Source organism: Lysinibacillus sp. GW247-5R2A, from assembly GCF_059424475.1.
Genome location: NZ_JBWKZL010000003.1, coordinates 1 through 227,712, shown reverse-complemented (window position 1 = coordinate 227,712; position 227,712 = coordinate 1). Strand labels below are relative to the sequence as shown.

Annotated in this window: 252 protein-coding genes, 2 pseudogenes and 1 riboswitch (1 of these 255 only partly in view); of the genes and pseudogenes, 190 read left to right on the top strand and 64 right to left on the bottom strand. The window is 38.7% G+C overall.

The features are described 5' to 3' along the window. From AC07YC_RS07080 to AC07YC_RS07070, 3 genes are all read right to left on the bottom strand, one after another. A protein-coding gene (locus tag AC07YC_RS07080) for a glutamate-5-semialdehyde dehydrogenase (RefSeq protein WP_494918887.1) crosses the window boundary here: on the bottom strand, positions 1-739 show its 5' portion. 512 nt of this gene lie to the left of the window's left edge; only the first 739 of its 1,251 coding nucleotides appear in the window; the start codon lies at positions 737-739; the stop codon falls past the left edge of the window. 12 nt (positions 740-751) lie between these two features. Continuing rightward, complete coding sequence (proB, locus tag AC07YC_RS07075) at positions 752-1,846, bottom strand: glutamate 5-kinase (RefSeq protein WP_494918886.1); 1,095 nt, start codon at positions 1,844-1,846, stop codon at positions 752-754. A gap of 384 nt (positions 1,847-2,230) precedes the next feature. Then, positions 2,231-2,614 (bottom strand): hypothetical protein, encoded by a 384-nt coding sequence (locus AC07YC_RS07070; RefSeq protein ID WP_036146446.1) that lies wholly within the window; start codon positions 2,612-2,614, stop codon positions 2,231-2,233. A 556-nt stretch (positions 2,615-3,170) separates the two neighbouring features. On the opposite strand from AC07YC_RS07070, the gene AC07YC_RS07065 reads away from it, so the two are divergent. Beyond that, entirely contained in the window at positions 3,171-3,968 is a 798-nt protein-coding gene (locus AC07YC_RS07065; protein WP_336636479.1) for a DUF1835 domain-containing protein, read from the top strand. A 36-nt stretch (positions 3,969-4,004) separates the two neighbouring features. Here AC07YC_RS07065 and AC07YC_RS07060 read toward each other — a convergent pair whose 3' ends face one another. Then, a complete protein-coding gene (locus AC07YC_RS07060; RefSeq protein ID WP_494918885.1) occupies positions 4,005-4,910 on the bottom strand; it encodes a LysR family transcriptional regulator in 906 nt (301 codons plus the stop codon). 284 nt (positions 4,911-5,194) lie between these two features. Between AC07YC_RS07060 and AC07YC_RS07055 the strand changes: the two genes are divergently transcribed. Together AC07YC_RS07055 and brnQ are read left to right on the top strand one after the other, a co-directional pair. Then, positions 5,195-5,947 carry an alpha/beta hydrolase gene (locus tag AC07YC_RS07055; protein WP_324727691.1) on the top strand — a complete coding sequence of 251 codons (753 nt, stop codon included), beginning with the start codon at positions 5,195-5,197 and terminating at the stop codon, positions 5,945-5,947. A gap of 179 nt (positions 5,948-6,126) precedes the next feature. Further along, on the top strand, positions 6,127-7,467 hold the full coding sequence (gene brnQ / locus AC07YC_RS07050) for a branched-chain amino acid transport system II carrier protein (protein ID WP_494918884.1): 1,341 nt from the start codon (positions 6,127-6,129) through the stop codon (positions 7,465-7,467). A 56-nt stretch (positions 7,468-7,523) separates the two neighbouring features. On the opposite strand, the gene AC07YC_RS07045 is transcribed toward brnQ, so the two are convergent. After that, positions 7,524-8,282, bottom strand: a complete 759-nt coding sequence (locus AC07YC_RS07045; RefSeq protein ID WP_494918883.1) for an SDR family oxidoreductase — start codon at positions 8,280-8,282, stop codon at positions 7,524-7,526. A 156-nt stretch (positions 8,283-8,438) separates the two neighbouring features. Here AC07YC_RS07045 and AC07YC_RS07040 point away from each other — a divergent pair, with 156 nt between their 5' ends. After that, positions 8,439-9,020 (top strand): TetR/AcrR family transcriptional regulator, encoded by a 582-nt coding sequence (locus AC07YC_RS07040; protein ID WP_494918882.1) that lies wholly within the window; start codon positions 8,439-8,441, stop codon positions 9,018-9,020. 51 nt (positions 9,021-9,071) lie between these two features. Next, positions 9,072-9,332 carry a hypothetical protein gene (locus AC07YC_RS07035; RefSeq protein WP_494918881.1) on the top strand — a complete coding sequence of 87 codons (261 nt, stop codon included), beginning with the start codon at positions 9,072-9,074 and terminating at the stop codon, positions 9,330-9,332. A gap of 9 nt (positions 9,333-9,341) precedes the next feature. On the opposite strand, the gene AC07YC_RS07030 is transcribed toward AC07YC_RS07035, so the two are convergent. Both AC07YC_RS07030 and AC07YC_RS07025 read right to left on the bottom strand, forming a co-directional pair. Continuing rightward, a complete protein-coding gene (locus AC07YC_RS07030) occupies positions 9,342-10,523 on the bottom strand; it encodes a YhgE/Pip domain-containing protein (protein WP_494918880.1) in 1,182 nt (393 codons plus the stop codon). A gap of 55 nt (positions 10,524-10,578) precedes the next feature. After that, complete coding sequence (locus AC07YC_RS07025; protein WP_494918879.1) at positions 10,579-11,178, bottom strand: TetR/AcrR family transcriptional regulator; 600 nt, start codon at positions 11,176-11,178, stop codon at positions 10,579-10,581. A 166-nt stretch (positions 11,179-11,344) separates the two neighbouring features. Here AC07YC_RS07025 and AC07YC_RS07020 point away from each other — a divergent pair, with 166 nt between their 5' ends. The 10 genes from AC07YC_RS07020 (at position 11,345) to AC07YC_RS06975 (ending at position 20,466) form a co-directional block, all read left to right on the top strand. Beyond that, the gene (locus AC07YC_RS07020; RefSeq protein ID WP_025115003.1) at positions 11,345-11,659 is read left to right on the top strand and encodes a PadR family transcriptional regulator; all 315 of its coding nucleotides are present in this window, start codon (positions 11,345-11,347) and stop codon (positions 11,657-11,659) included. Position 11,660: 1 nt separating this feature from the next. Further along, the gene (locus AC07YC_RS07015) at positions 11,661-12,197 is read left to right on the top strand and encodes a DUF2812 domain-containing protein (protein WP_336636469.1); all 537 of its coding nucleotides are present in this window, start codon (positions 11,661-11,663) and stop codon (positions 12,195-12,197) included. A gap of 60 nt (positions 12,198-12,257) precedes the next feature. Beyond that, positions 12,258-12,788, top strand: coding sequence for a DUF2812 domain-containing protein (locus tag AC07YC_RS07010; protein WP_494918878.1), 531 nt, complete (start codon positions 12,258-12,260; stop codon positions 12,786-12,788). A 13-nt stretch (positions 12,789-12,801) separates the two neighbouring features. Continuing rightward, positions 12,802-13,707 (top strand): ABC transporter ATP-binding protein, encoded by a 906-nt coding sequence (locus AC07YC_RS07005; RefSeq protein ID WP_336636467.1) that lies wholly within the window; start codon positions 12,802-12,804, stop codon positions 13,705-13,707. Between the two features lie 7 nt (positions 13,708-13,714). Then, entirely contained in the window at positions 13,715-14,935 is a 1,221-nt protein-coding gene (locus tag AC07YC_RS07000) for an ABC transporter permease (RefSeq protein WP_255250337.1), read from the top strand. Positions 14,936-15,157: 222 nt separating this feature from the next. Continuing rightward, positions 15,158-16,327, top strand: a complete 1,170-nt coding sequence (locus AC07YC_RS06995) for a toxic anion resistance protein (RefSeq protein ID WP_336636466.1) — start codon at positions 15,158-15,160, stop codon at positions 16,325-16,327. 194 nt (positions 16,328-16,521) lie between these two features. Then, positions 16,522-17,064 (top strand): hypothetical protein, encoded by a 543-nt coding sequence (locus AC07YC_RS06990; RefSeq protein ID WP_494918877.1) that lies wholly within the window; start codon positions 16,522-16,524, stop codon positions 17,062-17,064. A 129-nt stretch (positions 17,065-17,193) separates the two neighbouring features. Continuing rightward, on the top strand, positions 17,194-18,105 hold the full coding sequence (gene rarD, locus AC07YC_RS06985) for an EamA family transporter RarD (protein WP_336636464.1): 912 nt from the start codon (positions 17,194-17,196) through the stop codon (positions 18,103-18,105). A 197-nt stretch (positions 18,106-18,302) separates the two neighbouring features. Then, positions 18,303-18,428, top strand: a complete 126-nt coding sequence (locus AC07YC_RS06980) for a hypothetical protein (RefSeq protein ID WP_012293905.1) — start codon at positions 18,303-18,305, stop codon at positions 18,426-18,428. A 133-nt stretch (positions 18,429-18,561) separates the two neighbouring features. Continuing rightward, the gene (locus tag AC07YC_RS06975; RefSeq protein WP_494918875.1) at positions 18,562-20,466 is read left to right on the top strand and encodes an endonuclease MutS2; all 1,905 of its coding nucleotides are present in this window, start codon (positions 18,562-18,564) and stop codon (positions 20,464-20,466) included. Positions 20,467-20,505: 39 nt separating this feature from the next. On the opposite strand, the gene AC07YC_RS06970 is transcribed toward AC07YC_RS06975, so the two are convergent. Then, entirely contained in the window at positions 20,506-21,756 is a 1,251-nt protein-coding gene (locus tag AC07YC_RS06970; RefSeq protein ID WP_494918874.1) for a helix-turn-helix domain-containing protein, read from the bottom strand. Positions 21,757-21,878: 122 nt separating this feature from the next. Between AC07YC_RS06970 and AC07YC_RS06965 the strand changes: the two genes are divergently transcribed. Further along, positions 21,879-23,174, top strand: a complete 1,296-nt coding sequence (locus AC07YC_RS06965; protein WP_336636461.1) for an MFS transporter — start codon at positions 21,879-21,881, stop codon at positions 23,172-23,174. A gap of 94 nt (positions 23,175-23,268) precedes the next feature. On the opposite strand, the gene AC07YC_RS06960 is transcribed toward AC07YC_RS06965, so the two are convergent. From AC07YC_RS06960 to AC07YC_RS06945, 4 genes are all read right to left on the bottom strand, one after another. Then, positions 23,269-23,985, bottom strand: a complete 717-nt coding sequence (locus AC07YC_RS06960; protein ID WP_494918873.1) for a LutC/YkgG family protein — start codon at positions 23,983-23,985, stop codon at positions 23,269-23,271. Then, positions 23,982-25,412: a LutB/LldF family L-lactate oxidation iron-sulfur protein gene (locus AC07YC_RS06955; protein WP_494918872.1), complete on the bottom strand. Its 1,431-nt coding sequence runs from the start codon at positions 25,410-25,412 to the stop codon at positions 23,982-23,984. Before AC07YC_RS06955 ends, AC07YC_RS06960 begins: the two co-directional genes overlap by 4 nt. Before the next feature lie 15 nt (positions 25,413-25,427). Beyond that, positions 25,428-26,144 (bottom strand): (Fe-S)-binding protein, encoded by a 717-nt coding sequence (locus AC07YC_RS06950; RefSeq protein ID WP_336636458.1) that lies wholly within the window; start codon positions 26,142-26,144, stop codon positions 25,428-25,430. Positions 26,145-26,285: 141 nt separating this feature from the next. Then, a complete protein-coding gene (locus AC07YC_RS06945; protein ID WP_036224965.1) occupies positions 26,286-27,017 on the bottom strand; it encodes a FadR/GntR family transcriptional regulator in 732 nt (243 codons plus the stop codon). Between the two features lie 353 nt (positions 27,018-27,370). Here AC07YC_RS06945 and AC07YC_RS06940 point away from each other — a divergent pair, with 353 nt between their 5' ends. The 4 genes from AC07YC_RS06940 to AC07YC_RS06925 all read left to right on the top strand — a co-directional run bounded on the left by AC07YC_RS06940 (position 27,371) and on the right by AC07YC_RS06925 (position 29,680). After that, positions 27,371-28,081: a cytochrome c biogenesis CcdA family protein gene (locus tag AC07YC_RS06940; RefSeq protein ID WP_008175625.1), complete on the top strand. Its 711-nt coding sequence runs from the start codon at positions 27,371-27,373 to the stop codon at positions 28,079-28,081. A 52-nt stretch (positions 28,082-28,133) separates the two neighbouring features. Next, on the top strand, positions 28,134-28,502 hold the full coding sequence (locus AC07YC_RS06935) for a response regulator (protein ID WP_025114988.1): 369 nt from the start codon (positions 28,134-28,136) through the stop codon (positions 28,500-28,502). Positions 28,503-28,526: 24 nt separating this feature from the next. Continuing rightward, on the top strand, positions 28,527-29,021 hold the full coding sequence (locus tag AC07YC_RS06930; protein ID WP_494918869.1) for a CcdC family protein: 495 nt from the start codon (positions 28,527-28,529) through the stop codon (positions 29,019-29,021). A gap of 134 nt (positions 29,022-29,155) precedes the next feature. After that, positions 29,156-29,680 (top strand): hypothetical protein, encoded by a 525-nt coding sequence (locus AC07YC_RS06925; RefSeq protein ID WP_494918868.1) that lies wholly within the window; start codon positions 29,156-29,158, stop codon positions 29,678-29,680. Positions 29,681-29,757: 77 nt separating this feature from the next. On the opposite strand, the gene AC07YC_RS06920 is transcribed toward AC07YC_RS06925, so the two are convergent. Next, the gene (locus tag AC07YC_RS06920; RefSeq protein WP_054610044.1) at positions 29,758-30,186 is read right to left on the bottom strand and encodes a DUF2621 domain-containing protein; all 429 of its coding nucleotides are present in this window, start codon (positions 30,184-30,186) and stop codon (positions 29,758-29,760) included. 121 nt (positions 30,187-30,307) lie between these two features. Between AC07YC_RS06920 and AC07YC_RS06915 the strand changes: the two genes are divergently transcribed. The 7 genes from AC07YC_RS06915 (at position 30,308) to AC07YC_RS06885 (ending at position 33,767) form a co-directional block, all read left to right on the top strand. Further along, positions 30,308-30,523, top strand: a complete 216-nt coding sequence (locus AC07YC_RS06915; RefSeq protein WP_336636454.1) for a DUF1659 domain-containing protein — start codon at positions 30,308-30,310, stop codon at positions 30,521-30,523. Positions 30,524-30,537: 14 nt separating this feature from the next. After that, the gene (locus AC07YC_RS06910) at positions 30,538-30,762 is read left to right on the top strand and encodes a DUF2922 domain-containing protein (protein WP_336636453.1); all 225 of its coding nucleotides are present in this window, start codon (positions 30,538-30,540) and stop codon (positions 30,760-30,762) included. Between the two features lie 66 nt (positions 30,763-30,828). After that, a complete protein-coding gene (locus AC07YC_RS06905) occupies positions 30,829-30,951 on the top strand; it encodes a YvrJ family protein (RefSeq protein WP_083796479.1) in 123 nt (40 codons plus the stop codon). Positions 30,952-31,055: 104 nt separating this feature from the next. Further along, on the top strand, positions 31,056-31,664 hold the full coding sequence (locus AC07YC_RS06900; RefSeq protein ID WP_494918867.1) for an SCO family protein: 609 nt from the start codon (positions 31,056-31,058) through the stop codon (positions 31,662-31,664). Positions 31,665-31,773: 109 nt separating this feature from the next. After that, positions 31,774-32,286: an RNA polymerase sigma factor gene (locus AC07YC_RS06895; RefSeq protein ID WP_494918866.1), complete on the top strand. Its 513-nt coding sequence runs from the start codon at positions 31,774-31,776 to the stop codon at positions 32,284-32,286. Then, on the top strand, positions 32,279-33,166 hold the full coding sequence (locus AC07YC_RS06890) for a hypothetical protein (protein WP_494918865.1): 888 nt from the start codon (positions 32,279-32,281) through the stop codon (positions 33,164-33,166). Before AC07YC_RS06895 ends, AC07YC_RS06890 begins: the two co-directional genes overlap by 8 nt. Before the next feature lie 61 nt (positions 33,167-33,227). Then, positions 33,228-33,767: a DUF1572 family protein gene (locus AC07YC_RS06885; RefSeq protein ID WP_336636451.1), complete on the top strand. Its 540-nt coding sequence runs from the start codon at positions 33,228-33,230 to the stop codon at positions 33,765-33,767. Positions 33,768-33,804: 37 nt separating this feature from the next. Here the strand turns inward: AC07YC_RS06885 and AC07YC_RS06880 are convergent, their stop codons facing one another. Next, a complete protein-coding gene (locus AC07YC_RS06880; protein ID WP_494918864.1) occupies positions 33,805-34,359 on the bottom strand; it encodes a delta-aminolevulinic acid dehydratase in 555 nt (184 codons plus the stop codon). A gap of 104 nt (positions 34,360-34,463) precedes the next feature. Between AC07YC_RS06880 and AC07YC_RS06875 the strand changes: the two genes are divergently transcribed. The 3 genes from AC07YC_RS06875 to AC07YC_RS06865 all read left to right on the top strand — a co-directional run bounded on the left by AC07YC_RS06875 (position 34,464) and on the right by AC07YC_RS06865 (position 39,449). Next, positions 34,464-35,285, top strand: a complete 822-nt coding sequence (locus AC07YC_RS06875) for a hypothetical protein (RefSeq protein ID WP_494918863.1) — start codon at positions 34,464-34,466, stop codon at positions 35,283-35,285. Between the two features lie 155 nt (positions 35,286-35,440). Then, positions 35,441-37,120 (top strand): methyl-accepting chemotaxis protein, encoded by a 1,680-nt coding sequence (locus tag AC07YC_RS06870; protein WP_494918862.1) that lies wholly within the window; start codon positions 35,441-35,443, stop codon positions 37,118-37,120. 367 nt (positions 37,121-37,487) lie between these two features. Further along, positions 37,488-39,449, top strand: a complete 1,962-nt coding sequence (locus tag AC07YC_RS06865; RefSeq protein WP_494918861.1) for a methyl-accepting chemotaxis protein — start codon at positions 37,488-37,490, stop codon at positions 39,447-39,449. Between the two features lie 44 nt (positions 39,450-39,493). Here AC07YC_RS06865 and AC07YC_RS06860 read toward each other — a convergent pair whose 3' ends face one another. Beyond that, on the bottom strand, positions 39,494-40,888 hold the full coding sequence (locus AC07YC_RS06860; protein WP_336636024.1) for an alanine/glycine:cation symporter family protein: 1,395 nt from the start codon (positions 40,886-40,888) through the stop codon (positions 39,494-39,496). A 187-nt stretch (positions 40,889-41,075) separates the two neighbouring features. Between AC07YC_RS06860 and AC07YC_RS06855 the strand changes: the two genes are divergently transcribed. From AC07YC_RS06855 to AC07YC_RS06790, 14 genes are all read left to right on the top strand, one after another. Beyond that, a complete protein-coding gene (locus AC07YC_RS06855) occupies positions 41,076-41,774 on the top strand; it encodes an aspartate/glutamate racemase family protein (protein WP_494918860.1) in 699 nt (232 codons plus the stop codon). Position 41,775: 1 nt separating this feature from the next. After that, positions 41,776-42,834, top strand: a complete 1,059-nt coding sequence (locus AC07YC_RS06850) for a DmpA family aminopeptidase (RefSeq protein WP_494918859.1) — start codon at positions 41,776-41,778, stop codon at positions 42,832-42,834. 223 nt (positions 42,835-43,057) lie between these two features. Then, positions 43,058-43,852: a M15 family metallopeptidase gene (locus tag AC07YC_RS06845; protein ID WP_494918858.1), complete on the top strand. Its 795-nt coding sequence runs from the start codon at positions 43,058-43,060 to the stop codon at positions 43,850-43,852. Beyond that, a complete protein-coding gene (locus tag AC07YC_RS06840) occupies positions 43,849-44,643 on the top strand; it encodes a M55 family metallopeptidase (protein ID WP_494918856.1) in 795 nt (264 codons plus the stop codon). The genes AC07YC_RS06845 and AC07YC_RS06840 overlap by 4 nt, the downstream gene beginning before the upstream one ends. Positions 44,644-44,845: 202 nt before the next feature. Then, positions 44,846-46,669: a peptide ABC transporter substrate-binding protein gene (locus AC07YC_RS06835; RefSeq protein WP_336636019.1), complete on the top strand. Its 1,824-nt coding sequence runs from the start codon at positions 44,846-44,848 to the stop codon at positions 46,667-46,669. Positions 46,670-46,752: 83 nt separating this feature from the next. Continuing rightward, positions 46,753-47,697: an ABC transporter permease gene (locus AC07YC_RS06830; RefSeq protein ID WP_036125095.1), complete on the top strand. Its 945-nt coding sequence runs from the start codon at positions 46,753-46,755 to the stop codon at positions 47,695-47,697. Next, on the top strand, positions 47,697-48,671 hold the full coding sequence (locus AC07YC_RS06825; protein WP_494918855.1) for an ABC transporter permease: 975 nt from the start codon (positions 47,697-47,699) through the stop codon (positions 48,669-48,671). The genes AC07YC_RS06830 and AC07YC_RS06825 overlap by 1 nt, the downstream gene beginning before the upstream one ends. Further along, complete coding sequence (locus AC07YC_RS06820) at positions 48,664-49,737, top strand: ABC transporter ATP-binding protein (RefSeq protein ID WP_494918954.1); 1,074 nt, start codon at positions 48,664-48,666, stop codon at positions 49,735-49,737. Before AC07YC_RS06825 ends, AC07YC_RS06820 begins: the two co-directional genes overlap by 8 nt. Then, positions 49,724-50,677, top strand: a complete 954-nt coding sequence (locus AC07YC_RS06815; RefSeq protein WP_254636052.1) for an ATP-binding cassette domain-containing protein — start codon at positions 49,724-49,726, stop codon at positions 50,675-50,677. Before AC07YC_RS06820 ends, AC07YC_RS06815 begins: the two co-directional genes overlap by 14 nt. Further along, positions 50,674-51,606, top strand: coding sequence for a S66 peptidase family protein (locus tag AC07YC_RS06810; protein WP_494918854.1), 933 nt, complete (start codon positions 50,674-50,676; stop codon positions 51,604-51,606). Before AC07YC_RS06815 ends, AC07YC_RS06810 begins: the two co-directional genes overlap by 4 nt. A gap of 7 nt (positions 51,607-51,613) precedes the next feature. Continuing rightward, on the top strand, positions 51,614-52,399 hold the full coding sequence (locus AC07YC_RS06805; protein WP_494918853.1) for a serine hydrolase: 786 nt from the start codon (positions 51,614-51,616) through the stop codon (positions 52,397-52,399). After that, positions 52,396-53,226, top strand: a complete 831-nt coding sequence (locus AC07YC_RS06800) for a C40 family peptidase (protein WP_494918852.1) — start codon at positions 52,396-52,398, stop codon at positions 53,224-53,226. The genes AC07YC_RS06805 and AC07YC_RS06800 overlap by 4 nt, the downstream gene beginning before the upstream one ends. Before the next feature lie 454 nt (positions 53,227-53,680). Then, complete coding sequence (locus AC07YC_RS06795; protein ID WP_494918851.1) at positions 53,681-54,277, top strand: C39 family peptidase; 597 nt, start codon at positions 53,681-53,683, stop codon at positions 54,275-54,277. 126 nt (positions 54,278-54,403) lie between these two features. Further along, positions 54,404-54,739: a histidine kinase gene (locus AC07YC_RS06790; protein ID WP_494918850.1), complete on the top strand. Its 336-nt coding sequence runs from the start codon at positions 54,404-54,406 to the stop codon at positions 54,737-54,739. Between the two features lie 720 nt (positions 54,740-55,459). Here AC07YC_RS06790 and AC07YC_RS06785 read toward each other — a convergent pair. The 3 genes from AC07YC_RS06785 to AC07YC_RS06775 form a co-directional block, all read right to left on the bottom strand. Next, entirely contained in the window at positions 55,460-55,903 is a 444-nt protein-coding gene (locus AC07YC_RS06785; protein ID WP_336636011.1) for a hypothetical protein, read from the bottom strand. A gap of 109 nt (positions 55,904-56,012) precedes the next feature. After that, on the bottom strand, positions 56,013-56,771 hold the full coding sequence (locus AC07YC_RS06780) for a glucosaminidase domain-containing protein (RefSeq protein WP_494918849.1): 759 nt from the start codon (positions 56,769-56,771) through the stop codon (positions 56,013-56,015). Positions 56,772-56,927: 156 nt separating this feature from the next. Continuing rightward, on the bottom strand, positions 56,928-58,322 hold the full coding sequence (locus tag AC07YC_RS06775; RefSeq protein ID WP_494918848.1) for a hypothetical protein: 1,395 nt from the start codon (positions 58,320-58,322) through the stop codon (positions 56,928-56,930). Between the two features lie 265 nt (positions 58,323-58,587). Here AC07YC_RS06775 and AC07YC_RS06770 point away from each other — a divergent pair, with 265 nt between their 5' ends. From AC07YC_RS06770 to AC07YC_RS06725, 10 genes are all read left to right on the top strand, one after another. After that, positions 58,588-59,541 carry an ABC transporter ATP-binding protein gene (locus AC07YC_RS06770; protein ID WP_494918846.1) on the top strand — a complete coding sequence of 318 codons (954 nt, stop codon included), beginning with the start codon at positions 58,588-58,590 and terminating at the stop codon, positions 59,539-59,541. Beyond that, positions 59,534-61,051, top strand: a complete 1,518-nt coding sequence (locus AC07YC_RS06765; RefSeq protein ID WP_494918845.1) for an ABC transporter permease/substrate-binding protein — start codon at positions 59,534-59,536, stop codon at positions 61,049-61,051. The genes AC07YC_RS06770 and AC07YC_RS06765 overlap by 8 nt, the downstream gene beginning before the upstream one ends. A gap of 136 nt (positions 61,052-61,187) precedes the next feature. After that, positions 61,188-61,826 (top strand): DUF2975 domain-containing protein, encoded by a 639-nt coding sequence (locus tag AC07YC_RS06760; RefSeq protein WP_494918844.1) that lies wholly within the window; start codon positions 61,188-61,190, stop codon positions 61,824-61,826. Positions 61,827-61,837: 11 nt separating this feature from the next. Beyond that, a complete protein-coding gene (locus AC07YC_RS06755; RefSeq protein WP_008175687.1) occupies positions 61,838-62,050 on the top strand; it encodes a helix-turn-helix domain-containing protein in 213 nt (70 codons plus the stop codon). A gap of 43 nt (positions 62,051-62,093) precedes the next feature. Then, positions 62,094-62,417, top strand: a complete 324-nt coding sequence (locus tag AC07YC_RS06750; RefSeq protein WP_494918843.1) for a DMT family transporter — start codon at positions 62,094-62,096, stop codon at positions 62,415-62,417. A 12-nt stretch (positions 62,418-62,429) separates the two neighbouring features. After that, complete coding sequence (locus AC07YC_RS06745; RefSeq protein ID WP_336636005.1) at positions 62,430-62,801, top strand: DMT family transporter; 372 nt, start codon at positions 62,430-62,432, stop codon at positions 62,799-62,801. 39 nt (positions 62,802-62,840) lie between these two features. Further along, positions 62,841-63,200, top strand: coding sequence for a hypothetical protein (locus tag AC07YC_RS06740; protein WP_494918842.1), 360 nt, complete (start codon positions 62,841-62,843; stop codon positions 63,198-63,200). Between the two features lie 26 nt (positions 63,201-63,226). After that, the gene (locus tag AC07YC_RS06735; protein WP_336636003.1) at positions 63,227-63,889 is read left to right on the top strand and encodes an HAD family hydrolase; all 663 of its coding nucleotides are present in this window, start codon (positions 63,227-63,229) and stop codon (positions 63,887-63,889) included. A 158-nt stretch (positions 63,890-64,047) separates the two neighbouring features. Further along, positions 64,048-64,479, top strand: coding sequence for a hypothetical protein (locus tag AC07YC_RS06730; RefSeq protein ID WP_193831594.1), 432 nt, complete (start codon positions 64,048-64,050; stop codon positions 64,477-64,479). A gap of 96 nt (positions 64,480-64,575) precedes the next feature. After that, positions 64,576-66,834: a YheC/YheD family protein gene (locus AC07YC_RS06725; protein ID WP_494918841.1), complete on the top strand. Its 2,259-nt coding sequence runs from the start codon at positions 64,576-64,578 to the stop codon at positions 66,832-66,834. A gap of 84 nt (positions 66,835-66,918) precedes the next feature. On the opposite strand, the gene AC07YC_RS06720 is transcribed toward AC07YC_RS06725, so the two are convergent. Continuing rightward, positions 66,919-68,130, bottom strand: coding sequence for an ATP-grasp domain-containing protein (locus tag AC07YC_RS06720; protein ID WP_336636001.1), 1,212 nt, complete (start codon positions 68,128-68,130; stop codon positions 66,919-66,921). A gap of 140 nt (positions 68,131-68,270) precedes the next feature. On the opposite strand from AC07YC_RS06720, the gene AC07YC_RS06715 reads away from it, so the two are divergent. After that, on the top strand, positions 68,271-69,665 hold the full coding sequence (locus AC07YC_RS06715; RefSeq protein ID WP_494918839.1) for a Mur ligase family protein: 1,395 nt from the start codon (positions 68,271-68,273) through the stop codon (positions 69,663-69,665). Positions 69,666-69,826: 161 nt separating this feature from the next. After that, the gene (locus AC07YC_RS06710; RefSeq protein WP_494918838.1) at positions 69,827-71,200 is read left to right on the top strand and encodes a UDP-N-acetylmuramoyl-tripeptide--D-alanyl-D-alanine ligase; all 1,374 of its coding nucleotides are present in this window, start codon (positions 69,827-69,829) and stop codon (positions 71,198-71,200) included. A 50-nt stretch (positions 71,201-71,250) separates the two neighbouring features. Here the strand turns inward: AC07YC_RS06710 and AC07YC_RS06705 are convergent, their stop codons facing one another. The 5 genes from AC07YC_RS06705 to AC07YC_RS06685 all read right to left on the bottom strand — a co-directional run bounded on the left by AC07YC_RS06705 (position 71,251) and on the right by AC07YC_RS06685 (position 74,591). Beyond that, positions 71,251-72,597: a C40 family peptidase gene (locus AC07YC_RS06705; protein ID WP_494918837.1), complete on the bottom strand. Its 1,347-nt coding sequence runs from the start codon at positions 72,595-72,597 to the stop codon at positions 71,251-71,253. 243 nt (positions 72,598-72,840) lie between these two features. Further along, complete coding sequence (locus AC07YC_RS06700) at positions 72,841-73,206, bottom strand: VOC family protein (protein ID WP_494918835.1); 366 nt, start codon at positions 73,204-73,206, stop codon at positions 72,841-72,843. Positions 73,207-73,367: 161 nt separating this feature from the next. Further along, the gene (locus AC07YC_RS06695; RefSeq protein WP_494918953.1) at positions 73,368-73,592 is read right to left on the bottom strand and encodes a TetR-like C-terminal domain-containing protein; all 225 of its coding nucleotides are present in this window, start codon (positions 73,590-73,592) and stop codon (positions 73,368-73,370) included. Beyond that, positions 73,523-73,795 carry a hypothetical protein gene (locus AC07YC_RS06690; RefSeq protein ID WP_494918833.1) on the bottom strand — a complete coding sequence of 91 codons (273 nt, stop codon included), beginning with the start codon at positions 73,793-73,795 and terminating at the stop codon, positions 73,523-73,525. The genes AC07YC_RS06695 and AC07YC_RS06690 overlap by 70 nt, the downstream gene beginning before the upstream one ends. 82 nt (positions 73,796-73,877) lie before the next feature. After that, positions 73,878-74,591: an MBL fold metallo-hydrolase gene (locus AC07YC_RS06685; protein WP_494918831.1), complete on the bottom strand. Its 714-nt coding sequence runs from the start codon at positions 74,589-74,591 to the stop codon at positions 73,878-73,880. A 184-nt stretch (positions 74,592-74,775) separates the two neighbouring features. Further along, a riboswitch (cobalamin riboswitch) is annotated at positions 74,776-74,964 on the top strand. Positions 74,965-74,994: 30 nt separating this feature from the next. Here AC07YC_RS06685 and AC07YC_RS06680 point away from each other — a divergent pair. From AC07YC_RS06680 to AC07YC_RS06640, 9 genes are all read left to right on the top strand, one after another. After that, complete coding sequence (locus AC07YC_RS06680; protein WP_336635995.1) at positions 74,995-75,117, top strand: hypothetical protein; 123 nt, start codon at positions 74,995-74,997, stop codon at positions 75,115-75,117. Positions 75,118-75,180: 63 nt separating this feature from the next. Further along, entirely contained in the window at positions 75,181-75,348 is a 168-nt protein-coding gene (locus AC07YC_RS06675; protein WP_008175715.1) for a hypothetical protein, read from the top strand. Between the two features lie 86 nt (positions 75,349-75,434). After that, positions 75,435-76,079, top strand: coding sequence for a TetR/AcrR family transcriptional regulator (locus tag AC07YC_RS06670; protein WP_494918830.1), 645 nt, complete (start codon positions 75,435-75,437; stop codon positions 76,077-76,079). A 17-nt stretch (positions 76,080-76,096) separates the two neighbouring features. Continuing rightward, positions 76,097-77,116, top strand: a complete 1,020-nt coding sequence (locus AC07YC_RS06665) for a 2,3-butanediol dehydrogenase (protein WP_336635993.1) — start codon at positions 76,097-76,099, stop codon at positions 77,114-77,116. 408 nt (positions 77,117-77,524) lie between these two features. Further along, positions 77,525-78,886 (top strand): PepSY-associated TM helix domain-containing protein, encoded by a 1,362-nt coding sequence (locus tag AC07YC_RS06660; RefSeq protein WP_494918828.1) that lies wholly within the window; start codon positions 77,525-77,527, stop codon positions 78,884-78,886. A 182-nt stretch (positions 78,887-79,068) separates the two neighbouring features. Further along, complete coding sequence (locus AC07YC_RS06655) at positions 79,069-80,547, top strand: sensor histidine kinase (RefSeq protein ID WP_494918826.1); 1,479 nt, start codon at positions 79,069-79,071, stop codon at positions 80,545-80,547. Continuing rightward, on the top strand, positions 80,525-81,211 hold the full coding sequence (locus AC07YC_RS06650; protein ID WP_036125131.1) for a response regulator transcription factor: 687 nt from the start codon (positions 80,525-80,527) through the stop codon (positions 81,209-81,211). The genes AC07YC_RS06655 and AC07YC_RS06650 overlap by 23 nt, the downstream gene beginning before the upstream one ends. Positions 81,212-81,351: 140 nt before the next feature. Next, on the top strand, positions 81,352-82,062 hold the full coding sequence (locus AC07YC_RS06645; protein ID WP_494918952.1) for an ankyrin repeat domain-containing protein: 711 nt from the start codon (positions 81,352-81,354) through the stop codon (positions 82,060-82,062). A 279-nt stretch (positions 82,063-82,341) separates the two neighbouring features. Beyond that, positions 82,342-83,427 (top strand): hypothetical protein, encoded by a 1,086-nt coding sequence (locus AC07YC_RS06640; protein WP_494918824.1) that lies wholly within the window; start codon positions 82,342-82,344, stop codon positions 83,425-83,427. A 58-nt stretch (positions 83,428-83,485) separates the two neighbouring features. Here the strand turns inward: AC07YC_RS06640 and AC07YC_RS06635 are convergent, their stop codons facing one another. The 4 genes from AC07YC_RS06635 to AC07YC_RS06620 all read right to left on the bottom strand — a co-directional run bounded on the left by AC07YC_RS06635 (position 83,486) and on the right by AC07YC_RS06620 (position 87,192). Next, a complete protein-coding gene (locus AC07YC_RS06635; RefSeq protein ID WP_494918823.1) occupies positions 83,486-84,091 on the bottom strand; it encodes a response regulator in 606 nt (201 codons plus the stop codon). Beyond that, the gene (locus AC07YC_RS06630) at positions 84,088-85,116 is read right to left on the bottom strand and encodes a sensor histidine kinase (protein ID WP_494918821.1); all 1,029 of its coding nucleotides are present in this window, start codon (positions 85,114-85,116) and stop codon (positions 84,088-84,090) included. Before AC07YC_RS06630 ends, AC07YC_RS06635 begins: the two co-directional genes overlap by 4 nt. A gap of 90 nt (positions 85,117-85,206) precedes the next feature. Next, positions 85,207-86,343 carry a DUF418 domain-containing protein gene (locus tag AC07YC_RS06625; protein ID WP_494918820.1) on the bottom strand — a complete coding sequence of 379 codons (1,137 nt, stop codon included), beginning with the start codon at positions 86,341-86,343 and terminating at the stop codon, positions 85,207-85,209. Positions 86,344-86,484: 141 nt separating this feature from the next. Continuing rightward, complete coding sequence (locus tag AC07YC_RS06620; protein WP_336635986.1) at positions 86,485-87,192, bottom strand: methyltransferase domain-containing protein; 708 nt, start codon at positions 87,190-87,192, stop codon at positions 86,485-86,487. A 182-nt stretch (positions 87,193-87,374) separates the two neighbouring features. Between AC07YC_RS06620 and AC07YC_RS06615 the strand changes: the two genes are divergently transcribed. Further along, a complete protein-coding gene (locus tag AC07YC_RS06615) occupies positions 87,375-87,620 on the top strand; it encodes a hypothetical protein (RefSeq protein WP_336635985.1) in 246 nt (81 codons plus the stop codon). A gap of 50 nt (positions 87,621-87,670) precedes the next feature. Here the strand turns inward: AC07YC_RS06615 and AC07YC_RS06610 are convergent, their stop codons facing one another. Next, positions 87,671-88,720, bottom strand: a complete 1,050-nt coding sequence (locus tag AC07YC_RS06610) for an NAD(P)/FAD-dependent oxidoreductase (protein WP_494918819.1) — start codon at positions 88,718-88,720, stop codon at positions 87,671-87,673. A 147-nt stretch (positions 88,721-88,867) separates the two neighbouring features. On the opposite strand from AC07YC_RS06610, the gene AC07YC_RS06605 reads away from it, so the two are divergent. From AC07YC_RS06605 to AC07YC_RS06575, 7 genes are all read left to right on the top strand, one after another. Then, a complete protein-coding gene (locus AC07YC_RS06605; RefSeq protein ID WP_336635983.1) occupies positions 88,868-89,656 on the top strand; it encodes an ABC transporter ATP-binding protein in 789 nt (262 codons plus the stop codon). Between the two features lie 16 nt (positions 89,657-89,672). Next, positions 89,673-90,599, top strand: coding sequence for an iron-hydroxamate ABC transporter substrate-binding protein (locus AC07YC_RS06600; RefSeq protein ID WP_336635982.1), 927 nt, complete (start codon positions 89,673-89,675; stop codon positions 90,597-90,599). Between the two features lie 23 nt (positions 90,600-90,622). Next, positions 90,623-91,624 carry a FecCD family ABC transporter permease gene (locus tag AC07YC_RS06595; protein WP_402795158.1) on the top strand — a complete coding sequence of 334 codons (1,002 nt, stop codon included), beginning with the start codon at positions 90,623-90,625 and terminating at the stop codon, positions 91,622-91,624. Further along, the gene (locus AC07YC_RS06590; protein ID WP_336635981.1) at positions 91,617-92,624 is read left to right on the top strand and encodes a FecCD family ABC transporter permease; all 1,008 of its coding nucleotides are present in this window, start codon (positions 91,617-91,619) and stop codon (positions 92,622-92,624) included. The genes AC07YC_RS06595 and AC07YC_RS06590 overlap by 8 nt, the downstream gene beginning before the upstream one ends. Positions 92,625-92,781: 157 nt before the next feature. Continuing rightward, complete coding sequence (locus tag AC07YC_RS06585) at positions 92,782-93,723, top strand: nuclease-related domain-containing protein (protein ID WP_336635980.1); 942 nt, start codon at positions 92,782-92,784, stop codon at positions 93,721-93,723. 80 nt (positions 93,724-93,803) lie between these two features. Beyond that, positions 93,804-93,965 (top strand): hypothetical protein, encoded by a 162-nt coding sequence (locus AC07YC_RS06580; protein ID WP_494918818.1) that lies wholly within the window; start codon positions 93,804-93,806, stop codon positions 93,963-93,965. A 3-nt stretch (positions 93,966-93,968) separates the two neighbouring features. Continuing rightward, positions 93,969-94,106, top strand: coding sequence for a hypothetical protein (locus AC07YC_RS06575; protein ID WP_494918817.1), 138 nt, complete (start codon positions 93,969-93,971; stop codon positions 94,104-94,106). A gap of 74 nt (positions 94,107-94,180) precedes the next feature. On the opposite strand, the gene AC07YC_RS06570 is transcribed toward AC07YC_RS06575, so the two are convergent. Continuing rightward, on the bottom strand, positions 94,181-94,510 hold the full coding sequence (locus AC07YC_RS06570) for a hypothetical protein (RefSeq protein ID WP_494918816.1): 330 nt from the start codon (positions 94,508-94,510) through the stop codon (positions 94,181-94,183). A gap of 172 nt (positions 94,511-94,682) precedes the next feature. Between AC07YC_RS06570 and AC07YC_RS06565 the strand changes: the two genes are divergently transcribed. The 5 genes from AC07YC_RS06565 to AC07YC_RS06545 all read left to right on the top strand — a co-directional run bounded on the left by AC07YC_RS06565 (position 94,683) and on the right by AC07YC_RS06545 (position 100,306). Continuing rightward, a complete protein-coding gene (locus tag AC07YC_RS06565) occupies positions 94,683-95,102 on the top strand; it encodes a MarR family winged helix-turn-helix transcriptional regulator (protein ID WP_336635977.1) in 420 nt (139 codons plus the stop codon). Positions 95,103-95,115: 13 nt separating this feature from the next. After that, on the top strand, positions 95,116-96,318 hold the full coding sequence (locus AC07YC_RS06560) for an MFS transporter (protein ID WP_494918815.1): 1,203 nt from the start codon (positions 95,116-95,118) through the stop codon (positions 96,316-96,318). 162 nt (positions 96,319-96,480) lie between these two features. Further along, a complete protein-coding gene (gene efeO, locus AC07YC_RS06555; RefSeq protein ID WP_336635976.1) occupies positions 96,481-97,350 on the top strand; it encodes an iron uptake system protein EfeO in 870 nt (289 codons plus the stop codon). Positions 97,351-97,356: 6 nt separating this feature from the next. Further along, positions 97,357-98,616, top strand: a complete 1,260-nt coding sequence (gene efeB, locus AC07YC_RS06550) for an iron uptake transporter deferrochelatase/peroxidase subunit (protein ID WP_494918814.1) — start codon at positions 97,357-97,359, stop codon at positions 98,614-98,616. Further along, positions 98,591-100,306 (top strand): FTR1 family iron permease, encoded by a 1,716-nt coding sequence (locus AC07YC_RS06545; RefSeq protein WP_494918813.1) that lies wholly within the window; start codon positions 98,591-98,593, stop codon positions 100,304-100,306. The genes efeB and AC07YC_RS06545 overlap by 26 nt, the downstream gene beginning before the upstream one ends. Before the next feature lie 58 nt (positions 100,307-100,364). Here the strand turns inward: AC07YC_RS06545 and AC07YC_RS06540 are convergent, their stop codons facing one another. Then, on the bottom strand, positions 100,365-101,219 hold the full coding sequence (locus AC07YC_RS06540) for a pentapeptide repeat-containing protein (protein WP_494918811.1): 855 nt from the start codon (positions 101,217-101,219) through the stop codon (positions 100,365-100,367). 166 nt (positions 101,220-101,385) lie between these two features. Here AC07YC_RS06540 and AC07YC_RS06535 point away from each other — a divergent pair, with 166 nt between their 5' ends. The 4 genes from AC07YC_RS06535 (at position 101,386) to AC07YC_RS06520 (ending at position 107,021) form a co-directional block, all read left to right on the top strand. Next, positions 101,386-102,978: a PucR family transcriptional regulator gene (locus tag AC07YC_RS06535; RefSeq protein ID WP_494918810.1), complete on the top strand. Its 1,593-nt coding sequence runs from the start codon at positions 101,386-101,388 to the stop codon at positions 102,976-102,978. A gap of 131 nt (positions 102,979-103,109) precedes the next feature. Further along, on the top strand, positions 103,110-104,378 hold the full coding sequence (locus AC07YC_RS06530) for a cytosine permease (RefSeq protein WP_494918809.1): 1,269 nt from the start codon (positions 103,110-103,112) through the stop codon (positions 104,376-104,378). Further along, a complete protein-coding gene (locus AC07YC_RS06525; protein WP_336635970.1) occupies positions 104,375-105,478 on the top strand; it encodes an S-methyl thiohydantoin desulfurase family protein in 1,104 nt (367 codons plus the stop codon). Before AC07YC_RS06530 ends, AC07YC_RS06525 begins: the two co-directional genes overlap by 4 nt. Further along, the gene (locus tag AC07YC_RS06520) at positions 105,471-107,021 is read left to right on the top strand and encodes a hydantoinase/oxoprolinase N-terminal domain-containing protein (protein WP_494918808.1); all 1,551 of its coding nucleotides are present in this window, start codon (positions 105,471-105,473) and stop codon (positions 107,019-107,021) included. The genes AC07YC_RS06525 and AC07YC_RS06520 overlap by 8 nt, the downstream gene beginning before the upstream one ends. Positions 107,022-107,206: 185 nt before the next feature. Here the strand turns inward: AC07YC_RS06520 and AC07YC_RS06515 are convergent, their stop codons facing one another. After that, positions 107,207-107,419 (bottom strand): cyclase, encoded by a 213-nt coding sequence (locus AC07YC_RS06515; protein WP_494918806.1) that lies wholly within the window; start codon positions 107,417-107,419, stop codon positions 107,207-107,209. A gap of 208 nt (positions 107,420-107,627) precedes the next feature. Here AC07YC_RS06515 and AC07YC_RS06510 point away from each other — a divergent pair, with 208 nt between their 5' ends. From AC07YC_RS06510 to ptsP, 11 genes are all read left to right on the top strand, one after another. Beyond that, positions 107,628-108,407, top strand: a complete 780-nt coding sequence (locus tag AC07YC_RS06510; RefSeq protein ID WP_494918805.1) for a hypothetical protein — start codon at positions 107,628-107,630, stop codon at positions 108,405-108,407. Beyond that, positions 108,404-108,760, top strand: a complete 357-nt coding sequence (locus AC07YC_RS06505; protein WP_069480960.1) for a GntR family transcriptional regulator — start codon at positions 108,404-108,406, stop codon at positions 108,758-108,760. The genes AC07YC_RS06510 and AC07YC_RS06505 overlap by 4 nt, the downstream gene beginning before the upstream one ends. A gap of 9 nt (positions 108,761-108,769) precedes the next feature. Beyond that, entirely contained in the window at positions 108,770-109,492 is a 723-nt protein-coding gene (locus AC07YC_RS06500; protein WP_336635966.1) for an ABC transporter ATP-binding protein, read from the top strand. Between the two features lie 42 nt (positions 109,493-109,534). Further along, positions 109,535-110,455 carry an ABC transporter ATP-binding protein gene (locus AC07YC_RS06495; RefSeq protein WP_494918804.1) on the top strand — a complete coding sequence of 307 codons (921 nt, stop codon included), beginning with the start codon at positions 109,535-109,537 and terminating at the stop codon, positions 110,453-110,455. Beyond that, the gene (locus AC07YC_RS06490) at positions 110,433-111,371 is read left to right on the top strand and encodes an ABC transporter permease (protein ID WP_494918803.1); all 939 of its coding nucleotides are present in this window, start codon (positions 110,433-110,435) and stop codon (positions 111,369-111,371) included. The genes AC07YC_RS06495 and AC07YC_RS06490 overlap by 23 nt, the downstream gene beginning before the upstream one ends. A 174-nt stretch (positions 111,372-111,545) precedes the next feature. Next, positions 111,546-113,495 carry an N-acetylglucosamine-specific PTS transporter subunit IIBC gene (nagE, locus tag AC07YC_RS06485; RefSeq protein ID WP_494918801.1) on the top strand — a complete coding sequence of 650 codons (1,950 nt, stop codon included), beginning with the start codon at positions 111,546-111,548 and terminating at the stop codon, positions 113,493-113,495. Between the two features lie 97 nt (positions 113,496-113,592). Next, positions 113,593-114,747, top strand: a complete 1,155-nt coding sequence (gene nagA / locus AC07YC_RS06480) for an N-acetylglucosamine-6-phosphate deacetylase (RefSeq protein ID WP_494918799.1) — start codon at positions 113,593-113,595, stop codon at positions 114,745-114,747. A 30-nt stretch (positions 114,748-114,777) separates the two neighbouring features. Continuing rightward, entirely contained in the window at positions 114,778-115,488 is a 711-nt protein-coding gene (locus AC07YC_RS06475) for a sugar isomerase domain-containing protein (RefSeq protein WP_336635961.1), read from the top strand. Beyond that, positions 115,466-116,215, top strand: coding sequence for a glucosamine-6-phosphate deaminase (locus tag AC07YC_RS06470; protein WP_494918951.1), 750 nt, complete (start codon positions 115,466-115,468; stop codon positions 116,213-116,215). Before AC07YC_RS06475 ends, AC07YC_RS06470 begins: the two co-directional genes overlap by 23 nt. After that, complete coding sequence (locus AC07YC_RS06465; RefSeq protein ID WP_336635959.1) at positions 116,215-116,481, top strand: HPr family phosphocarrier protein; 267 nt, start codon at positions 116,215-116,217, stop codon at positions 116,479-116,481. Before AC07YC_RS06470 ends, AC07YC_RS06465 begins: the two co-directional genes overlap by 1 nt. Then, on the top strand, positions 116,478-118,190 hold the full coding sequence (gene ptsP / locus AC07YC_RS06460; protein ID WP_494918798.1) for a phosphoenolpyruvate--protein phosphotransferase: 1,713 nt from the start codon (positions 116,478-116,480) through the stop codon (positions 118,188-118,190). The genes AC07YC_RS06465 and ptsP overlap by 4 nt, the downstream gene beginning before the upstream one ends. A gap of 156 nt (positions 118,191-118,346) precedes the next feature. Here the strand turns inward: ptsP and AC07YC_RS06455 are convergent, their stop codons facing one another. After that, on the bottom strand, positions 118,347-118,742 hold the full coding sequence (locus AC07YC_RS06455; protein WP_494918797.1) for an HAD family hydrolase: 396 nt from the start codon (positions 118,740-118,742) through the stop codon (positions 118,347-118,349). Between the two features lie 16 nt (positions 118,743-118,758). Further along, entirely contained in the window at positions 118,759-119,526 is a 768-nt protein-coding gene (locus tag AC07YC_RS06450) for a sporulation protein (RefSeq protein WP_494918796.1), read from the bottom strand. A 311-nt stretch (positions 119,527-119,837) separates the two neighbouring features. Between AC07YC_RS06450 and AC07YC_RS06445 the strand changes: the two genes are divergently transcribed. The 3 genes from AC07YC_RS06445 (at position 119,838) to AC07YC_RS06435 (ending at position 122,861) form a co-directional block, all read left to right on the top strand. Next, on the top strand, positions 119,838-120,575 hold the full coding sequence (locus AC07YC_RS06445; RefSeq protein ID WP_494918795.1) for an urease accessory protein UreH domain-containing protein: 738 nt from the start codon (positions 119,838-119,840) through the stop codon (positions 120,573-120,575). A gap of 26 nt (positions 120,576-120,601) precedes the next feature. After that, the gene (locus AC07YC_RS06440) at positions 120,602-121,312 is read left to right on the top strand and encodes a cytochrome c biogenesis CcdA family protein (protein ID WP_494918794.1); all 711 of its coding nucleotides are present in this window, start codon (positions 120,602-120,604) and stop codon (positions 121,310-121,312) included. 67 nt (positions 121,313-121,379) lie between these two features. Further along, positions 121,380-122,861, top strand: a complete 1,482-nt coding sequence (locus tag AC07YC_RS06435) for a multicopper oxidase family protein (RefSeq protein WP_494918793.1) — start codon at positions 121,380-121,382, stop codon at positions 122,859-122,861. 51 nt (positions 122,862-122,912) lie between these two features. Here AC07YC_RS06435 and nhaC read toward each other — a convergent pair whose 3' ends face one another. After that, on the bottom strand, positions 122,913-124,295 hold the full coding sequence (nhaC, locus tag AC07YC_RS06430; protein WP_494918792.1) for a Na+/H+ antiporter NhaC: 1,383 nt from the start codon (positions 124,293-124,295) through the stop codon (positions 122,913-122,915). Positions 124,296-124,839: 544 nt separating this feature from the next. On the opposite strand from nhaC, the gene AC07YC_RS06425 reads away from it, so the two are divergent. The 7 genes from AC07YC_RS06425 (at position 124,840) to AC07YC_RS06395 (ending at position 130,310) form a co-directional block, all read left to right on the top strand. Further along, positions 124,840-125,460, top strand: a complete 621-nt coding sequence (locus AC07YC_RS06425) for a DUF47 domain-containing protein (RefSeq protein ID WP_008175806.1) — start codon at positions 124,840-124,842, stop codon at positions 125,458-125,460. 15 nt (positions 125,461-125,475) lie between these two features. Next, positions 125,476-126,492, top strand: coding sequence for an inorganic phosphate transporter (locus AC07YC_RS06420; protein ID WP_336635952.1), 1,017 nt, complete (start codon positions 125,476-125,478; stop codon positions 126,490-126,492). An 82-nt stretch (positions 126,493-126,574) separates the two neighbouring features. After that, complete coding sequence (locus tag AC07YC_RS06415; protein WP_494918790.1) at positions 126,575-126,796, top strand: hypothetical protein; 222 nt, start codon at positions 126,575-126,577, stop codon at positions 126,794-126,796. Between the two features lie 70 nt (positions 126,797-126,866). Beyond that, positions 126,867-127,565: a response regulator transcription factor gene (locus AC07YC_RS06410; RefSeq protein ID WP_494918789.1), complete on the top strand. Its 699-nt coding sequence runs from the start codon at positions 126,867-126,869 to the stop codon at positions 127,563-127,565. Then, positions 127,562-129,001 carry a HAMP domain-containing sensor histidine kinase gene (locus tag AC07YC_RS06405; RefSeq protein ID WP_494918788.1) on the top strand — a complete coding sequence of 480 codons (1,440 nt, stop codon included), beginning with the start codon at positions 127,562-127,564 and terminating at the stop codon, positions 128,999-129,001. The genes AC07YC_RS06410 and AC07YC_RS06405 overlap by 4 nt, the downstream gene beginning before the upstream one ends. Before the next feature lie 7 nt (positions 129,002-129,008). Continuing rightward, complete coding sequence (locus AC07YC_RS06400) at positions 129,009-130,079, top strand: LolA family protein (protein WP_494918787.1); 1,071 nt, start codon at positions 129,009-129,011, stop codon at positions 130,077-130,079. Positions 130,080-130,088: 9 nt separating this feature from the next. Then, positions 130,089-130,310 (top strand): hypothetical protein, encoded by a 222-nt coding sequence (locus AC07YC_RS06395; protein ID WP_494918786.1) that lies wholly within the window; start codon positions 130,089-130,091, stop codon positions 130,308-130,310. A 180-nt stretch (positions 130,311-130,490) separates the two neighbouring features. On the opposite strand, the gene AC07YC_RS06390 is transcribed toward AC07YC_RS06395, so the two are convergent. Beyond that, positions 130,491-130,844 (bottom strand): DUF4260 domain-containing protein, encoded by a 354-nt coding sequence (locus tag AC07YC_RS06390; protein WP_494918784.1) that lies wholly within the window; start codon positions 130,842-130,844, stop codon positions 130,491-130,493. Beyond that, a complete protein-coding gene (locus tag AC07YC_RS06385) occupies positions 130,831-131,271 on the bottom strand; it encodes a MerR family transcriptional regulator (protein ID WP_494918782.1) in 441 nt (146 codons plus the stop codon). The genes AC07YC_RS06390 and AC07YC_RS06385 overlap by 14 nt, the downstream gene beginning before the upstream one ends. Before the next feature lie 139 nt (positions 131,272-131,410). Between AC07YC_RS06385 and AC07YC_RS06380 the strand changes: the two genes are divergently transcribed. From AC07YC_RS06380 to AC07YC_RS06370, 3 genes are all read left to right on the top strand, one after another. Next, positions 131,411-131,893, top strand: coding sequence for a sigma-70 family RNA polymerase sigma factor (locus AC07YC_RS06380; RefSeq protein WP_494918780.1), 483 nt, complete (start codon positions 131,411-131,413; stop codon positions 131,891-131,893). Continuing rightward, positions 131,886-133,076: a hypothetical protein gene (locus AC07YC_RS06375; RefSeq protein WP_494918778.1), complete on the top strand. Its 1,191-nt coding sequence runs from the start codon at positions 131,886-131,888 to the stop codon at positions 133,074-133,076. The genes AC07YC_RS06380 and AC07YC_RS06375 overlap by 8 nt, the downstream gene beginning before the upstream one ends. Before the next feature lie 233 nt (positions 133,077-133,309). Beyond that, positions 133,310-134,758, top strand: coding sequence for a tetratricopeptide repeat-containing diguanylate cyclase (locus AC07YC_RS06370; RefSeq protein WP_494918776.1), 1,449 nt, complete (start codon positions 133,310-133,312; stop codon positions 134,756-134,758). A 46-nt stretch (positions 134,759-134,804) separates the two neighbouring features. On the opposite strand, the gene AC07YC_RS06365 is transcribed toward AC07YC_RS06370, so the two are convergent. Continuing rightward, complete coding sequence (locus tag AC07YC_RS06365; RefSeq protein ID WP_494918774.1) at positions 134,805-135,359, bottom strand: GNAT family N-acetyltransferase; 555 nt, start codon at positions 135,357-135,359, stop codon at positions 134,805-134,807. A 166-nt stretch (positions 135,360-135,525) separates the two neighbouring features. Between AC07YC_RS06365 and AC07YC_RS06360 the strand changes: the two genes are divergently transcribed. The 9 genes from AC07YC_RS06360 to AC07YC_RS06320 all read left to right on the top strand — a co-directional run bounded on the left by AC07YC_RS06360 (position 135,526) and on the right by AC07YC_RS06320 (position 143,745). Beyond that, complete coding sequence (locus AC07YC_RS06360) at positions 135,526-135,996, top strand: DUF2975 domain-containing protein (protein WP_336635940.1); 471 nt, start codon at positions 135,526-135,528, stop codon at positions 135,994-135,996. Between the two features lie 10 nt (positions 135,997-136,006). After that, the gene (locus AC07YC_RS06355) at positions 136,007-136,219 is read left to right on the top strand and encodes a helix-turn-helix domain-containing protein (protein ID WP_008175824.1); all 213 of its coding nucleotides are present in this window, start codon (positions 136,007-136,009) and stop codon (positions 136,217-136,219) included. Between the two features lie 201 nt (positions 136,220-136,420). Beyond that, entirely contained in the window at positions 136,421-137,068 is a 648-nt protein-coding gene (locus AC07YC_RS06350) for a TetR/AcrR family transcriptional regulator (RefSeq protein WP_494918772.1), read from the top strand. Positions 137,069-137,106: 38 nt separating this feature from the next. After that, positions 137,107-139,425 (top strand): ABC transporter permease, encoded by a 2,319-nt coding sequence (locus tag AC07YC_RS06345; protein WP_494918770.1) that lies wholly within the window; start codon positions 137,107-137,109, stop codon positions 139,423-139,425. A 3-nt stretch (positions 139,426-139,428) separates the two neighbouring features. After that, on the top strand, positions 139,429-140,187 hold the full coding sequence (locus AC07YC_RS06340; RefSeq protein WP_494918768.1) for an ABC transporter ATP-binding protein: 759 nt from the start codon (positions 139,429-139,431) through the stop codon (positions 140,185-140,187). 120 nt (positions 140,188-140,307) lie between these two features. Then, positions 140,308-140,826 carry a sigma-70 family RNA polymerase sigma factor gene (locus AC07YC_RS06335; RefSeq protein ID WP_336635936.1) on the top strand — a complete coding sequence of 173 codons (519 nt, stop codon included), beginning with the start codon at positions 140,308-140,310 and terminating at the stop codon, positions 140,824-140,826. Continuing rightward, positions 140,813-141,475: a TIGR04104 family putative zinc finger protein gene (locus AC07YC_RS06330; RefSeq protein WP_494918767.1), complete on the top strand. Its 663-nt coding sequence runs from the start codon at positions 140,813-140,815 to the stop codon at positions 141,473-141,475. The genes AC07YC_RS06335 and AC07YC_RS06330 overlap by 14 nt, the downstream gene beginning before the upstream one ends. Positions 141,476-141,609: 134 nt before the next feature. Then, positions 141,610-142,161 carry a biotin transporter BioY gene (locus AC07YC_RS06325; protein WP_008175833.1) on the top strand — a complete coding sequence of 184 codons (552 nt, stop codon included), beginning with the start codon at positions 141,610-141,612 and terminating at the stop codon, positions 142,159-142,161. A gap of 18 nt (positions 142,162-142,179) precedes the next feature. Next, positions 142,180-143,745 carry an amidohydrolase gene (locus AC07YC_RS06320; RefSeq protein WP_494918765.1) on the top strand — a complete coding sequence of 522 codons (1,566 nt, stop codon included), beginning with the start codon at positions 142,180-142,182 and terminating at the stop codon, positions 143,743-143,745. A 27-nt stretch (positions 143,746-143,772) separates the two neighbouring features. Here AC07YC_RS06320 and AC07YC_RS06315 read toward each other — a convergent pair whose 3' ends face one another. Continuing rightward, complete coding sequence (locus tag AC07YC_RS06315) at positions 143,773-143,982, bottom strand: hypothetical protein (RefSeq protein WP_069480989.1); 210 nt, start codon at positions 143,980-143,982, stop codon at positions 143,773-143,775. 221 nt (positions 143,983-144,203) lie between these two features. Between AC07YC_RS06315 and AC07YC_RS06310 the strand changes: the two genes are divergently transcribed. The 7 genes from AC07YC_RS06310 to AC07YC_RS06280 all read left to right on the top strand — a co-directional run bounded on the left by AC07YC_RS06310 (position 144,204) and on the right by AC07YC_RS06280 (position 150,493). Continuing rightward, on the top strand, positions 144,204-145,976 hold the full coding sequence (locus AC07YC_RS06310) for a glycerophosphoryl diester phosphodiesterase membrane domain-containing protein (protein WP_336635930.1): 1,773 nt from the start codon (positions 144,204-144,206) through the stop codon (positions 145,974-145,976). Between the two features lie 119 nt (positions 145,977-146,095). Beyond that, positions 146,096-147,046: a stalk domain-containing protein gene (locus AC07YC_RS06305; RefSeq protein WP_494918764.1), complete on the top strand. Its 951-nt coding sequence runs from the start codon at positions 146,096-146,098 to the stop codon at positions 147,044-147,046. 109 nt (positions 147,047-147,155) lie between these two features. Next, a complete protein-coding gene (locus tag AC07YC_RS06300; RefSeq protein WP_494918763.1) occupies positions 147,156-147,689 on the top strand; it encodes a cysteine hydrolase family protein in 534 nt (177 codons plus the stop codon). Then, the gene (locus tag AC07YC_RS06295) at positions 147,679-148,149 is read left to right on the top strand and encodes a GNAT family N-acetyltransferase (RefSeq protein ID WP_494918762.1); all 471 of its coding nucleotides are present in this window, start codon (positions 147,679-147,681) and stop codon (positions 148,147-148,149) included. The genes AC07YC_RS06300 and AC07YC_RS06295 overlap by 11 nt, the downstream gene beginning before the upstream one ends. Continuing rightward, the gene (locus AC07YC_RS06290; RefSeq protein WP_494918761.1) at positions 148,146-149,027 is read left to right on the top strand and encodes a DMT family transporter; all 882 of its coding nucleotides are present in this window, start codon (positions 148,146-148,148) and stop codon (positions 149,025-149,027) included. Before AC07YC_RS06295 ends, AC07YC_RS06290 begins: the two co-directional genes overlap by 4 nt. Positions 149,028-149,660: 633 nt before the next feature. Continuing rightward, positions 149,661-149,870, top strand: a complete 210-nt coding sequence (locus AC07YC_RS06285; RefSeq protein ID WP_336635924.1) for a hypothetical protein — start codon at positions 149,661-149,663, stop codon at positions 149,868-149,870. 86 nt (positions 149,871-149,956) lie between these two features. Then, on the top strand, positions 149,957-150,493 hold the full coding sequence (locus AC07YC_RS06280; protein WP_494918760.1) for a GNAT family N-acetyltransferase: 537 nt from the start codon (positions 149,957-149,959) through the stop codon (positions 150,491-150,493). A 77-nt stretch (positions 150,494-150,570) separates the two neighbouring features. On the opposite strand, the gene fumC is transcribed toward AC07YC_RS06280, so the two are convergent. Next, complete coding sequence (gene fumC, locus AC07YC_RS06275; RefSeq protein WP_494918758.1) at positions 150,571-151,962, bottom strand: class II fumarate hydratase; 1,392 nt, start codon at positions 151,960-151,962, stop codon at positions 150,571-150,573. A gap of 275 nt (positions 151,963-152,237) precedes the next feature. Further along, positions 152,238-152,453 (bottom strand): hypothetical protein, encoded by a 216-nt coding sequence (locus AC07YC_RS06270; RefSeq protein WP_336635922.1) that lies wholly within the window; start codon positions 152,451-152,453, stop codon positions 152,238-152,240. A 524-nt stretch (positions 152,454-152,977) separates the two neighbouring features. Here AC07YC_RS06270 and AC07YC_RS06265 point away from each other — a divergent pair. From AC07YC_RS06265 to AC07YC_RS06245, 5 genes are all read left to right on the top strand, one after another. Then, positions 152,978-153,706, top strand: coding sequence for an AAA family ATPase (locus AC07YC_RS06265; protein WP_025114869.1), 729 nt, complete (start codon positions 152,978-152,980; stop codon positions 153,704-153,706). Next, the gene (locus tag AC07YC_RS06260; protein WP_494918757.1) at positions 153,703-154,926 is read left to right on the top strand and encodes a GNAT family N-acetyltransferase; all 1,224 of its coding nucleotides are present in this window, start codon (positions 153,703-153,705) and stop codon (positions 154,924-154,926) included. Before AC07YC_RS06265 ends, AC07YC_RS06260 begins: the two co-directional genes overlap by 4 nt. A gap of 136 nt (positions 154,927-155,062) precedes the next feature. Continuing rightward, complete coding sequence (locus tag AC07YC_RS06255) at positions 155,063-155,200, top strand: hypothetical protein (RefSeq protein ID WP_008175851.1); 138 nt, start codon at positions 155,063-155,065, stop codon at positions 155,198-155,200. A gap of 70 nt (positions 155,201-155,270) precedes the next feature. Further along, a complete protein-coding gene (locus tag AC07YC_RS06250) occupies positions 155,271-155,789 on the top strand; it encodes a GNAT family N-acetyltransferase (protein WP_494918756.1) in 519 nt (172 codons plus the stop codon). A 319-nt stretch (positions 155,790-156,108) separates the two neighbouring features. Next, the gene (locus AC07YC_RS06245; RefSeq protein WP_494918755.1) at positions 156,109-157,320 is read left to right on the top strand and encodes an MFS transporter; all 1,212 of its coding nucleotides are present in this window, start codon (positions 156,109-156,111) and stop codon (positions 157,318-157,320) included. 74 nt (positions 157,321-157,394) lie between these two features. Here the strand turns inward: AC07YC_RS06245 and pdxR are convergent, their stop codons facing one another. Beyond that, positions 157,395-158,777: a MocR-like pyridoxine biosynthesis transcription factor PdxR gene (pdxR, locus tag AC07YC_RS06240; RefSeq protein WP_494918754.1), complete on the bottom strand. Its 1,383-nt coding sequence runs from the start codon at positions 158,775-158,777 to the stop codon at positions 157,395-157,397. 110 nt (positions 158,778-158,887) lie between these two features. Here pdxR and AC07YC_RS06235 point away from each other — a divergent pair, with 110 nt between their 5' ends. Then, complete coding sequence (locus AC07YC_RS06235; protein WP_494918753.1) at positions 158,888-159,328, top strand: GNAT family N-acetyltransferase; 441 nt, start codon at positions 158,888-158,890, stop codon at positions 159,326-159,328. 86 nt (positions 159,329-159,414) lie between these two features. Here the strand turns inward: AC07YC_RS06235 and AC07YC_RS06230 are convergent, their stop codons facing one another. Further along, positions 159,415-160,098 carry a class I SAM-dependent methyltransferase gene (locus tag AC07YC_RS06230; RefSeq protein ID WP_494918752.1) on the bottom strand — a complete coding sequence of 228 codons (684 nt, stop codon included), beginning with the start codon at positions 160,096-160,098 and terminating at the stop codon, positions 159,415-159,417. Positions 160,099-160,328: 230 nt separating this feature from the next. On the opposite strand from AC07YC_RS06230, the gene AC07YC_RS06225 reads away from it, so the two are divergent. The 5 genes from AC07YC_RS06225 to AC07YC_RS06205 all read left to right on the top strand — a co-directional run bounded on the left by AC07YC_RS06225 (position 160,329) and on the right by AC07YC_RS06205 (position 162,654). Further along, positions 160,329-160,928 carry a CPBP family intramembrane glutamic endopeptidase gene (locus AC07YC_RS06225; protein ID WP_494918751.1) on the top strand — a complete coding sequence of 200 codons (600 nt, stop codon included), beginning with the start codon at positions 160,329-160,331 and terminating at the stop codon, positions 160,926-160,928. 71 nt (positions 160,929-160,999) lie between these two features. Then, positions 161,000-161,185 (top strand): helix-hairpin-helix domain-containing protein, encoded by a 186-nt coding sequence (locus tag AC07YC_RS06220; RefSeq protein WP_402795016.1) that lies wholly within the window; start codon positions 161,000-161,002, stop codon positions 161,183-161,185. Then, positions 161,178-161,345 (top strand): hypothetical protein, encoded by a 168-nt coding sequence (locus AC07YC_RS06215; protein WP_008175876.1) that lies wholly within the window; start codon positions 161,178-161,180, stop codon positions 161,343-161,345. The genes AC07YC_RS06220 and AC07YC_RS06215 overlap by 8 nt, the downstream gene beginning before the upstream one ends. A gap of 8 nt (positions 161,346-161,353) precedes the next feature. Continuing rightward, a complete protein-coding gene (locus AC07YC_RS06210; RefSeq protein ID WP_494918750.1) occupies positions 161,354-161,941 on the top strand; it encodes a hypothetical protein in 588 nt (195 codons plus the stop codon). Between the two features lie 404 nt (positions 161,942-162,345). After that, positions 162,346-162,654, top strand: a complete 309-nt coding sequence (locus AC07YC_RS06205) for an RNHCP domain-containing protein (RefSeq protein WP_494918749.1) — start codon at positions 162,346-162,348, stop codon at positions 162,652-162,654. Positions 162,655-162,706: 52 nt separating this feature from the next. On the opposite strand, the gene AC07YC_RS06200 is transcribed toward AC07YC_RS06205, so the two are convergent. Next, on the bottom strand, positions 162,707-163,204 hold the full coding sequence (locus AC07YC_RS06200; RefSeq protein ID WP_336635912.1) for a DUF1648 domain-containing protein: 498 nt from the start codon (positions 163,202-163,204) through the stop codon (positions 162,707-162,709). 91 nt (positions 163,205-163,295) lie between these two features. Between AC07YC_RS06200 and AC07YC_RS06195 the strand changes: the two genes are divergently transcribed. Both AC07YC_RS06195 and AC07YC_RS06190 read left to right on the top strand, forming a co-directional pair. Beyond that, entirely contained in the window at positions 163,296-164,036 is a 741-nt protein-coding gene (locus AC07YC_RS06195) for a sulfite exporter TauE/SafE family protein (protein ID WP_336636029.1), read from the top strand. Between the two features lie 12 nt (positions 164,037-164,048). After that, positions 164,049-165,005, top strand: a complete 957-nt coding sequence (locus tag AC07YC_RS06190) for a PD-(D/E)XK nuclease family protein (RefSeq protein WP_494918747.1) — start codon at positions 164,049-164,051, stop codon at positions 165,003-165,005. Positions 165,006-165,020: 15 nt separating this feature from the next. Here the strand turns inward: AC07YC_RS06190 and AC07YC_RS06185 are convergent, their stop codons facing one another. Together AC07YC_RS06185 and AC07YC_RS06180 are read right to left on the bottom strand one after the other, a co-directional pair. Then, positions 165,021-165,530: a tyrosine-type recombinase/integrase gene (locus AC07YC_RS06185; protein ID WP_494918746.1), complete on the bottom strand. Its 510-nt coding sequence runs from the start codon at positions 165,528-165,530 to the stop codon at positions 165,021-165,023. A gap of 293 nt (positions 165,531-165,823) precedes the next feature. Next, the gene (locus AC07YC_RS06180) at positions 165,824-166,270 is read right to left on the bottom strand and encodes a hypothetical protein (protein ID WP_336635909.1); all 447 of its coding nucleotides are present in this window, start codon (positions 166,268-166,270) and stop codon (positions 165,824-165,826) included. A 116-nt stretch (positions 166,271-166,386) separates the two neighbouring features. On the opposite strand from AC07YC_RS06180, the gene AC07YC_RS06175 reads away from it, so the two are divergent. Beyond that, entirely contained in the window at positions 166,387-167,118 is a 732-nt protein-coding gene (locus tag AC07YC_RS06175; RefSeq protein ID WP_336635908.1) for a hypothetical protein, read from the top strand. A 160-nt stretch (positions 167,119-167,278) separates the two neighbouring features. Here the strand turns inward: AC07YC_RS06175 and AC07YC_RS06170 are convergent. Continuing rightward, a pseudogene (locus AC07YC_RS06170) lies at positions 167,279-167,551 on the bottom strand (stress protein); the annotation flags it as partial. Between AC07YC_RS06170 and AC07YC_RS06165 the strand changes: the two are divergent. The 5 genes from AC07YC_RS06165 to AC07YC_RS06145 all read left to right on the top strand — a co-directional run bounded on the left by AC07YC_RS06165 (position 167,520) and on the right by AC07YC_RS06145 (position 170,957). After that, complete coding sequence (locus AC07YC_RS06165) at positions 167,520-167,798, top strand: hypothetical protein (protein ID WP_494918743.1); 279 nt, start codon at positions 167,520-167,522, stop codon at positions 167,796-167,798. The pseudogene AC07YC_RS06170 and the gene AC07YC_RS06165 overlap by 32 nt on opposite strands. A gap of 583 nt (positions 167,799-168,381) precedes the next feature. After that, a complete protein-coding gene (locus AC07YC_RS06160) occupies positions 168,382-168,513 on the top strand; it encodes a hypothetical protein (protein WP_494918742.1) in 132 nt (43 codons plus the stop codon). Between the two features lie 140 nt (positions 168,514-168,653). After that, positions 168,654-168,806, top strand: coding sequence for a hypothetical protein (locus AC07YC_RS06155; RefSeq protein WP_200878313.1), 153 nt, complete (start codon positions 168,654-168,656; stop codon positions 168,804-168,806). Between the two features lie 215 nt (positions 168,807-169,021). Beyond that, complete coding sequence (locus AC07YC_RS06150; protein ID WP_336635906.1) at positions 169,022-170,185, top strand: MFS transporter; 1,164 nt, start codon at positions 169,022-169,024, stop codon at positions 170,183-170,185. A 112-nt stretch (positions 170,186-170,297) separates the two neighbouring features. Next, positions 170,298-170,957 (top strand): MBL fold metallo-hydrolase, encoded by a 660-nt coding sequence (locus tag AC07YC_RS06145; RefSeq protein WP_494918949.1) that lies wholly within the window; start codon positions 170,298-170,300, stop codon positions 170,955-170,957. A gap of 50 nt (positions 170,958-171,007) precedes the next feature. Here AC07YC_RS06145 and AC07YC_RS06140 read toward each other — a convergent pair whose 3' ends face one another. Both AC07YC_RS06140 and AC07YC_RS06135 read right to left on the bottom strand, forming a co-directional pair. Then, entirely contained in the window at positions 171,008-172,174 is a 1,167-nt protein-coding gene (locus AC07YC_RS06140) for a Ger(x)C family spore germination protein (protein ID WP_336635905.1), read from the bottom strand. Between the two features lie 138 nt (positions 172,175-172,312). Next, positions 172,313-172,558, bottom strand: a complete 246-nt coding sequence (locus AC07YC_RS06135; RefSeq protein ID WP_336635904.1) for a YkuS family protein — start codon at positions 172,556-172,558, stop codon at positions 172,313-172,315. Positions 172,559-172,809: 251 nt separating this feature from the next. On the opposite strand from AC07YC_RS06135, the gene AC07YC_RS06130 reads away from it, so the two are divergent. Then, a complete protein-coding gene (locus AC07YC_RS06130) occupies positions 172,810-173,001 on the top strand; it encodes a transmembrane Fragile-X-F protein (RefSeq protein ID WP_393407600.1) in 192 nt (63 codons plus the stop codon). A 55-nt stretch (positions 173,002-173,056) separates the two neighbouring features. On the opposite strand, the gene AC07YC_RS06125 is transcribed toward AC07YC_RS06130, so the two are convergent. Continuing rightward, positions 173,057-173,632, bottom strand: coding sequence for an LOG family protein (locus AC07YC_RS06125; RefSeq protein ID WP_494918740.1), 576 nt, complete (start codon positions 173,630-173,632; stop codon positions 173,057-173,059). Between the two features lie 80 nt (positions 173,633-173,712). Here AC07YC_RS06125 and AC07YC_RS06120 point away from each other — a divergent pair, with 80 nt between their 5' ends. Together AC07YC_RS06120 and AC07YC_RS06115 are read left to right on the top strand one after the other, a co-directional pair. Next, complete coding sequence (locus tag AC07YC_RS06120; RefSeq protein WP_008175899.1) at positions 173,713-174,030, top strand: MazG nucleotide pyrophosphohydrolase domain-containing protein; 318 nt, start codon at positions 173,713-173,715, stop codon at positions 174,028-174,030. A 12-nt stretch (positions 174,031-174,042) separates the two neighbouring features. After that, positions 174,043-174,504, top strand: a complete 462-nt coding sequence (locus tag AC07YC_RS06115) for a GNAT family N-acetyltransferase (RefSeq protein ID WP_494918948.1) — start codon at positions 174,043-174,045, stop codon at positions 174,502-174,504. Positions 174,505-174,520: 16 nt separating this feature from the next. Here the strand turns inward: AC07YC_RS06115 and AC07YC_RS06110 are convergent, their stop codons facing one another. After that, positions 174,521-174,973, bottom strand: a complete 453-nt coding sequence (locus tag AC07YC_RS06110; protein ID WP_494918739.1) for an NUDIX domain-containing protein — start codon at positions 174,971-174,973, stop codon at positions 174,521-174,523. A 96-nt stretch (positions 174,974-175,069) separates the two neighbouring features. Here AC07YC_RS06110 and AC07YC_RS06105 point away from each other — a divergent pair, with 96 nt between their 5' ends. After that, positions 175,070-175,567 carry a hypothetical protein gene (locus tag AC07YC_RS06105; RefSeq protein ID WP_336636026.1) on the top strand — a complete coding sequence of 166 codons (498 nt, stop codon included), beginning with the start codon at positions 175,070-175,072 and terminating at the stop codon, positions 175,565-175,567. A gap of 71 nt (positions 175,568-175,638) precedes the next feature. Here the strand turns inward: AC07YC_RS06105 and AC07YC_RS06100 are convergent, their stop codons facing one another. Continuing rightward, positions 175,639-176,811: a multidrug effflux MFS transporter gene (locus tag AC07YC_RS06100; protein WP_494918737.1), complete on the bottom strand. Its 1,173-nt coding sequence runs from the start codon at positions 176,809-176,811 to the stop codon at positions 175,639-175,641. 365 nt (positions 176,812-177,176) lie between these two features. Between AC07YC_RS06100 and AC07YC_RS06095 the strand changes: the two genes are divergently transcribed. The 3 genes from AC07YC_RS06095 (at position 177,177) to AC07YC_RS06085 (ending at position 179,852) form a co-directional block, all read left to right on the top strand. Further along, positions 177,177-177,716, top strand: coding sequence for a GNAT family N-acetyltransferase (locus AC07YC_RS06095; protein WP_494918736.1), 540 nt, complete (start codon positions 177,177-177,179; stop codon positions 177,714-177,716). Positions 177,717-178,355: 639 nt separating this feature from the next. Beyond that, complete coding sequence (locus AC07YC_RS06090) at positions 178,356-178,931, top strand: dihydrofolate reductase family protein (RefSeq protein ID WP_494918735.1); 576 nt, start codon at positions 178,356-178,358, stop codon at positions 178,929-178,931. 480 nt (positions 178,932-179,411) lie between these two features. Continuing rightward, the gene (locus tag AC07YC_RS06085; protein WP_494918734.1) at positions 179,412-179,852 is read left to right on the top strand and encodes a hypothetical protein; all 441 of its coding nucleotides are present in this window, start codon (positions 179,412-179,414) and stop codon (positions 179,850-179,852) included. 282 nt (positions 179,853-180,134) lie between these two features. On the opposite strand, the gene AC07YC_RS06080 is transcribed toward AC07YC_RS06085, so the two are convergent. Together AC07YC_RS06080 and AC07YC_RS06075 are read right to left on the bottom strand one after the other, a co-directional pair. After that, complete coding sequence (locus AC07YC_RS06080) at positions 180,135-180,572, bottom strand: DUF3021 domain-containing protein (protein WP_494918733.1); 438 nt, start codon at positions 180,570-180,572, stop codon at positions 180,135-180,137. A 4-nt stretch (positions 180,573-180,576) separates the two neighbouring features. Further along, positions 180,577-181,017 carry a LytTR family DNA-binding domain-containing protein gene (locus AC07YC_RS06075; RefSeq protein WP_336635896.1) on the bottom strand — a complete coding sequence of 147 codons (441 nt, stop codon included), beginning with the start codon at positions 181,015-181,017 and terminating at the stop codon, positions 180,577-180,579. Positions 181,018-181,205: 188 nt separating this feature from the next. Here AC07YC_RS06075 and AC07YC_RS06070 point away from each other — a divergent pair, with 188 nt between their 5' ends. Together AC07YC_RS06070 and AC07YC_RS06065 are read left to right on the top strand one after the other, a co-directional pair. Continuing rightward, complete coding sequence (locus AC07YC_RS06070) at positions 181,206-181,835, top strand: CPBP family intramembrane glutamic endopeptidase (protein WP_494918732.1); 630 nt, start codon at positions 181,206-181,208, stop codon at positions 181,833-181,835. 354 nt (positions 181,836-182,189) lie between these two features. Beyond that, positions 182,190-182,645, top strand: coding sequence for a GNAT family N-acetyltransferase (locus tag AC07YC_RS06065; protein ID WP_336635894.1), 456 nt, complete (start codon positions 182,190-182,192; stop codon positions 182,643-182,645). Positions 182,646-182,999: 354 nt separating this feature from the next. Here the strand turns inward: AC07YC_RS06065 and AC07YC_RS06060 are convergent, their stop codons facing one another. Then, positions 183,000-183,656, bottom strand: a complete 657-nt coding sequence (locus AC07YC_RS06060) for a hypothetical protein (protein WP_494918731.1) — start codon at positions 183,654-183,656, stop codon at positions 183,000-183,002. Positions 183,657-184,002: 346 nt separating this feature from the next. Between AC07YC_RS06060 and AC07YC_RS06055 the strand changes: the two genes are divergently transcribed. Next, positions 184,003-184,953, top strand: a complete 951-nt coding sequence (locus AC07YC_RS06055; RefSeq protein WP_494918730.1) for a DUF2268 domain-containing putative Zn-dependent protease — start codon at positions 184,003-184,005, stop codon at positions 184,951-184,953. 377 nt (positions 184,954-185,330) lie between these two features. Here the strand turns inward: AC07YC_RS06055 and AC07YC_RS06050 are convergent, their stop codons facing one another. After that, entirely contained in the window at positions 185,331-185,651 is a 321-nt protein-coding gene (locus tag AC07YC_RS06050; protein WP_053581955.1) for a YflT domain-containing protein, read from the bottom strand. A gap of 384 nt (positions 185,652-186,035) precedes the next feature. Between AC07YC_RS06050 and AC07YC_RS06045 the strand changes: the two genes are divergently transcribed. The 4 genes from AC07YC_RS06045 to AC07YC_RS06030 all read left to right on the top strand — a co-directional run bounded on the left by AC07YC_RS06045 (position 186,036) and on the right by AC07YC_RS06030 (position 189,481). Continuing rightward, the gene (locus tag AC07YC_RS06045; protein WP_494918729.1) at positions 186,036-186,569 is read left to right on the top strand and encodes a helicase; all 534 of its coding nucleotides are present in this window, start codon (positions 186,036-186,038) and stop codon (positions 186,567-186,569) included. Then, positions 186,532-187,101: a GNAT family N-acetyltransferase gene (locus AC07YC_RS06040; protein WP_494918727.1), complete on the top strand. Its 570-nt coding sequence runs from the start codon at positions 186,532-186,534 to the stop codon at positions 187,099-187,101. The genes AC07YC_RS06045 and AC07YC_RS06040 overlap by 38 nt, the downstream gene beginning before the upstream one ends. 260 nt (positions 187,102-187,361) lie before the next feature. Next, on the top strand, positions 187,362-188,303 hold the full coding sequence (gene trhO, locus AC07YC_RS06035; RefSeq protein ID WP_494918726.1) for an oxygen-dependent tRNA uridine(34) hydroxylase TrhO: 942 nt from the start codon (positions 187,362-187,364) through the stop codon (positions 188,301-188,303). A gap of 284 nt (positions 188,304-188,587) precedes the next feature. Next, on the top strand, positions 188,588-189,481 hold the full coding sequence (locus AC07YC_RS06030; protein WP_494918725.1) for an SDR family oxidoreductase: 894 nt from the start codon (positions 188,588-188,590) through the stop codon (positions 189,479-189,481). A gap of 220 nt (positions 189,482-189,701) precedes the next feature. Here the strand turns inward: AC07YC_RS06030 and AC07YC_RS06025 are convergent, their stop codons facing one another. Next, the gene (locus AC07YC_RS06025) at positions 189,702-190,331 is read right to left on the bottom strand and encodes a hypothetical protein (RefSeq protein ID WP_336635887.1); all 630 of its coding nucleotides are present in this window, start codon (positions 190,329-190,331) and stop codon (positions 189,702-189,704) included. 101 nt (positions 190,332-190,432) lie between these two features. On the opposite strand from AC07YC_RS06025, the gene AC07YC_RS06020 reads away from it, so the two are divergent. Next, a complete protein-coding gene (locus AC07YC_RS06020; protein ID WP_494918724.1) occupies positions 190,433-190,663 on the top strand; it encodes a cupin domain-containing protein in 231 nt (76 codons plus the stop codon). 111 nt (positions 190,664-190,774) lie between these two features. Here AC07YC_RS06020 and AC07YC_RS06015 read toward each other — a convergent pair whose 3' ends face one another. Then, positions 190,775-191,170: a glucosamine 6-phosphate synthetase gene (locus AC07YC_RS06015; RefSeq protein WP_494918722.1), complete on the bottom strand. Its 396-nt coding sequence runs from the start codon at positions 191,168-191,170 to the stop codon at positions 190,775-190,777. Between the two features lie 190 nt (positions 191,171-191,360). On the opposite strand from AC07YC_RS06015, the gene nagZ reads away from it, so the two are divergent. The 5 genes from nagZ to AC07YC_RS05990 all read left to right on the top strand — a co-directional run bounded on the left by nagZ (position 191,361) and on the right by AC07YC_RS05990 (position 197,260). Beyond that, complete coding sequence (gene nagZ / locus AC07YC_RS06010) at positions 191,361-193,061, top strand: beta-N-acetylhexosaminidase (RefSeq protein ID WP_494918721.1); 1,701 nt, start codon at positions 191,361-191,363, stop codon at positions 193,059-193,061. A 66-nt stretch (positions 193,062-193,127) separates the two neighbouring features. Continuing rightward, positions 193,128-194,564, top strand: a complete 1,437-nt coding sequence (locus AC07YC_RS06005) for an AcpB/EbpR/MafR family transcriptional regulator (protein WP_494918720.1) — start codon at positions 193,128-193,130, stop codon at positions 194,562-194,564. A 201-nt stretch (positions 194,565-194,765) separates the two neighbouring features. Then, positions 194,766-195,473 carry a purine-nucleoside phosphorylase gene (deoD, locus tag AC07YC_RS06000; RefSeq protein ID WP_008175971.1) on the top strand — a complete coding sequence of 236 codons (708 nt, stop codon included), beginning with the start codon at positions 194,766-194,768 and terminating at the stop codon, positions 195,471-195,473. Between the two features lie 206 nt (positions 195,474-195,679). Then, complete coding sequence (locus AC07YC_RS05995; RefSeq protein WP_336635882.1) at positions 195,680-196,861, top strand: NupC/NupG family nucleoside CNT transporter; 1,182 nt, start codon at positions 195,680-195,682, stop codon at positions 196,859-196,861. A 213-nt stretch (positions 196,862-197,074) separates the two neighbouring features. Continuing rightward, positions 197,075-197,260, top strand: coding sequence for a hypothetical protein (locus AC07YC_RS05990; protein WP_494918719.1), 186 nt, complete (start codon positions 197,075-197,077; stop codon positions 197,258-197,260). A 66-nt stretch (positions 197,261-197,326) separates the two neighbouring features. Here the strand turns inward: AC07YC_RS05990 and AC07YC_RS05985 are convergent, their stop codons facing one another. Then, a complete protein-coding gene (locus AC07YC_RS05985; protein ID WP_494918718.1) occupies positions 197,327-199,504 on the bottom strand; it encodes a DNA topoisomerase III in 2,178 nt (725 codons plus the stop codon). Between the two features lie 285 nt (positions 199,505-199,789). On the opposite strand from AC07YC_RS05985, the gene AC07YC_RS05980 reads away from it, so the two are divergent. Beyond that, a complete protein-coding gene (locus tag AC07YC_RS05980; protein ID WP_036125318.1) occupies positions 199,790-200,269 on the top strand; it encodes an RNA polymerase sigma factor in 480 nt (159 codons plus the stop codon). A 17-nt stretch (positions 200,270-200,286) separates the two neighbouring features. After that, positions 200,287-200,787, top strand: a complete 501-nt coding sequence (locus AC07YC_RS05975) for a hypothetical protein (RefSeq protein ID WP_494918717.1) — start codon at positions 200,287-200,289, stop codon at positions 200,785-200,787. 69 nt (positions 200,788-200,856) lie between these two features. On the opposite strand, the gene AC07YC_RS05970 is transcribed toward AC07YC_RS05975, so the two are convergent. Beyond that, positions 200,857-201,597, bottom strand: a complete 741-nt coding sequence (locus tag AC07YC_RS05970) for an SDR family oxidoreductase (RefSeq protein WP_336635877.1) — start codon at positions 201,595-201,597, stop codon at positions 200,857-200,859. A 131-nt stretch (positions 201,598-201,728) separates the two neighbouring features. Between AC07YC_RS05970 and AC07YC_RS05965 the strand changes: the two genes are divergently transcribed. Continuing rightward, positions 201,729-202,274 (top strand): TetR/AcrR family transcriptional regulator, encoded by a 546-nt coding sequence (locus tag AC07YC_RS05965; protein WP_336635876.1) that lies wholly within the window; start codon positions 201,729-201,731, stop codon positions 202,272-202,274. A 64-nt stretch (positions 202,275-202,338) separates the two neighbouring features. On the opposite strand, the gene AC07YC_RS05960 is transcribed toward AC07YC_RS05965, so the two are convergent. Then, entirely contained in the window at positions 202,339-202,953 is a 615-nt protein-coding gene (locus tag AC07YC_RS05960) for a TetR/AcrR family transcriptional regulator (RefSeq protein WP_008175985.1), read from the bottom strand. 380 nt (positions 202,954-203,333) lie between these two features. Here AC07YC_RS05960 and AC07YC_RS05955 point away from each other — a divergent pair, with 380 nt between their 5' ends. The 13 genes from AC07YC_RS05955 to AC07YC_RS05895 all read left to right on the top strand — a co-directional run bounded on the left by AC07YC_RS05955 (position 203,334) and on the right by AC07YC_RS05895 (position 213,295). Beyond that, positions 203,334-204,086 (top strand): SDR family NAD(P)-dependent oxidoreductase, encoded by a 753-nt coding sequence (locus AC07YC_RS05955; RefSeq protein ID WP_025115647.1) that lies wholly within the window; start codon positions 203,334-203,336, stop codon positions 204,084-204,086. Between the two features lie 524 nt (positions 204,087-204,610). After that, positions 204,611-205,969, top strand: coding sequence for an aspartate kinase (locus tag AC07YC_RS05950; protein ID WP_036125329.1), 1,359 nt, complete (start codon positions 204,611-204,613; stop codon positions 205,967-205,969). Positions 205,970-206,073: 104 nt separating this feature from the next. After that, positions 206,074-206,256: a hypothetical protein gene (locus tag AC07YC_RS05945; RefSeq protein WP_025115645.1), complete on the top strand. Its 183-nt coding sequence runs from the start codon at positions 206,074-206,076 to the stop codon at positions 206,254-206,256. Positions 206,257-206,461: 205 nt separating this feature from the next. Beyond that, positions 206,462-207,145 carry an adenosylcobinamide amidohydrolase gene (locus tag AC07YC_RS05940; protein WP_494918716.1) on the top strand — a complete coding sequence of 228 codons (684 nt, stop codon included), beginning with the start codon at positions 206,462-206,464 and terminating at the stop codon, positions 207,143-207,145. Beyond that, positions 207,142-208,098: an adenosylcobinamide-phosphate synthase CbiB gene (gene cbiB, locus AC07YC_RS05935; RefSeq protein WP_336635873.1), complete on the top strand. Its 957-nt coding sequence runs from the start codon at positions 207,142-207,144 to the stop codon at positions 208,096-208,098. The genes AC07YC_RS05940 and cbiB overlap by 4 nt, the downstream gene beginning before the upstream one ends. Then, the gene (locus AC07YC_RS05930) at positions 208,085-209,179 is read left to right on the top strand and encodes a pyridoxal phosphate-dependent aminotransferase (RefSeq protein ID WP_494918715.1); all 1,095 of its coding nucleotides are present in this window, start codon (positions 208,085-208,087) and stop codon (positions 209,177-209,179) included. Before cbiB ends, AC07YC_RS05930 begins: the two co-directional genes overlap by 14 nt. Then, positions 209,176-209,784: a histidine phosphatase family protein gene (locus AC07YC_RS05925; RefSeq protein WP_494918714.1), complete on the top strand. Its 609-nt coding sequence runs from the start codon at positions 209,176-209,178 to the stop codon at positions 209,782-209,784. The genes AC07YC_RS05930 and AC07YC_RS05925 overlap by 4 nt, the downstream gene beginning before the upstream one ends. 12 nt (positions 209,785-209,796) lie before the next feature. After that, complete coding sequence (locus tag AC07YC_RS05920; RefSeq protein WP_336635870.1) at positions 209,797-210,375, top strand: bifunctional adenosylcobinamide kinase/adenosylcobinamide-phosphate guanylyltransferase; 579 nt, start codon at positions 209,797-209,799, stop codon at positions 210,373-210,375. Positions 210,376-210,395: 20 nt separating this feature from the next. Beyond that, positions 210,396-211,172, top strand: a complete 777-nt coding sequence (gene cobS, locus AC07YC_RS05915) for an adenosylcobinamide-GDP ribazoletransferase (protein ID WP_494918713.1) — start codon at positions 210,396-210,398, stop codon at positions 211,170-211,172. Further along, positions 211,145-211,741 (top strand): histidine phosphatase family protein, encoded by a 597-nt coding sequence (locus AC07YC_RS05910; RefSeq protein WP_494918712.1) that lies wholly within the window; start codon positions 211,145-211,147, stop codon positions 211,739-211,741. The genes cobS and AC07YC_RS05910 overlap by 28 nt, the downstream gene beginning before the upstream one ends. After that, complete coding sequence (locus AC07YC_RS05905; protein WP_336635867.1) at positions 211,693-212,085, top strand: bifunctional adenosylcobinamide kinase/adenosylcobinamide-phosphate guanylyltransferase; 393 nt, start codon at positions 211,693-211,695, stop codon at positions 212,083-212,085. The genes AC07YC_RS05910 and AC07YC_RS05905 overlap by 49 nt, the downstream gene beginning before the upstream one ends. Before the next feature lie 32 nt (positions 212,086-212,117). Next, complete coding sequence (locus AC07YC_RS05900) at positions 212,118-212,609, top strand: ECF transporter S component (protein WP_336635866.1); 492 nt, start codon at positions 212,118-212,120, stop codon at positions 212,607-212,609. After that, positions 212,609-213,295: a hypothetical protein gene (locus AC07YC_RS05895; RefSeq protein WP_494918711.1), complete on the top strand. Its 687-nt coding sequence runs from the start codon at positions 212,609-212,611 to the stop codon at positions 213,293-213,295. The genes AC07YC_RS05900 and AC07YC_RS05895 overlap by 1 nt, the downstream gene beginning before the upstream one ends. 236 nt (positions 213,296-213,531) lie before the next feature. Here AC07YC_RS05895 and AC07YC_RS05890 read toward each other — a convergent pair. Continuing rightward, positions 213,532-213,676 (bottom strand): annotated as a pseudogene (locus tag AC07YC_RS05890) (transposase); the annotation flags it as partial. Between the two features lie 380 nt (positions 213,677-214,056). Between AC07YC_RS05890 and AC07YC_RS05885 the strand changes: the two are divergent. The 6 genes from AC07YC_RS05885 to AC07YC_RS05860 all read left to right on the top strand — a co-directional run bounded on the left by AC07YC_RS05885 (position 214,057) and on the right by AC07YC_RS05860 (position 220,860). Then, the gene (locus AC07YC_RS05885; protein WP_494918710.1) at positions 214,057-215,790 is read left to right on the top strand and encodes an ABC transporter ATP-binding protein; all 1,734 of its coding nucleotides are present in this window, start codon (positions 214,057-214,059) and stop codon (positions 215,788-215,790) included. Further along, entirely contained in the window at positions 215,787-217,598 is a 1,812-nt protein-coding gene (locus AC07YC_RS05880) for an ABC transporter ATP-binding protein (protein WP_494918709.1), read from the top strand. Before AC07YC_RS05885 ends, AC07YC_RS05880 begins: the two co-directional genes overlap by 4 nt. Before the next feature lie 48 nt (positions 217,599-217,646). Beyond that, positions 217,647-218,069, top strand: coding sequence for a DUF1801 domain-containing protein (locus AC07YC_RS05875; protein WP_036125345.1), 423 nt, complete (start codon positions 217,647-217,649; stop codon positions 218,067-218,069). A gap of 148 nt (positions 218,070-218,217) precedes the next feature. Further along, complete coding sequence (locus AC07YC_RS05870; RefSeq protein ID WP_494918708.1) at positions 218,218-219,201, top strand: alpha/beta hydrolase; 984 nt, start codon at positions 218,218-218,220, stop codon at positions 219,199-219,201. Position 219,202: 1 nt separating this feature from the next. After that, positions 219,203-219,874, top strand: coding sequence for a response regulator transcription factor (locus AC07YC_RS05865; protein ID WP_494918707.1), 672 nt, complete (start codon positions 219,203-219,205; stop codon positions 219,872-219,874). Next, positions 219,871-220,860 (top strand): sensor histidine kinase, encoded by a 990-nt coding sequence (locus tag AC07YC_RS05860; RefSeq protein WP_494918706.1) that lies wholly within the window; start codon positions 219,871-219,873, stop codon positions 220,858-220,860. Before AC07YC_RS05865 ends, AC07YC_RS05860 begins: the two co-directional genes overlap by 4 nt. A gap of 33 nt (positions 220,861-220,893) precedes the next feature. Here AC07YC_RS05860 and AC07YC_RS05855 read toward each other — a convergent pair whose 3' ends face one another. Both AC07YC_RS05855 and AC07YC_RS05850 read right to left on the bottom strand, forming a co-directional pair. Then, entirely contained in the window at positions 220,894-221,763 is an 870-nt protein-coding gene (locus tag AC07YC_RS05855; RefSeq protein WP_494918705.1) for a DMT family transporter, read from the bottom strand. 99 nt (positions 221,764-221,862) lie between these two features. Beyond that, a complete protein-coding gene (locus AC07YC_RS05850; protein WP_336635858.1) occupies positions 221,863-222,735 on the bottom strand; it encodes a LysR family transcriptional regulator in 873 nt (290 codons plus the stop codon). Between the two features lie 140 nt (positions 222,736-222,875). Between AC07YC_RS05850 and AC07YC_RS05845 the strand changes: the two genes are divergently transcribed. The 7 genes from AC07YC_RS05845 to AC07YC_RS05815 all read left to right on the top strand — a co-directional run bounded on the left by AC07YC_RS05845 (position 222,876) and on the right by AC07YC_RS05815 (position 227,612). Continuing rightward, a complete protein-coding gene (locus AC07YC_RS05845; RefSeq protein WP_494918704.1) occupies positions 222,876-224,084 on the top strand; it encodes an MFS transporter in 1,209 nt (402 codons plus the stop codon). 29 nt (positions 224,085-224,113) lie between these two features. After that, entirely contained in the window at positions 224,114-224,497 is a 384-nt protein-coding gene (locus AC07YC_RS05840) for an SRPBCC domain-containing protein (protein ID WP_494918703.1), read from the top strand. Between the two features lie 109 nt (positions 224,498-224,606). Continuing rightward, entirely contained in the window at positions 224,607-225,323 is a 717-nt protein-coding gene (locus tag AC07YC_RS05835; protein WP_494918702.1) for a toast rack family protein, read from the top strand. Between the two features lie 201 nt (positions 225,324-225,524). After that, positions 225,525-226,049, top strand: a complete 525-nt coding sequence (locus AC07YC_RS05830) for a tubby C-terminal domain-like protein (protein WP_494918701.1) — start codon at positions 225,525-225,527, stop codon at positions 226,047-226,049. Between the two features lie 111 nt (positions 226,050-226,160). Continuing rightward, on the top strand, positions 226,161-226,916 hold the full coding sequence (locus AC07YC_RS05825) for an alpha/beta hydrolase (RefSeq protein ID WP_494918700.1): 756 nt from the start codon (positions 226,161-226,163) through the stop codon (positions 226,914-226,916). 204 nt (positions 226,917-227,120) lie between these two features. Further along, positions 227,121-227,327: a (4Fe-4S)-binding protein gene (locus AC07YC_RS05820; RefSeq protein ID WP_237068774.1), complete on the top strand. Its 207-nt coding sequence runs from the start codon at positions 227,121-227,123 to the stop codon at positions 227,325-227,327. Between the two features lie 15 nt (positions 227,328-227,342). Beyond that, positions 227,343-227,612 carry a GNAT family N-acetyltransferase gene (locus AC07YC_RS05815; protein WP_025117018.1) on the top strand — a complete coding sequence of 90 codons (270 nt, stop codon included), beginning with the start codon at positions 227,343-227,345 and terminating at the stop codon, positions 227,610-227,612. The last annotated feature ends 100 nt before the right edge of the window (positions 227,613-227,712 follow it).

Below are 227,712 nucleotides of genomic sequence, written 5' to 3'. Positions count from 1 at the left end.
TCAAACAAATCTTTTCTGCCTTTATGTAATCCGCCATTTCGTCCACATAAATATGACAGTTGCCTGCACCTGTTTCTAATACAGGGACAGAAGCTTCTCGAACGACTAAGTCTATAAGAGCCTTGCCGCCTCGAGGTATTAATACATCCAAGTACTCGTTTAAATGAAATAATTCTTTAGCTGTTTCGCGGCTTGTATCCTCAATTAGCTGGACAGCATCTGTCGGTAGAGACGTTTTTACCAATGCACGATGAATACTTGCTACAAGGGCACTATTTGAAAACGTAGCAGATGAGCTCCCTCGTAAAATCACGGCATTGCCTGTTTTTAGGGAAAGTGTCGCGGCATCCACCGTAACATTCGGTCTTGCTTCATAGATCATTCCTATGACACCAAGTGGTACCATGCGTTTTTCGATGTGAAGACCATTATCTTTATCTATACGTTCGATGACTGTACCAACTGGGTCCTTGAGAGAGACAAGTAAATGAATGGCATCGACCATCGCCACAATGCGTTCCTCATTAAGCATGATACGGTCCAATGTAGAAGGCGACATCCCTTGTTGTTCTCCATTGACAAGGTCTTTCGCATTTTCTGCAATGATGTCATGTTGGTCCATCAATAGCTGTTCGGCAATTTTAGTGAGAGCTTCATTTTTCTCACAAGTCGTTTTAATATTTAATATATAGCTAGCGGCCTTGGCACGTTGGCCCTTAGTTTGAATTTCACTTACCATGTATAGACCTCCTTATTTAGTTTGAATTTTCAGCCATTTATTTCTATGAATAACCTCGATTGGGCATTTCGAAAATGCATTTGACCGTTTGCCCATAGCGGACATCAATTCTTGTGAGGAATACAGCACTTCACCACGTCCAAGTAGACCTTGTTCACTATACACCTCAACTACATCCCCCTTGTTAAAATCACCATCAACCTGATAAACACCAGCAGGTAACAAGCTTTTACCATTGACCATAAGTGCTTGTTCAGCACCACTATCTATAAAAATTTTACCAGAAACTTCCGTAAGTGCAATCCACTGTTTATGATTCTTTAACACGGCTAGGTCATCATGTCCAACATACGTGCCATCACCATGCCCTGCTAAAATATCAACAAGCTTTTGAGCGCCACTCCCTGTGCCAATAAAAACTTTAACTCCTGCCTGTAAAGCTGTGCGGGCAGCCAGTAGCTTAGATGCCATGCCACCTGTACCCACCTTGGAGCCTGCACCGTCTGCAAAATTTAACAGGTCATCTGTAATGGATGTTAAGTAATCGATGCGCTCCGCCTGAGGGTATTTGCTAGGGTTGGCGTTATATAAGCCATTAACATCTGTTAAAATAATGAGTTGATCGGCATGTACAAGTCCACTAACAAGCGCAGACAGCATATCATTGTCGCCAAAGGTTAACTCACTTATAGAAACGGTATCATTTTCATTTATGATAGGTAGCATCGAGCGTTCAAGTAATTCCTCGAAAGTAGCATAGGCATTTTTATAGCATTCCTTTTTAGAAAAATCGGTACGCGTCAGTAAAATTTGAGCAGGCATTATATCATAAATGCTAAATAAGGCACTATACGTTTGAATAAGCAAGCTTTGCCCAACTGCCGCCGCTGCCTGTTTGCCCTTTACCGTAACAGGACGAGCTGGGTAGCCAAGCTGTTTAAAGCCTGCTGCTACTGCCCCTGATGATACAAGTAATACGTCATGTCCCTGGTTCTTCAACTCCGCAATTGCCTGAACATGATCCATTAAGCGAACTTTATCGATTTCGCCTTTTGCATTTGTTAAGGAGCTACTCCCAATCTTGACGACAATTCTCTTTTTTTCCATCACATGACCTCCAATTGTCAAAATAAAAACCCTTTTCATCCTAGAAAATTAGGACGAAAAGGGTTGCTTTCCGTGGTACCACCTACATTGAATATCGTGCGACATTCCACTTTCCTCATAACGCTAGAGACTGCGCCTAGTTTAGCTAGGACGATAGACAAAGGAGGTTCATTAGCCTTACTTGCACAATGTCTTGCAGCCGATGGACATCGCTCTCTGTTCAAGCAATTACTAATTACTGGTCTTTGTCCGTTTTCTCATCATAAAGTTTTTCAACTATTGAGTAAAGGATGCACTACTTCCAAATGCCTGTCAAGATGATCGGGAAAATTACTTGAAAGTTTTGATAAATTAAGAAAAAAAGTTAGAAACGGCATGATATTCTTATTTAAACCACCAAATGGCGATGAAAAGGGGGAGCATTGCTAGCATAATCACAAAGAAGCTCCATAGTACTTGTTTTCCTGAGGACATGTTTTTTGGCTTAATGCTCATTTGTTCATAAAGCTTGTTAATGGCACGTTGCTCTTTCGAATAAAGCATTGCTTGAAATTCTTCATAATCCTGAATATAGCTTGATGGGGGACGCGGACTAAAACGTAAATTTCTAATAGAGTCAGTAATATCTTTGTCATTCATCCAGTAGGTGATAACAGGAGCTAAGCCTGTATTTTGTGTAGCTTTTACTTGAATGTCATGGGACTTCATTTTATAGTAAACCTGACCGTGCTCATCTTCATACTGTGAAACAATATCACTAACTGCCATCTAATAATCACCTCTTATTGAAGTTGTCTATTTTATGATGAGTTTCTTCTATTATAATGTAATAAAGGAGAAAAGTATTGCTTAAACGAGCATTAATTGTGAAACGAATGTTCACGAAAAAATTTTTAATAAAGTCATAAACTTACATCTAAAGTAAAGTACGGCATGTAGTATAATGAAAATAGTTTGTTAAAAGTAGTAGAGGAAGGGCATTATTGGAGGTTTCCATAATGTATTGAGTCATTTACCTCGCAATCTTATTTTTTATAATATAGAAAAGGGATAGTAATGAACAATCTTCAAACCCTTGCGTAGTGACCAACCACAGTCGTCAAGTCATCACTTGAACAAATGGCGTTTCAAATGCTTATTTTGGGTATAGTATTTTTAGTACAAGCAGGAATAATATTTTTTTGTTTAGTATTGTTGCAGGGAAAGATAGATTTGACATTATTGGAAAGCCTGTGCTTGCTAAGCGATTAAATATGGTTCAAGGTATCCTCTTTACATTGATCGGGATACAGATTGCCATTAGCAAACATTAGGAGGAATTCACATGGCTATTTTACATATAACCTTTAGCTTAGCAACCCAGGGTTCCATGAAGCTTGCTATACGCCAACATCTTTTGCAACGTAATGAATCCGTTTTAAGTGTCCATGATGATTTCTCTATTGGACCACTTCACAGCTTAGAAGAGCGCATAGTATGGTTAAACACTCATATTATAAAGGATAATGAAGATCAGCAATTATACGTAGATATGTATGAAAGCTGGAAGAAAAAAATGGCCGAGCTGCCAAGTGATGTGGATGTTTGGGTTTGGTATAGTCAAAATACACATGAACAGATTGGTTTGCGCTATGTCATGAGTGAGTTTATTCATAAATGTAGTATGGTTTATGGGATTGACGCCACAGATGGCCTGAAGCAAATTCAACCACATCTCGATATTCGCCATACAGGAGAGCTTTCCTCAGACATGCTCATGAAGCTCCGTCCCTATGCTAAACGATTTTCAGTTCAGGAATGTCAACAGCTTGCTAAGGAATGGGAAAACCTTAAAGAACATTCAAGTCCCCTCCGATTGTGGAAAGAGGGCATTGTACATGTTGAGGAAGATGCTATGGATGCGCACATTATTGCCGCTGTGAAGAATATGCATGCACAACAAAAAGAAGAATGGCTTTTACTTATGCCTATAATCAGTACGATTAGCGTTGCCTTGGATGATTATATGAGTGATGAATTCATTATGAAACGCATAATGATTATGATTGAGCAAGGCTTGTTTCAGATAGAAGGAGATTTATCCGATTTTCATTCCTGTAGAGTAAAGTATATAGACGTATAATAAAAAGCGGTAGGCTGCATGGGGCAACCTACCGCTTTAGTTTTCCTGAGCGGGAGGAGATATTTTTTTATCATAAAAATCAAAGACAAATTGTTGGAATTGGCGAGCAGATGGTGACAAATAACGATTGTCTATCCAGGCCATGCCAATAATACGTTCACAAACCATATCCTCCACATGGATTTTGACGATTTTTTTCGGATTCAAATCCTCATCATCAGGTAGCAATGAAACACCGAGACCTGCACCAACAAAACCTGCAATGGTAGATACCTCATCACCTTCATAAGAAATTTTAGGCTTCATGCCCGCAGCATGTAACAAGCGATCAGCTGAGCGGCGGAGGGCGTACCCTTTTTTCATCAGCACGAAGTTCTCATGCTCCAATTCTTTCATTTTTATGCTTTTGCGATGGGCAAGAGGATGGTCAATCGGAACCATAATAAATAACTCATCTCGCCATAGCTCCTTCCAGCAAACGGGAGGCTCTGTATCAATCGCAGCTAGTAAGCACAGGTCTAACTCTCCTGCAAGCAATTGTTTTAATTGAGAATGTGAGTAATTTTGGGTGAAATGAAAACGGATATGGGGGTGCTTCTGACGAAAAGCACGAATTAAGTCCGGCACAATACTAGTCCCAAGAGTGTGTAAAAAACCGAGTGACACATCCCCAAGCTCCGGATTATTAAGCTCTTGTAATTCTAAGACAGCTTTCTCATATTCTTTCCGCATTCGTTGCACACGATATAAAAAAAGTTCACCATAGCGATTGAGCATAATGGAACGTCCCTGTCTATCAAAAAGCGGTACACCTAGTTCTTCTTCCAGCTTTGAAATTGAACGACTTAGCGCTGGCTGTGAGATTGCCAATGCTTCTGCAGCACGTGTCATATGTTCTAACTTTGCAACGGTTACAAAATATTCTAATTGTTGCCACTCCATTTTTTCACCTCTATTCTCGTAATTTTTAAGTTAACTGCATTATAACGGGAAACAGAGAGGAAGTATAGGTGGCAAAAACTTTTTAAAAAGACGTTGCCTTTAATTAGAAGAATGGAAAAGTTAAGTAGCAGAAAGTGTGATAGTACAGGTGTTAAGTTGACATCATTCATGCATGAAACACATCGATTTGATAAAAACTATAAATTGTACATTATGAATAAAGGGTGTTAAGATAGACACATAAAATACACAATTAATAATTTCCGTGAAGGGGATATCCTAAAATGAAGTTAACAAAGCCGCAACCTCTAACAATTGAGGGAGGCAAAAAAGCCGTACTATTATTGCATGGATTCACAGGTAGCACAAAAGATGTGAAAAAGCTAGGAGAATTTTTATCTCAACGAGGTTATACCGTTCATGCACCGATTTATAGTGGTCACGGAGTAGAACCAGAAGCATTATTAGAAACAAGACCAGAAGACTGGTGGAACGATGTTGTTGAAGGCTATAACTTCCTTCAAAGTAAAGGCTATGAAGAAATCGCAGTTGTTGGTATTTCACTAGGTGGTGTTTTCTCATTGAAAGTAGCAGAGACATTTCCAGTAAAAGCATGTGTAGCAATGTGTGCACCAATTACACGTGATAACTCAAAAGGCTTATTTACACGCTTGTACCACTATGCTCGTTTATATAAACACTTTGAAAATAAATCAAAAGATCAAATTATTTCAGAATTACATGAATTACGTATTTCTCCAAAAGATTCATTAGATGGTGTAACACGATTAACGACTGAAACACGTGATGATTTATCAACAATTAAAGCTCCGACATTAGTACTACAAGGGTCACTAGACGATGAGCTTTATCAGGAAAGTGCACCGTTTATTTTAAATACTGTAGAAACGGATGACAAAGAAATCATTTGGTATGAAAATTCAGGTCATATTATTACGTTAGATAAAGAACGTGACAAAGTATATGAGGATGTTTATAAATTTTTAGATCATATTGAATGGTCAGTTGCAAATTAAGGAAGGGCTGTCAGAGGGCAGCTCTTTTTTTTATGTGCTAACTTTCTATATTCATAAAGATATTCCAAAAAACTATTGTAATTATAATAAATGCTTGATAACATAATTGAATTGTAATGAAAAATCATTCGATTAAAATAATTTGCTATAGTTAAAAACTTCTAAGGAGCACATCAATTATGCAACAAAAAATACCTTTCTCAACCTATGCAGTCATCGGAACTATGTTATTTGGACTGTATTTTGGAGCAGGGAATCTTATCTTTCCAATCCAATTAGGTCAATTAGCAGGGACCCATTTTTGGCTTGGGTTAATCGGATTTTTAGTCACAGCTATCGGTCTACCATTCCTCGGAATTTTAGCGATTGGTTTATCAGGTAGTAATGGCTTACGCGATCTAGCGAGCCGTGTTCATCCCGTCTTCGGTATTGTCTTTTCATTGGCCCTTTACTTAACAATTGGCCCGTTTTTTGCCATTCCACGTACAGCGACCGTACCTTTTGTAGTAGGCTTTGAGCCATATATTCAAGCACAGCATGTTACATTATTGCTTGCCGTGTTTAGCTTCATTTTTTTCGCCATCGTTTTTTATTTCTCGTTAAATCCAGCAAAAATTATGGATTACATTGGTAAATATTTAACACCCGCGTTTTTAATTGTCTTATTCATTTTAATTATTACGAGTATCGTCAAGCCAATGGGGGATTTCCAACAACCGATGGGCGATTATATAGATGCTGCCTTTATGACAGGCTTTAAAGAAGGCTATAATACGATGGATGCCTTAGCTTCACTTGCCTTCGGGATTGTCGTCATTAATGCAATTAAAAGTGCAGGTATTTCAGATCGGAAGGAAATAGCGAAGGCAACATGGACGTCAGGTATATTTGCAATGGCCCTAATGATGCTTATTTATGGCCTAATTACGTATATGGGTGCTTCTAGTATTTCAGCTGTAGGTACATTTGATAATGGTGGTTTAATTTTTGCCGCAGTGGCAGACCATTATTTCGGTTCATTCGGTGCTATTTTATTAGCCGTTATCATTGTGCTTGCTTGTTTAAAGACAAGTATCGGCTTAATCACTTCATGTAGTGAATTTTTCCACGAAGTATTTCCGAAGATTAGCTATAAATGGTTTGTATTTTTATTGTGTGTTGTATCCTTCATCATTGCCAACTTTGGATTAAATAATATTATACAATTCGCCATCCCAGTTCTTATGTTCCTATATCCACTTGCGATTGTTTTAATATTACTGGCTCTTAGCTCATCGTTCTTTCACAATAAGCAAACGGTGTATGCCATCGCGATGATTTTCACATTTTTCATTAGCGTAATAGACGGCTATAAAGCCTTAGTAGTAAGTGTGCCTGAAGCGCAATTACATGTATTTGATGTTGTAGAGAAGGCTTATTCTTCCATCTTACCGTTTTATGATATAGGGTTAGGGTGGATATTGCCTGCGGTTATTGGAGCAATACTTGGAGCTCTAATTCCATCTAAAAAAGTACTATAATTCAAAGTAAGCACGCACAGAAAATGTAATCTGTGCGTGCTGTTTTTTTTACGATATTAGTAAGCTGTCCATCCACCATCGACAGCAATAACTTGTCCGTTCACAAAGCTCGCTTCGTCTGAGCCAAGGAAAATAGCTAATTGAGCAATTTCCTCAGGTTGACCAGCACGAGGATTAATCGATAAACCAAGTGATTGACGTGCTGCACCTGTTTGACTCATATTTGTCATGGAAGAGGCGATATTCGTCATAACTGCCCCTGGCGCAATACCATTACAGCGAATATTTTTATCTGCATACATAAAGGCTGTATTTTTAGTTAATCCAACAACGGCATGTTTAGACGCAGTGTATGAAGCTCCTGCACGTGCACCGTATAAGCCACCAGCAGAAATATTATTGACAAAGACACCATGTCCTTGGGCAAGGAAAATGTCTGTTGCCATACGCATTGAGCGCATCACAGCAGTTGTATTCACCGCAAATACTTTATCCCAACGGTCATCAGAGATTTCTCCAACTGGCTCCATACCATCCATAATACCCGCATTATTGACTAAAATATCTAATTGTCCATAGGTACTTTTTGTTTCATCAAATAAACGTTGTAAGTCTTCTGTTGATGCGACATTTGTTTGAATGGCAAACGCTGTACCCCCAGCCGCTTGAATGCCTTCCACAACCGCTTGGGCACCATCTAAATTTAAATCCGAAACGACTACCTTAGCACCCTCTTTTGCATAACCTTCTGCTATAGCTTTCCCCATCCCTGAAGCTGCACCTGTCACAATTGCTACTTTACCTTCTAATCTCATCTCAAAGACCTCCTCATACTATTTTTCGATAGATATTGAACATCTGTTCATTAAAATCATATAATAAATATGAAAGCGATTTCAATATGCAAAATATCCTGATGTGTTGAGTAATCAACACTTTTGGGAAAACTGTTTACTAAGGAGCTAAAAAAATTGTCTACAACGGATTTACGTATTATTAAAACAAAGCAAGCCCTACACGCCGCCTTATTGACACTGCTTAGTCAAAAGCCATTGGAGCAAATATCCATTGCAGAAATATGTAGGGAAGCCAAGGTGAATAGAGGAACCTTCTATTTACATTACGAGCAAAAGGAAGGACTCTTTGAAGAATACTTTCAAGAAATTATGGAGGATTTATACCAATCCTACGAAGAACCTTACCGTGCCGTAACAACATTGGATACACATCAACTTGATCCGAACACGATTCGTATTTTTCATCATATTGAACGCTTTAAAATGTTTTATCGTATCGTGTTTTCCAAAAACGTCCCATTGACGTATTATTACATGCTGTTTGACGGAATTTACTCATTGCTAAAGAGAGACATCACCTTGCATCACGAGCATCAAATAACAGAATCCATTTCGATTGATTATTATAGCGCCTACCAAGCAAACGCGATTATCGGACTCATTATCCAATGGTACCGTGGCGACTTTAGCGACAGCGTAAGCGTCTTAAATCAGCAACTCGCCGCGATTTTGAAAAATGTCCGTAGTGGAGGATAGAGCGAGGATTAGTGGATGGAACGCTCAGGGTGAAGCGAAAAGTTGAGATTGGTGGATAGAACGGGCGAAGTGACGGATAGAACATTGAAAGTGGAGGATAGAGCGGGGAAAGTGGCGGATAGGACGCTCAAAGTGACGGATAGAGCATTGAAAGTGACGGATAGAACGCTCAAAGTGACGGATAGAACATTGAAAGTGACGGATAGAACGCTCAAAGTGACGGATAGAGCGGAGATAGTTACGGAAAAAACGCTCAAACTAGTGGATAGCCCCACCCCGTCCATTCAGCAAACGAACAGAGCAAGGGGCTAGAGCATACAACTAACTAGAGGTAAGAGCAGGAGCGGGCTTGATTGCTACGGTTACTGTAGCGATTGCGAGAGTGACTAGGATGATGATGGCTAAGGAACTACTGTTTTGTAGTAAATTAGCGGCACTTCCTCCGAAAATAATAGTGTAATAGCCATCGGCACCGTAAGTAGCAGGAAGCATGGCAGCTAATTGCTGATAGCCTTCAGATAGCATGGTTTTCGGAACGAGCACTCCAGAGGTTACTAATTGGAGGGATAGGGCACAAATATTGAAGACCATGCCGATATTGCCAAAGAGAATGACGAAAACTTGTGCTAGGGAAAGGAAAGCTAGGAACATCACAGATTGGAAGAAATAGATGGATAGAAAGCTTTCATTGCTTGAAATAGTAAATAGATGCATTAAGCCGATTGTAAGGAATGGTAAAGTGAGAGCGACTCCAACATTGAGCAGCTGGCGTGCAACGAATAATGGCCATTTTGAAACACTACTTTGTACCATTTGTGCGGCTTGCTGATGTTGCATAATCATCACCATAGCGCCTACAAAGGAGGAGATGATGACCATTAGTGGAACAAAGTTTGCTGCAAATCCCTCTACATCATTCGTTTTAACGATGGTCGCATCGACGGCATGATTTTTAACTGTCATCACGGTTGTTTGGACAGATGCGTTTATTTGCTGTGAGGTATTTTGCTCAAATGGAAGCTGGGCAAATTGTTGGGAAAAAACCTTGATCGCCTGATTTTGTTGTAATGGGTAGAGCATTTGGTTCATTTCTTCTGTTAATTGCTTAGCTACACCATCCATCATGTTTTTCGCAACACTAGCATTGGCCTGATTAATCGAATAAATGATTTCTACTTTTTCTCCTGTCTGAAGCTGCTTCGTAAAATTTGCTGGAATTTGCATAATCATATTAATTTGGCGTTCATTGAGTGCTTGCTCGGCATCCTTTTTAGTGGAATATTCTTTAAGCGTAAAGGGAATATTGTCCTTCATGTCTTTTATTATTTGCGTCCCCATTTCTGTATCTTCCGTCAACAAGCCTATCGATAATTGATCAGCTCGCTCATTGACACCGTCATAGGCTGTCATCCAAATAGTAAAGAAAATTAATTGAAAGGCAATTGCAGCAACAATACCAATATAGGTTTCTCGAATTCTCAATAAAGTTTGTAAACCTCTCATATTTAAACCTCCTAATAAAGTAAGTACTTACTTGCATTGAAAGGAAAAATTTTTTCTAGGAAACGAGTCCCCTAGAAAAAATAGCAACACTTGTCTGTAATAGCTCTTCGGTTGGTATGTCAGACACCATGGTACCAAGACGTGCACGTGACATAAAATGACCAAAGTTAAGCGCAATTAATGATAATGCTGCAGCTTCAAAATCAACCTCTCTTATCTTCCCTCGTTGTTGCATTTCTTTGAAGTATTGGCATAGTTCCTTTTTGATTAGAAGAGGAATATTTGCAATTTCCTCACTGATTTCAGGAAACTGAATGGACTCCTTAAAGCCAATCATCACCAAGTCTTTAATCGACATTAAAAACTCAAAATGCTTTAATGAGAAGTTTAATAAATCTTTTTCTAAATCCCACGTAACATTTTGATGGATTTCCTGTTGTAAAAGGGGATAATACGAAAATTGTTCAACTATGGCTTTCAGGAGGCCACGCTTATTGCCAAAATGGCGGAAAAGTGTAACTTCATTGACGCCAGCTAATTCAGCAATCGTTTTCGTTGTGGCGGCAGTATAGCCCTTTTCACTAATCAATTGTAGAGCAGCTTCGATGATTCGTTCTGCGGTTCCCTTTGTTGTCAATCCTAAACTTCCTTTCATGCAAGTAATCACTTACATGCTAGCATAGTGCATAATTCTCTGCAACAAAATAATTTGTTTCAAGGAAATAATCAGCAACAAGAACATTGACAACTATATCGGCAGCTGATATATTTTAGATATATCGGCTGACGATATATTGATGGACGATATAAAGGGGGATTGTATGACACAGGAGCATCCGCCGTTAACTGAAGGCGTATATTATATTTTATTAGCATTGTATGAGCCTAGACATGGTTATGGCATCATGCAATTAGTAGAGGAAATGAGTAGTGGGCGAGTACGGTTAGGCGCAGGTACCATTTATGGGGCCATTAAAACTTTGCTTGAACGAGGCTGGATTGAGGCACTCGACGAGGATGGTCGTAAGAAAGAATATGTAATTACAGAAACTGGGGAAAAGATAGTTGAATATGAAATTTTGAGATTAAGGGAACTTTTTGACAATGGTATCCGTATAACGAGAGGAGTTGAATAAAATGCATAAATATCGTTTGATGATCAATCCATATGCAATTGAAAATTGGGTCAATAACATGGCTTGTCAGGGCTGGCATCTGAAAAAGTTTACATGGATTCGTTTTACGTTTGAACGTGGAGAAGCAGGCAGCTATATTTATCGCCATGATGAATTAGAGCGATTTGGCACTCACTACGAAGAGGACTATCTAGCATTTTTAAAAAGTTCAGGCATTGAGCAAGTTGATCGCTCTGGTAATTTTGTGTTTTTTAGAAAATCTTCCCAGGGAGGTCCGTTTGAGCTTTATACGGATAAAAAAACTAAAATAGGTAGCCTGTCAAAAAAGATGGCACTCTTTTTCTTTCTTATTCTACTTAATTTATATTTTGGTATTTCAGGCTTGATCGGCGATTTTTCTCATGAAATGACGAATTGGATAGGGTTTATTTTACATAGCTTACATCTAATTATAGTCATCTTGTTCTCTTTCCCATTATATAGGCTTAGACGAGACCGCAATCGATTGAAGAAGGAGTTAAATATATTTTCAGATTAGTGGACGTTCATTATTTTCTGGGAAATCAGAAAATAGCAAATATCTAGTAGGGGTGAAAGGATGGAAAAAAGAATATACCGTTTTTTTATTGATTATGAAAAGGAAGAACGGTGGGTCAATGAAATGGCAGACCGGGGGTGGAATTTAAAAAAAGCAGTTGTAGGTTATTTTATTTTTGAAAAAGGAACACCACAACAATATATTTATCGGAATGAATTTGTGAATAGCAAGTCGAAGGACTATTTTGAGTTTCTAGCGGCGATGAATATAGAATGTGTGCACAAATTCGGTGTTTGGGCGTATTATCGAAAACCAAAGGCAGAAGGGCCATTTGAATTATTCTCGGATACTACCTCTAAAATTAGCTATATAAAGTCGATGAATCGTATTTTTATTGTACTGTTGCTATTTAATGTAGTGGCTGGGCTTTATAATTTTTCGATCGGAGCGTGGGGACCTTCTGTAACAATCGTCAACACTAGTGTAGGATGTGTAAATTTTATTGTATCCATAATGGTGTGTATCTCTATATTTAAAAATGAAAACCGTAAAAAAAGATTGAAAGAAAATTTACATATATTCGAAGGATAGGGAGGGTGACAACATGACTTTACAGTTACAGCATGTCACGAAGAAGTATAAGGATTTTACGGCTGTAGATGGACTGAATTTTACAATTGAAAAAGGTGAAATTTTTGGTCTGATTGGTCAAAATGGTGCGGGGAAAACAACTACTTTCCGTATGATTTTAGATTTACAGGAGACAACGGCAGGTACAATTACATGGAATGGTCAGCCTGTTAATGCGATTAACCGAGATGTCCTAGGATATTTACCTGAGGAACGTGGTATTTTCCCAACGATGAAAGTCGAGGAGCAATTGTACTTTTTTGGAGAGCTACGTGGCATGAAAAAAGCAGAGCTGAAAAGGGAGATTGATTTCTGGATTCAACGTTTTGAGCTGGAAGAAAAACGAAAAGATAAGGCTGAAACTCTATCAAAGGGGAACCAGCAAAAAGTACAGCTTATTGCCAGTTTTATCCATAAACCTGAATTTTTGATTTTGGATGAACCGTTTAGTGGATTGGATCCGGTTAATAAGGACTTACTGAAGGATGCCATTCTACTTTTAAAGGAGCAGGGTACAACAATTTTGTTCTCTAGTCACCAAATGGATAATGTGGAGGAACTTTGTGATCACTTATGCCTATTAAAAAGAGGTGTTTCTTTATTTTCTGGTAGTCTACTAGATTTAAAGAAACAATATGGCAAAACAAAGCTGGCAGTACGGACAGATTGGTCAACAACACAACTATTGGCGTTAGAAGGCGTCAAGGATGTACGTGTTGAGAAGGAACAAACAGTTCTTACATTAGTGGATGAAAGCTTTGCCCAAAGTATTTTTGAGCAGCTTTCCAATGGGAAGTATATTGAAAAATTCAGCCTGGATTATTTATCATTAGATGAAATCTTTAAAGATAAGGTAGGTGGCAATGTTGTCGAAGTTTAATTTATTGATGAAGCAATTATATAAATCAAAAATAAAATCAAAATCCTTTATTTTAATGACATGTTTATATGTACTTGTCATGTCTGTAGCTGTTTTCTGGTCCGAAATTAAGGAACTATTTACAGGTGATGATGAAGCACAGCAAATTGCCATAATTAATGAAACATCTGCTGATTTAAGTGGTATCTTTGTTTCCAATGGGGATATGGCTTTTATCCAAGATGAAAAGGATAGACCGACACTTGAAAAAAAAGTGAAGGACGGCAAACTAGATGCCATTGTGACGATTAACGATCAAGGTGGTCAGCTACAAGCAGAAATTGCTACGTTTACGCCTCTGAAATTAAACGATCAATCGTCATTGTCATCCTTATTACAATATGCTGGTCAGCACTATGCCGTACAGCAATTATCCCTTTCGCCTGAACAGGCAGCACAAATTATGGCCGCTCAAACTACGATTTCCACTAAAAACTTAAATGAGGAATCAACGGGTGGAAAAAGCGAGGAAGAAAAGCAATCAGGCTTAGTCGTTTCCTATGCAGTTGGAATTTTAATTTATTTCTTTATTTCTACATTCCTATCTATGATTACGACTGAAATTGCCTCTGAAAAGGGTTCAAGAGCAATGGAAATGCTTTTAGTAAGTGTTAAACCAACTACTCATTTTAAAGCAAAAATTGCAGGTGTATTACTTCTTGCTTTAACGCAGATGGGCATTCTTGCAGCAGTATTCCTGATTTATGCTAAGCTCGTAAAAGGCGGTATCGTTTGGGATGCGGCTGCTAGCATTGTCAAAGAACTGTCTGTTGGCTATGTTATCTATGCTATCGTATTCCTATTGCTAACGGTTATCCTGTATCTTATCATTGGCGCATTATTTGGCTCATTAGTTTCGAAAGTAGAAGAAGCAGGTCAGGTATTAATGCCTGCCATGATTATTACGATTATCGGCTTCTATGTGATGCTAACAGGGATGGGTAATCCAGATACAATCATCATTAAAATATTCTCTTATATCCCGTTAACATCAGGAATGATCATGCCTATGAGGATAGGTGCTACAGATATCGGAGGGATAGTTCCATTACTATCTTTAGGTATTTTAATCGCAACGATTATAGTCGTGTACCTATTTAGCTTATCGTTCTATAAACGTAGTGTGCTGACATATAGCTCAGGCGGGGTCATTCAAAAAATTAAAACAGTTTTAAAGGTAACCACTTAAATGATAAGCAGCTACACGATGATGTAGCTGCTTTTTGGTTGTTTCATGCCAGCGTTAGAAAACAATGTAAAGGAATTTGCGTAATCAGTCGAATTTTGTTTAGAAAGAAGCTATAATTTAGAAAAGAGCTTGAAATTGGTTTTGTCTTGCTATTAGAAATGAAACCTTTTTCCAAAGTAATCGTAAGTAAATTGTAGAGATAAATTGCAGGGGGTAAAACGTATGTCTGAATTCAACAATGATCTTTTAAAATCCAAGGACCCATTCGCTACTGAAAATCCTTTATTACAACCTAATCCGCTTATGCAACAAGAGCCTGAACACAAGCCAGTACTTGTATCTGAGCAAGAGCTATCACAAATTGCGCAAAACCAACTTATGTTAAAGAAAGATCCAGAGGTTCATGCGCTTGCTCAACGAATTGACGTTAAAGATCAAATTGCCATGCTAGAGCTTGGGAAAGAAACAGCAAGTGGCATTTCTACTTTTTCAGATAAAATGCTAGCTACAATGAAGGCCAGCAAACTAGAAGAATCGAGTGTCCTATTAAATAATCTCAATAAAATTATGGATAAATTTGATCCTCAAGATTTCTCGGAGGAGAAAAAGGGTGGCTTCATCTCCAAGCTCTTTAATAAGGGAAAAGAGCAATTGGAAAAATTTCTATCTAAATATGACAGCATGAATAAGGAAGTGGATGTCATATACCGCGAAATTCAAAAATATGAGGGTGAAATGAAGCGTAATACAATTGACCTTGAGAATCTATACGATCAAAATTTAGATTACTTCCAATCTTTAAGTAAATTTGTCGCTGCGATTGAAGTAAAGATAGAAGATGTTCGTTCAACATTACCAGCCCTTGAACAAAAGGCTCAGACGGGCGATCAATTAGCAGCAATGGAATATGAAACAATGCTACGTGCTGTGGAATTATTAGAGCAACGTCGCTATGATTTAGAAATGGCGCAGCAAGTATCCTTCCAATCTGCACCTCAAATCCGTTTAATGCAGCAAGGGAATAACCATTTAATTGCGAAGATTAATTCAGCCTTTGTGACGACAATCCCTATTTTCAAGCAGGGTTTAATTCATGCCGTTACTTTAAAGCGTCAAAAGCTTATTTCCGATTCTATGAGTGAGCTAGATCGTCGTACGAATGAAATGCTTGTGCGCAATGCTGAAAATATTAGTAAAAACAGCGTTAATATTGCACGTGCAGCAGGTAGCCCGAGCATTAAAATTGAGACAATTGAAACAACATGGCAAACGATTATGTCTGGTATTCAAGAAACGAAGCAAATTCAAGCTGAAACAGCTAGAAGTCGTGAAGAAGGTCGTAAACGAATTGAACGTTTGCAATTAGAATATGAAAAATTGAAAAAAATGTAATACTTGAAGCTTCTTGTAGAAATTTTTGCAAGAAGCTTTTTTTTATTTTGTATGCGTTAAATGTTCTTTGACAAAAAGGAAAATACTGATTATGATAAAATTAAATGAGAATGATTATCAAATGATAAAGGAAGCGAACAGATGTTATACAAAGCAATACGAATACATGAAATCATTCGTGGAGGAGTGAAATGATGACCAATAAAATAAAATCCTCTACATTGTCGTATGAGCCTTTTGAAGATGGAACGCTTGCTCTTACCGCAGCTGAAACTTTAATGCTTATTCCACAAAGCCGTTATTTAGAGTTATTGCATAAGGAAAAAGTGTATACTGCGAGACATACAGATTTAGATCATAAGCAAAATGGGATAGAACAAGAACGAAAAACATTAAAAAAACAAAATGCAGTACTGACAGAGGACTTGCAAAAATCTAAGCAGCAAAACATTGTCCTTCAAAAAAAAGTAACGGAATATAATTGTGTAGTAGAGGAAATGCAGGTGCTCCGACAACAAAATACGGAGCTATTAATTGAACTGAGTAAATATACGTCCTTGTCGAGAGAGTCATTAACGGGACCGCTTAAGTCGATGATTCGAAATATGCGAGAGCAAGGGGTTGGTATAAAGGAAATCCATATTCGCATCAAACGCCAAATCAATCCAGATATTAGCTATAGTACAGTGCGCAAATATATCTCCGAGCTAGAATCAGAGCAGAAGGGTGGACGTTGATCTAAGAAGTAAAGAAATTTGGCATTTACAGTTGCCACTCAAAGCCCTATAATGAGTCTATTCTTTAACTAGTTTAATATTATGTGAGGTCATAATTGATTTCACTGTGAGTAGGGAGCGTTAGTGGCAATGTCAAATGAGAAAAAAGGGGTTTTGGCGGCATTTTTTGCCTATGCCTTCTGGGGTGCCTTTCCTCTCTATTGGAAACTACTTGAACATGTACCAAGCATGGAGATTTTATTATCCCGAGTGATTTGGTCGTTTGTCTTTACTGTACTGGCTGTCATCGTATTTCGAATGCGTAAAGACCTTATCGCGGACTTAAAATATTTATGGTCACATCAAAAGCATTTCTGGCAGCTTGCGGGTGCCTCCTTCGTTATTTCAATGAACTGGTACTTGTATATTTGGGCAGTAACCCATAACCATTTAATTGAGACAAGCTTAGGCTATTATATTAATCCGCTCTTGTCTGTTATTTTTGGCGTGATTTTCTTTAAAGAATCGTTGAGTCGCGCACAATGGGTAGCGACAGGAATTGCCTTTATGGCTGTTATTATTTTAACGATCAATTATGGCTCTGTACCATGGGTAGCACTATTGATTGCGCTATCTTTTGCGATATACGGCGTATTGAAAAAGAAAATTACACTGGATGCGACGAGAGGATTAGCTATTGAAACATTATTAATCCTACCATTTGCTTTAGGCTATTATGTGTATCTATTTACAACCCATCAAGCTTCGTTTTTACATGTTGACGTAAAAACAGATATCTTGATGATTTTCAGTGGTTTAGTAACAGCTGTACCACTCATCCTATTTGCAAAAGGTGCACAAAATATTCCATTGTATTTATTGGGCTTTATTCAATATGTTTCACCAACTATTGTATTGATTTTAGGTATCGTCCTGTATAAAGAGCCATTTAGTCAGATAGAGCTTTTAGCATTTAGCATTATTTGGGGAGCATTATTACTATTCTCAGGCTCCAAGATTATAGAAACAAGAAAAGCTCATCATAAATCAGTAGACTTGTAGAATATTCTACAAGTCTTTTTTGATTCAATGGACTACGTGGAGAGCGCACCTTTACAATTTAGTCAGCATATAGTAAGATGATGACAATAATTAGATAACAATGATAAAAATTGAGAGGTGCTTTTTGTGAGTGCGGTAGGTTCTAACTAGGTAAAAATTACATGAAGTAAATGATATGGCGACAGGGGATATATGTCATGAACAGACCCCTTATTTGGTCATGGATTTATTTCAAAACCTATGTAGATACCTACAATACTTTATCAAGCGGTGCATATATGGATGAAACTTCTGAAAATGAGGTTTTATTTGTAGTGCTATGAACACTCGCCTTTTGAAGATAGAGCTGTGGGGGATTCCTCACAGCTTTTTTAGTTTGTTTAACACTTCATTGCTATCTAATATTGGGTAGGTATCTTCATGAATGATAAATATCAGAATGAGGAGCATATACAAATGAATTTTACTACGCTAGAGAAGTTACAATACCAAGAATTAAAAGATATCGTTAAATCCTATTGTGTAAGTGGATTGGGCAAACAATTATTAGATAAATTAATGCCAAGCTCAAACTTAGCAGTTGTAAAAACTCGCTTGAATGAAACAACTGAGGCAAGGGTAATCGTAGATGCGGAGGGTCATGTCCCATTTTTAGGCGTATCCAATATTGAGCATATCATGACCAAACTGGCAAAAGGGATGATTTTGGACCCCAGTGAGCTCATCAGCATGTCAGATTTTTTACGAGGCTGTCGTAACATTAAAAAATTCATGTTGGATAAGGAATTTTTTGCGCCAGTTCTTTCATCTTACGCGAATTCGATGGCTGAATTTAAAAGTGTAGAAGAAGAAATTAATTTTGCCATTAAAGCCAATCGCGTTGATTCAGCTGCTAGTCGAGAATTGAAGCGGATTCGTCATCATATCGAAACGACAGAGGAAAAAATAAAAGACCGCTTAACCAAATTTTTGAACAACAGTGCCAATAAAACGTATATACAAGAGTTTTTTATTAGTCAAAAGGATGAACGCTATACGATTCCAATTAAGTCTTCCTATAAAAATCATGTACAAGGGACGATAGTGGAAATCTCCTCAAAGGGTGCAACTGTTTTTATGGAGCCGAGTGTGGTCGCTAAATTAAATGGAGAATTAGCTACTTTAAAGGCTGAAGAGGCGGTTGAGGAGTATCAGATTTTAGCATCTTTATCAGGGCTTTTAATGGATCACCTTCACGCCCTCCATATTAATATGGAGTTGATTAGCCAATATGATATGGTTTTTGCTAAAGCAAAATTTAGTAAACAAATTGGCGGTATGGAGCCACGCCTCAATGATTATGGCTTCATCCAAGTAATTAATGGTAGACATCCTTTATTACCGGGAAATGCAGTGCCACTTCAATTTACGATTGGCAAAGATTATAGGAGTCTAATTATTACTGGACCAAACGCAGGCGGGAAAACAGTCGTGTTGAAAACAATTGGCTTATTAACATTGGCGACAATGTCTGGCTTTCATATCGTGGCAGATGAGGGCACTGAATTGGCTATATTCGATCAGATCTTTGTCGATATAGGTGACAATCAAAGTATGGAAAATGCGCTAAGTACGTTTTCCTCCCATATGAAAAATCTCTCCGACATTATGAGAGCATCCAATAACCATACACTATTATTATTTGATGAGATCGGCAGTGGTACTGAGCCGAATGAAGGTGCGGCACTGGCTATTGCGATTTTGGAAGAGTTCTATCAAATGGGCTGTATGACTGTAGCGACAACACATTACGGAGAAATTAAACGATTTTCAGAGATGCATCCAGACTTTATGAATGCGGCTATGCGATTTAATAGTGAAACATTAGAGCCCTTGTATCAGTTAATGATTGGTACGTCCGGAGAGAGTAATGCTCTTTGGATTTCTAAAAAAATGAATGTCCGTGCAGAGGTTTTGCAACGAGCGCAGGATTATATGGATAATAAGGATTATCAGCTCACTCGGGTGCAGGAAAGTAAAATTCGTAAGCCGAAAGTAGAGAAAGCTAGTAGGGCAGCAATCGTTGAATTTGCCAAGGGGGACCGTGTGAAATTATTGGATCATGATGATGTCGGGCTTGTTTATCAGGAGATGAATCAGTTTTATAATGTCACTGTGTACTATAAGGGACAAATGCTAGAGATTCATGTGAAACGACTTGCATTAGAGCTACAAGCAACCGAATTATACCCTGAAGGCTATGATCTTGAAACCTTATTTGTCGACTATCAAGAACGTAAGCTTCAGCATGACATTGAGCGTGGATCCAAAAAAGCATTGCGCAAAATTCATAAGCAAATCAAAGAAGATCAGCAAAAGTAAAAACAAGGGATTGCACGAAGCGGTGCAATCCCTTTCATATTAAGAAGTAGAATCAATCTGTGCCTTAATCGTCCTATAAATTTCTTCGATTTTGCGTTTATAAGGCAAATCAACTAAATCCAGTGAATCGTTGTATGCCATTTTCGCAATATCATAGGCGGTTGTCAGTTCCCCGAAATGTGCATAGCAAAGAGCCTTATAGGAAAAGCATTCATTTAAGCCTAAAATATCATATGGATGGACGACGAAAATGGGTGATGCTTGGAAATGCTCAAATGCAGCCCTTGCCTCCTCATAACGACCGAGTAAATATAAGGACTTCCCTTTTTCCGCATAATAATAGTTTGAATCCAAAATTTCTAAATCCTCATGCTTGAGCTCATTAAAGCTCTCAATTTCTATTAACGCCTGCTCATAATTAAACATGTAATTATTATAATAATGTGCCCGTAAAATATAGATAAAAGCATCCACTAGTGCGCGTTCGGCAAATGCCCGATATTGCTCCAGCTTCATAAACATATGCTCAGCTTGTTCAAAGTCATGGTCAATCATGGCGCAATAGGCACCAATACGATACATATCATCAATTTGATAAAACAGTTGGTTTTTATGAGCATTCGCAATGGTTTCGTTGATTAATTTTTTCCCTTCTTCATGTTCTCCGATGGCGAGCTGTAAAATGCTTGTATAATAAGCCATTAATAAAGCATCACGAGAATCAAGCTGATAATCCTCTTGTTCAATCATTTCTTGCGCCTGTAAAATACAGGCATAGGCCAAGTCATATTGACGTTTTTCCGCCAATATGTTCATTTGCAGGATAAATGTTTTGAACCAATGGCTAAGTAAATTTATTTCCTTAAAGATAGTGCGGGCTTGCAGGAGGGATGTTTCCCATGAAGCTAATCCCACTTCATACTGTGTGACAGCATATATATACAATAAACGGCCTGCTTCGTAGCTATCCGGAAGCCCCTCTACTGATGGTTTTATCAAATCAACGATTTCTTGATGACGAACGATATCTCCCCATTTTACCTCTGCAAATAAAATTTCAACCTGCTCTAAAAGTGAACGAATGGATGAAGGTGTTACTTCTTCGAGTAATTCACTAGCCTTGACACCTAACCGTTCAGCAATATAGTCAAGGCTTTCCATAGAGGGCTTGGCCTTTTCATTTTCTATTTGACTTAGCATTCCTTTTGTTAGACGATCACCGGCAAGCGCCTCTAATGTTAATTTTTGTTCTTTCCTTAATTTACGAATTCGTGCGCCTAGAGAGTTCACTGCCTCGCCTCCTTTTGTTTAATTATATTAAACTTTTTCTTGCGTGAAAAGGGGGAGCTATGGTATATTTTGTTTAATCAAATTAAACTTTTTAATTTAGTTAAAAAAGGAGGGGTTTTGAGATGAATGAAACGGAAAAATTAAAAAAGGCGACCTATCATCTATGGACATTTACAGCGAGTAAAATGATTGCCATGCTAGGGGCAAATGTCATGGCGTTTGGTTTTAGCTTGTATATATTAGCCATGACAGGGTCTGCCATGAGCTTTGCGACCAATATGATTTGTTCTGTGTTACCTCGTGCTCTCGTAGCACCATTGGCTGGTTATGTAGCGGATAATTTTTCAAAAAAACGAACAATTTTATTAGCACAGGCAGGAACTATTTTGACCGTAGGGGGATTACTAATTTATACAGAAACGGTAGGGATGTCTGTTTATGCTATTTACATAGCTACTGTTTTTAATACGATATGTTCCGCATTTTCAGGGGTTACGTTTTCATCTGCAATTGCTACACTTGTTAATCCAGAACGTTTACAGCGCGCCATGTCATTTAATCAATTATCGATGTCGGTGGCTGCCATTGGGGGACCTGTCATTGGCGGTATGATGTATGGTTTCTTCAATATGGACGTATTTTTAATGGTAAATATCGGGGCGTATATCATAGCGTTTTGCTTAGAGGCAACAATGGATTTTAAACTCTATAGTACAAGAGGAGAAGATGTAAAGAAGGAGAAGGTGTGGGAGGGGCTAAAAGGCGGCTTCTATTATATAAAACAGCGTAAAGTCATAAAAACAATCATGTGGGTGGCATTATGGATTAATCTATTCTTTTCCGCTATTGCTGTTGGTGGAACATTTATTATCATTGAATTGCTAAAAGTAGAATCAACGCATTTTGGTTTTATTCAGGCATCAGGTGCAGCGGGTATGCTTATTGCTTCCCTTTATTTTGCGACAAGACCAGAAGTCAAAGCGCCATTACGTTTCTCAAAAATAAGCTTATTGCTGTTGGCAGGTAGTCTTGCCTTAGCCGTCATTCCTTTAGTTACGAATTTTTCCTATATCGCAATTGTTAGTTTTTATTTAATCATTTACTTTATTTTCGCCATTTTCGAAATGGGTATTAATATGCCAATAGGGGTCTATATGCAAAAAACCATCTCGGAAGAATTCCGCGGACGCGTTTTCGGACTGATGGAAACAATGGCAATGTCCATGATGCCTATTGGTATGGTTGTGTATGGGGTATTATACGATGCTATACCAGCCACGATTATATTGCCTGTTACAAGCGCCATTATTATTATCATTTCACTGGTGATGCTACGTACTTCTATCTTAAAAGAAGCACATCCGGAGTATTATGAAAAAGAAGACATCACCAAAAGTGTGCCTCACTCCACAACATAAATGCGTGCTTATGACTGTAGACAAAAGCTATCGTGACGTCACGATAGCTTTTGCTGTTTTCTTTTTATAAGAGTACTGCAACCTCCAGAAGAGCTTAGCGATCCTCGATGACGATATAGGTGGCTTGAACGGGGCCATGTACACCAACGATTAAGATCATTTCGATATCTGCCGAGTTACTAGGACCTGTAATGAAGTTAATACAAGAAGGAATTTTTTCTCCATTTTTGATTTTTTCACGAATCCACTGTGCAGCTTGTGTCATTCGTGGAACAATTGTACTTTTCGGGATTAAAATGATGGATTTTTTAGGTAAGAAGCTAATACTTCTTCCTTGATTTTTACTGCTAAAAAGGACAGCCGTTCCTGACTCAGCTAGCGTCACCTCGCTAATGGTCAAACCGATATTTGCTTTTTCAGCCTGTTGAATATTTTCCTCTGGTTGCTGTGAATTCCATTCATAACGTTGAATATTAGACTGTGGCCATGTTTCTGTCATTAACTTAGATAGTCCGTAATCTTGAAATCGTTCATCCTTAGAAGTAATGACGGATTGCCCGCCATAATGGTCCACCACAGATTGTAGATCTTGAGAAAGCTTCGTACAATTAGAAAGGACGATATTCGCATGAATATTGGCGCATTGTTTCGTGAAAATCTCTAGTAATTCGTCTTTTGTAGCATCTTTTAATATACGGTTTTGTGGTTGATATTGCCAAGTGGGGCGTGGAAGCGTTGTAATAGGTGAACGCCCTAATTGCTGTGCAATGTTTGCTAAAAAATTCTCTCGATGCTGAATGGTATCAGTCATGATTCCTCATCTCCTTTTGTGCGGTGCTTCATCCAATCTCGGAAACTGTTTTTATTCGGTGCAGGGAAATCCCGTGCTTCAGTCCATGCTTTTAAAGGACCTGGACCTTTAGTAATCGTATGGTCTTTCGTAAATGGAGACATTGCCGGAGCGACCATTTTTGTAGCCATTTTATACAAAGTAGGGGAAGAAGCCCCTAAGCCAAATGCCTTCATTACTAGCTTTTCGGAAACGGGTGCTTTGCCTTCATTTTCAACAATGACCTGACGATGTCTATGGATAAGCTGATGTAATGGAATTTTTACAGGGCAAGCATCCGTACAGGCACCACATAGCGTTGAGGCATAGGGGAGCTCTTTAAAATCATCATAGCCTCCTAATAACGGAGAGAGCACCACACCGACAGGGCCCGAATAAATAGAGCCATACGTATGCCCACCGACATGACGATAAACAGGGCAAACATTGACACACGCGGCACAGCGAATGCATTGTAAGATAGGCTGAAATTCCCCGCCAAGAATGGCAGAGCGACCATTATCCACTATGACTAAATGGAATTCCTCAGGTCCATCTGAATCACCATCGTCTTTAATTCCTGTAAGCATAGTAATATAGCTTGTCAGCTTTTGACCTACAGCACTACGTGTTAATAAGCTAACAAGAACTTCCATTTCTTCAAAGGTAGGAACAATTCTTTCCATTCCCATAACAGTGACTTGAGTTTTTGGTAGAGCCGTAACTAAATCAGCATTACCTTCATTGGTGACTAGAGTAATCGATCCACTTTCAGCAATGGCAAAATTACAGCCTGTTATACCAATATCGGCAGTTAAATATTCATCGCGTAGTTTTTCACGCACATAAAGAGCAAGCTCCTCCGGCTTTTCCGATTGAGTGTAGCCTTGTTTTTCTTTAAACACATCTCGAATTTGCTCTTTGTTTTTATGCAGAGCAGGAGCCACTATATGGGATGGGGGCTCGTGATCTGCAACCTGCAAAATGTATTCACCTAAGTCTGTTTCTATCACTTCACAGCCTAATTCCTCTAAAGCAGCATTCAGGTTAATTTCCTCGGTCACCATCGATTTTGATTTAACAATTTTAGCGGCATTTTTCTTTTTTGCAATACCTTGAATATAGGCTGTCGCTTCCTGTGCAGTTTGAGCAAAGAAAACATGGCCACCTCTTTTGGCAATATTTTCACTTAATTGGTATAGATAATAATCTAGGTTTTCTAAAACATGTTTACGTATTTCCTCTCCATGTGAACGCCATTCTTCCCAATCTCCAAGTTCCAGAGTTTGCTGTAGACGACGAGTTTGAAAGCGCTCCTGAGCACTAGAAACAGCACTACGCATAAATGGATTGTCAAGCTCTTTTGTGACACGGTCCGAAAAGCGATCATTACTAGTTTTCATGGCCATTAATGTTTCCCCCTCTTATCGGCAATTTAAGACCTCTGCAATATGCATCACTTTAATCCGTTTACCTTGGCGATGAATACGACCACCAATATTAATTAAACAGCCAGCATCTGCACCAATTAAATAATCCGCCCCTGTTTCCTCTACATGGTGGACCTTTTCATGAACCATTTCGCCAGAAATATTGCCCATTTTAACAGAGAATGTGCCACCAAACCCGCAGCACCTATCTTTTCCTTGAAGCTCCACATACTGTAAACCATCGACGTTTTGTAATAACTTCAATGGTGCCTCAGTCACACCGAGGAGGCGAGTCATATGGCAGGAAGTATGGTAAGTAGCTTTGCCCTCTAAATGTGCTCCAACATCCTCTATCTTTAATACGTTGACAATAAATTCAGTAAACTCATATGTTTTGGCTGCCAATGCCTTTGCTTTTGATTCCCATAGAGGATCCCCTTTAAAAACCTCTGGATATTCCTTAAACATATAAGCACAAGAACCAGAGGGGGAGACGACGTATTCGGCATGCTCGAAGGCAGTGATCATTCTTTTCATCGCCTTTTTCGATTCTTTCACATAACCACTATTATAAGCAGGCTGTCCACAGCAAATTTGTGCCTCAGGAAAATCAATTTCACAGCCAAGTCTTTCTAATACTTCCACTACGGCTTTCCCTACATCTCCCTGAAACAAATCCACAAGGCAAGTAGCAAAGAGAGTTACTTTCATATGCATCGCTCCTTTTTATAAACAACAGGTCATCAGATGACTTACACTATTAGTATCATACTACAAATTTTTCTAAGAAAGAAGATGTTTTGATGGAATTTTCAGAAAAAATAAAACAACCTAGTCGAGAGCTAGGCTGTTTTAAAGTGGATGAGAGTCGGTTGTTTCATAATACTGCAATAGAACCTTTTCAACATTGCTTAAATGAAGGGTCATCGCCTGCTTAGCTGATTCTTCATTTTGCTGCTGAATCGCAAGGAAGATTTTCATATGTTCCTCATATAGTTGCTCGCTCGTTGTTTTTTTAGAGTACAACCAAATGCGGCGTGTTTCTTTCATCGTGTCAATCATCAGGCCAGAAATTTGATCTAGAATCGTAGCAAGTAGGGGATTTTGGGAGGCAGTCGCAATCGCCACATGAAATTGATAATCCACCTTTTCACCAAGCTCACCATCTCCATGGGCTTGCTTCATGTCCTCTAAAATTTGAACCATTGCTTGAATATCCTGTTCCGTACGGTTGATGGCGGCACTTGCGGCTGCGCCTACTTCAATGATCTTGCGCACCTCTAATAAACGGGCAATATCAAGTTTATTCGATAACATGGCTGTAGATAATGGAAAATCCAGTCGATTTGGAGGCACACTTTTGACAAAAGTCCCAGAGCCTTGTTTGATTTCAATCAATCCCATTGCCTTTAAAGCAGACAGCGCCTCTCGCACAGCAGAACGGCTAACTTGTAATTGTTCAGCAAGCTGTTCCACCGAGTCCAGTCGATCACCAGGCTTTAAAACACCCGCTCTTATTTTCTCATGCAAAATTTCGGACACTTCTTCATAGATTTTTTTAGGTTTAATTTTTCTTAATTCCAAGGAGCTACACCTCTTTTTTTCAATCAAATGAGAGTTTGTTATGAATAGTATACATGAAGATTAGTGAATCACTCACTAATTAACCATATATCGTGTTTAAAAGTGAGTGCAAAGCTCATTTTAAATGAGATTAGCCAGCTTATTTGATAGTGTAGAATAATGGCGAATTTTGTTGACAGAAAATCAACAGGGGCGCATAATGCAGAAGTAGCTTATTAAGTGTTCTACATGGATGAGAGGGACTTTTCAGAAATCTCATCATTTTGCCATGAAACGTTCACAATCAGGAAGGGCGCAATTTATCATGTTTTTTGGTACGATGGATGCAGTAACTGTAAGGAGCGATCGAAAATATGGGATCAGATATTAACGTATTTTTAGCTTTTGGTGCAGGGTTTTTAAGTTTTATTTCACCATGTACCCTCCCATTGTATCCAGCATTTTTATCGTACATAACGGGTATGACATTAGATGAGCTAAAATCAGAAAAAGGGATGCTACAAAAGCGTGCCATTTTCCACACACTATTCTTTTTACTAGGATTTTCAATTATTTTTATCATAATTGGACTAAGTGCCTCATATGCGGCAGAGTTTTTCCTGAACTATCAAACTTTACTACGTCAGGTTGGTGCCATTTTAATCGTAGTATTTGGTTTAATGATTGTAGGATTACTACAAATTGATTTCCTCATGAAGGATCGAAAGTTTCAATTTAAAAATCGACCATCTGGCTATTTGGGATCCGTTTTAATTGGTATTGCCTTTGCGGCAGGATGGACACCATGTACAGGACCAATTTTAGCTTCTATTATAATGTTGGCTAGTACAAACCCAGGAGCGGGCTTTAGCTATATGTTCGCCTATTATTTAGGGTTCGCGATTCCATTCTTTGTGTTATCATTCTTTATTTCACGTATGACATGGATTCGCACACACAGCCAAAAAATCGTGAAAATCGGTGGTTATATAATGATTGCCGTGGGTATTTTGTTATTCTTTGATGGATTAACGTATATTACTCGTATATTACAGCCTATTTTCGGTGGATTTACAGGCTTTTAATTTGATACACTAAAGAGGCATACCGTACTTTAACGTGGAGGGAGATGAACATGTGCCTACAGTTTTAGTAGTGGATGATACGCTATTTATGCGTGTTGCAATCAGTAATATGTTTTCAGAATGGGGTTACGAGGTAGTAGGTAAGGCAGCAAATGGTAAAGAAGCTGTGGCTATGTATCGAGAGTTACAACCAGATTTAGTAACAATGGATGTAACGATGCCCGTTATGACTGGTATTGCGGCAGTAAAAAAAATTATCCCAGAGTTTCCAAATGCAAAAATAATTATGGTAACAGCACTAGGCCAGCAAAAGTTAATTGTAGAAGCGATTGAAAGTGGGGCAAAAGATTTTATTACTAAGCCCTTTGAGCCAGAAAGATTAAGAGCCGTCGCTGACCAATTACTTGGACAAAATTGTTAATTTGACATTAGAGGAGGATCTTTTATGTTAAGCAATATCCCTTCTCACTATTATGTTATTGGGTCAACCATTATGGCCATTCTTATGGGTAGCTTTGTCATGGTCATACGTATGAGAGCTTCCAAAATGCCAACAAATGAGAAGAAAATTATTATTCCGCCAATCGCGATGTCTTCTGGTGCGCTCATGTTTTTATTTGAACAATTCCGAGTACCACCCATGCAAATATTAGAAGCAACCGCTGTAGGAATGGTGTTCTCGACCATTTTAATTGCCACTTCCAAATTCGAAGTGAAGGGTCGAGATATTTATTTAAAACGTTCAAAAGCATTCGTTTTTATATTATTTGGTTTATTAATATTCCGAGTAGTGGCTAAAATAATTTTAAGCAACTCCATCGATGTCGGCGAATTAGCAGGCATGTTCTGGATCCTAGCCTTCGCCATGTTACTACCTTGGCGAATCGCCATGCTACTCCAGTTTAAAAAAATCAAAAAAACGATTCCCCAACTGCACTAGTGCTCAAACTAGTGTAGTTTTTTTATGCCCTTGAGTTGAGAGGTGGGGGGATTGGAGGTGGATGCAGCTAAAAACGAGGCTGGTGCGGCAGAGGTGGTGGATAAAACGAGCGAAGTGCCGGATAGAATTGCAAAGTGACGGATAGGATCGCGAGAGTGACGGATAGAACCGCGAGAGTGGTGGATAGAGCCAGCAAAGTGACGGATAGAATCGCGAGAGTGACGGATAGAACCAGCAAAGTAACGGATAGAGCATCAAAAGAGGCAGCCACAGCAAAAGCGGTGGATAAAACGAGCGAAGTGACGGATAGAACCGCGAAAGTGACGGATAGAGCCAGCAAAGTGACGGATAACATTGCAAAAGTGACGGATAGAACCAGCAAAGTGACGGATAGAATCGCGAAAGTGACGGATAGAACCGCGAGAGTGACGGATAGAGCCAGCAAAGTGACGGATAGAATCGCGAAAGTGACGGATAGAGCCAGCAAAGTGACGGATAGAATTGCAAAAGTGACGGATAGAACCAGCAAAGTGACGGATAGAACCGCAAAAGTGACGGATAGAACCAGCAAAGTAACGGATAGAACCGCAAAAGTGACGGGTAGAACAGCAAAAGTGCCGAATAAAACCGCAAATAAGGATGCACCGTTAAAAAAGTAACAGAGAAAACGAAGGAACAACAACCGCGTTCAACCCCAAAAAAACGCTGCACAAGCGTATGTGCAGCGTAGCTTTCTTTATTCAAATAAATGTTCGTAGGGGGCGATGTCAATGTGCATTTGCTCTAATTTTTTGCGTAAAAATTTGTGATCGCGTTTCGGTGTTGCTTGGATGTAGCCGCGAATGATGAGGTCATTATTAATAGCAGGTGCTTTTTCCTCTAAAGCGAGCTCGCCAATTTTCCCTGCAATTTTCTCCTTTGCTACTTGTCTAAAGAGCTCTGGGACAGGGCTTACAAGCTCATAGAGTAACTCTTTTTCAGCTTGTCCCCATAAATGGATTGTTTTATCTAAATAAAATTCCTGCCAATCTAAATCAGACTTTCCATCCTGCTTTGGGAGTGCTTTTAAAAACTTGCGGAACATGAAAAAGCCGCCAATTGCCATCAATGAAATGAGGACAACTACCCAAAATAAAATAAACCATAAAAACCAACCTTGTAACAAATCGTTCACCTCTTTGCCTTCTCTGATTCTATTATAAAAGCTTCCGCAAGAAAATTCATCCTATAATGTCCCTTTTTTAGCAATTCGTCTTTATATAGTGTTTGAAGGGAGGTGAGGATGGATGGCGAATGTGAATTTTTTACATGCTACCCTAAGACTTAAATATGTGGAAGGCTACAATGATCAAAACGAGCCCACATACATTACTAAATCGTATCGAAATCTCGCTAAGACACATAATGTGGACGATTTAGTAGCTGTCGCGCATGCGATGGCCAGTCTTTCATCACAAGCCATGGTTAGTATTGAAAAGCAAGAAACTAGCGAATTATCTTAAGGGGGGATCAGAAGATGGCACAAGTTTTAGAGTTACAATTTGTGACAGCGGATGGTAAAGCATCTACGCTGACGATTGATGCACCGAAGCCTGCTATTACCGCAGCAGACATTCAAAAGGTCATGCAAACTATAGTGACTAAAAATGTATTTTCTGGACAAGCTGGCGCCTTAGCAGCTATTAAAGGCGCTCGTATTGTAGAACGAAAAGTAATAGAATTCGATGTAGCAACAGAATAAGGCAAAAATGGTCTTTGCTAAGAAAAATGCAAAGGCCATTTTTACCTAAGCGAAGGGGGCATAACGATGGAACAGTGGTTAAGCATGATTTCAGATATCGGTTTCCCGATAATAGTGTCCTTTTATTTATTACACCGTGTCGAGGTAAAGCTAGATGCGATTCATGAGGCACTTGTTTCCTTAAAATGAAATTAATTTCACAAATATGTACGAAAGCTGTCACCTAGAAGTTCTTGTCAACGCTTACTGCCTAAGTTAGGATGAGGGTAGTGTAGGTTAGGGAGAGTGTTAACATGAAACATAAACTAATTGGGCTAGTCTTACTTTTAGCCTGTGCGACTGTTCTAGGTGCCTGTGGGAATTCCAAATTTAAAGCAGATTATAGTTTGGAAATACCTGATTTTGAACATGTCAATCAACGTGGAGAGACGGTTTCACTTGAAAGTTTAAAAGGCAAGCCATGGATTGGTATGTATATTTTCACGAATTGTGTATCGATTTGCCCACCAATGTCCTTGAATATGGCACAGGTCCAAGAAAAGCTACAGAAAAAAGGAGTAGATGATTATAATATCGTCGCCTTTTCCGTAGATCCAGATGTTGATACGCCAGAAGTATTAGCCAACTATATTAGTAAATATAATGTGCCAGATGATTCAAAATGGAATCTTCTTACAGGGTATTCACAAAAATATATCGAACAGTTTGCGGTTAAAAATACGAAAATTTTAGTGAAAAACGATCCTAATAGTGATCAAGTTATCCATGGTAATCAATTTTTCCTAGTCGATAAAGATGGAACAATCGTTAAAATGTATAATGGCTTTGCTGAAAAGATTGAAGATGTACCAATTGATACAATAGCTTCTGATATTGAAACCTATATTGATGAAAATTTATAATTAGCAACCGTCTCGAATTTTTGAGACGGTTTTTTTATGTCCTTTAAATCTGGAAAAATAATCTTTTTCTGGTTGGGAATCGTTTATAGTGTAGAAGGAGGGAATGTATATGTCTGATATAGAAAAATTGGAGCAGCTGATGGTTATACATACGGAGAGTTTGTTTCGTATTGCTTATTACTATACGAAGGATTTACAAATAGCAGAGGATATTGTGCAGGATGTTTTTATTAAATTTTATCATCAAAAACATTATGAGGAACGAGGAGAGATGAAGGCATACCTTGCCCGCATGACGATCAATAAATGCAAGGATTATTTAAAAAGCTGGGCATATCGAAAAATTAAACTACAACATAAATTTTTAAAGCAAAAATTTAATTTTGAGGATTCACTTATTCTTCAAGATGAACATGCTTTATTAGATGAGGCTATTTTGCGCTTACCCATCAAGCCGCGAGAAGCGATAGTGTATTACTACTTGGAAGAAATGACGATTAAAGAAATTGCTGAACTACTGACCATTCCTGAGGGTACGGTAAAATCTCGTTTGAAGAAGGGGAAGGAGCTATTAAAAGTTGATTTACAACATATAGAATGGGAGGTACTTTACCATGGATAAACATACAATGCAGGTGTTACAGGATGTCACAGCACATAAAGAGGTGATTATTCAAAAGGTTCGTCAACAAGTTCAGCAAGAGTCGTATCCATCCAAGTCTAAATGGACATACCGTGCATTTACCGTTATGATCACATGTTCTATCTTATTTTTCATTGCTTGGCAAGCAACGCAGCCAATGGATCAGGTGACGACAGAGGTGAAGGATGAAGGAAAGAAACTTCTATTCACAGATTTATTTCATACAGAAGTGGAAGGAAAAGATACAGCGTTCAGTCAGTTTTTTCCGATATCATTGTATTTAAGTCAGGCAAAAAATATTAAATATTATGCACCACTTCAAGGCTTCGAGGCTATGCAATCAGTAGCTAATTTGTTGGGAAATGCTGTCCATCTCACTGATTCTGAAAATCTGCCATTTAAACCGAACATTCAGGAAGTATATGCGGTAACATCAAAAATGGATGATGGTAGTCAGCAAACGCAATTCCAATTTAGTTTTAAAGAAAAATCTTACACCGGCGTGGATCTACAATATATTAATTTTACGGTGACAAATGTCGATCGAAATCCCTTAGCAGACTATGTAAAGTCTCAAAATATTGAAGATACTGTGGGCATTAAGGTCTCAAATGTAGCAATAAATTTTATGAATCCTGTGTTATTTCGGGAGATGACACCTAATCAAGGTTTTCCTTATATTTACTATAATTACGACGCAACTGATAAGAGAATATATCAAATGACTACAAGGGCCAACGAATATTATTCATACTACAACGGCTATGTCTATCATATTGGTTACCAACTAAATGGAGATTCACAAGAAATACAGGAAAAAATGGATATCATTGTAAAAGAATTTATTCTTGGAAATTAGCTAGTAAACAATTAGATATTTTCCATTTATAATAATAAAAAAGAGGGGATGGGGTGCGCTTATGACGATTGCGCAAACATATTTACAGGTCGTCCAAAAAAGGTTTAACAATGTGAAAGAGCTAGGGGATGGGGCACTGGCCCAGCTAGAAGGGGCTGAGTTGCACTGGGCATATAATGAAGAATCCAATAGTGTCGCGGTCATTGTTAAACATGTTAGTGGTAATATGATTTCGCGCTGGACTGATTTTTTAACGACAGATGGGGAGAAAACTACACGAAATCGGGATGATGAGTTTATCAATAGTCTGTCTACAAAAGAATCCATTCTCGCAGTCTGGGAAGAGGGCTGGCAAGTATTTTTAGTTGCTTTGGCGGGTATTACAGAATCCGATTTGCAGGGGCATGTTACCATCAGAGGGGAAAAGCTAGCGGTAATTGATGCGATAGAAAGGCAAATGGCTCATTATTCTCAGCATATTGGTCAAATGATTTATATCGCGAAGCAAGTTAAGGGATCTGACTGGCAAACGTTAAGTATAGCGAGAGGGCAGTCACAAGCGTTTAATAAGGCCATGCTTGAAAACAGCCATGAAAAATAAGAGAAATCGTAGCAATTAGTAGTTGCTACGATCTTTTTTATGACAAATAAAGCTTGTACATTGCAGTCTCCGAATCAATGGCTTGAGCTAGTTCAAATGCTTCCTGCTGATTTTTATGATGAGAGATGATCTCATAGAAAAAGCGAATTAGAAACATAAGATTGGCGTTACCATCGATATAGTCATCTGGTGCTAAATAGGAGTGGCAGCCACTTTGCAAAAATGCTGTTGCGAGCTGTTCGCACCCTAATGAACAGCCTGCTGCAATCACCTTTACACCTTGAAGACGGCTATAAGTTTGTACCTCCAATGGACCAAAGTATATACTCTTTGGTTCATTAACCTCATAAACATCCTCCCCTAGCTCAGGAAGACAAAACCGTCCTTCATCGCCGTGAAAGTTCAAAATTAGATAATCCATCTTGCCATGAAGATCAACGCCTGATAAGACATCAATCAAATCATTGGGTCTACCAATTAAATGAAAGGTTACTCTTGCACCAAAGGATTCAAGTGCAGCTCGGATGGCCATTGATTCGAAATCACAATCAGGTCCTACTACTACATTAACGTATAATTCTGGCTTGCTCATTTGCCGTTCCACCTCCATCCTTTAGTATAGATGAAACTTATTGGATGGGTAAACCGTATATTACAATAATTACTATATATGTAAAAGTTAAAGGAGTTTTAGCTATGAAACGGGTTGGACATTTACTTACATTACTACTGGGCATGACGCTTAGCCTCATTACCCTCTTACTGTTTTTGGACAATGAGAGGCAAAGAGACGAACTAGTAACTTTTCCTTATAGTCAATTTCAACCTATCCAACAGGCATGGTATATGTCTGGAAGTGATGGCAAGGAGCAATATTTATATCCATTAAAGCAAATGTTCTACCTTAACCGTTATGAGGTAAAAGATACAGAACACCTTCAACAAGCTTTACGGACTAAAAAAGTCCCTATCAGTCGACCCGCCCAACCTCCCCCAACAAATGATTTATATATACGTTTTGATAATGGAAAGGAAATGGCCGTCAAGGTAATGGTGGAGGATGAACAATTATTTCTCATGGATCAAAAAACGATGCAGTATTATCAACTACCAACAGCTGAAGTGGTAGATTATTTTCTTTGGTTGAATGAAGAAAGCCGAATGCCGTTGCTATTATTTATTATTTATACCGTTTTATTTTTTAGTTTAGCTTGTATACTTGCAAAGAAATTAATAGGAGGTACATCGAAAACTACGCCGACAAAATTAATTAAACAGAAAGGAAAACGACTTACTGCTGAATTTCTTCTTCCTATCATGCTGCCATTAATCATCACCATTTCGATGCAAATATATGGGACACAGCATAGCTTATTATTATTAAGTGTCATAATGCTCACTTCAGGTATTCGAGAATATGTTGAAAAAAGAGAGCTTTTCATGAAAATGGTACTGCTTTTCCTGCTCTTTTCATTTTATCTCCATGGCTTTCAATGGATTATTTCCTATTTTAACTAGCGAAATAGTGGATATTATTGTCAATAGTTTTCAGGTGGAGTTTGCATTATTGTTAAATTTTAGCGATGTTTTGTGAGGAAAGGTACATATTTTATAGGATAATAGATTTAGGTAGGATATACTCAATGTGATTACAGTAGAATTGAGGGAATCATATGAGATTAACTGTGGAACGTAAATTACAAATGGCTTTTGGTATAGTGCTAGCCTTCTTATTAATGATTACAGCCATTGCGATGTATTTCTTAACGAATAATAATAAGACACTAGCTGAAATTGAAGACAATACGGAATTAATCCATTTATATCAAGATATTTCGTTCCAAACTGTGCGTGCAAATGCAGCTATTCGAGGGTATATATTATATGGTAAGGAAGAAATGTTGAACAATCATCATGAAATTCGCAATACCTTACATACATCCATTAATCGCCTCCAAGAAATCAGTGCTCACAATCAAGATTTTGAGCAATTTTTACAACAGCTTGATGATTGGGAAAAGGCGATAGATGGACAGATTATTCCGCTTTATAAGCGTGGCGAAACAGAACAGGCTCAGCAAGTAGCCTTGCCGATTTTAGGGGATGGCTCTTTGAAGCTTGTAGTCTTTGGTAAGACAATGGCAACTGCACAACAGGAAGACATGCTAGCACATATTGAGGCGACTAAGGAAAAAGGGGAAAGAAGTGGTATTGAAATAATGATATTGGCGGCAATTTCTCTCCTTATTAGCATCATTATTGCTACTGTATTTGGTAGAAGAGTTGCTAAAAACATTCAGCTAACAGTCAGAGAAATGGATACATTCTCAGAGGGGAATTTACACGCTCGTCTACAATTCAAAACAAAGGACGAATTTGCACATCTAGCCGAGTCATTCAATAGCATGTCAGAAAAACTTCGTCAGATGATGAAGCAAGTAGGAGATTCCTCTGAGCAAGTAGCCGCTACCTCTGAGCAGCTAACGGCTAGTAGCTTGGAGGTTACACAGGCAACGGAAGTCGTCACTGAATCAATTCAGGATATTGCACAAGGAATTGATGAGCAGGATACGTTAACAGGCGATGTACGAAATTTATCGGCCCATATTTTGAAGAAAATGAATGATATTTCCACGAGCATTCAAAACGTTAATGATGCCACCGTCGACACGAAAAATATGGCGAGTTTAGGTCGTTCTTCTGTCCATGATGCCACGGTACAGATGGATGAAATTTCAGCCAACACGAGTGAATTAAATACGCGCGTCCAAGATTTAGATGATAATTCAGCAGCCATAGTAGCAGCTGTGAATGTCATTAAAAGTATTGCGACACAGACCAATTTGCTTGCTATCAATGCCTCCATCGAAGCTGCCCGAAGCGGTGAGCATGGGAAAGGGTTTGCCGTTGTTGCTGAGGAAGTGCGTAAACTAGCAGATGAGTCGAATCTTGCAGCAGTGGAAATTGAAAAAGTAGTAGCACAAATTACTGATAGTACAAGAATAATTGAAGAAGATATGGTCAATAGCAATGATTCGGTCCATGTAGGTCGTGATAAGGTCAATGTGGCAAGAGATAATTTTATACAAATTGATGATGCCATTACGGATGTACAAGCACAAACGGAATTAGTTACTGCAGCCATTCGTACTATCCATCAAGATATTGAAAAGCTGGTCCAAGAGATTGATTACATAGGCGAAGTTTCTATGAAATCAAGCCGTCATGTGCAAAGCGTTGCCGCTTCTTCGGAAGAGCAAAATGCGGCGATGGAGGAAGTAGCGGCAGCTTCCACCCATTTAGCGAAAATGGCGATTGATCTACAGGAATCGATACAAACATTTAAATATTAAGCTCATGATAAAGGAGGTGTCTAATGGTCAAATAGATCAGATCATTGGATAACCTCTTTTTTTACTTTCCAATCATTTCAGCACGCTCAAATTCCTTTAGAATCGGGATCAATAGTTGCCATTTTTCTTGTAGTCATGATGAGGAAGTGGTGGGCTAATAGTTTGTTCTTCCTGACAATTACAGGGATTTATAGTTATCTGTAAAGACTGAATAATAGAAAAATCATAAATATGTTTGAAAAATAATATTTCATCCGATAAAAGCTATGGGAGAGATGTAAAACAGGTACAGAGTGGGAATGGTTGTAGCAAATATCAGGCTGACAAGTGATATTTTTCACTTCAAGAAACAAAAGGAGAATAATATATGAAGAAAATATTTAGCAGTTTTAAGGGCAAGCTTTATACGCTATTTGCGCTAGTATTACTAATTCCTGTTATATCTGTAGGTAGTTTATCTTATTTATCAGCTAAAGATTCCATAGAAGAAGAAATTCTATTTAGTGCTAATGAAAGTGTAGGCATTTTAAATAAGCTTATCGATCAAACTATTACTGATAAGATGAATGACATTCAAGTGTTTAGTAGTGAAATAGATGCACAGCAATTTAAGCAATCACAAGCATCTATAGAATCGAAATTTAAGCAATATGGACAGCTTAATCCAGACGTTTTAAGTATTTATGTTGGAACCAATGATGGTTCGTTTTCTCAGGTACCAAAATTGAATGATGCGGATTATAATCCATTAGATCGAGATTGGTATAAACAAGCGACTGCTTTAAAAGGTGAAACGTTAATTACTAACCCTTATAAGGATGCGGGAACTGGCGATATGGTTGTAACGGTTGCTAAACAGATTAAGGACCGGTCAGGGGTTGTCGCTATTGATATTAAGTTAACAAACCTTCAAAAAATTGCAGATTCCATTCGAATTGGGAAAAATGGCTATCCCTCTATTTTTGGAGAGGACAATCTAGTCATCTCACACCCTACATTAGAAGCGGGTGGCAAGCTCAAAGAAAGTTTCCTCGATAAAATGTACGAAAGTCCCTCTGGCACCTATGAATACGTCTTTAACGGCGATGATCGTATATTGTTCTATACGACGAATGAGGTAACCAATTGGAAAATCACAGGTACGATCTTTTCCAAGGAAATTGATGAATCGGCTTCATCGATTTTATCTCATACAATCATAGTTCTGCTTGCAGCTGTCGTGATTAGTTCTATAATCTTCTACTTCGTGATGAAGGCTGTCATTAAACCAATTAAAGCATTAAAAGATAGCGCCGTTACTATTAGTAAAGGTGATCTGACAGAGACTGTTACGATAACTTCGAAAGATGAAATTGGACAATTAGGACAAGCCTTTAACGATATGCAGGAAAGTTTGCGGACGCTTATTCAAAAGATTGAACAAAATGCAGAGGAAGTGGCTTCGTCTGCTGAAGAGCTAACAGCTAATGCGAATCAAACAAGTATAGCAACCGAAAAAGTCGCTATTTCTATTCAAGATGTTGCGTCAAGTGCAGATGGACAAACGACTAGTGCCAATAAAAATGCAGAATCATTACATGAGCTTTCAACAGCCATTCTTCATATTGCTGAAATTTCTTCTGCTGTGACGGACCTTTCACAGCATGCGACATTGCAAGCAGATGAGGGAGGACAAGCTGTCCAAAATACAAAGGATCAAATGCAGTCTATTCATTTATCTGTTGCAGATTCCAATGCTAAAATTCAAACCTTACATGAGCGTTCACAGCAAATTACATCCATTTTAGATGTAATTACAAGCATTGCGGATCAAACTAATTTACTGGCTTTAAATGCCGCTATTGAAGCAGCAAGAGCAGGGGAGCATGGAAAGGGCTTTGCGGTTGTCGCAGATGAAGTCCGTAAGCTAGCTGAGCAATCACAGGAATCGGCTAAACAAATATTTGACCTAATACGTGGGATTCAGCAAGAAACAGAGCAATCTGTTAGTATTATGGCTAAGGTAACGGAGGATGTTCAAAGTGGCTTACATATTTCTGATGAAGCCATTACGAAATTCCAAGTAATTAGGACAAGTATGAATGAAATTACACCGAAAATGGAAGAGGTTTCTTCTGCCTCCGAGCAAATGTCTGCTGGCGTACAAGAGGTAGCAGCGGTGACGGAGGATTTGGCCTTCTCAGCCAAAGGCAATGCTGCCGCTTCTGAAGATGTTGCAGCCTCAACAGAGGAACAATTAGCATCAATGGAAGAAATCAACGCCTCGGCACAAGCACTTGCACATATGGCCGATGAATTAAAACAACTAATTAGCCAGTTTAAATATTAAAATAAAACGCCCTTCCATTCATTAAATGGAGGGGCGTTCCTATTTTATCGATCTTCTTCCCAACAATCTGTATTTTTTAATGTCGGAATTGATTTGGCATAAAAGACAGGATTTTTACCTGCTTTGCGTTGGCCAGTAAAATCATCCAATACAAGGAAGGCAATTTTACCGAGAATCATGATGATTGCAATATTGATGAGAGCCATGAGCCCCATAAACAAATCAGCTAAATTCCATACAAGTTGAACTTGTGCTACAGAGCCAAACATAACCATGACTAGCACTAAAACACGATAAATAATCATCCAACCTTTATGGGCATTCATAAATTCGATATTAGATTCACCATAGTAATAGTTCCCGATGATCGAACTGAAGGCAAAGAAGATGATGGAAATGGCAATAAAATAAGGAGCCCAATCCCCAACATGAACAGCTAGAGAGTTTTGCGTCAAAATAATACCATCGCTTTCACCTTTATCATATAAACCAGCTAAGATAATGATAAAGGCTGTTGCTGTACAAATCATAATCGTATCGAAAAAGACACCTAAGCTTTGTACAAGCCCCTGCTTAGCAGGGTGTGAGGTATTGGCAGTGGCCGCTGCGTTTGGCACACTACCCATCCCAGCTTCATTGGAAAATAAACCACGACGAACCCCTTGCATTATCGCAACTCCAATTGCTCCACCAGCAGCTTCTTGTAGACCAAATGCATGTGTGAAAATTAATTTAAACACATTTGGTATTTCTGATAAATTTGTCACCACAACAAAAAGGGCTACAAGTAAATAGAAGATGGCCATAACCGGTACAAGAACTTGAGTTACCTTTACAATTCTTTGTACACCACCAAAAATAATTAATGCTGTAAATGCTACTAGTAAGATGCCAATGAGCTTTGGACTTATATCAAATGCTTCACCAACTGAAGTGGCAATTGTATTAGATTGCACTGCATTAAATATAAATCCAAAACTTAGTGTTAATAGAATACTAAAGATAATACCTAGTTTTCTTTGACCTAACGCTTTTTCCATGTAATAGGCAGGTCCACCTCGGAACGTATCGCCATCCTTTACTTTATAGACCTGTGCTAATGTACTTTCAATGAAGGCTGTTGCCATTCCTAATATAGCAATAATCCACATCCAAAATACTGCACCTGGTCCACCGACACCAATGGCTAAGGCAACACCTGTAATGTTTCCAGTGCCTACGCGTGAAGCGGCACTAATCGTAAAGGCTTGGAACGGCGAAACCCCTGAATCGCCTTCTCTTTTTTCGACAATCAGACGAAACATTTCAGGGAAAAGACGTATTTGTACAAATTTTGTACCAAATGAAAAATATAGTCCTGCAGCTAATAGTAAGATAATCAGGATATATGTCCATAAAATATTATTTCCACTATCAACAATATTTGAAATCCATTCCATAAGTTGTTTCCTCCTTTCACAGTACGCTTTAGTCTACACTGTTTTTTTATGAAAAATCAACCTTTCTAATATAATAAATTATAATAAGGTTTTGATTTTTCCTATAAGAGTGATATATTCCGAAAATTCTCTTATTTTTATTCTGCAAACGCGTATAATAATAGAATAAAAGGAAGGAGATTGGATGATGAAAACAATTGGATTGATTGGCGGGATGAGCTGGGAATCCTCGGCCGAATATTATAGACTTCTAAATGAACAGGTTAAACAAAAGCTGGGGGGCCTTCATTCTGCAACATGTATTTTGTATAGTGTTGATTTCCAGCAAATTGAGCATTTTCAAGCGAGGGGACAATGGGATAAAGCTGGCTTCGTGCTAGCTCAGGCCGCACAGTCACTTGAACGCGCAGGGGCAGATTTTATCGTTATTTGTACAAATACGATGCATAAGGTCGTAGCAGTTATTGAAGAGGCCATCACCATCCCTATTTTACATATTGCAGATGCCACAGCTAACCAAATAAAGGAGGCTGGGCTACAAAAAATAGCGCTCCTTGGAACTATGTACACTATGGAACAGGAATTTTATAAGTCGAGGGTAGAGGGGTATGGAATAGAGGTTATTGTGCCAAATCACCACTCACGAATGGAAGTAAACCGGATCATTTATGAGGAATTATGTTTGGGGAGCATTGTACCAAATTCGAAGTCCTATTATATCCAAGTGATCAATGACCTTGTGCAGGCAGGAGCGCAAGGCATAATTCTTGGCTGTACCGAAATTGGCTTACTTATTCAACAGCAGGATATCGATGTTCCAGTATTTGATACAACGGCTATTCATGCACAGGCAGCTGTGTCGATGGCAATTCAGGAGGAAACGTAGTATGCAGGGAAAGGTAAGACAATTCGGCATTGAAGTGGGTACATTACCGGTAGGGCAGAAAAACTGTATTACTGATGTTGCTGGGGTACGAGTAGGACATGTCACATTGGATGAGTCATTAGATCATGAAGGTGGTTACGCCTGTACAGGAGTCACAGCTATTTTACCGCATGGAGGGAATGTATTTCAGCATAAAGTTACAGCGGCTAGTTATGTGTTAAATGGCTTCGGCAAAACAACTGGACTCGTACAAGTGAATGAGCTAGGTGTGCTCGAATCACCGATAATGCTCACGAATACATTTGGGGTACCAGCCGTTACGCAGGGAACGTTGCGATACATGCTCGACATGAATCAGGACATTGGGCAAACGACTGGCACCATCAATCTAGTTGTGGGCGAATGCAATGATAGTTATTTAAATTCCATTCGAGCATGTTCAGTGACAGCTGAGCATGCGGTAGAAGCCATTCATAATGCCTCTCCGAATACAGCACAGGAAGGAGCCATTGGTGCTGGAAAAGGGATGATGTGCTTTGGCTATAAAGGGGGAATTGGTTCCTCTTCTCGTATTGTCAAAGTTGATAAAAATGAAATTAGCTATACGGTGGGCTGCATGGTGCTTAGTAATTTTGGTCATAGTTCGGAATTTTTAGCGGAACGTTACGTTGCTCCCGCAAACCAATGTGCCTCGACTCTCGCTCCAACAGATGGGTCGATTATGATAGTCCTTGCTACAGATGCTCCACTTAGCAGTCGTCAATTGAAGAGAGTCATTAAACGCTGTGGGATAGGTTTAGGTCGGACAGGTAGTCATTACTCACATGGCAGTGGAGACATTGTGATAGGCTTTACAACTGCTCATAACATCCCACATATGTCAGAACAGCTTGTAGAAACAAGAATACAGCTCCGTGAGGACCATCCCGTTATGAATCAGTTATTTGTAGCTGCGGCAGAGGCAACTGAAGAAGCTATTCTCAATTCACTAGCTCAGGCACAAACAACAATTGGTCGCAATGGACATCAAGTTGAAGCCTACTCATTTCAAAAGGCATAGCGAAAAGGTTATTGAGACATAGACAATGTTTCAATAGCCTTTTTTGCGTAAGTACATAAGATTCATAATTTTTTTAGCATGTGTGGGTCATGAGATGAATAAATTCTTAACTAGAGGATAAAGGAGATTTTTCGACGATTTTTTGCTGGATTATGAATCATTATAAGAAAATGACCATTAATTTGTAATAATTGTATTTTTATCTAGTCAATGATAGAGAGATATGATAATATTCATTTTAAAAAAACTGAATTATCCAATAATTCAACGGAGGTGTTCTAGTATTGTAAACCTCTTTCAACCGATTGGAACGGCTTCAAATGGAAACTCTCCTGAGAGCCCATCTGTTAGGGAAAGCCAAGAGCCTCTAATACAGATTACAGCTGCCCATAAAAGAATTTTTATAGAACCTATCTACTATCAGCAAAAGATTCCTAATAGTTTACGAGCCATTTATGTACGTGCTGGTGTAGTTGAACGCTTGCAGCATGCTTTGACACTATTACCGAAGGAGTATAGCCTGCTCCTCTATGATGGCTATCGCCCATCCCAAGTTCAACAGTATTTATTTAGTTATTTTTCACAGCAATTGGCGCGCATTATGCCACACGCCACAGAGCAGGAAGTACTGCAGGCAACCAAAAAGTATGTTGCAATGCCAAGCGCAGATGCTGCTCATTTGGCACCCCATTTAACAGGTGGTGCAATTGATCTAACACTGGCTGATAGACAAGGGAAAGCTTTGGATTTTGGTACAGCCTTTGATGAAATGAATGAAAAATCAGCTACACGCTATTTTGAACAGAACTTAAACGAGAATCCAGAGGCTTGTCAACATCGACGTTTATTATACAACTGTATGACACAAGTAGGCTTTAGTAATTATGGAGAGGAATGGTGGCATTATGATTTCCATAATATGGCGTGGGCGAGACGACTTCAAGCTAAAACAGCCTGTTATGGAGCCATTCAGGTAACGATTCATAATCATGAAATAAAGGAGATTCGATATCAATGAAAGTTTATATTAGCGCCGATATAGAAGGAATTACGGGTACAACTACTTGGAGTGAAACGGAGTTAAATGCACCTGACTATCAATTTTTTCAACAACAAATGACTCGAGAAGTAGAAGTGGCCATTGAAGGGGCGATAGCAGGTGGAGCAACAGAAATACTATTGAAGGATGCACACGATTCAGCACGCAATCTCGATATTTCTAATTTACCTATCAACTGCAAGGTAATCCGTGGCTGGACTTATGATCCGATGTGTATGGTAGCCGGTCTCGATCAAAGCTTTGATCGTGCGATTTTTATTGGCTATCACAGTAAAGGGGGAAGCGAGCGTAATCCGCTAGCCCATACACTTTGCACGTATGCTGATATCAAAATAAATGGTGAGTATGCGAGTGAATTTTTAATTAATACGTATGCAGCAGCATTGCATGGTGTTCCTGTTTCATTTGTCAGTGGTGATGTTGGCTTGACCGAAGAAATCCATGCCGTTAATGAAAACATTGTGACCTTCGCGACCAAAGAAGGAATAGGGAATGCAACTATTAGTGTCAGTCCGAAGCTAACGCTTATGGAAACCAAGAGACTGGTAGCTTCCTCGATGAAGGTGCCACGTCAGCATATTCAGGTACCATTACCAGAACGCTTTATGGTAGAAATCATCTATCGAGATCATACACGTGCCTATCGTAATTCCTTTTATCCAAATGCCACATTTAAACCACATAATACAGTAGAATTCGTCACAGACGATTTTTATGAAGTATTACGTATTTTACAATTTTTAACTTAACTGTGAGGGTGAGCTTTTGCTTAGAGCGTATGAGCCAATAGGACACGCTGTTGTCAGGTGGAATGAGTAATTTTGGATTCGTATAGAGAGAGAGGGTCCATATAGAGGGTCCTAGCTTATGTTTGAAAAATCCTATTGAAGGTCATGACATCGGTCCTTCCAATAGGATTTTCATTATAAAAAGATGACTAGGGGGATGCATGTGAGAAAATATTGGTGGCTTTTCGTATGTTTGGTCGTATTGTTTTGTGTAGCCTGCAATGATGAAAAATCGGGTGAAAAAGCATCGGAATATCGTGTGGTATATTCAGGGGAAATTAAAACATTAAATTATTTAAAAACGTCTGAAACGAATGAATTTGCGGTGGCGGCGAATATGGTAGATGGTCTTATTGAGTATGATAAATACGGGGTAGTCCAGCCAGGATTAGCGAAAGAATGGTCGGCAAATGAAGATGCAACCGTATGGACCTTCAAGTTGCGTGATGATGCCAAATGGGTGACTCATGAAGGGAAGGAATATGCGGATGTAGTTGCACAGGATTTTGTGGACGGTTTGCAGTATGTCCTTGATGCCAAAAATGAATCCTCGACAGCCTGGATAGCGACAGTTGTCAAAAATGGAGAGGCATTCTATAACGGTGAAATGGCAGATTTCAAGCAGGTAGGCATAAAGGCGTTGGATGAACATACAGTAGAATATACTTTAGAAGCTTCGACACCTTACTTTCTTTCTATGTTAAACTACGTTTGTTTCTTCCCAGTGAATGGTAAGTTCATTGCAGAAAAAGGGGCGGACTTTGGAACAACACGTGAAAATTTCCTTTATAATGGTGCTTATATTTTAGATAAATTTGAGCCGCAAAATGAGCGTGTGCTTGTAAAAAATAATACGTATTGGGATCAAGACAAAGTACTGATTGATCGCATCCGCTATAAATATAATAAAGAAGCTGCAACGGTAGCACCCGAACTGTTTTTACGTGGAGAAATTGATTCCGCAAGTATTCCTACTTCCATTATTGATGAATGGTTTAAGGATGATAAGAAAAAATCTCAAGTTCGTCAAACACAAAATAACTTCTATACCTACTTCTACGCTCTCAACTTTAACCCACAATTTGACGCAGAATATGAACCAGATAACTGGAAGATCGCCGTCAACAACAAAGATTTCCGAAAATCAATATTCCATGCACTGGACCGTGTTTCCGCCATGTTAACGGTGGAGCCCTATAATCCAGCCGATTTGCTGAGCAACACGATTACCCCAAAAAACTTTGTAGATGTTGCAGGGGTAGATTACACACAATTAACACCACTTGCAACTATTTCCAATAAAGATTCCTTTAATAAAGAACTAGCACTTGAATTCAAAGAAAAAGCAAAAGTGGCATTAGCGGGTAAAGCTACATTCCCTGTAAAAGTATTATTGCCATATAATGCGGGTAGTCCAGACTGGGCAAATCGTTCCCAAGTAGTGGAGCAGCAAATTGAAAAATTACTGGGGACAGATTATGTCGACATTATTGTAGAGGCAGGTCCAGCGACAGGCTTTTTATCTGAGGTGCGTCGTCCTGGGAAATTTGCACTTTTAGAAGCAAACTGGGGGCCAGATTATGCAGATCCATCCACGTATACAGATCCGTTTACAGTGGACGGCACTTATAATAAACCTGAATTAGCTGAGGGTTACACAGATGCCAATGGAAAAACGACGTATCAAAACCTTGTGGATGAAGCAAAGGTAACGATTGATGTGGCGAAACGGTATGAGCTATTTGCAAAGGCAGAGGCCTTTTTAATTGAAGAAGCCTTTGTGATTCCATATTCCGTTGGGGGTAGTGGCTATGTTGCATCCAAATTAAACCCTTTCGAGGCACAGTATTCACCATTTGGTGTGACAGCCGAGAAATTTAAAGGTCAGCAAGTATTGGAAAAGCCAATGAGTAATGATGAATTTAAGAAAGCGCTTGCTCAGTGGGAACAAGAGCGTGCTGACGCTTTAGCGAATGCTAAAAAGTAGTAGGGGCTCGTAGATGAAAAAGGAGATACCGAAAGGAACAGTCGGCATCTCCTTTAGTCTTTTTGACATAGGAGGATGGCGCGATGTTGCAATATATAGGAAAACGACTCTTACAATCTGTGTTAACCCTTTTTATTATTATTACAATTGTTTTTTCGTTATTACGATTAATGCCAGAGGAAGGATATTTAGGGGCGGCAGCCGATAAAATGTCACCTGCTCAGCAAGAAATTTATTTAACGAATTTAGGATTACGAGATCCATTGCTTATTCAGCTAGGAAACTTTTACACGAAATTATTACAAGGGGATCTCGGGAAATCGGTGACCTATCGTACAGATGTACCTGTTACAACGATTATTGCGGACAAAATTATGTATTCACTACTCTTTGGGTTAGGGGCCGTTGTCCTGTCACTCCTAATTGGTGTGCCGCTAGGTATTATGATGGCCTATCGTAAGGGGCGTTGGCTCGATCGACTTGGGACAGGCTATATTGTTTTTGTCGTTGCTGTACCTGCAGCCGTTTATTATTTAGTGATTCAAATGTATATTACAGATCTCTTTCAATTACCGATGCTCTTTGATGAGTATAGACCGATTACATGGATTCTCCCACTAACTTCTATGGCGTTGGCTCCTACAGCCTCCTACGCTATGTGGATGAGGCGTTATATGGTGGATGAATTGAACAAGGACTATATTAAACTAGCGAGGGCTAAAGGAGTAAAGGAACGAACATTAATGTTCAAGCACGTTTTGCGAAATGCCTTTATCCCAATGGCGCAATATTTACCTGCAACCATTTTGTTTACCATTACTGGCTCCATTTATATCGAATCTTTGTATTCCATTCCAGGGATGGGGGGCTTACTCGTTGATGCGATTCAACGACAGGATAATACGATTGTTCAAGGCTTAGTGCTGGTGTTCTCCTCCCTTGGTATTATCGGACTTATTTTAGGGGATATTGCCATGGCACTTGTCGATCCTCGGATTAAACTGGGCAAGGGAGGGGGAGTACGTTAATGGGCATGTATTCGAATGAAATTCATAATATTTCTAATAAATCACGGGAAACATTGTTTGAATTTGCGGAAGTTGATGCGCGACAAGCAGAAGAAACCGGTCATTCTAATTACTCATATTGGCGTTCCACATGGCAATCCTTTTTGAAAAATCGACTAGCTGTTTTTTTATTAGTAGGCGTGCTTATTATTGTGGGCTTTACGATCCTTCAGCCGTACTTACCAGCACAAAAATCACCAACGGAAATTTATCTAGATGAGCAAACGGGGATGCAGGCACGTAATATTACCCCCAATGCTGAATTTTGGTTTGGTACAAACTCAATTGGGCAGGATTTATGGTCACGAATTTGGGCGGGGACAAGGACATCCTTATTTATTGGCTGTGTAGTTGCCCTAGTAGAAGCTGTGGTTGGGATTACAGTTGGTACACTATGGGGCTTTTCGCGAAAGCTAGAGGTGCCTATTACACAGCTGTATAACGTTGTTGATAATATTCCAACAACCATTGTACTCATTTTAATGTCTTATATTTTGCGACCAAGTATATCAACGATTATTATCGCCATGTGTATAACGGGATGGGTGGAAATGGCTAGATTTATTCGCAATCAAATTGTTATTTTGCGGGACCGTGAATACAACCTAGCCTCTAAATGTTTAGGGACATCTGATTACCGTATTATTGTAAAAAATCTATTACCCTATTTAATTTCTGTCATTATGTTACGTATGAGTCTAGCTATTCCCTTTGCTATAGGGGCAGAGGTGTTTTTAACGTATATTGGCTTAGGGCTGCCAATTAGTGAACCGTCCTTAGGTAATTTAATTAATGAAGGGCGTGTGCTCATGATGTCGCCAGACTTACGATATCAGCTAATTTTCCCGAGTATAGTGTTAAGTGTTATTACTATTGCATTTTATATAATTGGTAATTCCTTTGCTGATGCAGCAGATCCGAAAAACCATGTATAAGGAGATGGAATCAGTGACAACTAAAAAATCACGCCTATTAGTTATTCAAAATCTAATTATCCAATTCACATTACGTGGTCGTGTTTTAACCGCAATTCGAGATATTTCACTTGATTTATATAAAGGGGAAAGTCTAGCGATTGTGGGTGAATCAGGTTCGGGCAAATCCGTGCTCATGAAGTCGATTATGGGCTTACTCGATAAAAATGGCAGCATTAAGCAGGGCAGAATCATTTACCAGGCACAGGATCTAGGACAATTTACGACAGAGCAAGAATGGCTCCATATACGAGGGAAGGAAATAGCTATGGTGACGCAGGACCCGATGACATCTTTAAATCCACTTAAAACGATTGGTAAGCAAATTGAGGAATGTGTGGTGTTACATCAAGGCTTAAAGGGGAAGGAGGCTTATGAAGAAACCTTAAAACTACTTTCAGATGTGGGAATCCTTGATGTGAAAAAACGCTATAAGCAATATCCTCATGAATTTTCAGGAGGTATGCGCCAACGTATTGTCATTGCGATTGCGATAGCCTGTAAGCCAAATATTTTAATATGTGATGAACCAACAACCGCTTTAGATGTAACGATACAGGCACAAATTTTACAGCTATTAAAAAATCTTCAACTTAAGTATGGCTTAACGATCGTCTATATTACGCATGATTTAGGTGTGGTCGCCAAGGTGGCTGACCGTATTGCGGTCATGTACGCGGGGGATGTAATTGAGGTCGGGAAAACTCATGAAATTTTCTTTAATAGTAAGCATCCATATACATGGGCCCTTATTTCCTCCCTGCCGCAGCTCGGCTCTAAGGGAGAAGCATTGTATTCGATCAAAGGGACGCCGCCCAATCTTTTTCAGGAATTAAAGGGGGATGCCTTTGCGCCGCGCAACCAATATGCGCTGAAAATCGATTTTATTGAGCGCCCACCTTTTTTTCAGGTTAGTGACACGCATTATGCACGAACATGGTTATTAGATCCGCTTGCTCCAAAGGTAGAACCTCCTGCTGCTTTACAAGCCTTTTTTGCAGAGGGGAGGCAGTATGCTAGTGAGTGAAAAAGAAATAGTACTAGAAGTGAAAAATTTAACCGTCAATTTTGGTAAGGGGAAGCATAAGTTTACGGCCATCGATGATGTCAGTTTTCATATTTTTAAAGGCGAAACATTTGGTTTAGTAGGTGAATCGGGGTCAGGAAAAACAACGATTGGTCGGTCTATTATGCGCATCAACGAGGTCACCGAAGGACAAATTTTGTATCATGGCAAAACTATTCATGGGAAAATTCCAAAAGATTGGGATAGGGAAATTACGCAGAAAATCCAAATGATTTTTCAGGACCCGATGGCGTCGCTCAATGAACGTGCCAAGGTTGATTATATAGTGGCGGAAGGACTATACCCTTCCAAAAAATATAAAGATGAAGCAGAGCGGCAAGAAAAGGTACGCAGGGCATTAATAAATGTTGGTCTACTTCCGGAATTTTCGAATCGATTTCCTCATGAGTTTTCGGGTGGTCAACGCCAGCGTATAGGCATTGCTCGTGCTTTAGTGATGGAACCAGAATTTATTATTGCTGATGAGCCAATTTCCGCCTTGGACGTATCCATTCGGGCACAGGTGTTGAATTTATTAGCTAATCTTCAACGACAAAATCATTTAACCTTTTTATTTATTGCTCATGATCTATCCGTTGTCCGTTTTATCACGGATCGGACAGCCGTCATTTATCAAGGGAAAATTGTCGAGCTAGCTGCAACAGAACAGCTTTTTACCCATCCGCTTCATCCGTATACGAGAGCATTGTTATCAGCTGTACCGGAGCCAAATCCTTATAAGGAGCGAGAGAAAGTTGTAGAGATATATGATCCAACACAACATCGTTATGCGGACAGTCCTCCGTCATTTGTGGAAATTGAGGATGGCCATTTTATTTTAGCTAATGAAGAAGAGCTAACGGTTTATCGTACTTCATTGAAACGGGAGGTAAATGAATGATTTGTCCAAAAGCATTGAAAAAAGGTGACACAATTGGTCTAATAAGTGCTTCAGGTGCTACTCCACCCGATAGATTACAGCCAGCTATAGCCAGTATTGAAAAGCTTGGGTTGAAGGTGGTTGTAGGAGAGACGTGTCACGCGCGACATGGTTATTTAGCAGGTACTGATGATCAGCGGGCAGCGGATGTTCATCGAATGTTTCAAGATCCAACGATTGACGGTATTTTTTGTGTTCGCGGCGGCTATGGGGCTACTAAAATTTTACCGCTTTTAGATTTTGAGGTAATTAAGGCGAATCCTAAAGTCTTTGTAGGCTATAGTGATGTGACTGCTCTACATATAGCCTTCAACCAGCTTAGTGGCTTTGTTACGTACCATACACCAATGCCATCGACTGAATTTATTAGGCAGGAGATGGACGATTACACATGGCAATCCTTCTGCCAGCAAATAATGGCGGTAGGGGTAGAGGAGTATAACTTAGAAAATCCTGTAGATCAACCAATGTCCAAGCTCGTAGCCGGTAGTGCTACAGGTACACTTATTGGGGGCAATTTAACATTAGTAACTGCATCACTTGGTACACCCTATGAAATTGATACAAAAGGAAAGATCCTATTTTTAGAAGATATTGATGAAAGTGAGCAACGAGTTGACCGGATGTTAACGCAATTAAAACTGGCGGGGAAATTAGATGATTTAGCAGGTATCTTATTGGGAGCATGGACAAATTGTGGACCTGAAAATCCACAAAAGCCCGAGCAAAGTTTATCGCTACAAACGATCTTTGATGAAATTCTAGTCCCTTTTAACAAACCTATTATTTCAGGGATCACGTGTGGACATTGTTTACCAACGATGTCACTGCCTTTAGGAAGAACCATTACAATGGATGCAGACAATCACCGAATTCGTGTTGTTAGGTAGGTGTCTAATGGAAAATCAAATTCAAGATTTCATCCAAAAAACTCCCTATAAGGTGCATCTCTTTGTTAAAAATCCAAAAACCGAGCAATTCCTATTTAGTCATCAACTAGAGGAGTCATTTTCTAGCGCTAGTATTATAAAAGTACCGATTCTTCTAGCTGTTTTAGCGTATACCGAGAAACACAATATATCCCTTCATTCATCCTTAACAATCACTCCTGCAGATTGGGTAGATTTTAGTGTAATAAGTGAGCAACGTCTGACGCAAAGCACAGTATACGAGCTACTAGTATGGATGATTATAACGAGTGACAATACAGCAACAAATGTCCTAATGGATGTAGTGGGAATGGATTTTTTTAATGATTATTTCCGTCAAATAGGCTTACAGGAAACGGTGCTACAGCGAAAAATGATGGATGTCGAGCGACTTGCAACGGGGATCGACAACTTTACGTCTGCACGGGACATGGCCCATCTTTTTACAAAAATATATCAACAGGATTTACTAGCATCACCTTACAATGAGCTGGTCATCGACATTTTAAGTAGACAGCGCGTACATGAAGGCTTAAAGCGTTATCTCGTTGATGATGTAAAACTGGCCCATAAAACAGGTGGGCTGGACACAGTCAATCATGATGTAGGAATTGTCTACGGTAGCTCGGTTGATTATCTGATTGGTATTTTCATAACAAATGTAACGGATAATGATCTGGCTCGCCAACTGATTGGTCGCCTTTCAAAGGTTGTTTATGACCATATGATGAAGCAGAAGGAGGAACCGCAATGAAGTCTATCGTAACAGCCATGATTGCCAATTTGCATGCCAAGCCTGATGAAACTTCTGAATTAATAGATGAGGTCCTTTATGGCATGACAGTAGATATTCTGACAGACTGTCACAAGGATTGGGTTTATGTCCAAACTGCTTATCGTTATAAAGGATATTGTCAGAAGGCTGATTTGCTACTGGATGAAGAAACGGCTGCTAAATGGCACAGCGAAGCACAGCCTATCATTATTCAAAGCTTTGCAGATGTTTTACAGCAGCCTCGAATCCAAAGTACAAAGCTGATGACTCTTGTGAAAGGTTCTAGTATAGGCGCTGTTACGCAAGAGGACGTACCGGAAGAGTGGTCTGCTGTACAATTAGTGTCGGGAAAAATAGGCTATGTTCGCACAAAATGGCTGCAGGAAAAGCCATCTCAAACTCAAATATCCGAGCATTCCTTTCGAGAAAACGTGGTCCAAACAGCGCTAAGCTATTTAGCTACACCTTATCGCTGGGGTGGCAAATCACCATTAGGCATTGATTGCTCCGGTTTATGTTCAATGGCCTATATGTTAAATGGGGTTACTATTTTTCGGGATGCTAAAATGGTAGAGAGTTTTCCTATTGTGAAAATAGAAAAAGAGGATAGACAAAAAGGTGATTTGCTCTATTTTCCAGGCCATATCGCTTTATATATGGGCGATAATCTATATGTCCATTCTTCACTTGGCGGTAATGAAGTGACCATTAATAGCTTAGATAAACAGCATGCACTCTATCGCAGTGATTTAGCCACAACCCTAACAGAAGTAGGTTCTTTATTTCCGGAGAAGCCAAAACGATAGGCTTCTCTTTTTGATTTCAATGTAGCAGCACTACTAAACTTAAAGGACAGAAGGGGAGTAGTTGGGGCTGATTTAAAATAAAGTCGTACCGTTTATAAAAGAGATGTTCCGTTTCAAATAAAGTTATACCTTGCACCGTTTTACTCTTAACAGAAATCCCTTTTCTTTCACTCTTGTCATTTTGATACCGTTTAGATAGCATGTTTAAAGCTTTTAAAGTTTAAGTGGTCAAGAATATTTTGCTATTATTTCCAATACACAAGAAAATTCAACCGTTCTTTTAGGTGGAGAAGGTATTCCAGATGTCTTTGAATTAGGGGATGAAAATTACTACTATTTTGGTGGTTATAGTATAGTTAGTGCTGATGATACAAATCAAATTATAGATTATATTAAATCGAAAGATGAAGATCTCTCGACATATGAAATTAAAGAAGATTTAAACATTCAATTGATGAATACTAGCGTTACTATGGGTGATGGATACGGTTCGAAATTATTATCATCTCCTACATTTTCTCAATATGATACAGATGTTAAATCAATTTACCGAAATTCTGCATGTGGTCCAACTACTATAGCAGTTATTCTACAATACTGGCATGATTCAAAAAGTAAATCAAAATTACAAGTTTTTAACAGTGGTTATTCAACTAAAGGAGCATTTATTAATAGCATGTATGCTAATCGCGGTGGCACTTCCTATGGTATGAGTGTAAATGGTGTGCGTTCAGGTCTAGAAAATGAAGCGATTGCAAGAGGATATTCAGCTTCATCAAGTAGTTTTAATAATTTTTATTCATATAAGACTCAAATAGATGATAATAGACCGGTTGCAGTAAAGTTTGATAAATGGTTTTCTAAATGGGAACCTAATGCAAAATATGATTATGATTATCACTGGACACCTGGACTTGGATATATCTATTCTGCTTCCTCAGGTGCACTGTTAAGAGTTCAAACATTAGGTTCTAATAGTTATGTACGTGATATAAACTATGACGCTCACTCTGGAATTATAACAATGGTAAGTTTTTTAATTAATAATTAATAACTAATTGTATAATTGTAAAATTTCTTTATTGTTAAATTGGTAGGTAAAGACACTAAAATCGAATTTTTATAGTTTGACAAATTGTTACAATCTTGATACTTAATAGGGCGGAAGGAGAGGGAAATGAAAAAAAAAATAATTATCTTTAATTTATTATTTTGTATAGTAGTTATGTTTGTTAATTACAATTATTTTAATTCTAAATCTCGAAACGCTATCGTATACAACTATGTGGAAAACTATATTGAAACTAACTATGGCATTGCTAGAGAAAATTTAAAATCTGAAGAAATCGATTACTTGAGAGGAATGGGTTTGTTTGAAATAGAAGTTAAAGATATAGAAACTAAAAATTATTACTTTTTTGAAGTGGATATTAACGATGACTATTCATTATATTATATAAAAGATCTTACTGAGCTTCATCGTAAAAATCATCCTAAAAATCAAGCGAATTAAAGAAAGTTTATATCAACCGGTATCAGCAATATTCTGAGATAGATATAAAGGTTAACATACCACAATATATTCCGATTTATAAAGCATTCTTGAGAGAGTGCTTTTTTATTATGTTTAAAATTAACTGAATCAATTTCATAAATCATCATTTTCAAAATTTCAAAAGGCTACTAAACCGATACCACATTTTAAGAGAGGAAAAGGGGTAGGTATTTGTTGAAGATTAGATCACAGAAAATGCTCATACTTTTTTATAAAAATTAAACAATACTTCACAGAGGAAGAATCCGTTTTGATCAATCTTTTTTCAAAAGGGATACTTCTCATTTAACATAAAATAAGGGTTTTCGAGGTATTTTTGCTCAAATTTTCTTTCAAAGCAACAGTTGGGGCAAGATTAACAACAATTATTACGTTCCGTCCGGCTTGATAAAATTGAAATTGACACGCAAGAGTTAAAGACAGATGTTCATGTGATAAAGGATGAGGCCACGACTAGAGACAGAGGTTCATACACTTCAGAAGGATGCTCAAGAGCTGAAGGATAAACAAGCAGAATTTTAAAATATTGTCGAGAGGAATTTTGGGTCAATGTACGGAAAAAATCGCGCTTCCAGTAAAGAATCATACAGAGGCCTTAAATACGCGTGCGTTTAAAATAGAAACCGTCATCCGCTGGCTAATCAATTCAGTCCATATTTATTGTCTGGCTTTATGAGGTCAAATCCTATAAAGCTTTTTTTTATGGTCATTATTTCGGATGGTTTGCCAAAATAAGTAAACGACAAACGTACAAATATTGATTATAAATAATGCGACCAGCTGCCATAATCCAATTAAAAAAGTGACCATGTATAAATCAAAGGCTGCTTCACCGAGAGGCATATGTGGGAAGGGCGTTAACTGACTATAATGCCACACGAAATAACAAGCTAATGCCGTACCTTGTCCTACATAAATAAAGATCCAATGGATATAAAATGATATTTTTAGTCGCCAGCAACAAAGGAACAGGTTCAAAATAATAATGAATAGTGGGAACAGGAATATTTGAAACAAACTTTCAGCTATTTGAGTCATAAATAATAAATTATAGCTAAGCTGAATGATTGGCAATAGTACTAGATTGATGATGATCAGGCTGAGCAGTTGTGTACGAGTCACTATATTCCTATCCTTTCCTTGCCTCATTTTTACATAAGGACGTTTGAAAAAAAGAATGGTTTCGCAGAAAAAATCTCCATGCACAATTTCTGAGCATGGAGATTTTCGACTAATAGTGATAAATATTTAATTGCATACCAGCCTCAAGTCGATCTGACCGCAACTGATTCCACTGTTTAATAGAAGTCACGTTGACATTATAGACCTCGGCGATATCTCCTATAGAGTCACCATCCGTGACCGTTATCGTTTTCTTATTCTTTACGGGGCTGTCATATTGTTGTAGGTCGTATTGTGCGATAAGTGAATTTAATTTTTCGTTATATTTTGAATCAGTGGCATAGGAGCCTGTTAAAAACTTTGTCGCATCTGAATAGGATTTGGTGTTACTTCTGAAAACACCTGCATAAAATTCCTTGTTCCACGAAACACCATTGCGCATTAGCTTTACATAGTCCTGCATAGAAGCCTCATAGGAAGGGTATTTGCGGAAATCAGCCATAATGGTCGACAAATTACCTGATCCATCATCCTCTGACGTTTCGAGTTTTACGGAATTATTCTGATAGCTGCCTTTCATGCCAAACAGATTATAGTTGGGGGCAGAGCCAAGGCCACTTTGTCCGCTCTCGCTTTCTAGAATAGCTTGTGCAATCATCACGGATGCATATAAGTCATTATTGGCTCCAAGATTTCGTGCAGTTTCAGCGATTTTGCCAATAAATTCTTCCGCACTCGGGCGATCATCAATGACGACAGGCTCTTCTTTTTCTGTCGTATTAAACAACTGAGTCACCATAAAAAATGAAATACAAATAACAACGACAGCAATCATAAGTCCTTTTAAAAAATTAACTACGTATTTCATGGTAGGCTTGATGTTGGTAGTGACCACATCTCCCTCCCTTCTATTAAAAGATTAGCTATCTCTTATTATGACAAAGAGTGAAAGAGAAATAAAGAACTGTATATATAAATAGCTTGTATCATTAATAGAACGTTGCGAACATTAAATAGTTCCATGTCATTCCGCTAAAATGTCTATCTTAAAATTTTGAGACATAAATTGTTTACATCTCTCAAAATATTGTTCGGAAGCCTCCCAGCGTCTAGTATTTAAAAAAGCTATTTCTTGGCGACCAAAATGGTTAGGCGGTTGGTAGTGTCGAGAAACATAGGATGGATTTTCTAATGAATAAAAATAATACGCTTCATCAGGCGTCTTAATTTCAATACGAGCATGAATAAAATCACCATCTTCATCCGTGTAGGCCTGACGAAAACTATAATATTTAGAACCGTCCCAGAAACCATCTTCATCCTCGTCAAGCCCTTGAATTTCTGGAAGTTGTAAAATTCGTTCTACATATTGGACCTCGATTTTAGGCACATAAAGGGTAGCAACATTTACACAAGTTAATAACATAATCCAGTGATCCTGAATATCTACTAATTGCTCCTGAGGTAAATCCGTCATGTCCCACCACTCATCTCCTTCATCTAATGATTTTCTCAAGAGGGAGACGGTTTGATCTTCATTGAGCCAAATAAAATAATGATACTGGGAGGTTTTCATATAAATGCTATCATTCGTCTTGTCTCCGTCCTCATCGATATGGGCTCGCTGAACAGTGAAATGTACACCTTGTTCCTCAAGGTCAAAATAAGGCTTGTCTCCAGTCATCAAAACACACTTCGTTAGCTTTAGTATATTTTCCACATCGATATGATTGTCCGTAAAATATACATGAGTTGCCTTCTTGACGTGGGGGATTTCCTGTAAATTAGTCAGTGCGGAGCGTCCTTCTTTAAGGATACTCACCAATGTGACGAATGAAAATTCAATCTCTTCTTCATCGTCATCCCTATCATAAAAAACCTCGTCAATTAACACATCTTGTATACGGATAGGGAGTTCCTGAAAAACGCCATCTCCGTGCCAAACGTTGACGATACAGGGCAGTGACTTCTGTCCATGGACGTTGAAGCGATACTCATCATCTTGAACTAATACGCTTGCCTGAAGATGACCATTGACAATCGTTTCCCCATGATTATAGGAGCCACACAAAATACCCTCTACTGTTAGATGTCCGTGAACATAGATTTCCTGACCACCTACAGCTATATTTTTAGCTGTCAAATTGCCCATCACCATCAGTCCTATTGCACCATCCGTCTCTGCATTGTATAGATGATCTACCGTCAAATGACCATCAATAAAAATAATGATCACATTGTCTTGCTGTGGGAAAGGAATGTCCCAATCCAAATCAAGAAAAGGAAGCTTCAAATCTCCCTCATAGTACGCAACAAGGTCATTCTCACTAAATTCCGTGTAATGGCTTGCCCACCAAGAGTTTTCGGGAAACTTATCAGCCAGTTTGCTAATAGGTATAAATTGAAAGACATTATTCATAGTTCACTACCTCCCAATTGCCGTTTTTTTTATCTTCTCATACGGAGGAATTAACAGTCAATTTAGTAGATTGGTAGAGTTATGTGCAATTGGGAATAAAATGCTATGATAAATTTCAAATGATCATTGTGACCAATTGCTGAGAAGTTGGAGGTGAGGTGAACCAACTAGCTTTTATACAGATGTTTGGAAGGGCTATTATTTGTGAATTATATAGACGAATATGAATTTACTATGTCATTAGCGAATTATAAGGAGCTGGCAGATGATAACATTTGATAATGTCTCAAAAATGTATAGTAACGACCATGTGGCTGTCAAAGCCCTCAATGTGGAGATTAAAAAAGGGGAATTCTTCGTTATTATCGGCCCAAGTGGATGTGGAAAAACTACTTTATTGAAGATGATTAACCGATTAATTCCATTAACAGAAGGAACTATTTGGATAAATGGAAAAAGAGTTAGTGATTATAATATTCACGAGTTACGGTGGAGTATTGGCTATGTGTTACAACAAATTGCTCTTTTTCCGCATATGACCATTGAAGAGAATATTGCGATTGTTCCAGAATTAAAAAAATGGAGTAAAACAAACATTCAAAAGCGAGTAGATGAGCTTTTGGAGTTGGTAGGGCTTGAGCCTGAAAAGTATCGTCAGCGCAAGCCAAAGGAGTTATCTGGAGGGGAGCAGCAAAGAGTGGGCGTTCTTCGGGCATTGGCGGCTGATCCAGAAATTATTTTGATGGATGAACCTTTCAGTGCCTTGGATCCCATTAGTCGTACGAAGTTACAGGATGATCTACTGGACATGCAGCGTAAGATTCAAAAAACCATCGTCTTTGTCTCGCATGATATGCAGGAGGCGTTGAAGCTAGGTGATCGACTATGTGTCATGAAAGATGGAGAAATTGTTCAAGTTGGAACACCTCAGGACATTGTAGAACATCCAGTGAATGATTTTGTCCAACAATTTATAGGGGTAAATTCAATTCACAATAGGTTCGATATTCGGACGGTTATGCAACCAATCGTAAGTGTTAGTGAGCTAGGAGATACTATTACTATCAATGAGCCGATCACAACTATTCTTGAAAAACTGACAGAGCATAACGTTCTTGGCGTGGAAGAAGATGGGGAGATGATTGGTATGGTGACTCGAACAACTATACTGCAATATGTAGCAAAGGATTTCCAGGAAAGAGGTCGAGCCCATGACTAATTTTGTAGCAATGTTTCAGGAACGAAAGGGACAGCTTCTGTCAGCCTTACTCGAACATATACAAATCTCCTTCATAGCGCTATTTTTTGCTATCATTATTGCCATTCCTCTAGGTATCTATTTAACCAATAAAAAGAAAATAGCTGAAACTATTATTGGGATTAGTGCAGTGCTACAAACGATTCCATCTCTAGCGTTACTTGGGTTATTAATTCCATTATTCGGGATTGGGAAAGTTCCTGCCATCATTGCCTTAGTGGTCTATGCACTGTTACCGATTCTCCGAAATACTTATACAGGCATTAAGGAAGTGGACCCTTCATTGAAGGAGGCAGCTTTGGCAATGGGCATGAACACCCCTAAGCGTTTAATGAAAGTTGAATTGCCCCTTGCTTTGCCTGTCATCATGGCTGGTATTCGAACAGCGATGGTATTAATTGTGGGAACAGCCACATTAGCTGCTTTAATTGGAGCAGGTGGCTTAGGGGATATTATTTTACTAGGCATTGATCGTAATAATACCGCACTCATTATTTTAGGAGCTGTGCCTGCTGCGATATTAGCATTGATCTTCGATGTTTTACTGAAAAAGCTTGAATCGCTATCATTCAGAAAAACAGTAACAACTGTAAGTATCGTTAGTATTGCGGCTTTGATGTTGATCTGCATTCCGCTTCTCAACAACAAAGACCAAGATGAAATTGTCATCGCTGGAAAACTTGGAGCGGAGCCTGAAATTCTCATCAATATGTATAAGTTATTAATTGAACAGGATACAGACTTAACGGTGCAATTAAAGCCAGGACTTGGAAAAACTTCATTTGTATTTAATGCGTTAAAGTCTGGCAGTATTGATGTATATCCAGAATTTACAGGCACAGCCATCTCAGAGTTTTTAAAGCAGGAAGCAATTAATAACAGCGAGGCCGATGTCTATCAGCAGGCGCAAGATGGGATGCTAAAGCAATTTGATATGGTTATGCTTAGCCCAATGAATTATAACAATACGTATGCATTAGCAGTATCGGAGGATTTGGCTAAAACGTATCAGCTACAAACTATTTCGGACCTTAAATCGATAGAGCAGGCTGTTAAAGCAGGGTTTACATTAGAGTTTAATGATCGTGAAGATGGCTATGTTGGGATTCAAAAACGCTATGATATTGCGTTTCCATCTATTGCAACTATGGAGCCTAAGCTACGCTATCAAGCAATTGAATCGGGAGATATTAATCTACTCGATGCTTATTCAACGGATAGTGAAATTCGTCAATATAAGCTCCATGTCTTAGAGGATGATCAAGCACTGTTCCCCCCTTATCAAGGAGCTCCATTATTACGGCAAGAAACACTAATCAAGTATCCAGAAATTGAAACATCTTTAAATAAACTGGCTGATCAAATATCAGATGATGAAATGCGAGAAATGAATTATCAAGTGAATGTCAAAGGAAAGCTAGCAGCAGAAGTGGCAAGAGAGTATCTACTGAATGCCGGCTTGTTGAAATAAACAATCAGGACCCTCGAGCATTAATAGGCTAGAGGGTTTTGTTTTTATCATAAATAATTTAATGATAAACGTTAATTTATTATTGATAAAGATAAATGAAGCTGTATAATAAAATAGAGGGAAGGGGATGCTGACAATGGAGAAAACGATTCAAAGTAAAGAATTTCAATTGTTGACAAAGGGGCTTCGTACGATTTTTACAATCATCATGGTTCTCATGATTTTGGGCATGGCGTTAATGGCAGTTATATTGGTTGGCGCAATGATGGTGTCAGAAAATGATGTGAATGGTTGGTTAGCCAAGGCAAGTGTGACAGCTTCCTTTCATTTTGAGGGGGTGGAAATGCTGTTGTCCGAGCAGACAGTTCAAGATATGCACTACTCGAAAATAGATGTCGTGAAATTGGTATTAACTGCTACAATATACATAACTATTTTATTTTTGATGGTTGTTCAAGTAAGGAATATTTTAAATAATTTATCAAAAGGGATCATATTTTCACAAGATAATAGTAAAAAAATAGAAAGAATTGCGTATTGTGTGATAGTCTTGAGCTTAACTGTGAGTGCATTCCGTACATATATCGTCTATCTAATGATGCAACCATTTAAGCTTGAATCACTATTGGTAAAGACGGATTTTATTACAGCGATCAGCTATCATTTCACAGGCATTAATTGGACACTATTACTTTGTGGCTTGGTGATTTGGACCATTGCGCGTATTTTCCGTTACGGTGCTTTTCTCCAAGATGAATATGATGCAACAGCTTAGGAAGTGAAAATATGACTATAATTATTCGCTTAGACCGGATGCTAGCGGATCGTAAAATGCAGCTAAGTGAGCTTGCGGAGAAGGTTGATGTGTCGATCGTCAATCTTTCAAATTTAAAAACAGGCAAGGTAAGAGCCGTACGTTTCTCTACCTTAAATGCCATCTGTAAGGCTTTGGGCTGCCAGCCAGGAGATATATTAGAGTATGTTGAGGATGAAGATTAATTTTCGTCATCTAAACATAGCAGCAAGAAAGGGTTTTTAAAAAATGAAGGTTTTCAGTTTGTTATTCATCGCCATTGTAGCAGAAGTTTTTGCTAGCTCCATGCTCAAGCGCACCGAAGGCTTCTCCCGTATTTGGCCATCTATCGGTGTGGTGGCCGGCTATGGAACGGCCTTTTATTGCTTAGCCTTAACCTTAAAAACTATACCCATTGGCACCGCCTATGCCATATGGGCAGGGTTAGGCACAGCACTAACAGCCATTGTAGGGGTTGTGCTATATAAGGAACTATTCAATCGTAAGAAGGTACTAGGGATACTTTGTATTATTGTAGGTGTCGTGGTGCTCAATCTTGCGGGTGGTCATTAGGAGGCTAACGCGATGAAAGGCTATTTATTTTTAACACTATCGATTATTAGTGAGGTTTTTGCGACAACTATGCTGAAGCTATCGGACGGCTTTACAGTTCCAGGACCATCTGTAGCTGTGGCGCTTGGCTATGGAATATCATTCTACAGCCTATCCCTTTGCTTGAAAACCCTGCCATTAAGCTTAGCCTATGCCATCTGGTCAGGTGTCGGCACCGCCTTGACGGTGATTGTAGGCATTGTTATTTGGAACGATTTGTTTAACCTCTATTCTGCGCTTGGGATCGCCCTCATAATAGGCGGTGTGATTTTGCTGAATCAAGGAGATCGAAATGGCAGAGAGGCCGATAGCAAAGGGGAAGAGCCGGATAGCCTGCAGAGATAGACGGATAGAATCGTCAAAGTGACGGATAGAAGCGTCTAAGTGCCGGATAGAAAAGGCAAAGTGACGGATAGAAGCGTCAAAGTGACGGATAGAACAGGCAAAGTGACGGATAGAACTGTCAAAGTGACGGATAGAATCGTCAAAGTGACGGATAGAATCGTCAAAGTGACGGATAGAAGCATCAAAGTGACGGATAGCGCAGGCAAAGTGACGGATAGAAAAGGCAAAGTGACGGATAGAATCGTCAAAGTGACGGATAGAACAGGCAAAGTGACGGATAGAACAGGCAAAGTGACGGATAGAAAAGGCAAAGTGACGGATAGCGCTGTCAAAGTGATGGATAAAACCGTCAAAGTGCCAGATAGAGCAGGCAAAGTTCCAGCAAGCCTGCGAGAATAGCGAAATAACCTGTTGAGGGGAGGAGGATGTTAATGAAGGCAATTATTTTTGATTTTGATGGGACGATTATTGATACAGAAACAGCTTGGTATACGGTTTTTAAGGATGCTTATGCATCATATGGTGTGGAATTAACGTTAGAGATGTATGCGAAATGCCTTGGGACAAATCTTCAAGATTTTAATCCTTATACTTATCTCGTGACACATCATCAGATGGATTTGGATGTGGAGGCATTTCGTACATCTATTCAAGCAAGGCATGCGGAGCTAATGGAATTGGAAGTGATACGACCTGGTATTTTAAATCTTTTGCAGCAAGCAAAGGAAGCGGGTTTAAAAATGGGTATTGCTAGTAGCTCAAGTCGTCAATGGATTGATCGGTTTGTGGATGCACTAGGAATACGCGAATTTTTTGATTGTTATTGTACGGCTGATACGGTGACAAATGTTAAGCCTGATCCTGAGCTGTATTTGCAGGCGCTTGAACAGTTAGGGGTAAGCGCTAGTGAAGCGATCGCTATGGAGGATTCGCCGAATGGAGCACGTGCAGCTTTGGCAGCAGGGCTTCATACGGTAGTTATTCCCAATACCATCACCAAGCAATTACCTTTTGCTACAGGTCATCATACAATCGATACCTTAGAACAATATGATTTAGAAGATCTTTTGGCATGCTTTGTCAAATAATGAAATGCTTCGAACCTCTACCCATTCATTTCGGATGGTAGAGGTTTTTTTAGTTTCTTTGTGAAAAGGTCGTCATATTATTGATCGCTACATATTATAACGAGAGGGCAACTTACGGGGACCAAGATACTTATTCAGACTAGAAAGGGGGCTACGATTTGAATAGTGAGAAAAGAAGAAATCATTTTTTATGCGAAGCTTTATGCGATTTGAAGGATCTTCAGGATATTATGATGGATTTTCATTCTAAATATTTCGGTCAGCTGCTTGTCAAAATAGTTGGGAGTGATACGATTCCGTTTTTTTTAATTACCAATAGTGGCGCTCATTTAAGGTTAATGGATACGGTAAAGAATTTTGAAACGGAATTTTTCCGTATAGAGGATGTCGATAAGGATCGATATCGTGGCACGGTGTCATTGCTGCGCGCCTTTGACTATGAGGGGAACGATACAAATTTCCTTGCAGATGTAGTGAGGCTAGAAAAAACAAGTACAGAAAAATCCATTGAACTTAGTGGCATTTCAGCGATTCAGCTATTAAAGCCAGATATGCTAAAAGGGAAATTTATCATAGAGCCTAAATGGTAGCCTCATATTAAACTACTAGAGCTAGAGCATCTGTCTATATGAAAGGGATTAAGTGTGAATGTAATAGAGAGAGAATCTAATGAAAGGAAGTTAGCTATGACGATTATTGGTATGCTGCATCATCGACTTGATCCAACAACAGTTCTCAAGTCTTATGCGTATGCAGCAGTTGCAAAGGCAGAAGGGGCACAGTTTTTCTATTTTACACCTAAAAGTGTTGATTTTGCGAAACGTTCCATTCGAGCTAAGGTTTATGAGGATGGGCAGTGGCAGGAGAAAACAATGCCTTTTCCAGATGTTATTTATAATGCGGGGAGTCCCGAGAAGCTATCTGTGTCCAAGGAGATTATTGATCGCTTAAAAGAAGAGATTCCCTTTACGACGTATTCAATAGGGAATAAATGGAATGTGATGAAGCGATTAAAGGAAGCCAAGGAATTCGAACAGTATTTGATTCCTTCTGAAATTGTCAAGGATGCCGATGTATTTCATAAGTTCATTAATTATTATAAAAGGGTTGTGTTTAAGCCGATTGATGGACGTAAAGGAAAAGGAATTTATTTTATTACGAAGGCGGGACCGAAGAATTTTGAGGTGAAAAAGGATAGTACAAACACAATCTATTCAAAGCCTCAGTTAGATGCTTTGTTAAAAGAGCAGCTAGCGTCAGGTACTTTTATTATGCAGCCTTATATTCAATCGATTACAAAGGCAGGGCAAGTATATGATTTCCGTCTGCATGTGCAAAAGAATGGTGAAGGAAAATGGGTGGTGACGACTGTTTATCCTCGGATTGCTCCAAATGGCTCTATCATTCCGAATATTAATAATGGCGGATTCACCAATTACTTAGATCCATTTTTAGAGCAAGAGTTCAAAGAAGAAGCTTACAATATTCGGCGAATGCTCGAGCATTTCTCTTTAGCACTGGCTCATCATCTAGATGACATACAGATGGAGAAATTTGGGGAAGTGATTGATGAAATTGGCATTGATGTTGGTTTAGACCAACAACAAAAAATTTGGATGTATGAGGTAAATTGGCGCCCAGGCTGTCCTCCTGCTTTTTATTTAGAATTAGATGTCGTAATTAATTCCATCCGCTATGCGATGTATCTTGCAAAAAATCCAAAACGTATAAAAAAGAAAATGGTTCAACAGAAAAGCAATCCAGTGGAGGTCAAAAAAGAGATTGTACAACAAAAAAGCAATCCAGTGGAGGTCAAAAAGGAGATTGTACAACAAAAAAGCAATCCAGTGGAGGTCAAAAAGAACCTTCCTATTATTGCGATTACGGGAAGTGCGGGAAAAACAACAACCAAAGCATTTGTTGGTTCGATTTTATCAAAACAATGGAATGTGTTTGAATCAAAGGATTATTGGAATACGACAGAGCATACAAAAAAGCATAAGGAAGAAATTAATGATTCCCATCAGGCTGTCGTATTAGAGTATGGCATGGCCTATCCAGGTATTATTACGAATCACTGTAGCATCATTCAGCCGAATATTAGTATTGTGACGAATATTGGTTTAGCCCATGTAGGTAACTTTGATGGGGATGTCAGAGGCGTTGCAAAGGCGAAATCTGAATTGATTCATGGGATGGATCAGCAAGGGCTATTAATATTGAATAAAGATGATGATAATTCAAGATTTTTAGAGACACAGCAATTTAAAGGGAAAATGCTAACGGTAGGTATAAAAAGCAATGCTGATTACCGAGCCTATGATCTTCAGTATAAAGATATTGGCATGTCCTTTAAAATGAAGCTGCATGGGCAAGAAATCGAATTGTATATTCCTATTCTGGGAGAGCATCATGTTTACAATGCTCTTAATGCTGTAGCAGTAGCAGATTATTTAGGGTTTAGTCCATTGGATATTCAGGCGGGGCTCAACTTTAAAAAGCCACCAAGACGCTTAACGATTTATAACTTGCGCGATGATATTACGGTTATAGATGATACGGTTCACTCACATCCACAAGGAGTCCGAGCAGCTATTGATGTATTGACGAATATTGCTAAGAAACGTAAAGTGGCGATTATTGGGCAAATGCGTGAGCTTGGTGTGTTGAGGGAAGAAGAATATCGGAAGGTTGGCGAGTATATATACGAGGAAGGCATTGATGAATTCATTACCTATGGATTTAGGACAGATGAAATGAGCAATGCAGCGATTGAAATGGGGATGGACCCAGCTAGGGTACACCATTTTATTAATAAAGATGCCTTGCATGCACTGCTAGATAAACTCATCAAACCTCATGATACGATTCTCGTCAAGGGTGCTAGTAAAACGAATATGTTTGAAACGGTGAAATATTTGGACCAAACATTAAAAGAAGAATAATCGATGATGTCAAGGTAACTGAATGAATATAAAAAAACCCGAGTAACTGTCCACTGGCAAGCGGCAATTATTCGGGATTTTTTTTCATACTCTTAAAATGAATTTAATTTCTTTGGCGGCAGTTGTTGCATGATTCCGAGCTTCTGAGAGGGTTGAACCTTGTGCAATGACATAGGCATAACGGTGACCCATTGATAAAGGAGGGGTTAGCAAAGTACCTTTCCTTGGCTTAACATACACCTCAACTACTCCAGTTGAATTCGTCGCTCTTGTTCTGCCAATCACTTTTTCTAAAATGCCTTTGCTTTCCACAATGACATATTTTGTGTACACAAACTTTTTATGTCTAGGCTTAAGATTAGGCTCTTCACCAAGAAGGAGCTTGAGTGTTTCTTCCACTAAACTAAATCCGAGAGCTGCTTGAAGCATATTGTTCATAGCACCACCAGAAATTCTTGGGTTAATCTCAATAAGCTTCCAGCCGTTTTTTGTCAGGCGGAGTTCCAAATGAAGAGCGCCATTTTCAATATCAAAAGCTTTGACGATGGATTGAAGAACTTCCTCAATGCCTGCCTCGATATCTCTAGGAGCTTTTACTAATACGCCATAGCCTGTTATGATAAACCGTTTCCCTTGGGTAATTTCCTGCTCAATAATGCCAATGACATGTGATTGGCGTTGATATACGACCGCCTCCACTAAATATTGAGGGCCTTCCAAATATTCTTCTATCATAATTGATTCATAGGGATTTTTACTGCGCAATGCTTTGAGGTGGTTATTCAGCTGGTCGGCATCTGTTGCTAATAGTACATCCTTTGAGCCTGTTGACTTTGGTGATTTCACGATTAATGGAAATGTTAAATTTTTTGCAATGGGTTCATTAGGCTTCATGAGTGAAAATTTTGGTGAGTATGGTTGGTCTTTCAAATAATTTCTAGTTTTTTCTTTATCCTCCATAATTTCAATAGCGGAGGAGGATGTATAGTTATGACAAAATTCATCACATAGCATCGAAGCAACATGCACAAATGGATCAACAAAACTAACGATACTTTTTATCTCTAATCCGGTTTTTCCTAGTTTATCAATTTCCTCTTTCATTCTCTCGATATTCAAAGTATCAATGAGTATCATTCTATGAATATCAGGATAAGATCGGCGCTGCTGAAGTTGTTTTTCATTATTGGTGAAAAGTATTGTGAAATAGCCTAATCTTTCGGCTGCTCTTGTTGCTTCACGACTAGACCCGGATTTGTTTGTACCGATAAATACAATCGCTTTCAGGTATATCACTCCTTCTATTGGTACTTAGATACTTAATCACCTTTATATATATGCAAAGAAATAGTTTTCTTCTAGTTGTGTATCTTGTCTACATCCAAGCAACTTTTAAGAGGTTACATATACTAGAAAAGAAAGGAGGGAGAAAAGATATGAAGCCTCTTTCGGTGAAAAATTTAGCAATGATTACGGCGGGTTATTTAGTGCAAGGGTCTGAGGAAATGCTAATACAGCATGGTGCTTATCGATTAAAACAAGTGAAAAAGCCCAATACGGCCCTTTTTACAAGTAAACGTATTGTTAATTGGAAAAGTCTTGAGCCACTTTCTCCTCTTGTAATAGTGACCGACAGAGCATATCGGCCAAATGACATTCCAGCCCAAATCATCATCATACAGGTTGCGAATGTAGATGAGGCATATTGGAGATTTGTTCATTTTTATCGCAATCAATTTCATATCCCGATTGTTGCGATTACGGGTACTTCAGGCAAAACAACGACGAAAGAGATGATTAAACATATTCTTTCTGCTGATCGACAAGTGACAGCAACGACATTAAGTAGTAACTCAAGAACGGCATCATTGCAATATTTACTGAATATTGAAGATGACACAGAGGCAGCTGTATTTGAAACAGCTGTTGGCTCACCGGGGGATGTCACGAATGCAGGGAAATATTTTAAGCCGACTATTGGGATTATTACTAATATTGGTGCCCATCATTTGAATTATTGTAAGACGCTTGAAGGCTATATTCAGGCGAAGGGAGAAATGCTAGACATTATTCAGCCAAAAGGGACCCTCATCATAAACGCCGAGGATATGAATACTAAAAAACTAGATATCTCTAAGTTTAATGGGCGCGTATTGAAGGTAGGCATCCATGATTCCTGCCATTTTCGTGCAAGTCATATCCAATATTATCAAAAGGGTATGAACTTTAAGCTACACCATAATAGAAAAATCTATGACATTTTTGTACCAGGATTTGGCCAACATCAGGTGTACAATGCCCTTGCTGCCATTGCAGCGGCCTATGAAATAGGGGTACCCATTCCGGTGGCAGCCAATCAACTCCAATCTTTCCGTCAATTGAAAAAGCAATTACAGCTCTTTGAGGGCATTAATCATTCCATGCTTTTAGATGATACATGGAGTATTACTACAACTTCCTTAGAGGCAGGCTTAAAAGTGTTGAATGATCTCGGAGAAGGCAAGAAAAAAATTGCTGTTATTGGCACGATTACCGATTTGGGTTCATGGGGCTATATTATTCATGAGCAGGCGGGTGAATTAATTCACCGTATTGGTGTGGATGTGCTCATTACTATTGGAGAGCACGCGCGAATCATGGCTGATCATGCTGTGAATTTAGGGTTTAACGCTCCTGTTTATACCTATAAAAATAGCACGCTTGTTTATCCATTGTTGCAGCAGATTGTAGATGAAAATACGATAGTCCTTATAAAGGGTGATATGTATAGTGAACAGGTTTCGAAATTAGCAGCTGAGCTTAAATTTAAACCGCCACCTCCCACAGTTTAGCTCACTTCTTTATTTATAGGATATTAACTGTGTCATATAGAATGCCACTCTAATAAGGTATAGTAATTGATCATAAATGTAGCATTCTTGATCAAGAGAATTAATAGGTCTGTACAAGATTGATAAAGAAAGGAGGCGTAGTACACTTGCAATCCATTAGTGTGCAAAAAATTAGAAGCGTCCTACAGGGGAAAATTATCCATGGATCAGATCAATGGTCTGTGAAGCATGCAATCTACTATAATCGACATGATTTAATTCACAATCACACACTTATGTTTGTTAGTCGAAGTGATAAAATCAATTGGCAAGAGATTGATAGAAAGGGGCCATCCCTGGTCATTTCCGATAAGCCAGCTACTGAGTTGAAAAATGCATTAGATAATACAACAGTTTTACACGTCAAAAGCGTTGCGCAGTCATACTGGACATTTATCGAATATTATCGTGGCCTTTTTCAAATTCCGGTTGTGGCATTGACAGGAACCTGTGGTAAAACGACAACGAAAGAGATGCTAAAACATATTACTAGTAAACATTGGCAAGTGCAAGCATCTGTTAGTAGTAAAAATGAGCCAAGGCAATCATTGCCCTATTTGACGGGTGTTGATGATAAAACACAGGCAGCCATTTTTGAACTAGGCTTAGGGAATACAGGTAATATCAAACATCAATGCATGATCTATCAGCCGACTATCGGCATCATTACAAATATTGGTGTTCACCATTTAGATGGCTGTCTCAATCTTGAAGGTTATATTAAAGCAAAAGCAGAGATAGTCGAGGGAATTCGAGCAGATGGTACACTAATAATTAATGCAGATGATGCCAATATCGCAAAAATATCATTACAAAAATTTAAAGGGAAAATAATTAGATTTGGCTTACAGGATTCGGCTGATTACAAAGCATCCGCTATAGAATTTGCTCATACAGGCATGAAATTCGTGCTAGAAGTAGCAGACACTAAGTATAATGTGTTTGTCCCTGGTTACGGTGAGCATCAAGTATATAATGCGTTAGCCGCCATTGCTGCCTGTAGTGAAATGGGACTTTCCATACGTCAAGCCATTGCAGGATTAAGAACCTTTAAACAGATGGCGAGACATTTAGAATTTACACAAGGGATAAGTGACAGTACGATTATTGATGATACGTGGACCAATAATCCGACTTCTGTCGAAGCAGCCTTGAAAGTGTTAGATACAGTAGGGAAAGAGAAAAAAGTTATTCTTGTGCTAGGGGATATAAAGCGATTAGGAAATTTTGAAGAAAAATATCATCGGGAAATTGGCTCCAAAGTAGCTGAAAGACAGATAGATACATTAATTACGATCGGCAAAAGGGCAGAGGCAATTGCTGACCAAGCGAAAAAAGATGGAACTAAAGCAGAGGTTCATACGTTTAAAGATGTAACAGGTGTTTTAGAATTATTGAAACCAAAGCTTGACGCGGACACGATTGTTCTTATAAAAGGACCGATGTCGAGTAGATCCATGATTGAATTTGCTAATAATCTTAAAAATTTATCCTAAATAAAAAGGGTGTCTCTCCTAGTTGAGACACCCTACCATTGAAAGCTTTGTTATTTTAACACACGACGAGCTGTAACATAATTCTTTTGCGCCCAAGTGGAACTTAAATTTTGTTTGACAACATTGTTAGTTGTCATACTAATATATTGATTATTTCCTAAATAGATACCTGTTTGTGTGATATTGGCTCCTCCATCATTCGTTGAGAAGAACAATAAATCACCTTTTTGAAGCTGAGACTTGAGAACTTTTGTACCAACTAAAGCCTGTTTGCTCGCAAGTTTCTCCTTTAAATCAATGCCGTTCTTGTTAAATACATAGTACGTAAATCCTGCACTTGTGAAAGTTAGTGCACGCTCATTATACGTATAGCCAAATTTTGCTTTGCTAGTTAAACCTGAAGCTGTAGCAATAATCTTATCAGCAGACGTATTCGCTGAAGGTGCACTTACCGAGGGGGTGTCAGAGAAAACCCGCTTAGCTGTAATATAGTGATCTTTATAGTAATCAACTAATAGAACTCTCGTCATCACACCATCGGAATTAGGGATGATAATACGGTGATCACCAGCATAAATCCCAACAATTGAAGGATTTTTTGAGCCTGCTACACTATTAAAGAATACTAAATCACCCTTTTTCAAGTTTGCACGTGCTACTGTTGATCCTTGGTTCATTAAATCAGTTAACGTTTTTGCGCCTAATGTCACACCGCTTTTACGATAGACGAAATCGACAAATGCTGGAGCTGTAAAGCGTAAGCTCGATTCATTCGTTGAAGAACTAATCGTTGCTTTATTTTTATACGTTAGCGCATTCTCTACAATTTTATCGCCTTTTGTTGCTGGGTTGGCAGATAGTAGGGTAGGTAAAACGCGTCGTGCGGATACATAGTTTTCAGTATAATATGGTTTACTATTTAAATCTGAGATTACGATATTTTGCTTGGTATCAGCCATGTGGATCATTTTATTGTTACCAATATACATACCTACATGATCAGGATCCGTGCCTGTTTTTTTACTCTTAAAGAATAGTAAATCACCTTTTTGTAATTGGTTTCGAGCTACATATGTGCCTTGTTGAATCATATAGTTTTCATTATACGTCCCAAGATCTACACCATTTTTCTCGAAGATATACATTAAAAATGAAGCACAAGAAAATTTATAAGGATATGTAGGCTTGTAAACCGTATTGCTATATGTCGATTGACCTATTAAGCTTTTACCAGTTTGAATCAATTGATCGGCTTTAGCGGCAACTGCCTGAGCGTTGTTTTGTGCATTTGTTGTAGCTGCCTCTACTTGAATTGGCTGCATCGCTGTTTGGACTAATCCGAATGAGCTAAATCCAATTGTTAATGCAAGTGTTGTAGATAAAAATCGTTTATTCATGTTGTATATTACCTCCTGAAGCGTCTAGTAGGATTTCTCCCGTATCGTCTTGCCTTGGAAATAATCGTAGCATGAAAATATAGGGCTTCTTGGCGGTAAATGTTGCCAGGGAGAAGTGGGGAGTGCCTCAACGCCTGCTATAAATGGCTTTATCGAAGGAATTTACAGTTATATTACAAATGTTTCAGTAAACTGTAATATGGGCGGGTTTCATATAAAAAAACTGCCCTCAAATAGGACAGTTTAAGCAATTGCCTGTATGATTTCTAATCGATTACCAAATGGATCTCGGAATTCAAAACGCTCATAATGTGGGATAGGGACAGATTCTACTATTTTGATTTGATGCTCGGCTAGTTTCGTCTTCCAGTAATCAATATCTTCAACTTGATACGCGATATGAGCCTTTGTCGACAATCGATCAAAGCCATCCTCTGTTCCTACATGTACCTCTTGGTGACCAAGCTGTAACCAAAACCCACCTCTACCTTTCAGAGAATCGGGTTTTTCTATTTCTTTTAGACCTAATACACCGCAATAAAATTCTTTCCCTTGCTCCTCAGAACCTTTTGGAATAGTAATTTGCACATGATGTAAAGCAATAATCATAGTTATACCTCCCCTTATATTTATAGCTAATTATAGATTGATACCTAAATATTTACAAATTAGGGTGGTGTGGCAACATCTACGTTTCAGGCTGATTGAGCATAACTGCATAAATACCTTCTATAAAAGTGTTTAGTAAGATGGAAAAGCTTTTATTTCTATTAAGAGGCATCCCGCCCACCTAATTGTTCAATAGAAGTGTATCCATGAAGAATACTGCGCAGTCCTCTGACCATATGAATCGCCATTTCATCTTGCAAATGAAAGGTTTCTAATACACGAAGTACCATCTGTACGATAGATTCTTGAGCCTGCTTTACATCAGAGTTATTAGCATCTGGAAAGCGCGTGCTAGCATCATATAAGCCGGGGGCTCTCGAACAAATTGAAGATAAGCTTTACTAATTGCCCGGATGGCATCATCGCCTGAGCGTCCCACCGCAGCTTGAAGCATAGATGCTTGCAGGCTCTTAACGCCTTGAATGGCTAACTTTTTCTTCAATTCAGGTAATCCATCAAGATGGGTATACTGGGAAGAAGGTCGCACTTCCAATTTCTCTGCTAATAGCCCAATTGACAGTTGATCCAATCGGTGGTCATCAACTAACTTTATTGCCTTTTGTACAATATTAGATAAATCTAATTCAAACGACGAGATATACCCTCATCTCCTATTGTCTTTGTAAACTTTTTTCTGCTTCTGCAATAGCTATTTCCAAAAGCTTCTGTGGCTGCGTTAACATCTTTCCATGTCCGACAGCTAGTAGGCTTGGCTTTAGATTACTTAATGTTTTTGCGCTTTCAAGTGCTGTGCTTTTATCCCATGTAGCAAGGGCAGGAAACGGAAAAAATGGGTTCATCATACCTGATACGACAAGCTTTCCTCTTGTTATAAGGGCGTCTCCAGCAATTAAACTTCTATTGCGTGTGTCGAAAAGAGTAATAGAACCAGGAGTGTGACCGGGGGTTGCAATCACTTCTAATGAACCTACTCGTGCACCATCTTCCAGTAATAGGTCTGGCTTCGTTTTAATCTTTTTAGGAAGCCCTCCCTTTATTGGTACAGCCTTTTCATGGGGAAGCAAAGTTTTATTCCCCTCCAATAATAGGGCATCCCTTGAAGAGATGTACACCTGACAATCAGGTATTTCTTCTTTTAATGTATCTAACGCCCCTATATGATCATTATGTGCATGGGTAATAATGATCTTCGTTATTGGTTTTCCTATAGTTTTAGCTACATCGATAATACTTTTTGCACTATATGGTAATGCTGCATCAATCAGTGTTAGCTCATGTTGCTCTTCTACAAAATAACAATTAACAGGAAATATTCTTGGCATAAATGACAATTGATATACGGTGTTAATAGTCGAAACCTTCATTCTTATAATACCTCCTGTAAACTAATCTTATTTTTATTTTAACTAATGAAATTAGTTTTGCAATATTCGCTTTAAATAAGGTGTACAGTGCTAAAAATATGATGGGAATAGCTGAATGCATGAATAAACTATAGTTTTTTGGAATCTATTAAGATCGTACAAACCTTATGGTATAATAATAAAAACGGAATAATAGGATAGAGGTACAAACCAAATTGGGTTTGTTTAAAAGGGAAGATCGGTGAAAATCCGACGCTGTCCCGCAACTGTAAATGGGAGCACATTTCAAGAGACCACTGTTACGCCTTGTAATGGGAAGGTGAAAGGTGTGATGAACATAAGCCAGGAGACCTGCCTTTATCTAGTACAGCCAAAAAACCTACGCGGATAGGGGGTGTTGAGTGTGACTAGAGAAATTCTCCTGCATGCTCATAGTACGATGATTGCTAACAAGGTAGCTTCTATGAAGAATAGAAAGCTTATTTCCATATGGCAAACATCGTATTATGTCGTGTATTTGTCATAAAAGACATCTTTCTAATGAGGGAAAGATGTCTTTTTTATGTAAATTATTAAAGGAGTGGTCCACATGAATCCACAAGTTGTTGAGTACTATGAAAGTTTATTTAAATTTGAAATTATGCAAGAGCCAAAGCCTTTGAAGGAGCTTGTTGAACAATATGTTGGGCATGATACGGCACATGAGCAATCTATTTTAGCAGCGTACGCGAATGTGATGAAGGAATTAATTGGATAATGAAAGTTTGAAGGCTACTTCTTTATGAGGTAGCCTTTTTTATTGCGCATTTGTTGACAACATTTTGTAGGAGGCGTAAGATTCTATTGAACAATCGTTTTGAACACTTGTTCAAAAAAGAGGTGAGACCTGTCGATAAGAAAGATTTAATGCAAAAAGAAAAAAATAAAGAGGTAAAAGATCAAATTTTACATGCGGCAAAATTATTGTTTTCTTCAAGAGGTTACGATGGAACGACGGTGAGACAAATTTGTGATGAAGCAAATGTATCACTCGCCCTTGTTTCCTATCATTTCGGTGGCAAAGAAAATGTTTTTAATGCCCTATTCGAGCCACTCCGCCATACTTTTATGAATGCGCATTATGATGTCAATGATTCACTAGAAGCACTTCGTAGCTTTTGCAGAAACTTTGTCCTTTATCGCATTCATGAGCATGAATTAATTGATATTTTACAGCAAGAGATTGTGATGAATAGTCCACGATTAGAGATGCTGAAGGACGTATTTCTACCTTCCTGGGAGCAGCTTCGGACAATTTTACAAGCTTGTTTAGAGCAACGATCCATTCATTTTGATTCCATTGATATTGCTCTTAACTTCATCATGGGGACATTAATGTACTCACTCAATAATCCATTTTTAAATCGATCCGCTTTGCCATTAACACCTGAACAAATTGCAGATCTTGCAGTCGATTTCGTGTTAAATGGTCTACAAACAAACTATTAAAAAAGAAGGTAATCGCAATGAAAGCAGCAAAATTTTATGGCATGAAAGATATTCGTGTAGAGGAAGCCGAACTACCTGTACTAGAAAATGGAATGGTGAAAGTAAAAATTGCATTTGCAGGGATATGTGGCAGTGACTTACATGAGTATGTAGGAGGCGCTTATGCATTCCGTACACAGCCAGTATTGGGACATGAATTTTCAGGAGTAGTTGTGGAGGTCGCGGAGGGTGTCACTCACACCAAAGTGGGAGATCGCGTGGCAGTGGAACCACCTATCCCATGTGGAAAATGTGCGAACTGTAAACGTGGCTATTCAAACTTATGTAAAAGCGGCCAGTCATATGGCTATACGATTTCAGGTGGTTTTGCAGAATATGCTGTTGTTCGTGAGGAAAATATTTATCATCTTCCTGAAGGTATGAGCTTAGAGCTTGGCGCACTTGTTGAACCTACAGCCGTAGCCGTTCACGCTGTTCGTCAAAGTCAATTAAAGCTTGGAGACACAGCCGCTATTTTTGGTGCAGGTCCCATTGGCTTATTAATTTTGCAGGCGGTGAAAGCAGCAGGAGCAAGCGAAATCTTTGTAGTAGAGGTTTCTGATGAACGACGCCAAAAAGCATTAGAGCTAGGCGCAACCTATGTCATTAATCCAATTGACACAGATGCTGTTGCCTTTATTCGTGAAAAAACAAATGGCGGTGTGGATGTTGCATATGACGCAGCTGGTGTACAAGCAACCTTCTCAAGCGGCGTAAGTGCTGTTCATCCGGGTGGTGAATTTAAAATCGTCAGTGTTTGGGAAAAACCAGTTGAATTCAATCCGAATGCGGTAGTTTCCCCTGAAGTGAAAATTAGTGGTTCATTCGCTTACGTAAATATTTTCCCAGAGGTCATTCGATTACTAGCCCGTGGGGTAATCGATGGGCAGGCAGTGATTACAAGCCAAATTGCTTTAGAGGATATCGTTGAAAATGGCTTTGAAGCACTCATGAAAGATCGTAGCCAATGTAAAATCCTTGTGAATATGAGTTTATAAATTTACCCTAATTCGTAGCCAAACTTGTATCATTACTTGTTTGGCTATGATTTTTTTATTGATAAATAGCATAATACCACTAGGAATACATTTGTTTGTCATAAAACTGCCTTTAGGACTTCATTCATATTTCACTTTTACTTTATATAATAAATTTGATATTTATCTTCATTCAGCAAATGTTTGTACTGAAAGTAGTACCAAATACAGAAGGTTCTTCCTTCTTAGGGGCGATGGATGCTAATTGAGTGTTTAGCCGCCTACTGAATCAAGATAATGCCTCAAGCGGATATCACAGATTTTGAAGAGGAACTTTCCGGCCAAGCTCCTCTTCAAAATCTGGTCGCAGCCTAACAACAGCGGCAATTACGGTGAGGCGTATTTGATTAAATAGATTGGAGATTAAAAATGAAAAATCTGCTTTATTCAAGGTTTTGGCGTTTGCATTTTTTCGCAGCTCTGTGTATTACGCCATTACTGCTATCTCTCACATTAAGTGGGATCGGTTATTTGTTTTTTACAGATGTAGAAAATCGCTTATATGATGATTATTTTTTTGGCGATAGCCATAAAGAAGAGGTCTTAACAATTGATGAAGCAGTGGAAAAAGCAGAGGCAGCATTTGCAGGATACTCCACGACAAAAGTGATTATGTTAGAAGAGCCTTATAATACACGCTTAACTTTATCAAATGGCAATGAACAGAAATATATATTTTTAGATGATCAAAATCAAATGGTTGGTAGTCAGGATGCCAATTATACATTTTCTAATATTATGAGAAATACCCATAGCTCTCTATTTATTGGTGGTACATTTGTCAATTATTTAGTAGAACTTGCGGCTTGCTGGACGATCTTTTTATTACTATCCGGACTTTATATGACATTTAAGGGCGATTTATTGAAAAAGCGCAAGTCGGAAAATAAACGACAAAAAAGTAAGAGATACCATGCGCTTGTTGGGACAATCATTACTATTCCATTGGTAATGTTTATTTCTACAGGGCTTTTATGGTCGGCTTTTCAAGGCTCAATACTGGCCAATATAGCATCAGAAAGTCCGACTTTCGGCTACCCATTATTACAGCAAAAGCCACCAACATCAGATGTGTCTGAAATTCCGTGGGCAACTCGTCAATTAGAGGCTCCAACATCTGAGGGAGAACATGCACAGCATCACGGTGGTGGGTCTGTCCGCTATACAAACGACAACCAAATGACGATTGCTAATCTTGAAAAAGAAATTACGGCCATGAATATCGCCAAACCTTATTCGATTATTTATCCGTCAAACGAAGAAGGCGTTTATACAGTGGCAAAGGCTAGTAATTCAGGTGTAACAGGACTTGATGTCAAGCCTACAGACGAAGCAACGATGTATTTTGATCAATATAGCGGCAAGTTTATGGATCAGGTTAACTACGAGGATTATGGTATGCTGGCGAAGTTCTTTACATGGGGCATTCCTTTACATGAGGGTCATTTGTTTGGCTGGCCAAATAAGCTGTTAAACTTACTCGTATGTTTAGCCTTTTTAGCAGTAATTGTATGGGGAATTCGCACTTGGATTTTACGTAGGAAAAAAGGTGAGCTGTCTGCGCCACCACAAATTTCACATAAAATCTCACTTCCTTTCGTTATCTTCCTTATTATTTTAGGGATTATCATGCCATTATTCGGTGCGTCATTGATCGCAGTGGTGTTGATTGAATATGTCATTTTAGGATGGCAAACTAAAAAGAAACTAAGAGCAGAAGAAACTAAATAACGATATTGGATACGGCACAACCAAAATGTGTCGTATCTTTTTTTGTGTTGATTATTTCATTTGCTGTAAGCCGAATACTATGTTGATGCAAAATTATTTATAGATTTTTCAGCGCGATTTTATAAAGTTTTAAGATTTGTATGATACATTGCTATTAGTTTCAGCTAATTGGGGGAATTTAGATGTCGATTAAAACGAGGTTTTTGCTATCTTATGTAGGGGTTATTATTATTGCGATCACGCTTTTACTTGCAGCGGTTTTTCTTTTTGCCTTTGCGATCACAGGTGATGTGAAAGCAATTGAGCATTTTTACAAAAAGTCATATGTCCAAAAGCCTTTAACAACAGTAGAGGAAAATGCTTTTTTAGATTTGAAATATTTGGCTAAAAATAATCCCCAGCAGCTTTTAGATATTGAACAGCTACAAACGATCAATGCTCCTTCCATTGAGATTGTAGTGCGGAAAGACCATCAAATTGTTTATGCCACACAGCAAGAGCATCAACAATTATTACTGCAAAGTTTACCAGGTTTTGAGGCGACCAATATTAATTCACGTGACACAATCATGATTAATCAAGCGTTTTATACGTATGTGAAGTTTGATTTTTATTTCCCTGACAAAACGGAGGGGAGTATATTTGTTTTAAGAGAGGTAAGTTCACATGCGGAAATAACGCGAGAATTATTACCTATTTTATTAGGTATCTTATTTGTCTTATTTCTAATGATTATTGGCTTATTAAATTATTTAGTGTCTAGAAGTATCATTAACCCTATCACAGCCTTAAAAGAAGGGGCTCAACGAATTAAATCGGGCGATTTAGATTTTGAAATTACATCCCGTTCTAATGATGAAATAGGTCAGCTCAATCGATCGTTTGAGGAAATGAGAGTCAAGCTCAAGGAGTCTGTACAAATTCAGCTTCAATATGAAGAGAATCGGAAAGAACTTTTATCGAATATCTCCCATGATTTAAAAACACCGATGACCTCTATTATTGGCTATGTAGAAGGAATTAAAGATGGTGTAGCGAATACCGAAGAGAAGATGGATAAATATTTAACGACGATCTATACGAAAGCTAAGGATATGGACGTATTAATTGATGAATTATTCTTATTTTCTAAATTGGATTTGAAAAAGGTTCCGTTCCAAATGGACAGTGTGAATCTTCAACAATATATGCATGATTATGTGGAGGATGCTAGCTTTGACTTTATTGCCAGAGATATTCATTTACAATATATATCAGCAGGCTCACCGCTTTTTGCTATGGCAGACAGGGATAAGTTAAGACGTGTCTTATCTAATTTATTGAGCAATAGTGAAAAATATATGGATAAACCCTATAAGCAGATTATTATTTCCCTGCATGAACGAGTAGATGATGCCATCATTCAAGTTACAGATAATGGTACGGGAATTGATCCTACTGCATTACCACATATATTTGACCGTTTTTATCGTGCGGAACCTTCTCGAAATTCGCAAACAGGTGGTAGCGGTCTTGGGTTAGCGATTGCCAAACAAATCGTCCTTGAAATGGGCGGCGATATTTGGGCAAAGAGTGAATTGACAAAGGGAACGAGCATTTTCATTTCATTGAAAAAGGATGAGGAAATGAGGAAAGATCATGAAAAAAATACTATTAATTGAAGATGAAGTGAGCATAGCAGAGCTCCAACGTGATTATTTAGAAATTAATGATTTTATGGTAGATATACAACATAATGGCGATGAGGGGCTGAAGCAGGCACTTCATGGAGATTATGATTTAATTATTTTAGATATTATGCTTCCAGGTATGAATGGCTTTGAAATTTGTAAACAAATTCGAGCAGTGAACAATATTCCCATCTTATTTGTGTCGGCAAAAAAAGAGGATATAGATAAAATCCGAGGGCTTGGTTTAGGAGCAGATGATTATATTACCAAGCCCTTTAGTCCAAGTGAGCTTGTGGCAAGGGTCAAGGCGCATTTATCAAGATATGAGCGTTTAGCCTCTAATCAGCCAACGAATAATATGTTGTCTATCCATGGTATTACGATCGATACATCCGCTCGTAAGGTGTTTGTGAATGGGGAAGAAGTGGCCTTTACAACGAAGGAATTCGATTTGCTTGTATTTTTTGTCAAACATCCGAATCAAGTGTTAAGTAAAGAACAATTATATGAGCGAAACTGGGGCTATGAATCGGCTGCAGATGTTTCCACCGTTACTGTGCATATACGAAAGCTTCGTGAAAAAATTGAACGTGATCCTGCACAGCCAAAGTTTTTGGAAACTGTATGGGGTGCAGGTTATCGCCTAAATGTATAAGATCAACGCCTCGTCGTCTTGACGAGGTTTTTTATTGAAATTTTAGACTTTTTTAAGAAATGGTTAATAGGCAATTAAGTAATGACTTGTAAACTAAGAATATAACAATGAAATTACCTAGTGAGGATGGTGCATGGCAAATGAAAAAAATGCAAGCGGTCACGATCGCTTTATCATTTTTACTGCAGGGATGTGCCCCAAATGATACGGAGGCCATAAAGCTTAAGAAAGCCGGAAATGAGGAGGTGGCAACAGATTTGGCTAGTCAATTGTTTCAAGCGGTAGAAAAAAGAAATATAGAATCGCTTAAAAGGGTTATCAATGAAAAAGTAGATATTAATGCGCAGGACTCCAATAATCGAACAGCATTAATGATTGCTACTTATAATCAGGATGTGGAAGCTGCGAAATTACTAATCGATGCAGGTGCTGATGTAAACATCCAGGATGATATGAACAACACGCCTTTCTTATATGCAGGTGCGGAAGGCTATTTGGATATATTAAAGCTAACGATTCAAGCAGGTGCCGATCCTACAATTGTCAATCGCTATGGAGGAACGGCATTAATTCCTGCAGCTGAGCACGGCTATATTGATGTCATTGCGGAATTATTAACTACCACTAATATCGATGTGAATCATGTCAATCATTTAGGATGGACGGCATTAATGGAGGCGATCGTTTTAAATGATGGCAATCCGACACAGCAAACGGCCATTCAACTGTTGGTGGATCATGGTGCTGACGTCAATATTCCAGATAAAAATAATGTGTCACCCTTACAGCACGCGAAACAGAAAGGATTTAAGGAGATTGAAGAAATCCTAATTGCCGCAGGAGCCAAGTAATACCGGTTCGGGAGTCATCGCCCTTCGTTCCAAGCAGTTTTTTTGCATAAAGTACTGTATGTGTCATTTCTCTCTAAAGTCATTCATCTAATAGGCGTCCTGAATAAGAGCCATCGAGAAGTTCACACTCTCGGTGGCTCTTTTCTATCGTCAACGCTAATCTTAAATATATTTCTCTATTTTTTAATTCTTTTTTAATAGTTTATTTATTGGCAGTTTAGATATGGACTTTATGATAAATATTGTAAACCAAATTAAACCAAAAGGGGAGTTTGTAAGATGAAATTGAGAAAACGTATTGTCCCAGCAGCACTAGCTTTATCGGTACTATCAGCAGGTCTAGTTACATTTAGTGAACCGTTAAATGCAGATGCAGCAGGTCAGACAGTAGTAGCAGCTGCGAACAATGAGCAGGAGGCGAGAATTACTAAAGTTAAGCCAATAAACACAATGACATTACAAGTTACATTTACCCAGCCTTTAGCAGCAGCCGATATTGATCCAAACAATTTAGAGGCCATTAAAAAAGATTTTAATTTTAATGGAAATTTAGAGATTGTCAATGTTCCACGATTAATGACCGGTTCTACGAGTACATATATTGTACCTGTTACGTTCCAGGAAGATGATTTCAACTACAGATTGAGCTATAAAGAACAACGTAATAGAGTCTTTGAAGGGACAGATGAAAAAGTACTTGTACGAAATGTGGCGCAAGTAACAGATGATACAGTTACTTTGGAATCATTCCAAGAGGATGGTGTAGTGGATTATGCCAATATCATTGAGGCTTACCGTGGAGGACGTGGAGATCTTGCATTTAGCATAGATCGTCAAAATCGTGATGCAAGTGGGAAGCGTTTCGATGTAATTTCTTCTTTACGTGACCGCTATGTGACAGTGAAAACAAGTGAAGGGGAGGAGTTTGTTGCTAATTATGTGCCTTTCACACAAGCAGCTGATGGTAAACAAGCACCTCAATTTAGATTACCAGCAGGTCAAACTTTAAAACAAGGTGTCACATACCGAGTGTACGCTCAATGGGCAGAAATTGATGAAAGGAGCTTTGTTGCCAATAAAAAGGCACCATTTACATTGCAATCAGCTAATGCTATCGATAGTCAATCATTTGAATTACAATTAACAAATGATCCCCAATCGGATTTATTAGCTGGCCGAAGTGTCGAACTTCGTGGTAATGATGGCAGCACATTACAAGCTCAATATCGATATTCATCACGTAAAGGGGCAGTAGGGATTTTTGATATTGCGAATGGTGGCACATTAAAAGCTGGTGTAAGCTATACAGTAATGCCGTTAAATAATTGGGCTACTGCGACTAATGTAGTTCTACAAGGTAAATAAACAGTCATACGTTCTCCTATAAAAAAATCTCGTCACAGTGGTGGCGAGATTTTTTGATTTATAGCCAGCCTTTATCACTCGCAATTTGAGCAGCTTGTTGTCTTGAATCTACTTGTAGTTTCTGAATAGACGTGGATAAATAATTACGAATGGTCCCTTTAGTTAAAAATAATTGTTTACTGATTTCATGAGTGGTTAAGCCTCCCTTCACTAGTTGTAGCACGGCAATTTCTCGCTCATTTAAAGGATTTTGCTCCTTCATAAATAGTGTAGCGGCTAAATCTTTACTGACCACCTTTTCACCCTGCATAATCTTGCGAATCGTAGCGATTAAATAATCAATCGGTTCATCTTTTAATAAGTAGCCATGTACTTCACAATCCATTGCTTTTTGTAAATAGCCTGGGCGTGCAAACGTTGTGACAATCATTACTTTGCAGGGCAAATTGGCCTCTTTAATTTTTTCTGCAAGCTCTAACCCGGAGAGATGGGGCATTTCAATATCTACAAGGCAAACATCGGGTAATTCCTGCTGAATGTAGTCCCATGCTTTTTGACCATCAGAAACTTCAGCGATTACTTCAATATCGGGTTCAAAGGACAAAAGGGATGTTAAGGCACCACGTAACATTTGTTGGTCCTCTGCTAGTAAAACTCGTATCATGACGGGGGCTCCTTTCCAACTTGAATGGGTATGCTCAATATCACCTTTGTACCGGTCTTTGTATTGTCTTCAAACAGGGCATCCCCCTGCAGAACACGCATTCTTTCTTTCATCGAGTTCATGCCATTGCCCAGTCCCTTCTGTTCCAAACCAATCCCATCATCTTGAATAGCAATGGTATATTGTCTAGTTCGACAGTGGATTTGTATATGGCAGTTCTGAGCTTGACTATGCTTTAGCATATTAGTAGTAGCCTCACGTACACATAAAGCTAGCATGGTTTCCTCAACACTAGAAAGAACAATTTTTGGGCAGTGATTGTCAATGGTGGTCTTAATATTGGCACTTTGTAATAGCTGCTGGCAGTGGTGCAGCTCCGTATGGAGAGACACGAAATTCATATCCGAAACAAGCTCACGTACTTGCTTTAAGGCTGTACGTGTTGTAGCTAATATGTCGTTTAATTCTTGTTTGACACTGGCAGGGTCCCGGTCGATAAGTTTAGTAGTCAATTCTGTTTTCACTTTAATCATCGTCAGGGTGTGACCAATGGTGTCATGAAGATCTCTAGCAATGCGCTGCCTTTCCTCCTGCTGAACAAGCTGGGTATTAACATCTGCCAATTCGTTTTGTAGATTTTTCGATTTTTCTACAAAATAAATGAGGATTGGAAATACCAATTGAATGATCATCATGGGTACTAGTACCTGTGAATCAACAAGTGCTAGGGAATTTGTGGTCGCCAAGAAAACGATTAAAAACATGACAGCCATCCCAAAAATTCCACTAGCAATATGCCATTTTGATTTCGCTCTCCCTAATAAATCAGCAAAGGTAAATCCGAAAATAAGCATGAAAATGTCCTCGTAAATGGCAAGGATGGTAATAAGAAGGAAGCCTAGAAGGGAGGCAAGTAGTAGCTTCCAATCTCGATTCCATAAAGCCAAATAGAAGGCACCTAGATACAAGAATAAAATAGCTAATTTAGCTATGAAAGGGAGTGCGGATTGAGACCATAACACCATGGCTACTAATACAATTATAGATACAACATCGATGATTAAATAATGTTTAACTTGTTCTCTAGGATATATTTTTATGGCTTACACCATCCTCTATTGCTTATTCTTTGTCAGAGCGTGAATCGTTTTTTTTCGTACCCACTCCATCGGGCCAATATGGAATTGCTGCTGCCAAACTGTTGCTAGGACTAGCTGTAGGCAAGATAGGGCAATCCAAATACTTATGATAAGCATGCTATTTACATGACCACCTAGGCCAAGTCCCCAGCCGTAAAAAATAATAGATGCCAGCACATTTTGCAGTACATAACAGCTTAATGACATTTTGCCGACATTGGCAAATCGTTGCCAAAGCCATTCTAGCCTCTTATATTCTACCAGTTTACCTAAAATTCCAATATAGCCAATCGATAGAATTGGCGCACATACATAACGAACAGGTAAATCAAAAAGCCCCCCTGGAATAAAAATTAGCAGATTTAATGGAATGCCAATGAATACACCGATTGTAAACAGCTTTTGTCGAGCCTGATGACCTTTATTCGTTGGTGAAAAAACCTCATTACGCATGAACTTGACGCCAAGAATAAATAAAAATACATTCATAGGGATAATAAAAATAGCTTCTGTCCGATAAAATAAAAAGTTTGTTAGGCGATGCTGTACTTGCTCCAGCCATGTACCATTTTCATAGATAGCTGCGACAGTTTCCATACCATTTAAGGAAACGCTACCTGCAAGCAAGGAAATGATAAAAATAAAAAGAATGAGGAGAACATGTAAGCTACCAAAAAGATAGAAAGTCCATGTCATCACTTTGTCGCCTAATCTAATGACAATGGCCACGATAAAGGCAGTAATGGCGTAGCTCATTAAAATATCATATTCCATGACAAGTGTGTAATGAAGCAGTCCCTCCAACCCTAAAAAGACAATCGTCCATAGATACACGCCAGGCCAAGCATTTCCTCTACGAAGTGCCTGCTGGTATTTTAGCTGTAAACCAACCCCAAACATAATCGTTAATAATCCTAGGAGCTTTCCATTGACAAAAAATAGCACTAACATTCGTAAAAAATCATTGAAAGACCACCAACCAGTATAATTACTCGTTGTGATATACGATAAATCACCGAGATAAGCAAAAATCCAAATATTTGTTCCAAGCGTTCCTAAAACAGCGAAGCCTCTTAGCATATCGATAAAGGGAAGCCTTTGTTGTGTTTGCATTGTTCTATCACTCTTTCTTTGTTTTTCTTATATTCATGATAAGAAAAACAGGAGGGGAAAACCTATTCACACGAGTCAAAGAAACTATATGACAGGTGTCATAACAAAAAACCAGCACCACTTTGGATGCTGGCTAGATGATTATTTTGTACATATATAGATGCGATAATCTAAAACAGTATCGTATTTTTCGTTCATCCTCATATGCTCATCCATGACATCATACAAGGTGGATTCAATATCCTTTGAAATGTGGAATTCTGGCTTGGATGAGATATCCTTGTTTTTTTGTATGCGAATATCTTGAAACCCTGTCTCTTGGAATAAAGTAACCCAATCCTTTTTCGTGAGGAGCGCATCAAATCCGTAAAATTGTTGGATGTCGTCTGCCTGCTGTGTGGGAAGGAGCATTGGGACGGTAAATTCAATGGCAATTAAGCGTCCACCTTTTTTCAATAAACGGAAAATCTCTTGCAATGCACGTTGTTTATTTACAAAGGCAAGAACTGATTCAGCAAGGACAAAGTCAAATGCTTTATTAGGTAATGATGTTTCCTCAATCGAGCCTTGAATGATATTGACTGGTAAATGTGCTTTTTTCATGCGGTGACGTGCCTTTTCTATCATGATGGGATTGATATCGATACCCGTTACGTGGGCTGCATAATGGGAAGCCAAAAAGGCAGCTGTTTGTCCCGTTCCACAGCCAACATCTAAAATATGAGAGGCTGGTAGAATACGCTCATTCTTCATGATTTCCTGTGATAGATTAATGCCCCCAGGATGGGCACCACCCACACCAAATTTCGCTAAAAATTGGAGATAATTAGAATTTTGAATGAAAACCACCTTCTTTTTTATATAGTATGAAAAGAAAACTAGTATGGTTCCCTTACATATGGTAAAAAGCTAGAAATCCCTATTTTTTATAGGACAAAAATAGATAATTTTTGATACTTCTTCATACGTCTATTTCCTTCATAAAAGACGCACATATACTAGGGAAGAGCTTTTAGATAGGAGGTGTATAAATGCCACATTTTCAGCCGAATTATAGAAGAGGAGTCTATCCTTCAAACCAAATGGGAACTTTTGGTCCTCCATTTCGAGGTAGAGCGATGCAACCTAACTATCCACCCCATCAGCAATTTCAAGGTCCTAGAATAGGAGGGCGGTTGCCAGATCATCTAAATACAATTATGGGTCATGCTGGAACGATTACGAATGGCGTAAATATGTTAAGACAGATGGGGGCACTATTAAGTTTATTCAGATAAAAAAAGAAACCCTCTTAAGAATACTTTCTTGAAGAGGGTTTCTATTATGATTAATGAGATGGGACAAGTTCTTTTTCGATAATGGAGCGGTTTTTCTCTTTAAATAGTTCATTATGAGAGGACACCATTCCATGACGATAAGCAGTTGGCTCTAAATAAGTTTTAATAGAGTTGACCGCATTGGCTGCATCTTGGAATGTCCCAAGTAGCAAATTAATTTTTCCTTCAAATGATAAAATATCTCCAGCTGCAAAAATACCAGGCTGTACGGTTTCACCTGTTGCTTTGCCTTCGAAATAATAATCGTCCTTTTTAGGAATCGAAATTGCTTCATCAAACGTGAGGGACGCTTCACAATTATAGCCATGACTAATGATGACCTCATCAATTTGACGCGTGTAGCTTTCCTTTGTTTTTGAGTTTTCACATCTCACTAATTGAATAGCCGTTTTATCATCATTGGCTAAAAGCTTTGTAATCGTCGTATTACATTCAATAAGGACCCCAGCATCAATAGCTTCTTTTACGGTTGCCTCATGCGCTGATAAAGTTTCTTTACGGTAAACCACTGTCACACTTTTAGCAATAGGGCTCAGTTCGACAGCCCAATCAATGGCCGCATTGCCGCCTCCAGAAATAAGGATATCCCTATTCACAAAACGTTTATAGGATTGAACGGTATAGTGTAAATTAGACATTTCATACTTCTCAGCACCTTCCAGCGTTAGTTTCTGAGGATTAATAATCCCTCCACCAACCGCTAGTAGAACTGTTTTTGAATAATGCTTTTCACCAGTTGCTGTATGTACAATAAATAGATTCTCTTGTCGTTCAATCAAATCTACCTTTGTGTTTGTTAGGATCGTAGGGTCAAATGTTTTAGCTTGCTGGATCAATTGTTTAACAAATTTCTCGCCTAAAATAGGGGGATGACCGCCTATATCCCAAATAAGCTTTTCAGGATAAAGTAATACTTTTCCACCAAGTTGAGCTTGGCTCTCTAGTAATTTTGTTTTTAATCCTCGTAAACCACTATAAAAGGCGCTATACAAGCCGGCAGGGCCTCCGCCAATAATTGTCACATCATACACATGTTGCATTTTTATTGCCACATCCTTAATTAATAGTAAAAAAGTAATTGACAAAATCTTATCATAAAACTAGACTAATTTTAGTGATAATGATTATCATTTTTATCAGTGCCTATAATAGCATGGAATAAAGTAAAAAGAAAGAGAGGGTCCAAATTGCGTTTAGAAGTAGAATCGATTCGTGTTGGTTATGAGAATAAAACGATTGTGCATGACTTATCGCTGCAAATTCCAGATGGTAAAATCACAACCATCATTGGTTCAAATGGTTGCGGAAAGTCTACCTTATTAAAGGCCATTACACGTATTTTAAAGCATGAGAGTGGACAGGTCATTCTGGACGGTCAAAATATTTCCAAGATGAATACGAAAGAATTGGCGAAACAACTTGCCATTTTACCGCAAAGCCCAGAAAGTGCACATGGTTTAACAGTGGAAGAGCTTGTATCCTACGGTCGATTTCCCTATCAAAAGGGCTTTGGCAATTTATCACAGAAAGATAAAGAGGTCATTGACTGGGCTTTACAAGTGACAAAAACAGAAGACTTCCGCTTGCAATCTGTAGACGCTTTATCAGGTGGACAGCGTCAACGAGTGTGGATTGCAATGTCTTTAGCTCAGGAAACCGACATTATATTTTTAGATGAGCCGACAACCTATTTAGACATGGCACATCAATTAGAGGTTTTAGAGTTACTTTATAAGCTCAATGAAGAACAAGGGCGCACGATTGTTATGGTACTCCATGATTTAAATCAAGCTGCACGTTTTTCTGATTATATTGTGGCACTGTCACAAGGAGAGCTTGTTAAATTTGGAACAGCTGAGGAAGTCATGGTTCCAGAAGTATTAAAAAAAGTGTTTAATATTGATGCTGTAATTGGCCAGGATCCACGAACAAACAAACCAATGTGCATTACATATAACTTATTACAAACCGTTTAAAGGAGAATGAAAGACAATGAAAAAGTGGTTATTACCAATGTTTATGATGCTTGTACTCGTACTTGCGGCGTGTGGCAATAAAGAAGAGAAAACAGAAAAGGCTGATGAAGGCTCGAAAGAAGCAACTTCAGCAGAGACAATTACTTATCAATCAGAAGCAGGTCCTATTGAAGTACCAGCAAACCCTAAACGTGTAGTTGTATTATCTTCTTTTGTAGGGGATTTATTACAGCTTGATGTTGATGTTGTCGGTGTCGATGCATGGGCAGCAAAAAATCCAAACTTTGAAGATGCTATTAAAGATGCAGTAGTTGTAGAAAATACAGATGTTGAAAAAATTCTTGAGCTAGAGCCAGACTTAATCATTGGTTTAAATGGCATTGAAAATGCTGATAAATTATCAGAAATCGCACCAACTGTATTATTTACGTATGGGAAAGTAGATTATTTACAACAATTTATTGAAATCGGTAAAGTTGTAAATAAAGAAAAAGAAGCAACAGCATGGGTAGAAGATTTTAAAACACGTGCAGCAGAATCAGGTAAAAAAATTAAAGAAAAAATCGGTGAAGATGCAACTGTAACAGTGGCAGAAAACTTTAATAAACAATTTTATATTTATGGCGATAACTGGGGTCGTGGAACAGAGATTTTATATCAAGAAATGGGCTTGAAAATGCCTGAAAAAGTTAAAGAAACTGCATTAGAGCCTGGCTACTATGCAATTTCTCAAGAAGTTTTAGGGGATTATGCAGGGGATTATGTGATTTTCAGTATGTTCCAAGACCAAGATAACTCATTTACAGATGCAGCATGGTTTAAAGATTTAGAAGCAGTGAAAAATGGTCATTTATTTGAAGTAAATGCAAATGCCTTTTATTTCAATGACCCGATTACGTTAGAGCATCAGCTGAAGTTCTTTGAAGAGAAATTTTTACAATAATTAGTAGAGAGTAGCGAAGGCAAATGACAAAGTTTCGACAGTTACCATTTTGGCTTCAGGTATTGCTTGCATTGATCGTATTAATCGGCACGGCTTGTATCTCGCTGTGCTTAGGTGCAGCGAATACGAGCATTCAAGATGTCTATCAAGCAATTGTCGGACAAAGTGGTGGTAAGCATTACACGATTTTACGTGAAATTCGATTTCCTCGTATCATTGCTGCAATTTTTGTTGGCAGTGCACTCGCAGTTGCGGGAGCGATTATGCAGGGGGTTACACGCAATCCATTAGCTGATCCAGGGCTACTTGGTTTAACAGCAGGGGCAAATGCTGCCCTTGCTTTAACGATGGCATTTATCCCGAAATTCTCTTATTATACGTTAATTTTAGCCTGCTTTATTGGGGCTGGAATTGGTATGATGATTGTTTATGGGATCGGTGCCTCTACTAAGAAAGGCTTCTCTCCATTGAGACTTGTTCTAGCTGGTGCGGCAGTTACTGCTTTATTACAAGCGGTAGCTGAAGGCACGGGCATTTTATTTCAAATTTCCAAGGATGTTTCGATGTGGACAAGTGGCGGATTCATTGGCACGACATGGCAGGCGTTATTGATTGTTCCGGTCATTGTCATTGGTCTCCTATTGTCATTTGCTTTTAGTCGTCAATTAACGATTTTAAGTTTAAATGAAGAAGTAGCGGTAGGTGTTGGGCAAAACACAACATTGATTAAAGCTATTATGATGTTTGCTGTCGTTATTTTAGCAGGCTCTGCCGTAGCTCTTGTTGGGAATCTAGCATTTGTTGGCTTAATGGTTCCGCATATTGTTCGCGCATTTGTAGGGACAGACTATCGTTTTGTCTTACCGATGAGCGCAATTATTGGCGGCTGGTTTATGGTGACAGCTGATTTTGCAGGACGTATGATTAATGCACCATTTGAAACGCCAGTTGTAGCGATTGTTTCGATTCTTGGTCTACCATTCTTCCTACTATTAGTACGGAAGGGAGGACGCCAATTTGTTTAAAGAAGGTCGCAAAAAACAGCGAAAATGGTTTTTTACTTGGCTTGTCGTCACGTTATTCATTTTTGTTTTAGGCATTTCTTTAGGACCTGCCTCTGTTTCGTTTGATCGCATTCTCCCAACCTTGCTTGGCGATGGTAGTTTTAAAGAATCCTTCGTATTATTCTCAGTTCGCTTACCACGAATGTTGGTATTAGCAGCGGCTGGGATGGCATTAGCTTTAGCAGGTGCAGTTCTACAAGGGGTTACACGCAATGATTTAGCAGATCCAGGGATCATTGGTATTAATGCAGGAGCAGGTGTCGGGATTACTGTCTTTTACTTACTTGTAAATGGAGATCTTCCACACTTTGCTTATATATTGCCAGTTGTAGGATTTTGTAGTGCGCTTTTCACTGCCCTTTGTATTTACTTTTTCTCTTATCAACGCAATAAAGGAGTGCAACCCGTCCAGCTGATTCTAGTTGGGGTAGGGGTAGCCTCTGCTTTATCTGGCGTTATGATGGTATTAATTTCCTCAGCAGAGCGAAGTGATGTGCAATTTATTGCCCAATGGCTTGCAGGTAGTGTTTGGGGTACGGATTGGCCATTTTTCTGGGCTTTAGTGCCTTGGCTTGTCGTGGGCATTCCGTATATTTTCTATAAATCCAATGTCTTAAATGTCTTGGCGATGACGGAGCAAACAGCCGTAGGTCTTGGGATGAATATAGAGCGAGAGCGGTTACGCTTATTAATCGTCGCTGTGGCACTAGCAGCAGCAGCAGTTTCTGTAACAGGTGGTATTGCCTTTATAGGATTGATGGCACCTCATATTGCTAAACAGCTTGTTGGACCACGCTACCAATTCTTTTTACCAGTGACATTATTCATTGGCGCAAGTCTATTAATGCTGTCCGATACTATTGGTCGTGTTGCCATTGCTACTGCAACTGTACCAGCGGGGATCATTGTTGCCTTTATTGGGGCACCTTACTTTTTATATTTATTACGGAAGAATGTATAGAAAAGTGATAGCACGAGTAAATGGATGCTCGAAAGCAAAGGCTTTAGAACTACAGAAATGCATGAAAGATTTATTTTACTAAATGTATATGGCAAGTTTTTAGGAACCTCATTTGTTGAGGTTCTTTTTTTATATAATCAAGACAGGAGGTGAATAAATGATTCTATTAGCACGTCGAACATCGGAAACACAGAAGACATTAGAAGCTATTGTTCGAAGACTCTCAAACGCTCACCGGGAATACTCGAATTATGATGAAAACTTAAGACGTTTAAAGGCTGGACACGCAGGCGAACGGCGTGTAGATGCAGAATGGCTTGAAATAGACCTTCCTACCCCCTATTATTTTCTCCATGATTTTCAAACGATGAATAACTTCGGCTCTACTCACCAAATGGACACCATTTTTCTATGTCGACATTTTTTACTAATTGTAGAAATCAAAAATATAACGGGCGTTCTCTCATATGATACCTCCTTTGCACAATTGACACGGCTGACTTCAGAAGGCAAGGTAGAGGGAATGACTGACCCATTTCTTCAACTTGAACGACATGTAGGATGGATGAAAAAACTGTTACATCAAGAAAAATTTCAATTGCCTGTTTTGCATGCAGTCGTGCTAGCAACAAAAAATGGAATTTTATCAGAAGGTTTTCATGGACAGCCAATATTTCATGTAACCGGATTACGTACACAATTACAAAAATGGTTCAACCTGCATCAACCAGTAGAGACAGAAAACCTCTTTCGATTTGCTATGCACCTTATGTCCCTGCATAGCAAAATAAAAAGAGAGGTGAAGGTGCCTCTTGAGGAGATGGTAAAGGGGGTTCTATGTCCTCATTGTGCGAATGGTCAGCCAATGAACTACCATTATAAAAAATGGCATTGCCCTCGCTGTAAATGGGTCGACCAGGATGCATTGAAAAAAGCCCTCGAAGACTATCGATTATTAGTAGGCTCAAAGCTCACCAATAAAAGCTTCCGCGAATTCTTTGCCATCGATTCCCCAAACGTCGCCTACAAGCTCCTACAGCAGCTCCCATTAAAAGTGGAGGGGACAAAGAAACATAGACAGTATTGGATTATGGAATAGAAACGAACTACAATTCAGCCAGTCTGAATTGTAGTTTTTTTGTGGGGAGATGGAGAGGCAAAGTGAGGGGAACATCAAGAGTGACGGATAGAACCGGAAAAGTGACGGATACGCATGAGGAAGGCGCGAGTGGAGAGGCGAAAATGAGGGGAACATCAAGAGTGACGGATAGAAAAGGAAAAGTGACGGATAGAACGAGGAAAGTGACGGATAGAACCGGAAAAGTGATGGATAGAGAGTGAAAAGTGACGGATACGCAAAAGGAAGGCGCGAGTGGAGAGGCGAAAATGAGCGGACCGCCAAGAGTGACGGATAGAACGAAAAAAGTGACGGATATAGAGCCTAAAGTGATGGATACGCATTATAAAGGCCATCGAGAGTGAACCTTCTCAATGGCCTTCGAATTCCGTTAGTATGTCTCAATCGTTATTGTTATATTTTCGGTTTCAGAAACATGCTAAATGGCATCTTTAATTAAGGGCTGAATCACCGAATCATCTACTTTTTCATTCTTAGGGAAACTTACGGAGATGCTCATTTCTTTAGAGGGGTTACCATCTAGCATGATTGCTATTGACTCACTATCAAGTTCCGTTTGTTCTGTAATAGATCTGATTATTTCATTTTTTAAGTCTGATAATAATGTTAATTCAGTATTTTCCTCATTTGGCGGAGCAACTACTGCTTCCTGCTCGCTTTCTACTCCTTGTCCACCTTTCTCTTCTTCATTACAGCCGACTAATAAAAGTGACATAACTACCATGCCCGAAATTATACCCTTCTTCATTATTTTTCCTTCTCCTTCCAAAGAAATTTACCACTTCATCAATCGTTACATAAAAAAATAACAAATGCGCCCAAAATATCCTTATTTTACAGAACGTAAATCCCGACTAGACAAATAGAGATTTTAGGTATATAGTTAGCTAGGCTAACTAATATAAAGAGGAAGTGATCTTGTGACAATTGAGCAGGAGTTTTTTAATCAGTATCGTTTAATGTATAGACCATTTATCAATAAGCTGAATGTGCAACTTGAACCGTATCAGTTATATAGCTCACAGTGGGCAGTTCTTCGTTTTTTAAAGGATAAAGGTCCGCATTCCTTTGTGGATATCGCGAATTTTATGTCTATCGAGAAGCCGAGTGTGACGAAGCTTGTACATAAACTTGTGGAGCTTGGCTATGTGGAAACGATGGCGGGCAAGGATAAGCGGGAAAAGCTTGTCCATTTATCGGCGCATGGGGAGAAGCTTGTGCAGGAGATTAAAGCGCACTTGAAGCCATTTTTTGAGCATGCATTGGCAGGTGTACCTGAGCGAGATATTGAAATAGCGACACAGGTTTTTGTAAGAATTTGTATGAATATTAATCAATAGGAGAGCGAGTAACGTGGAAGGAACAACAAGAAAGAAACTATGGACAAAGGATTTTTTAATTGTCTCCCTTATTAATTTTACCATTACGTTAATCTTTTATTTATTAATGGTTACGATTGCGGCTTATGCAGTGGAGCATTTTAATGCGTCTACAAGTACAGCGGGTCTTGTATCGAGTATTTTTATTATCGGGACATTATTAGGGCGTCTTGGAACGGGCCGTATTATTGGGGATTGGGGCAGTAAGAAAACATTATTTTGCGGTTTGCTTTTATTTATGCTGTCAACGATGTCCTATTTTATTGCAGGGAATTTACCTTTACTTATGCTGAATCGTTTAGTACAGGGGATTGCCCTAGGGGTAGCCAGTACAGCGACGGGGACGATTATTGCACAGATTTTACCTCCTGAGCGACGCGGTGAAGGGATTGGTTATTATAGCTTAAGTGCGATTTTGGCCACAGCTATTGGGCCATTTGTCGGTATTTTATTAACGCAGCTGTTTGAGGATTACCGTATGATTTTTGCTGTAGATTCAGTTTTAGCTATTATCTGCTTTTTCATGTATTTTATCGTAACAGTGCCAGATGCACCGAAGAAGGCGAAGGATGCGGCAGTGAAGGCTGGCTTTAAGGTGACAAACTTCATTGAATTACGAGCTGTACCGATTGCTTTTGTTGCACTGGTTATCGGTTTTGCATATTCGGGCGTCATGTCCTTTATGACGTTTTATGCGAAGGAGCTTGATTTAGTATCAGCAGGTAGTTATTTCTTCATTATCTATGCGATTGTGATTTTAGCTACACGTCCATTTACAGGGAAATTACTGGATACAAAAGGCGCTAACATTATCATTTATCCATGTTTGATGATTTTTGCTATTGGTATGTATGCATTTAGTTCAGCGTCAACAACGATTGCTTTTTTAATTGCTGCTGCTTGTATCGGTATTGGCTATGGTAACTTCAACTCTGTTGCACAGGCTATTGCCATTAAAGTAACTCCGAATGAACGTTTAGGACTTGCGACATCTACTTACTTCATATTTTATGATTTAGGATTAGGGGTAGGGCCTTATTTCTTAGGATTATTTGTTCCATCTGCGGGCTACAGAGCTATATTCTTTGCGATGGTCTTTGTCATTTTATTATCAATTGTGCTTTATTATTTCTTACATGGTAAACATGAAAAATTGAAACAATCAAAAATTTCGTAGATTAGAATCATTATATTGTGGAAAAAACGTCTTTTTTCTAGTTGCTCTTAGAAAACAACTTAAAAATGACGTTTTTTTCTTTTTCAAAAAAATTATCTTGCATTAGAGGATGATAATCATTATCATCACAATATAAAACAAAATCGGAAGTAGGTACGAAGTATGAAAAACAAATCATTATTGTCAGTATTAGTTGCAGGTGGCATTCTAATGGCTGGCTGTGGTAATACAGAAGATACAAAAAAAGAAGATAAGCCTGAAACAGAGCAAACAGACAAAGCTGCACAAGAGGTTGATTTATCTTCTGAACTATCAGCCTATCAACAATTTGCATTAGAGCAGATGGATCAATTTTTACTAGAAACAGAGAAATTCGTGAATCTTGTAAAGGCTGGCGATATTGAAGGAGCAAAAGCTGCCTATGCACCAGCACGTATGTATTTTGAACGTTCTGAACCAATTGCGGAAAGCTTTGGCGACCTAGATCCACGTATCGATGGTCGTTTAGCTGATATACAGGAAGAAGGAAAAGGCGAAGAAGAATGGTCAGGCTATCATAAGCTTGAGTATGCGCTATGGGAAGAAAATACAACAAAGGGCTATGAGGCTGTGGCTGACCAGCTACTTGCAGATGCCAAGGAATTACATGCCCTTGTACAAACAGTTGAAGTGACTCCTGATTTAATGATTACAGGTGCAGTTGATTTATTAAATGAAGTGTCCACATCTAAAATTACAGGTGAAGAGGAAATTTATTCACATACAGACCTGTATGATTTTAAAGCGAATATTGAAGGTGCTGAAAAAATCTTCGAAATTTTACGTTCAAAATTAGAAGCGAAAGATTCAACATTAGTTACAACACTTGATGAAAAATTCAAAGCGGTGGACGATTTATTAGCGCAGCATGCAACTGCTAATGGTGGCTATGTTTCCTACGAAGAATTAACAGAGGATCATACAAAAGCGCTTGCGGCAGCGGTAAATCAGCTTGGAGAACCATTAAGTCAAATGGGTATCATTTTGGAGTGAACATAAATGACAGCGTCAAATGAAGAAAAATGGATGAATAAAAAAATCTCTAGACGTGATATGTTGAAACTGACAGGCATTGGGGTGGCAGGTGTTGCTATTGGTGCCTCTGGTTTAGGTGGTGTCATGAAAGCAATGGGCTATGATGTTTTTGAGCCTGTTGCTGACAGTACCACTGCAAGCAATAAGGTCAATTTCTACGGCAGTCATCAGTCAGGTATTGTAACACCTGTACAAACGAATATTTATTTTGCTTCTTTGGATGTATTAGTGACATCGAAGAAGGAACTGCAAGAGTTGTTCCAGCAATGGACACCTCTTGTTGTGCGTTTAATGAATGGTGAATTAATGGCGGATATTTCAACGAATACGAGAGTGCCGACTGGTGATACAGGTGAGGCAGAGGGCTTAGATGCTGCCAATTTATCGATTACGATTGGTGTTGGAGCTTCCTTATTCGATAAGCTAGGTATGCAGCATTTAAAGCCAGCGGAATTAAAGGATTTACCACATTTCCCAAAGGATCAGCTACTGAAAGAATATACAGGTGGTGATCTGTGTATTCAAGCCTGTGCCGATGATCCGCAGGTGGCATTCCATGCAGTCCGCAATTTAGTACGTGCAGCGTCAGGGAAAGTGGAGATTAAATGGTCACAGTCTGGCTTTAACTCGTTTCCAGCAGGTGGTGGTACCCCTCGAAACCTCTTTGCATTCAAGGACGGTACGGTGAATCCATCCATTACAGATGAGAAGGATTTAAAGAAGGTTGTTTGGGTGGATAAAGGCTGGCTACAAGGGGGCTCTTATTTAGTTGCGCGTAAAGTTCAAATGCATCTTGAGACATGGGATCGTACATCTTTAAAAGATCAAGAAGCTACATTTGGTCGTTACCGTGATAGTGGGGCACCGATGGGTAAGGCAAAGGAATTTGATGAATTTGATGTAGAGGCGAAGGATGATAAAGGAAATTATATTATGCCTGATACATCACATGTTCACTTAGCTCGTAAATCAGGAGCTCGTATTTTGCGTAGATCCTATTCCTATGCATCAGGTGTGATGTCGAATACAGGCACTCATGATGCGGGGCTTATCTTTATTTCATTTCAAAAAGACCCAGCCCAATTTACAACGATTCAAAATAGCTTAGGGCGTATGGATAAAATGAATGAGTATATTACCCATCGAGGCAGTGCAGTGTTTGCTTGCTTCCCTGGTGTACAAAAGGGGAGTTATTTAGGTGAAGCACTTTTTAACGCGCTGTAGTATGGTGATTGCTTTAGTTCTGACTTTAGCTTTACCAGTGCAAGCTGCGCAATCGTATAGTCCTTTATATATTGCGATTAGTGATGCATTGATGAATACGAAGCAGGATAAAGAGGCAGAGGCGAAACAGGCGCTTGAACAGTTTGCCACAGACTGGGCTATGGTTTCTTCTGAACAAAAAGAGGCGAAAGCAAAGGTTGATGAGATCCTTGCGCAAGCAACAGAGGCCAAGTCAAAGGATGACCGTTTAGAGGCGTTGTCAGCATTGTCGAATGCATTACGGGCGCTAGAAAAACTGGAAAATCCGGTAGATGAGGCTGCACAGCGAGCAGAGTTTGGGCAAAAGATGAAGCCAATTTTGGCAGACTTTGAAAATGCTTTAGCTAGTGGTGATGTTCAGGCTATTGATGAGGCCTACAAGGATTTTAATCTCAAGTGGAATAAAAGTGAGCGACCTGTACGTGAGCAAAGTATTGCCATGTATGGGCAAATCGAAACACAGATGGCATTTCTACGAATCTCTATTTCTGCGGAAGAGCCGGATATCTCTTTAATGAAAACTCAATTTGCAGATTTACAACAAACAATTGTAGATTTTGTAGCGGGTAAAGAAACGGCTGAAGCGGTAGAAGGAGACTATTCGCTAGCTACATTAATTGCTTATATTGATGAGGCGTTGGACTATGTAGATAATGGTGATTATAAGGCAGCCTCTAATAAGGTTCGAGAATTTATTACGATTTGGCCACGAGTTGAAATAGAAATCTCAACTCGTAATGGTAGTCTATATACAAAAATTGAAAGTGATATGCCCATAATCGCCAGTGATTTATTAAAATCCTCTGTCGATCAAGACGCTATTACGAAAAAATTAAATACATTCCGTACAGAAATCGAGTTAATTCAAGGTGATTCAGATTATACAGTTTGGGATGCCGCGTTAATATTACTTCGAGAAGGGCTAGAGGCATTACTCATTATATTAGCTCTTGTGTCATTTCTTAATAAATCAGGGCAGAAGAAAATGCGTAAATGGATTTATATCGGAGCGTTTGTGGGCGTTCTGTTATCAGCAGTTGCCGCAGTTCTTATGTCAACGATTTTAAATTCGGCTACAATTGATACGAATCGTGAATTAATGGAAGGCTATGTAGGCTTACTGGCTGCAGCAATGATGATTGGTGTAGGTATTTGGCTGCATAGTAAATCGAGTGTGGTCAGTTGGAATCGCTATATTTCGAAGCAAATGGGCAATGCCATTTCCAGTGGCTCTATTTTTGCGATGGCAGCGATTAGCTTCTTATCCGTTTTCCGAGAAGGGGCAGAAACGCTTGTCTTTTATGCGGGTATTGCACCGAAAATGGCGACTTCTCAATTTATTCTTGGGATTGTCGTGGCACTCATTATCCTTGCCGTGCTTGCCGTTGTGTTGTTTAAGGCAAGTGGCAAAATTCCTATTCATAAATTCTTTGCCGTAGCGACATGGCTTATTTATATATTGGCCTTTAAAATTATCGGTGTCAGTCTGCATACATTGCAGCTAACTAATAAGATTTCTACAACGATTGTTGATGGCTTACCTGTCGTAAGCATGATTGGTTTCTATCCAACCGTAGAAACGATGATTGGCCAAGCGATATTACTAGCATTGATCGGGGCAACGATTATTTATAAAAAGAAGCAAGCCTAAGCGTCTTTAGTAAAACGCTTATGGCGGAAAGGGATGTCTCTATTGGAGGCATCCTTTTTTATTGCCAATGAGCTGGACGTTTAATATACGAAGGTAGTTTCGTAGTGCTGTCACCTTGTGCGGCATTGATTTGCATTTGTGTTAAAAATAAACTTGTCGATAGATCTGCGCCGCGTAAATTGGTATCACGCATATCAGCCCCAATGAAATCTACCCCTTGTAAATTGGCTCCTTGTAAATTGGCTGCAATTAAATAGCTACCTCTTAAATCAGTAGCTCGTAAATCTTTCCCCTTGAAATTTTTACCCATCCAATCAGCACCACGCTGATTTAATTTGGGAGAAGTTTTCCCCTTTACTAGCTGTTGCCGCATTTGTTCGCTTGTTTTTAAAAGAAGTGCGTTTACTGGCATACGAATAGCAATCATGTCCAGTGCCAATAAGCCATTAGCGTCAAGCTCTGTTGCCTGCTGTAGCTGCTCTAATTGAACGAGGAGCTGTTCATGGAGCGTATCGTCAACTGGATAGGAAAGAGCTTCAGCTACATACGCAATCATTTCATATAGCTGCTCCATAATTGGAAACACTTGAAACATCTTCTCAGCATGCTCTCGTGATTGGCGCCAATCTTGCCCTTTAAATGTCACTTGGGAAACTTGCTGACCTGCCCCTAAGCAATCAAAAACAGTACAACCTTTATAGCCACTTTTTCTTAGCTTGCTATGAATTAGACAGCTATAATCCTCCTTTAAATTGGAGCATGGCTTGCCTGCTAGTTTATCCATGGCAAAATCACTAGAAGCTACTATATTTAATGCTGTACAACATAAGCCAAAACAGCTTTGGCAATCTGCCTGTAAGCTTTCTCGGATTGTCGTGCCAAACGATGTGTCTCTATTTGTTAGTCTAGACATTCTCTTTTTTTCCTCTCTTACCTCATAAACTTAGCTATTATTTTAGCACGTACATGCGAGGTTATGAAATATGAATACACCCTATTTTGAAAGACAGGTGCGATTATGGTATTCTTCTTCACAAGACATTGTATAGAAAATTTAGAAAAAGTAGTGGTGGTTGAACATGGGGGTAACGGTGAAAGATTTACTGCATTTGCCTTCCTTTCGCGGGGCAGAGGTTTTAACAGGGGGAGATAATCTGCATCGTACGGTTTCTTCTTTATCCGTTTTAGAAGTATCGAATGTTGATTTTTATTCGAAAATTATTAATCGTGTGCAAGAGGAATGGTATGCAGAAGAGCTCGTCATTAGCTCCTTCTATTCCATTCGAGATAGTGTAGAACAGCAATGTGAAACAATTCAGCATTTACACGATTTAGGAGAGCTGGGGCTTATCTTATATTATGTTGGTATCGTGTTGCCACATATACCAGAGGAAGTGCTCGCCTTAGCGGAATCTCAAGGGTTTATTATCATCTGTATGCCAAAGAATGATTATTCCCTTCGTTATAATGAGGTTATTTATGAAGTTATGGAAGCGATTGTTAGTAATCAGGGTGTCAATGACCATTTCGTCAAGGAAACATTAGAGAAGGTATCCTTATTGCCAGAGCATTTAAGAAGTGTCGAAATTACATTGAAAATGCTATCAGATCGCTTGAAAGCCAATATTCTATTAACCAATAGTCATTTAGATATTATCAATCAAGTCATGTGGCCAAGAAATTCATCATTAGATGTGGTCCACGCTATCCATGAATGCTCACAATCACAAGTTTATCGTGAAACAGGTAAAGGTGAATTCAAACGAAGTGACATCTCATGTGTGATTGAATATAAAAGAGTACATCAAAAAAATGGGGAGCCTCTTTTTTTATTCCTTATAAAAGAAAATACCAAGTTACCTGCCAAGACAATTGAAAAGGTAAGTGAGGTTGTCCAAGTGGCGATTAATTTATGGGGAGACAAGCATGATGAGGTCAGCGAGTATGCCTTAGTCAAAGCAATCATTAATGATGAAAGTGAAAAAATGAGAAGATTAGCCAATCTCCTTCATATAGATGTTTCTGCTATTCAAATGATGTGGTTAGTATATTTGCATGATTTAGCGGATGAAAAAAAGATTCGAGATGAGTTAGAAGAGCAGCTGTCTAAATACTATCAAACAAGAGTCATTCAATGTATGGACCATTGTATGATTGTCCTACTTGGTAATTGCATGTACAAGCACCATGAGTTTGAAATTACTGCCGAATATAATGAAACTACCAATTATGCTGGACAAATCGCAGAAATCGTCTATGCACCAAAAATGAAAAACACGAAGGCCGTTCGTCAGATGTATCAGTTGGTCAATCAGGTAGGGGATAAAGCCCACACGATATACCCCATGCGAAAATTATTTACAGCAGCTGAGGTTCGTTCCATGAAACGAGCTATGGATGTAAGTAAGCAGGGGGAAGAAATGATTGAGGAATATTTATCGGTCATTGACCCCATTTTACATGATCATGATACATTACAGACACTGATTACCTTTTTATTAGATGCACATGCGAGCGTGGAGCGCTGTGCAGAGCTCCTTTATATTCATAAAAATACGGTGAAATACCGTATCAAAAAAATTAGTGAACTGATTGGGATAGATGTGACCATTTATGCCGAATTTTATGATGTGTATATGGCTTGCATGCTCTATCGATTAATCAATGACTAGAATAATCTGAAATTTTGTCATTTTGAACAAAATTTCAGATTATTTTTTTTATTTACGCAAAAGACTCTCTTCTATACTTTCATTATAATTAAAAACATTCATCCATCACCCAAGTTTAAGGAGGGAGTCACTTGAGAAATGACAACAATGTTCAATCGTGGTATAGCTTAGGGATTATTTGGGCGGGTGCCATGATATGTATTCCTAGTTTATTGGTAGGGAATGCACTCATTACAAGTATGAGTTTATCGAAGGCACTGGCTGTAGCATTTGTAGGCTACGCGATCGTCGTATTTATTATGATATTACAAGGAATGCAAAGTAGTGATTTAGGTAAGCCAACTGTCCATGTCGCTGGGCAAGTGTTCGGTAAAAAAGGCTCTCGAACTATTTTATCTATTATCCTAGCTATTGCTTGCTTAGGGTGGTTTGGTATTCAGGCTAATGTTTGTGGGGTTGCCTTAGCAAATTTGCTTGCAATCTATCACTTGAATATACCAGTTCCTCTAGCTTCGTTCATAAGTGGTATGGTCATGGTTGTATCTGCTATTTATGGCATGAAAGTATTACGTACATTAAGCTATATTGCTGTCCCATTATTAGTCATTATTTGCGTATACGGTTTAGTCCAAACGTTAACAGGGGATCAGTTGGAGTTCATACGTGCTTACCAACCACAAGGAAATATGAGCTTTATGGATGGTTTAGCAGTGACAATTGGTTCATTCGCATTAGGGGCAGTTATAGCGGGGGATTATTCGAAATTTTCCAAAAAACGTTCAGATGTTTTCAAGGCTGCTACGTTAGGAATTATTCCTGCTGGAGTGCTAATGATTGGCGTAGGGGCTATTTTAACAATTGCTTATCAAACAAGTGATATTACTGCAGTCTTTTTGCATATTGCTACACCATTTATCGGCGGAGTTGGCTTGATTTTAGCTACTTGGAAAACCAATTTGGTCAATGCGATTTCAGGCGGTATTGCCTTAATTAATGTATTTGACGTAGCAAAAAATAAAGAGAGAATCGCAATTTTTGTTGCTGGAACAATTGGTACGATTTTAGCAGTCATAGGGATTTTAAATTACTTCACACCGATTATGTCGATTCTATCCGCGATGATTCCACCTGTTGCAGGTGTCATGATTGCTTCCTATTGGGTCATCCATAAAGGTCGTAAAGATAGCTGGGTTGAGGTGGAAGGCGTTAATCGCTTAGGGGTGTTTTCTTGGCTAGTAGGGGCAGTGATTGCCTGTATGCCCGTGGTATTCTCTTTATTTCCTGAATTGCCGACATTACCAAATCAACCGATGATCGGCATTATTATTTCATTTGCTATTTATTATATTGGGTATCGTGTATCCATACAAAAAACTGTCATATTGGAGGAACATAGATGAGATATTTAGATCAAGCGGCTATTGAACATATAGCTATAGGTGCAGCATTTTTAGGAACAGGTGGTGGCGGAGATCCGTATATCGGGAAATTAATGGCGCTTTCTGCTATTGAAAAAAATGGCCCTGTTCGGTTGTATTCCGTGGATGAAATTGAGGATGAGGATTTTTTTATTCCCGCAGCTATGATGGGGGCACCATCGGTTTTAGTTGAAAAATTTCCTCGTGGCGACGAGTTCGTAAAAGTTTTCCAAAAGCTTGCGCAATATTTAGGGAAGGATAAAATTGCTGGTACATACCCGATGGAAGCGGGTGGGGTCAATTCGATGATTCCGATTGTGGTGGCTGCTCAGCTAGGTTTACCTTTAATTGATTGCGATGGTATGGGGCGCGCATTCCCAGAATTGCAAATGGTGACGTTTCATCTAGATGGTATTTCGGCAACACCTATGGCCATCACAGATGAAAAGGGTAATATCGGCATTTTTGAAACGATTGATAATAAATGGACAGAGCGTATCGCCCGCTCGGCAACTGTTGAGATGGGAGCTAGCTCTTTAGTGAGCTTGTATCCAACAACTGGTGCTCAAATTAAGAAAAGTGGTGTGCATCATATTGTGACACTTTCTGAAAAAATCGGTGAAATTATTGCTTCTAAAGATCAAGAGGTGAACGATAAGCTAGCAAGCCTTTTAAAGCTTATTGCAGGGTACGAGCTATTTCAAGGGAAAATTGTTGATGTGATTCGTGAAACAAAGGGCGGTTTTAATTTAGGGAAAATGCTTCTTGAAGGAATTGATGGCTATAAAGAGGATCAGATGAAGGTGCATTTCCAAAATGAAAACTTACTGGCAGAGAAGAACGATCAAGTTGTGGCGATGACTCCTGACCTGATTTGTTTAGTCGATTATGAAACATTATTGCCTGTGACGACAGAAAGTTTAAAATACGGTAAACGTGTGCGTGTCATTGGTTTACCATCGCATGAAAAATGGCGCACAGCAAAAGGGATAGAAACAGCAGGACCCAAATACTTTGGCTATGATTATGATTTCGTGCCAATTGAAGAATTGGTGAACAAGGGGGTAGCTGAACATGTATAAAATCGGAATTGATGTAGGCGGAACAAATACAGATGCCATACTTTTAGATCATAATAGTCAGCTTGTTTATAGTGTAAAGTCACCGACAAGTTTAGATATTAAAACAGGTATCGAGCAATCGTTACAGCAATTATTACAGGGTGCAAATATTGATAAAACGAAAATTACACATGCGATGCTAGGGACTACCCAATGTACAAATGCCATCGTTGAACGTAAGAAGCTAGCAAGGGTTGGTGTGATTCGACTGGGTTATCCAGCTACAGCCTCGGTGCTACCTTATACAGCTTGGCCATCCGATATGATTGAAAAATTATCAGGAAATTATGCGATCGCACATGGAGGCTATGAATACGATGGCCAGCTATTGAGTGCGCTTGATCAGGAAGAGATTACAAAGCTCTTAGAAGAATGGCGTGACCAAGTAGAATCAATTGCCATTGTAGGAGTCTTTTCATCTATTAAAAATGATCAAGAATTGCAGGTTCGTGATTGGATTCAAGCGATCTATGGTGATGATTTCCCGGTTTCTTGCTCATCGTTAATAGGCTCTGTAGGCTTAATTGAGCGTGAAAATGCAACGATACTAAACGCAGCTCTTTGCAAGGTCATTGAGACGACAACACAGGGGTTTATTCAAGCCCTTCAAGCAGAAGGCATTTTTAATGTCGAAGTGTACCTCTGTCAAAATGATGGTACATTAATGTCCATCGACTATGCGAAGCAATTCCCAATCTTGACGATAGCTTGTGGGCCTACAAATAGTATTCGAGGTGCTTCGTATTTATCACAAATTCAAAATACAATGGTATTAGATGTAGGTGGTACGACTTCGGATATTGGTGTGTTACAAGATGGATTCCCCCGAGAATCTTCAGTCGCGGTGGAGGTAGGGGACATCCGCACTAACTTTAGAATGCCTGACATTATTTCAGTCGGACTAGGTGGTGGTAGTATTGTTCGAGTGAAGGATAATAAAATTACCGTTGGACCTGATAGTGTCGGCTATAAAATTAGTGAAGAGGCATTAGTATTTGGTGGGTCGACGATGACAACGACAGATATTGCCGTCCGTTTAGGTCTTGCAGAAGTAGGAGATCCAAATTTAGTGGCACATATTGATGAAGCATTTGCTAAAGCCGTTCAAGAAGAAATTTCCTCGCTACTAGAACAGGCCATTGATAAAATGAAAACATCGTCAGAGGATGTATCGCTTGTTTTAGTGGGCGGGGGTAGTATTATTGTGCCAGAAAAAATTCAAGGTGTTTCAACGATTGCGAAATCGGAATATGGCGGTGTGGCAAATGCCATTGGAGCATCCATTGCACAAATTAGTGGACAATACGAGCAAATTTATATTTATTCCAAAGAACCTCGAGAGGAATCTCTAAAGGATGCACAAAATAAAGCAGTGAAACAAGCTGTATTAGCAGGTGCCCTTGCGGATACCATTGAATTGGTTGAAGTGGAAGAAACGCCATTAGCCTATCATCCAGAAAACGCAACAAGATTAAAAGTAAAAGTAGTAGGGAAAATGGTTTAGTGAAGACGGCTGGGACAGAACTCGATTATTTTGAAAAATAGCGATAATGGATATTAATTTTTCTGCTTAACTATGTTAAATACTCTTTCCTAAATCAAAAAAATACTAGACCAAATGTATCTTGGTCTAGTATTTTTTCTTTTTGTCCCAGCATCCTTTTTTAGCATCAAGAGGTCTGAGTTGAACTAATCTTGTCGTTTATGTTTTTCATGAATAATTTGCTTGTTAAGAATGCTTACTTTGCCAACCATTAGCAACCTCATATCTTCTACAATATATTGAGCTAACTCTTCGTCAGATATGTCATCTCCTTCAATATCAAGGCGGAATTTTTGCCCTTGAATGCCCCCTCCATTTGTAAATTCAATGTCAAAATCAAATAGCACCCTTTTTTCCATTCCTCTATCACCGTTCCTTCGTCTTTGTGTGCTCTCAATGTATTCAGATTTTACTAAATTGATACTTGAAGTCCCTATGCTATGCAGATTAAAGGTTTCCTTCTAATCAAATGAAGCTCTATCTTCCTTTTTCTTGTATTTGGCACTTGAAAATCAAGAAGTCATAGTGTAATATCTGACTAGTACACTATGACACGAGGTGCTGAGCATGAAAAGTTTTGTAGGACTTTTAAAAAAAGAATGGGTACTTTATCGCTCATGGTTTTTGATGGGGATATTTTCGGGTATTATGCTTTCCTGGATCGTTCCCTATGTATTGCATCAATTTGTTGATCTCTTTGCTCAAGAAAATCAGCTTGCATTTGCCTTTACACTTCTCGTCCTTTTTGTAGGTGGATTTTATTCTGTCTTACAATTTTTAGCGAGTATGCGTTTGGATATTAAAGCTAAGGAAAGTTGGCTCCATTCCACTAGTTCCATCACAAAGCTTATTGGAGCAAAGATAGCCTGTTCACTAATAGGGTATGCGCTTTTTAATACGCTCTTTGTGAGTTTTGCCCTCTTTCATCTAAAAGAAGAGTTTATTGCAAATATTGGACAAATCATTTTTGTTTTAGTCATAATCGTTATTGCATTAACTATTTTCCAATTTATGCTATTTGTTTTACTGTTGTTCTTTTTAGCTTTTTACTTGCAATTGAAGCATGTAATTGGGCGTTTTTCCATTGTGTTGACGATGGTTGCTTTTGGCTTTACCACATCTGCTTGGGTACGAATAACGGAGAGTCCGTTTTATGAAACGGTTTTCCAACGTGGCGCCATTTCGTTAAGCAAATTAGAACCGTTTTTACCCAAAGTAAGAGCAGCGACAACGATGGAATGGAGGCTAGGCTCTATATATGTTGTGGAAGAAATTGCTTCTATATTATTCATCGTGCTGCTCTTTTTAGCAGCATCCAAGTGGCTTGAAAAGGTGGTATTACGATGACGATGGATTTTTCACGTGATAAACCGATTTATAGTCAGCTTGTCGATCGGATATGCGGGGACATTTTGAAGGGGCAACTATTGCTTGGGGATCGACTGCCCTCTGTTCGAGAATATGCAGTCGAAACGGGTGTCAATGTTAACACGGTGCAACGAGTCTATAAGGAGTTAGAGGCAATGAATATAACGGAAACCAAACGGGGACAGGGCACATTTATTACGACCAATGAGGAACGCATTGAAGTATTACGGGATGATATGAAAAATAAGTTAGCCGAAAGTTTTTTAACATCCATCGAGGCATTGGGATTTTCTAAAGAAGAAATGCTCATTGTTTTAAAAAATAAAGCGTGAGGTGAAGGAATGTTACAGCTATCGAATGTCTCTTTTCAGTATAAGAAAAAGCCCATTTTACAGGATATATCCTTTTCCTTTCCTATTGGACAGATAATTGGGCTAGTTGGGGAAAATGGTAGTGGTAAATCTACACTTCTTAAAGTTTTAGCGGGCTTACTACGATCTTCAACTGGTGAAGTAGTATTGAATGGTCAACCCATTTCCCGACGTAGTGCGGACCAAATTGCTTATTTACCAGATACAGATTTGTTTTTTGATTATTATACGGGTGAACAGCTTTTTCAGCACTACGCCTCTCAATTTGAAGACTTTTCCTATGATAAGGCTTGTATAGTAGCAGAATTTTTACAGGTGGATAAAAATACGAAGCTACGTCAATTATCAAAAGGAAACCGTGGCCGTATGAAAATGGCTGCTACACTGGGTCGAGAAGTTCCTTATTATTTAATGGATGAACCATTTGCTGGGCTAGATCCTATTGTGCGAGAGCAGCTCATTAAAGGTTTAATTCAATTTACGGACATTGAAAATCAAACGATTTTGCTGTCAACACATGAATTATATGAGGTTGAACCTATTTTAGATCAAATTATTTTATTAAAAGCGGGTTCTATCACAGCTTATGAAGATGTAGAGACATTGCGTGATGTGACCAATAAAGATGCGGTTGAGTGGATGAAAGGTTTTTATCGTCCTTCTACCAATGACACAGACCGCAATAGCGTTTAACGATAAAGGATTAGCGTAACAAAAAAGAAAGGGTGAATAAATATGACAGAACCAATTGTTCAATTGCAAAATCTATCGAAGACCATTCGTGGAAAGCAATTAATTCAACAATTAAATATTGATTTATATCCAGGACAAATTACAGGTTTTTTAGGACCCAATGGGGCAGGGAAAACAACGACGATTCGTATGATGACAGGTCTCATGCATCCAACAGAGGGTAAGGTAATCATTGATGGGGTTTCTCTACAGGAGCATTATGAGGAAGCGATTAGCAAGGTCGGTGTGATTGTCGAAAACCCAGAAATGTATAAATTTATGTCAGGCTATAAAAATTTATTGCATTTTGCACGTATGCATAAAAATGTTACAAAAGAACGAATCATGGAAGTCGTTAAACAGGTGGGTCTAGAAAATCGTATCCATGAGAAGGTTGCAACGTATTCTCTTGGTATGCGTCAACGACTAGGGCTTGCTCAGGCGCTATTACATCGACCAAAATTTCTAATATTAGATGAACCAACGAATGGTTTAGACCCGGCTGGTATTCGGGAATTCCGTATGTACCTTCGCAAAATTGCAGCAGAAGATAATGTTTCTGTTTTTGTATCCAGTCACTTATTATCTGAAATTGAATTAATGTGTGATCGGGTTGCTGTCATACAAAATGGGAAACTGATCGACATTCGTGAAATTCACAATGAAAGTACGTCGTTCTACTATGTGGAAGCACAGCCACAAGAGCAGGTTTCTGCCCATTTGGCACAACATGATTACAAGTTTGAGGTGGTGAATCAAGGCTATGTAATTGAATTGAAGAAAGAAGATGTGCCTGCATTGACGTTAGGGCTTGTGCAAGCAGGTATGCAGCTATTTGCTGTACAGCCACATCAGAAAACATTAGAGGATCAATTCTTAGAAATGACTGGAGGCGGACAAATTGCTGAAGCTAATTCAAAATGAATGGATGAAATTATGGCATAAAAAAGGAACGTGGGCAATGGTCGCTATGCTTGTCCTTGTTATTCTAGTACCTGGTGGCATCATGAAATATTATGAGGGTAAATCATCGGATGAGGGATCGTGGCAGGAGATAGAGCAGCAGTCTATCCAAAATAATAAGGCAATGCTAGCAGAGGAGGATTTGTCCGAGGAAGATAAAGCATTTTTTGAAGAGCGAATTGCTATTTCGGAGTACCGTTTAGCCCATGATGCGCCGAGTCAAAAAGATAACAGTCTTGCAAGCTTTATGTCCTTTACAAGCAATATGCTAACACTTGTCACATTATTTACGGTGATTATAGCCGCAAGTATTGTCTCCAGTGAATTTTCAACAGGTACGATAAAAATGCTGTTGACTCGCCCCATGTCCCGTGCGAAAGTGTTAACGTCAAAACTATTGACGACCTTCTTATTCGGTTTGTTTTTAGTGGTCGTAAACGTAGTCGTGAGTGCAATTGTAGGGGTAGTATTATTTGGTGTAGGCTCAGGTGTGGAATTAGAAATTGTCAATGGTCAGGTGGCTGAAAAGGCAATATGGAATGATTTAGCCTATCATTATCTACTATCTGGCGGTGATTTTGTCATGTCGACATTATTTGCCTTTTTAGTCGGTTCAGTGTTCCGTTCTAGCTCATTAGCAATCGGCTTAACAATGTTCCTTTCATTTACAGGTGGCATGATCGTCATGTTCTTAAGTAGATACGACATTGTAAAATATATTTGGCTAACACATTCAGATTTAACTCAATACGAAAAAGGTATTTTAATGGTTCCAGATATGACAATGCCATTCTCGCTAACGGTATTAGCTATTTACGCCGTAATTTTCCTAGTGATTAGTTATACATCGTTTATGAAAGGAGACGTTACTGCATAATTTAAATAAGAACTGTGCCCGAATGCTTTATTGGGGTACGGTTTTTTTTACAGCAAGAATTATTAAAAAAGTATTTATTTTTTTTCAATTTGCGCCTATAATAATAGCAACTTAATGAAAACGCTTTTTTTTCATAAAAGTGGTCTAGACAACTATACCAAAGGGGGATGAAAAATGTTTGCTTTCTTACAAAAAATCGGTAAGTCACTTATGTTTCCAATCGCGACATTACCGGCAGCAGCCTTGCTTTTGCGTTTAGGTTCTGGGGATATGCTTGGTGCAGTACCGAATGAAGCAATCCAGTACATTGCTAGTATTATGGCCGCTTCTGGGAATGCTATACTAGGCAATTTACCTATTATTTTTGCGATTGGTATTGCGATGGGGTTAGCACATGATAGCAGTGGGGGAGCCGCTCTTGCGGGTGCGATTGCTCACCTCGTATTAATAGCCGTTTTAGGGACGGTTAATGAAGAATTAAATATGGGTGTGTTTGGCGGTATTATTGCCGGTATTACGGCAGGCTTACTGTATAACAAATATTATAATGTGAAATTTCCAGAATGGTTATCATTCTTTGGTGGACGACGGTTTGTACCAATTATCACGTCCATCACCATGGCAATATTAGCGAGTATTTTAGCGATCGTTTGGGGACCAATTCAGGGCGGTATTGATGCTGTCGGTAATTGGATGATCGGTGCAGGATCACTTGGCGTTGGGATGTATGGTTTCTTCAACCGTCTATTAATACCAGTTGGTCTTCACCATGTCATCAATACGGTTATTTGGTTCGACTTCGGTGAATTTACGAATGCTGCGGGAGAAATTGTGAAAGGGGATATTAATCGTTTCTTAGCAGGAGATCCAACGGCTGGACATTTCCAAGCTGGATTCTTCCCAATTATGATGTTCGGTTTACCAGCAGCTTGTCTTGCGATGTATTTTACTGCGAAAAAAGAAAAACGTCCGATCGTTGGTGGGATGTTCGTATCCATTGCTTTAACTGCCTTTTTAACAGGGGTTACGGAGCCGATTGAATTTTCATTCATGTTCTTATCACCAGTACTTTATGGTATCCATGCAGTCCTAACAGGTATTTCGCTTGCGGTTGCCTATATTGTTGGGTTCCGTGATGGCTTTGGATTCTCAGCAGGGTTAATTGACTACTTGCTTAACTTAGGTTTGGCTGATAGTCCATTACTGCTTCTACCATTAGGTTTAGGCTTTGGGGCCATATATTTTGTGGTCTTCTACTTCTTAATTAAAAAATTGGACTTAAAAACACCTGGACGTGAAGATGATGATGAAGAAGATGGGGAATCACATTCAGCTATTTCCGATGATATCGATTTACGTGCCTACTACACAATTGAAGCATTAGGTGGTAAAGATAATATTCAGCAAGTGGATTACTGCACGACTCGCTTACGTATGTCCGTACAGGATGCCAGCGTCGTGGATGAAAAAACATTGAAACAAACAGGTGCGCGAGGTGTTATGCGTATTAGTAAAACCAATGTACAAGTAATTATTGGAACATCTGTTGAGTTTTTAGCAGAGGCTATGAAAGAACGTCTGCAAAAAGGCAACCCAGCACCAGCTAATGCCCAATTGCCGACGGAACAGCCTGTAGCGACAGCAGAAGTAAAAAGTGAAGCAACAACAACTTTCCATGATTTTGAAATGCCGATAACTGGAGATTTATTACCGCTATCAGAAGTACCGGATGAAGCATTTTCTGCTGGCCTGATGGGTCCTGGTTTTGGGATTCGTCCGACAGATGGAACTGTTTATGCACCGTTTGACGGTCAAGTGGTGATGATTTTCCCTACGAAGCATGCGATCGGTTTAAAATCTGATACAGGATTAGAATTATTAATTCATGTCGGATTGGATACTGTAACGCTTAATGGTGAAGGCTTTGACATGCTTGTGTCAGATGGTCAAACAATTAAACGTGGGGATGCATTATTAAAAGCAGACATCACAAAAATTAAGGAACAAGTGCCTTCCATTATTACGCCTGTCGTTTTCACTAGCCTAATGGGGCAAGAGATTACGCTAGGAAAATCAGGGTACCAAAGAGCAGGCTCTACCAATATTATTTCAATGAAAAAGTAACAATTCATGGGGCTGTTTGCGGAGGAATACATGGGCAATCATATTGCAAATGGATACCTTTTCAACAGCCCTTGTTCAAGAAGAGGAGATGTTTTTCTTGAGTTTAATAATTCGGAACATCACAGTGGTCAATGCGAGTGGTCGAGATGAACAGATGGATGTGTGGATGAAGGACGGTAAAATTGCTCAGGTTGCCCATCATATTGAGGCGCAGGGCGTTGAACAATTAGATGGTTCAGGCAAGTTTTTATTGCCAGGATTTATTGATATGCATATTCACGGGTCAGCCCAAATGGACACAATGGATGCATCCGATGAAGGGTTACATATCATGGCCAAATCACTATTAAAAGAAGGTACAACCAGCTTTTTAGCAACTACGATGACTCAAAGCTTTGACAATATCGAACGGGCCATCGCCAATGTGGCACAATTCCAGCCAAAGTCAGATGAAGCGGAAGTCCTTGGCCTTCATATTGAAGGACCTTTTGTCTCGAAGCAGCGGGCAGGAGCTCAACCACTTGATTATATTGTCCAGCCAGATGTAGAAGTGATGACAAAATGGCAAGCATTAAGTGGTCAAAAAATTAAACAAATTACGCTAGCACCTGAAGAACCTAATGGAATGACAGCAGTCCAAAGCCTTTCTGAAAACGGAATTATTGTATCCATTGGTCATTCCGATGCTTCATTTGAGCAAATGCAAGAAGCTGTTCAATTAGGTGCATCACAGGGGACACATTTATACAATCAAATGCGTCCATTCCATCATCGTGATCCTGGTGTGGTCGGTGGTGTTTTGCTATTAGATGGCATAAAGGCTGAACTGATTGTTGATTTTATTCATATGCATGAAGGAGCTGTGGAAATGGCTTATCGTTTGAAGGGGGCAGACGGAATTATTTTAATAACGGATGCGATGCGAGCGAAGGGTATGCCATACGGTGAATATGATTTAGGTGGTCAATTGGTGCATGTGACAGAATCAGGAGCCCATTTATCGAATGGTTCACTGGCGGGTAGTATTTTAACAATGGATCAAGCTGTACGAAATATGCGTCAGATTACCAATTGTACATTAGAGGAGCTAGTGAAAATGTCCAGCTATAATGCTGCCCAGCAATTAAAATTAACGAACAAAGGACAGCTGATAGAAGGATATGATGCGGATGCAGTGATTGTGGATGGACAGTTACTGCTACATCAAACGATTAAAGCTGGCCAAATTAGTATGCATGCAAACAAGTTGTAAGAAACGTTTGAAATGAAAAGGTGATAGATCATGAATACCTATTTTCAACAAGTCAATCGCTATTTAACAATGGTGGCACAACAAGAAAATGAACAAATTAACCATGTAGCTCAGTTAATCGTCAAACGACTCTTACAGGGAGGCATTATCCAGTTATTTGGTTCAGGCCATTCCATGCTATTAGCACAAGAATGTTATTTCAGGGCTGGTGGCTTAGTCCCTGTCAAACCGATTCACATTGAATCCTTAATGCTACATCAGGGAGCACGGCAATCTTCACAAAATGAAAAGAAGCAAGCATTTTTAGCCTCCTATAAGGATCAGCTACAGTTTGATGACAAAGATGTTTGTATCATTATTTCAACATCTGCCAACAATCCAGTGCCTATTGATATGGCAATCTACGCAAAAGAAGCAGGTGCGCATACGATCTCACTGCAATCATTGGCCTATCAACATCAGCCATCACGCCATCCTTCAGGCAAACGTTTAGAGGATATCGTAGATGACGTTCTAAATACGCATGTCCCATTAGGGGATGGGGTTTTAACAGTTGATGAGTTGCAATATGGACCTGTATCTACAGTGTTAGGTGCAGCGCTATTAAATGCTCTATTCGCCCAAATCATTGAAGTTCTACATGAACAAGGCGCCAGCTTACCAGTGTTTGCTAGCAGTAACTTAGGTAACACCAATAATGATGAGCTTATTGATCAATATGGTCAGCGCATTCATTTTTAAGGCTTTAGGAAAAGGAGGATATGTGGTGAACATAGAAAGATTTGATTCAAAAGAAGATTTATATGCACGAGCAGTAGCCATCATAGCAGATGCTAAAAATAATGGGTCCACTACGTTCGGGCTAGCTACTGGTGGAACGATGGAACCGTTGTATGCTAAAATCTGTAAAACGGAAATTGATTTTTCAAATTGCATCAGCTTTAATTTGGATGAATATGTAGGGCTTGAGGCCAATCATGAGCAAAGCTATGCCTATTATATGCATCAGCATTTATTTCACGAAAAGCCATTTCAGGCATCGTATTTACCAAATGGCTTAGCAGCTGATCCTATGGAGGAAGCTGCTCGCTATGAAGCCCTATTACAACAGCATTCCTTAGACTTTCAATTGCTTGGTATCGGACAAAATGGCCATATTGGTTTTAATGAACCCGGTACACCATTTGAATCCTTGACACATCTTGTGACATTGGAGGAATCGACTCGTCAAGCCAATGCTCGCTTCTTTTCTTCGATTGATGAAGTGCCCACGCAAGCGTTCACTATGGGGATTCAATCTATTATGCGCGCAAAATGCATTTTGTTACTAGCAGTGGGAGAAACTAAGCGTGAGGTGTTAGAACGTGTGCTGGCCTCTGATTATACAGAGGAAATTCCAGCAAGTGTTTTATCTAAACACCCAAATGTCATCATCTTAACAGACTTACAAGTAGAGGAGAATAAATAATGAAAACACAACAATTTACAGTAATCGATCCTTTAGGAATTCATGCACGTCCAGCGAGCCAGCTTGTGGCAAAGGCTACGCCATTCACGTCAGCTATCGAAGTGCGTACGGAAGAAAAAGCAGCCAATTTAAAATCTATTCTTGGCGTAATGGGATTAGCGTTAAAACAAGGTTCTCAATTTACACTTTATGTAGAGGGGGAAGATGAAGAGCAAGCATTTGAGGCATTAACAACATTAATGACAGAAATGGGGCTTGCACAATGACACATTTCACTGGTATTGCCGCTTCAGACGGCATTGCCATTGCTAAAGCGTATCGTTTTGTACAACCGGATTTAACATTTAGCCAAACAAAGGTTCAAGATGTTCAGGCGGAGCAGCAACGTTTAGCCGCTGCCCTTGCTAAAACAGAGCAAGAGTTAGCGGCGATTAAACAGCAAACATTAAAAAAATTCAGTGCCGAGGAAGCAGCCATCTTTGACGCGCATTTATTAGTGGTAAATGACCCAGAATTAATCGGACCTATTCATCAAAAAATAGCTGACGAAGGGGTCAATGCAGAGTTTGCCTTACATGAAGTGTCTTCAATGTTTGTGGCATTGTTTGAAAGTATGGATGATGAATACATGAGTGCACGTGCATCCGATATTAAAGATGTGACAAATCGCATGTTAGCACATTTACTCGGTGTACATATTCCAAACCCAAGTAATATTAGTGAACAGGTGATTATTGTAGCCAATGATTTGACTCCTTCAGAGACGGCTCAATTGGATCGTAACTTTGTTCTTGGCTTTATTACTGATATTGGGGGCCGTACCTCTCATTCAGCGATTATGGCTCGTTCGTTAGAGATTCCGGCAGTAGTTGGAACTGGAGCAGCAACGACGACTATTCAAGATGGAGATGTATTAATCGTGGATGGTTTAGCAGGTCAAGTGCTGATCAATCCGACGGCAGATGTGATTGCCAGCTATCAAGAAAAAGCACAAAGCTATCATACTCAACAAGCGGAATGGTCAACGCTAGTAAACGAACAAACGGTGTCCCAAGACGGTATCCATGTAGAGCTAGCCGCTAATATCGGCTCTCCAGGCGATTTGGAGGGCGTGTTGCGTCACGGGGCTGAAGGAATTGGCTTATATCGAACAGAGTTTTTATATATGGGCCGAGAAAACCTGCCATCTGAGGAAGAGCAATTTACAGCGTATAAGACGGTTCTTGAAGGAATGCAAGGTAAGCCTGTGGTCATTCGTACACTAGATATTGGTGGAGACAAACACTTGCCGTATTTACCACTACAGGAAGAAATGAATCCATTCCTGGGTCATCGCGCCATTCGTCTATGCTTGGAGCAACAAGAATTATTCCGAACACAATTACGCGCTTTACTGCGAGCATCTGTTTATGGCAACCTAAAAATTATGTTCCCCATGATTGCGACTATTCAAGAGTTCCGTGAGGCTAAAGCGATTTTATTAGAAGAGCAAGAACAGCTAGTTGCAGCAGGGAAGGACGTAAGTGCTGACATTGAAATAGGCATGATGGTGGAAATTCCAGCTACAGCAGTGATGGCTGACGTTTTTGCCAAGGAAGTGGACTTTTTCTCCATTGGAACAAATGATTTAATTCAATATACAATGGCTGCAGATCGTATGAATGAAAAAGTATCTTATTTATATCAGCCGTACAATCCAGCTATTTTACGCTTGGTTCAAATGGTCATTCATGCCGCCCATCAAGAACAAAAATGGGTAGGGATGTGCGGAGAGATGGCAGGCGACGAGCTAGCAGTTCCTTTATTGCTTGGCTTAGGCTTAGATGAATTCTCAATGAGTGCAACATCCATTTTGAAAACACGTTCTTTATTGAAGCGCCTAGCTGTAAAGGACATGCAAGCTTTAGCCGCTGAGGCATTACAATGTGCAACAGCAGAGGAAGTAATGGAAAAAGTAAAGCAAGCAGTAAAATAACTTTTTAAAACCATCTAAAGGATGGCTCAGGCTGTAGATGAACTCAAAAAATGTTGAGTTGTCTACAGTCTTTTTTCTTGTTAATGAAATAGAACGAAGAACGAAAATAACAAAAGCCAACGAGTGTCTATTTCTCGTTGGCCATTGTCTACCGTTTTATTGTTTGCTGTTGAAATAGTCGATGATGGAAGGTAATTCTGACAAATCATCAAGGTTGGCATCTGCCTCCACATAGTCCCATTGAACATCCTTTTTCCAAATACCTTTCATGCCAACAGCTTGAGCACCCTTCACATCATTTTCAGGATGATCTCCTAAAAAAATGCTGTTATGAGGAGAAACCTGTAGCTTGTCTAAAGCTCTCATAAATAGTTGGGGATCAGGCTTTTTCATATTTTCCCATTCAGAGACTAAAATCACATCAAAATACTTCTCAATGGCTAAAGCTTTAATAGTGTCCATTTGAAAATGACCATAACCATTCGTAGTGATTGCTAGAAGATATTTATCCGTTTTCAATTGTTCTGAAAAAGTAGTTGAAGTGCTCTTCAACTACTTTTTAGTGAAATTATAGTTGCTTTGAAATAATTTGTTGGAATTTTTCTGGAAGCGTCGGTAAATCATGCATCGTAACGGTTGTTCGAACGTAGCTTTCATCCATCTCTAGAGCTTCAGCGAAGAAGCTTCCAATGCCTTTTACTTTGCGGTCAATTTGTAAAAGAATTTCTGCCGAATGATTGGACTGGGACAGAAAGACCATTTCAAGTTCATCTAAATGGCCTCTAAAGGAACCTGTTGGTACAAATTCAAACTCCTGTACAAATGGATAATACCCACGGAAGCGAGCTGGGGCTTGCTCACATTCTGCTTCTCGTAAACGAAAACCTAATCGACCTATAGCATCAAGTATTTGCGCTGCGAGGCTTGTTGGCTCGACACGAATATAATCTTTATCACTTGGGTCAACTGCGTTTTTAATATCGAGCCCAGTTTGAATCCAGACTTGCGTTTTGCCTGCACTAATCGGTGTTTCAAATGGCAGTGTCAACGAAATGGGAATGACCTTCTCTTCACTAGCAGCTAGTGTGAAAGGCTCTGTCACTTTGACTTTTTGTAGCGTGGCCACCTCTGTATGTTTATGATCATTTGACTCTCTTACATATGTCGTATTAATAGACAGATAGATGGAATCCACTTGTTGTTCAACTTGACCGCCACGCACGATGATTTCCCCTCGCATGACTTCTCCAGCTCGATAAGTATCCTTTTCCAATCTTGTATCAACTGTTGCTGAGCCTATCCCAAAACTTGCTAGTGCTTTATGAAAAAAAGACATTCTTACATTCCTCCTACGGACATTGTTAGCTATACATACGCACAGTTTGAAAAAAGGTTTCAAGACTCGTAAATTTTTAACCATACTAATTGAAAATCCAAAAGGGGATGCAGTACCCGAAACGGAACGAACCACTCTCTATGTGTAGGTTCGTATTAGTGCCTCTATCAACAAAAGACATACTTTGCTCACATCATCGTCTTCTAAAAGCAGGAGAGTCGATTTCTGCATCATTTATTCATATTTACCCTGTATACTAGTTTTGGCTAGCTTGTAAAGCTGAAATGATGAACAGATGGAAGGTGTTTAAATTGTATAGTTATTTGTCAGCTATTAGTCAGTTTCTAAGTGAGCCGATTAATCAATTTTTAAATGCCTATGAGCATTCAGCATGGGCTATGGCGCTGCTATTAGGTCTCATAGGGGCACTAGCTCCATGCCAAATAACCGGCAATATGAGCGCTATTACATTTTACGGAAATAAAACACTGCAAATGAAAAATAATTGGCAGGAGATACTGTTTTTTATTCTCGGCAAAATAGTTGTTTTTAGTGGACTTGGGCTTTTTGCATGGTTATTTGGACAATCGTTTGAAACTAAAATGACCTTGTATTTTCCCATTTTCCGTCAGGCGATTGGACCAATGATGATGATAACAGGGCTTATTTTATTAGGTTTATGGAAGCTGAAATTTTTAAATCGTCTGTCGACGCTTATTCCTCCTGTTATGAAAGGGGGCAAACTAGGCTCCTTTTTAATGGGCGCTAGCTTCTCTATTGCCTTTTGTCCGACCATGTTTGTCCTGTTTTTTGTATGGCTAATGCCCATCGTCACTGGCACATCCTATGGGTTTATCTTACCTAGTATTTTTGGGGTTGCTACTTCTATCCCATTACTCATTATGCTTCTTTTCATTTATCTGTTTGATGCGAAGCGACTCATTTTACGAACAAGCATGAAAATGGGGAGAGCTATTCAAAAAGTGGCAGGCATATTATTACTTTTAGTAGGTTTAGTGGACACCATTACATATTGGGGAATCACTTAACATGAAAGATGTAAGGAGTGCTCAAAATGAATCCAGATATGAATCTTTTATTAGCCTTTGGTGCAGGGTTTTTAAACTTTATTTCTCCATGCACCTTACCGCTCTATCCCGCTTTTATTTCTTATATTACAGGGATGTCACTGGATGAACTTCAGGGAGACAATAAAAAATTAAGAACGATAGGTATGTTGCATACGCTGTTCTTTTTAATTGGATTTTCGGTAATTTTTATTTTCTTAGGATATAGCTCATCTGTTGTCGGGTGGTTTTTCTTCCAGTACCAAGATGTATTGCGACAGGTTGGGGCTATTTTAATTGTTCTCTTTGGTTTAATGATTATAGGGGCCTTTTCTCCGAAGTTTTTAATGCAAGAAAAACGTCTTTCCTTTAAAAATCGTCCTACAGGCTATTTAGGCTCCTTTTTCATTGGGCTTGCCTTTGCAGCGGGATGGACCCCCTGCACAGGTCCGATTACTGGGGCCGTTTTTATGATGGCTTCTCAACATCCAGGGATGGGCATGTTTTATATGGTAGCGTATGTTTTAGGGTTTGCCATACCGTTTTTCCTGCTATCGCAATTTGTCACGAAATTCGCATGGGTTCGAAAATATAGTCAAACAATCACAAAAGTGGGTGGCTATTTCATGATTGTGCTAGGAATTGTTTTGTTTTTCGACGGTTTAACAAAAATCATCATTTGGCTAAGTCCATTGTTCGATGGTTTTTCAGGATTTTAACGCTCTTCATTATTTCTCCATACTTCTTTGTTACAGTACTTTTGTCGTAACAAAAGGAGGAAAATAGATGAAATCTAAAATGCGGTTTTCATTACTGACAGTATTGATTGTCCTGATAGGCGGGTGTAGCGCTAGTAAAACAGAAGACGATGTTTCGACTAAATCAATGAACAACGCTCATGAAGGAATGGATATGACAAATGGGCATATGAGTCATACAAATCCTTTACAGCTTGCTCCCTCTACAGGAGAAAATGAGGTGGCTATACCTCCATTACTAGAACCAGATGGAAAAAATCCAGCTCACTATTCAATTGTGGCACAAGAAGGGACAACAGAGTTTTATCAAGGTACCCAAACAGAGACCTATGGCTATAATGGGGCCTTTTTAGGACCAGTGATACGAATCCAATCGGGGCAAACCGTACAATTTACAACTACGAATGAAATGAGCAAAGAGACAACATTCCATTGGCATGGTTTAGAAATACCAGGTGAGGGGGATGGTGGCCCACATGAACAAATAGAGCCTGGTCAATCGAGGAAGCTAACTTTTCCTATCCGCCAGCAGGCAGCTACTTTGTGGTTTCACCCTCATCCAGAAGGACAAACGGCTGAGCAGGTATATAAAGGACTGGCCGGGCTCATTTATGTGGAGGATGAAAATTCACAGCGTTTAGGATTACCTCAACAATATGGCGTAAATGATATTCCGTTAATTTTTCAGGACCGCCAGTTTGATGATCAACAACAATTAAATTATCAACAGTTCAAAAATAATGACGGGACAATTGGTGATACATTGCTTATAAATGGTACGCTCAATCCGAAGCTCCATGTACGCCGAGAGCCTGTTCGCCTTCGATTGGTGAACGGCTCGAATGCCCGTAATTTCACCTTCATGCTAAATACGAATGAGGAATTTCAACAAATCGCCACAGATGGAGGATTTCTAAATAGCCCTGTTCCACTAAAAAAACTGACCTTAACACCAGGGGAACGTGCTGAAATCATCATCGATTTTTCCAAGCTAAGTACTTCCACTGAGTTATCATTGATAAATGAAGAGGGTGTAGTCCTGTTACCGTTTACGATTACAAATGAACGCACTACTCCACAGAAGATGCAGGATGTATTAAATCAATTCTCCACAACTAGTGAAGAACAACAATTACCTGTATCTAAACGTTTAGAGCTATTTGGTATGGGGACGATGGTAACGATTAATGGCAAGCAATTTGATCGCAATAGAATTGATTTTGTACAACAACAGGGAGTGACAGAAATTTGGGAAATTTACAATAAACCCGATATGATGGGTGGCATGACTCATCCGTTTCATTTGCACGGTACGCAATTTAAAATTGTATCCATTAATGGTCAGGCGCCACCGCTTAATGAACAGGGCTGGAAAGATACGGTGTCCATTGAACCAGATGAAACAGTTAAATTGGCAGTGAAGTTTCAAGATAAGGGTATCTATATGTTCCATTGCCATTTATTAGAGCATGAAGATAATGGCATGATGGGACAAGTGAAGGTAGAATAGAAACTTTTTGAACGATAAAAAGGTAGCTGATCAACAATCAGCTACCTTTTATTATTGCTCAAGCTTAGTTAATGTTTTACCACTCCAACCAAAAATAATAGTTAAAATTGGTCCAAGTAAACAGAAGAAGGTGAATGGTAGGTAATCCAGTGTGGAAATTCCAAGGACACTTGTGATGAAAATACCACAGACACTCCAAGGTACCAGTGGATTGACAACCGTTCCAGCATCCTCCATAACACGAGATAAGTTTTTAGGTGCTAGGCCAACCTTCGCAAATTGAGCTTTAAAAGCTTCACCTGTTAACAGAATAGATAAATACTGCTCACCGATTAATGTATTGACTCCAATGCCGGTAAGAGCGGCGCCTGTAATAACGGAGCCAGCAGTTTTAAATAAGCTTTCAACCTTAGCTAAAATACTTTGTATGATACCAAGTGTGAACAAAAGCCCACCCATTGTTAAGGCCAGTAAGACAAGAGCAATTGTAAATAGCATACTATTCATGCCTCCGCGTGTCAGTAGGGCATCTACTTCCTTATTACCAGAGTGAGAGACATAGCCATCAAATAAAACTTTGAAGACGTCTGAAGCTGGTAGGGGATCTAATGTATAAGATAGACCTACACCGAGAATAGAAACAACGGCTAAAGTAATAACGGCAGGAGCTTTATAAAAAGTCATCATAACGAGGACGACAATTGGTAATAATGTATACCAATGAATAAGTCCTGTATTCAATAATCCTTCTTTAAATTGCTCCACCGTGTCAAAAGACGTTGCTTCGCCTGTTGGCGATAAAATAGCGTATAGGACGAATGAGATTAGGAAAGCAGGGATTGTTGTCCAGCCCATATTTTTAATATGTTCAAATAAATCTACACCGACTGTTCCTGAGGCAAGATTCGTTGTATCGGATAAGGGTGACATTTTATCACCAAAAAAAGCACCAGAAACAATTGCACCAGCTGTTATGGTCAATGAAATGTCCATGGCACCTGCGATACCCATAAATGCCACACCAACAGTTGCTACTGTTGTTAACGAACTACCAACAGAAATACCAACGATGCTACAAATTAAAAAAACAATGGCAAAGAAAAAGTTTGGTGAAACCGTTAAAAAACCATAATAGATGAGCGTAGGGATTGTTCCACCCATAATCCAGCTCGAAATTAAAATACCAATAAAGAAAAAGATGAAAACAGCGCCCAATCCAGCACTAGCACCCGCAATCATCCCACCCTCTAAATCGCGAAAGGGGACTTTTTTTAGTAATCCATAGGCTAGTAAAAGAGAAATAACTAAAAAAATCGGAATATGGGGTGTTGCTTTTAAATACCCAATACTAAAAGACATTGTGGCAATAATTAAAAGTATAACGAAGCTTGCCTCCATAAATCGAGGGTTGCTTTTAGCGTCTATTCGAAACATATGAAACCTCCTATAAATACTTCTTCGCTTCAATGCGGTGAAGCCCAAAAGTATTATAGCACGCTAATATTTTTTGTCAATTGACAGAAAATTGCAGGATTCCTTCAATTTAATGCTCTGAGGTTGTTGTCCTTACTTTTATGTATAAGCAGCAACAAGGACGAGCATAACAAATAGGAAAGGTGACATGTTTCGACAATTTAAAGGTAAAAAATAGCAGAGGAAATACTTAGTTCGAATGTAAATACCGTTTACAATTCCTTAACATTTCATGTGGTAAATAAATAGGGAGAAAAAAGATTATTTCAAGTATTTTTATAAAAATAACAGAAAAAACGGTCATATTTAAAGAAAAAATAGTGATTTTTATTATTTGATTTCCAACGTTTTCAACTTGGAAACCAGCCTAAAAATAAATGTGGCAAATTTTATATTACAGTTTTGTAAAATCAACATAGAAGTGTTTAAAATTTTGTAGAATTGTGTAAATGTTTTGTTATGATGATTCAGAAATTGATAATTTTTATTTTACAGGAGGAACAAGATGTTCAACTCAAACAAGCAGGATCCATTTTTTCAGTCATTATTAAAAATCGCTAAAAATGTGAATGAGGGAATTTATTATGCTCATAATGCCCATATTCAAGATATAGATGCGTTAAAAGAAATTGCCGATACTATGAAAGATTATGAAACAAGCGGTGATAAATTAATTCATGAGCTTATCGTAATGCTGAATAAATCATTTATGACACCAATTGAGCGAGAAGATATTTTAGCTTTAGCCAATAAATTGGATGATGTAATTGATGGAATGGAAGGCTGTATTGCCCACTTCAATATGTACAATTTAACGGAAGTAACGGAGCCAATGCGTCAATTCCTAACATATATTGCGAAGAGTACAGATGAGATGGTACAAGCCATGGAGCTATTAAATAATAAAAAGCTTGTAGAGATGCGTAAACATGCGATTCAAATTAAAGATAATGAACGTGAATGTGATGAAATCTTCCGTTCCTCGATGAAACAGTTATTTATTCAAGAAAAAGATCCAATGCGCCTCATTGTTTTCAAGGATATTTATGAGCAATTTGAGGATATTGCTGATAGCTGCCAAACAGTGGCAAACACAATTGAAACAATAATTATGCGTAACGCATAAGATGGAGTGTAACAAATGGATACAATCTTACTAATTACCATATTAGTCGTTATATTCGCATTAGTGTTCGACTTTATAAACGGCTTCCATGATACAGCGAATGCGATTGCAACGTCTGTATCAACCCGTGCATTAAAACCACGTACAGCGGTTTACATGGCTGCAGTTATGAACTTCGTCGGAGCTATTACATTTGTTGGGGTAGCCAAAGCCTTAACAAAAGATATAGTGGACCCGTTTAGCTTAAATGCCTATGATGGCGATATCACAGGTTCTGTCGTTATTTTAGCAGCTCTATTTTCTGCCATTACATGGAATTTACTTACATGGTATTTTGGAATTCCATCAAGCTCTTCCCATACATTAATTGGGTCTGTAGCAGGTGCCGCGATTGCAGCAGCTGGATTCAGTATTCTGAACTATGCTGGGTTTATTAAAATTTTACAAGCACTGATTTTCTCACCACTACTAGCGTTTGCCGCTGGTTTCCTAATGATGACCCTATTAAAGGTCATCTTTAAAGATATGAATTTATACCGTACCAATAAAGGCTTCCGTACCATGCAAATCGGAACAGCGGCCTTACAATCATTTACACACGGAACGAACGATGCCCAAAAAGCGATGGGTATTATCACACTCGCTTTAATCGCAGGTGGTTTACACACAGGCGACGATATTCCTTTCTGGGTACGTTTTGCAGCAGCTACAGCAATGGGTCTTGGTACCTCTGTAGGTGGTTATAAAATCATCAAAACAGTGGGTGGCAAAATCATGAAAATTCGCCCAGTGAATGGAGTAGCGGCTGACTTAGCTTCGGCTTCTATTATCTTTGGGGCGACATTAATTCACTTACCAGTATCCACAACACATGTTATTTCTTCATCTATCATGGGTGTAGGAACAGCACACCGTGTCAAAGGCGTTAAATGGGGAATGGCCCGTAAAATCGTTACAACATGGGTCATCACTATGCCAATCTCTGCCGTAATGGCCGCATTAATTTACTATTTTTTAAGTTTATTTTTCTAGTTCAATCCGAAGAATGCACAATCACTGTGCATTCTTTTTTTGTTTGGGATGAAGTGAGGGAGGAGTTGCGGATAGAGCGGGCATGGTAGAGGAAAGCGTGGGGAAAACGGATAGAACGGGCAGAGTGACGGATAGAACGGCGAAAGTGACGGATAGGAAGGCAAAAGTGACGGATAGCGAGGGCAGAGTGACGGATAGGAAGGCAAAAGTGACGGATAGCTCGGCGAAAGTGACGGATAACCCCGCGCAGAAGAAATGGAAAACCCCGATCATTTGTGCAAAATTCAGATTCGTTCTATGTTAAATATAAAGAAAGTGTAAAGTTCGGAGAAAATCGTTTTTTCCGTAGTAAGGTTAGTGCAGGAGGAGAATGAATGAAGGTAAAGTTATTACTGATTGAGGATGATGCAGCTATTGGTCGCATTGTCAAAGATACAATGGAGCAAGAGGGCTATCTTGTAATATGGGCCACTACGGGTCTTGAAGGGCTGGCAGATTTTCAGGAGCAACCATTTGATTTAGTGTTGGTGGATTGGATGCTACCAGAAATGGATGGTCTTACGGTTTGTCAAAATATACGTTGGGAAAGTGATGTGCCCATCCTTATGATGAGTGCTCGTAAGGAAGAAGCGGATAAGGTGGAGGGCTTGCAGGGAGCGGACGATTATATTGCAAAGCCGTTTAGTTTGGAGGAATTAAAGGCTCGGGTGGCATCTCATCTTAGACGCTGGAGACGCTATAACAAGCAAGACGATGTAGAAAAGCAGACTGCCTATGCCAATGGATTATTAATTGATTGGCAACGAGAGATAGTGAGCGTTAATCAGCAAGAAATAGCGTTAACTCAAAAGGAATTTGCTCTTGTCAATCTATTAGCAAAAAATCCGAAGCAAACCTTTACGAAAGAGGAACTATATCAGCATATTTGGCAGCAAACGACTTTAGAGGACACACATACTGTCACAGTACATATTAAGGCACTACGAGAAAAGCTTAAGGATTCGGTTAAACATCCATATTTTATTCAAACTGTGTGGGGCAAGGGTTACCGTTTTATTGGTGAACCATTATGAAAATTAAATCTTGGTTACTTATCACTTTTTTTATTGTCATGGTGTTGCCCATATCTGGTGCTTATAGTCTATATGTGTGGATAAATGCTTATTATCAAGATAAAAATGTTGCCGAATACTTTGATAAATGGACAGAGCTAAATCAGGTAAAAGCGGTTGTTGACAATCCAGCACTATATCAAAAAATTGCAAATTTAGAAGAGATAGAAGAGCTGACCAATGGGCAGCTAGCGATTACACTTTACACGAAATCAGGTTTTGTCTTATATTCCTCTAACCCTTTACAATCGGGCTATGTATGGAAAGAGCGGATGTTTAAAGGTTTATATGATTTACAACAATCGTACAACGCCTTTACCTACAAGGAGCCTGTATATCACAATGGGGACTTGTTGGGCATCTATGAAATTCAATTAATAAGAACGGATTGGGTAAAAGGTGTAGAGAAGCGTTCATGGCTTGTTATTATAGGCTCTATCTTGCTGTTTCTAGTAATTTATATAGGGGTCATTTTGTTGCTTAATGGGAAACTTAATCGACCATTAAGCGAACTGATGCATCAAATGCGAAGTTTTGCCAAAGGGGAGCATATAGAATCCAATTTAAGTTCAAGAAAAGATGAGATTGGTTCACTTTCCCAAACATTTATGGCGATGCAACATGAAATTGAAATGGCCCGGGCTTCCTTAAAAGTAGAACAACAGCAAAAAGAGATGATGATTGCAAGTATCTCCCACGATTTAAAAACGCCTCTTACCGCTATTCAAGCCTATGCAGAATCCTTACTAAACAATGGTTTATCACTACAGCAGCAAGAAGAATATCAGCAGGTCATCATCACGAAGGCTGATCGAATGAAGCATATGCTAGAAGATTTATTGATGTTTACATTGCTCCAATCAACGAACTATGAATTAGAGCTGGTAGCAGTTGATGGGGAAGAATTTTTTGAGATGGCTTTGTCAGACTATGAACCGTTATGTGAGGAACAAGGTTTTACATTAGAAGTGTTCTGTGATGTAGCTGGGCTGTATGCTGTGCACCCTAAACAACTTCAGCGGGTGATAGATAATTTATTGAGCAATGCATGGCGTTATGGTGAGATCGGTACTTCTATTGGTTTAGCGGCAATTAAAGCTGGAAGTTTTCCGGAATGGGGGTTTGATTTCCTTAAGCCAGCTTTAACGAAGCAAGAGGGTATGTATATGATTGTGCAGAATGTTGGGCAGGGCTTGCCACAAAAGGACATTGTAAAGTTATTCGAGCCCATGTATCAAGCGGATCATGCAAGATCAAAGGCTGGAGAACGAGGAACAGGTCTTGGCTTAAATATTACGAATCAAATAATTGAAAAACATGGTGGCACTGTAGAGCTGCTTTCTAGGGAGAATATTGGAACAGCTGTTGTCTGCTGGCTACCACCTATAAAGGAGTAGATGAACTATGAATTGGAAAAAATCATGCCGAGCAGCGGGCTTAATCGCTGCCATGACATTTAGTTTAGTTGGCTGTAATACGGAGGCATCGTATTCACCGCAAGAAATTATTGAGCAAGCACTTCAGGAATCGAGGGAACCACTTACCTATTATGGCGAATATACGCTAGATATGGGGGAGCTAGGTGGCAAAGCTCAAGTGAAAGAATGGGTCAAGAATAGCAATAGACGTATAGAGATGAAAGGGGACAATGATGAACATGTCATCACAGTCAAAACTGATTCTGAACTGATAAGTTATGATGTCACTCAACATACAGCCTATAAAATGGCTTATCCACAAGGTGAATTAGACGGACTGCAATCGCCTAGGGAAGAGGTACAGCTTGTTTTTAATTTGGTTAAAGATACACATGATATTAAAATATCCGGTGAAGAGAAGGTTGCTGGGAGAGACACATATAAAATTGTAGCAAAAGCTAAAAAATCTGATTCATTATTTGGGGATATAGAAGCATGGATTGACAAAAAAACTTGGCTGACGTTAAAAATGAAATCAGATAATGCAGGTAATCAAATGATCACTGAATACTCAAAAATAAATGTTGGTGAAAAAATTGATGATCAACAATTTATGCTTGATCTACCAAAAGATGTAACAATCCAAGAAATTAGCGGTGAAGATACTTCAGAATTAATTTCATTGGACGAAGCGAAGCAACAACTAGAAAAGTTTTTAATGGTTCCGCAAACAAATGGTCTAACTATAGATAAAATTTCAATGGTTAAAGGATTAGAGGATCGACTAGAATATTCTTTTGACATTGGATTAGATGGGGAGCTAGCTTTTTTCGTCACTATTTTTAAAGCAGATGATAGTATCGCTGAAATTGGCCCCATCTTAAAGGAAAAAGAGGTAGATATTCGAGGACAAAAAGGAACGGTTATGGATGATAAAAATTTCCGTTCGATTGCTTGGCAAGAAAAGGGCTATCAATATAGTATTGTTGGCGAAAATCCTGAATTAACGATAGAGGATCTTGTAAGCTATGCAAAAGAAATGGAACTTGTTCAATGAGGTGATGCTATGAAACGAGCACAAGGGTTGAAATGTCTTGCACTGTTTTTATTTACTACTATTTTTTTATACGGGGTAGGCGATACCTATCAAGTGTCTTGGCTACAATTTCATTTTACAGGCCTATATGATGAAGTAGGCTTTTATTTCAGCTTTACGTCACTTATTCCGATAATAATTGGATTATTGATGGTAGGGCTTTATGAATCACTGTTAAAACGATTAATATAAAAAGTTTAGAAGCAGGATCTCGGATGAGAATCCTGCTTCTTCTAGTAAGAATTTGCTTTTATTTTACGTTAACGTATTTACATCATTTAAAAGAGGAGACATTCAAGTAAATGATCGTTCATTGATCCCTTAAGGAGCGTGGATACCCAAGCTCCTATTTTTAATGCTTCATCTTGCTCATTATGCAATCTGCTGTAAATGTGTTTTTGTAAAGGCTTCATCATACTTTAAGCCATAACCGAGTGCTCGATCTAAGAAAATATGTGCCAGCCAAATCAAGGCAACCATTAGAAGGGTTGGGATGGAAAGCGTAAAGCCAATTACGAGAAGGATAGCGGGTATGACGAAGCTATGCCCCATATTATAGCAAAGGGCACCCATTTTTGAATTGATCATATAACCGGCCATAGTGATATCAGGCAGCAGTAAAAATACAATAAATGATAGCCATGAAAAATCTAAGTGACCATAGAAAAAGGCCGTTAAAATAAAAGCGATGACATATTCTAGTGAGATAATTTTACGTAGTTTCATTGTAACCACGACCTTCCTGTAAAATTTGGTACATATCTTCAATAAGTGAATTAATTTTTTCTTGATTGTTTTTAAATTGTCCATCAGCCATTAATGTTTTAGTTAGCTGTAGCGATTGTCGTGCATGCTGATAAAAGTGCATGAGTTGTTCAATATGGGCAATCTTTGCAGAAAATAGCTGTACTGTTTCTTCATTACACTCGGTGGATATAGGTTTTTTTTCAAGTGTCAGTAAATAGTTGATTTCTTGCAAGGTAAAGCCAAGCTGGCGTAGGACGAGAATAAATTTCATGGTCTGTTCACATATGCCATCATACACACGGTAGCCATTGTTTAATTTCTGTGGATGTAGTAGTCCTTCTTTTTCGTAATAACGGACTGTATCGGTGGATAATTGAAACTTCTCGGCAAATTGTTTTATTTTCATATGAGCACCTCCTACAATTATCCTAACATTGGAGTATGCTCCAAGGTCAATACACGTTTAGAAAAAATTTGAAACCGTGATTCATTGGGAATCGTTTATTGTGTAAGAGGGGGAGGTGGATGGCATACTTGAACAAATCATGGATGAACATGGAGAGCATTTATTGCGCCTCGCTTATTTTTACGTAAAGAACCCACAAACGGCGGAGGATATTGTACAGGAGGTTTTTATTAAATTTTCTCAGTGTAATTATGAGGAACGTGGACAGCTACGCGCTTTTTTATCCACTTTAACGATTAATCGTAGCAAGGATTATTTAAAAAGCTGGCATTATAAAAAACTATTAATACAAGAAAAAGTGTTTCCTATGAAGTGGAATAAACAACGTGATGAGCTAGTCATGGCGGAGGAACGATCCTCTGTGGGAGCGGCAATATTAAAGCTAGCACTTCTGTATAGAGAGCCGATTGTTCTTTATTATTTTGAAGAAATGAAAATACATGATATTGCCCTAGTTTTAGAGGTTTCTGAAAATACGGTGAAAACAAGGCTGAGACGGGCAAGAGAGGCATTACAGTCCTATCTAAAGCAGGAGGAATGGGAGGTGCTAAAGGATGAATAAAGTACACAAAGAATTGGTGAAGGTAGCAGGGGATATGACGAGTAGCAAAGAACGTGTTAAACAATATGTGCTACATTCTAAGAATTCCAATAAGAAGCCTTATCGATTCACACTTTTATCGGTGGTGCTCACCGTATGTGTGGCAGGGTTTATACTGGTACAGCTGTTAGGGAAGGAAACGACCCAGACGACTACATGGTTTCATGAAACCCAGCTCGATCATTTTGAGCGTATAGCCCAAATGATGTGGCCCAATCAAAATAAGGAATTTTATCAAGAAGAGGCTTATCGCTCGTATGAAAAGCTTGTTGCCGCATATTTTTTTGCAGAGTCATTAGGAATTACCTATACAAAGGATGAGCTGGAGACGGAGAGGAAAAACTTTGTTGAGCAAATGGAAATGCTACAGCAATCACCTGAAAATAAAGCTCTTTTTCGAGGAGTAGAACCGAGTAAATATGTGGATGTTTATATGGAACCTCTCCTGCCGATGTATCTAGCTAGAACGAAGCTCTACGCGATGTATAAGGAAAAATATCCAACTTTTTATGCCTATAAAGGCGTCGCAGATATTGAGGCTATTCGGTATTTCCAAATGAATTTTGCTGAACAGGCGACGGCCTTTCAAAAGGAAAATAACATCGTGGACCGTACTAATACATCTGGCACCTCTTTAGTAGGAACCGTTGCAAAGGTTGAGTCGAATGCCTTTTTATTTATCGAAGGTATTATTCCAAAAGATCTCGATCAAATGACAGAAGAACAGCTGGAGGAAAAGTATGAGCAAGCTGATTGGTACCCTGTATTAGCTGATTTTCCTGTAGAACAAGGGGACTATATTACCCTCCATTCGACTGAAACGGGTAGCATCGAGGAAAATGGGGTTGTTAGGAAGTATGGCTTATTAAACGATGTGGAGGTATTGGAGCCTAATGTCACTTTGGAGCTCGATCTGCAAAATGAACAAGAAGTAGCTGAATTCTTGCAGGATATGCCTTGGCAGACAGCAGACTATATGAGAAGGCCCCCTGATTACTCCCTTCAGGTGGAGGGGGTGCGTATTGAAATATGGAAAGGCTATGGCGGTTTACTTTATCTCCAAAAGATAGGGAGTGGAGAAATTAAATTAAGCTCCGAAAAGGCTAAGAAATTAAAAGAATTACTAAGTATAGAAGAATCTTAACAAGTCTCTGTGAAAGAGGCTTGTTTTTTGTTAGCGAGAAAATTATAGTGAAAGTACTATGTTAAATTTACCATAAAAATATAAAATTAGAAACGTAGGATAATATACACAATTATTTATTTGTCTAGTATTAATTGCTTAATTTTGTAAAAATAAATGAGTCCAAAGAATTGTAATATTTTATTCGCGCAGGTAGTATTAAAGAAGTAAGGTTGAATATAAGGGGGAGCGGTATGAACGTACAAGAATTTGAAGAATTATGGATTACGCTCAATGAATTATATAACGCGGATCGTTTTTTAGAATATATAGAAATAAGTAATGCCGCAATTGAAAGTGCCATTAAGCTTGGAATGTATGATAAGGCAATCCTTTTATTACGCTATAGCTGTGCCAGTTATTTTCAAACAGGTGATTTACAGCTGTCGATTAGTGTACTTGAACAATATCGTGAGCTAACTTTTCAACATGGCAATGATATTGACCTCATTCAGTATTATAATATAGCCGCGATATATTGGGGGACATTTGGTCACTTAAAGAAATCTGAAGAGCTGATGCTAAAGGGCTTAAAAATTGCTGAATCTATTCAACATGTGGAGAGCTTGGGGAAGATTTATAATAATCTAAGCGATTTGGAAATATCGATGGGCAATTATCGTACAGCCAAGGAATTCGCCTTAAAAAGTCTTTATTACTCGAATGCGTTTGAAGTGCAGCATAAAGAGCCTTATACAGGAATTATGTATCCGAAAACAAACCTAGCAGTATCACTGATATGGCTGGATGAGTTTGATGAGGCCAATGTACTATTACAAGAACTACTAGCCACGATTCATAACCCGCCCTATTCAAAAGTACAATTAGAGGTGTTCAATGCCTATGCCATTCTCTGTGAACGACAGGGACGCGTAAGTGAAGCTATTGATTTATATCAAAAGACTAAGCATTATGCTTTGCAAAACAATGATTTGTCTTTGCTTCAAATCATTTATAATTCATTAGTGAAGCTTATAGAGGATCAGGGCAATAAAATTGTTTTATGTGCTGTTCAGAAAGAATATATTAGTATTTTGTTAGAAATTCAACGTGAAAATTACTCTCATGTATTATTTGAAATGGAGTATAACGATCATAAGAAACAATTTGAAAAAAATGCTTATTTCGATCCGCTGACGAATATTTACAATCGACGTTATTTTGATGAAAATGCAAAGAGGATGCTCGAAAAAGCAGCTGAGGGTAATCAGCAATTAGCGTTAATGATGGTGGATTTAGACCATTTTAAAGAAATTAATGATATGAATGGTCATCTATTTGGAGACGATGCATTAACGAATACCGCTAAAACATTGCAAGATTATTTTCAACCCTTTGAATCGATTGTCGCTCGTTTTGGTGGAGATGAGTTTATAATCCTCAGTCAAGTAAAAGAGGGGGAAACGGTGCAAACCTTAGCTGACAACCTTTATCAAACCTTAACGGCTTTGTCACTCACGGTGAATGGTGAAACCGTTCAATTGGAATTTAGTATTGGTGTTAGTACTAATGATTTTGGCAAGATAAAGATAGTGGAAGAGCTTATCCAACATGCGGATGAAGCACTTTACAAGTCGAAGCGTAACGGACGCAACCAAATTACACACTATAACCATTATTGTGATGTGGGAAATGGTATTTAAAGAGAAAGAGGCATGACTTTATAGGAGGTGCCTCTTTCATGTACGTTTACAAGCTACGGTAAGGATTAATTATGCCGTAAAATACGATATCCTCAAAAGTACCGTTTTTACAAGCATGATCCTTTAACGTTCCCTCATACTGCATGCCACATTTCTCCATGATTTTGCCAGAGGCGGGATTGGAAAGAAAATACCGCGCATAAACACGATGATACTGTTTTTCCTTAAAAGCAAATTCAATGATGGCACGGGCAACTTCTGTTCCATAGCCATTTCCCCAATACGGCTCACCAATCCAATAAGCCATTTCTCCATTTTGGTGTTGCTGACGATTCGACAGTCCAATGGCCCCATATAATTGCCCACTTTGTTTGTCCGTTATGGCAAATTCATAGAGCTGCTCTTGCTCAAAATTTTGTTGATGAGTGGAAATCCATGACAATGCACAGTCTACCGTATAGGGATAAGGTAAATTTAACGTGCTTTTATATAGAGCAAAATTATTACACAATGCACTTACTTCAGGTGCATCTGCTTCTGTGAATAGTCGGAGCATGAGACGCTCTGTTTCTATTGTTTTTTCTGCAGCTTGGTCATTCATTGAAATACCCCCTTCAACAATGGTAAAAACGATTATAGCACAATAAAAAGAAAATTAAACCAAATAATGGATATTGTTAATATCATGAAATTAGATAAAAATTTATTGAAAAACGATAAATTATATGGTAAATTGAACAGGATATTAAATAAAAGAGGTGCGTAATATGAAACGGGAAACGCTCTTTTTAAAGATTGCTGTTTTTCTAATGGGGTTGCCGGTTTTTGCCTTATGTATATGGGTGGTGCCACGTGTTGCTTTAGACACAGCTCAGCATTCACCGGTCTTAACCATTGCTGCATTACTTGGCGTCTATGCAACGGCAATTGCTTATTTTGTTGCTCTATATACGACGATCAAGCTGCTAAGCTATATTGATCAAAACATTGCATTTTCAGAGCTATCAGTGACAGCTTTAATTAAAATTAAATATTGTGCAATTGTCATTAGTAGTGTTTACGTGGTTGGCATGCCACTGATATACTATGCTGCGGAAGTAGACGATGCCCCAGGTCTTATACTTATTGGAATGGTCATTATTGGTGCTTCTTTTGTAGTTGCAGTTTTTGCTGCTGTTCTTCAAAAGCTTCTAAAAAATGCCATCGATATCAAATCAGAAAATGATTTAACGGTTTGAGGTGAATACTATGGCGATGATTATCAATATTGATGTCATGTTGGCAAAACGGAAAATGAGTGTAACAGAACTTTCAGAGAAGGTTGGCATAACGATGGCGAATCTATCTATATTGAAAAATGGTAAGGCGAAAGCGATTCGCTTTTCAACGTTAGAGGCGATTTGTGAGGCGTTAGAATGTCAGCCAGGGGATATATTAGAGTATAAAAGGAACGAAGAATAATGATTGTAGGTAAAAGCCGTCGAGCACTCTCGATGGCTTTTGTCGTTTTTTCTTGGCGGTTCAGCCGTATTTAATGGGAACGGGGCAGTTTTTTTATTGGAAAAAAGGCTGTAGAAAATATTGCCATATGGAATATAGTTGTGCTACGATAAAGCTAGGATATTTCGACAGTCAGTCGGTCGATTATAGGGGGTTGTTAAGATGAGGGAAATGAAAAAGGCAGAGGAACGCAGAAATGAAATTTTAGATGCAGCAGATGAACTGTTTACGCAGAAGGGGTTTGATGGCACTAGCACAAATAATATTCTTGAAAAAGTAGGAATTGCACGCGGTACTCTTTATTATCATTTTAAATCCAAGGAAGATATTATGGATGCCCTCATTGAACGTTATACGGAAACGATGTTAACGAAGGCAAGGGTAGTGGCAGAGGATCATAGCATTACGGTGAATGAGCGCATATTGAGGGTTGTGATGGCATTAAATATGCAGAATGAAAATGGTCAGGAAATTATGGACCATATTCATAAGCCGCAAAATGCATTAATGCATCGAAAAATACAGCAGGTGGTCATGAATCAAGTACCGCCATTATTGACGAGTATCATCCGTGAGGGTATTGCACAAGGGATTTATCATACACCGTACCCATACGAATGCATGGAGATGATTGTCGCATATACAAATACCGTCTTCGATGATGATTTGGTGTTGTTGTCAGATGAAGAGCGGGCTGCTCGTGTCCCAGCATTTATCTTCAATGTAGAGAGAATGCTAGGCGTGGAAAGCGGTAGTTTGTTGTACATGATGAAAATATTTGGTCATGAGGGGGAAGACGGGACGAAATAATTGTACTTAGGGTCTTAAAACTGACAAAGGGGTGACCTATGTATTTCAAAATTGTGCGGAATGATATAGCGAATAGTAAGCTAATTACATGTTTGACAACACTGTTTGTCGCAGGTGCGGCTATGCTTGTTACGCTTTCGGCCGTTCTGATTGTTCATTTATCAACCTCTATTGATACATTATTAAAGCAAGCAGAAACACCACATTTTCTTCAGATGCATTCGGGTACTATCGATCAAGCGCGTCTCATTGACTTTGCCGAGCGAAATGAGCTGGTGGATGAATTTCAGATCAACGAATTTCTCAATGTAGATGGTGCCAAGATCAACATGGCAGGCAACACACTTGCACAAAATGTTCAGGACAATGGGCTAACTACGCAAAGTGAGAAGTTTGATTTTTTACTAGACCTTGATGGCCATGTGATTGAAGCAGATAACGGAGACATTTATGTACCTGTAGGCTATATGAAGGACGGCACAGCCAAGCTTGGTGATACAGTGATGGTCCATAATAAGCCATTTACGGTTGCAGGTTTTTTACGGGATTCGCAAATGAATTCCATGCTAGCATCATCCAAGCGATTCCTTGTGAGTGAAGAGGATTATGCAGCGATTCAGGCAGCCGGTACTATTGAATATTTAATAGAGTTTCGTTTGAAAGATTTGGCTGATTTAAGAAGCTTTGAAGAGGACTATCATCGTGCACATTTAGAAGCGAACGGACCTACGATTACTTGGCCGCTCTTCAAAATGATAAATTCCATATCGGATGGTTTGATGATCGCTGTTATTTTATTAATCAGCGTACTCGTGGTAGTCATTGCATTTATGTGTATCCGTTTTACATTGCTAACAAAAATGGAAGAGGATTATCGTGAAATCGGTATAATGAAGGCTATTGGTATACGTGTTACAGATATTCAGAAAATGTATCTTGCTAAATATGGCGTAATAGCGGCATTTGGCTGTGTGCTTGGCTTTATACTTTCCTTTACGGTGAGGGATATTCTTTTAGCCAATATCCGCCTATATATGGGGGATACAGCGAATACATCATTGGTCTGGCTATTCACTATTATCGGTCTGGTACTAGTATTTGCTTCTATACTAATTTATGTACAATTTATGTTGAAACAGTTTCGCAAGCTTTCGGCTGTTCAGGCTATCCGATTTGGCGCAATACAAAGTAAAGGTAAACATGCGAGGTGGCTAAATATTAGCTCCAATAAAAGGCTTCCAATCAATCTCGTTTTGGGTGTGAAGGATGTGCTTTCTCGTAAAGGTTTATATGCCACAATGCTCACTGTCTTCATAGTAGCAACTTTTATTATCATTGTGCCTCAAAATTTATACCATACCATTTCCTCCAAAAATTTTATTACGTATATGGGGATAGGCAATAGCGACATCCGCATAGATATCCCGCAAGGCAGTCAACATGTTCAGCATGTAACAGCTGTGGTCAAAACGCTAGAGCGAGATCAAGGTATTACAGATTATACGATTTTGACAACGAAAAAGTTTACCACCATTACAAATGATGGCGTGGAAGAAAGTCTAAAAATTGAGTTGGGCGACCATACCGTTTTCCCAGTAGAATATGCGCAAGGGAGTGCGCCGGTAGCTCAGGATGAAATAGCACTTTCTGTTCTTAATGCGGAGGAGCTTCAAAAAAAAGTGGGCGATACCATTTTACTTATCATCCAAGGTGAAACGAAAACCCTAACCGTAAGTGGCATCTATTCGGATATTACTAATGGTGGGAAAACAGCGAAGGCAGCATTCTTTGATGATTCCACAGAAAGTATGTGGAATGTTTTCTATGGTTCGCTATCGAAACAATCGGAAGTCGAAAAAAAGGTTGCGGAGTATGCAGATAGCTTCTATTTTGCCAAGGTTTCAGGCATTGATGAATATATTTATCAAACTTTTGGAACGACCATCAGCTCCATGAAGCAAGTATCGAGTGCAGCCCTTATAGTAGCTCTCTTTATGTGTGTGCTGGTGACACTGTTATTTATGAACATGCTGATCGCAAAGGATCGATCTCCCATCGCTATCTTGAAATCGATGGGCTTTACGAACGTCGATATTTCCATACAATATGCGGCACGATCAGTTGTTGTCTTAATGTTGGCTATTTTTGCGGGGACATTGCTCGCCAACACATTAGGGGAATTTCTGACGACCACGGTCATTGCATCCTTTGGTGCAGCTTCATTTAATTTTATCATTAATCCATTAGCTGCCTATGTTTTTTGCCCATTAGCCCTCCTCTGCGTCGTACTTCTAGCAACGCTTATTGGGACTATTAAGGCGGGACAATTAAAAATAATGGATTATATAAAGGAGTAGAACATGAAAAAACTTGTGACTGGTGAACAAATAGTCAAGTCATTTCAGGTCGGAACAGAGCGACATGAGGTTTTAAAGGCTGTATCCATCGATTTATATGAGGGTGAGTTCGTTTCCATTATGGGTCCCTCGGGTTGCGGCAAATCAACCTTACTGTATGCTCTTAGTGGTATGGATAGCATTGATCATGGTCGGGTTTCTTTTGATGGAGTTGATGTAGCAACACTCCATGACAAGGAGCTAGCTGAGCTCCGTCGAACGCGGATGGGCTTTGTGTTTCAGCAGCCCACGTTTCTTAAAAGCTTAAATATCCTTGATAATATAGTATTACCCGCAGTGCGTAATCAGCGAAAAAATGTGGATGCATTAACGGAAAAAGCACAGAGCATCATGAAAAAAGTAGGGATTGCAGACTTAGCAAAGCGTGATATTACGCAGGTTTCAGGTGGCCAGCTTCAGCGGGCAGGCATTTGCCGTGCTTTAATTAGTAGTCCATCGATGATATTTGGTGATGAACCAACAGGCGCTTTGAATTCAACGTCTGCCCAGGAAATTATGGATATTCTAGCCTCTATCAATCAAGAAGGTACAACGGTTATGCTTGTGACACATGATCCGAAAATAGCGGCACGAACGGAGCGTATTCTCTTTATGAGTGATGGTTCTATCATCAGTGAATTGCGTTTACCACCATTCATCGGTAAAGATTTGGATGACCGAATGGCAAAAGTTGCAACGACGATGCGAGAAATGGGTATTTAATAGATGAATTCAAAAATTCGCAGACTTGGCAATAGCCGCTGCGGATTTTTTATTTTTTTAGAAAAAATGAATCGCATTGGCAATGGCGTCCGTCAGTAGTATAGAAAGTAGGTGAGTGCAATGATGGATATTGAACAAGTGATCGAGGAGCATGGGGATTACTTACTAAAGGTCGCCTATTTATATGTGAAGAATAAAGCGACAGCGGAAGATATTGTGCAGGATGTGTTCATAGCCTTTTATCAAAAGCAGGAGCAGTTTCGCCAGCAAGCATCATTGCGTACATATTTAGTAAAAATGACAGTCAATCGGAGCCATGATTATTTACGGAGCTGGAAAAGTAAACGCCTGACATTATTTGAAAAGATTTCGGGCCGCACAACGGCGATTACACCAGAGAAGAAAGTGCTCGAGAAGTCGGTCAAACAAGAGCTGACAGAGGCGTTATTTACGTTATCGGTAGCTTATCGTGAGGTTCTAGTTTTGTATTATTTTGAGGAGATGACAACTGTAGAGATTGCACAGCTTGTCCGATGCCCAGAAGCGACAATTCGTACAAGGCTACAACGAGCGCGTAAACAGCTGGCAACAGCAATCGGTGACTTTGATTGGGAGGTGCTACGACATGAATCAATTTAAAGAAGAGCTATTAAAGGAACTACAAGATGTAAAATTCTCGGGGAAGCGTAAACAACTCATCGCAGAAAAGGCTAGACAGAAAGAAATGCATAAAGTAGGTAATCAATGGACGTACCGCGTCGTACTAGCTACCTTTACTGTATTGGTCATTAGTTTTAGTTATCTTTTATCAGAGCAGAAGGAACAGCGCACCACAGGTCACCAAGCAGCAACTATACAGTCCGATGCCTGGAGCTGGTGGACAATATTCAATTCTGATTACGTTCGAGGAATTTTGTTGTTGGGCTTTTTTATCGGTGCTGCTTATATTGTCAAGCGCGTATTACTAAAAAAAGGATATGGTCTTCCTATTTGTATTGAATGCGGGGAAAGCTGGTCTGAAAAGGAGGCACGCAAATTGTATCGCAAAAATGGAGAAATTGTGTGTCCTCATTGTGGCCAAAAACAGTATCGTACGAAAAAATCCATGCAATTAGGGGGGATCCTTTCAATGCCAATCCCTCTATTCATTATGCTGCAACATGTGTTCCATAATTACTTCATCGGTTTTATTTTCTTCCTAGTAGGGGTGCTGATTTTTCTTTATCAGGTTGTACCATATATCTTTAAGCTACAGGACAAGGATTCTATGAAGGAACCTTTATGGTAATAATAGCGAAGAGAAATTGCGATAGTTATCTAGCAATTTCTCTTTTTTTATTGACAAGCGTTTTTATTTGCTTTATCTTTGTGTTAACTTATTTTTATTATTAGTTAACGTATAGCAAAGGGAGGCTTTTTACATTGAAAAAAGGAAGTACATATCAATATGTGTTAGCGGCATTTGGGGCAGCGATTATTGCTGTTTTGGCACAGGTGACTATTCCACTACCTCTAATTCCAATTACAGGACAAACTTTAGCAGTCGGCATTGTCGTGACTATTTTAGGGACAAGATTAGGCACATTATCTGTTCTATTATATATTTTACTAGGGGCAGCTGGTTTACCAGTGTTTAGTGGAATGTCTGGAGGTCTAGGAATTTTAGTCGGTCCAACAGGGGGATATATTGTAGGATTCCTTGCCACAGCGATTATTATGGGCTTATACTTAGATAAATTTGGTATTACGTTTACCCAAGCGATTATTGCCAATATTATCGGCATGATTATTACGTTATCATTCGGTACGGTATGGTTAAAAATCGTAGCAGATTATACATGGACAGCAGCCTTCTTGGGTGGTACTGCACCATTTATAGTAGTAGGGATTGTCAAAGCGGTAATGGCAGCATGGATTGGTGTGATTGTCCGTCGCCGTCTAGAAAGAGCACATTTAATTGAAGCAATAGCATAGGACATAGGGGGAATTGTTTTGGCAACATTATGGACAGGTGGAAAGATTTACACGATGGCTCAGGTTGGTGAAACAGTAGAAGCAGTCCTTGAAGAAGATGGGAAAATTGTGGCGACAGGCTCAGTGGAGAGCTTGTCGCCATTAGCTACTTCTACTCGACATTTACAAGGCAATGTCATGTATCCAGGTTTTGTAGATAGTCATTTACATATTATTGGTTACGGGGAAAAATTAAAGCATATTGATGTATCGGCTATTACGAGTAAAGAGGCGTTACTAGAGAAGCTTCAAGAGCGTATGTCCAAGGCATCGCCCAAAGAATGGGTTATAGCGATTGGATTAAATGAAAACCAATTTGAAGAGCCCATTTTTCCAACTTTAGCAGAGCTGGATGCGCTTGGTGAAGCCTATTTACTCATCAAGCGTAGCTGTCACCATTTAATTTTAGCTAATTCTAAGGCACTTGCTTTTGCAGGGATTACCCACGCTACACCCTCACCAGAGGGGGGGATTATTGAAAAAATAGATGGTCAGCTCACGGGCGTATTAAAGGATGCGGCGTTATATTTAGTGGTCAATCAGATGCCCCATATTACACCTGCGTATATAGAGGATGCTTTAGTGAAAGCGGTGGCCTCATTACAGGCATATGGTTTAGTGGGGGGACATTCGGAGGATTTAAGCTATTATGGACCGCCAAGCCAACCCATTCAAGCCTACCGTAAAATAGTGGAATCTCAGCAATCTTTCAAAGTTCATTTATTGCAGCATCATACCGTATTTGAGGAAGTAGAAAAGCTGGATACTACTTCCTCGCCTTTCTTGGAGTTCGGTGCCATGAAAATCTTTATTGATGGAGCCTTTGGCGGAAGAACGGCAGCACTACGTCAACCATACAATGATGATCCAGACAATACAGGAATGCTTATTCATACGACAGAGCAATTAACGAAGTATGTGCAGCTAGCTCGTCAATATGGACAAACCGTCGCCGTCCATGCAATCGGAGATTTAGCCATCGAACTGATTTTAGATGTTTTTGCGGCATATCCACCACAGGCTGGTCAGCTTGATCGGGTGATCCATTGTAGCTTGGTCGACGAGGGCATTTTAAGTAAACTAGCTGAATTACCTGTTGCTATCGATATGCAGCCGCAATTTGTTCAGGGGGAGTATGACGCTGAGCTATTGAAGCTTGGAGAGGAGCGTGCTCAAGGCTTACATCCTTTAAAGTCACTTCTTGACCGTGGACTTGTGGTGGCTGGTGGCAGTGACGCGCCGATTGAAGTACCGAATCCATTAATCGGAATCTATGCTGCTGTCACACGATGCAATGTGGGAGAAAAACATGATGGCTATAATCCTAAGGAGAAAATTTCTCGTTTCGATGCGGTCCATTTGTATACAGGGGGAGCGGCTGAAATCATTGGACAGCAGCACAGTCGTGGTAAAATTGCAGAGGGCTACACAGCCGATTTTACGATTTTAAAAGAGGATATTTTCACAGTGGCTATAGAGCTACTACCTCAAATTGAAGTATTTTGTACGGTGGTAGATGGTAAGATTGTATATGAAAATCGCTGAAGGGCAACCTTGCAGCGATTTTTTTAGTTATTTCCTATTCGCAAAATTATTTACTTGGTGTTCTAAGCTCGTTACTCGTTTTGTTAAGTCCTCTACTTGCTGTTGCATGGTTGGTGGAGGAGGCACAGGTATCGTTGCTTTCATTTTTTTGATCATACGAATCATGCCGAAAAAGATAGCTAAAAACAGGCATAGAAGAACCGTTGTACTTATCATATCGCCAATGTCGAATTTCATGTTTGCGCTCCTTTCGCTACGGGGTATCTAGTTATATACAGGATAGCTTCGAGAAAAGTTTCAAGAAAATGGAGAACGTCACGATAAATACACAAATCTTTTCTCTCCAAGCTGCATAGGATACTTGAACAAATTGCTATTTTATTGCTTTGAGTACTGTGCCGTGGCGGCCAAAACATACGTTAGAAGAGAGCGATTTTAACTGTAACAGGGGTGATTATGTGCACAAGGCAGGACAAGTAATGCGACAGGCTGTTTATAATATTTATATATATCGATTTGACTATGTACAGGTTTTCGCATTAATTAGAATCTTTCAGTTTTTATTAATGATCCCTGTAAGCTCTACGATGTTAAAGCTCATGCTCAGAGTAACAGGATATACACATATTACCGAGCAAAATTGGCAAAGCTTTGTGGCCCATCCCTTTGTCATGATGATGATTTGTCTATTCATCTTGTTGTTCTTATTATTTGTTTATTATGAAATGGGCTTCTTATTTTTAATGGCCTTTCATCAACAAAGAGGAATGCGCTATCGATTTTTTTCTATATGGCAGCAACTGAATCGTAAGGTTGTGTATTTTTTTAGTGTCCAAGTACTATTTTTAATCGTCTATCTTGCTCTATTAATGCCACTCGCTTCTTTCATGCTACCACTCACCTTAACCCAATCCATCTCACTTCCACATTTTTTAACAGAAGAAATCATGAGTAGTCGAGCAGGTAGGCTAGCATATGCCGCAGTGGCAAGTATTTTAGTGATGATCGGTATTCGGAGTATTTTAACGTTACCTATTTTTACGATCCAGCCAAACATTTCTATTTTACGTTCATTCAAGCAAAGCTGGCGATTTTCCAAAAGAGGTTTATTGGAGCTTTTAGCCTTATTGGTCATGCTTTTAACAGGGCATTTATTCGTCATGCTCAGTATAACCGTAATTGGCACGATTCCACTTTATTTAATGGAACGCTTGCTACCAAATGCCGCATTGATGACAGCCGGGTTAACGCTCGCCTTTTTAGAAATGGTCTTTGTGGTGCTCTTTAGTTTATTACAGGCCATGTTTTCACAAGTCATGGTTGCCATTACTTACAATACACCGGTTATAGGGAAAATCAACAAATCGGGTAAGCATAGGAAACGACGTTATAAACCTTTACTGCTCATTTGCTTTGTAGTGTTTGTAGTATTAAGTATGATTAATATCAATTCTTTAGAGAAAAGTGTTTATGCACCTGATACAAAAATTATTGCCCATCGCGGCTATGTGGCTGGCAATGTTGAAAATACGATTAGCGGGCTAGTGAGCGCGGCTAATGCAGGTGCAGACCTCATTGAAATTGATATTCAGCAAACAGTAGATGGTGAATTTGTCGTATTCCATGACCGTACATTGCGGCGATTGGCAGGTAAAAACGGGGTCATTGCTAATATGACCTTAAGTGAATTAAAAACATTAACGATTCATCAAAATGGCTATAGTGATAAAATTGCCTCTTTAGAGGATTGTATCGAAATTGCTAAAGCTTTAGATGTTGCGTTACTCATTGAGTTAAAGGTACATGGCAAGGAAACGGAAGATATGTTACCCAAATTAGTGGAAAAGCTACGAAAATACAAGGTGCTGGATTCGTATTATGTGCAATCTTCAGATGGACAGAAAATGACACAATTAAAAAAATTAGTACCGAATCTAAGAGTGGGTATTGTCTACGCGCTTAATATCGGTCCGATGGAAGAAAGTGTGGATTTTATTGCCTTAGAGGAGTCATGGGTAACAGAGCAGCTGATTGAGGAGCTGAAGCAGAACCCGATGGATTTATTTGTATGGACGCTGAATGATGACCGTTCTTTACAAACCTTTATCGAAAAAAATGTGAGCGGCGTCATTACCGATCATCCTGATGTTGCTCGGGATTTAAGGACCAAGCAAAGTGAACATCAATACTTCTTGCAGCGCATCCTTAACCGATTAAAATTTATCTTTTAAGTAAGGAATGTGCTACCTGTATAATGACTGCTTTCAAAAAAATTTAGCCATATTGTAACCTTTTTCATATGAGGACGACTACTTCTATGAATTCGTGAAATGAAGGAGATGCTTTTTGTATGAAAATGAAGAAGGTCGTACCATTTGCTATGACAGCATTATTAGTAGGGAGCGCAATGGGCGTTCCAACTGCATCAGCGAGCGAGGTTGAGGCTGTTGTGAATACTTCAGAAACTAACGAGCAACAAGCTCAGCCAGTTTTTGTTAAAGTAACTGGAAAAGTTGAAAATGTAGATGTCCGTGACAACGCGACCTACTATACGGTGGTAGAAGGTGAACTGACGAATATTGTGGTTGTCGATAAAGATTCATTAGTATTCGACAATATGGGGAAAGAAGTGAAGCTTCAAAAAGGGGATAAGGTGTCAGCTTACTCTTATGCGAAAAAGCCTATGCTTGCTATATATCCACCACAGTATAATCCAGAAGTAATTATTGTAGAAAAAGATAATATGGGTAGCGTGGAAGTCGATTACTTCGATAAAAACTTAATCGATACAGACAATTATTTGAAATTAAATGTGGGGGAAGACACAAAAATTGAAAGTGTTTCTGGCAAAGAGCTAAAAGCTAGTGATTTAGAAGAGCAGCACTTAGTAGTGTTCTACACAATTGCAACAATGAGTATTCCTGCCCAAACACCACCTTCAAAGGTTATCGTGTTAGATAATATTGAGAAGGAAGAGCCAGTTGAAGTGGACCCAGTGCCAACGCCTGAACCAACACCAGATCATGGTGCCATTGAGGAGATTATTCAAAAAGATTTTTATGAAGTAGAAGGGACAAAAATGGTTCCTTTACGATTAATCGTAGAAAAGCTTGGCTTTGAAGTAGAAGTAACGCCTAAAGGTGCAATTATTTCTAAAGGTGCTGTTTCCTACACAATTACTCGTGGTCAAAAAGAATATGGCTATAATAAAGCGATTCGCCAATTTGACGTAGCACCTGCTTTATTAGAGAATGGTAAAACATATGTGCCGGTTGAGTTTGTTGAAGAATTAATGAAATAAAGACGTTGAAGTATCTAGCAAATCGCTAGGTACTTCTTTTTTTATATTTTCTTCCAATAAAAAATTCAGTACAATAATTAAGAAAAAGTCGCAAATAGAGGAGAATCCTATGAAACAAGCTCTAATCATTATCGATATACAAGAAGCCTTCTTTTTAGACAGCCAACAAAATCTATGGAATGACGAAATGGTCATCAATACTATTAATTCGTTAATTGCATGGGCACGCAATAATGAAGTACCTATTATTTTTATTCAGCATACGGATGCCGAGGATGTAGACTTTGCTTACGGTCAGCCTGGATGGGAGCTATATCATGGTCTTCATCAACAAGAGGAGGATAAGGTGATTCAAAAACCAACATGGGATGCCTTTTATCAAACTGAGCTTGCCCAATACTTGCAGGAGCAACATATTGAGCAATTAGTATTTGCTGGTGCACAAACGGAGTTTTGCCTGGATACAACGATTCGTAGTGCTTTCAGTCATGGCTATCATCACAATATTTTAGTGGAGGATGCCCACAGTACATTATCTAATGATGTTCTTGCAGCACCACAAATCATTCAGCACCATGAATGTATTTGGCACAATCGATTTGTACGAATTCAGCCAGTTGCGGAGTTCCAGCATGCTGATTAACAAAAGAAACTATCAATATAAAGCGTTGTCCTATACGGTCCGCTGTGCCGAACCGGAGGATGCACAAGCCTTGTCAGATTTACGTTTACAATTAGATGGTGAAACGGAAAACTTTGACCGAGCACAAGGGGAGGGATTCATTGATCGAGTAGGATTCGAGCAGCTCATTTCCAATGACCTAGCAAGCCCTAAAAATCTATGTTTAGTAGCAGTCGTTGGTGATCAACTTGTAGGATACTCAAGATGTGAGGGTTCTACATTGATAAGGCTGGCCCATAAGGTTACTTTTGGTGTTGGTGTCAGGAAGGATTTTTGGGGCTATGGCATTGGTAAAGCCCTGATGCAAGAATCTATCGACTGGGCAGATGCTAATGGTATTCAGAAAAGATGGACAATACTATCACACTATTATGATGGGCAGATGGAAGGCATAGGAAAGTTGAAGGAATTTACAGTATGACGAATTTTATGTATATATTTTGTTTAATCGTTTGGGGTCTTAACTTTATTGCCGTAAAAATACAAGGGACCCCCGTTAGTTTAGAATTATCGTTAACCTATCGTTTAGTCATAACAGCTCTATTATTTTTAATACTGGCATGGTTCATGAAACCACAGGGTAAACCACAAAAGCAGGATATTCCTTTTATCATTGTTTTTGGCGTTTGTAATTTTGCATTCAGTTATTTATGTTTGTATTACGCGACGATGCTCAGCTCAGCAGCCATGGTCACGTTAATTTTTTCATTAAAAGTGATATTAACGCCTATTGCTTTACGAATTTTTCTGAAAGAGCCGTTACATCGCCGTGTTCTTCTTGGCGGTATTTTAGGCGTTATAGGAGTGGGTGTATTAATCTATCCAACTTTACATAGTTTTTCTGGATTAGCTGATTTCAAAGGGATTCTCATTGCGTTTTTAGGAACGCTATTGACAGCAATCGGTGATGCTAGTTCTGCCAGAAATGCGAGGCGCCAAATTGACCCGGTTTACGCGAATGCGATTGGCTTTGCTGTTGGTAGTGTGGTCATGTGTGGAATTGTTTGGATGGAAGGACAAAAAATAATGATTCCGACATCCATTACGTATCTATCGGCATTACTGTATTTAACAGTTATTGCCTCGTTTCTGGCCTGGCTATTTTATTTAAAGCTAGTCGAAAGGATTGGAGGAGCCAAAAGTGGCTATATGGTCGCATTATTTCCTGTTATTGGCGGCATTGCCTCTGTTTTGATTGGTGAATCTACAGTAAGCATTTATTTGATCGTGGGCTGTCTATCAAGTTGTATCGGAGCGGCGATTGCCTTAGGCTTTAAAATTCAGCCTATTTTACGATGAACGAAAACCCTTATCTTTTCATAAACTAGATAAGAACGTTTGAAAAGGGTGAGTGAGTTGGCATTCGTTCCGAGAAGCAGAGAAAAAGATCAGGATCATTGGGATATCGATCGTTGGGAAAATGATGGTGGCAGCAGTATAGGGGGGAAAGGGAGGCATATTTGTCTCCCTAAAAATAGTTGAAACCTTTTTCAGCTCTGTTCGTATGAATTAGTAGAAACAGATTAGATTTGAAAAGGGAGAACTGAGATTTTTGAGCCATTGAACAAAACGATTACTTTTAATTATTTACTTGATTGTTATTGCGGATGCGTATTACACAACATTGTATATGGAACCCAAAACACCACCGCAACATCAAACGATCAAAGCAACGGCTATTACCGTGAACATACTACGGTAGCAAGCCAAATAAAAAGAAACGGACAACCCGTCGTTTCAAGCCGATGACCATTCAGCCATTTCAAAAGAAAATGCTGGACGAAATGGTCATGTTCACAAAGAGTTTAGTCGTACGTCCATCAATACTTATATTTTTACGATATCAACAGCTTCGTTGCTGACGCCCTGTCCACTGACAGGGTTTTTTTATGATAAGCATCAATATGGCATGAACCAAGGGGGGAAAAGGACATGACGAAAATGTATTTGATGACCATTACTAAAGGGAATGAGGAGCAGGATTACGAGCAACAGATGAACGAAAAAATTTTTGAGAGAAAGTCAGACCTAAAAGAGTATTTAAACAAAGAAGGCTATTTGAAGGAATCCACCTATCAATATGTGAAAATAACGGAAGAGTCTATATTTGTTGCTGAAATTCAAAAAATTAAACGTAAATAATCGTGTTACTAAAAAATAAATGAAGCAATCTTCGCTCTATTCATATAAAATATGGAAGATATAACATACTTGAAAGAGGTGGCCACATGTTCCCTACTTTAACTACTGATCGATTAGTATTACGAGAAATTACAGAAAATGACGCACAAGCTATTTTAAATTGCTTTTCTAACCCCGACGTATTACGTCATTACGGTCAAAATCCATTAACTAGTTTAGAGCAAGTTAAACAAATCATTAATCGTTTTTCAAAAAACTATGAGGAACAACAAGGTATTAAATGGGGGATAGAACTAAAGGGGCGAGAAGGCCTAATAGGTACTATTGGATTTCAAGAATGGTCAACAGAGCATAAGAAAGCTGAAATCAGTTATGCCCTTTTCCCTGACAGCTGGGGAAAAGGCTATGCACGAGAGGCATTGGACCAAGTAATTTCGTTTGGCTTTCAAGAGATGGCGTTATTGCGGATAGGAGCCATCGTTTTCACAGAAAATGATGCTTCTAACAAGCTATTAACAAAAGTAGGCTTCGAAAAAGAAGGCTTATTAAAGAAATATATGCATCAAAATAATGTGCCATATGATACATTTATTTATTCTCTAATCAATATAGAAAAATCATAACCAACATTCATGACAAATAAAAGGATTGGGGACATACCCCCAATCCTTTTACCTATTATAGTTTAGTTACACTTATATTATTTCACGTTCGGGTAAATCATTGTAGCTGGATCTACATATTCATCGAATTGTTCTTCAGTTAGCAGACCACTTGCGATAGCTGCTGCTTTTAACGTAGTGCCTTCTTTATGAGCTTTTTTCGCAATTTTTGCTGCGTTTTCATAGCCGATATATGGATTTAATGCTGTTACAAGCATTAATGAGTTTTGTAAGTTATGATCAAGCACTTCTTTATTTGGCTCAATGCCAATTGCACAATGGTCATTAAATGATTTCATTGTATCTGCTAATAGGCGAGTTGATTGTAAGAAGTTATAAATGATTACGGGCTTAAAGACGTTTAGTTCAAAATTCCCTTGAGATGCTGCGAAAGCAATCGTTGCGTCATTACCTACTACTTGAGTAACTACCATTGTCATCGCTTCACTTTGGGTAGGATTTACTTTACCAGGCATAATAGAAGAGCCTGGTTCATTTTCTGGAATCGTGATTTCACCAATTCCTGAGCGTGGCCCACTTGCAAGCCAACGAACGTCATTCGCAATTTTCATTAAATCTGCCGCCAAAGCTTTAAGAGCACCATGCGCAACAACGGCTTCATCATGGCTTGTTAAGGCATGGAATTTATTTGCAGCAGAGGTGAATGGTTTACCTGTTAGCTCACTAATTTCCGCTGCAACACGATCCCCAAATTCTGGATGAGCATTGATACCAGTACCAACCGCTGTTCCACCAATCGCAAGCTCTTTCATATAGTCGATATTTTGAAGAATCATGTGCTCGGATTTTGCCAGCATAGCTGCCCAGCCGCTAATTTCCTGACCTAATGTAAGAGGTGTTGCATCCTGTAAATGTGTACGGCCAATTTTAATAATATCTTTAAATTGAGCTGCTTTGTCTTCCAAAGTCGATTTTAATAAACGCAGTCGTGGTAATAAGTAATCTTCCACTTTTAAAACTGCGGCAATATGCAATGCAGTAGGGAATGTATCATTCGAGCTTTGTGATTTATTGACATCATCATTTGGATGAATGCGGTCTGCCTCGCCAGCGTCCTGTAATAGTTGGTTCGCACGGTGTGCAATGACCTCATTAACGTTCATGTTTGATTGTGTACCACTGCCAGTTTGCCAAACAACTAATGGGAATTGATCGTCCCATTGCCCATTTAAAACTTCATCTGTAGCCTGTACGATTGCATTCGCTTTAATAGCTGAAAGCTTGCCTAGTTTGTTGTTAGCGATTGCTGCACTTTTCTTTAAAATAGCCATGGCCTGCACAAGCTCAATTGGCATATGTTCCGTACCAATTTGGAAATTTTCTTTACTGCGCTGTGTTTGCGCACCCCAAATTTTATCAGCAGGTACTTTAATTTCACCCATAGTGTCTTTTTCAATACGATAATCCATGTCAAACAGCTCCTTTAGTATGTAAAAATCCTCCATATATACAGATAAAAACGGATACTCTTAGTCTGATGTAAGAATATCCGTTTGATACATGCTTATTCAAAAAAGAGGGGGATTCTGAAATAAGCAATTTGGAGAAAAGAAATAATCTATTGATAATGATAATTGTTATCAATTAAAATGTCAACCAATTTCTTTGAAGAAATAATAGGCTGAGAATAATTCGCAATAGTAGTGTGTATATTCCCGAATTTGGTGGAAATAAACGTTATGGATTATCTCTTTTTCTTTCCTAAATCTTTAAGAGGTTGCTTTTTAGGGATTTTTTCAAAAATAATCTTCACATGAAATTGGTTGTCGTCAATTTGAAGCACTTCCGTTACTTTGGCTTTACGCCCTTTAATTCGAATATCCTCTTCGATGGTAGGGAGCTTGACGAGCAATTGACTTAAGACGGACGTTTTATTTTCATAATAATGAGTAACAAACATTGTTCTTCTCCTTCTAACATTTGATTGTTACTCAATTTATGAGGGGAGCCTAGTTTCTAGAACTTTTATGGGTGGAAATAGGTGCACAGAGAAAAATTGTTATTCAAACTGCATGTAGGGACCTTACCTGTAAGAATGCTGATTATATTGGGCATAATCATAGAACTCCGTTGAATATTGCAGGGAAATTACACTCTTCATAATTGGAAAGTATCATTCATAGGAAAAACTTGCTGTCACTTAATTTTATGAAAATCAAAAATATGACATAATTTTACGAAATGAAATTGCAACTTTCGACATGTTTTTTATTTATTTCTCGGGAAATACCTCTTACATAATGGCGGTGTTGAGTGGGACTGAGAACGCTCGATTTTGCCCTATTTCTGCTGTGAACTTTCAATAGAAAAATAATGACTTTATGATTTGTTTGACTATTCTTAATTCTATTTCGTAAAAGAGGTAGGGCGATGACGTTTCAGCAGAGCCGTTGTTCGTTATAATAAGAGAAAGGAGGAAATAAAATGTATTTAAAATCATGTAAGATGCTACAGGATACGATTCCCAATAAACAAATGTATCCTTTTAATATCCCAAGCTTGCAGGATTTGCAGGAGTTGGAGTTTCCGACAAATGTGACATTCTTCGTTGGGGAAAATGGTTCGGGAAAATCAACATTACTAGAAGCCATTGCAGATCGGTGCGATTTTAATACGGCAGGTGGTGGCCGCCAAAATCTGTATGAAGTACATAAGGCAGAATCTTCTCTAGGTGAATATATCCGTTTGTCATGGATGCCGAAAATTTCAAATGGGTTTTTTCTACGATCCGAAACATTTTATCAATTTGCCAGTCATATTGATTTGATAGAAGATCCAAGGAGATATAACGCTTTTGGTGGAAAATCTCTACATCACCAATCCCACGGAGAGTCTTTTCTTGCTTTATTTATGAATCGGTTTAAAGGGAAAGCCATTTATTTATTGGATGAGCCTGAGGCAGCATTGTCTCCAACAAGGCAGTTAAGCTTGTTAAAAATTATGAAGGACCTTGAGCATGAGGCACAATTTATTATTGCTACACATTCGCCTATTTTACTCGGTTATCCAAATGCAACGATTTATAGCTTTGACAATGGAGAAATTGAAACGATCCGCTATAAGGATTCCATTCATTACATTGTCACCAAGCGGTTTTTAGATGCACCACAAACTATTTTAAGTGAGTTATTTGATGAGGAGAGGGAATCATGAATCAACGAAAAGGCTTAGTCATGCGAGAAATTCGATTGGATGAAATGGCACAATCCATTGATTTATTGAATTATGTCTTTCAAATGTCGATGTCTATTCATAAGGACCGTCGTTTTGTGAATGCAAAAAGTAGACAATTTAATGAGGGACATGCTATCGGATGGTTTGATGGCTCACATTTAGTATCGCAAATTTTAAGTTTGCCTTTTGAGGTCAATGTCCATGGGAAGATATATGAAATGGGGGGAATTACAGCAGTTGGCACCTACCCAGAGTATTCGGGCCATGGCTTGATGGAGAGCTTGATTATTGAAAGCCTACAAAGTATGCGTAACGAGGGGCAATGTATATCCTATTTATTCCCATATTCGATTCCTTATTACCGAAAAAAGGGATGGGAAATTATGAGTGATATCGTAGAATTTCAGGTGAAGGATACACAGCTTCCGCATTATTCCGGACTCCATGGAAAAATTCGTCGTGTCGATCCGAAGCATCAGGATGTTGTGGATATTTACGCCCGATATGCCGAAAAAACACATGGTGTAATGGTGCGAAATAGTATTGCATGGAATGAGAAATTTCAGGAGGATTTCTGGGAAGAGAAGTTCATTGACAGTGATGTTAACCTTCAGGCTGCTGTCTACTACGATGAAGGAGATGTGGCGCAGGGCTACATGTTTTATCGTATTATGGAGGAAAATTATTATATTGATGAAATCGTCTATTTACAGGAAGAGGCACGTAAAGGGTTATGGAATTTTGTTTCTGCCCATAGTTCCATGATTTATAATGTCTATGGGAAAACGACAGGTAATGAAGCAGTAGCATTTCTTTTAGAGGATAGTGAGATTATTCAAAAGGTCTCTCCTTATTTTATGGCGAGAATTGTGGATGTGAAAGAGTTTTTATTACGCTATCCATTTGTCAGTCAAAACTTTGAGCTTCAGCTAGCCGTAACGGATCGGATTGTCGCTTGGAATAATGGTACATTCATCATCAAAATGGTGAATGGTAAGCTGTCTGTCCAAAAGGTGAGCGAGACATTAAATGATAATGCTGTCCATTTAACGGTGCAAACCTTGGCCACTATGCTGCTAGGCTATAAACGCCCAAGGTATTTAGAGAAAATTGAACGGTTACAGGGACGTGCGGAGGAAATTGCCTTACTAGAGGAACTATTACCCGTAGGCATACCGACATTCATTGATTATTTCTAAGTAGGTGGAAACGGTTATGGAGCTGAACTAATTTTTACATTAGTTCAGCTTTTATTATCAACAAGACACTTCGTATTTGAACAAGGGAGTAACTTTATATACATAGACAAACATCGTTATAGAAGGGGGAATAGAAATGAATTTATTAGTCGGAATAGCTATTGTACTTATTGTGTTTTTCTCTTCAAGTATAATTGAAAAAAGATTGAAATCTATTGAAAAACAAAACAATCGTGTTATTGAAATACTGGAAGAAATAAGAGATAAAAAATAAAGGGATTTACCAATATGGGGATTGTACTTCAAGGAAAGAGTAGAACCTATTGGAATGGAGCTTATATAACATGGATATATATATTGAAAGATTACAAGTGGCAGATGCCGAAGGATTGTATAAATTTGAACTTGAAAACAGAGCATTCTTCGAAGAAACGGTGCCTACTCGTGGAGATGAATACTATAACCCTGAGATTTTTAAAAAAAGACACGAAGCTTTACTTGAAGAACAAGCTCAAGGAAGGTCATATTTCTATTTAATTAAAGATCAAGATAGTTCTATTCTAGGAAGAATAAATTTAGTAGATATTGATAGATTTTTTAAGTTCGGTCATCTCGGTTATAGGGTAGGGCAAGAACATGCTGGAAAAGGAATTGCTAAAAAAGCATTGAAAATATTAATCGAAACAATAACTGAAGAAGACATCAAACAGATTAAAGCGGAAACAACAACAACTAACTTAGCTTCTCAAAGAGTTTTAGAGAAAAATGGTTTTGAGAAAATAACGACTAGTAGTGAAAAATTCGAAATGAACGGTCAGAAATTAAGTTTCGTGTATTATGCTTTGACTATCTCGCCTTGTTAAACTAACTGAGTGCCTTATTTAAAGATTAAAGAGCCGTTTAGACAGCTCTTTTTTATATATTGAACAATGAAGCGGCTTAGCTTAAGAAGGATTAGTTATGGAATAAACTTAGGGTGTGGTAAAAAATACCATGGTTATGTAATATTAAAACAAACAATGCTATAATTCAATTAAATTTGTAAGGATGATAAAAAACTTGTGATAAATCGATATCCCCCAGATTTATCCGCTAAATGAAAGGAGTCAAAGTTTCATGAATAGTCCAATCTAATATTCCCCCATGAAGCCAAAATTCGAATGAAATATCGGGGGATATAAAATGAAATTGAATAGAAATTTTTCTTTATTACTATTAGGTCAATCACTCGCTAATATAGGCGATGTATTATATATAGTCAGTGTTATAAGTACGATTTTTTTGTTGACGGATTCTGCAATTGCGGCATCGTTTGTGCCATTTACGATTGCTTCCACTATGTTCATATCCAGTATGCTGACACCTCTTTTAGTGGAGAAACTAAATCTTAAATGGTTACTTGCTGGGTCACAATTCGCAAAAACCATTCTACTCTTTATTCTAGGGTTTCTGGTAATGGGATTATCAGCAGCTAATTATTATTTTATCTTTTTAATAATAGGATGGATTGCTTTTTTTGATGGATGCGCAAATCCAATAAGACAGACATTGACGCCACACTACGTTAAACCTGAACAGCTACTTCAAGCTAATGGAATTTCCGAAACTATTACGCAGGTCATTCAAGCAGGTATGTGGTTCATAGGAAGTTCATTATTACTGATTATGAGCTCTCAGCAACTGATTTGGTTAGTTGGATGTTTATTTATATTGGCAAGTCTATTACTTAGCCTTTTAGAAAATGTAAACAACCATGGATCGCCGGAGACAAAAGGGAAACTAGAAAAGATGAAAGAGGGTTGGCAAACTTTATTAAATACGCCAGTTTTAAAAAGGATTGCTTGGATAGAATTTTTAGATACCATCGCTGCAACAGTTTGGATAGCCGCTATTTTATATGTGTTTGTCAGCGACGCGTTGAATGTTAATGAAAAGTGGTGGGGCTTTATAAATGGAGCCAACTTTTTAGGTCTGATTTTAGGAAGTGTTTTTTGTATAAAATTTTCATCTGTTGTAGAAAAGAACATAGGCACCTATATTTTTGTTGGCTCCTTTGCAAGTTTCATAGTTACAATAGTATTTAGCATCAACAGCATTCCGATGATTTCCTTACTTCTATCATTTTGTGTAGGGCTTTTTGGACAAATTAAACAAATTCCTCAACAAACAGTAATACAAACCAGTGTATCAAAAGAACAGTTATCAACTGTCTATACCTCATTAGGTGCTATCGGAACTGGAATTTTCGGCATTGGCTCTCTTGTTATGGGAGTAATAGCAGATTTAGTAGGAATTAGAATGGTTTTCGTGATTTCGGGGCTATTACTGGCGACAGTCAGTGTAATTGCACACAAAAATAAGCAATTGTTCATTAGAAATGTTTTGAAACCATAAAATTAAAGAAGAAGTAGGACCATCGATTTTGATGGTCCTTTTTTATTGAACACAATGTACGAACTTGGTGCTATTTATGAGGACCACGCTTTTTTTAGTAGTTGGACACCTAATTTAATTTCTTCCATTGTTAATGCGCTAAAGCCTAGCTGTAGCATCGGTTCTATACGGGCTTGATGGAGAAAAAACGGGCTGGTTGGATAAACTTTTACCCCGTGGGACTCGGCTTGTAGGATTAGCTGTTGTTCTGAGAGGGATGTCTTAATTTTTACCAAAATATAGAGTCCTGATTGTTCACCTAAAACCGTGATTTGCTCCCCAAATTGTTGTTGTAGCTCCTGCACAAGGCAATGCATTTTTTGTTTATAGGTTAGGCGCATTCTTTTAATATGGCGGGTCCATTCGCCTTGGGCCATAAATTGGGCCATTGTGCATTGATGTAGGGTGGATGCATTTTGTTCAAAATGAGCAAATTTTTCTTTATAAGGCTGTATAAGGGCAGTTGGTAATACCATATAGCTTATTCGTATGCCCGGTAAAAAGGATTTCGAAAATGTGCCTAAATAAATGACCCGAGAGGAATCGATAGAGGCAAGGGCAGGGAATGGCTGTTGTGTATAACGAAATTCACCATCATAATCATCCTCAAGAATATAGCCATTCACTTTTTGAGCCCATTGTATAAGTGCTTGCCGCTGTTGAATGTTCATGGAGGCACCGTATGGGAAATGGTGCGATGGGGTGACATACAATAGCCGTGAGTGACAAGTTGTTAAACTATCAAGCTGTGCACCTGCTTCGAAAACAGGTAAGGCCTCAATGTCAAAGTTATGTAATTGAAATGCCTCTCGAGCCCCATCATAGCCCGGGTCCTCCAGCAATATGCTAGGGAAATTTTCCTTCAGTAAAAAACCAAGATAGAGAAGCATTTGCTGTGTACTACTTCCTATAATAATATTTTCATTATTGGTATATAGCCCTCTTGCCTGCAATAAATAGTGGGCAAGCTGCTCTTTTAGCATAGGTTCCCCAAACAGTTCACCATATTGATAGCAAGTGGGTTCCTGTAAAACCTGATTGGCGATTTGACGCCACGTCTTGATGGGAAAGTGTTGTTGATCGACAGCCCCTGCTTTGAAGTTCACAAGGAATGCGGAAGTATCCTTTAGTGGCTTCGATCGAATGGGCTGTGGTTGTTCTTGTAAGAAAACTTGCTCCAGCGCATTCACAAAATACCCTTTCCGACCTTCACCACGAATATACCCCTCAGCCACAAGCTGATCATAGGCCGTTAAGGTCGTATTGCGGCTCACCTGCAATGTGTCTGCCAGCTTCCGAATAGAAGGCAGAGAATCATTTTTTTGCAAGGTGCCCTTCAGAATGAGGGTTTTCATTTGCTGATAAATTTGTTTATATTTGGCCTCTTTGTCGGTTAATAAAAAGATGAAATCGTCCATCATGCACCTCTTCGACATGTTGAAATGTTTGAAACTGTCACTTTTGAAATGTCAGATAATCTACTACCATCATACTAGAATGACAAATAAATTGAAATGGGGAGTGGAATATGAATATTTGTACTGTGACACAGGCAACAATTGGGGAAGTGGTCCCGTTATTTAATGCCTATCGTGAATTTTATGGACAACCGACTGATTTAATACAAGCCGAGCAGTTTATTCAAGAACGTGTGGAAACGGAGCAATCCATTATTTTTCTTGCATATTTGGGTGGGGAAGCAGTAGGTTTTGCGCAGTTATTTCCTATCTTTTCTTCCGTAGCTATGAAAAAGGCATTTATTTTAAATGATTTATTTGTAGCTGGGCATGCCAGAAAACAAGGGATGGCCAAAGCATTAATCGAACAATGCTACGACTATTGCCAGCAGGAGGACGCTCGTTATATGATGCTTGAAACAGCAAAGGACAATGTCAATGCCCAAAAGCTCTATGAAAAAGTAGGAATGAGCATCGATGATCATGTGTATTATTACAGTATTTATTGGTGAAAAACGGGGCTGTCGTTTTTGTATGAAATCTATAATTCACCTGTCGAAAGCCCCCTCCATTTGAGCTAAATGGCGGGGGCTTACGATTAGGCGTGACTCATCCAGCCAGCAAAAAGACCTGAACTGAAAAAGCGCGTAATCTGCTTAAATCCAGCCTCCTTCAATAATTCTTGAATGTCTTGATCGGATAGGAAAGAGATATTCATAATGACTTTTCCCATATCTTCGACTTTTGCTTTTTTATATCCCGCCTCTAAAAAGAAGCTTTGCCAGATTTTAATGCGATCTTGCAGTTCGTTACTAGTACGATCTCCGTAGGCACAAGCGAGGACAAAAGGTTTGCCGGGCTTTAATTGGGCATGAATGTTGTGCAGTAAGTTAAGTTTTTGCTGTCTATCTTCAATAAAATGCAGCACAAGTATACAGCTAGCCGCATCATAGGTGAATGGAGAGGAGGGCAAGGTATCAATGGTTCCTTGAAGAAGCTGAACTCGGCTTTCTATAGCTAATTGCTGTGCTTTATACTGAGCAATTTGCAGCATCTCTTCAGACGGGTCTATACCTGTAAATGTCCAGTTTGGATTAGAGGGTCCCCAAGCGGACAGCTCATTACCGCCCCCAGCTCCTACAACTAGTAGGGAAGTTTCTTGCTCACCTAAATGAGCTCGGAAATAGGCTTGTGTCATGGCGAACAGAGTGTCATAGGCTGGTACAGAGATACGAGTACTTTGTTCATAGATGCGGACCTTCTCTAATAAATGTGTATTCATCGTCATTACCTCCAACATATATTGCATACATTACAGACCTTAAATGTCTGTAATTGAGTATATATGAAATTTAACCGAAGCACAACCAAGAAATCTTTTTCAATTGTAATTAAAGTAAAACGATTAATACTTAATTTTAAAAATTAATAATTTAATGATTATCATTAAATTATTATTGAATTTAAAAGGTCTTTCTTCTACACTTAACGTAATGAATAGGGGGAGAAAATATGATTAATGCAGTTGTGCAAGTGATGTTATTTTCAGTCATTCCGTTTGTTTGGTGGAGTTTTACAGCTAAAAAGAAACAACCTTTCCTCAAATGGTTAGGAATTCATAGGCCCGTTATTGTCGATAAGGGGAAATATGTCATATTTTATATGCTTGCTATTGTCGTATTAGTGGTGCCTAATTTCGCTCTCGTCTTTTTTTACATGGAAGCTTCCATATTAGCGTCCAATCAATTTGCTGGCCTTGGCTTAGCGGGGATCATACCCGCTCTTCTGTATGCGATAATTCAGACCGGCTTATCAGAGGAGCTTTTGTTTCGTGGCTTTTTACTGAAAAGGCTGGCAAAGCCATTTGGTTTCCAGGTCGGCAATTTGCTACAAAGCCTCGTCTTTGGCTGTATCCATGGAGCTATGTTATGGACGGTATTACCATGTCCAATCATCTTGTTAGTTGTATTATCTACGGGTCTAGCAGGCTATGTGATGGGATGGATGAATGAGCGAGTTAGCGGGGGCTCCATTATGACGAGCTGGAGTATTCATAGTTTGACTAATTTAATGACTGCTTGCTTATCCATGTTTCAAATTCTATCTTTTTGACTTATTTGCATTTCTTTGCCGTCACTTGCATAATAGGGCAGAGAAGATTTTTCGTGAAGGGAAGTGCAAACATGTCAGAATGGCCAAAGGGAGTAGCCAATCCTGCTATTCGTGCATTACAGGCAGCAGGCTATACACAATTGAAACAGCTAGAAAACGTTGACCTTTCCACTTTAGCTCATTTACATGGGATGGGACCAAAAGCGCTTGCCGCGATTGAGGCGGCATTAAAGGAAGGTAGGGAGGCACGTGAATAAGCTGACATTATTTTTACTGGCAATGGTGGTCTATTATATAGTCGTTGTCTTCCTCATCAGTAAGCTTTTTATCATTCCTATCATGAAAGTAATGGCACTTGTCTTCTTTATAGGAGCGGGTTTCATCTTTTCACGTAAGATGCGCAGGAAATTGCAGTAGGAGGCATTATGAAAATTGTTCAATTAACAGTCGTTTATTTAGCCATTATTTTGCTGGCTATGGTGCTATCTTTATCAGGTGTTCGGCTATCCTTTTCACTCGGTATAATTGCAGTGTTCGTGGTAGCTATTATTTACCGTCATGTACATATTTTATATCGATCGAACAATATGGAACTTGTAGATAAATGGGTGAAGCGCCGTCAAAAAGAACCAATATTTGCGGCTCTCTATGCATCTGCTTATGAGACGGTAGACGAACAAATTCGTGCTATCGATGTCATCATCCACCATTATAAGCAGCCAGCCATCAAATATAATTATCTATTTACGAAAGCGATTATGGAGAAAAATCTTGGCGCGGCAAAGGCTGCTGCCCAGCAAATTAACAAGGAGCCATTGTCAAGCTATGCCCTATGCTATATTGCAGCGATGGAAGGTCGAACGGCTGCTATGAGAAGCGACAAGCTGACACAGCCCTGGATGCAACCCGCTGTAGAGGCAGTATACGCCCATAGTCAAAAAATCAAGAATTATTCCGCCAATGGGCTGATACTAGCATCGAACAAGCGCGTGGTGTACAAAAGTATGGTTTAATACATAATTTTAGACAAATGGAAAGAGAATTGGGACGTGACTAACTATTTGGTATACTAAACAAAACATGAAACTTATAAGGAGTCGTTAATTTGAAGGTAAATAGATTTCCTACAATTGTTCATAAGGGGACGAATGCCTAAGTTAGTGATGATCAATGAGCACCGACTAGTGGAAGGTGGAGAGGTCCGTCTTACAGTGATTGATACAATTTCCTAAAGTCAATCGTGGTTCGGATAAAGAGATGAAATAGGCTCTTTTGAAGGTGGAACTAGAAGTAATCGTTTTGTAGAGCGAAACGGTGAATGGGTTAAATCATGATCAAAGCCTAATACTAATTATATAGAAAAACAAAACGGAACCCTTTCTCCAAAGATGAAAAATTCGTCTTGGAGGAAGAACAATTGAGTAGAAAAACTAAAAATACAGCATTTCATTGTGAACAGTGTGGGTTAGACGTGACACCATTAAACAATGGCAGTTTCCGCAATCATTGCCCACATTGTTTATATTCAAAGCATCTAGATATTGTACCTGGTGATAGAGCCAATCCATGTAAAGGGTTAATGAAACCTATTACTATTGATTATTCATCAAAAAAAGGGTATCAGCTTGTACATCCATGTACAAAATGTGGTCACCTGTCACGCAATAAAGTAGCTGTGGATTGCACACAAGAGAATCAACTTATTCTATTTATGCAATCTATATAGTCGTTTCATGTTTGTAAGACGTATTAAAGAGCAACTCTTTAATACGTCTTTTTTAACCCTTTTTATTCAATAAAATGCCTCGTACAATCCCCATACTGAAAATACCACAGAGCAAGAACAGAAAAAGATATGCATGCCATTGTTGTAAAATGCGATCGCGTCCCAATGCAATCGTAAGGTCGTTGAAAAGGGAATAAGTAAAGTACAATAAAATACTATTTTTTATGAGACAAAATGTGATGATGCCATTTTGACGCTGGCTATGGGACAGCGGCGGTTTATTTTTTCTCATCATAGGATAGGCAGCTTTCATCTCTAAATAGTGTAAAAGTAAAAATAGCATGAGTGCGATAAATGGTAAATAAAAAATAGCAATTTTTGGCCCAAGCTGTGCATGGTCACTTGTAAAGCTTTGTAAAACGGGAATCGTTGCAGGAAGCTTTCGATATTGAATTAGAGTAGCTGTGAAGCCAGCTAAAAAAATGGTGGCCACGATGACCGTCAGCTGGTGACAAAAGCGTGGTGTTGGTGTTTTTTGTTGTGTTTGCATCCTTGCCCTCATTTCCATCATCATTCAAAATTACAATCTGTTATACTGTATCATAGAATGATTGCTTTTGTGAGAGAGAAAGAAGGATATGATGGAATACTTGTTATTTTTATTCATTGGCATCATTGGGAATGTCATTGGAACGTTAGTGGGTGGCGGTGGTTTAATCACCTTGCCAACGATGATGTTAATGGGGGTGCCTGTCCATTCTGCAATTGGGGCTAATAAAGTATCCAATATGGTAAGTGCATTTTCCAGCTTTTATACGATCTATAAACGTAAGGAATTAGCATGGTCAGAAATGAGACCGGTCTTATTGGTATCCCTAATTGGTGGAACATTGGGTGGACTTTTTGCTTCATTTATGAGTAGTCAAGCATTGACGTTTATCGCCATCATTTTACTAGGCTTTGCGTTAATGATGTCCTTTATGGGTGGGGCAGATTTTGGCGATAAGGAACTCTTTATGATGAATCGAAAAAATGGTCCAATCCTCCTTGGGGTTGGTTTTTATGATGGTATGTTTGGGCCTGGCAGTAGTACACTAGCCCTTTATACATATGCGCATGAGAAAATTTCTTATATTAAAGCAGTAGGACTCTCAAGGGTAGGGGTATTCGCCATGTGCTCAGGAGCAGCGATTACCTATATTGCTACGGGGAAAATTGAATGGCCACTGACGTTGATTTTAATGGTAGGGTCTACGATTGGTGCGCAAATTGGTATTGTTTTAGCAAGAAAGGTGAACGCAAATCAAGTCAAACTGCTACTTCGTATGGTAACCATTGTTCTGATCGTACAGCTTGTCTATGATTTTATCCAGCAGCTATAGGAGGCGATTGTCGTGTTTGAAATTACACCGTACCCTACGTTTTCATGGTCATTATCACGTCATAAAACGCTAACAAGCTGTGCCCGTAAATATGGCTATGAATATTATTTTTCCCATAACGGGTGGCTAAGCTACAATGTGGAGCCTTATCATCAACTTGTGTATCGTTTAAAAAAACTACAGCCCATGCCTATTTTATTTGGGCAAATTGTTCACCGTTTTATTGAGCAGGCAATTAATGATTATTTACAAACAGGGAAGCCTCCCACATTAGAGGAGCTGATTCATTGGGCTCGTGGACAGCTGAATGCGGCTTTTATTGATTCTACTCGCCATCTTGAATCATGGAGGCAAAAACCAAATAAATATTATATGATGCAGGAAATTTACTATACTGGCAAACTTCCAACCGATCTAATACAGGACTATAAAGAACGAATTAAGCTTGTTTTTGAGCATTTTTTGAGGAGTGAAACATTTCAACAAATTACGTCACAAAGAGGTTCTTTACGAATTGGGGAGCCCGAACAATTTCGCTCAATGAAAATCAATGATATCCAAGTGTTCGTTGTAATGGATTTTCATTATTTTAATGAGCTAACAGATAAATGGGTAATTGTAGACTGGAAGACGGGGGGCGAGTCAGATGATGATCGCCAGCAATTAGCCCTCTATGCCTATTATGTCCAGCAAAAATATCGGGTGCCACTTGAGCAAATCGAGGTCTATAATGAATATTTACTAACCGGAAAACGGAAGAAATATAGCTTCTCCGATTTCGATATGGACAATATTTTACATACATTTCAGTATAGTGTTTTAGAGATGAAAAAGTATCAAGCCGATATTTTTTCTAACAAGCCTGTGGACTTGGAAGATTTCGAACAAACACAAGAAAAATGGCATTGTCGTGGATGTAATTTTAGAGAATTATGTGCGCAAAAGTATGATGAAAAATCGAGCAAGTGACCAAAAAGTGACCAATTAATTTAAATCATCGAAATGGTCGCTTGCTTCATTTTTATCCTTTTTGGTTAAATGACTATATGTGTTAATTGTCATTTTTATATCAGAGTGACCTAGTTGCTCCTGTATGATCTTAAAATTTACATTCCGACTGACCATAAATGAGGCATATGAATGTCGTAAAGCGTGAAAATTCAACTTTGGTAAACTATACTTTTCAATAATTCTTCTCCAAGCAAGATCTATAGCAGCAGGTTTTGATGGATAACCATCTGATTTTGTAAAGATTAAATTTAAGGGAGTACCATCATCATTTTTTATAGGATTCCAAGCGTCACCCATTTTACTTTTTAGTTCCAAATAGCCATCAACAAATAACTTTAGTTCACGAATTAAACTCTTCGGGACGTTAACTAATCGAGGCTTTTTGTTTTTTTGAGGTAAAATTTTTAGTTTTCTAATTTCAATATCAAATTGAAGGGTTTTATCTACATAGATAGTATTATTTTTAAAATCAAAAGTTTCCAAACATTCACTTTTGAAACAACTAAAGCTGCTGTACGTGACTACATTAAACAATCAGTGGATAAAAAGAAAATTGATAAGTCATGGCTTGATAAATTCGACCAAGGTATGATGACAAGTGGTGATTTTGAAGGTTTGAAAATCATTATTACTCAGCGTAACGCTTAACAGCAGAAGCCCGTTACCTTAATTGGTAATGGGCTTTTATAGTTCGATAGACGTACCATAACATCTTGCTGGTTTAAACTGTGTAGCTTTCTGCTAAAATTCCCTTTTTCTTAATATGCTGATTCTCCTCAAGCTCTACTTTTTTTTACTAATGTTTTCGAAATAAATATTTTAATAAGTGTGTAACAGCTAAAGAATAATAAAAAGATAAAGGGGGTTGAAAGTTGTTGTGTTAAGTTTCCAAAAGCCATGTTTGTAAAATAAGAAATAAATGCCGCCGAAATTAGACATACAAAAGAACCACTAGCAATAATTAGAATGGAAATAATTATTCTGTCATTATTTTTCTTAAATAGATATGCTGATAAAATTATTATAAATATAATAATTGCTAGTTCAATATTATAACTAATCTTACCTAATAAAACGATCTTATCAATTAAAGAAGCTGGAATACTATCAATTGTTAAAGCATAGTTGCTAGTTTTCCCCCTATAAATTTCAATCGCAAAAAATAATAAGTTTAATAAAACAAAAATAATTGAGACTATCCAAGTAAATTTTTTGTTCTTCATTTAATTCACTCCTTGTTTCCTTTTTTTGAAATTAATGTTGAAAAATTACAATTATTATTCTATCATTTAAATATGAATATTCAATCAATTTGAAAAATATAAGGGGGTAGTGATTAATGAGTAAGATTTCATCAATGAAAAAAATACTATTACTGTTGATTCTTGGTATAAGTATAACTTTATTACCGAATTTTGTACAAGGGGTAAAAGCTGAAGAATTAGATTCAGAAAGTAACACTAGTCAAATTTTTGATGAATTCATAAACAGCTTCTTCAATGATACTAGTAAAGTTAACGTGACTAATTCGGTTGGTTTAGATTATACTAAAGAATTTCTTAGTGCTACAGAAAATCTTTATACACAAAATAATTTACAAGAAATCAAACGTTTCATAGTGGACAATAAACTTTTACTTTCGTATGGTACTGAAACAGAGAAGGTTGGTTCAACTGAACTAAATCTTCAAGCAGGGACGCTTAATAATGTGAAATCAGCATCTGGTACACAGTCGTTCTATCATATTGGCTATGATGCTAAAGGTAAATACCAAAAAGAATGGATAACTTATGTGACTGGTAGTTATACATACAACACGACTACCTACCAAATTGTTTCAGCTCAAAATCCTACAATTTCACTTTCTGCAAATTTTGGTGCAGCATTTGCTCCGTATATGGATAACGTAAGCACTTCGGCTAGTATATCTGGTGGTACGGTAACATTTAAAGCTTCCTATAGCATGCTTTCAGGTGTAGTGCTTCCAATATTGGATTATGGTGTTGGACAGACCCTTAACTATGGTAATCAAACAGATCAATTTAAAGCTTATGCAGGTACAATAAATTAATGGTTTAACAATAGCCTATTTTTTAGAGTAACGTTTAAAAAAATTGTATTGAATATTCATACATATTTTAAATTAAAACAGGTCCTCGAATGTGATCTGTTTTTTTATGTGCAAAAAAAGCCACTCTTTTGAGTGACTACTTTTTGAAAATAATATTATTTTAATGCTTCGTCCATTGAATTTGAAACTTCTCAAATTCGGCATCTTTCATATCGCCATTCATTTGTATTAAAAACAGACCAATTGCATGTGTGTGTGAGTAAAGTAAAGGAGACTCTTTGCCTAATTCATCGTAATATGATTTTGCTTTTTCTAATCCCTTTTTATCTTTGAACATAAATAAACGACCACCAGCATCTTCTCCAAGTGACGGAACTAAAATACGTTTACCTTCTTTACGTGTGTCCCCGAATTCTTTATTTTCTAAATCAGAAATTAATGAAGCGGTGTCATTTGAGCTAGAGTTTTTAGATGATCATTTAACGGGTAGTGGGCAGCGTATCGAGTCTCTGATGAATGTAGCTGGCCCTTATTATGTGACGATTGAGCCTAATCGTAAAAAGTTCATTCGTATAAAGGAATTACTTGATTTATCTGACGTGCCCAATCATATTCAAGGAGGCGGTTCGTCGTTTATACATATTAAAATAATCGACGGGGAGACTGCACGAATTTTATAAAAAAGTATTCAAGGAGCTGAGCTTTAAAACAGCTGAAGTGTAGGTAGGAGTAGCTTATGAGTTGCATTCGCAGCTCTTTTTTTATTGAACTTCTGAGCCGTTTAGCTGCATAAGATATGAGATGTTGTATGTTAAAATAATGGAAGAAAGAACCATAAGGGGTGAAGTAATTGTGTTGAGAAAATATTTGAGTATGCTTTCATTGTTATTATTTTCTTTGTTCATTGTCTTTGCCTTTATTACCCCGATTGTCGTGAAGGAAACCTCTGAAATAGCGGATATTGTGGTCATTGCTAGCTGCCCTTTTTAGTCAAAAGGGAAAGCTAAGAATTTTGGCTTTAATTGTTTTCTTGATTCCCGTGCTTTTGCTAGTAGGGTTCATGTTATTTCCATTATTTTACTTACTATAGTAATCCTTTTATTTAGTCGAGATACAGGTTGCTTTTTCCTATTCAATTGAAAGTAATAGGTATAAAGATGTCTCTGTTTTTCCCCTAGTATAAAATCTAGTTATTAAACATATATAAGAAAAGCAGCTAATAGAATGTACAATACCTTTTAAGAATCATAAAGGGGGATGAAAATGGATAAACAATTAACCATGTTTGAACTTTTGATAACTCCTATGAAAAAAGCGCCAGATGAGCGTATAAAAAGTGTTGAAAAGCAAAACGTAGTGGCACCACGTAAGGTGGGGTATATTGTACACAGATAAGATACTATACACCTAACATCACATGATAATTGTATGAAGTAACCCTAAAATGAATGGGAGAGCGGAAAACTGAATTTGCTTTTTTGATTATTTTGTATTAGATTATAGTATATTGATATTTCGAGAGGAGGCAAAAAGTTATGGAAACTGTTTTCAGAATGGCTGCAATTGAAGTAAAAACATTTTTACAATTAGCTGATTTCAATTCAACGGGACCAGTCTGTCGTTTTTTAGAAAAACTTCATATAGAATTCAGCAACCGAAAGCTTTTTGCCTTTGTATTTAATAGATAAAGAAGAACCTTTATGTTTGTTCTTTTTAAATACTATATGCACGTTATGACGCCGGTTAGCTGGCGTCTTTTTGTGTTGTTAAAGATGAATAATTAAAAATAGAGCTTGTGAAAGGGTGAGACGATTGCTTAAAAAGTTAAGGCGATTTCGGAATGTTTCAGTGTGCCAAGCGCTTCTAATTTAAAAAAGATTAATTAGAAGCGAGGAATTTTAATATGCAAAAACAAAGAATTTTTACTTCAGCATTTCTTTTTTTATTTAGTAGTAACTTTTTAACTTTTATAGGATTTGAAATGTTACTACCTATTTTACCAGCCTATTTAATTAGCATACATGCTTCTCCTTTTCAGGTAGGGTTGGTTACTACAGTATTTACAATAGGCGCTATAATCATTAGACCTTTTGTAGGCTATTATTTAGTCGATCACCATAGAAAAGGTTTAGCTATTGGTGCGGGGGTTATGTTATTGATGATAACATTCATGTATCCCTTTTTGAGCACAATTTGGCTCTTCCTATTATTACGGTTTTTCCATGGAGTAACATGGGGAGTGTCAACAACTGCCAATAGTACAATGGCGGTGGATTTAATTCCAAAAACAAGATTAGGTGAAGGGATAGGCTATTTTTCTATTTCAACAACAGTGGGAGCTATCATCGCCCCTAGCTTAGGCATCCTCATCTATCATTCTTTTTCTTTCCAACTATTAATCTATTCTTCCGTCATTCTTTGCCTTTTGGCAGTGATAGCTCTTCAATTTGTTGATTCTGCTGAACCGGTGAAGCATGAGAAGCAGCCATTTCGATTTATAGAAGCGATTTTCGAACGAGAAGTATGGTTTCAAGCATTACTGACTGTTATGACAACGCTTGGCTTTGGTGCAATTATTACCTTCCTTGTGCTATATGGCGAACAAAGAGGGTTAGATCAAATTTTTTTATTTTTCCTTATCAATGCGATTGTTTCCACTTTACTACGTCCATTTACAGGAAAATGGTTTGATAAAACGGGGCCGTGGTCGATTATCATTGTGTCAGCAGTGGTAGGATTTTTATCATTGATTGTGTTATCCTACGCGACAAATAATGGGATGCTTATTATCGCAGCCATCCTATTCGGAGCAGGCTATGGAACCGTTATGCCTTGTTTACAAACATGGACAGTTCAAAAAGTAAGTGAGGCAAAAAGTGGTGCAGCGAATGCTACATTTCTTTCTAGTTTTGATATTGGAGTTGGCATTAGCGCATTCACCTTAGGGCTTTTAGCTGAATGGATTAGTTTAGAGATGATTTTCCGTGTTGTTAGTATAAGCTTTCTTCTTGTTGCTCTGTTTGTTTATAAAGATGCGAAGAGAACGAGAAAAAATAATCATATGTAGTCCATAAAATTTTAAGTCGATGATAGGGACGGCAGGAAATTTTAGGCTGAAAGCAGAAACTAAAAGAGAATCACCATTATCTTTTCATGTTTGGCAAAGGGGGGCGAATGCTATAGAAATATCAAAAGGGGTAAAGGTACTGGAGCTGAACTATCAAGGGTTCATTATTCATCCAACGCTTTTGTGGGATCAAGATATGGCTGTGTTAATAGACGCAGGTTTTCCTGGACAAATGGAGGAATTGCGAGAGGCGATGGCACAGGTTGGTGTTTCTTTGGACCAGCTAAGGGCGGTTATTCTCACGCATCAGGATGTGGATCATATTGGGTGTCTGCCGGAATTAATACAGACATGTGGACAGCAGATACGAGTATATGCGCATGCACTGGAGCAACCGTATATTCAAGGGGAGCTACCATTATTAAAAGATGCGCACTTAGAACATCCACCAAAGGGACGAGTGGATGTGACCTTGAGTGATGGTGAAGAATTGCCTTTTTGTGGAGGCATTCAAATCATCCATACACCTGGACATACGCCGGGCCATCTCAGTCTTTATTTGACACAAAGTAAAATATTAATTGCCGGTGACTCCCTATACAGTGTAGAAGGCCATATTGCGGGTATTCATGAACCGTCTGTATTAGATTTAGCAGAAGCTCAGGAGTCTTTACAGAAATACCTAGACCTCGATATCGAAACAGTTGTTTGCTATCATGGAGGAATAAGTAGAGGAGCTGTCCTTGATCAGCTTCATCAAGTATTATCATAAACAAGAGACCACTCCTAATGGTGCTGCACCAATAGGGGTGGTCGTTTTTATTATTCGGTAATTGTTTCTTCAAACGATTTTCGCCCAGGGCTTACTTTGTTAATATGAATATCAATTTTACTAATGGAATCCTTGGTTAAAGGAATTTTTCCATCCTTCTGTATTTTTTTCCATACCTTTACATTGTCGCGATAGAGATATTCTGACAATCGATAGACATCCGCATCTATGTTTAAGCCTGCCTCAAAAGTGGCCATAATTTCTTTTTTTACTTCACTCTCTACTTTTTTTCTGACCTGGCTCGGTGTCACTTTTCCTTTAAAGCCATTTAAAATGGTGTTAAATTTTAAATATACTTCAAATTTTACTTGATTGTTTTGAACAATTGGTTTGACATTGACATCTAATTTTTTAATATCAACCGTTAAGTAGTCGCGTTCCTCTGAATTGTCCAATTTTACAGTAATTTCTCCTTGCTTCGTTGCATCATTCATCCATTCAATTCCTCGTGCTGTATTGCCTTTAATAAAGCCTTTGAAGGTGTTCTTTGACAGGATACCGACACCCGCAAAAACCGTTTCAGTGCGAGATTCCTTGGCTGTTTCCCAGTCTTGATTGATGGAAATGAATGGGACCTTCATTTCATGATTCGGCTCATTTAAACCAATGACTAGCTGTCTCAAGTTCACCGGCTCTACAAATGATTCTTGTTTCGAAGTATTTTTAGGATTACTCAGCTTGGTCGCAGTCGGTGATTTTTCAAGAATAGGAGATACTAATAAAACCTCCTCGATGGGGTCTTGTGTACAATAGACCCAAATATGATATCTTGTTTCTCGAAAGCGTAGAAACGTGTCAATAATGGGAATAGCATGCTCACTTTCCATTGCTTTTTCTGAGAAAAGGAGAAAGGTCATATGTCCCCAAAAGACTTCTTGGTCCATTGAACGATACAATTTATAAATAGCTTCTTCAATTGTTTTTCCTGTAGCTTTCCCGACTTCAGTTGGTGCAGCTTGTGGATTCGATTGTTCTGTTTTTGCTACATTGGCAAAGTTCATAAGTTGGATGTATGCTATATATTCATTATCCTTATAATCAACACCAACACCTTGCACATAATACATCCGTTGGGGCTCTGTTACATCCCAACAGCCTGACATGAGAAGTGAAGTCGTAAGCATTAAAATTACAAGCATGATATTTTTTTGGCTCATATATCTCCCTACTTTTTAAAGTTCCTATGATTTATTTTGTACAACTAGTAGGTGTATTATAAGTAGATATTATAAGTATGTAAGGAAAACCAAATAAGAAAGTGCTGCTCGCCATATTTTAGCGACAGCACTTCATGATTAATGGAAATATTTTTCGACACGTTGAACGACATCGTTAGCTGAAAGCCCATTCGCATCAATGACAGGACCTTCGATAACTGGATCACTAATCCCCATGACGTCTCGGTCTTGACCGGTAATGATGCAGGCATCACATTTTTTGGCATCCTCTTCATTGCGAAGCTGGATGACTTCATAGCCTTTCGCTTTTAAAGCGTCTTCGATATTAGATAATGATTCTTCAACACCAATAATTCTCGACATAATTTGTCCACCTCCTACAAGTAATGTGCCATTTCATGTTGCGCATTATTCATATTATTTTTTGAAGGTGGGTAATGATTGTACAAGTATAATGGTTGCTAATGATTTGTCTGTTAACAATTCAACATCTCTAAGCTTTGGCTGGAAACGCAAATTCTGCTTTTATTATATTAAAGATGCAAACTCACATTGAATTTTCTACTGTTGCATGATTTTACTATACATAGTCTACAGACAAAGGTGGTGAAGAGATGGGCATTGCAGAAGTATTGACTGTTGTTTTGGTGCTATTAAAGCTAACGGATATTATTACTTGGTCATGGTGGCTTGTTTTATTACCGGCCATCGTATCATTTAGCTTGTATATAATCATAATTGTGGTGAAGCTCATCATGGTATTGGTAGCTGTACTTGTGGTAAAAAAACGAGATGCGACGAGATAAAAAGAAGCGGTGGTAAGATCAGTCGAATAGGACTAAGACTAATCTTACCAACTGATTATTTGCTTAGCTCGTAGGTTTTTATAGCTGGAGGAACAAAGCTTTGACATTTATCTAAAAGCGCTACCGCATGTGCATCTACGATTAATGCTTCTCGATATTGTGATTTTAAAAATTGTTCCTGCTGCATATGATCAAAAAATGAAATTAATAAATCGAAATACTGTTCAATATTGAAAATGGCACAAGGTTTTTGGATGAGGCCGATTTGATTCCAAGTAAACACTTCGAAAAATTCCTCTAATGTACCAGGACCACCAGGTAGGGCAATAAAGCCATCAGCTAGTTCCATCATTTTACTTTTGCGTTCATGCATCGTATTGACAACAATCAGTTCTGTTAACTGCTGATGCGCAATTTCACGCTCCTCTAACAAGGTTGGAATCACGCCAATAACTTTTCCACCTTCTTGTAGCACAGTATCGGCTACTGTTGCCATAATGCCAACGCTTGCCCCACCATAGATAAGGGTAATTTGACGTTTGGCAAGCTCTTTCCCAAGTTGAATTGCGCCTTCACGATAGGCGTCTGAAGCGCCGATGCTAGATCCGCAAAATACTGCGATACTGTTCATTATTGATTCCTCCATATCTGATGAGATTCATTTATAGTATAATTTAATTTGAATAGGAAAGAAATGGAGGAAGAGCAAAAATGGAATTAAATGAGTTCCAACATTGGGTGAAGGACTACTATGAAAGCCGAGGGTGGTCAGAGCTCAACATATTTACACGAATTGGCTTTTTAGCAGAAGAAACAGGCGAGGTTGCTAGAGCTATACGAGCATTAGAAATTGGCCGAGATCGACCTGATGAAATAACACAATCCTATGAGGAAAATAAGCAAGAGCTGATGGAAGAGTTAGGTGATGTTATAGGGAATATTATTGTCATTGCCAATCAATATGATATCCCCCTTGAGGAAATTTTCGTGGCGCATCAAGACAAACTTTTGAAGCGTTATCAGGATTAGGAGGAGCCCCCTATCGATACGCATATTTCAATTTTATATGAACAGTATGATGATTTTACGAATTTTTTAAGTGAAAAAATCCGTAGCTTTAATAACGAGCATTCACTTCACCATCGAGAAAGTAGGCAGAAGGGAGCCGTTCGTCCTCTCCATTTGATCGTTACTGATCAACACCAGCAATGGGTTGGGGGTTTGACCGCAGAAGTGTATTGGGGATGGGTGGAAATACATAAATTTTGGTTTCATGAAGAGTATCGAGGAAAAGGCTTGGGCAGTAAGTTACTGGCACAAGCAGAAATAGCTGCACAGGAAATGGGTGCTAACAGGGCTTTGCTTTCCACCTATTCGTTCCAAGCTCGTACGTTTTATGAGAAAAGAGGCTATCAAGTGGTGGGAGAAATAAAAGATTACCCGCCTGGCAGTAGCTATTATACGATGGTAAAATCATTTGATGCTGAAGAAGGCTGTCTATAAAAATAGGCAGCCTTTGCTAATTGATGTCACCTAAATAAATAGTTGTTTCTAGCCCTTGCACATATCGCTGAAGTTGTGGAATTAATGCTTTCGGATAAAGTTGGAACTCATGGAGCCTTACCACTGAGACCCATTCAGTCCCAATTTGGTGACTATCTGGGTTAGAGGGCTGGTGCAATTGTTCATGGAGCTGACATAGAAAGTAATACTCTACTTGATGAACATCTGCGTCAAAGGCAGCATGCTCATGATTTTTTCCAATATATTCGCGGATAAAAAGAAGTTCGCCAATATGGACAGATGCACCAATTTCCTCGAGGCATTCTCGTTGAAGTGTCGCATGGAATGTTTCACCATGCTCCTGTCCGCCTCCAGGACAAATATAAAAATATTCCTCTGTAATTTTATTTTTGATCAGCAATATGTCACCATCCACGAGGATGATGGCTTTGACAGAGTTTCTTATCATAGGAACCTCCCTAGGTTTGTTAATTTTTTATGATTATGACTAAAATGCTTCATGAATGTCTACCTTAATAAAAAGGGGAGATGAAGCGTGTATTCAATGTCCAATTTTAAAATACTTGTTGAAAAACAGACTGAGATTGATACAATTTATCAAAATTGTGATGATTTAATCCAATCCACGGTCACGCCGAAACTAGATGCTGAGGTCGATCAGTTTCTACAACTCGTTGAACAACATTTGACAGAGCAAGGCTTTAACATTACGCAAACTTCAACAGGCCTAATCGCCCATTTTCATAAGGCGGTCATTAATGTCGATAAACATTCTAAGCATTTGGAACAATGCTTTTTTATCAATTTAAATAGCTACGCAGAGGATCAGGTGTCAATTGTGTTAGACATCTCACCTATTATGCTGCCTAAAATTTCAAATCAGCTAGATGGCTATACGGATATTATTGAGCAAATGACGGATAAGCTAAAGCAAGCTAAAAGCCTGGAGAAAGCCTGTACGAATCCTAAATTCCTTTATAAAACACAAAGTAATAAAGTGTTTCAATCCGCACAGGAAGTGGTGGAACACTATTTTCAATAAAAGGAGAAGCCACCCTCAGCAAAAAGGGTGGCATTTTTGTTTAATTTAGATAAGATGCCCGCTAGCATCCATTATCGAATATATTTTTTTGCACTAAACCACATCATGCTCGTTAACACCAAGAAATAAAGAGGCATCGTCAGCAAGGATTCATTGTGAAGCAAACTCATACCGGATGTGATCACACTGACAAGCAAGTAATAGCCGAGACTAAAGATGGCACCTGCTGTCCCAATGACGTCCTGAAAGTCTACCAATGCTAGACTTAAACAATTAGGAAGGGCAATGCCCGAGCCTAACAGCAAGATAAAAACGGTAACCATCATGCTCATGGCTAGCATACTAATAGGCAATGGTAAAGTACAGACAATCATTAAAAGGAAAGCGCCCATCAACATCACGGAACAACCTATATAAATAATTTGTTGAGGTGGGTGCGTGGCGATAAGTCGCTTAGAGATCATCGCTCCTAAAATCGAGGCCAATGCGACGATGATGCCAAGAAACCCATAGAGACCAGGCGTCATCTGAAAGTGACCAATGAAAATAAAAGGAGCCTCCGCATAATAGCTAAATAGCACACCATTAATGCCCCCGATGAGCAAACCAAAGACAAGAACGGTCGGCGAAGCAAAAATACGTTTGACGACTGGCCAAATCGCTATTCTTTGCCTAGTAGCTGGTTGCGTTGTTTCAGGTAGTCTGGCAAAGGCATAGATGAACAACCCTATACTCATGACCACAAGGACAAAAAATACTGCCCGAAAGCCGAGTGCTTGATCCACCCAGCCCCCAATTAAAGGTCCTACCGCAGGAGTAAACGCAATGACTGCGGAAATTTGTGCGAACATACCATGTCGTTTATTACCGGTTACACTTTCGCGCAAAATGGTTTGCGTAATAATAGAGCCAGTAGCAGCCCCGAATGCTTGAATAAAACGACTGCTGATTAGAATGGAGATAGTGTCCGCATAAAAACATAATGCGCTCCCTATTCCATAAAAAACTAAACCGCCTAACATGGCAGGTCTACGGCCAATAATATCAGAAATCCATCCCCAGCAAAAAACACCTAATGCAAATCCAATAAAATAGATGCTTAAGGTTAATTGGACAGAGCTATTGGATACACCAAGTGCATCTGCAATGTCCGGTAGAGATGGTGTATAAATGGTTTCACTAATTTGTGGGAACGCCACAAGAACAATCATTAACAATAAAGATGGTACTGCCTGTTTTTTCAACATATTGCCCTCCTACAAGCAAATTCTACTTTGTTCGTTACAAGTAGAAAGCGTAGCTAGGGAACCGGCGGGACCATTATTAGAATACGTTCATAAGATAGCATGTTGAAATCACCTTTATATGCTTTAAGTAGGAGTGCATAGTCAGCTTTCTATTATAAACTATTTTATAATTTTTATATAGTAATAATTGCTATTTCTATTAAAATTTAAGAAAAACTTGTACAGAAAATGGAAATTTCATAAGATGGAATAAATATGTTTTCTCCAATAGGTAGTGAAATGGGAAAGCATATCATGACCAGCGAGCAAGCCGCTATTCTGCTGGATGGTGAAGGATAAGAAATGGTGAAGGAGGAAAACCGATGTTTCCAATGTTAGAAACGGACCGACTTAGATTAAGAGAGCTGAAGCAGGCTGATGTAGCTGCCATTTTTCATTGCCTTTCAAATGAGGAGGTCACACGCTATTATGGGCAGGAACCTTTTATAGAAAAACAACAGGCTGAACAGTTAATCAAGCATTTTGACAAAAACTACGAGGAAAAAAGAGGTATACGGTGGGGTATTGAGCTTAAAGAAACAGGAGAAGTTATGGGTACGATTGGTTATCATTTATGGTCTGCCCCCCATAAACGAGCGGAAATCGGCTATGAAATCCATCCACATTACTGGCGTAAGGGGTACACAAAAGAAGCAATCCAGCAAGTAATCACCTATGGCTTTGAACACATGAATTTACAACGTATTGGAGCAGTCGTGTATGTAGAAAATGAAGCATCCAATCAGCTACTGCTGAAGCTAGGGTTTCAGCAAGAGAGAATTCTAAGAGACTATATGGTGCAAAAGGAAAAAGCATATGATACGTTTATCTATTCGTTATTAAAAAAAGAACAACCACAATAACTTCAATTAAAATCGAAAGAACAGTTTGTTCATCTATTGGATGTTTCATGGAATACAAATGAATACTTCAACTAGGGTTTGATATGTAACGATTTACGGAGGTGATGCTAAATATGTGATACAATTGTAGTCATTATTTTAGCAATGCCATTATATGGGGTATTAATTTGGAGTTATTTCTATCCTCAAGAAAGCTTATTATGGGGAAAGTGATGGATGTACAAAGAAAAACAAGAAATAGCAGATGGTGCAATTCGTTATATAAAAGTTGCATCTTTCATCAGTATGATCGGATTGACGCTAGTTTTCATTATTTTAATACTAACTCAATTTAGAAGGTGATTCTTCGTTGGGATTGTCATGTGGATGAATAGGTTTGTTGAGGTAGCAATTATTGATAATAAAGAATTTATAAAGAATGTCAAAAGGCTTAAATTGAATAGCAACTCTCAACAATCGGGTGCTTTCCTTGAATAGGAAAGTGTTTTTTTATAAAGGGCCAGATTGTTTAATAAAGAAATTTTGCAATCTAGAAGAAATTAGTGATTCTTATGTGTGCTATACTTGACTTTGCACATAACATTAATGAAAACTGCAAAGTATAATGTGACATCCTTCATGAACAAAGGAGAACTGAAAATGAGAAAACTCGTTCTATTTCTGCACGCATCGCTTGACGGTTTTGTAGAAGGGCCAAACGGTGAAATGGACATTGGCTGGGTTTCCTACGATTCTGATTTGGAGAAACACGCGAAAGAGATTCTGAGTACTGCCGACACTGTCATTTGGGGACGTGGGACTTATCAGATGATGCATAGTTACTGGCCATCTGTGCCTTCGAACCCATCAGCTTCGGAGTACGAACGGAATCATGCCGAGTGGATCGAAAAGACAGCCAAAATCGTTTTTTCCACGACGCTAGAGAAAGTCGAATGGAACAATTCCAAACTGGTGAAAGAAAATGTCGAGGAAGTGATCAAGAACCTCAAACAGCAGCCAGGTAGGGATATGGTCATCCTAGGAAGTCCTAGATTCGCACACTACCTTATGCAGCTTGATGTAATTGATGAGTATAAAATTACGGTTTCTCCCGTCCTGGTCGGAAGCGGGTTGCCGTTATTCCAAGGTCTCAAGGAGAAGGTCAATCTTAAACTTATCGAAAACAAGACATTTGATTCTGGAGCCATAGGTCTCGTTTACCAGACGGGTAGATGACCTTGTCACTTAAAATAGATTACGCTAACTTTTTAAACTAACCTCAATTCCTTTTTAAGTAACAGAGGAACAATGGAAATTGTAATTGTAGTATCATGAAATCAAGTCTTCCATATAAGGCGCGATTGTGGAGCAACACAGGTAGAAAATAATCAAACTTTTTTTATAAAAACCTAACTTAAAATTAATTGTAGTATACGGGGAGCGACCATGGAAGGGTATCTCCGCTATAAATCGAATCCTTTAATACACTATTTACTCAATTAAAAGGCAATTAGAGAAATGAATGTAGATTTGAAATAAAGTCATGACGTTAATAAATCGTTTTAAGTAAAATCCTGTGTTGGCATGCAGGATTTTTTATTGTTCCACAATCGGGCCAGATTGTGGAGTAACAACCTCCTTTTATGAAATGAGCTAATGTTTACTGTGTATATTTGTAAATGTGGTAATAATATGTTGGTAAAAGGAGGGGAATTAATGAATTTATTTAATTTTGCGATAGCGTTCCAAATTCTGTTGTTTCTTTATTTTGAAGTAACAACCCTTGTTAATCTTTATCCGTGGAATGATTTATCAAAATACTCAACAAAGGAGAAGTTCATTGAGGCTACTGTAAACGGAATTATTATCATTCTTTGTATAGGATTGTTTCTTACACAGATAAAATGGCTAATGATTATTTCGGTGGTCTTTTGGTTTGTATTCTTATTTATGCAACTTCTAAATTGGTGGATGCCTTATCTTACTGGGAAGTATTTAAATCAATTTCCAAAAACTCTGTATGAAACTCATTTTAAAAATACACTTAAATTATTACCTCCAATAAAAGATCATATTATTCCAGACCTTCAACATAATGTTTTACAATTAATATCATTGATAACATTCATTTTAAGTGCATTAGTTATAATCACTTGACATATTCACTTTAACCTTGTAAATCGGTAACATTGCGATATTTTACATTTTAAAGTAACGGGCGCTTTTCTGTAATAAGGAAAGCGTCTTTATTCGTGTGAAATGACAATTAATGGAATAAAATACGATAATTAAATTGGACATGGCGATTGTGAAGAGAAGTACTTAAACTAACGGAGCAATTTAGTTGAAGAATCTTTGATTCATACGGAAGTGATAATTGTAAAAGAGGCTTATTTTTGTTGACTAGCCTCTTGAATTATTGAAATTCTATCAAAGAATCTATTGATTATTACTACTGTCTGTATGCTCTATAATTTTCTTCTTCATTTTTTTTACTTCTGTTTGACTATAAAAATAAAATAACAGCCAAACAAATGCAAAAATTAATACATTGAATAGCAACAACAGGATAGTTAGTGTTATCGAAAATGTAGGGATCCATTTTAAAGAAAAGGCAACAACTATAAAGGTTCCTATAGCTATAAAAAAATGACAAGCACTTTGTTGTAAGAATGTTAAACGTTCTATTCTATAGATGTAAGAAGGGAGTATACATGCAATTCCAACAATAATTGATCCTAATACTTGTTGAGGAAAAGTAGCCATAACAGCATCTAAAAATAACTCTCCTTTAAACCAATATCCAATAAGATTAACAATAACAAACACTGTACATCCCATACTTATACCGAATCCTAAACTCTTGAAAATATTCATGTTACTATACCCCCAAACGCTCTTTAAATGTTTTTTTATAATTACGAGAAATCACTTCTTTTATCCCTAAAATAAGTTCAATTTCCATTGTTCCATTAAAGGAAGCTTCAATATTTCTGATTTTTCTAGGATTAATTATTGCTGATTTAGAAATCCGGATAAAATCATCACCTAGCTGCTGTTCTAACTCATATAAAGGTTTACTCATAACAACACGATTACCATCGTCGCTATATAGTACTAATTCTTTTCCTTCTGTTCTAATAACAATTACAGTATGAGGTTCGATAATATGTACTTTATTGTTTGCAGTCCCTGTTAAAATTGGTTCATTTTCTTGTTGTAAGAGCGAGATTGCAGCCTGAATAGCTGGTGTTAATTTGGATACGCAGATTGTTATATAGGGTTCATTTATTTGTGTATCAATTTTTATTTCTATCTTCATCTCTATCACCTCTCTCTAAAAATATAGCATAAATTACGATTCGAATAATGCAGGTTATATGGAATAAAAAGCATTTTACCTAACAATAAAGACATGTTACTCGTAAAGTATTGTTGCAAAACTTTTATGTCGTTATATTGGGCTTTAACAAAAGTAATTTAAAAATATAACTCAAGGAGGCAGCTAGTATGAACGAGATAACAACGCTAAATGACCGAATTAAGACGGGATGGATATTAGTAAGCATATCAAGTATGTTAACAATAAGTATTATATATTGGTATATAAATAATCCTAAGAGGTTTATTGAGAATGGATTAGGATATTCCCCGGAAATGTTACTTCATTTACCTATGTGGTTTTTCACCTTATTAATTTTTCTGGGATATATTTCCTATACAATGTTTGCAATTCCTTATGTGAAAAGAAATTTATTAACATTTTCTTGGCTTAAATTAATTGGTATATGGGCTGCTATTGTAAGTGGAATAGTTGAAGAAGTTGTATTTAGACATTTGCTCATGGATTATCTATTATCTATTGGATTTCCATATTTTTCACAAGTGTTAATCTCAGGAATTACGTTTGGGGTTGTTCATGGTGCATGGGTATTATTGCAAGGAGAAGTAAAAATTGCAATTCCAGCCATTCTTTCAACTACGATCTTAGGTTGCCTTCTTGCTATGCTCTATATTTATACTGGAAGGAGCACCCTTGCACCAATTATGGCTCACGTTTTAATCAATATGGTAATAGAGCCATGGTTAATGCTATCTGCAATTTCAGGGAAATGGAAAATAAATAAAAGTTGTGGATAGATATAAAAAGGTTATCGTCTATTGATGTTAAACCGAGAGAAGTTGCTTTAATAGTAAAACCTTATCAAGTAACGAGGGATTTAGGTGAATAAAGTTCTTCAACAATCAGGCGCGATTCTGTAACAAGAATCAGCGCTCGTTTTCATTAAAAGGCCATATTGTTGAAAAGAAAGAATATGGTATAATTACAATGTCTAAAGATTTCCATATTATCGTTTTTTTAGACATTATTTTGTTAAGGAGGCGTTCATTATGACAAACAAAAAAACTTTTTTACTGAAGAACTTAAAGGGGATAATGCCTAACTAACAAAGTTTACTTAGCGTATCCCCGAAATTTGAAAGGGGAATATTTATGCTTACAAGTAATGTGAAAATCGAAGAATTGAACGAAGAGAACTGGTATGAATGCTGTGAATTGAAACTATCCGAGAAACAAACAGAGTATTTGGAGTCAAACGCCAGGTCAATTGCCCAATCGAAGTTTGAACCTTCATTAAAACCTTTTGCAATTTACTATGAAGATAAAGTAGTGGGTTTCCTTATGTTTAACACTGAAAAAGAGGAACTTGATGGATATTGGGTATTTAGGATAATGATTGATGAGAATTTTCAAGGTAAAGGTATAGGGAAAGCTGCGACAAAGTTAATGATTTCAGAGATGAGTAAGTTGCCAGATGCAGAAAAGATTGTTGTTGGTTATCATCCGGAAAATCGGGAAGCACATCACCTATATGCCAGTTTAGGATTTATTGATAATGGTGATCGATTTGGAAAGGAAATGGCTGTTATCAAATATATAAGCAAGTAAAATAAAAATAAGGGAGAGCCTGTTTTGGGTTCTCCCTTTCAAAATTAGTAAATAGACTACTCAACAATCGGGCGCGATTCTGTAACAAGAATCAGCGCTCGTTATCATTAAAAGGCCATATTGTGGAGCAATACCACCCAAGAAATAGTCTTATGGACCGACCTAGATAATTGTGTTTAAAGGACAGTCTAGCTTACATACTAAGCTAACCAACGTTTGATAAAATGCATTACCCAGTAACTTCTTAGAAGAAACTTAGGTAATGCATTTTGTGAGTATGTCTATTTAGTAAACAATCGTATGTGGTTGTTCATATCTTTTTCTGAAAAGGACTGTTGTAAAATAGTATTTACCTCACTTCAAACCGGGGTTAGCTTTTTTTAACTGTAACAAGAAATCTTCTTTCGTGTTAGTACTTTGTACATCTTTCATATAAAACAAAATGGAGCTGCTATCACCAGGTTCCCGCATGTCTTCGACGACCACATAGGTAATGGGAGCGCCACTTTGTTTTATTAAATTTTGCAATTCAAAGAAACGGTCCAATTCATTTTTTTCAAAGGTAGCCATTTCAATTGGAGTAGCAGTATATAAATAAAGAGCATGCTTTTCCGTTTCATCCGAAAAGCGTATGCTGATCTCCTTATTAGTATAGTCTGGACCTTGAAACCCGAGGTCTTCAATTGCTGGAATCACTTTATCCAATTTGTGCAATGCTTTATCCGCTTCCAAGGCACTTGCATGATTATCTGTTATCGTATCTGAATAAGGATCTAGTATGATTTTGAATTCTAAATGTTGATGATTTTTTGGAAAGACAACGTATTCATAATCAGAACCAATCCCTGTTCTATATAATTGTTTAATCTCTACATCATAGCCATATGTATCTTCTGCATACTTTTTAATTTTCCGTTTTTCAGAATAGTCACTAAAATATAACGCGATACTTGCGATCAATAATACCAAAACCCCAAGTATAGTTAAAAGAACTTTTATAAAGGTATTCATTCTTTCACTCCGTGCTTTAAGCATATTTATTGTAGTTTAACAATATATTTTTGATTTTATCAAAAAATCTTGGTAGTAAGAATGAGTCTTTAAGCCTAATGAATTATTTGTTAGGGTTGATTCATTTTCTGGTTCCGTGCTATATCAAGAGAGGTGAATGGGTTGGGTTGATTAAAAGAAAAAAATAGGATTTACTATTAATCTTGATGTGAGCTTATGAAGAGTGTACCTAAGTTAACTAGGCAGGTTAGTTCAATAAAAAATTTCAGAGAAATAGATGAATTAATACTAAATTACGGTAAAATAACTAGTTGAATAGTTTGTTTTTTACATAGGAGGATTTTATTTGAAAAATTATCAAAAAACGATTATCATATTTCTTCTAATAATTACGTTGCTAACACTTACTTCTTGTACACAAGCTGAAGAATCGAAAGCAAAGCAAGATATTGAAAGTATCGTTTTATCATTCGAACACCCACAAACAGGTCAAAAATTTAAAATAGTCAATGCCTATAAACTTTATCAAAACTTTGCAGATAAAGTTGAAATTAATCCAGAACAATCACAATTGGAAATTTATAATGAAGAGGTAATTAAACCAATATATAGTGTTTGTTTTGAGAATGGTGAATATCCTAATATGGCAGATGAAGTTCTAAATGTAGCTCCCGACCTTTTAACAGAAAATCAACTATTAAGTGAAAAAATTGATAGGGAAGAAACTGAAAATATTATTAAAGAAGCTCTTTTAAAATCTTCTGACCTTCTTCCATCTGGAAAGGAAACAACTGCATGTGTTTTTCCTGCTACAAATACAAATATACTTATGACTACAGTGGGGGCAGGAAAAATAATAGTACTTTACAACAAATATTATAACGAAGATGTTTTAAGGTCTAGCATGGCTCACGAATATCATCATAGTGTTTGGACAGAGAAGTACTTACGTAATTCTCCACCTTTTACTGTTTTGGATAGCCTAATATTTGAAGGAAAGGCGTTTATGTTTGAAAAGTCAGTTTATCCTGATATTTATATTTATCCAATTTATTCAACATTCAACAAATATTATTGGTCAAAAATTGTATTAGATCTCGAAAAGCATAATCTTAATCGGTCTTCCGAAATTATTCTGGGAGGTAATGGCCTTCCTAATCGTTATGGTTACAGTGAGGGCTATAAAATGGTAAAATCCTATCTTGATTTGCACCCAAATGTAACCCTAGAGGAATGGACTGCGCTAGGTGCAAAAGAAATTTTTGAAAAAGGAAACTATCTTGAAAACTATAAATAACAAATCAAAGCATGAATTGACATATATTCTAGGGGTAAATATATGTTATTGATTAGTTAAAAATCATTGAGTTGCGTACGCAGCTTTTTTTTTCTTATAGAACTAACAGGGTACAGGTTGCTTTAGTTTAATAACGATTTTCAACAATGGGGCGCATTAATTTATGACCGCGTTTTTTCCTTTTAAAGGGTCATTTTGTTGAAGAAGACTCTTTAATGAAGAAGATGAAAATTTCCTCGAGCAAATCATTGACAATAAAGATGGATGGTTTTTTGACTGACTTGGTTGAAAGGCTATCTGGAATACAGAGTTCACGGAATACGAGGAGGACTTGTAAAATGAAAAACAAACCCGGGATGGGATTCCCGGGTTTGTTTTTACTTATTGGCAACTATGACCAATTTACCTGTATCCAGTTCTTTTTCGAATTGAGCAGCTTCCGATTCACTTAATCCGACAGAAGCTAACTCATTGCGGAGTTCATCTCCACGGGAATTCACCAGATTCTTCATAGAAGTCAGGAACCCTTGCTCGCCAATGCCAGCTTCTTCTGTCCCGAGTGCTTCGTTAATATCATCTTCACGTTCTTCATAGTGCGCAAAGATGTAAATGTTGTCTCGAAGATATCCTTGCGCTTCTAATTTCTCCACTTCTTGTTTCGCCTGTACTACGTTTTCTACTGTCAATTTGACTGTCATTATTTATCCCTCCTATATATGTTCACATTCAATCTATTCCACTAAATTGAATGAATTAAACATCTTTTTAGTTTTTAATTATGTAGAGTGGCATGAACAACTCGAAAACATTGTAAGTTGCTATTCAATAATTGGGCACTATTCTATTGAGGGATTGTACCTTACTCAAGAATAGGGCGCTTCTCTGCAACAAGAATTGCGCTTTTCTTCATGAAGGTCCATATTCTTGAAAAAATGAGGAGGTTGGATATGAATGAAACTGTGAACAAACCTTAGCTAACAGCAGCAGAAAAAGATTTGAACGTCAATGTAGCTTCCATCACTTTTCCATTATATGTATAATTGAGGTATATTAATTTTTAAAATGATGTTAGGAGGGAACAAATGGGAATTTATCCTGATTGCCCTGTTGTTGTTAAATCAATAGAGATTGGTGGCCTAACAAAATCGCAGCTTATGCAAAAGTTACGAGAACATTCAATCTCGATGAATCAATATGGTGAGCAATTATTATCTGATAATCAATTTATTACTTCTAAAACAAAGTACAGACTAAATACTGTTGAACTGGCTGTTAGGAATCTTGGTTTTCCTGATGGAGCTACTATGCCTCAGCTAATAAAACAAGCGAATAATCTTGGTTTGGAATTATGTCCACTTGAGGTTGGACCTTATTTAAGACTTGAATATTTAGACCAAGCTGAGGGCGATTTAGGGAATTCTCTACAACAACAGCAAGCTCCTTCTGGGTCCATCACAATAGCATCAGAGATAGTACGTGATGATGATGATTTTCCTAAAGGATTTTACCTTAGAAAAATAGCTGGCGTGCTATGGCTACGTGGTTATGTTGCTGACGACTTGCATAGTTGGAATCCTGATGATCAATTTATCTTTAGGAGAACAGAGAAAATGTAAAGAAGGGGAAATAAGAATGATTGAATTACGAAAAATAACCGGGGAAAACATAGAAGAAGTCATAGCACTTGAGGTTGAAGAAAAACAGAAGGACTTTTTAGAAACTACGAATCTCAAAAGCTTTGCGGATGCTCATATGTTGAACACAGACGGGATACCAGCGACTCCCGTTGCCATTTATGTCGATGAAGTTGTGGTTGGGTTTATGATGTATATTTATGATACGTTAGATCATGAATCATTTGAAAATAAAGATTTTTACGGAAAGAAGAGCTATTTTATATGGCATATGATGATTGACAAAAGGTATCAGGGGAAAGGATATGGCAAACTTGCCTTTGAAAAAATGTTGATGGATATTGAAAAGAGGCCATATGGGGAAGCAAAGTATGTAACGCTCTTTTATCATACAAGTAATGCCAAAGCAAAAACATTATATGCTTCCTTTGGTTTTGAAGATACAGGCATCATTCAGGATCATTCTATGTTGGCGATCAAGCATTTGGATAAGCAAATAACCTTAGCTTACTGAAAGTAATGAAGCGTCTCGACCCCTCACCAAAATTAATAGTTATACCCCAATCGGATGCTTTGAAATAAAAAAGCATCTTTCTTTATGAAAAAGGCTAGATTGTGCTTTATAAAAAAAGTTTCGCTGACCCATTAACAATATTTATAACTATTTCAGTCTAATTACCGATAGCATTTTAAGTGATTTTCCTTTATTGTTAATAGGTCGTATAGACACTATCAGGAATATCCTGCAAATATTGAAATGATAGGTGGAAAACAATGAATTATCAAGTTTTATTATATTACCATTACACAAAGATTGAAGATCCAGCTGTGTTTTCAGCAACGCACTTAGAAATGTGTAAAGAGATCGGTTTAAAAGGTCGTATTTTAGTAGCCAATGAAGGCATTAACGGTACTGTTTCAGGTACGATTGAGCAAACAGAGCAATACATGGCAAACATGCAAGCTGACCCATTATTTGAAGGCATTGTCTTCAAAATTGATGCAGTGGATGGTCATGCATTCAAAAAAATGCATGTACGTCCTCGACCTGAGTTAGTAAACTTAGGCTTAGAAGAAGACGTAAACCCGCATGAATTAACAGGTCGCTACCTGTCACCAGAACAATTCCTAGCAGAAATGCAGGATGAAAATACAGTCGTATTAGATGTGCGTAACACGTATGAATTCGATGTCGGCCATTTTCGTGGTGCGATTCGACCAGATGTGAAAAACTTCCGGGATACACCAGAATGGGTACGTGCAAACCGCGAGCTATTCGAAGGGAAAAATGTGTTAACATATTGCACGGGTGGCATTCGTTGTGAGAAGTTTTCAGGTTGGATGAAACGTGAAGGCTTTGGTGATGTAGGCCAATTACATGGTGGTGTTGCAACATACGGAAAAGACCCTGTTGCGAAAGGCCAATTATGGGACGGACAAATGTATGTATTTGATGAGCGCTTAACGGTGCCGATCAATCAAGTAGAGCATGTCATTATTGGTCGTGATCATTATGACGGAGAGCCTTGTGAACGTTACATTAACTGTGCAAACCCTGAATGTAACAAACAAATTATTGCATCTGAAGAAAATGAAGCCAAGCATCTAGGTGGCTGTACAATTGAATGTACAAAGCATGAGCGCAACCGCTACATCGTGCGTCATAATTTAACAGAAGAACAAGTAGCCCAAACGATTGAGGCTTTACAAGCATAAGCATGAACAACTTGTTAAACATACAAAACAATATTAAATATCTTTCCCTCTACTAACAATATAGAGGGACTTAAAACACTCTGTGTAAGTGTTCGAACTATCCATTTCAAAATGGGACTAGTTTGCTCGCTTGCATCGGGTGTTTTTTCTTTTGTAGGAAAAGAGTAAAGGACTGTAGCTGTTTAGAGTAAATGATCACAGGGTATTCAAAAAATGAAACCGCAATTAATTGGTGCAAGCTCACAAAGTGTTTTTAAAATAATTTATATAGGAGATGAATGATAATGGCAAACTCACATCTAACCGACCCACGTAAGAAATATCATACGGAAAAATTCCCAGATCAAGAACAGAACACTCCAGCGCTACAGAATGCAATGAGGCCCAAACCTGACTGTGGAGAAGAATCATATAAAGGATACAATCGTCTGGAAGGGCGCAATGCCTTGATTACCGGAGGCGATTCTGGCATTGGTCGTGCCGTTGCTATTGCCTACGCTCGCGAAGGAGCAAATGTGGCCATTCAATTCTTCCCAGGCGAAGAGGAAGATGCCAACGAAGTCAAAGCTTTGATTGAAAAGGAAGGAAGAAAAGCACTACTGCTACCGTATGATTTACGGGAAGATGGTACTGCGACAGAGATTGTTACAAAAACAGTGGAAGCCTTTGGTGGATTGGACCTGCTCGTATTAAATGCTGCGCAACAAATCGCACAACCATCTCTCAGTGACTTAACAATCAACCAAGTGCAAGACACTTTCAAAGTAAACATCATCAGCATGTTCGAGACCGTCAAAGCTGCTGAGGCACACATGGAGCCAGGAAGTGCAATTATTACCACTACATCAGTTCAATCTTTCGATCCGTCCGCATCTTTAATGGATTATGCCGCTACAAAAGGTGCGATAAGCAACTTTATGGTTTCCCTGTCCTCGTACTTCGCTTCTAAGGGTGTACGTGTCAATGGTGTCGCACCTGGTCCGATTTGGACACCGCTTCAGCTGGATAATGGGAAATTAGAAGGAGAAATACCTGAGTTTGGTCAAAATACTCCTCTCGGCCGTGCGGGACAGCCAGTAGAGCTTGCGCCCGTGTATGTCCTTCTGGCCTCGGATGAAGGAAGCTATATCACCGGTCAGATATATGGAGTGACAGGCGGCAAGCCAATAGATTTGTAAGCTTAAGTTTGTGATAAATAGACTCCCTCGGAATCAGTGATGTTCACTGACTTCTACTTTACTCGGGCACGGGATGCAAAATGAACTTTCTAAAGCTAATTAGAGTAATACCATGAATTTAAACTTCGTCTCTTCTATAAGACGGAGTTTTTATTTTTTTGGATGGAAAATTTAGTTATCATTGGAACTTAACTTATACTCACCCTTAGATCATTCTAGCTTATTCAAATTCACTAATGTCAGTTTTTATAAATGAGGGGAGTAACTTTTGAACATTTTCTAATGTTGAAAAGCGATTTTCGTTTGAAAAAATGTCTGTACCTATGAAGTCATGACTAAATAAAAAGGTAGTTGTGGGTTCGTTAAAATGAATACAAATAGTCTCTTCTTTCGTAGCATTCATCCCATCTGTGCGCTTAGCGTCCCAAATTTTACTCTCTATTGTAAAAGTATTTTTACGATTTGACCAAAAAGTGCTCATATTATCATTATGCTGCCAAATCATGATAGGAATGAGGCGTAATAGTTCTTGACGATTTAAGACGGTCATCATTAAATATGTGCTGTTTTTGGATTGATAAAATACTTCAAAATGTAGCTGCACATCATGTAATCTTTGTTTTAGCTCTTCTGTAACTTTTCGATCGCTTTGCTTGAATAAATAATATAGTGGAAATGGGGCTAAGCTTTCTGTAAATAAAGCAAGTTGCTCCTCTGTATAGTCTGGATAATACATCTCACCAATATGAATAGCGTATTGGATGCCCTCATTTATAAAAAAATGATAGCGCCCAGTTGAAGGTGCATTTTCATAATAGTTTTTTGGCAAAAAGCCAATTTCTAAATTCATTATCATCACATCCTTGAATAATAGTATAAATCGAATTCGGAAAAACCGCATTTCTCCATGTGTCATGATGAATTCTTTCATAAGCGAAGACAAAGTTTGGAGTGGCAAAGATTCCTCCAGGTGCTCGAATCCCAGAGCATGATTATGCGACACATGATGAGGATGAGTATTGTTATGTTGTAAGTGGGTCTATGATCGTAACTGTAGATCATGTAGAATATGTCATTACGGCTGGAGATGCCACCTATATAATAGCGAGGGAAGCTCATGTGACGACAAATAGAGCGGATGAGGTTTGTGAAGTAGTATGGGCATTAGTGAAGCCTGAATAATAAGGAGTATAACACTAGTGATTTGATAAAATCTGGATTATGTTTCCTGACGCAAAACCCGCGGACATATGATAAACACCCTCATAGTTGTAATGATGAGGGTGTGGCTAATTATTTGACCAATGCTAGTAAAAACTGGTCTCGATCCGTTTCTTTCTGCATCTTACTATCTACTAACATTGCACCTGATTGAACTTTTGTCCTATCATTGTCTACAAGGAATTGCATATTGACCTTTGCAACTTTATTATCAATGGAGCAATCTCCTTCGAACTCGACTACATCCTGTCTTTTTTGTGTTTCAAAGTAAACCCAATACGGATTTTCACAGGCCGCAGCGAAGCCATTTTCTAAAGTTTTTGTACTATTTTCATAAGAATAGTTTTTTACATATGTAATATATTCATTGTCTGTAATATCCTTTTGTGGACCATAGAAGTACCAAAACACCCCTAAAATACCGATGGGTACAATCCACAATATATTCCTTTTACTTAATTTCCCCATACCTTGCCTCCCCCTTTATGAGAATATTTTAACATCTTCCTCCGCATTTTTGCTAGCCTACGATAATATTTTCTAAAGTGAGAGTGTTTTCTGTTGATTTCACATATTTTGAATTCATACGTTAGATATGATAACGTTAGCTGGTAGAATGATATGCTACTACTAATGGTTGGATTGAGGAGGTTTTTTCATGCATAAAAGAAGACGTGGCTTTCTCGTATTTCTTGTGCTGATTTTAATGGGTTTGCTCTTTTTTATCGGTATGAAGATGAGACCAGCCACACAAACGACTAGAAATTCGGAGTCACCCCCAGTCCAAGAGCATAGCGATACTGCTACTGAGGGCGGCGATACCGGAAATCTTGACGTAGTCATTCAGGAAATTGTCAGCCTAGCGGGAAAAGGGAAAGTTCCTGATGTGCCATTTACCGCAGGGGAATCAGATAGCCGTGCGGTTCATCAGCAATGGGGGGACCCTCAGCAAGTAATGGAGACCACTAATGCACAGTACGAGGATTTTCTTCAACGAGAGATAACGATTGGCTTTCAACGTACAAAAGCTTTCGATATCCGTTCGTTTAAAGCAAATATAAGGACTATTCATTTAGCAGATATAAAAAATAAGTTGGGCGAGCCTGATGAGGTCCGCTATTACCAGGATACAAAGACCGATCAAATTATTTTGGTGTATCAAGTGAACGCCAACTATCAACTTAAGTGGATTTTGCCAAAGCCGACTGACAATGATGCCAATCCTGCTGTTCATCATATCTCTGTTTATACAGAAATAACGGATGAGATAGCAGAGACGATTAACCAGATGACATTGGATGAAAAGCTTGGTCAAATGATGTTTGCGGGTGTTTCAGGCACATCCCTTCAGCAAGAGACTAAAAGTTTGATTCGTGATTATAAGGTTGGAGGATTGATTCTTTATGCCAATAATCTTGAAACACCACAGCAAACGGTCTCACTGATGAATGATTTGATGACAGCGAATGGGACTAATCGACTGCCACTATTCTTGGGAACTGACCAAGAAGGGGGAAAGGTAGTCAGATTGCCAGGACCGTTAAAAAATTTCCCGACGAACCAAAAGATTGGGCAAATCAATCAACCGCAATTCTCCTATGAGGTTGGAAAATTGTTAGGGGAACAATTAAAGGCATTTGGCTTCAACCTAGACTTTGCCCCTGTCATGGATGTGAACAGCAATCCGAATAATCCGATTATTGGGGATCGCTCGTTTTCTAATAAGCCTGAAATCGTTAGTCAATTAGGAATTCAGACCATGCAAGGTTTAGAAAGTCAGCAGGTGATTCCAGTCATCAAGCATTTCCCTGGTCATGGGGATACATCAGTAGATTCTCACTTAGAGCTTCCTAAAGTGTCGAAAAGTCTAGACGATTTAAATAAGCTGGAACTTATTCCATTTAAAGCGGCCATTGATAAAGGTGTTGATGTGGTGATGGTCGGCCATATCTTATTACCTAAAATCGATCAACAATACCCTTCATCGATGTCGAAGGAGATTATTACGGGGCTATTAAGAAATCAGCTTGGCTTTGATGGGGTTGTCATGACCGACGATATGACGATGAAAGCCATTACGAATCATTTTAGTATCGGGCAAGCTGCTGTAGATTCTGTGAAGGCGGGAAATGATATTATTTTAATAGCCCATGAATTCGCCAATGTCACAGCCGCCATAGATGCATTGAAGGCAGCTGTAGAGAGCGGAGAAATCTCAGAGCAGCAAATTAATGACAGTGTCCGTCGAATCATACAGCTGAAAGAAAAATATCAGCTTGTCAATCAGCCAGTATCAGCAGTGGATCTGAACAAGCTCAATGCTCGTATGGACCAGTTATTAAATACGTATATGAAATAAGAGAGAAGGGGACATACATATCGATATGTATGTTCTTTTTTGTGAATGATAGAGAAGGGTGAAGGCATGGATAAGGAATTCAAATTAGCTAGCCAATTACTAACTTTACTAGATGCTGAGCAAAGATGGTTTACCTTAGCAGAGATTGAACAAAATCTACATATTTCTGATAAAACGATACGCAAGTTAGTGGAGGAGATTAGTACGCAATTGCCATCAGCGATGACCATTGACGTGTCTAGAGGAAAGGGCATTTTTCTACAACGTGATGGCCGCAGTACAACGGTTAGTGAAGCGATTGCCAGCATGTTCAGGCAAACGACCTTTTATCGACTTATGGATGTATTGTTTACAAATGAGGAGCAGTGCTCAATGGAGGAGCTTGCAGAAGCCATGTTTATGAGCGCCTCCTCTTTGAAGAAATTGATTATGCAATTAAATAATGATGATTTGAAGCCATATCAATTACGAATTTCATATTCGACGCCAGCAGTAAAAGGAAATGAATTGAATATCCGCTATTTTTATTGGAAATTTTATGGGGATGCTTACGAGTTTACGGGGTGGCCATTTACGAATAGTGACTTTGAGGAGATTCAACAATTAATCACCACTATAGAGAATGAAAAAAATATTGTCTATTTCATCAATTCCAAAAGGAAATTATCCTTTTTAGTAGCCATTGTTCTGGAACGAATAAAAAAAGAGAACTATGTAAAAATGATTGACGGTCATTACCTATGGGAGAAAGGTATTTTCTATGGGTCTGTAAAAAAACTTGCGAAGACACTGGAAGAAAGATTTTCAATTGAAATGCCAAATAATGAATTGTTTTTCCTGCAAGCTCTATTTAGTCTAAGCCAATATCATTATTATGAAGGGTCAGAGATGACACCACAGAAAGAAATCGAATTATACAAGAATAGAGAAGAAGATCAAATGGTCCAGCAGCTATTAGCTTTATTGTCCGAGACTTACCCGAATTTAGATAAGAATGAGCGGTTTATTTTGGAAGTATATGAGTTCCTTGACAAGCTTTTAATCGATAATGCTATTCCTGAATGGATGCTGATTTCAAAAAGTAATTTAACCGCGTATGTTCAACATGAGTGTCAGCCAATTTATCAAGATATGGAGACGTGTCTGCACAAGTGGCAATCAACCTATCCTACTGTTCGATATAATGATTATCATCTAACAAAATTAACATTACTTGTTCGTTCTGGCCTTAACTATAAAAGTAAAAGAGCTTTTTTGGTCATTGGAGAAGAGTTTTCAATCCGCCATTATATAGCGAATCTAATAAAAAATGAAATAGGGGATCAACTGATTATTAATACGTCCATTTTGAAGGGACTTACTGACGAAATGGTCCAGCAGCAACATATTGATTTTGTTATTAGTAATTTCCCTGTTGACCTAAAGACTGTGCCGGTTGTTATTATTTCAACGATTCCTTCCAAAAGAGATTTAGATAATATACGGAGAGAATTACTTCAGTAATTTGGTCAAATATTTTCCGTACGCAACGTAATAATATGGTCTAGTTGGTCATCGTAAAAAAATCTTATACTCATAGTAGTTTCTGGACGGATTCCTTTTAAGAGGAGTCGGTTAGGAAATGGCTATGGGTATTTTTTGATGGTAAATGAAAACGGTTACCTAATGGATTGTAGATAAATTTTATGATTTGGAGGAATAGAGATGAGTAGGCATTTAAGTGCAAAAAAGGGAGAAATAGCTGAAAGGGTATTACTTCCTGGTGATCCTTTACGTGCAAGGTTTGTAGCGGAGCATTTTTTAGAAAATGCATTTTGCTATAACGAAGTAAGAGGGATGTATGGCTACACGGGGATGTACAAAGGTGTGCCGATATCTGTTCAAGGGACAGGGATGGGCAATCCATCGATGAGTATTTATGGAACTGAACTGGTAAACGATTATGGTGTGAAGCAAATGATTCGTATCGGCACATGTGGTGCGATGCAAAAGGAAATTAATATCCGGGATATCATCCTCGCCCAAGCAGTATCCTCAGACAGTAATTTGACGGAGAAAATTTTCTTAGGCAATAATTATGCGCCTACAGCAGATTTTTCTTTATTAATGAAGGCATATCAGCAGGCACAAGGTAAAAAAGGAAATGTCTTTGTAGGCAATATATATAACTCGGATGAATTTTATCGTGAAACATTAGACAGGCTTCACAAGTTTATGGAATTCGGTGTGTTAGGGGTAGAAATGGAAAGCACAGCGCTCTATACGCTAGCGGCTAAATATGGGGTAAAGGCATTATCCATTTTGACGGTAGGTAGTCAATTACTAACAAATGAATGCTTAACACATGAGGAAAGTGAAAAGTCCTTTTATGAAATGGTGGACGTTGCTTTGACTACCATTATCGATGAATAGTGCCATGTAAATGGGAAGAACAGCAAGAAATGATGGTTGCCATTTTGTCTGGATAGCAGTGGAGGATATTGATGGTGGTAGCTCCATTGCTATGGCAGATTAAGCCAATATAATATAACGCCCGAAAACGTCTAGGCTGATCCAGTGGACAAGCAAGGGTTCGTTAAATGTTGATGGTACACATGGGAAGATACGGAGGGGAATAGATGCATTATTTAATTTCTATTGTAGGATTACTGTTAGTTCTATTTTTAGCATGGGTTGCGAGTAATAATAAGAAAAAGATTAAGTATCGTCCAATCATTGTGATGATAGTCATCCAGCTTATACTAGGATTTCTTCTGCTTAAAACAAGTATCGGAGAATTACTAATTAAAGGATTTGCGGATAGTTTTGCAAAATTACTAGAGTATGCAAACGAAGGGACTAATTTTGTATTCGGTGGGATAGCTAATGAAGGAGCGCATACTTTTTTCCTGTATGTGTTAATGCCAATTGTTTTTATGTCTGCAATAATCGGAATATTGCAACATTATAAAATCCTTCCGTTTATTATCAAGTATATTGGTCTAGTACTAAGTAAAATAAATGGAATGGGAAAACTAGAATCTTATAATGCGGTCGCTGCAGCTATAGTAGGACAAAATGAAGTATTCATTTCGGTGAAAAACCAAATTGGATTTTTACCGAAGCACCGTCTCTATACATTATGTGCTTCTGCGATGTCAACTGTATCGATGTCAATTGTTGGCTCCTATATGACGATGCTAGAGCCCAAGTATGTAGTAGCCGCCTTACTATTAAACTTATTCGGAGGTTTTATTGTGGCCTCTATCATTAACCCGTATGAAGTGAAGGCGGAGGAAGATATAATTGAAGTGCAAGAAGGCGAAAAGCAAACATTTTTTGAAATGCTAGGCGAATACATTATGGATGGTTTTAAAGTAGCCATTATAGTTGGCGTTATGTTAGTAGGCTTTGTTGGGTTAATTGCCCTTATTAATGGTCTGTTTAATGGCATATTCGGCATCTCGTTCCAAGGTATCCTAGGGTATGTTTTCGCGCCAATTGCCTTTCTTATGGGTGTACCTTGGCATGAAGCAGTTAATGCGGGTAGTATTATGGCGACAAAGCTTGTGGCCAATGAATTTGTTGCTATGCTGGACTTCGTTAAAATCCAAGATAGCTTTAGTGAACGTACGGCAGCCATTGTATCTGTATTCCTTATATCCTTTGCAAACTTTGGTTCCATTGGGACTATCGTAGGTGCCGTAAAAGGGCTACATGAAAAGCAAGGCAATGTGGTTGCGCGCTTTGGATTAAAATTACTCTATGGCGCTTCATTAGTCAGTGTTTTATCGGCAATCATTATCGGTATTGTATTTTGATTGCCAAACTATAAAAATAATGAAGGCTTTAAGACGAGACGCACCTTGATAGTTTAGCTATTAAGGTGTTTTTATGTTGGCCGTGTACGATTGAACATAGAAGTGTTTAATACTTAATGAATATGTAAGGAATGAGTAAGAAAAAAGTGATGTTTGACAGCTACAATGAAAAAAGATTGAAAGATTGATGAGAAGATAAGGAGGCTATAGGAAATGGGCATGATGATAGGGATTATGACTGGTGCAATAATAGGGGTTGTTTTATTATTGATCAGCTTCATATTATTTTGGATAGGGAAGAGAAAGCAAGAAGAAAACCGATATGCAATATGGGTGATGGTTGCAGGTTTATTAGCATTATTCACTTCTGGGAGCAATGCTTTAAATTATTTCTTATGAGGGAGTGGGACAAAAAGGGCGGTATCTATGTATCGCCCTTTGATGTGTACCACTTAAAATGCTCTATTATTGAGGGAATTTAAAATGTACCTTCTGTTCTTTTTCATCCCAAATAAGATGTGCATTGAAGGTTTTTTGTCCCTTTTTAAACCCTTTGATCATGTCTGTTTCACCAGTGGCAAGTAGCTTTCTTACATTTGTCTGTGAAATGGTTTTACTGAGAATTTTCTTTGAAACTGAAAATTTACAGTTGGCAGTTTTATAGTTGGAACAGCCGTAAAAAGTACCATGATCTATGATAGAGCCATCGCAAAGAATACACTTTCCGACAACGGTTTTTTCTTTTTTATATTTCTTTTGATAAGGATTATTGGCACTGATTTTGTCGACTTCCTTTTGATCGAATGCCCATACTTTTTCACGTTCATGCGCATCTGTAATCAATTTATAGGTGAGCTTTTTTACTTGCTCCATAAAGGCTTGAGGAGAAGCATGTCCTTCACCAATTTCAGATAGTCGCTGCTCCCATTTTGCAGTCATCGAGGGTGATGTCAGTAGGCTGTTTTCTCCTAGTGCTTCAATTAATAACATACCTTTAGATGTAGCAAATACTTGGTTTTTCTTTATTTCAATATAGTTTCTATCTTTGAGTGTACCTATAATGCCGGCTCGTGTTGCTTCAGTTCCTAGTCCTTCCGTTTTAGATAAAACCTTTTCTAGCTCAGCATCATCTAGATGTTTACCGGCTGTTTTCATTAATGTAATTAAATGACCTTCTGTATATCTATTAGGTGGCTGTGTTGCCCCTTTTTTAACGGTAGCTTGAGCCACAGTCCCGAGCTCATTTTCATGAAGAAGTGGAAGCATTTCTTCTTCTTCTTGAGATCCATTTTCTTTAGATAGATAAATGACTTTACGCCAACCCTCCTCGATTTGCTCCTTCCCCTTCGAAATGAACTCAGCTCGTTTATCGACAAGCGAATGAATCGTTGTGTACGCAAAAATGGCATGGTTATAATGTGCTGCAATGACCTGTCTCGCTACTAAATCGTAAATCTTCTCTTCTTCCATGCTTAGCTTAGCAGGATTAGGTATTTGATCTGTTACAATGATCGCATGGTGATCCGTAACCTTCTTCTCGTTAACATATCTTTTGTTATGCATAATTGAGTTTGTTGGGGGAGGAAGAAGGTTTTTATATTTATCTATTTTGCTCAAATTGTTTAATATAGTTGGTAGTGTTTTGGCTTCCTCACTTGTTAAAAATTGCGAATCTGACCTTGGGTATGAAACTAAACCTTTTACATAAAGCTTTTGTAAAATATCAAGAGTTTTTTGTGGCGAATACTTATAAGACTTATTTGCTGTAGCCTGTAACGCGGACAAATTAAATAACAGAGGCGGTGCGTATTCCTTCGTCTCTTTATTTATTTTCGTTATTTCTACATTTTTATGTAGACAGAAATTAGCAATGGCTATCGCTTGTTTTTCCTCCGATACTCTTGACATATTATTTTTATGCCATTTTGCTTTTAGCATTTTACCCGCGAAATGAAAGACTGCTTCGACTTCCCAAAAAGGTTCTGATTTAAAATTCGCGATTTCATGTTCCCTATGAACTATTAACGCAAGGGTTGGGGTCTGAACTCTGCCAATGGAAAAGACATCCTTGACACCGTTTTTCTTAAGTAGGACCGTATATAATCTCGACGTATTCATGCCGATTAACCAATCTGCACAGGAACGACTTAATGCTTCGAAATAAATATCCTTCGTTTTCGCTTCGGGTAGTAAATTGGAGAAGCCATTTTTGACCGAGTTTTCAGTTAAGGACGATATCCATAAACGTTTCATCGGTTTGTTTACACCACATACCCTTAAAATGGTACGAATAATTAATTCTCCTTCACGCCCTGCGTCTCCACCGATTATAATTTCTTGAATGTCTGGTCTTTTAACTAGATTTTTGATGATAGTAAATTGTTTATACTTAGATTTAGAAACTTTATATTCAAATCGATCGGGAATAATGGGTAATGTTTCCAACTTCCACTTTTTCCATGTTGGATCGTATTCTTCTGGTGTTTTTAATTCACATAAATGCCCAATTGCCCAAGTTATAATGGCTCCATTGGGAAAATATGAGTTGGCTTTGACTTCAAAATATCCTGCCTTTTTAGTAAAAGAAAAGGGAGAAGCTAACTTGGCAGCCTGATCTGGTTTTTCTGCAATTACTATTTTCATCTATCATTCTCCTGTAACTAAACATTCCAACTCTTGTCATATCATTATAAATTAATATTCAGTATAACGGTTATACCAAACATTTTGTCGATCTATTAGAAATTTATTTTGAAGCCCATCTTGAAATAGTGGTCTGTTATGAAAATAGAAGGAGAGGGGATTTATTTTCCCTTCTTTTTTCGTTTTGGACTGTCACCAATAATCCATGCCAGTAAAAAAATGACCTATTGCACGAATTTTAAAAGATGAATCGTATTAAGAAAAGAAGGAGGCTCGATAGGAAATATGAAAAAGTTTGCTGGCTTATGTGTTCAAGAAATTGTTCAAACATATAGTGACACCTTAATTCGTATTGCTGTGCATCAGACAAAAAATATGTCTGAGGCGGAGGATATTGTCCAAGAGGTTTATATGACTCTTATGAAACAGAGAAAGCCCTTCGATCATGAGGATCATTTAAAGGCTTGGCTCATCAAAGTAACTTTTAATAAATGTAAGGATTACTTTAAATCTGCTCGTATGAAGAAGACGGTACCCATTACCGAAGAAATGTCCTTTATCGCCAAAGAGGAGCAAATGGTGCTTACGGAAATTTTTGAGCTGAATCCAAAAGAGAGAGTCATTGTTTATTTACATTATTATGAAGGCTACACAACTGCAGAAATCGCCAATCTATTAGGAATGAACGTCAACACGATCGGCTCGAAGCTAAGACGGGCACGAATGAAATTGAAAATCATATTAGAAGAAGGGAGTACGGTCTGATGAATGCTTATAAAAACATGATGAAGCAGATTCATGCTTCCGAAGAATTTAAGATAAAGATGGAAAACGAGATGATGGAATTTCAACAAAAAGAAAAGAGGGTCTTTATGAAAAAAGTACGAATAAGTGTGGGAAGTTTAGTTGCCTGTGCAGTAATAGCGGTAGTCGCTTCTTTAGTCAATGTAAACAATGACACAACAATCGATTTAACAGATAGAATGGTGGTGGATCAATCAGCTCCTGCGGCAAGTGCAGTAGTCAATATCGAAGGAGTGATTACCGAAGTTGGAGAAGATGGACTGAGCTTTACGTTGGATAATGGCATGGAAGTAGTCGTTACCGATGAGACGAAATTGGGGATAGATGGTCCAACCGCACCTCCTAAGGAAGAACAATTTTTTGAGCCGACATTTAGAGTAGGCAATCTAATAGGCGGTTTCACGGAGGATAAGACAACTGAGCCAGTAACGGCGGCTGTCATTTATACGAACTGGAATTTTGAGAAACCTATCCGCTGAGGAACAGCGAAAATAGCCCCTTTAGATATCGATCTAGAGGGGTTTTAATCATTCAAGCTGCAACGAATATTAGGCTAGGCCACCATTAACGAAGAGTACTTGGCCGTTGATCCACCGTGCTGGGCCAGCTAAAAATGCAACGACTTCTGAAATATCATTAGGCTCACCTAGTCTTTCTAATGGCACGGCATTTGCTAAATGCTGAATTTGATGTTCATCTTTTCCATTTAAGAAAAGAGGGGTTGCAGTGGGGCCAGGAGCTACTGTATTAACAGTAATATCCCTACCTCTTAATTCACGAGCTAAAATCATGGAAATGGATTCAATTGCTGCCTTACTGGCAACATAAGCGCCATAGTTTGGAAACTGGCTACGAGTAACAGAGGTTGAAAAATTAATAATGGCGCCTCCTTTGCTAACTCGTTGTGCAGCTAATTGAGAGACAACAAAGGTACCTCGAATATTTGTCCGATGCATCCTATCTAAATCATTTAAATCTAATTCGGCTATTGGGCTAAGTAACATGATTCCAGCCGTATTAATGACAACATCTATACTTCCAAAGGCTTTTTCCACCAGCTCAAAGGCCATACTCATTTCAATTTCATTTGCTACATCGCCACCGACAGATATTGCCTGACCTCCACGCGCCACAATGGATGCCTCTAATTGTTTGGCATTTGTTTTACTTGAAGAATAGTGAATACCAATGGCATAGCCTTCCTCTGCTAATTTTTCTACGACTGAACGGCCGATCCCACCAGATCCACCTAATACTAAAGCAACGCGTTTATCCATCTCTTTTCCCATAAAACAAATCCTCCTAAGCATATGTTTGAGTTACAAAAATTAAATTTTGTAACTTTGTTGTTTTATAGTACACGTGTTATAGTTACATTGTCAACAAAATGTAACCACGAACATGGATTGGGGAGATGAACATGGCCATTCTTTCAGAAGAGAAGATTTTTTCAACAGCAGAGGCAATTATTCTAAGTAAGGGTATAAATAAAACAACATTATTAGATATTGCGAAGAGGCTTGGCGTAACTCACGCGGCACTATATAAACACTTTAAGAATAAAGAAGACTTGTTACAGAAGTTGGCTCTTAAATGGTTGGAAAATACTTCGCGACCCTTATTGGAATGGAGTCCTAAAGAACATGAGGATGCTGAAACGGCTTTACATGATTGGCTATGGTTTCTTAATCTGACAAAGAGAGATCTTTATAACAATCATCAGAAAATGTTTTTATTGTATACAAACTACATCGAAACCAATAGCAGTCTTGTTAGTAATCATTTAAATCATCTGGCTAAAAAGGTGGAGGAAATTAGCGGGTGGGAAAATCAAGGGATGGCCGTTATGACAGCATTTACGTACTTCCACAACCCTTATTTTGCTGAAAGATGGAGCAACAGTGACCATCAAGCATTATTTGAACAGGTATGGTCCGTTGTTTGTAAATCTCCATCCAATGCATAAGACATGTACAGGCAAAATAATACGTAGTGAACCAATAAAGCTGGCATATAGGAAATGCCAGCTTTTAAGATTGCTGAAAGGGGTTATCCAAGTAGGGTCCTTTAATGGTAATACGCATTAACTGAGTCGCCATAAATTTTGGCGTATAGGGCATATCATTTTCTAACCACCAGACGATTACCTCCAGAAAGGCAGCGGCATAAAAACGGATAGCCATCTCACGCGGTACGGTTAATTTTTGATCATCAGGCTCCATCAATTGAATGCCACTTGATACAAAATCGATAATTATCTTTTTTAAGCCTGCAGAAAAATAAGGGATATCTTTTTCTGTGAGGTAGACTTTGTAAAGCTTACTATTCAGCGCAATTTGTTCAAACAAATGCATAAATGTCTCATGAGGCTGATCATAATGAGGTAATAAATCAAAATCTCTCTTCTCTTCAAATGTTGGGTGAATACTTCCTACTAATTCATGTAAGATTTCCTCAGAGCTCTGGTACAGTAAATCTAATTTGTCACGGTAATGTAAATAGAAAGTGGCACGGTTCAAGGTTGCTCGTTGAGTAATATCTTGCACAGTAATCTTCTCATAGCCTTGCTCATCAATTAATTCCACAAGTGCATCTCTCAATAGCTGGCGTGTTCTTATAACGCGAGGGTCCATCTTTTTCGACATTTTTAAGCTCCTTGTATTAAATTTATCGTTTACACAACATAGTAGCCTTACATGTTGTCAATGCATCAATTCATGCTCTTATGTTGTTTGCCCTTTTTAAACAGACAGTTATAATTATATTAACGACACGGTGTCGATAATACAACTAGTTGTTAACGTGTTCACGAATTATTCATTTATCTGATTCAGCCATTTTATATCAAGCATACGGAAATGTCCCTTTTCAATGGGGGAGGATGCATGCTTGTGATGCTCTTTTTAAAGGGTGTTCAAACATCTGCTGAATCAAAATGAAGCCTTTAGCTTTTATCACGGATTCAAAATATCTGGTGGCATTTGCACGGAGGGAATGGATTAATAAAAGAAAGGGAGTTTTATAGATGGGACGTTTAAATGGGAAAGTAGCGATTATTACAGGAGCAGCGATGGGCATGGGCGCTTCAGAGGCAAAACTATTTGCACAAGAAGGGGCAAAGGTGATTGCAACAGATGTGCAAATCGAGCCATTGAATAACTTAGTGAAAGAAATTAAAGAAAATGGTGGAGATATTATTGGTCTTTCCCATAATGTAACGTCTGAGGACGAGTGGAAAGCCGTTATTGCAGAGGCAGTGAAGGCATATGGTAAAGTCGATGTACTAGTCAACAATGCAGGAATTTCATCACCCAAAACGATTGCCAACATGGAAATGGACGAATGGAATAAAGTAATGGACATTAACTTAAATGGCTGTATCATTGGTATGAAATATGTGATTCCAGAAATGCAAAAGGCTGGTGGCGGTTCTATTGTCAATATTTCTTCCATTGGTGGAATCGTGGGAATGGCTGGGACAAGTCCTTATACAGCAGCAAAAGGAGCACTTCGTGTGTTATCTAAATCGGCTGCGGTAGAGTATGGGAAAGATCATATTCGTGTAAATTCTGTTCACCCAGGCATTATCGTTACGCCTATGACAGCGCCAACGATGGAAGAAGGGGGCGCTTTACCTTTCTACAAAACCTATACACAGCTACCATACTTTGGTGCACCAGAGGACGTAGCCTATGGAGTAGTCTTCCTTGCCTCTGACGAATCACGCTTTATGACAGGCGCAGAATTAGTCATTGACGGCGGTTGGACGGCAATTTAAACGAAAATAGCTTGGAAAAACTAGGTTTCACTAATTACATGTGATCCTAGTTTTTTTTGTGTAGGAGAGATAGATAAAATTATCCCCGGTTCAAGCATACTCGTAATGAAGTTTTACATATGGCAAAAAAGTGATGCAGCTATTTTCTAGAAAAAAACCTGTCCAGCAGCATTCGTCCTCCTACTCAAAACCCTCCTTTCGCCTGCAAATTAGCACAAACACCGAGGATGTTTGTGCATATCATAGTGGGGAGTAAGCGTTTTCCTCTTTATATAGAAGAAAGTCAAAACGGAAAATTTCACGAATCTGTGAATATCACGAAAAAAAATTCATAAAAACCTTAACTATTTCATACGAAATCCGTATAATAAATCAAACAGTACGAAAATTGTCCATATTTCTCAGTAAATTGCGCGAATTTTTTAAATTGTATTGACGTAGGAATCGATAATTTGTACACTGTGTACAGTCAATTGTTTTTTGGAGGAATACAATTAATTTGAAAAAGTTAGGATTTGATAGATATGATCGTGTGTAAATTTGGTGGAACATCTGTAGCAAACGCAGAACAAATTCAAAAAGTAGCAAATATTGTGAAATCTAATCCGGCACGTAAAATCGTTGCCGTTTCAGCACCAGGTAAACGATCTGGTGACGATATAAAAGTAACCGATCTATTAATACAATTAGCAACTGCCGCGTTACAACATGAAGATACCGAAGACAAATTGCATATTGTAGTCGATCGTTTTCGAGCAATTGCAGATGGTTTAGGGTTAGATAATGCCATTTGTGACGTGATTGCGGAAGATTTACGGGAACGTGTACAAGGTGACAAAACAAACGTGGAATTATTCATTGATAGCATTAAAGCAGCAGGTGAGGATAATAACGCCAAGCTTATTGCCGCTTATTTTAATGCAATTGGAATGCCCGCACGCTATGTAAGTCCTAAGGATGGATTAGTGGTCAATGATTTGCCTGAACGAACATTTGCTTTACCCGAAGCGTATGCTAATTTAGCCCCTTTAAAACACACAAAAGAAATTATTGTGTTCCCAGGGTTCTTCGGTTACACTAAAGCGGGCGTATTGCGGACATTTGACCGCGGAGGCTCTGATATTACTGGCTCCATTTTAGCAGCAGCTGTTGAAGCGGAGTTATATGAAAACTTTACGGATGTGGATTGTGTGTTCTCTGCGAATCCGAAGGTCGTCAATGACCCAGTGGAAATTAAAGAAATTACGTATCGCGAAATGCGCGAATTATCATATGCAGGCTTTTCAGTGTTCCATGATGAAGCATTAATGCCTGTCTACAAGATTGGGGTGCCCGTTAACATAAAAAATACAAATAATCCATCAGCCCCAGGTACTCGTATCGTACCAAGTCGTCCTGCAACAGGTCGTCCCGTTACAGGTATCTCGGCAGACAGTGGTTTTTCAACTTTATATGTCTCTAAATATTTGATGAATCGTGAAGTAGGCTTTGGACGAAAGCTACTACAAATTTTAGAAGATGAAAATATTTCTTATGAACACACACCTTCTGGCTTAGACGATATTTCAGTCATTATGCGTTCGAATCAGATATCACCTGATAATGAAGAGCGTATTATTAGTCGAGTGAAAGAAGAGCTACATGCTGAGTATGTAGAAATGCGTCATGGTTTTTCGATGATCGTGATTGTTGGTGAAGGTATGCGCCATAACACAGGTTTAGCTGCGCGTGCTGCTACAGCGATTTCAAGAACTGGCGCAAACATTGAAATGATCAATCAAGGCTCTTCTGAAGTAAGTCTCGTTTTTGGAGTACTTCAGGAATTTGAAAACCGCATTTTACAGGCGTTATATGAAGAATTTTTTGCCCATGCGAAAGCTTAATGACACAATTATCACTAATCCAAGGGTTTCATACTTGGATTAGTGTTTTCTTTTTCCTAAGAATACGGTAAAATCGAGGGCGTACATAGTTAGGAGGGTTTTTCGTGAAGAATTTAACGATTGGTATGCTTTTTTCGGTTGTTGGGATACTTTTTGTCTGTTTAACGATTATGGATATTTTACCGTCATCGACAAAAACAATGAAAGTAGTTTACATAGCTATTGGTTGGGTCTTTATCATCATTGGCTCCGTAATCCGCTTTAAAAATCTTAAACAAAAGCAGTAACAACACGTCAAAATGGAATTGTGGCAATAGGCAAACTTATGATACAATTTCAAAGAAAATAAATAATTTGAGTATTATGAAGTTGTTATTCTGTACAAACGTTCAGAAGGTTCAAATTTTAATAAAGAATCGACAGTACAAATTCTTCTTTGTAAGAATTTGTTTTTTTATGTTCATAATCTATTTATCGTCAGGAGGCGATTGAATGCCCATACTTACAAAGGATCATATTCAAATTTCTGACCAATATGTAGCACTTCAAGCGGTTTCACCTATGAAGGTTGTATCCTCTGCCATGCATAATCCAGGCTTTGGCTATTTTACTCATCTGATGAATCGGACTGTGCCCATTACGTATGATGATCGACAGCCACATCGTGATTTACAGCATTTTTTGCAGGCGCATGATTTTCCAGTCGATCACACAGTGGCGATGATGACGGCTGTCCAAGCCAAATTTGCGACCATTCGTGATTTTACATATGAAGGTATTCATCTAGTCATTATGATTACTGCAGGTCTAGGCAATGCCGTAGATATTACACGTGCTTTTCATCGTATGGAAAAATATCATGCAGGAACGATTAATACATGGGTGCTTATTAACGGGAGATTGTCTGATGAAGCGTTATTTCAGGCTATGATTTCGACAACGGAGGCGAAGGTGAAGGCGTTAGCGGATGAAGGTATAACTGATCCTACAACAGGCACGCAAGCAACCGGAACATCCACTGATAGCTTACTCATTGCTGCTACAGAAGAAGGGGACTACCATCAATATGCCGGTCCTATCACAATGCTAGGCAAGGTCATTGGCTATGGTGTCTATGAAACGATGCGTGAGGCTATTCGTAAATACAAAAAGGATAAAGAGGAGAAGGCGTTATGATTGCCATAGTGATTGCCTGTATCATAGGAATTATATTCGATATTTTAGTAGGAGACCCTCCGAAGCTTCCACATCCCGTGCGATGGATTGGTAAGCTGATTCAATCACAAACAGCTTTATGGAATCAAGGCAAATGGCGGAAACTGCGTGGTATGGTGATGGCACTTGCCGTTGTAGGGACAACGATGTTTGTGGTCACACTTATTTTACTACTCAGCTATCAGGTAAGCTTGATTGTTGGCGTTTTAGTTGAAGGGCTTCTAATAGGTATTGGGCTGGCACAACGTAGCTTAAAGGAGGCGGCACTGGCAGTTTATGAGCCCCTTGTAAAAGGTGATTTTGCGGAAGCACGCGTCAAGTTATCATGGATTGTTGGGCGTGATACCGAAAAGCTGGGGGAAGATGAGATTGTGCGTGGAGTAGTAGAGACCGTTTCAGAAAATACAAGTGATGGAGTGACCGCCCCACTATTTTATGCCTTTTTATTTGGTGCTATCGGTTTATGGGGCTACAAGGCTGTCAATACGTTAGATTCCATGGTCGGCTATAAAAATGAAACATACAAAGAGTTTGGCATGTTTTCTGCCAAGCTTGATGATGTCCTGAATTTTATTCCAAGTCGTATTACGGGCTTTCTTATCGTGCTAGGTACAAAAAATGAAACGAGTTACTCATTTGGACAACGAGTAAAGCGCTGGGCGCAAGACGCTAAAAAGCATCCAAGTCCCAATAGTGGTTATTTAGAGGCGGCAACAGCAGTGCAGCTTGGCGTCCAACTAGGTGGGAAAAATACGTATCAAGGCGTTGTTTCGCATCGGGCGATTATGGGAGAAAAATTAGTTCCATTAACAAAGGAACATATAATGGCATCTATTATTCATATGCGTATTGCCATGGTGCTCTTTACGCTTGTCATGTTAGCAGTGGAGGTGTTCATTTATGCTATTACCTAATCACGGAGCAAATCCGCAAAATGTTTATCAGCAATTAGGTTTAACGATGCCTGAAGAGGTATATGATTTTAGTGAAAATGTCAATGCGGCAGGACCACCATCCTTTGTCGAGGCACGTTGGCGTACATTTTACCCGCTCATTCAACGCTATCCAGATCCAGATGGAGAGCCTTTTCTATCAAAGGTGGCTGCTTTTCATCAAGTGGCGAAGGATATGGTTTTACTAGGCAACGGGGCGTCAGAGCTCTTTAGTGTTATTGCAAGACGCTATGCGCAAAAGCGCGTCATTGTCGTCCATCCTACTTTTTCAGAATATGTGCGAACATTGCGAGCCGCAGGTGCTATTATTATTCCGATTTTGGTGACAGACTTTACCCAATATACATTGCCAATGGAACGACTTAAACAAGAAATGGTGGAAGCGGATGCACTCTATATTTGTACACCGAATAATCCAACAGGTGTATTGCCAGAAAAGGAAGATTTACTAGTGTTATTGGAGCATGGTCGTGCTGTCAAATGTGAGCTTGTCATCGATGAAGCCTTTATGGATTGGGTCGATGAGGCGAATTCTCTCATGCATGAAAGTATGGAAAATTCACATGTCCTCGTTGTGCGTTCGATGACTAAAATGTACGCAATACCTGGCTTACGTCTTGGCTATTTAGTTGCTCATGCCTCTATTGTCAGTGAGCTAAAGGACATGCTGCCCCATTGGAATTTAAATGCCTTTGCACTGGTCATTGGTGCAGGCTGTTTGGATGAGCAGCAATATAGTCAGCAGGCAATTGCCTATGCGACAACACAAAGAGAGCAGTTGCATCGTTATTTACAAGAAAAAGGCTGTGTTGTCACTAATAGTGTGACGAATTATGTGTGCTTTTCATTGCCAAAGGGACAGCAGGGGGATGCCTTTTTTACGTATTGTTTAGCACAGGGAGTTGTCCTGCGTCATACGAAAAACTTTAAAGGATTACAGGGCGAATGGTTTCGTATTGGGATTAAAGATATTGCGGCCATGACGTATTTACATAATTGTCTGCAGGCGTGGTTTAACGCAAATAAGGGGAGAGAAAAGTGACAACTTTTTATCTAGTAAGACATGGGGAAACACAATGGAATCAGGAGCAAAGACTACAAGGATGGTTGGACTCTCCGTTAACGGACAATGGTAGGGAAGCGGCTACAAGATTACAGCAGCAACTACAGTCAATCCCATTTGCGGCAGCCTATTGTAGTTCTAGTGGTCGTGCGAAGGAGACGATGGATATTCTGACGGCTCATCGCCATTTACCGGTCTACTATGAGGATAATTTACGGGAAATCTTTTTAGGGAATTGGCAAGGAAAGCGAATTGAGGACATTTTGCTGACAAATGGGCTTGATTATGAATTGTATACAAAATACCCTGCGCAATTTAACGCAACCCATACGGAAAGTTTTGGTGCTGTCACAGAAAGAGCGATGTATACGTTGAAAAAAATAGCGGAGCAGCATTGTGATGAGCCTATTTTGATCGTTTCCCATGCGGTGACAATTAAATGCATGATTAATGCCATTTTGCAACGCAATATTAGTGAGCTTTGGGCAGCTCCTTATATTCATGGGACAAGTGTCACCGTGATTGAACGCCAGGGACAGCAGTGGGTAATCCAAGAGATTGGTACACTACATCATTTACAATAGGAGGTATTACAAATGCCCCTCATTTTTATTACTGGTGGTGTGCGTAGTGGCAAATCTCATTTTGCAGAGCAAGCCGCTATACAGCATTTCCAAGCGCAGCAGTCTAGTACAGAAAAACGTTTAATATATATAGCTTCTGGTATTGCTTTGGATGATGAAATGGAGAAGCGAATTGATCGTCATCAAGCTGATCGACTAGCCCAGCCAATCAAATGGTTAACAGTGGAGGCCCCTTATGATATCGCACCCGTATTTGAGTCACTCAAGGATGGGGATGTGGTGCTATGGGATTGCGTCACTACTTGGCTGACGAATGCATTTTATGAAGGCTATGATCGTGGAGTACCCTGTGTAACGGAGCCTGGCTGTTTAGCATCCAAGCTTCGAACTGTTAAACAGGCCATCCAATCCCTGCAAACGAAGAACGTGACATTATTAGTGGTATCGAATGAGCTGTTTGATGAGCCACCTTATCAGAACGAAGAGGTGGAGCTGTATCGAAGAACTTTAGGTCAGCTCCACCAATGGTTCGTAGCGTCGGCTCAAGAGGCGTATGAAATGAATTATGGTATCGTAAAGAGATGGAAATAATCGAGAAGGAAGGCAAGACAATGAAAAATTTTTGGCATAGCCTGCTGTTGGCATTTCAATTTTTTACGGTTTTGCCCGTACATAAGGAATTACCTTTAACAAGGTCAACGATTACAGGGATGTTTGCTTGCTTACCATGGCTAGGGGCCTTGATGGGTACAACTGTGGCCGGAGTCCTTTACAGCCTTACACAATGGACGGCCAGTAGCGAGGTCATGCTTGCCTTTATCATCATCGGGCTATTTGCTTTATGGACAGGCGGTTTACATTTGGATGGCTTTATTGATATGGGGGATGCGTATTTTTCTTATCGAGATCGGGGTAAACGGCTTGAGATTTTAGATGATCCTCGGGTTGGTGCTTTCGGAGTGCTATCGATACTATTTTTGTTATTTGGGAAATTTGTCGTTTTACATGAGCTTTTTGTGCAAAACAAATTTGCATTATGGATGGTTGTATTCATTCCTTTTTTAACAAGAGTCGGCATGAGCTTTTATTTTATGTCACTTAACTGTTCAAAGGAAAAAGGACTTGCCTATTTCTTTCAATCGCATATCAACGCGAATCTATTAAAAATAATTATGCTACTGTCTCTTTTGTTGGCCATGCAGATGGTGCTGATCGTCACAAAGTTCTCGATGTTACCAATACTATTAGTAATCGTTTTAGCATTTGCGCTCGTTGTTTTTCGACAATTTACATTGCGTAATTTTGGCGGTGTCTCGGGTGATTTACTAGGTGCATCGATTGAAGGGATGGAGGTTGTACTATGGGTGACATTGTTACTGTGTGCTTAATGCGGCATGCGCCCACAAAGGCCAATTTAGAAAAGCGTTATTTGGGATGGACGGACGCACCATTAGCTGATATCTCCAAGCTCTCTGTAGTGGATGCAGGTGTTGAAAAGGTATATGGCAGTGATTTACAACGCTGTCGGGTTACAGCCGCCCATTATTTTCCGAATGCTAGCTATGAAGCAGATGAACGGTTTCGTGAATCCAATTTTGGTGAATTTGAGGGAAAAACCTATGACGATTTAAAGACGGATGCTCGTTACCGTGCGTGGTTGGACGACCCTATTCATTCGCCACCGCCACAAGGGGAGGCTTTTGATGATTTTGTGACAAGAGTGGTAGAAGGCTTCAACCATTTACCGAAGAATGAGGATCGCTATTTTTTAGTCGTTCATGGCGGGGTGATTCGTGCCTTACTCGTTGCCTATGCGCCAACAGAGCAGCCGTTTTGGTCATACCAAGTGCCACATGATCATCAATTTAAGTTAACATTTACTAGAGAGGCTTGGGAGGAGGGAGCTAGATGCATGTTTTTATCGGAGGCGCCTATAGCGGAAAAACCGATTATGTAATGCGTTTATATGAACAACACGCGGTGGTACTTATCGATGGCGAACTACCGGATGCTGCACCAGTCTGTGAAATCCTAGTCATTCAACATATGGAGAAATGGCTTATGACACAAAATCTTGAGGAAGATGAGCTGGTCGTACAATCCGTCCTCACTAAATTATCAGCCCTTGCCCAACATTGTTCGCTGGCACTTATTGTGACAGATATGGGCCGCGGTGTTGTACCGATGGAAAAACAAGCACGTTTATTACGTGATACATGTGGCCGCCTCTACCAAGCGTTATTTGCTGAAGCGGAGCAAGTTGTGCGTATTTGGTACGGGATTGGCGAGCAACTCAAGTGAGGTCAACATACTAACGGAAAAGAGGAAATGCAATGGATCGACAACAATTAATGAAATGGATACTAACGGCTATGGTAGCGGCCATTTGTGCTGTAGGAGCCGCCATTAAAGTGCCCGCTTTTATTTCAACGGCAGCTCTTGATTCAGCACCTGCCTTTTTAGGTGTGGTCTTTTTATCGCCATTATTAGCTGGGGTAGCTGGGCTCATTGGTCATTTTATTAGCGCATTAACTGCTGGCTTCCCACTTGGGCCACTCCATGTAATTATTGCTATAGAAATGTTTATCGTTGTCTGGATTTTTGGGGTCATGCATAAAAAAGGCATGCATGTATGGAAATGGCCAGTTGCCCTCGTATTAAACGGCATCGTAGCACCACTGCCATTTTATTTTATTATTAGTCCTGCCTTTTTCTGGGGTGCTTTAGTGAGTATTTTCATAGCAACCGCTATTAATTTAATGATTGTGGCGGTAGTCCTGCCCATTCTGTCAAAGGTTTTTGTGCGTAAGGCAGGTCGAGTGTAGTGAGAAATGCTATGAAAGTGGGCGGATTTATTGCGACAATGGATAATGCGGCAGCCATCGGGGAGAAGCCCCAAGATGTTGTGCCAGCATCCGATCAATTGACAGCCTATATGACAGCCCGTGTGACATTTCTAGAACAGCTGGCTGCACAGGCACTTCCTATTCAAATTCTACTCGCTAATTTTTCAGGTGATGCGGCATGGTCACGCTATGCAAGTGGGATTCGTCAAGTGTTCGAGGAAACAGGACTTTCCTGTCCAGCTATTGCTGGTAGTTCGGAATCCAATATGCCAACTTTACAGTCGGGTCTAGCAATTACTATGCTTGGGGAAATACAACAGCGAAAAGCATGGGACCCTGAACAGCTTAGTTGGTACACATACGGCTTACCACTTGTTGGCGAGGAACTATTAGCACAGCCTGATGATGTGGCGCAGCTGCAGCCTGTTTATCAGGCATGGCTGGCGGAAATCGTTCAGCAAGTATGGCCTGTTGGATCAAAGGGACTTCAAGGTGAATGTGTGCGCCTTTTTGGCGAGCAAGTAGTGGAGTGTTCTCATCATATGACTAAATCAGCCGGACCAAGTACCGTTATTTTACTTGGCGTTAATCCCGAGAAAGAGCAGTTGGCCCACCAATTTTTCCAAAGAAATTTTGAAAAGCTTCGGATTGGACCTATGCAATAGGGTATGTTTAAAGCAAAAACTGCCTTGGAAATAATCCAACAAGCTGTACAGGAATCAGTGAAAGCGACCTCCATGTATAGGCGAGGGCACTGAAAAACTTATGTTTTCATAAAAGCGAACCTTTTTTAGATAAAAATAAGGCATTTCTTGTTCAATTTTGAACAGGAAGTGCCTTATTTCTGTCTCACTGGATCTTCTGGTGAAATAGCCAAGAAATAGCTGAATGACATATCTTACTTTGAGCGCTCTACTAGGTCGACGTCTGATACATCATTAATTGCTTTTAATAATAAGTACTTGAAGATGCGAATTGGAGGGTCCATTGTCTAAACAATATTTTGTTTTTAGCTCTTCTAAAATGAATGAAAAATCAACAAGTTCATTGAAATAATAGTATGATACATTGCGTTGTTTAAAGAAGCATCGCTCGACTCCTGCGGGAAAGCGTGACAGACGAGGCCCCGTACGAAGCGAAGCGTAGGAGGAGAGTCGGCGCTCGCCCGCGGAAAGCGAGCGGAATGCTTCGGAAAACAACAGTAGAGTCACAGTGACAAATGAAAAAAAGGTATGGACTTTTTCAGTGCCCTTTGTATTGGCATGGGGGTTTTTTATTTGGATGGATGTCAGCCATAAGCTCCACAATATCTCCTCAATTAGTTAAATCTCAACTATTACGAGTCTCGAAAAAATAGTGCCAAATGGGAATAGTTTTCAGTTATAATGAGGAACGAATGGGATTTAAATAGAACGGAGACGAATGTATGCAGGCAATAAAACAGTTAGGGCAGTATTTGGAGCCCTATAAATTTTTCACCCTAATAGCGCCTCTTCTCATGGTGCTGGAGGTGACAATGGATTTAATTCAGCCGACGATTATGCAGCATATGATTGATACAGGGATTGCCAATGGAGATCATGCTTATGTGCTAAGTATGTTTGTATGGATGCTAGCAAGTGCGGTAATTGGGCTTGTTGGTGGGATTAGTTGCTCGTATTACAGCTCGAAGGCAGCGATTCATTTTGCTTCGGATGTTCGACAGGCTCTCTATGAGAAAATGATGACCTATTCAGCTAAGGAGCGAGATGCCTTTACGACTGGCAAGCTAATTACTATTTTAACGAGTGATGTGGAAAGTATTCAACGCGCGTTTATGATGACGCTACGTATTTTTGTGCGTGGGCCACTACTCTTTATCGGGGCAGTCATTATCGTCTTTGTAACAGCACGGGAGCTTTTTTCAATCCTTCTTATCATTGTGCCGATTTTGATTGTGGCTATGTATTTTTTTACGAAATATTCGGGGGTGCTCTATCGCCGCGTCCAAGAGGCTATTGATGCAGTAAATACGAAGCTACAGGAAAATTTAGCGGGTATCCGTGTCGTTAAAGCCTTTCGCCGTGAAACCCAACAGGTATCCCAATTTAGTGAGCTGAATGATGGGCTGACAAAACGCTTCATCACTGCAGAGCAAATTGTAGGGGTGCTTGTGCCATTTACGATGTTCGTCGTTAACCTAGGGATAGTTGCGGCGCTTTGGCTTGGAGCTATTAAGGTTGAGGCAGGGACATTAAAGGTTGGGGTTATTCTCGCATTTATTAACTACTTAACCATTATCTTAAATGGTTTAATGTCTTCCAGTATGGTGCTAATGCAAATTGCGCGTGCATTGCCTTCAGGAGAACGAATTGTGGATGTCTTAAACAAGGACATTGCTGTTAAGGAAGCAGAACATGCATGGACAGATCCGATAAAAGGAGTTATAGAATTTGATCATGTAAGTTATCGTTATTATGAAACGGCGGAGGATGTTCTTAAAAACATTTCGTTTTCTGTGAAGCCAGGGCAAACAGTAGGCATCATTGGAAAAACCGGTAGCGGTAAATCAACGCTTGTAAAGCTATTACCGCGCCTATTCGATCCAACAGGTGGCGCCATTTATTTGGATGGCAAACCCCTATCCACGTACTCTTTATCCACGTTACGGGACCATATTGGATTTACCTCACAAAAGGCCTTATTGTTTTCTGGAGCGATTGAAAAAAATATTCGCCTTGGTAATGAACATGCAACGGCAGAGGAAATACAACAGGCATTGGACGCTGCCTGTGCTAGTGAATTTGTGGAGCGGCTTGATAAGGGCTTAGCACATGAGCTGTCACAGGGGGCTACAAATCTCTCTGGTGGGCAAAAGCAACGTTTGGCTTTAAGTCGGGCATTCGTTCGAAAGCCAGCTATTCTCGTGCTGGATGACACGACCTCAGCCCTTGATAGTGCGTCAGAAAAACATGTACAGCAGGCCATTGCCGCCGATTATCAAGACACGACGACATTGATAGTAGCTTCGAAAATTGCCTCGATACAGCAGGCAGATGTCATTCTTGTCTTAGAGGATGGCGAGATTGTTGGGCAAGGGACCCATCAACAGCTACTTCAAGGCAATGTACATTACCAAGCAATTTACGCGTCACAGCAAAAGGCTGGTGAAGAGGGATGAGTCAAAATCAACCAAAGCAAATGAATTTTGGACGTGGACCTCGTATGGGAGGGCCAGCTGAAAAGGCGAAAAATCAAAAGGCAACACTGACAAGAGTTTGGCACTATGTTAAACAGCAAAAAATAGGACTGTATTTTTCCATCCTCTTGGTCATCGCTTCTACGCTTTTAAGTTTAGCGGGGCCTTATATGATAGGCCATATCATTGACGATTACATTATGAAAAAAGATATTGACGGGACAATTCGACTAGGAATCCTATTAGCCGTGATTTTTACGGTAGCCTCTATTCTGACATGGCTACAAACCTATGTCATGATTCATGTGGCGATGAAAACGATTCGGACATTGCGTCTGGAACTGTTTCAAAAACTACAAACGCTCACATTAAGATTTTTTGATCAGCGTTCGCTCGGTGATTTAATGAGTCGTGTCACTAACGATATCGATAATTTAAATACAGCGCTTGCTCAAAGTGTGACGCAAATTGTATCGTCCATCTTAACAGTTGTTGGTGTTAGTGTTGCCATGTTCACATTAAGCTGGCCATTAGCGATTGTGACCCTGATCATTATTCCGCTAATTGTTTTCACTACTAAGCAAATTATCAAACGCAGCAGTAAAAATTATGCGGCTCGTCAACGAGATCTTGGTAAGCTGAATGGCTATATTGAGGAAATGATTACAGGTGCAGAGGTACTCACGCTTTTTGGTAAGGAACAGCAATCCATCGACACGTTCCATCAGCAAAATGAAAACTTGCGAAACTCCGCACAACGCGCAGAGATTACGTCAGGCTTATTAGGACCTATCAATAACTTTATGAATAACCTTGGCCTAGCGATAGTCATCGGGACAGGAGCTCTTTTAGCAGTAAAAGGTTTAGTGACAGTCGGTATTATCGCTGCATTTGTCACCTATACACGGCAATTTTTCCGACCGCTCAATCAATTATCTAATCTGTTAAACACCTTTCAGTCGGCTATTGCTGGAGCAGAGCGTGTATTTGAAATAATAGATGAACCGTCAGAGGTAGCTGATCGACCTCAGGCTATTGAGGCACCTTCCTTAAAAGGGGACGTCGTTTTCAAACAAGTATCGTTTAGTTATGAGGAAGGGAAGCCAGTTCTTCAAAACATAAACTTCCAGGCAAAGGCGGGGGAAACGATAGCTCTTGTTGGTCCTACTGGCTCAGGGAAAACAACCATTATTAATTTACTAACACGTTTTTATGACGTGGATCAGGGTGAAATTTTAATTGATGGGCACCATATTGAACACTATAAAATGTCTACAATTCGCCAACGGGTAGGTGTGGTTTTACAGGATACCTATTTGTTCTCTGGCACTATTCGTGAAAACATTCGCTTTGGAAAGCTGGATGCGACGGATGAAGAGGTTGTGGAAGCAGCAAAAATTGCGAATGCCCATCATTTTATAAAATATTTACCTGCACAATACGATACGCCAGTTCAAGCGGGTGGCACTAATTTAAGTCAGGGACAACGGCAGCTCATTGCTATTGCCCGTGCCATTTTGGAGAACGCGGATATTTTAATTTTAGATGAAGCGACTTCCAGTGTGGATACGCAAACGGAAGTTGATATTCAAAAAGGCTTACAGCATTTAATGCAAGGTCGTACTAGCTTTGTTATCGCCCATCGTTTAAAAACCATTGAGAATGCAGACCAAATACTCGTTATACAACAGGGTGAAATTATTGAACAAGGCAATCATCAAGAGCTGATGGAACAACAAGGGATGTATCGTCAACTCCAACAAAAACTATTGTTAGAGCAAGCGGAATAGGGAATAATAGGCATGAACAATTCGATTTTGTGAAGGCGAGGGATACACATGTATGAATTAAAGACGAAAGAAACCGATGCAAGTGTCATTGAATTTATTGAAAGTGTGGATCATCCAAAAAAGCGGGAAGATGCCTATCGACTATTGGACATTTTTACAGAGGTCTCAGGCTATGAGGCAAAAATGTGGGGTCCTAGTATTATTGGGTTCGGTCATTATCATTACAAATATCAAACGGGCCATGAAGGCGATGCCCCGCTTGTCGGATTTTCCCCTCGCAAGGCAAAAATTAGTTTATACTTTGCCCCAGGTGATCGGGAGCGAGAACAGCTATTACAGCAATTTGGGAAACACACAACAGGGAAAGCCTGTGTTTATATTAATAAACTCGCTGATGTCGAGGAAGATATTTTAAAGGCTCTAATTCAACAGTCTATCGTCTTTTTACAGAAAACCTATCCAAATGAATGACGCTAAAAAAGCTGCCACATGATGTAGGCAGCTTTTTTTTGTACATTGACAGGCATCTCAACGCATCTAGTAAATATTTTTTCAAAAATTAATTAGTTATTAATTTTTCACATGTATCCTTACAAGTATCAACGGAGAGGAGAGGCGTATGAAGAAAATCATAAAGAAAATGTTTATTTATTTGGGGGTCATCGTATCGATCGGCATTGTAGCGGCCAGTATGTACCACTATCGTATGATCCAAAAAGAGGAGGCCATTTTACGCACTAATGGCATGATGGTAAATGTTCATGGTCAACGCATGAATGTCTATCAGGAGGGGGCTGGGGAGGATACATATGTTTTTATGGCAGGCTCAGGCATTGCAGCACCTGTTTATGAGCTAAAGGGGCTTTATAGTAAGTTTTCACAGCACCATCAAATTGCAGTAGTGGACCGAGCAGGCTATGGCTTTAGTGATACCGCCCATGATAAAAGAGATATTGATACCATCCTTATGCAAACAAGGGAGGCACTTCAGGCAAGTGGGCTCCAGCCGCCCTATATTCTTGTACCTCATTCGATTTCAGGACTTGAAGCGATTTACTGGGCACAAAAATACCCAGAAGAAGTAAAAGGAATAATCGCTCTAGATATTGGCTTGCCAAGTCAATATGTCAAACATAAGATGGGTACCTTCGATAGATGGATGGTGAAGGGGATGAGTCTTGCTACTAAGGTAGGGTTACACCGCCTAGCCCCCTCACAGGTGTATAATCCGCAAGTTCTGAACATGTCCTTTTTAACGACGGAGGAAAAGGAAATCTATCAGGCGTTGTCCTTTAAACAATTTTTTAATGAAGATATGAAAAATGAGCTGTTACACGTCTATGAAAATAGTTTACAATCAGAACAGCTTCCATTGCCGAAAGACACCCCCATTTTAATCGTTGATGCTATTGCGAAGGAAAATGTACATTCAAAGTATACAGTGCAAAATCGTCAAGATTACGCGGACTTCACGAAGCAATTCAACCATGCAGAAGTGACAGAGGTAAGTGGCACTCATAGTATCTATCTTTATCAACCTGAGGAAATCTATCAACTAGCGATAGAGTTTATGAAAACGAATGCTGATGAGAGAGGTCGTTAACATGAAAGGATTTAGAATTTTAATTGTAGAAGATGATCCCATGATTGGTGATTTACTTCAAAAAATAATGCAACGAGAAGGCTATGAAGCTATATGGAAAACAGATGGCCGAGATATAATGAGGCTCATTCAGGAAGTAGATGTAGTCATTATGGATATTATGCTACCGGGAGAGGATGGCTATCAATTAAGCAAAAACATTAAACAATTAGGCTTAAATATCCCCATCATTTTTCTATCAGCACGTAGTGATATTGAAAGCAAGCTAGAAGGGTTAACAGTGGGTGAAGACTATTTGACAAAACCATTTGATCCACGAGAGCTATTGTTAAGAATCCAAAAAATGCTAGTGCAACAATATGGAACGTTTACGCAAATACAGCATTTATTCATTGACGGAGAGCATCGTAAAGTATTTCATCACCATCTTCAAAACGAAATTGCATTGACGGCCATAGAACGAAAAATTTTCTTTTATTTATTTGACAACCGTGACAGAGTTTTAACAAAGGACCACTTTTTTGATTATTTATGGCCGTTAGATGATCGCAACCATAATATTCTCAATGTCTACATAAAAAAGATTCGAACAAAGCTGGACGATTCAACGGGCGTTATTATACAAAATATATATGGAGAGGGGTATCGTCTAAATACCCATATAAAGAAATGACATTAAAAACAAAATATAGAACACTCTTATTGGTAGCGATTGGGAGTGTGCCCATTGTATTATTAGGTATTAGTGTGTGCATGTCCATCCTTTATGACAAGGCTTTTAAAACGAAAAATAATGGCATCCCGTTCCATGAATCCTTTGCATATCCTGTTATGCTGCTTGCCTTTGTGCTGTCTTTAGGGATTCTTGCCTTCCTATTTTCCACATCCATCCATTCATTATTGTCTAGAATTACAATGCTTAACCAAACAATACGGGAACTAGCGAGTAATAAACGGATACCCGATACGCTAACCGTAAGCGGAGAGGATGAAATAGGGCAGTTAATTCAATCTGTTAATCTATTAATTGAGCGCACGACTTATCGTGAATTAGAGTTAGCTCAACAGCAGGAGCTCCAAAAAGAGCTGCTTCAAAAATTAAGACATGATATCCATACACCATTGACAGCGATACGTTTACAATTGTTTTATTTAGAAGATCAACTACAAGAGCAACCAAAATTGGTGGAATCATTAAATGCACAAATTCACTATATCGCGAATTTAACGAATGAACTGCAATACCAGTCTTTTGATACGAGCGATAATGCCTTTGTCGTTCAGGAGGAAGTTCAGCTAGCGTTGCTATTAGAAACGATGATCAAGAAATGGAGTTATTTATACCGCATGCAAAATATTGCACTCCATTTTCATCCTATAGATGCAGAGGTAATTTGGACAAGTAATGAATTATGGTTACAACGTTTATTTGATAATGTCTTTCAAAATACGTTAAAGCATGCCCAAGCATCTAAACTAGTGGTGACGATTAAAGAGGGAGAGGTATGGATGTGTGATGACGGCATCGGCTTTCATTCGGACATTGAACATAGTGGACTTGGACTGAAAATTATCCACGATATTGCTAGAACATTAAATATGGAAGCCTCTTTACAATCCAGCAAGGATGGTACGAGCTTTCGCTTTTCTCAGCCATAAAAAAACAACGGCCATTTTTGCCGTTGTTTTTTATTATGCCGATTTTCGTTGTTGGAGTAAAAAGAGAGCAAGTCCCAGTAAAATGACGATTATGCCAATCCCTTGTTGAACGGAAATCATTTCATCTAAAATAAAATAAGCTAAAATACATGTGCCAATTGTTTCTCCTAAAATACTCATAGAGATGATGGTTGTACTTAACCATTTTAATAGCCAATTAAAGATCGTTTGCCCAAAAATGGTTGCAATGACAGCTAGTCCTAATAGGGACCACCATGTGGATGCAGGATAGTCGAAAAACGATTCCTGCATAAAGAGGGCGTAAATAGCTAAGAAGATTGAGCTACTGCCATATCCGATAACCGAATAGGTAATAAGTGATAAATCCTTCCGTACAGATTGCCCGATAAAAAAGTAGGCTGTAATAATGCCTGCTGCGATAAATGCTAGAATATCGCCATAAAGAGCCTGTCCACTTATTTGAAAATCCTGCCAGCCGATAATGAAACAGCCGATGATTGCTACCAAACAGCCAACAATTGCTCCTTTGGAAAAGCGCTCTTTAAATAAAAAATAGCTACCTACTAAAGAGAATAACGGCTGTAGCGTGACGATAACCGTTGAACTGGCCACGGATGTGTAGTTTAATGATTCGAACCATAAAACATAGTGACAGGACAGAAATAAACCTGATAGAATGCCCAGTCCCCACTGTTTTTTAGTCAGGTTAGCTAGCTCTTGTCGTAGACCCTTTTGTGCTAATAGAAAGGGAAGGAGCACGAGCATCGCAAAAAATAGTCGATAAAAAGCCGTAATAGCCGGCGGGGCATCAGCAAGCTTAACAAAAATAGCTGATGTAGATAAAGCAAATACTGCCAAAAACAATGAGATGTAATAAAACATGATGTACTCCTATGTAGTTAATCATAACAAACCTATTATAGTGCAGCCTGCGTGAATAATATAGGCTTTTTAAAATATTCGCATAAAGAGCAATCAGAGCTAATGATCACCCTGCTTATTCCCTTCAAGCAAGGATTCTATTACTTGCTTTAATTGCAGTATAGAAGACTGCTTATGGTTTTCCTTTTTATAAATAAAGACAGTCTCGATAACTTTGTTAAGTGCCTCCATTTCATAAAAATGCAGGTCAGGACAAGGGTAGAGTGCCAGTAGCTTCGTATTTAACACTGCTAATGTATGCTCAATTTCTAGAAAATCAAGAATACTACTTATGGATTTAATTTCCTTCATTGTGAAAGGGACTTTTTTGTGTGTAAGCCATTCGGCTAATGCCTTCGAATACATACAGCCCTTACTTAAAACTAGGAGTGTCACAGGTGTTTGCTTGTCAAAATCAATGACATGTGCAGGGCTCGAGATGACTTCAAATGTTTCGGTTGTCATTAAATCATAGTGTAAATCGGCATAATGCTTTATTGGATTACTCGTTAATGCACAGTCTAATTCCGCCAGATGGACTTTGTGATTTAACGATGTACTCGATTCGACCGTGAAATCCACGTCGATAGGACTATGACTGGTTTGTAGCGCATTCATGATAGACGCACCGTATATTTTAATTGTCGTATGAGAGGTTCCAAATTGAATATGGGCTTGCGTGAATCCGACGGTTTGTAAAAATGCCTCATATTGATGGGCAACCTGCTTTAAAAATTGTAAATAGTGGTCACCTACCTCTGTTAGCTTTAAGCCCTGAGGTGTTCGTTTAAAGACTTCCTGGCCAATTTCACTTTCCATCTTCTTTACCTTCGATGTTAAAGCCGACTGTGTATAGTTGGTGATTTCGGCAGATTTACTTAAATTTTGCCTTTCTAAAAGCTCAATTTTGATGGCAATTTCTTCAATGTTCATGTTATTCGTCACACACCTATTAAATTTTTTGATAGCCGCTATCATTTTCCTCCATTTTACGTAAGCAAGCTGTCAACGTAAACTCAAGATATCTAAATGTACCGCATAAAGAGTGCGGGATATAGCTATGGAGGGTTTACATGCATACATATTATAAATGGATCATTTTACTGGTGGCTACGCTTTCGCAAACAGCTTCCACCTTTGTCACATACGGGATGGGGCCAGTTGCTTCCTTTTATCAAATGGAATGGCACTTAACGTCATTTCAAACAGGATTAATTGTTTCTGCCGTGAATATTGGACCGATTTTCTCGATGCTTTTCTTTGGCTATCTCATGGATAAAAAAGGAGAAAAACAAATTATTGGATGGGGCTCTATTTTACTCGGCCTCTGTACGTTCCTCTTAATTCCTGTGAATCATTATACGACATTGCTAGTCGTATTAATAGTTGTTGGCTTTTGGTACGGTAGTGCTCAAACGGGAGGTAGTACGGCCATTGTGAAATGGTTTCCAGACAAGCATCGAGGATTAGCGATTGGAATTCGCCAAACAGGTATTCCAATCGGTGGGGCTCTCGCTTCCCTCATTCTTACCTATTTATATCATCACTTCCACCTGACAGCTGTGCATGTGACACAAGGTTTCGTAGCAATCGGTGGCGGTTTACTATTTTTGCTGATGTATCAGGAGCCCAAACAGCATAAATCGGCAGCTGTAGCACCGATACCGTTTAAAGAAAAGATGAAGGCTATTAAAGACAATCGAGCACTCTATCCCATTTTTTTTGTGGGCATTGTGATGATGTCCTTACAGATGATTCTCATCGCCCATTTGATGAGTTATTTACATCAGGAGGGTGGCTATTCATTAACAGCAGCAGGGAAGTATTTGAGTTTGGTCTTGCTTGGAGGGATGGTAGGAAGAATTGCTCTTGCTTGGCTGAGTGACCGATACTTTGCTCAGAAGCGCGAGCACTTACTAATAATCGTTATGCTTGCCACATTTGTGATGGTCGCTTGTATGCCTGTTGTTTTACATGCTAAGAGCTTAATGATGGTATTTTGTGGTGTAATGGGCTTTTTCGCACTAGGCTGGTATTCCTTATATATAGCCAGTGTAACGGAGCAGTCTGATCCTCAATCTGTGGGACTGACTGTTAGTGCAGCTTTAACGATCAATCAATTCTTTATTGTTTTAGCTCCGTCTATCTACGGTTTACTCGTTACTATTTTTTCAAGTCATCAAATGGCCTTGGATATAGTAGCTATGATGGTCATTGTAGGAGCGTTTTATTTATCGAAAACAACCAATAGTAGCCTCTTTTCTGAAAGTTCGGTAAAATAATGAAAAAATAGGAAAAGAGGGTGTTGCGGATGAGCAGTTCAATTTGGATTCAGGCGGCAATTGAAAATGTGTGGCAAGCGATAACAGAGGAGCAATCCCTCTCACAATGGTATGCGCCAGGTTCTACTTGGGACATTCCTAAACTGGCTGAAGGGGAAATGATGACCTTTACTTTAATGCCTAATGACCATAATCAGCTAGCAGATCCACTGCCAATGCAGTTAACGATCCAGCAGGTCCAAAAACATGAGATTTTTTCATTTTACTTGGAAGTTCCAGAAACGGTAATCGCGATGTCTTTAGCAGAACAGGACAACGGCACAACGGTTAGCTTCAATATGCAGGGCTATGAGGCGTCCCTTGCTAATTTAAAAGCATGGCTAGAGGGTGAGGATCTTCCGTACCCATCGTAACTACTACGTCTCAGGTCTTAGATAAATTTCAAACGCAGGGTCGTATTTTCTATTATCCACTCCTATATAATGAAATTATTGGTAGAATATATAGCGGGAGGAAATTAAATTGAAAAAATTAGTTGGATTAGGTGCTGTGATGGGCACATCAGTATTCGTCTTGTCGGGGTGCTTTTCGTTTATGCCAAACAAAATGCAAGAAGAAACCATTTTAGTTGAAAAGGATAAAGCGAAGACGCTAGAGGTAGATATTGATTTAGGTGTCGGCGAAATGAATCTAACTGGTGGTGCCAAGGAGTGGGTGGAGGGAAAGGCGGACTATAATATTAAAAAGCTAGCCCCTCAAGTTACCTATGATGTAAGCGGCGATACAGGAGAAGTTGAAATTAAACATAAAGGCTCGACGAAGCTAGGCATCTCCAATATTAAAAACACATGGGCAATCCAATTAAATGATGATATCCCAATGGATTTGACGGTAGAAACAGGAGCTTCCTTAGCCAATCTTGATTTACAGGGACTACAGCTAGAAAAATTAGATATAGAAGCGGGTGTCGGTGATCTCACAGTCAATTTAGGCGGCGATTGGAAAAAAAGCTTTAAAGCGAATATTGAAACTGGGGTAGGTCAAACGACGATTATTGTACCTTCAAAGGTTGGTGTCAAATTAACAACCGAAAAGGGCATAGGTTCATCCAATATCGAGGGTCTCATTTCAAAGGGCCAAGGTGTCTATGTCAATGAAGCATATGAAAAGGCAGATGTTGTGCTGGACATCAAATCAGAAATCGGCGTTGGAGACATTACATTTAAATTAGATCAATAAAGAAAATGTGGGAGGCTACTAGTAAAGAAGTAGTCTCCTTTTTGTATGGAAAAAAAGGATGCTGAGCATTTGCACATGAAGCTTTTAAGCCTGAGTAAGACAAATTTATGATATCGCACCATCTGGCGTTTACATTCTTTGAATTGGGCGCATATTTTATGGTAGTTTAAAGGAAGCAATTGTTTTGAAGGAGCGAGTCGTTTGAAAACCTATACATATAAACAGCCAATGGAAATAGATTCTACCGAGGTGGTCTCTATTGTAAATGAATCAGGAGAGACATCATCAACGGTTCAACGTGTTTATTCGAATGCTCTTAAAAAAGCATTCGATAAGACGATGGATTTTCGTTATTTTGTTCGTTTTGACGTCCATGATCATGCTGGCCAACCTTTATTTACTTGTAAAAAAGTATCTCGTCGTGGTCGCGTGCATTTTCGAGGTAAGGATTTAGTAACAGGGAAAGACTATATGATTGCCTATGATGGCTGGCAAATTATGATTCCTGATTTACTTATTACTGATGGAGAGCAGCAAATGAAGCTCAGCAAAGAAATGGAAGACTGGTCGATTTTTACATGGAATGAGGAGCCGATAGCACGTTGGCAAGCGACTTTTTGCGAAACTCATTTTGACATTACACTAGAAATTGAAGACAACAGTCCTATACAGCATGAGGCCTTTTTTATTGCGATTGGACAGGCTGTCCTATTTGTGGGAGCATAACAGCAATAAAAATTTGGCATTATCTGTCGCTGTGGTCTATGGCATATGACTTTCGATTATGCTATAAATACAACAAGAAGGTAGCCTTAAATAAGGCTACCTTCTATTAGGATGAACGTGAAGAAAGGTTCTGATAGGGTGTTAACTATTTTACCAGCTAAAGAAATATACTTGAAAGGGAATGAACATGCAGTTTTGCTTTTACATTCCTTTACAAGCCATACAAGAGATATGAAGAAAGTGGCGACGAAGCTCCATGAAGAGGGCTATACCTGTTATGTACCTCTTTACAGAGGACACGGTCATAAGCCAGAGCCGTTATTAAAGTACCAAGTTGAGGACTGGTGGCAAGATGTGGTGAAAGCGCACCAATTTTTGCTGAATGAAGGCTTTCAAAAAATTTCCGTTATCGGCCTATCCATTGGTGGTATTTTTACATTGAAGCTTGCCCAATTAGAAAAGCTAGAGCAAATTATTGTGTTATCGGTACCAATTGATAAGGAACCAGCACAGCTAAAACAAAGAATCATTGACTACGCTTATAATTTTAAACATATCGAGGGTAAATTAGAGCAGCAAATGACACATGAAATGAAGCCGTTTAACGATATGCCATTGGACGCGATGATTGGATTTCAGCAATTTATAAAAGAAACGATGCAACAGCTTGAGAAGATCACGATGCCAATTGCTATTTTCTACGGCAAAAGAGACGAGGACCTATACGCGCATAGTGCCAATACTATTTATCAGCGAGTTCATTCTGAGAAGAAGCTTAAAAGAGGCTTTGAAAACTCCAAGCATTTAATGACATTAGGTCGGGAGCAAGATGAAATTCTTCAGGAAATCATGCAATTTTTAAAGTGAAGAACGGACGATCAAAGGGTATTGACTACCTATAAAAAATCGTGTTATTATTATCTCGAATTAGAGATATATTAATTCGAGATAATAATTTCGTCATACCATTATGTTTATATTTACCACCATTTGTAGAAGAACGGCGGCAGGAAATTGAAGAAAAATTAACACCAATAGAATAATAAACTTACAGTGAGGGACGTGTTAAGTATGGGGTACCGTGAATATAGAGGAGAAGAGATAACCGTTTATTTCGATAAGGACATGTGTCAACATGCGGCTGAATGTGTCAAGGGCTTGCCAGAGGTGTTTAATGTCAAAGCAAAGCCATGGATTGCACCAGATGAAGCAGCAGCCAAACATGTAGCAGAAGTGATCAATCGATGTCCAAGTGGCGCATTAAAATACAAAATTTAAAAGGAGCATTATGCCATGGAAATTAAACAAGGTAACCAATCATTTTATATCGGAAACGAGGAAAATAGTGAGGCAGAGGTGCATTTCGTTCGTGTAGGGGAAAGTCGAATCATTCTCGATCATACACATGTAGGCGAGCATCTAAGAGGTCAAAATGTTGGACAGCAATTAGTTAAAGCGGCTGTTGACTATGCAAAAAAAGAAAAGTTACTAGTTATCCCATTATGTCCTTTCGCAAAAGCTGAGTTTGAAAAGCATCCTGAATACCAAGAAGTAGTAGGCTAAAATCAAATAGACGCACCCCAGCAAATGAAGTGACCCCTAATAGTTAGACACGGTTATTTCGATTTAGGCAGCTTGGATAAAATGAGTTCGGTATTGCACC

What these genes read in the sequence shown, in the direction of transcription:
- AC07YC_RS06780 (WP_494918849.1), bottom strand. Translation starts at nt 56,771, where the DNA reads ATGAAATACGTAGTTAATTTTTTAAAAGGACTTATGATTGCTGTCGTT.
- AC07YC_RS06980 (WP_012293905.1), top strand. Translation starts at nt 18,303, where the DNA reads ATGAACAGACCCCTTATTTGGTCATGGATTTATTTCAAAACCTATGTA.
- AC07YC_RS06370 (WP_494918776.1), top strand. Translation starts at nt 133,310, where the DNA reads ATGAACGTACAAGAATTTGAAGAATTATGGATTACGCTCAATGAATTA.
- AC07YC_RS05840 (WP_494918703.1), top strand. Translation starts at nt 224,114, where the DNA reads ATGAGCAGTTCAATTTGGATTCAGGCGGCAATTGAAAATGTGTGGCAA.
- AC07YC_RS06795 (WP_494918851.1), top strand. Translation starts at nt 53,681, where the DNA reads ATGAATACTAGCGTTACTATGGGTGATGGATACGGTTCGAAATTATTA.
- AC07YC_RS06750 (WP_494918843.1), top strand. Translation starts at nt 62,094, where the DNA reads ATGAAGGTTTTCAGTTTGTTATTCATCGCCATTGTAGCAGAAGTTTTT.
- AC07YC_RS05870 (WP_494918708.1), top strand. Translation starts at nt 218,218, where the DNA reads ATGAAGAAAATCATAAAGAAAATGTTTATTTATTTGGGGGTCATCGTA.
- efeO (WP_336635976.1), top strand. Translation starts at nt 96,481, where the DNA reads ATGAAAAACAAATCATTATTGTCAGTATTAGTTGCAGGTGGCATTCTA.
- AC07YC_RS06535 (WP_494918810.1), top strand. Translation starts at nt 101,386, where the DNA reads ATGGGGGTAACGGTGAAAGATTTACTGCATTTGCCTTCCTTTCGCGGG.
- AC07YC_RS05820 (WP_237068774.1), top strand. Translation starts at nt 227,121, where the DNA reads ATGGGGTACCGTGAATATAGAGGAGAAGAGATAACCGTTTATTTCGAT.
- AC07YC_RS06770 (WP_494918846.1), top strand. Translation starts at nt 58,588, where the DNA reads ATGATAACATTTGATAATGTCTCAAAAATGTATAGTAACGACCATGTG.
- AC07YC_RS06110 (WP_494918739.1), bottom strand. Translation starts at nt 174,973, where the DNA reads ATGATAAGAAACTCTGTCAAAGCCATCATCCTCGTGGATGGTGACATA.
- AC07YC_RS07065 (WP_336636479.1), top strand. Translation starts at nt 3,171, where the DNA reads ATGGCTATTTTACATATAACCTTTAGCTTAGCAACCCAGGGTTCCATG.
- AC07YC_RS06260 (WP_494918757.1), top strand. Translation starts at nt 153,703, where the DNA reads ATGAATCAACGAAAAGGCTTAGTCATGCGAGAAATTCGATTGGATGAA.
- AC07YC_RS06385 (WP_494918782.1), bottom strand. Translation starts at nt 131,271, where the DNA reads ATGAAAATAAAACAATTTGCCGAGAAGTTTCAATTATCCACCGATACA.
- AC07YC_RS06070 (WP_494918732.1), top strand. Translation starts at nt 181,206, where the DNA reads ATGAACGAGATAACAACGCTAAATGACCGAATTAAGACGGGATGGATA.
- AC07YC_RS06625 (WP_494918820.1), bottom strand. Translation starts at nt 86,343, where the DNA reads ATGCAAACACAACAAAGGCTTCCCTTTATCGATATGCTAAGAGGCTTC.
- AC07YC_RS05850 (WP_336635858.1), bottom strand. Translation starts at nt 222,735, where the DNA reads ATGAACATTGAAGAAATTGCCATCAAAATTGAGCTTTTAGAAAGGCAA.
- AC07YC_RS06975 (WP_494918875.1), top strand. Translation starts at nt 18,562, where the DNA reads ATGAATTTTACTACGCTAGAGAAGTTACAATACCAAGAATTAAAAGAT.
- AC07YC_RS06405 (WP_494918788.1), top strand. Translation starts at nt 127,562, where the DNA reads ATGAAAATTAAATCTTGGTTACTTATCACTTTTTTTATTGTCATGGTG.
- AC07YC_RS06060 (WP_494918731.1), bottom strand. Translation starts at nt 183,656, where the DNA reads ATGAATACCTTTATAAAAGTTCTTTTAACTATACTTGGGGTTTTGGTA.
- AC07YC_RS05875 (WP_036125345.1), top strand. Translation starts at nt 217,647, where the DNA reads ATGTATGAATTAAAGACGAAAGAAACCGATGCAAGTGTCATTGAATTT.
- AC07YC_RS05955 (WP_025115647.1), top strand. Translation starts at nt 203,334, where the DNA reads ATGGGACGTTTAAATGGGAAAGTAGCGATTATTACAGGAGCAGCGATG.
- rarD (WP_336636464.1), top strand. Translation starts at nt 17,194, where the DNA reads ATGTCAAATGAGAAAAAAGGGGTTTTGGCGGCATTTTTTGCCTATGCC.
- AC07YC_RS06420 (WP_336635952.1), top strand. Translation starts at nt 125,476, where the DNA reads ATGGATACAATCTTACTAATTACCATATTAGTCGTTATATTCGCATTA.
- AC07YC_RS06810 (WP_494918854.1), top strand. Translation starts at nt 50,674, where the DNA reads ATGATTTGTCCAAAAGCATTGAAAAAAGGTGACACAATTGGTCTAATA.
- AC07YC_RS06950 (WP_336636458.1), bottom strand. Translation starts at nt 26,144, where the DNA reads ATGAAAGTAACTCTCTTTGCTACTTGCCTTGTGGATTTGTTTCAGGGA.
- AC07YC_RS07060 (WP_494918885.1), bottom strand. Translation starts at nt 4,910, where the DNA reads ATGGAGTGGCAACAATTAGAATATTTTGTAACCGTTGCAAAGTTAGAA.
- AC07YC_RS06195 (WP_336636029.1), top strand. Translation starts at nt 163,296, where the DNA reads ATGGAATACTTGTTATTTTTATTCATTGGCATCATTGGGAATGTCATT.
- AC07YC_RS05990 (WP_494918719.1), top strand. Translation starts at nt 197,075, where the DNA reads ATGGGCATGATGATAGGGATTATGACTGGTGCAATAATAGGGGTTGTT.
- AC07YC_RS06300 (WP_494918763.1), top strand. Translation starts at nt 147,156, where the DNA reads ATGAAACAAGCTCTAATCATTATCGATATACAAGAAGCCTTCTTTTTA.
- AC07YC_RS06910 (WP_336636453.1), top strand. Translation starts at nt 30,538, where the DNA reads ATGGCACAAGTTTTAGAGTTACAATTTGTGACAGCGGATGGTAAAGCA.
- AC07YC_RS06425 (WP_008175806.1), top strand. Translation starts at nt 124,840, where the DNA reads ATGTTCAACTCAAACAAGCAGGATCCATTTTTTCAGTCATTATTAAAA.
- AC07YC_RS06830 (WP_036125095.1), top strand. Translation starts at nt 46,753, where the DNA reads ATGTTGCAATATATAGGAAAACGACTCTTACAATCTGTGTTAACCCTT.
- AC07YC_RS06495 (WP_494918804.1), top strand. Translation starts at nt 109,535, where the DNA reads ATGACAGAACCAATTGTTCAATTGCAAAATCTATCGAAGACCATTCGT.
- AC07YC_RS06675 (WP_008175715.1), top strand. Translation starts at nt 75,181, where the DNA reads ATGAATCCACAAGTTGTTGAGTACTATGAAAGTTTATTTAAATTTGAA.
- AC07YC_RS06765 (WP_494918845.1), top strand. Translation starts at nt 59,534, where the DNA reads ATGACTAATTTTGTAGCAATGTTTCAGGAACGAAAGGGACAGCTTCTG.
- nhaC (WP_494918792.1), bottom strand. Translation starts at nt 124,295, where the DNA reads ATGTTTCGAATAGACGCTAAAAGCAACCCTCGATTTATGGAGGCAAGC.
- fumC (WP_494918758.1), bottom strand. Translation starts at nt 151,962, where the DNA reads ATGGATTATCGTATTGAAAAAGACACTATGGGTGAAATTAAAGTACCT.
- AC07YC_RS06775 (WP_494918848.1), bottom strand. Translation starts at nt 58,322, where the DNA reads ATGAATAATGTCTTTCAATTTATACCTATTAGCAAACTGGCTGATAAG.
- AC07YC_RS06290 (WP_494918761.1), top strand. Translation starts at nt 148,146, where the DNA reads ATGACGAATTTTATGTATATATTTTGTTTAATCGTTTGGGGTCTTAAC.
- AC07YC_RS06525 (WP_336635970.1), top strand. Translation starts at nt 104,375, where the DNA reads ATGAGATATTTAGATCAAGCGGCTATTGAACATATAGCTATAGGTGCA.
- AC07YC_RS06005 (WP_494918720.1), top strand. Translation starts at nt 193,128, where the DNA reads ATGGATAAGGAATTCAAATTAGCTAGCCAATTACTAACTTTACTAGAT.
- AC07YC_RS06705 (WP_494918837.1), bottom strand. Translation starts at nt 72,597, where the DNA reads ATGAATAAACGATTTTTATCTACAACACTTGCATTAACAATTGGATTT.
- AC07YC_RS06365 (WP_494918774.1), bottom strand. Translation starts at nt 135,359, where the DNA reads ATGAATGACCAAGCTGCAGAAAAAACAATAGAAACAGAGCGTCTCATG.
- AC07YC_RS06085 (WP_494918734.1), top strand. Translation starts at nt 179,412, where the DNA reads ATGAATTTATTTAATTTTGCGATAGCGTTCCAAATTCTGTTGTTTCTT.
- nagE (WP_494918801.1), top strand. Translation starts at nt 111,546, where the DNA reads ATGTTTGCTTTCTTACAAAAAATCGGTAAGTCACTTATGTTTCCAATC.
- AC07YC_RS06315 (WP_069480989.1), bottom strand. Translation starts at nt 143,982, where the DNA reads ATGAAATTCGACATTGGCGATATGATAAGTACAACGGTTCTTCTATGC.
- AC07YC_RS05880 (WP_494918709.1), top strand. Translation starts at nt 215,787, where the DNA reads ATGAGTCAAAATCAACCAAAGCAAATGAATTTTGGACGTGGACCTCGT.
- AC07YC_RS06640 (WP_494918824.1), top strand. Translation starts at nt 82,342, where the DNA reads ATGAAATTGAGAAAACGTATTGTCCCAGCAGCACTAGCTTTATCGGTA.
- AC07YC_RS05900 (WP_336635866.1), top strand. Translation starts at nt 212,118, where the DNA reads ATGGATCGACAACAATTAATGAAATGGATACTAACGGCTATGGTAGCG.
- AC07YC_RS06845 (WP_494918858.1), top strand. Translation starts at nt 43,058, where the DNA reads ATGATAATATTCATTTTAAAAAAACTGAATTATCCAATAATTCAACGG.
- deoD (WP_008175971.1), top strand. Translation starts at nt 194,766, where the DNA reads ATGAGTAGGCATTTAAGTGCAAAAAAGGGAGAAATAGCTGAAAGGGTA.
- AC07YC_RS06805 (WP_494918853.1), top strand. Translation starts at nt 51,614, where the DNA reads ATGGAAAATCAAATTCAAGATTTCATCCAAAAAACTCCCTATAAGGTG.
- AC07YC_RS06955 (WP_494918872.1), bottom strand. Translation starts at nt 25,412, where the DNA reads ATGGCCATGAAAACTAGTAATGATCGCTTTTCGGACCGTGTCACAAAA.
- AC07YC_RS06505 (WP_069480960.1), top strand. Translation starts at nt 108,404, where the DNA reads ATGACGATGGATTTTTCACGTGATAAACCGATTTATAGTCAGCTTGTC.
- AC07YC_RS06375 (WP_494918778.1), top strand. Translation starts at nt 131,886, where the DNA reads ATGAATAAAGTACACAAAGAATTGGTGAAGGTAGCAGGGGATATGACG.
- AC07YC_RS05995 (WP_336635882.1), top strand. Translation starts at nt 195,680, where the DNA reads ATGCATTATTTAATTTCTATTGTAGGATTACTGTTAGTTCTATTTTTA.
- AC07YC_RS06200 (WP_336635912.1), bottom strand. Translation starts at nt 163,204, where the DNA reads ATGCAAACACAACAAAAAACACCAACACCACGCTTTTGTCACCAGCTG.
- AC07YC_RS06470 (WP_494918951.1), top strand. Translation starts at nt 115,466, where the DNA reads ATGGTCAGCGCATTCATTTTTAAGGCTTTAGGAAAAGGAGGATATGTG.
- AC07YC_RS05855 (WP_494918705.1), bottom strand. Translation starts at nt 221,763, where the DNA reads ATGTTTTATTACATCTCATTGTTTTTGGCAGTATTTGCTTTATCTACA.
- AC07YC_RS06650 (WP_036125131.1), top strand. Translation starts at nt 80,525, where the DNA reads ATGAAAAAAATACTATTAATTGAAGATGAAGTGAGCATAGCAGAGCTC.
- AC07YC_RS05975 (WP_494918717.1), top strand. Translation starts at nt 200,287, where the DNA reads ATGATGAAGCAGATTCATGCTTCCGAAGAATTTAAGATAAAGATGGAA.
- AC07YC_RS06095 (WP_494918736.1), top strand. Translation starts at nt 177,177, where the DNA reads ATGTTTCCAATGTTAGAAACGGACCGACTTAGATTAAGAGAGCTGAAG.
- AC07YC_RS06435 (WP_494918793.1), top strand. Translation starts at nt 121,380, where the DNA reads ATGAAATCTAAAATGCGGTTTTCATTACTGACAGTATTGATTGTCCTG.
- AC07YC_RS05950 (WP_036125329.1), top strand. Translation starts at nt 204,611, where the DNA reads ATGATCGTGTGTAAATTTGGTGGAACATCTGTAGCAAACGCAGAACAA.
- AC07YC_RS06220 (WP_402795016.1), top strand. Translation starts at nt 161,000, where the DNA reads ATGTCAGAATGGCCAAAGGGAGTAGCCAATCCTGCTATTCGTGCATTA.
- AC07YC_RS05960 (WP_008175985.1), bottom strand. Translation starts at nt 202,953, where the DNA reads ATGTCGAAAAAGATGGACCCTCGCGTTATAAGAACACGCCAGCTATTG.
- AC07YC_RS06930 (WP_494918869.1), top strand. Translation starts at nt 28,527, where the DNA reads ATGTTAAGCAATATCCCTTCTCACTATTATGTTATTGGGTCAACCATT.
- AC07YC_RS06410 (WP_494918789.1), top strand. Translation starts at nt 126,867, where the DNA reads ATGAAGGTAAAGTTATTACTGATTGAGGATGATGCAGCTATTGGTCGC.
- AC07YC_RS06800 (WP_494918852.1), top strand. Translation starts at nt 52,396, where the DNA reads ATGAAGTCTATCGTAACAGCCATGATTGCCAATTTGCATGCCAAGCCT.
- AC07YC_RS06015 (WP_494918722.1), bottom strand. Translation starts at nt 191,170, where the DNA reads ATGGGGAAATTAAGTAAAAGGAATATATTGTGGATTGTACCCATCGGT.
- AC07YC_RS06355 (WP_008175824.1), top strand. Translation starts at nt 136,007, where the DNA reads ATGGCGATGATTATCAATATTGATGTCATGTTGGCAAAACGGAAAATG.
- AC07YC_RS06400 (WP_494918787.1), top strand. Translation starts at nt 129,009, where the DNA reads ATGAATTGGAAAAAATCATGCCGAGCAGCGGGCTTAATCGCTGCCATG.
- AC07YC_RS06230 (WP_494918752.1), bottom strand. Translation starts at nt 160,098, where the DNA reads ATGAATACACATTTATTAGAGAAGGTCCGCATCTATGAACAAAGTACT.
- AC07YC_RS05905 (WP_336635867.1), top strand. Translation starts at nt 211,693, where the DNA reads ATGCATGTTTTTATCGGAGGCGCCTATAGCGGAAAAACCGATTATGTA.
- AC07YC_RS07030 (WP_494918880.1), bottom strand. Translation starts at nt 10,523, where the DNA reads ATGAGAGGTTTACAAACTTTATTGAGAATTCGAGAAACCTATATTGGT.
- AC07YC_RS06465 (WP_336635959.1), top strand. Translation starts at nt 116,215, where the DNA reads ATGAAAACACAACAATTTACAGTAATCGATCCTTTAGGAATTCATGCA.
- AC07YC_RS06665 (WP_336635993.1), top strand. Translation starts at nt 76,097, where the DNA reads ATGAAAGCAGCAAAATTTTATGGCATGAAAGATATTCGTGTAGAGGAA.
- AC07YC_RS06865 (WP_494918861.1), top strand. Translation starts at nt 37,488, where the DNA reads ATGAAGAAAATATTTAGCAGTTTTAAGGGCAAGCTTTATACGCTATTT.
- AC07YC_RS06600 (WP_336635982.1), top strand. Translation starts at nt 89,673, where the DNA reads ATGAAAAAGTGGTTATTACCAATGTTTATGATGCTTGTACTCGTACTT.
- AC07YC_RS06850 (WP_494918859.1), top strand. Translation starts at nt 41,776, where the DNA reads ATGCAGGGAAAGGTAAGACAATTCGGCATTGAAGTGGGTACATTACCG.
- AC07YC_RS05845 (WP_494918704.1), top strand. Translation starts at nt 222,876, where the DNA reads ATGCATACATATTATAAATGGATCATTTTACTGGTGGCTACGCTTTCG.
- AC07YC_RS06250 (WP_494918756.1), top strand. Translation starts at nt 155,271, where the DNA reads ATGGATATATATATTGAAAGATTACAAGTGGCAGATGCCGAAGGATTG.
- AC07YC_RS06340 (WP_494918768.1), top strand. Translation starts at nt 139,429, where the DNA reads ATGAAAAAACTTGTGACTGGTGAACAAATAGTCAAGTCATTTCAGGTC.
- AC07YC_RS07015 (WP_336636469.1), top strand. Translation starts at nt 11,661, where the DNA reads ATGCATAAATATCGTTTGATGATCAATCCATATGCAATTGAAAATTGG.
- AC07YC_RS05920 (WP_336635870.1), top strand. Translation starts at nt 209,797, where the DNA reads ATGCCCCTCATTTTTATTACTGGTGGTGTGCGTAGTGGCAAATCTCAT.
- AC07YC_RS06635 (WP_494918823.1), bottom strand. Translation starts at nt 84,091, where the DNA reads ATGATACGAGTTTTACTAGCAGAGGACCAACAAATGTTACGTGGTGCC.
- AC07YC_RS06160 (WP_494918742.1), top strand. Translation starts at nt 168,382, where the DNA reads ATGGATAAACAATTAACCATGTTTGAACTTTTGATAACTCCTATGAAA.
- AC07YC_RS07025 (WP_494918879.1), bottom strand. Translation starts at nt 11,178, where the DNA reads ATGAAAGGAAGTTTAGGATTGACAACAAAGGGAACCGCAGAACGAATC.
- AC07YC_RS06235 (WP_494918753.1), top strand. Translation starts at nt 158,888, where the DNA reads ATGAATATTTGTACTGTGACACAGGCAACAATTGGGGAAGTGGTCCCG.
- AC07YC_RS06120 (WP_008175899.1), top strand. Translation starts at nt 173,713, where the DNA reads ATGGAATTAAATGAGTTCCAACATTGGGTGAAGGACTACTATGAAAGC.
- AC07YC_RS05885 (WP_494918710.1), top strand. Translation starts at nt 214,057, where the DNA reads ATGCAGGCAATAAAACAGTTAGGGCAGTATTTGGAGCCCTATAAATTT.
- AC07YC_RS06045 (WP_494918729.1), top strand. Translation starts at nt 186,036, where the DNA reads ATGGGAATTTATCCTGATTGCCCTGTTGTTGTTAAATCAATAGAGATT.
- AC07YC_RS06475 (WP_336635961.1), top strand. Translation starts at nt 114,778, where the DNA reads ATGAATACCTATTTTCAACAAGTCAATCGCTATTTAACAATGGTGGCA.
- AC07YC_RS06180 (WP_336635909.1), bottom strand. Translation starts at nt 166,270, where the DNA reads ATGAAGAACAAAAAATTTACTTGGATAGTCTCAATTATTTTTGTTTTA.
- AC07YC_RS06440 (WP_494918794.1), top strand. Translation starts at nt 120,602, where the DNA reads ATGAATCCAGATATGAATCTTTTATTAGCCTTTGGTGCAGGGTTTTTA.
- trhO (WP_494918726.1), top strand. Translation starts at nt 187,362, where the DNA reads ATGAATTATCAAGTTTTATTATATTACCATTACACAAAGATTGAAGAT.
- AC07YC_RS06595 (WP_402795158.1), top strand. Translation starts at nt 90,623, where the DNA reads ATGACAAAGTTTCGACAGTTACCATTTTGGCTTCAGGTATTGCTTGCA.
- AC07YC_RS06210 (WP_494918750.1), top strand. Translation starts at nt 161,354, where the DNA reads ATGAAAATTGTTCAATTAACAGTCGTTTATTTAGCCATTATTTTGCTG.
- AC07YC_RS06755 (WP_008175687.1), top strand. Translation starts at nt 61,838, where the DNA reads ATGACTATAATTATTCGCTTAGACCGGATGCTAGCGGATCGTAAAATG.
- AC07YC_RS06895 (WP_494918866.1), top strand. Translation starts at nt 31,774, where the DNA reads ATGTCTGATATAGAAAAATTGGAGCAGCTGATGGTTATACATACGGAG.
- AC07YC_RS06915 (WP_336636454.1), top strand. Translation starts at nt 30,308, where the DNA reads ATGGCGAATGTGAATTTTTTACATGCTACCCTAAGACTTAAATATGTG.
- cobS (WP_494918713.1), top strand. Translation starts at nt 210,396, where the DNA reads ATGAAAAATTTTTGGCATAGCCTGCTGTTGGCATTTCAATTTTTTACG.
- AC07YC_RS05985 (WP_494918718.1), bottom strand. Translation starts at nt 199,504, where the DNA reads ATGAAAATAGTAATTGCAGAAAAACCAGATCAGGCTGCCAAGTTAGCT.
- AC07YC_RS06520 (WP_494918808.1), top strand. Translation starts at nt 105,471, where the DNA reads ATGTATAAAATCGGAATTGATGTAGGCGGAACAAATACAGATGCCATA.
- efeB (WP_494918814.1), top strand. Translation starts at nt 97,357, where the DNA reads ATGACAGCGTCAAATGAAGAAAAATGGATGAATAAAAAAATCTCTAGA.
- AC07YC_RS06155 (WP_200878313.1), top strand. Translation starts at nt 168,654, where the DNA reads ATGGAAACTGTTTTCAGAATGGCTGCAATTGAAGTAAAAACATTTTTA.
- cbiB (WP_336635873.1), top strand. Translation starts at nt 207,142, where the DNA reads ATGATTGCCATAGTGATTGCCTGTATCATAGGAATTATATTCGATATT.
- AC07YC_RS06645 (WP_494918952.1), top strand. Translation starts at nt 81,352, where the DNA reads ATGAAAAAAATGCAAGCGGTCACGATCGCTTTATCATTTTTACTGCAG.
- AC07YC_RS05940 (WP_494918716.1), top strand. Translation starts at nt 206,462, where the DNA reads ATGCCCATACTTACAAAGGATCATATTCAAATTTCTGACCAATATGTA.
- AC07YC_RS06225 (WP_494918751.1), top strand. Translation starts at nt 160,329, where the DNA reads ATGATTAATGCAGTTGTGCAAGTGATGTTATTTTCAGTCATTCCGTTT.
- AC07YC_RS06515 (WP_494918806.1), bottom strand. Translation starts at nt 107,419, where the DNA reads ATGGAAAAAAGGGTGCTATTTGATTTTGACATTGAATTTACAAATGGA.
- AC07YC_RS06075 (WP_336635896.1), bottom strand. Translation starts at nt 181,017, where the DNA reads ATGAAGATAGAAATAAAAATTGATACACAAATAAATGAACCCTATATA.
- AC07YC_RS06615 (WP_336635985.1), top strand. Translation starts at nt 87,375, where the DNA reads ATGCCACATTTTCAGCCGAATTATAGAAGAGGAGTCTATCCTTCAAAC.
- AC07YC_RS06900 (WP_494918867.1), top strand. Translation starts at nt 31,056, where the DNA reads ATGAAACATAAACTAATTGGGCTAGTCTTACTTTTAGCCTGTGCGACT.
- AC07YC_RS06080 (WP_494918733.1), bottom strand. Translation starts at nt 180,572, where the DNA reads ATGAATATTTTCAAGAGTTTAGGATTCGGTATAAGTATGGGATGTACA.
- AC07YC_RS06125 (WP_494918740.1), bottom strand. Translation starts at nt 173,632, where the DNA reads ATGAACAGTATCGCAGTATTTTGCGGATCTAGCATCGGCGCTTCAGAC.
- AC07YC_RS06285 (WP_336635924.1), top strand. Translation starts at nt 149,661, where the DNA reads ATGACGAAAATGTATTTGATGACCATTACTAAAGGGAATGAGGAGCAG.
- AC07YC_RS06630 (WP_494918821.1), bottom strand. Translation starts at nt 85,116, where the DNA reads ATGGTGTTATGGTCTCAATCCGCACTCCCTTTCATAGCTAAATTAGCT.
- AC07YC_RS06960 (WP_494918873.1), bottom strand. Translation starts at nt 23,985, where the DNA reads ATGACTGATACCATTCAGCATCGAGAGAATTTTTTAGCAAACATTGCA.
- AC07YC_RS06130 (WP_393407600.1), top strand. Translation starts at nt 172,810, where the DNA reads ATGGGCATTGCAGAAGTATTGACTGTTGTTTTGGTGCTATTAAAGCTA.
- AC07YC_RS06815 (WP_254636052.1), top strand. Translation starts at nt 49,724, where the DNA reads ATGCTAGTGAGTGAAAAAGAAATAGTACTAGAAGTGAAAAATTTAACC.
- AC07YC_RS06105 (WP_336636026.1), top strand. Translation starts at nt 175,070, where the DNA reads ATGTCCAATTTTAAAATACTTGTTGAAAAACAGACTGAGATTGATACA.
- AC07YC_RS06270 (WP_336635922.1), bottom strand. Translation starts at nt 152,453, where the DNA reads ATGTTTGTTACTCATTATTATGAAAATAAAACGTCCGTCTTAAGTCAA.
- ptsP (WP_494918798.1), top strand. Translation starts at nt 116,478, where the DNA reads ATGACACATTTCACTGGTATTGCCGCTTCAGACGGCATTGCCATTGCT.
- AC07YC_RS06090 (WP_494918735.1), top strand. Translation starts at nt 178,356, where the DNA reads ATGAGAAAACTCGTTCTATTTCTGCACGCATCGCTTGACGGTTTTGTA.
- AC07YC_RS06760 (WP_494918844.1), top strand. Translation starts at nt 61,188, where the DNA reads ATGGAGAAAACGATTCAAAGTAAAGAATTTCAATTGTTGACAAAGGGG.
- AC07YC_RS06860 (WP_336636024.1), bottom strand. Translation starts at nt 40,888, where the DNA reads ATGGAATGGATTTCAAATATTGTTGATAGTGGAAATAATATTTTATGG.
- AC07YC_RS07020 (WP_025115003.1), top strand. Translation starts at nt 11,345, where the DNA reads ATGACACAGGAGCATCCGCCGTTAACTGAAGGCGTATATTATATTTTA.
- AC07YC_RS06890 (WP_494918865.1), top strand. Translation starts at nt 32,279, where the DNA reads ATGGATAAACATACAATGCAGGTGTTACAGGATGTCACAGCACATAAA.
- AC07YC_RS06880 (WP_494918864.1), bottom strand. Translation starts at nt 34,359, where the DNA reads ATGAGCAAGCCAGAATTATACGTTAATGTAGTAGTAGGACCTGATTGT.
- AC07YC_RS06855 (WP_494918860.1), top strand. Translation starts at nt 41,076, where the DNA reads ATGAAAACAATTGGATTGATTGGCGGGATGAGCTGGGAATCCTCGGCC.
- AC07YC_RS06135 (WP_336635904.1), bottom strand. Translation starts at nt 172,558, where the DNA reads ATGTCGAGAATTATTGGTGTTGAAGAATCATTATCTAATATCGAAGAC.
- AC07YC_RS06330 (WP_494918767.1), top strand. Translation starts at nt 140,813, where the DNA reads ATGAATCAATTTAAAGAAGAGCTATTAAAGGAACTACAAGATGTAAAA.
- AC07YC_RS07045 (WP_494918883.1), bottom strand. Translation starts at nt 8,282, where the DNA reads ATGAGATTAGAAGGTAAAGTAGCAATTGTGACAGGTGCAGCTTCAGGG.
- AC07YC_RS06660 (WP_494918828.1), top strand. Translation starts at nt 77,525, where the DNA reads ATGAAAAATCTGCTTTATTCAAGGTTTTGGCGTTTGCATTTTTTCGCA.
- AC07YC_RS06610 (WP_494918819.1), bottom strand. Translation starts at nt 88,720, where the DNA reads ATGCAACATGTGTATGATGTGACAATTATTGGCGGAGGCCCTGCCGGC.
- AC07YC_RS06360 (WP_336635940.1), top strand. Translation starts at nt 135,526, where the DNA reads ATGAAACGGGAAACGCTCTTTTTAAAGATTGCTGTTTTTCTAATGGGG.
- AC07YC_RS06905 (WP_083796479.1), top strand. Translation starts at nt 30,829, where the DNA reads ATGGAACAGTGGTTAAGCATGATTTCAGATATCGGTTTCCCGATAATA.
- AC07YC_RS06840 (WP_494918856.1), top strand. Translation starts at nt 43,849, where the DNA reads ATGAAAGTTTATATTAGCGCCGATATAGAAGGAATTACGGGTACAACT.
- AC07YC_RS06335 (WP_336635936.1), top strand. Translation starts at nt 140,308, where the DNA reads ATGATGGATATTGAACAAGTGATCGAGGAGCATGGGGATTACTTACTA.
- AC07YC_RS06415 (WP_494918790.1), top strand. Translation starts at nt 126,575, where the DNA reads ATGGTAGAGGAAAGCGTGGGGAAAACGGATAGAACGGGCAGAGTGACG.
- AC07YC_RS05970 (WP_336635877.1), bottom strand. Translation starts at nt 201,597, where the DNA reads ATGGGAAAAGAGATGGATAAACGCGTTGCTTTAGTATTAGGTGGATCT.
- proB (WP_494918886.1), bottom strand. Translation starts at nt 1,846, where the DNA reads ATGGAAAAAAAGAGAATTGTCGTCAAGATTGGGAGTAGCTCCTTAACA.
- AC07YC_RS06255 (WP_008175851.1), top strand. Translation starts at nt 155,063, where the DNA reads ATGAATTTATTAGTCGGAATAGCTATTGTACTTATTGTGTTTTTCTCT.
- AC07YC_RS07010 (WP_494918878.1), top strand. Translation starts at nt 12,258, where the DNA reads ATGGAAAAAAGAATATACCGTTTTTTTATTGATTATGAAAAGGAAGAA.
- AC07YC_RS06065 (WP_336635894.1), top strand. Translation starts at nt 182,190, where the DNA reads ATGCTTACAAGTAATGTGAAAATCGAAGAATTGAACGAAGAGAACTGG.
- AC07YC_RS06395 (WP_494918786.1), top strand. Translation starts at nt 130,089, where the DNA reads ATGAAACGAGCACAAGGGTTGAAATGTCTTGCACTGTTTTTATTTACT.
- AC07YC_RS06655 (WP_494918826.1), top strand. Translation starts at nt 79,069, where the DNA reads ATGTCGATTAAAACGAGGTTTTTGCTATCTTATGTAGGGGTTATTATT.
- AC07YC_RS05825 (WP_494918700.1), top strand. Translation starts at nt 226,161, where the DNA reads ATGAACGTGAAGAAAGGTTCTGATAGGGTGTTAACTATTTTACCAGCT.
- AC07YC_RS07005 (WP_336636467.1), top strand. Translation starts at nt 12,802, where the DNA reads ATGACTTTACAGTTACAGCATGTCACGAAGAAGTATAAGGATTTTACG.
- AC07YC_RS05965 (WP_336635876.1), top strand. Translation starts at nt 201,729, where the DNA reads ATGGCCATTCTTTCAGAAGAGAAGATTTTTTCAACAGCAGAGGCAATT.
- AC07YC_RS07055 (WP_324727691.1), top strand. Translation starts at nt 5,195, where the DNA reads ATGAAGTTAACAAAGCCGCAACCTCTAACAATTGAGGGAGGCAAAAAA.
- AC07YC_RS06140 (WP_336635905.1), bottom strand. Translation starts at nt 172,174, where the DNA reads ATGAGCCAAAAAAATATCATGCTTGTAATTTTAATGCTTACGACTTCA.
- AC07YC_RS06965 (WP_336636461.1), top strand. Translation starts at nt 21,879, where the DNA reads ATGAATGAAACGGAAAAATTAAAAAAGGCGACCTATCATCTATGGACA.
- AC07YC_RS06245 (WP_494918755.1), top strand. Translation starts at nt 156,109, where the DNA reads ATGAAATTGAATAGAAATTTTTCTTTATTACTATTAGGTCAATCACTC.
- AC07YC_RS05815 (WP_025117018.1), top strand. Translation starts at nt 227,343, where the DNA reads ATGGAAATTAAACAAGGTAACCAATCATTTTATATCGGAAACGAGGAA.
- AC07YC_RS06685 (WP_494918831.1), bottom strand. Translation starts at nt 74,591, where the DNA reads ATGAAGGTTTCGACTATTAACACCGTATATCAATTGTCATTTATGCCA.
- AC07YC_RS06280 (WP_494918760.1), top strand. Translation starts at nt 149,957, where the DNA reads ATGTTCCCTACTTTAACTACTGATCGATTAGTATTACGAGAAATTACA.
- AC07YC_RS06295 (WP_494918762.1), top strand. Translation starts at nt 147,679, where the DNA reads ATGCTGATTAACAAAAGAAACTATCAATATAAAGCGTTGTCCTATACG.
- AC07YC_RS06345 (WP_494918770.1), top strand. Translation starts at nt 137,107, where the DNA reads ATGTATTTCAAAATTGTGCGGAATGATATAGCGAATAGTAAGCTAATT.
- AC07YC_RS06175 (WP_336635908.1), top strand. Translation starts at nt 166,387, where the DNA reads ATGAGTAAGATTTCATCAATGAAAAAAATACTATTACTGTTGATTCTT.
- AC07YC_RS06725 (WP_494918841.1), top strand. Translation starts at nt 64,576, where the DNA reads ATGACGATTATTGGTATGCTGCATCATCGACTTGATCCAACAACAGTT.
- AC07YC_RS06885 (WP_336636451.1), top strand. Translation starts at nt 33,228, where the DNA reads ATGACGATTGCGCAAACATATTTACAGGTCGTCCAAAAAAGGTTTAAC.
- AC07YC_RS06450 (WP_494918796.1), bottom strand. Translation starts at nt 119,526, where the DNA reads ATGTCTTTTTTTCATAAAGCACTAGCAAGTTTTGGGATAGGCTCAGCA.
- brnQ (WP_494918884.1), top strand. Translation starts at nt 6,127, where the DNA reads ATGCAACAAAAAATACCTTTCTCAACCTATGCAGTCATCGGAACTATG.
- AC07YC_RS06820 (WP_494918954.1), top strand. Translation starts at nt 48,664, where the DNA reads ATGTATAAGGAGATGGAATCAGTGACAACTAAAAAATCACGCCTATTA.
- AC07YC_RS05980 (WP_036125318.1), top strand. Translation starts at nt 199,790, where the DNA reads ATGAAAAAGTTTGCTGGCTTATGTGTTCAAGAAATTGTTCAAACATAT.
- AC07YC_RS05860 (WP_494918706.1), top strand. Translation starts at nt 219,871, where the DNA reads ATGACATTAAAAACAAAATATAGAACACTCTTATTGGTAGCGATTGGG.
- AC07YC_RS06790 (WP_494918850.1), top strand. Translation starts at nt 54,404, where the DNA reads ATGAAAAAAAAAATAATTATCTTTAATTTATTATTTTGTATAGTAGTT.
- AC07YC_RS06870 (WP_494918862.1), top strand. Translation starts at nt 35,441, where the DNA reads ATGAGATTAACTGTGGAACGTAAATTACAAATGGCTTTTGGTATAGTG.
- AC07YC_RS05930 (WP_494918715.1), top strand. Translation starts at nt 208,085, where the DNA reads ATGCTATTACCTAATCACGGAGCAAATCCGCAAAATGTTTATCAGCAA.
- AC07YC_RS06825 (WP_494918855.1), top strand. Translation starts at nt 47,697, where the DNA reads ATGGGCATGTATTCGAATGAAATTCATAATATTTCTAATAAATCACGG.
- AC07YC_RS06510 (WP_494918805.1), top strand. Translation starts at nt 107,628, where the DNA reads ATGAAAAGTTTTGTAGGACTTTTAAAAAAAGAATGGGTACTTTATCGC.
- AC07YC_RS06390 (WP_494918784.1), bottom strand. Translation starts at nt 130,844, where the DNA reads ATGAAACTACGTAAAATTATCTCACTAGAATATGTCATCGCTTTTATT.
- AC07YC_RS06585 (WP_336635980.1), top strand. Translation starts at nt 92,782, where the DNA reads ATGATTCTATTAGCACGTCGAACATCGGAAACACAGAAGACATTAGAA.
- AC07YC_RS05865 (WP_494918707.1), top strand. Translation starts at nt 219,203, where the DNA reads ATGAAAGGATTTAGAATTTTAATTGTAGAAGATGATCCCATGATTGGT.
- AC07YC_RS06875 (WP_494918863.1), top strand. Translation starts at nt 34,464, where the DNA reads ATGAAACGGGTTGGACATTTACTTACATTACTACTGGGCATGACGCTT.
- AC07YC_RS06350 (WP_494918772.1), top strand. Translation starts at nt 136,421, where the DNA reads ATGAGGGAAATGAAAAAGGCAGAGGAACGCAGAAATGAAATTTTAGAT.
- nagZ (WP_494918721.1), top strand. Translation starts at nt 191,361, where the DNA reads ATGCATAAAAGAAGACGTGGCTTTCTCGTATTTCTTGTGCTGATTTTA.
- AC07YC_RS06040 (WP_494918727.1), top strand. Translation starts at nt 186,532, where the DNA reads ATGATCAATTTATCTTTAGGAGAACAGAGAAAATGTAAAGAAGGGGAA.
- pdxR (WP_494918754.1), bottom strand. Translation starts at nt 158,777, where the DNA reads ATGGACGATTTCATCTTTTTATTAACCGACAAAGAGGCCAAATATAAA.
- AC07YC_RS06940 (WP_008175625.1), top strand. Translation starts at nt 27,371, where the DNA reads ATGGGATCAGATATTAACGTATTTTTAGCTTTTGGTGCAGGGTTTTTA.
- AC07YC_RS06050 (WP_053581955.1), bottom strand. Translation starts at nt 185,651, where the DNA reads ATGACAGTCAAATTGACAGTAGAAAACGTAGTACAGGCGAAACAAGAA.
- AC07YC_RS06265 (WP_025114869.1), top strand. Translation starts at nt 152,978, where the DNA reads ATGTATTTAAAATCATGTAAGATGCTACAGGATACGATTCCCAATAAA.
- AC07YC_RS06030 (WP_494918725.1), top strand. Translation starts at nt 188,588, where the DNA reads ATGGCAAACTCACATCTAACCGACCCACGTAAGAAATATCATACGGAA.
- AC07YC_RS06500 (WP_336635966.1), top strand. Translation starts at nt 108,770, where the DNA reads ATGTTACAGCTATCGAATGTCTCTTTTCAGTATAAGAAAAAGCCCATT.
- AC07YC_RS06570 (WP_494918816.1), bottom strand. Translation starts at nt 94,510, where the DNA reads ATGAAGAAGGGTATAATTTCGGGCATGGTAGTTATGTCACTTTTATTA.
- AC07YC_RS06715 (WP_494918839.1), top strand. Translation starts at nt 68,271, where the DNA reads ATGAAGCCTCTTTCGGTGAAAAATTTAGCAATGATTACGGCGGGTTAT.
- AC07YC_RS06025 (WP_336635887.1), bottom strand. Translation starts at nt 190,331, where the DNA reads ATGAATTTAGAAATTGGCTTTTTGCCAAAAAACTATTATGAAAATGCA.
- AC07YC_RS06745 (WP_336636005.1), top strand. Translation starts at nt 62,430, where the DNA reads ATGAAAGGCTATTTATTTTTAACACTATCGATTATTAGTGAGGTTTTT.
- AC07YC_RS06735 (WP_336636003.1), top strand. Translation starts at nt 63,227, where the DNA reads ATGTTAATGAAGGCAATTATTTTTGATTTTGATGGGACGATTATTGAT.
- AC07YC_RS06990 (WP_494918877.1), top strand. Translation starts at nt 16,522, where the DNA reads ATGACCAATAAAATAAAATCCTCTACATTGTCGTATGAGCCTTTTGAA.
- AC07YC_RS05910 (WP_494918712.1), top strand. Translation starts at nt 211,145, where the DNA reads ATGGGTGACATTGTTACTGTGTGCTTAATGCGGCATGCGCCCACAAAG.
- AC07YC_RS06540 (WP_494918811.1), bottom strand. Translation starts at nt 101,219, where the DNA reads ATGTCTAGACTAACAAATAGAGACACATCGTTTGGCACGACAATCCGA.
- AC07YC_RS07070 (WP_036146446.1), bottom strand. Translation starts at nt 2,614, where the DNA reads ATGGCAGTTAGTGATATTGTTTCACAGTATGAAGATGAGCACGGTCAG.
- AC07YC_RS06305 (WP_494918764.1), top strand. Translation starts at nt 146,096, where the DNA reads ATGAAAATGAAGAAGGTCGTACCATTTGCTATGACAGCATTATTAGTA.
- AC07YC_RS06380 (WP_494918780.1), top strand. Translation starts at nt 131,411, where the DNA reads ATGGATGAACATGGAGAGCATTTATTGCGCCTCGCTTATTTTTACGTA.
- AC07YC_RS06700 (WP_494918835.1), bottom strand. Translation starts at nt 73,206, where the DNA reads ATGATTATTGCTTTACATCATGTGCAAATTACTATTCCAAAAGGTTCT.
- AC07YC_RS06995 (WP_336636466.1), top strand. Translation starts at nt 15,158, where the DNA reads ATGTCTGAATTCAACAATGATCTTTTAAAATCCAAGGACCCATTCGCT.
- AC07YC_RS06150 (WP_336635906.1), top strand. Translation starts at nt 169,022, where the DNA reads ATGCAAAAACAAAGAATTTTTACTTCAGCATTTCTTTTTTTATTTAGT.
- AC07YC_RS07000 (WP_255250337.1), top strand. Translation starts at nt 13,715, where the DNA reads ATGAAGCAATTATATAAATCAAAAATAAAATCAAAATCCTTTATTTTA.